At 66.8% G+C, this 225174-nt stretch carries 217 protein-coding genes, 5 tRNA genes and 1 riboswitch (1 of these 223 only partly in view); of the genes, 130 read left to right on the top strand and 92 right to left on the bottom strand.

What is annotated here, in order from left to right; translation table 11 throughout:
* A partial coding sequence (locus DFO45_RS25095; RefSeq protein ID WP_208299776.1) for a hypothetical protein occupies positions 1–236 on the top strand: 236 nt, incomplete at its 5' end.
* Positions 237–717: 481 nt separating this feature from the next.
* On the opposite strand, the gene DFO45_RS10675 is transcribed toward DFO45_RS25095, so the two are convergent.
* From DFO45_RS10675 to DFO45_RS10685, 3 genes are all read right to left on the bottom strand, one after another.
* Complete coding sequence (locus tag DFO45_RS10675) at positions 718–2091, bottom strand: integrase arm-type DNA-binding domain-containing protein (protein WP_245518086.1); 1374 nt, start codon at positions 2089–2091, stop codon at positions 718–720.
* Positions 2092–2105: 14 nt separating this feature from the next.
* Positions 2106–2181 (bottom strand) — tRNA-Ile (locus DFO45_RS10680).
* A gap of 267 nt (positions 2182–2448) precedes the next feature.
* A complete protein-coding gene (locus DFO45_RS10685; RefSeq protein WP_133864854.1) occupies positions 2449–3042 on the bottom strand; it encodes a TMEM175 family protein in 594 nt (197 codons plus the stop codon).
* A 272-nt stretch (positions 3043–3314) separates the two neighbouring features.
* Here DFO45_RS10685 and DFO45_RS10690 point away from each other — a divergent pair, with 272 nt between their 5' ends.
* The gene (locus DFO45_RS10690; protein ID WP_133864855.1) at positions 3315–4043 is read left to right on the top strand and encodes an SIMPL domain-containing protein; all 729 of its coding nucleotides are present in this window, start codon (positions 3315–3317) and stop codon (positions 4041–4043) included.
* Between the two features lie 53 nt (positions 4044–4096).
* On the opposite strand, the gene DFO45_RS10695 is transcribed toward DFO45_RS10690, so the two are convergent.
* Positions 4097–5038 (bottom strand): diacylglycerol kinase family protein, encoded by a 942-nt coding sequence (locus DFO45_RS10695; RefSeq protein WP_133864856.1) that lies wholly within the window; start codon positions 5036–5038, stop codon positions 4097–4099.
* 141 nt (positions 5039–5179) lie between these two features.
* Here DFO45_RS10695 and DFO45_RS10700 point away from each other — a divergent pair, with 141 nt between their 5' ends.
* The 3 genes from DFO45_RS10700 to DFO45_RS10710 all read left to right on the top strand — a co-directional run bounded on the left by DFO45_RS10700 (position 5180) and on the right by DFO45_RS10710 (position 7157).
* Positions 5180–5581, top strand: coding sequence for a hypothetical protein (locus DFO45_RS10700; RefSeq protein WP_245518029.1), 402 nt, complete (start codon positions 5180–5182; stop codon positions 5579–5581).
* 90 nt (positions 5582–5671) lie between these two features.
* On the top strand, positions 5672–5977 hold the full coding sequence (locus DFO45_RS10705; RefSeq protein ID WP_043879047.1) for a DUF1328 domain-containing protein: 306 nt from the start codon (positions 5672–5674) through the stop codon (positions 5975–5977).
* A 73-nt stretch (positions 5978–6050) separates the two neighbouring features.
* Positions 6051–7157 carry a polyamine ABC transporter substrate-binding protein gene (locus DFO45_RS10710; RefSeq protein ID WP_012169993.1) on the top strand — a complete coding sequence of 369 codons (1107 nt, stop codon included), beginning with the start codon at positions 6051–6053 and terminating at the stop codon, positions 7155–7157.
* 72 nt (positions 7158–7229) lie between these two features.
* Here DFO45_RS10710 and rnhA read toward each other — a convergent pair whose 3' ends face one another.
* The 4 genes from rnhA to DFO45_RS10730 all read right to left on the bottom strand — a co-directional run bounded on the left by rnhA (position 7230) and on the right by DFO45_RS10730 (position 10370).
* The gene (gene rnhA, locus DFO45_RS10715) at positions 7230–7682 is read right to left on the bottom strand and encodes a ribonuclease HI (protein ID WP_133864857.1); all 453 of its coding nucleotides are present in this window, start codon (positions 7680–7682) and stop codon (positions 7230–7232) included.
* Positions 7679–8644 (bottom strand): homoserine kinase, encoded by a 966-nt coding sequence (locus DFO45_RS10720; protein ID WP_133864858.1) that lies wholly within the window; start codon positions 8642–8644, stop codon positions 7679–7681. The genes rnhA and DFO45_RS10720 overlap by 4 nt, the downstream gene beginning before the upstream one ends.
* Before the next feature lie 3 nt (positions 8645–8647).
* Positions 8648–9613, bottom strand: a complete 966-nt coding sequence (gene ispH, locus DFO45_RS10725; protein ID WP_133864859.1) for a 4-hydroxy-3-methylbut-2-enyl diphosphate reductase — start codon at positions 9611–9613, stop codon at positions 8648–8650.
* A 91-nt stretch (positions 9614–9704) separates the two neighbouring features.
* On the bottom strand, positions 9705–10370 hold the full coding sequence (locus DFO45_RS10730; protein WP_043879048.1) for a hypothetical protein: 666 nt from the start codon (positions 10368–10370) through the stop codon (positions 9705–9707).
* A 798-nt stretch (positions 10371–11168) separates the two neighbouring features.
* Between DFO45_RS10730 and DFO45_RS10735 the strand changes: the two genes are divergently transcribed.
* Positions 11169–11867 carry a cell cycle transcriptional regulator TrcR gene (locus tag DFO45_RS10735; protein ID WP_012169998.1) on the top strand — a complete coding sequence of 233 codons (699 nt, stop codon included), beginning with the start codon at positions 11169–11171 and terminating at the stop codon, positions 11865–11867.
* Positions 11868–11940: 73 nt separating this feature from the next.
* On the opposite strand, the gene DFO45_RS10740 is transcribed toward DFO45_RS10735, so the two are convergent.
* On the bottom strand, positions 11941–12774 hold the full coding sequence (locus DFO45_RS10740) for a universal stress protein (RefSeq protein ID WP_012169999.1): 834 nt from the start codon (positions 12772–12774) through the stop codon (positions 11941–11943).
* A gap of 299 nt (positions 12775–13073) precedes the next feature.
* Here DFO45_RS10740 and DFO45_RS10745 point away from each other — a divergent pair, with 299 nt between their 5' ends.
* Positions 13074–14075: a glycosyltransferase family 2 protein gene (locus tag DFO45_RS10745; RefSeq protein ID WP_133864860.1), complete on the top strand. Its 1002-nt coding sequence runs from the start codon at positions 13074–13076 to the stop codon at positions 14073–14075.
* Positions 14072–14878: a ChbG/HpnK family deacetylase gene (locus tag DFO45_RS10750; RefSeq protein WP_133864861.1), complete on the top strand. Its 807-nt coding sequence runs from the start codon at positions 14072–14074 to the stop codon at positions 14876–14878. Before DFO45_RS10745 ends, DFO45_RS10750 begins: the two co-directional genes overlap by 4 nt.
* 37 nt (positions 14879–14915) lie before the next feature.
* Here the strand turns inward: DFO45_RS10750 and DFO45_RS10755 are convergent, their stop codons facing one another.
* The 3 genes from DFO45_RS10755 to DFO45_RS10765 all read right to left on the bottom strand — a co-directional run bounded on the left by DFO45_RS10755 (position 14916) and on the right by DFO45_RS10765 (position 19870).
* The gene (locus tag DFO45_RS10755) at positions 14916–16250 is read right to left on the bottom strand and encodes a chloride channel protein (protein WP_133864862.1); all 1335 of its coding nucleotides are present in this window, start codon (positions 16248–16250) and stop codon (positions 14916–14918) included.
* Between the two features lie 109 nt (positions 16251–16359).
* Positions 16360–18111 carry an ABC transporter ATP-binding protein/permease gene (locus tag DFO45_RS10760; protein WP_133864863.1) on the bottom strand — a complete coding sequence of 584 codons (1752 nt, stop codon included), beginning with the start codon at positions 18109–18111 and terminating at the stop codon, positions 16360–16362.
* Between the two features lie 133 nt (positions 18112–18244).
* Positions 18245–19870, bottom strand: a complete 1626-nt coding sequence (locus DFO45_RS10765) for an acyl-CoA synthetase (RefSeq protein WP_133864864.1) — start codon at positions 19868–19870, stop codon at positions 18245–18247.
* Between the two features lie 173 nt (positions 19871–20043).
* Here DFO45_RS10765 and DFO45_RS10770 point away from each other — a divergent pair, with 173 nt between their 5' ends.
* Complete coding sequence (locus DFO45_RS10770) at positions 20044–21960, top strand: propionyl-CoA synthetase (RefSeq protein WP_133864865.1); 1917 nt, start codon at positions 20044–20046, stop codon at positions 21958–21960.
* Between the two features lie 64 nt (positions 21961–22024).
* Here the strand turns inward: DFO45_RS10770 and DFO45_RS10775 are convergent, their stop codons facing one another.
* From DFO45_RS10775 to DFO45_RS10790, 4 genes are all read right to left on the bottom strand, one after another.
* Positions 22025–23335 (bottom strand): T3SS effector HopA1 family protein, encoded by a 1311-nt coding sequence (locus DFO45_RS10775; RefSeq protein ID WP_133864866.1) that lies wholly within the window; start codon positions 23333–23335, stop codon positions 22025–22027.
* 252 nt (positions 23336–23587) lie between these two features.
* A complete protein-coding gene (locus tag DFO45_RS10780; RefSeq protein WP_208299777.1) occupies positions 23588–24136 on the bottom strand; it encodes a GNAT family N-acetyltransferase in 549 nt (182 codons plus the stop codon).
* Entirely contained in the window at positions 24133–24708 is a 576-nt protein-coding gene (locus DFO45_RS10785; protein WP_133864867.1) for a hypothetical protein, read from the bottom strand. The genes DFO45_RS10780 and DFO45_RS10785 overlap by 4 nt, the downstream gene beginning before the upstream one ends.
* 129 nt (positions 24709–24837) lie before the next feature.
* Positions 24838–25167, bottom strand: coding sequence for a hypothetical protein (locus DFO45_RS10790; protein WP_133864868.1), 330 nt, complete (start codon positions 25165–25167; stop codon positions 24838–24840).
* A 237-nt stretch (positions 25168–25404) separates the two neighbouring features.
* On the opposite strand from DFO45_RS10790, the gene DFO45_RS10795 reads away from it, so the two are divergent.
* Both DFO45_RS10795 and DFO45_RS10800 read left to right on the top strand, forming a co-directional pair.
* The gene (locus tag DFO45_RS10795; RefSeq protein WP_133864869.1) at positions 25405–26316 is read left to right on the top strand and encodes an MBL fold metallo-hydrolase; all 912 of its coding nucleotides are present in this window, start codon (positions 25405–25407) and stop codon (positions 26314–26316) included.
* Positions 26317–26329: 13 nt separating this feature from the next.
* The gene (locus DFO45_RS10800; protein WP_133864870.1) at positions 26330–27049 is read left to right on the top strand and encodes an SOS response-associated peptidase; all 720 of its coding nucleotides are present in this window, start codon (positions 26330–26332) and stop codon (positions 27047–27049) included.
* 10 nt (positions 27050–27059) lie between these two features.
* Here DFO45_RS10800 and DFO45_RS10805 read toward each other — a convergent pair whose 3' ends face one another.
* From DFO45_RS10805 to DFO45_RS10815, 3 genes are all read right to left on the bottom strand, one after another.
* Complete coding sequence (locus DFO45_RS10805) at positions 27060–27671, bottom strand: hypothetical protein (protein ID WP_133864871.1); 612 nt, start codon at positions 27669–27671, stop codon at positions 27060–27062.
* A 97-nt stretch (positions 27672–27768) separates the two neighbouring features.
* Positions 27769–28548: a DUF1499 domain-containing protein gene (locus DFO45_RS10810; RefSeq protein WP_133864872.1), complete on the bottom strand. Its 780-nt coding sequence runs from the start codon at positions 28546–28548 to the stop codon at positions 27769–27771.
* Positions 28549–28629: 81 nt separating this feature from the next.
* A complete protein-coding gene (locus DFO45_RS10815) occupies positions 28630–29337 on the bottom strand; it encodes an HAD family hydrolase (protein WP_133864873.1) in 708 nt (235 codons plus the stop codon).
* Positions 29338–29413: 76 nt separating this feature from the next.
* On the opposite strand from DFO45_RS10815, the gene DFO45_RS10820 reads away from it, so the two are divergent.
* A complete protein-coding gene (locus DFO45_RS10820) occupies positions 29414–30619 on the top strand; it encodes an extensin family protein (protein WP_166657100.1) in 1206 nt (401 codons plus the stop codon).
* 39 nt (positions 30620–30658) lie between these two features.
* Here DFO45_RS10820 and DFO45_RS10825 read toward each other — a convergent pair whose 3' ends face one another.
* The gene (locus tag DFO45_RS10825; RefSeq protein WP_133864875.1) at positions 30659–31468 is read right to left on the bottom strand and encodes an IclR family transcriptional regulator; all 810 of its coding nucleotides are present in this window, start codon (positions 31466–31468) and stop codon (positions 30659–30661) included.
* A gap of 105 nt (positions 31469–31573) precedes the next feature.
* Here DFO45_RS10825 and DFO45_RS10830 point away from each other — a divergent pair, with 105 nt between their 5' ends.
* Genes DFO45_RS10830 through DFO45_RS10840 form a run of 3 tightly spaced genes read left to right on the top strand, consistent with a single transcriptional unit; the run spans position 31574 to position 34616 of the window.
* Positions 31574–32872, top strand: a complete 1299-nt coding sequence (locus tag DFO45_RS10830; RefSeq protein ID WP_012170017.1) for an MFS transporter — start codon at positions 31574–31576, stop codon at positions 32870–32872.
* A gap of 53 nt (positions 32873–32925) precedes the next feature.
* Complete coding sequence (locus DFO45_RS10835) at positions 32926–33669, top strand: SDR family NAD(P)-dependent oxidoreductase (RefSeq protein ID WP_133864876.1); 744 nt, start codon at positions 32926–32928, stop codon at positions 33667–33669.
* A gap of 38 nt (positions 33670–33707) precedes the next feature.
* On the top strand, positions 33708–34616 hold the full coding sequence (locus tag DFO45_RS10840; protein WP_133864877.1) for a polysaccharide deacetylase: 909 nt from the start codon (positions 33708–33710) through the stop codon (positions 34614–34616).
* An 83-nt stretch (positions 34617–34699) separates the two neighbouring features.
* Here the strand turns inward: DFO45_RS10840 and purU are convergent, their stop codons facing one another.
* From purU to DFO45_RS10865, 5 genes are all read right to left on the bottom strand, one after another.
* Complete coding sequence (gene purU, locus DFO45_RS10845; RefSeq protein WP_133864878.1) at positions 34700–35569, bottom strand: formyltetrahydrofolate deformylase; 870 nt, start codon at positions 35567–35569, stop codon at positions 34700–34702.
* 123 nt (positions 35570–35692) lie between these two features.
* A complete protein-coding gene (locus DFO45_RS10850; protein WP_012170021.1) occupies positions 35693–36292 on the bottom strand; it encodes a sarcosine oxidase subunit gamma family protein in 600 nt (199 codons plus the stop codon).
* A gap of 1 nt (position 36293) precedes the next feature.
* Positions 36294–39257 carry a sarcosine oxidase subunit alpha family protein gene (locus DFO45_RS10855; protein WP_133864880.1) on the bottom strand — a complete coding sequence of 988 codons (2964 nt, stop codon included), beginning with the start codon at positions 39255–39257 and terminating at the stop codon, positions 36294–36296.
* Positions 39254–39520 (bottom strand): sarcosine oxidase subunit delta, encoded by a 267-nt coding sequence (locus DFO45_RS10860; RefSeq protein WP_133864881.1) that lies wholly within the window; start codon positions 39518–39520, stop codon positions 39254–39256. Before DFO45_RS10860 ends, DFO45_RS10855 begins: the two co-directional genes overlap by 4 nt.
* A 12-nt stretch (positions 39521–39532) precedes the next feature.
* Entirely contained in the window at positions 39533–40783 is a 1251-nt protein-coding gene (locus tag DFO45_RS10865) for a sarcosine oxidase subunit beta family protein (RefSeq protein ID WP_133864882.1), read from the bottom strand.
* Positions 40784–40911: 128 nt separating this feature from the next.
* Between DFO45_RS10865 and DFO45_RS10870 the strand changes: the two genes are divergently transcribed.
* Together DFO45_RS10870 and DFO45_RS25220 are read left to right on the top strand one after the other, a co-directional pair.
* On the top strand, positions 40912–41862 hold the full coding sequence (locus DFO45_RS10870) for a GlxA family transcriptional regulator (RefSeq protein ID WP_245518031.1): 951 nt from the start codon (positions 40912–40914) through the stop codon (positions 41860–41862).
* Positions 41863–42573: 711 nt separating this feature from the next.
* The gene (locus DFO45_RS25220; protein ID WP_245518032.1) at positions 42574–42828 is read left to right on the top strand and encodes a cupin domain-containing protein; all 255 of its coding nucleotides are present in this window, start codon (positions 42574–42576) and stop codon (positions 42826–42828) included.
* A gap of 263 nt (positions 42829–43091) precedes the next feature.
* Here DFO45_RS25220 and glnT read toward each other — a convergent pair whose 3' ends face one another.
* The 6 genes from glnT to DFO45_RS10905 all read right to left on the bottom strand — a co-directional run bounded on the left by glnT (position 43092) and on the right by DFO45_RS10905 (position 51973).
* Positions 43092–44444: a type III glutamate--ammonia ligase gene (glnT, locus tag DFO45_RS10880; RefSeq protein WP_133864884.1), complete on the bottom strand. Its 1353-nt coding sequence runs from the start codon at positions 44442–44444 to the stop codon at positions 43092–43094.
* 88 nt (positions 44445–44532) lie between these two features.
* On the bottom strand, positions 44533–45867 hold the full coding sequence (locus DFO45_RS10885) for an FMN-binding glutamate synthase family protein (protein ID WP_012170028.1): 1335 nt from the start codon (positions 45865–45867) through the stop codon (positions 44533–44535).
* Between the two features lie 13 nt (positions 45868–45880).
* Complete coding sequence (locus DFO45_RS10890) at positions 45881–46588, bottom strand: protein glxC (RefSeq protein WP_133864885.1); 708 nt, start codon at positions 46586–46588, stop codon at positions 45881–45883.
* A complete protein-coding gene (locus tag DFO45_RS10895; protein WP_133864886.1) occupies positions 46585–47484 on the bottom strand; it encodes a glutamine amidotransferase family protein in 900 nt (299 codons plus the stop codon). The genes DFO45_RS10890 and DFO45_RS10895 overlap by 4 nt, the downstream gene beginning before the upstream one ends.
* Before the next feature lie 95 nt (positions 47485–47579).
* Positions 47580–48245 carry an XRE family transcriptional regulator gene (locus tag DFO45_RS10900; RefSeq protein ID WP_081433936.1) on the bottom strand — a complete coding sequence of 222 codons (666 nt, stop codon included), beginning with the start codon at positions 48243–48245 and terminating at the stop codon, positions 47580–47582.
* Positions 48246–48496: 251 nt separating this feature from the next.
* Positions 48497–51973, bottom strand: a complete 3477-nt coding sequence (locus tag DFO45_RS10905) for an autotransporter serine protease (RefSeq protein ID WP_133864887.1) — start codon at positions 51971–51973, stop codon at positions 48497–48499.
* A gap of 710 nt (positions 51974–52683) precedes the next feature.
* Here DFO45_RS10905 and DFO45_RS10910 point away from each other — a divergent pair.
* Positions 52684–52759 (top strand) — tRNA-Phe (locus tag DFO45_RS10910).
* A gap of 117 nt (positions 52760–52876) precedes the next feature.
* Here the strand turns inward: DFO45_RS10910 and DFO45_RS10915 are convergent.
* Positions 52877–53488 (bottom strand): TIGR00730 family Rossman fold protein, encoded by a 612-nt coding sequence (locus DFO45_RS10915; RefSeq protein ID WP_133865279.1) that lies wholly within the window; start codon positions 53486–53488, stop codon positions 52877–52879.
* Between the two features lie 207 nt (positions 53489–53695).
* Between DFO45_RS10915 and DFO45_RS10920 the strand changes: the two genes are divergently transcribed.
* The 14 genes from DFO45_RS10920 to DFO45_RS10985 all read left to right on the top strand — a co-directional run bounded on the left by DFO45_RS10920 (position 53696) and on the right by DFO45_RS10985 (position 69081).
* Positions 53696–54052, top strand: coding sequence for a metalloregulator ArsR/SmtB family transcription factor (locus DFO45_RS10920; RefSeq protein ID WP_245518087.1), 357 nt, complete (start codon positions 53696–53698; stop codon positions 54050–54052).
* Positions 54053–54095: 43 nt separating this feature from the next.
* Positions 54096–56018 (top strand): ABC transporter ATP-binding protein/permease, encoded by a 1923-nt coding sequence (locus DFO45_RS10925; protein WP_012170035.1) that lies wholly within the window; start codon positions 54096–54098, stop codon positions 56016–56018.
* Between the two features lie 129 nt (positions 56019–56147).
* A complete protein-coding gene (locus DFO45_RS10930; RefSeq protein ID WP_133864888.1) occupies positions 56148–57896 on the top strand; it encodes a hypothetical protein in 1749 nt (582 codons plus the stop codon).
* A gap of 124 nt (positions 57897–58020) precedes the next feature.
* The gene (locus DFO45_RS10935; protein ID WP_133864889.1) at positions 58021–58722 is read left to right on the top strand and encodes a phosphatidylserine decarboxylase; all 702 of its coding nucleotides are present in this window, start codon (positions 58021–58023) and stop codon (positions 58720–58722) included.
* A gap of 7 nt (positions 58723–58729) precedes the next feature.
* The gene (gene pssA, locus DFO45_RS10940; RefSeq protein ID WP_012170038.1) at positions 58730–59545 is read left to right on the top strand and encodes a CDP-diacylglycerol--serine O-phosphatidyltransferase; all 816 of its coding nucleotides are present in this window, start codon (positions 58730–58732) and stop codon (positions 59543–59545) included.
* Positions 59546–59766: 221 nt separating this feature from the next.
* Positions 59767–60393 (top strand): DUF1796 family putative cysteine peptidase, encoded by a 627-nt coding sequence (locus tag DFO45_RS10945; RefSeq protein ID WP_166657101.1) that lies wholly within the window; start codon positions 59767–59769, stop codon positions 60391–60393.
* Between the two features lie 252 nt (positions 60394–60645).
* On the top strand, positions 60646–62268 hold the full coding sequence (locus DFO45_RS10950) for an ABC transporter substrate-binding protein (RefSeq protein WP_133864891.1): 1623 nt from the start codon (positions 60646–60648) through the stop codon (positions 62266–62268).
* A gap of 339 nt (positions 62269–62607) precedes the next feature.
* Complete coding sequence (locus tag DFO45_RS10955) at positions 62608–63621, top strand: ABC transporter permease (RefSeq protein ID WP_133864892.1); 1014 nt, start codon at positions 62608–62610, stop codon at positions 63619–63621.
* Entirely contained in the window at positions 63618–64511 is an 894-nt protein-coding gene (locus DFO45_RS10960; protein WP_133864893.1) for an ABC transporter permease, read from the top strand. The genes DFO45_RS10955 and DFO45_RS10960 overlap by 4 nt, the downstream gene beginning before the upstream one ends.
* Positions 64512–64522: 11 nt before the next feature.
* A complete protein-coding gene (locus tag DFO45_RS10965) occupies positions 64523–66292 on the top strand; it encodes an ABC transporter ATP-binding protein (protein ID WP_133864894.1) in 1770 nt (589 codons plus the stop codon).
* An 8-nt stretch (positions 66293–66300) separates the two neighbouring features.
* The gene (locus tag DFO45_RS10970; RefSeq protein WP_133864895.1) at positions 66301–66510 is read left to right on the top strand and encodes an AtzG-like protein; all 210 of its coding nucleotides are present in this window, start codon (positions 66301–66303) and stop codon (positions 66508–66510) included.
* The gene (locus DFO45_RS10975) at positions 66507–67922 is read left to right on the top strand and encodes an AtzE family amidohydrolase (RefSeq protein ID WP_133864896.1); all 1416 of its coding nucleotides are present in this window, start codon (positions 66507–66509) and stop codon (positions 67920–67922) included. Before DFO45_RS10970 ends, DFO45_RS10975 begins: the two co-directional genes overlap by 4 nt.
* 14 nt (positions 67923–67936) lie before the next feature.
* Positions 67937–68326 carry an oxalurate catabolism protein HpxZ gene (gene hpxZ, locus DFO45_RS10980; protein WP_133864897.1) on the top strand — a complete coding sequence of 130 codons (390 nt, stop codon included), beginning with the start codon at positions 67937–67939 and terminating at the stop codon, positions 68324–68326.
* Between the two features lie 41 nt (positions 68327–68367).
* Entirely contained in the window at positions 68368–69081 is a 714-nt protein-coding gene (locus tag DFO45_RS10985; RefSeq protein ID WP_133864898.1) for a GntR family transcriptional regulator, read from the top strand.
* Positions 69082–69107: 26 nt separating this feature from the next.
* On the opposite strand, the gene DFO45_RS10990 is transcribed toward DFO45_RS10985, so the two are convergent.
* Complete coding sequence (locus DFO45_RS10990; RefSeq protein WP_166657102.1) at positions 69108–69986, bottom strand: class I SAM-dependent methyltransferase; 879 nt, start codon at positions 69984–69986, stop codon at positions 69108–69110.
* A 49-nt stretch (positions 69987–70035) separates the two neighbouring features.
* Positions 70036–71523, bottom strand: a complete 1488-nt coding sequence (locus DFO45_RS10995; RefSeq protein WP_166657103.1) for a TylF/MycF/NovP-related O-methyltransferase — start codon at positions 71521–71523, stop codon at positions 70036–70038.
* 179 nt (positions 71524–71702) lie between these two features.
* Between DFO45_RS10995 and DFO45_RS11000 the strand changes: the two genes are divergently transcribed.
* Genes DFO45_RS11000 through DFO45_RS11010 form a run of 3 tightly spaced genes read left to right on the top strand, consistent with a single transcriptional unit; the run spans position 71703 to position 75094 of the window.
* Entirely contained in the window at positions 71703–73340 is a 1638-nt protein-coding gene (locus DFO45_RS11000; RefSeq protein WP_133864901.1) for a glycosyltransferase family 4 protein, read from the top strand.
* Position 73341: 1 nt separating this feature from the next.
* Positions 73342–74082 carry a glycosyltransferase family 2 protein gene (locus tag DFO45_RS11005; RefSeq protein ID WP_012170049.1) on the top strand — a complete coding sequence of 247 codons (741 nt, stop codon included), beginning with the start codon at positions 73342–73344 and terminating at the stop codon, positions 74080–74082.
* Between the two features lie 49 nt (positions 74083–74131).
* On the top strand, positions 74132–75094 hold the full coding sequence (locus tag DFO45_RS11010) for an NAD-dependent epimerase/dehydratase family protein (protein WP_133864902.1): 963 nt from the start codon (positions 74132–74134) through the stop codon (positions 75092–75094).
* Between the two features lie 26 nt (positions 75095–75120).
* Here the strand turns inward: DFO45_RS11010 and atzF are convergent, their stop codons facing one another.
* The gene (gene atzF, locus DFO45_RS11015) at positions 75121–76896 is read right to left on the bottom strand and encodes an allophanate hydrolase (RefSeq protein WP_133864903.1); all 1776 of its coding nucleotides are present in this window, start codon (positions 76894–76896) and stop codon (positions 75121–75123) included.
* Positions 76897–77208: 312 nt separating this feature from the next.
* Here atzF and DFO45_RS11020 point away from each other — a divergent pair, with 312 nt between their 5' ends.
* Positions 77209–78213: an LLM class flavin-dependent oxidoreductase gene (locus tag DFO45_RS11020; protein ID WP_133864904.1), complete on the top strand. Its 1005-nt coding sequence runs from the start codon at positions 77209–77211 to the stop codon at positions 78211–78213.
* A gap of 121 nt (positions 78214–78334) precedes the next feature.
* Positions 78335–79018, top strand: a complete 684-nt coding sequence (locus DFO45_RS11025) for a sulfite oxidase-like oxidoreductase (protein WP_133864905.1) — start codon at positions 78335–78337, stop codon at positions 79016–79018.
* 218 nt (positions 79019–79236) lie between these two features.
* On the opposite strand, the gene DFO45_RS11030 is transcribed toward DFO45_RS11025, so the two are convergent.
* From DFO45_RS11030 to DFO45_RS11070, 9 genes are all read right to left on the bottom strand, one after another.
* Positions 79237–79833, bottom strand: a complete 597-nt coding sequence (locus DFO45_RS11030; RefSeq protein ID WP_208299778.1) for a D-sedoheptulose 7-phosphate isomerase — start codon at positions 79831–79833, stop codon at positions 79237–79239.
* Positions 79834–80024: 191 nt separating this feature from the next.
* Positions 80025–80099: transfer RNA gene (locus tag DFO45_RS11035), tRNA-Gln, on the bottom strand.
* 100 nt (positions 80100–80199) lie between these two features.
* Positions 80200–81003 carry an enoyl-CoA hydratase-related protein gene (locus DFO45_RS11040; RefSeq protein ID WP_133864906.1) on the bottom strand — a complete coding sequence of 268 codons (804 nt, stop codon included), beginning with the start codon at positions 81001–81003 and terminating at the stop codon, positions 80200–80202.
* Positions 81004–81456: 453 nt separating this feature from the next.
* Positions 81457–82218, bottom strand: coding sequence for a TIGR02186 family protein (locus DFO45_RS11045; protein ID WP_133864907.1), 762 nt, complete (start codon positions 82216–82218; stop codon positions 81457–81459).
* On the bottom strand, positions 82215–83168 hold the full coding sequence (locus tag DFO45_RS11050) for a sulfite exporter TauE/SafE family protein (protein ID WP_133864908.1): 954 nt from the start codon (positions 83166–83168) through the stop codon (positions 82215–82217). Before DFO45_RS11050 ends, DFO45_RS11045 begins: the two co-directional genes overlap by 4 nt.
* On the bottom strand, positions 83165–83788 hold the full coding sequence (locus DFO45_RS11055) for a peptidase C15 (protein WP_133864909.1): 624 nt from the start codon (positions 83786–83788) through the stop codon (positions 83165–83167). Before DFO45_RS11055 ends, DFO45_RS11050 begins: the two co-directional genes overlap by 4 nt.
* A gap of 4 nt (positions 83789–83792) precedes the next feature.
* Positions 83793–84752, bottom strand: coding sequence for a methylmalonyl Co-A mutase-associated GTPase MeaB (meaB, locus tag DFO45_RS11060; RefSeq protein ID WP_133864910.1), 960 nt, complete (start codon positions 84750–84752; stop codon positions 83793–83795).
* 228 nt (positions 84753–84980) lie between these two features.
* Positions 84981–85790: a CbtA family protein gene (locus DFO45_RS11065; RefSeq protein WP_133864911.1), complete on the bottom strand. Its 810-nt coding sequence runs from the start codon at positions 85788–85790 to the stop codon at positions 84981–84983.
* Positions 85791–85868: 78 nt separating this feature from the next.
* A complete protein-coding gene (locus DFO45_RS11070; RefSeq protein WP_133864912.1) occupies positions 85869–86087 on the bottom strand; it encodes a CbtB-domain containing protein in 219 nt (72 codons plus the stop codon).
* A gap of 57 nt (positions 86088–86144) precedes the next feature.
* Positions 86145–86220, bottom strand: a riboswitch (cobalamin riboswitch).
* A 90-nt stretch (positions 86221–86310) separates the two neighbouring features.
* On the opposite strand from DFO45_RS11070, the gene DFO45_RS11075 reads away from it, so the two are divergent.
* Entirely contained in the window at positions 86311–86913 is a 603-nt protein-coding gene (locus DFO45_RS11075) for a histidine phosphatase family protein (RefSeq protein ID WP_133864913.1), read from the top strand.
* 12 nt (positions 86914–86925) lie between these two features.
* Here the strand turns inward: DFO45_RS11075 and DFO45_RS11080 are convergent, their stop codons facing one another.
* From DFO45_RS11080 to hemB, 5 genes are all read right to left on the bottom strand, one after another.
* Complete coding sequence (locus tag DFO45_RS11080; RefSeq protein ID WP_133864914.1) at positions 86926–87609, bottom strand: MarC family protein; 684 nt, start codon at positions 87607–87609, stop codon at positions 86926–86928.
* A 44-nt stretch (positions 87610–87653) separates the two neighbouring features.
* On the bottom strand, positions 87654–88403 hold the full coding sequence (locus DFO45_RS11085; protein WP_012170068.1) for an arginyltransferase: 750 nt from the start codon (positions 88401–88403) through the stop codon (positions 87654–87656).
* A gap of 80 nt (positions 88404–88483) precedes the next feature.
* Complete coding sequence (locus tag DFO45_RS11090; RefSeq protein WP_133864915.1) at positions 88484–89020, bottom strand: RDD family protein; 537 nt, start codon at positions 89018–89020, stop codon at positions 88484–88486.
* Positions 89021–89105: 85 nt separating this feature from the next.
* Positions 89106–90359 carry a branched-chain amino acid ABC transporter permease gene (locus DFO45_RS11095; RefSeq protein ID WP_166657104.1) on the bottom strand — a complete coding sequence of 418 codons (1254 nt, stop codon included), beginning with the start codon at positions 90357–90359 and terminating at the stop codon, positions 89106–89108.
* A gap of 77 nt (positions 90360–90436) precedes the next feature.
* The gene (gene hemB, locus DFO45_RS11100) at positions 90437–91486 is read right to left on the bottom strand and encodes a porphobilinogen synthase (RefSeq protein WP_133864917.1); all 1050 of its coding nucleotides are present in this window, start codon (positions 91484–91486) and stop codon (positions 90437–90439) included.
* A gap of 271 nt (positions 91487–91757) precedes the next feature.
* Between hemB and DFO45_RS11105 the strand changes: the two genes are divergently transcribed.
* The 4 genes from DFO45_RS11105 (at position 91758) to DFO45_RS11120 (ending at position 95515) form a co-directional block, all read left to right on the top strand.
* On the top strand, positions 91758–92828 hold the full coding sequence (locus tag DFO45_RS11105) for an enoyl-CoA hydratase/isomerase family protein (RefSeq protein ID WP_245518033.1): 1071 nt from the start codon (positions 91758–91760) through the stop codon (positions 92826–92828).
* Positions 92825–93256, top strand: coding sequence for a DUF6163 family protein (locus DFO45_RS11110; protein WP_012170073.1), 432 nt, complete (start codon positions 92825–92827; stop codon positions 93254–93256). Before DFO45_RS11105 ends, DFO45_RS11110 begins: the two co-directional genes overlap by 4 nt.
* A 174-nt stretch (positions 93257–93430) precedes the next feature.
* A complete protein-coding gene (locus tag DFO45_RS11115) occupies positions 93431–94906 on the top strand; it encodes a methyl-accepting chemotaxis protein (protein ID WP_133864919.1) in 1476 nt (491 codons plus the stop codon).
* 69 nt (positions 94907–94975) lie between these two features.
* Positions 94976–95515: a DUF4142 domain-containing protein gene (locus DFO45_RS11120; RefSeq protein WP_133864920.1), complete on the top strand. Its 540-nt coding sequence runs from the start codon at positions 94976–94978 to the stop codon at positions 95513–95515.
* A 33-nt stretch (positions 95516–95548) separates the two neighbouring features.
* On the opposite strand, the gene DFO45_RS11125 is transcribed toward DFO45_RS11120, so the two are convergent.
* The 8 genes from DFO45_RS11125 to DFO45_RS11160 form a co-directional block, all read right to left on the bottom strand.
* Positions 95549–96808, bottom strand: coding sequence for a Zn-dependent hydrolase (locus tag DFO45_RS11125; protein WP_133864921.1), 1260 nt, complete (start codon positions 96806–96808; stop codon positions 95549–95551).
* A complete protein-coding gene (locus tag DFO45_RS11130; RefSeq protein ID WP_133864922.1) occupies positions 96808–97803 on the bottom strand; it encodes an ABC transporter ATP-binding protein in 996 nt (331 codons plus the stop codon). The genes DFO45_RS11125 and DFO45_RS11130 overlap by 1 nt, the downstream gene beginning before the upstream one ends.
* Positions 97800–99212: an amidase gene (locus tag DFO45_RS11135; RefSeq protein ID WP_133864923.1), complete on the bottom strand. Its 1413-nt coding sequence runs from the start codon at positions 99210–99212 to the stop codon at positions 97800–97802. Before DFO45_RS11135 ends, DFO45_RS11130 begins: the two co-directional genes overlap by 4 nt.
* Positions 99209–99412, bottom strand: coding sequence for a hypothetical protein (locus tag DFO45_RS11140; protein ID WP_133864924.1), 204 nt, complete (start codon positions 99410–99412; stop codon positions 99209–99211). Before DFO45_RS11140 ends, DFO45_RS11135 begins: the two co-directional genes overlap by 4 nt.
* Positions 99409–100446 (bottom strand): oligopeptide/dipeptide ABC transporter ATP-binding protein, encoded by a 1038-nt coding sequence (locus DFO45_RS11145; RefSeq protein WP_133864925.1) that lies wholly within the window; start codon positions 100444–100446, stop codon positions 99409–99411. Before DFO45_RS11145 ends, DFO45_RS11140 begins: the two co-directional genes overlap by 4 nt.
* A 1-nt stretch (position 100447) precedes the next feature.
* The gene (locus DFO45_RS11150; RefSeq protein ID WP_133864926.1) at positions 100448–101332 is read right to left on the bottom strand and encodes an ABC transporter permease; all 885 of its coding nucleotides are present in this window, start codon (positions 101330–101332) and stop codon (positions 100448–100450) included.
* 1 nt (position 101333) lies between these two features.
* Entirely contained in the window at positions 101334–102287 is a 954-nt protein-coding gene (locus tag DFO45_RS11155; protein WP_012170081.1) for an ABC transporter permease, read from the bottom strand.
* A 451-nt stretch (positions 102288–102738) separates the two neighbouring features.
* Positions 102739–104409 carry an ABC transporter substrate-binding protein gene (locus DFO45_RS11160; RefSeq protein ID WP_081433946.1) on the bottom strand — a complete coding sequence of 557 codons (1671 nt, stop codon included), beginning with the start codon at positions 104407–104409 and terminating at the stop codon, positions 102739–102741.
* 429 nt (positions 104410–104838) lie between these two features.
* Between DFO45_RS11160 and DFO45_RS11165 the strand changes: the two genes are divergently transcribed.
* The 3 genes from DFO45_RS11165 to DFO45_RS11175 all read left to right on the top strand — a co-directional run bounded on the left by DFO45_RS11165 (position 104839) and on the right by DFO45_RS11175 (position 107826).
* The gene (locus DFO45_RS11165; RefSeq protein WP_244421810.1) at positions 104839–105066 is read left to right on the top strand and encodes a hypothetical protein; all 228 of its coding nucleotides are present in this window, start codon (positions 104839–104841) and stop codon (positions 105064–105066) included.
* A gap of 108 nt (positions 105067–105174) precedes the next feature.
* Positions 105175–106764 carry a hypothetical protein gene (locus DFO45_RS11170; RefSeq protein ID WP_133864927.1) on the top strand — a complete coding sequence of 530 codons (1590 nt, stop codon included), beginning with the start codon at positions 105175–105177 and terminating at the stop codon, positions 106762–106764.
* A gap of 3 nt (positions 106765–106767) precedes the next feature.
* Positions 106768–107826, top strand: a complete 1059-nt coding sequence (locus DFO45_RS11175) for a GNAT family N-acetyltransferase (RefSeq protein WP_133864928.1) — start codon at positions 106768–106770, stop codon at positions 107824–107826.
* A gap of 40 nt (positions 107827–107866) precedes the next feature.
* Here the strand turns inward: DFO45_RS11175 and DFO45_RS11180 are convergent, their stop codons facing one another.
* The 3 genes from DFO45_RS11180 to DFO45_RS11190 all read right to left on the bottom strand — a co-directional run bounded on the left by DFO45_RS11180 (position 107867) and on the right by DFO45_RS11190 (position 111178).
* Positions 107867–108976, bottom strand: a complete 1110-nt coding sequence (locus tag DFO45_RS11180) for an SMP-30/gluconolactonase/LRE family protein (RefSeq protein WP_133864929.1) — start codon at positions 108974–108976, stop codon at positions 107867–107869.
* Positions 108977–109206: 230 nt separating this feature from the next.
* Positions 109207–110151, bottom strand: a complete 945-nt coding sequence (locus DFO45_RS11185; RefSeq protein ID WP_133864930.1) for a glycosyltransferase — start codon at positions 110149–110151, stop codon at positions 109207–109209.
* Positions 110152–110230: 79 nt separating this feature from the next.
* Positions 110231–111178 (bottom strand): hypothetical protein, encoded by a 948-nt coding sequence (locus DFO45_RS11190; RefSeq protein ID WP_012170087.1) that lies wholly within the window; start codon positions 111176–111178, stop codon positions 110231–110233.
* Positions 111179–111961: 783 nt separating this feature from the next.
* On the opposite strand from DFO45_RS11190, the gene DFO45_RS11200 reads away from it, so the two are divergent.
* The 4 genes from DFO45_RS11200 to DFO45_RS11215 all read left to right on the top strand — a co-directional run bounded on the left by DFO45_RS11200 (position 111962) and on the right by DFO45_RS11215 (position 114520).
* Entirely contained in the window at positions 111962–112246 is a 285-nt protein-coding gene (locus DFO45_RS11200) for a hypothetical protein (protein WP_133864931.1), read from the top strand.
* A 117-nt stretch (positions 112247–112363) separates the two neighbouring features.
* Positions 112364–112669, top strand: a complete 306-nt coding sequence (locus tag DFO45_RS11205) for an ETC complex I subunit (protein ID WP_043879071.1) — start codon at positions 112364–112366, stop codon at positions 112667–112669.
* Positions 112670–112803: 134 nt separating this feature from the next.
* A tRNA-Arg gene (locus DFO45_RS11210) sits at positions 112804–112880 on the top strand.
* Between the two features lie 188 nt (positions 112881–113068).
* Complete coding sequence (locus DFO45_RS11215) at positions 113069–114520, top strand: serine/threonine-protein kinase (RefSeq protein WP_166657105.1); 1452 nt, start codon at positions 113069–113071, stop codon at positions 114518–114520.
* Positions 114521–114529: 9 nt separating this feature from the next.
* Here the strand turns inward: DFO45_RS11215 and DFO45_RS11220 are convergent, their stop codons facing one another.
* The 10 genes from DFO45_RS11220 to DFO45_RS11265 form a co-directional block, all read right to left on the bottom strand.
* Positions 114530–115825 carry an integrase gene (locus DFO45_RS11220; protein WP_133864933.1) on the bottom strand — a complete coding sequence of 432 codons (1296 nt, stop codon included), beginning with the start codon at positions 115823–115825 and terminating at the stop codon, positions 114530–114532.
* Positions 115818–116054 carry a hypothetical protein gene (locus tag DFO45_RS11225; RefSeq protein ID WP_245518034.1) on the bottom strand — a complete coding sequence of 79 codons (237 nt, stop codon included), beginning with the start codon at positions 116052–116054 and terminating at the stop codon, positions 115818–115820. Before DFO45_RS11225 ends, DFO45_RS11220 begins: the two co-directional genes overlap by 8 nt.
* Before the next feature lie 109 nt (positions 116055–116163).
* Positions 116164–117297: a DNA polymerase III subunit beta gene (dnaN, locus tag DFO45_RS11230; RefSeq protein WP_133864935.1), complete on the bottom strand. Its 1134-nt coding sequence runs from the start codon at positions 117295–117297 to the stop codon at positions 116164–116166.
* Between the two features lie 213 nt (positions 117298–117510).
* Positions 117511–118443 carry a DUF2303 family protein gene (locus DFO45_RS11235; RefSeq protein ID WP_133864936.1) on the bottom strand — a complete coding sequence of 311 codons (933 nt, stop codon included), beginning with the start codon at positions 118441–118443 and terminating at the stop codon, positions 117511–117513.
* 30 nt (positions 118444–118473) lie between these two features.
* Positions 118474–118815 carry a hypothetical protein gene (locus DFO45_RS11240; protein WP_133864937.1) on the bottom strand — a complete coding sequence of 114 codons (342 nt, stop codon included), beginning with the start codon at positions 118813–118815 and terminating at the stop codon, positions 118474–118476.
* Positions 118812–119504 (bottom strand): hypothetical protein, encoded by a 693-nt coding sequence (locus DFO45_RS11245; protein ID WP_133864938.1) that lies wholly within the window; start codon positions 119502–119504, stop codon positions 118812–118814. The genes DFO45_RS11240 and DFO45_RS11245 overlap by 4 nt, the downstream gene beginning before the upstream one ends.
* Positions 119501–119782 carry a hypothetical protein gene (locus DFO45_RS11250; protein ID WP_133864939.1) on the bottom strand — a complete coding sequence of 94 codons (282 nt, stop codon included), beginning with the start codon at positions 119780–119782 and terminating at the stop codon, positions 119501–119503. Before DFO45_RS11250 ends, DFO45_RS11245 begins: the two co-directional genes overlap by 4 nt.
* A 3-nt stretch (positions 119783–119785) precedes the next feature.
* Complete coding sequence (locus DFO45_RS11255; RefSeq protein WP_133864940.1) at positions 119786–120211, bottom strand: hypothetical protein; 426 nt, start codon at positions 120209–120211, stop codon at positions 119786–119788.
* Between the two features lie 104 nt (positions 120212–120315).
* Positions 120316–120927 carry a hypothetical protein gene (locus tag DFO45_RS11260; protein ID WP_133864941.1) on the bottom strand — a complete coding sequence of 204 codons (612 nt, stop codon included), beginning with the start codon at positions 120925–120927 and terminating at the stop codon, positions 120316–120318.
* A 148-nt stretch (positions 120928–121075) separates the two neighbouring features.
* Positions 121076–121915, bottom strand: coding sequence for a S24 family peptidase (locus DFO45_RS11265; protein WP_245518035.1), 840 nt, complete (start codon positions 121913–121915; stop codon positions 121076–121078).
* A gap of 3 nt (positions 121916–121918) precedes the next feature.
* Between DFO45_RS11265 and DFO45_RS11270 the strand changes: the two genes are divergently transcribed.
* Positions 121919–122146 carry a helix-turn-helix transcriptional regulator gene (locus DFO45_RS11270; protein WP_133864942.1) on the top strand — a complete coding sequence of 76 codons (228 nt, stop codon included), beginning with the start codon at positions 121919–121921 and terminating at the stop codon, positions 122144–122146.
* 28 nt (positions 122147–122174) lie between these two features.
* On the opposite strand, the gene DFO45_RS11275 is transcribed toward DFO45_RS11270, so the two are convergent.
* Positions 122175–122744, bottom strand: coding sequence for a hypothetical protein (locus DFO45_RS11275; RefSeq protein ID WP_133864943.1), 570 nt, complete (start codon positions 122742–122744; stop codon positions 122175–122177).
* Between the two features lie 211 nt (positions 122745–122955).
* Between DFO45_RS11275 and DFO45_RS11280 the strand changes: the two genes are divergently transcribed.
* The 6 genes from DFO45_RS11280 to DFO45_RS11305 are packed head-to-tail and all read left to right on the top strand — an operon-like array spanning position 122956 to position 126955.
* Positions 122956–123465 carry a hypothetical protein gene (locus DFO45_RS11280; RefSeq protein WP_133864944.1) on the top strand — a complete coding sequence of 170 codons (510 nt, stop codon included), beginning with the start codon at positions 122956–122958 and terminating at the stop codon, positions 123463–123465.
* 2 nt (positions 123466–123467) lie between these two features.
* Complete coding sequence (locus DFO45_RS11285) at positions 123468–123998, top strand: hypothetical protein (protein ID WP_133864945.1); 531 nt, start codon at positions 123468–123470, stop codon at positions 123996–123998.
* Between the two features lie 2 nt (positions 123999–124000).
* Positions 124001–124228, top strand: coding sequence for a hypothetical protein (locus tag DFO45_RS11290; protein WP_133864946.1), 228 nt, complete (start codon positions 124001–124003; stop codon positions 124226–124228).
* Entirely contained in the window at positions 124225–125445 is a 1221-nt protein-coding gene (locus tag DFO45_RS11295) for a CHC2 zinc finger domain-containing protein (RefSeq protein ID WP_133864947.1), read from the top strand. The genes DFO45_RS11290 and DFO45_RS11295 overlap by 4 nt, the downstream gene beginning before the upstream one ends.
* Complete coding sequence (locus tag DFO45_RS11300; protein ID WP_133864948.1) at positions 125442–126044, top strand: hypothetical protein; 603 nt, start codon at positions 125442–125444, stop codon at positions 126042–126044. The genes DFO45_RS11295 and DFO45_RS11300 overlap by 4 nt, the downstream gene beginning before the upstream one ends.
* An 8-nt stretch (positions 126045–126052) precedes the next feature.
* Positions 126053–126955: a hypothetical protein gene (locus tag DFO45_RS11305; RefSeq protein ID WP_133864949.1), complete on the top strand. Its 903-nt coding sequence runs from the start codon at positions 126053–126055 to the stop codon at positions 126953–126955.
* A 35-nt stretch (positions 126956–126990) separates the two neighbouring features.
* Here the strand turns inward: DFO45_RS11305 and DFO45_RS11310 are convergent, their stop codons facing one another.
* Together DFO45_RS11310 and DFO45_RS11315 are read right to left on the bottom strand one after the other, a co-directional pair.
* Positions 126991–127401 carry a type II toxin-antitoxin system HicB family antitoxin gene (locus tag DFO45_RS11310; RefSeq protein ID WP_133864950.1) on the bottom strand — a complete coding sequence of 137 codons (411 nt, stop codon included), beginning with the start codon at positions 127399–127401 and terminating at the stop codon, positions 126991–126993.
* 50 nt (positions 127402–127451) lie between these two features.
* Entirely contained in the window at positions 127452–127655 is a 204-nt protein-coding gene (locus tag DFO45_RS11315) for a type II toxin-antitoxin system HicA family toxin (protein ID WP_208299779.1), read from the bottom strand.
* A 105-nt stretch (positions 127656–127760) separates the two neighbouring features.
* On the opposite strand from DFO45_RS11315, the gene DFO45_RS11320 reads away from it, so the two are divergent.
* From DFO45_RS11320 to DFO45_RS11330, 3 genes are all read left to right on the top strand, one after another.
* On the top strand, positions 127761–129446 hold the full coding sequence (locus DFO45_RS11320) for a phage/plasmid primase, P4 family (protein WP_133864951.1): 1686 nt from the start codon (positions 127761–127763) through the stop codon (positions 129444–129446).
* 296 nt (positions 129447–129742) lie between these two features.
* Positions 129743–130549 (top strand): hypothetical protein, encoded by an 807-nt coding sequence (locus DFO45_RS11325; RefSeq protein WP_133864952.1) that lies wholly within the window; start codon positions 129743–129745, stop codon positions 130547–130549.
* A 135-nt stretch (positions 130550–130684) separates the two neighbouring features.
* Positions 130685–131008 carry an HNH endonuclease gene (locus DFO45_RS11330; protein ID WP_245518036.1) on the top strand — a complete coding sequence of 108 codons (324 nt, stop codon included), beginning with the start codon at positions 130685–130687 and terminating at the stop codon, positions 131006–131008.
* Positions 131009–131020: 12 nt separating this feature from the next.
* Here the strand turns inward: DFO45_RS11330 and DFO45_RS11335 are convergent, their stop codons facing one another.
* Positions 131021–131257: a hypothetical protein gene (locus DFO45_RS11335; protein WP_133864953.1), complete on the bottom strand. Its 237-nt coding sequence runs from the start codon at positions 131255–131257 to the stop codon at positions 131021–131023.
* Positions 131258–131423: 166 nt separating this feature from the next.
* Here DFO45_RS11335 and DFO45_RS11340 point away from each other — a divergent pair, with 166 nt between their 5' ends.
* The 24 genes from DFO45_RS11340 (at position 131424) to DFO45_RS11455 (ending at position 154483) form a co-directional block, all read left to right on the top strand.
* Positions 131424–131897 (top strand): P27 family phage terminase small subunit, encoded by a 474-nt coding sequence (locus tag DFO45_RS11340; protein WP_133864954.1) that lies wholly within the window; start codon positions 131424–131426, stop codon positions 131895–131897.
* A gap of 3 nt (positions 131898–131900) precedes the next feature.
* Entirely contained in the window at positions 131901–133676 is a 1776-nt protein-coding gene (locus DFO45_RS11345; RefSeq protein WP_133864955.1) for a terminase large subunit, read from the top strand.
* Positions 133676–134905 (top strand): phage portal protein, encoded by a 1230-nt coding sequence (locus tag DFO45_RS11350; protein ID WP_133864956.1) that lies wholly within the window; start codon positions 133676–133678, stop codon positions 134903–134905. The genes DFO45_RS11345 and DFO45_RS11350 overlap by 1 nt, the downstream gene beginning before the upstream one ends.
* On the top strand, positions 134905–135573 hold the full coding sequence (locus tag DFO45_RS11355; protein ID WP_133864957.1) for an HK97 family phage prohead protease: 669 nt from the start codon (positions 134905–134907) through the stop codon (positions 135571–135573). Before DFO45_RS11350 ends, DFO45_RS11355 begins: the two co-directional genes overlap by 1 nt.
* A 13-nt stretch (positions 135574–135586) precedes the next feature.
* A complete protein-coding gene (locus tag DFO45_RS11360; protein WP_245518037.1) occupies positions 135587–136951 on the top strand; it encodes a phage major capsid protein in 1365 nt (454 codons plus the stop codon).
* Between the two features lie 68 nt (positions 136952–137019).
* The gene (locus tag DFO45_RS11365; RefSeq protein ID WP_133864958.1) at positions 137020–137469 is read left to right on the top strand and encodes a hypothetical protein; all 450 of its coding nucleotides are present in this window, start codon (positions 137020–137022) and stop codon (positions 137467–137469) included.
* Positions 137470–137514: 45 nt separating this feature from the next.
* Positions 137515–138171, top strand: coding sequence for a hypothetical protein (locus tag DFO45_RS11370; protein WP_133864959.1), 657 nt, complete (start codon positions 137515–137517; stop codon positions 138169–138171).
* Positions 138168–138524: a hypothetical protein gene (locus DFO45_RS11375; protein ID WP_133864960.1), complete on the top strand. Its 357-nt coding sequence runs from the start codon at positions 138168–138170 to the stop codon at positions 138522–138524. Before DFO45_RS11370 ends, DFO45_RS11375 begins: the two co-directional genes overlap by 4 nt.
* Positions 138524–139189, top strand: coding sequence for a hypothetical protein (locus DFO45_RS11380; protein ID WP_133864961.1), 666 nt, complete (start codon positions 138524–138526; stop codon positions 139187–139189). The genes DFO45_RS11375 and DFO45_RS11380 overlap by 1 nt, the downstream gene beginning before the upstream one ends.
* A gap of 3 nt (positions 139190–139192) precedes the next feature.
* Positions 139193–139603: a phage tail terminator-like protein gene (locus tag DFO45_RS11385; protein WP_245518038.1), complete on the top strand. Its 411-nt coding sequence runs from the start codon at positions 139193–139195 to the stop codon at positions 139601–139603.
* Between the two features lie 23 nt (positions 139604–139626).
* Complete coding sequence (locus tag DFO45_RS11390) at positions 139627–140559, top strand: phage tail tube protein (protein WP_133864962.1); 933 nt, start codon at positions 139627–139629, stop codon at positions 140557–140559.
* A 40-nt stretch (positions 140560–140599) separates the two neighbouring features.
* A complete protein-coding gene (locus DFO45_RS11395; protein WP_133864963.1) occupies positions 140600–141043 on the top strand; it encodes a hypothetical protein in 444 nt (147 codons plus the stop codon).
* Positions 141044–141078: 35 nt separating this feature from the next.
* Complete coding sequence (locus tag DFO45_RS11400; protein WP_133864964.1) at positions 141079–141369, top strand: hypothetical protein; 291 nt, start codon at positions 141079–141081, stop codon at positions 141367–141369.
* Positions 141370–141380: 11 nt separating this feature from the next.
* On the top strand, positions 141381–144164 hold the full coding sequence (locus DFO45_RS11405) for a phage tail length tape measure family protein (protein WP_133864965.1): 2784 nt from the start codon (positions 141381–141383) through the stop codon (positions 144162–144164).
* 3 nt (positions 144165–144167) lie between these two features.
* Positions 144168–144821 (top strand): hypothetical protein, encoded by a 654-nt coding sequence (locus DFO45_RS11410; RefSeq protein WP_133864966.1) that lies wholly within the window; start codon positions 144168–144170, stop codon positions 144819–144821.
* Positions 144821–145390, top strand: a complete 570-nt coding sequence (locus DFO45_RS11415) for a hypothetical protein (protein ID WP_133864967.1) — start codon at positions 144821–144823, stop codon at positions 145388–145390. The genes DFO45_RS11410 and DFO45_RS11415 overlap by 1 nt, the downstream gene beginning before the upstream one ends.
* A complete protein-coding gene (locus DFO45_RS11420; RefSeq protein WP_133864968.1) occupies positions 145387–145785 on the top strand; it encodes a hypothetical protein in 399 nt (132 codons plus the stop codon). The genes DFO45_RS11415 and DFO45_RS11420 overlap by 4 nt, the downstream gene beginning before the upstream one ends.
* Position 145786: 1 nt before the next feature.
* Positions 145787–149332, top strand: a complete 3546-nt coding sequence (locus DFO45_RS11425) for a hypothetical protein (protein ID WP_133864969.1) — start codon at positions 145787–145789, stop codon at positions 149330–149332.
* Positions 149333–149340: 8 nt separating this feature from the next.
* A complete protein-coding gene (locus DFO45_RS11430) occupies positions 149341–151095 on the top strand; it encodes a tail fiber domain-containing protein (RefSeq protein ID WP_133864970.1) in 1755 nt (584 codons plus the stop codon).
* A 174-nt stretch (positions 151096–151269) separates the two neighbouring features.
* A complete protein-coding gene (locus tag DFO45_RS11435; protein ID WP_133864971.1) occupies positions 151270–152148 on the top strand; it encodes a peptidoglycan-binding protein in 879 nt (292 codons plus the stop codon).
* Positions 152149–152196: 48 nt separating this feature from the next.
* Complete coding sequence (locus DFO45_RS11440) at positions 152197–152511, top strand: hypothetical protein (RefSeq protein ID WP_133864972.1); 315 nt, start codon at positions 152197–152199, stop codon at positions 152509–152511.
* A gap of 57 nt (positions 152512–152568) precedes the next feature.
* Positions 152569–152946: a hypothetical protein gene (locus tag DFO45_RS11445; protein WP_133864973.1), complete on the top strand. Its 378-nt coding sequence runs from the start codon at positions 152569–152571 to the stop codon at positions 152944–152946.
* Positions 152943–154037, top strand: a complete 1095-nt coding sequence (locus DFO45_RS11450) for a hypothetical protein (RefSeq protein WP_133864974.1) — start codon at positions 152943–152945, stop codon at positions 154035–154037. Before DFO45_RS11445 ends, DFO45_RS11450 begins: the two co-directional genes overlap by 4 nt.
* A complete protein-coding gene (locus tag DFO45_RS11455) occupies positions 154034–154483 on the top strand; it encodes a dATP/dGTP diphosphohydrolase domain-containing protein (protein ID WP_133864975.1) in 450 nt (149 codons plus the stop codon). The genes DFO45_RS11450 and DFO45_RS11455 overlap by 4 nt, the downstream gene beginning before the upstream one ends.
* 27 nt (positions 154484–154510) lie before the next feature.
* Here the strand turns inward: DFO45_RS11455 and DFO45_RS11460 are convergent, their stop codons facing one another.
* The gene (locus tag DFO45_RS11460; RefSeq protein WP_133864976.1) at positions 154511–155797 is read right to left on the bottom strand and encodes a hypothetical protein; all 1287 of its coding nucleotides are present in this window, start codon (positions 155795–155797) and stop codon (positions 154511–154513) included.
* A gap of 577 nt (positions 155798–156374) precedes the next feature.
* On the bottom strand, positions 156375–157118 hold the full coding sequence (locus tag DFO45_RS11465) for an SOS response-associated peptidase family protein (protein ID WP_133864977.1): 744 nt from the start codon (positions 157116–157118) through the stop codon (positions 156375–156377).
* Positions 157119–157437: 319 nt separating this feature from the next.
* Between DFO45_RS11465 and DFO45_RS11470 the strand changes: the two genes are divergently transcribed.
* Positions 157438–157686 carry a hypothetical protein gene (locus DFO45_RS11470; RefSeq protein ID WP_133864978.1) on the top strand — a complete coding sequence of 83 codons (249 nt, stop codon included), beginning with the start codon at positions 157438–157440 and terminating at the stop codon, positions 157684–157686.
* A gap of 233 nt (positions 157687–157919) precedes the next feature.
* Here DFO45_RS11470 and DFO45_RS11480 read toward each other — a convergent pair whose 3' ends face one another.
* Positions 157920–158168: a hypothetical protein gene (locus DFO45_RS11480; protein ID WP_133864980.1), complete on the bottom strand. Its 249-nt coding sequence runs from the start codon at positions 158166–158168 to the stop codon at positions 157920–157922.
* A 174-nt stretch (positions 158169–158342) separates the two neighbouring features.
* Between DFO45_RS11480 and DFO45_RS11485 the strand changes: the two genes are divergently transcribed.
* The 3 genes from DFO45_RS11485 to DFO45_RS11495 all read left to right on the top strand — a co-directional run bounded on the left by DFO45_RS11485 (position 158343) and on the right by DFO45_RS11495 (position 159548).
* A complete protein-coding gene (locus DFO45_RS11485) occupies positions 158343–158549 on the top strand; it encodes a hypothetical protein (RefSeq protein WP_133864981.1) in 207 nt (68 codons plus the stop codon).
* A 3-nt stretch (positions 158550–158552) separates the two neighbouring features.
* Positions 158553–158864 (top strand): hypothetical protein, encoded by a 312-nt coding sequence (locus DFO45_RS11490; RefSeq protein ID WP_133864982.1) that lies wholly within the window; start codon positions 158553–158555, stop codon positions 158862–158864.
* Between the two features lie 378 nt (positions 158865–159242).
* Positions 159243–159548, top strand: a complete 306-nt coding sequence (locus DFO45_RS11495; protein WP_166657106.1) for a hypothetical protein — start codon at positions 159243–159245, stop codon at positions 159546–159548.
* A 79-nt stretch (positions 159549–159627) separates the two neighbouring features.
* On the opposite strand, the gene DFO45_RS11500 is transcribed toward DFO45_RS11495, so the two are convergent.
* Positions 159628–160083: a hypothetical protein gene (locus DFO45_RS11500; RefSeq protein ID WP_133864984.1), complete on the bottom strand. Its 456-nt coding sequence runs from the start codon at positions 160081–160083 to the stop codon at positions 159628–159630.
* A gap of 338 nt (positions 160084–160421) precedes the next feature.
* Entirely contained in the window at positions 160422–160856 is a 435-nt protein-coding gene (locus DFO45_RS11505) for a hypothetical protein (protein ID WP_133864985.1), read from the bottom strand.
* A gap of 262 nt (positions 160857–161118) precedes the next feature.
* Between DFO45_RS11505 and DFO45_RS11510 the strand changes: the two genes are divergently transcribed.
* The 11 genes from DFO45_RS11510 (at position 161119) to DFO45_RS11560 (ending at position 174414) form a co-directional block, all read left to right on the top strand.
* Positions 161119–161331, top strand: coding sequence for a hypothetical protein (locus DFO45_RS11510; RefSeq protein WP_133864986.1), 213 nt, complete (start codon positions 161119–161121; stop codon positions 161329–161331).
* 241 nt (positions 161332–161572) lie between these two features.
* Positions 161573–163246, top strand: coding sequence for a HAMP domain-containing methyl-accepting chemotaxis protein (locus tag DFO45_RS11515; RefSeq protein WP_133864987.1), 1674 nt, complete (start codon positions 161573–161575; stop codon positions 163244–163246).
* Positions 163247–163616: 370 nt separating this feature from the next.
* Positions 163617–163703, top strand: a complete 87-nt coding sequence (kdpF, locus tag DFO45_RS11520) for a K(+)-transporting ATPase subunit F (RefSeq protein ID WP_070097002.1) — start codon at positions 163617–163619, stop codon at positions 163701–163703.
* A gap of 40 nt (positions 163704–163743) precedes the next feature.
* Entirely contained in the window at positions 163744–165453 is a 1710-nt protein-coding gene (gene kdpA, locus DFO45_RS11525; protein ID WP_133864989.1) for a potassium-transporting ATPase subunit KdpA, read from the top strand.
* A gap of 20 nt (positions 165454–165473) precedes the next feature.
* Positions 165474–167525: a potassium-transporting ATPase subunit KdpB gene (gene kdpB / locus DFO45_RS11530; RefSeq protein WP_133864990.1), complete on the top strand. Its 2052-nt coding sequence runs from the start codon at positions 165474–165476 to the stop codon at positions 167523–167525.
* Between the two features lie 15 nt (positions 167526–167540).
* Positions 167541–168107 (top strand): K(+)-transporting ATPase subunit C, encoded by a 567-nt coding sequence (gene kdpC / locus DFO45_RS11535; RefSeq protein WP_133864991.1) that lies wholly within the window; start codon positions 167541–167543, stop codon positions 168105–168107.
* A gap of 326 nt (positions 168108–168433) precedes the next feature.
* Positions 168434–171106: a sensor histidine kinase KdpD gene (locus tag DFO45_RS11540; protein WP_133864992.1), complete on the top strand. Its 2673-nt coding sequence runs from the start codon at positions 168434–168436 to the stop codon at positions 171104–171106.
* Complete coding sequence (locus DFO45_RS11545) at positions 171103–171789, top strand: response regulator transcription factor (RefSeq protein ID WP_012170097.1); 687 nt, start codon at positions 171103–171105, stop codon at positions 171787–171789. The genes DFO45_RS11540 and DFO45_RS11545 overlap by 4 nt, the downstream gene beginning before the upstream one ends.
* 43 nt (positions 171790–171832) lie before the next feature.
* The gene (locus DFO45_RS11550; protein WP_043879076.1) at positions 171833–172030 is read left to right on the top strand and encodes a hypothetical protein; all 198 of its coding nucleotides are present in this window, start codon (positions 171833–171835) and stop codon (positions 172028–172030) included.
* Between the two features lie 80 nt (positions 172031–172110).
* Positions 172111–173193: an ROK family protein gene (locus DFO45_RS11555; RefSeq protein WP_133864993.1), complete on the top strand. Its 1083-nt coding sequence runs from the start codon at positions 172111–172113 to the stop codon at positions 173191–173193.
* A 198-nt stretch (positions 173194–173391) separates the two neighbouring features.
* Positions 173392–174414, top strand: a complete 1023-nt coding sequence (locus DFO45_RS11560) for a UDP-glucuronic acid decarboxylase family protein (protein WP_133864994.1) — start codon at positions 173392–173394, stop codon at positions 174412–174414.
* A 92-nt stretch (positions 174415–174506) separates the two neighbouring features.
* On the opposite strand, the gene DFO45_RS11565 is transcribed toward DFO45_RS11560, so the two are convergent.
* Positions 174507–174785, bottom strand: a complete 279-nt coding sequence (locus DFO45_RS11565; RefSeq protein ID WP_043879079.1) for a hypothetical protein — start codon at positions 174783–174785, stop codon at positions 174507–174509.
* A gap of 142 nt (positions 174786–174927) precedes the next feature.
* On the opposite strand from DFO45_RS11565, the gene DFO45_RS11570 reads away from it, so the two are divergent.
* On the top strand, positions 174928–176724 hold the full coding sequence (locus tag DFO45_RS11570) for a potassium/proton antiporter (RefSeq protein WP_012170100.1): 1797 nt from the start codon (positions 174928–174930) through the stop codon (positions 176722–176724).
* 84 nt (positions 176725–176808) lie between these two features.
* Positions 176809–177108, top strand: a complete 300-nt coding sequence (locus DFO45_RS11575) for a hypothetical protein (protein ID WP_166657107.1) — start codon at positions 176809–176811, stop codon at positions 177106–177108.
* A 3-nt stretch (positions 177109–177111) separates the two neighbouring features.
* Here the strand turns inward: DFO45_RS11575 and DFO45_RS11580 are convergent, their stop codons facing one another.
* Positions 177112–177513 (bottom strand): VOC family protein, encoded by a 402-nt coding sequence (locus DFO45_RS11580; protein ID WP_133864995.1) that lies wholly within the window; start codon positions 177511–177513, stop codon positions 177112–177114.
* A gap of 213 nt (positions 177514–177726) precedes the next feature.
* Between DFO45_RS11580 and DFO45_RS11585 the strand changes: the two genes are divergently transcribed.
* The 9 genes from DFO45_RS11585 to DFO45_RS11625 all read left to right on the top strand — a co-directional run bounded on the left by DFO45_RS11585 (position 177727) and on the right by DFO45_RS11625 (position 188932).
* Entirely contained in the window at positions 177727–178932 is a 1206-nt protein-coding gene (locus tag DFO45_RS11585; RefSeq protein WP_133864996.1) for an aminotransferase, read from the top strand.
* Between the two features lie 196 nt (positions 178933–179128).
* Positions 179129–180292 carry an efflux RND transporter periplasmic adaptor subunit gene (locus tag DFO45_RS11590; RefSeq protein WP_133864997.1) on the top strand — a complete coding sequence of 388 codons (1164 nt, stop codon included), beginning with the start codon at positions 179129–179131 and terminating at the stop codon, positions 180290–180292.
* Positions 180293–180295: 3 nt separating this feature from the next.
* Positions 180296–183418 (top strand): efflux RND transporter permease subunit, encoded by a 3123-nt coding sequence (locus DFO45_RS11595; RefSeq protein WP_133864998.1) that lies wholly within the window; start codon positions 180296–180298, stop codon positions 183416–183418.
* 228 nt (positions 183419–183646) lie between these two features.
* The gene (locus tag DFO45_RS11600; protein ID WP_012170106.1) at positions 183647–183835 is read left to right on the top strand and encodes a hemin uptake protein HemP; all 189 of its coding nucleotides are present in this window, start codon (positions 183647–183649) and stop codon (positions 183833–183835) included.
* A gap of 140 nt (positions 183836–183975) precedes the next feature.
* Positions 183976–184905 (top strand): hypothetical protein, encoded by a 930-nt coding sequence (locus DFO45_RS11605; RefSeq protein WP_133864999.1) that lies wholly within the window; start codon positions 183976–183978, stop codon positions 184903–184905.
* Between the two features lie 379 nt (positions 184906–185284).
* Positions 185285–186964 carry a glycosyltransferase family 39 protein gene (locus DFO45_RS11610; protein ID WP_245518039.1) on the top strand — a complete coding sequence of 560 codons (1680 nt, stop codon included), beginning with the start codon at positions 185285–185287 and terminating at the stop codon, positions 186962–186964.
* The gene (locus DFO45_RS11615) at positions 186961–187848 is read left to right on the top strand and encodes a phosphatase PAP2 family protein (protein ID WP_133865001.1); all 888 of its coding nucleotides are present in this window, start codon (positions 186961–186963) and stop codon (positions 187846–187848) included. The genes DFO45_RS11610 and DFO45_RS11615 overlap by 4 nt, the downstream gene beginning before the upstream one ends.
* 3 nt (positions 187849–187851) lie before the next feature.
* Positions 187852–188589 carry a glycosyltransferase gene (locus DFO45_RS11620; RefSeq protein ID WP_133865002.1) on the top strand — a complete coding sequence of 246 codons (738 nt, stop codon included), beginning with the start codon at positions 187852–187854 and terminating at the stop codon, positions 188587–188589.
* Between the two features lie 7 nt (positions 188590–188596).
* A complete protein-coding gene (locus DFO45_RS11625; protein ID WP_012170111.1) occupies positions 188597–188932 on the top strand; it encodes a lipid-A-disaccharide synthase N-terminal domain-containing protein in 336 nt (111 codons plus the stop codon).
* Between the two features lie 48 nt (positions 188933–188980).
* Here DFO45_RS11625 and metC read toward each other — a convergent pair whose 3' ends face one another.
* Entirely contained in the window at positions 188981–190162 is a 1182-nt protein-coding gene (gene metC, locus DFO45_RS11630) for a cystathionine beta-lyase (RefSeq protein WP_133865003.1), read from the bottom strand.
* 192 nt (positions 190163–190354) lie between these two features.
* On the opposite strand from metC, the gene DFO45_RS11635 reads away from it, so the two are divergent.
* From DFO45_RS11635 to DFO45_RS11655, 5 genes are all read left to right on the top strand, one after another.
* On the top strand, positions 190355–191365 hold the full coding sequence (locus tag DFO45_RS11635) for an amino acid ABC transporter substrate-binding protein (RefSeq protein WP_012170113.1): 1011 nt from the start codon (positions 190355–190357) through the stop codon (positions 191363–191365).
* A gap of 326 nt (positions 191366–191691) precedes the next feature.
* Positions 191692–192981 (top strand): amino acid ABC transporter permease, encoded by a 1290-nt coding sequence (locus DFO45_RS11640; RefSeq protein WP_133865004.1) that lies wholly within the window; start codon positions 191692–191694, stop codon positions 192979–192981.
* A 12-nt stretch (positions 192982–192993) separates the two neighbouring features.
* The gene (locus DFO45_RS11645) at positions 192994–194394 is read left to right on the top strand and encodes an amino acid ABC transporter permease (RefSeq protein WP_245518040.1); all 1401 of its coding nucleotides are present in this window, start codon (positions 192994–192996) and stop codon (positions 194392–194394) included.
* Between the two features lie 11 nt (positions 194395–194405).
* Positions 194406–195182, top strand: a complete 777-nt coding sequence (locus DFO45_RS11650) for an amino acid ABC transporter ATP-binding protein (protein WP_043879083.1) — start codon at positions 194406–194408, stop codon at positions 195180–195182.
* An 80-nt stretch (positions 195183–195262) separates the two neighbouring features.
* Positions 195263–195457 (top strand): hypothetical protein, encoded by a 195-nt coding sequence (locus tag DFO45_RS11655; protein WP_043879084.1) that lies wholly within the window; start codon positions 195263–195265, stop codon positions 195455–195457.
* A gap of 13 nt (positions 195458–195470) precedes the next feature.
* Here the strand turns inward: DFO45_RS11655 and panC are convergent, their stop codons facing one another.
* On the bottom strand, positions 195471–196325 hold the full coding sequence (panC, locus tag DFO45_RS11660) for a pantoate--beta-alanine ligase (RefSeq protein ID WP_133865005.1): 855 nt from the start codon (positions 196323–196325) through the stop codon (positions 195471–195473).
* Positions 196326–196494: 169 nt separating this feature from the next.
* Between panC and DFO45_RS11665 the strand changes: the two genes are divergently transcribed.
* Together DFO45_RS11665 and DFO45_RS11670 are read left to right on the top strand one after the other, a co-directional pair.
* Positions 196495–197208, top strand: coding sequence for a VWA domain-containing protein (locus tag DFO45_RS11665; protein WP_133865006.1), 714 nt, complete (start codon positions 196495–196497; stop codon positions 197206–197208).
* 29 nt (positions 197209–197237) lie between these two features.
* The gene (locus tag DFO45_RS11670) at positions 197238–197957 is read left to right on the top strand and encodes a DnaJ domain-containing protein (protein ID WP_012170119.1); all 720 of its coding nucleotides are present in this window, start codon (positions 197238–197240) and stop codon (positions 197955–197957) included.
* 13 nt (positions 197958–197970) lie between these two features.
* On the opposite strand, the gene DFO45_RS11675 is transcribed toward DFO45_RS11670, so the two are convergent.
* On the bottom strand, positions 197971–199674 hold the full coding sequence (locus tag DFO45_RS11675) for a serine hydrolase (protein ID WP_133865007.1): 1704 nt from the start codon (positions 199672–199674) through the stop codon (positions 197971–197973).
* Between the two features lie 293 nt (positions 199675–199967).
* On the opposite strand from DFO45_RS11675, the gene DFO45_RS11680 reads away from it, so the two are divergent.
* From DFO45_RS11680 to clpA, 3 genes are all read left to right on the top strand, one after another.
* Entirely contained in the window at positions 199968–200297 is a 330-nt protein-coding gene (locus DFO45_RS11680) for a phasin family protein (protein ID WP_012170121.1), read from the top strand.
* 355 nt (positions 200298–200652) lie between these two features.
* Positions 200653–201018 (top strand): ATP-dependent Clp protease adapter ClpS, encoded by a 366-nt coding sequence (gene clpS, locus DFO45_RS11685; RefSeq protein WP_208299780.1) that lies wholly within the window; start codon positions 200653–200655, stop codon positions 201016–201018.
* Positions 201019–201183: 165 nt separating this feature from the next.
* Positions 201184–203637 (top strand): ATP-dependent Clp protease ATP-binding subunit ClpA, encoded by a 2454-nt coding sequence (gene clpA / locus DFO45_RS11690; protein ID WP_012170123.1) that lies wholly within the window; start codon positions 201184–201186, stop codon positions 203635–203637.
* Between the two features lie 45 nt (positions 203638–203682).
* Here clpA and DFO45_RS11695 read toward each other — a convergent pair whose 3' ends face one another.
* The 3 genes from DFO45_RS11695 to pabB are packed head-to-tail and all read right to left on the bottom strand — an operon-like array spanning position 203683 to position 206476.
* Positions 203683–204306: a GNAT family N-acetyltransferase gene (locus tag DFO45_RS11695; protein WP_245518041.1), complete on the bottom strand. Its 624-nt coding sequence runs from the start codon at positions 204304–204306 to the stop codon at positions 203683–203685.
* Positions 204303–205088, bottom strand: a complete 786-nt coding sequence (locus DFO45_RS11700) for an aminotransferase class IV (RefSeq protein ID WP_133865009.1) — start codon at positions 205086–205088, stop codon at positions 204303–204305. The genes DFO45_RS11695 and DFO45_RS11700 overlap by 4 nt, the downstream gene beginning before the upstream one ends.
* On the bottom strand, positions 205085–206476 hold the full coding sequence (pabB, locus tag DFO45_RS11705) for an aminodeoxychorismate synthase component I (protein WP_245518042.1): 1392 nt from the start codon (positions 206474–206476) through the stop codon (positions 205085–205087). The genes DFO45_RS11700 and pabB overlap by 4 nt, the downstream gene beginning before the upstream one ends.
* 195 nt (positions 206477–206671) lie before the next feature.
* On the opposite strand from pabB, the gene DFO45_RS11710 reads away from it, so the two are divergent.
* Positions 206672–207418 (top strand): AzlC family ABC transporter permease, encoded by a 747-nt coding sequence (locus DFO45_RS11710; RefSeq protein ID WP_245518043.1) that lies wholly within the window; start codon positions 206672–206674, stop codon positions 207416–207418.
* On the top strand, positions 207415–207762 hold the full coding sequence (locus DFO45_RS11715; protein WP_133865011.1) for an AzlD domain-containing protein: 348 nt from the start codon (positions 207415–207417) through the stop codon (positions 207760–207762). Before DFO45_RS11710 ends, DFO45_RS11715 begins: the two co-directional genes overlap by 4 nt.
* A 123-nt stretch (positions 207763–207885) precedes the next feature.
* On the opposite strand, the gene glnA is transcribed toward DFO45_RS11715, so the two are convergent.
* Positions 207886–209295, bottom strand: a complete 1410-nt coding sequence (gene glnA, locus DFO45_RS11720) for a type I glutamate--ammonia ligase (RefSeq protein WP_012170129.1) — start codon at positions 209293–209295, stop codon at positions 207886–207888.
* Positions 209296–209348: 53 nt separating this feature from the next.
* Positions 209349–209687 carry a P-II family nitrogen regulator gene (locus tag DFO45_RS11725; RefSeq protein ID WP_012170130.1) on the bottom strand — a complete coding sequence of 113 codons (339 nt, stop codon included), beginning with the start codon at positions 209685–209687 and terminating at the stop codon, positions 209349–209351.
* Between the two features lie 217 nt (positions 209688–209904).
* Here DFO45_RS11725 and DFO45_RS11730 point away from each other — a divergent pair, with 217 nt between their 5' ends.
* Positions 209905–211404, top strand: coding sequence for an NAD(P)H-hydrate dehydratase (locus DFO45_RS11730; protein ID WP_133865012.1), 1500 nt, complete (start codon positions 209905–209907; stop codon positions 211402–211404).
* A gap of 51 nt (positions 211405–211455) precedes the next feature.
* Here DFO45_RS11730 and DFO45_RS11735 read toward each other — a convergent pair whose 3' ends face one another.
* Together DFO45_RS11735 and DFO45_RS11740 are read right to left on the bottom strand one after the other, a co-directional pair.
* Positions 211456–212715: a multicopper oxidase family protein gene (locus DFO45_RS11735; RefSeq protein WP_166657108.1), complete on the bottom strand. Its 1260-nt coding sequence runs from the start codon at positions 212713–212715 to the stop codon at positions 211456–211458.
* A gap of 229 nt (positions 212716–212944) precedes the next feature.
* On the bottom strand, positions 212945–213835 hold the full coding sequence (locus DFO45_RS11740) for an aldo/keto reductase family oxidoreductase (RefSeq protein WP_133865014.1): 891 nt from the start codon (positions 213833–213835) through the stop codon (positions 212945–212947).
* Positions 213836–213939: 104 nt separating this feature from the next.
* Between DFO45_RS11740 and DFO45_RS11745 the strand changes: the two genes are divergently transcribed.
* The 7 genes from DFO45_RS11745 to DFO45_RS11775 all read left to right on the top strand — a co-directional run bounded on the left by DFO45_RS11745 (position 213940) and on the right by DFO45_RS11775 (position 222420).
* Positions 213940–214839 (top strand): LysR family transcriptional regulator, encoded by a 900-nt coding sequence (locus DFO45_RS11745; protein WP_133865015.1) that lies wholly within the window; start codon positions 213940–213942, stop codon positions 214837–214839.
* 178 nt (positions 214840–215017) lie between these two features.
* Positions 215018–215102: transfer RNA gene (locus tag DFO45_RS11750), tRNA-Leu, on the top strand.
* 102 nt (positions 215103–215204) lie between these two features.
* Positions 215205–216554, top strand: coding sequence for a trigger factor (gene tig / locus DFO45_RS11755; RefSeq protein WP_133865016.1), 1350 nt, complete (start codon positions 215205–215207; stop codon positions 216552–216554).
* A gap of 64 nt (positions 216555–216618) precedes the next feature.
* On the top strand, positions 216619–217251 hold the full coding sequence (gene clpP, locus DFO45_RS11760) for an ATP-dependent Clp endopeptidase proteolytic subunit ClpP (protein ID WP_012170136.1): 633 nt from the start codon (positions 216619–216621) through the stop codon (positions 217249–217251).
* Positions 217252–217812: 561 nt separating this feature from the next.
* The gene (gene clpX, locus DFO45_RS11765; protein WP_012170137.1) at positions 217813–219081 is read left to right on the top strand and encodes an ATP-dependent Clp protease ATP-binding subunit ClpX; all 1269 of its coding nucleotides are present in this window, start codon (positions 217813–217815) and stop codon (positions 219079–219081) included.
* 288 nt (positions 219082–219369) lie between these two features.
* Complete coding sequence (gene lon, locus DFO45_RS11770; RefSeq protein WP_043879089.1) at positions 219370–221790, top strand: endopeptidase La; 2421 nt, start codon at positions 219370–219372, stop codon at positions 221788–221790.
* A 351-nt stretch (positions 221791–222141) separates the two neighbouring features.
* Positions 222142–222420 (top strand): HU family DNA-binding protein, encoded by a 279-nt coding sequence (locus DFO45_RS11775; RefSeq protein ID WP_012170139.1) that lies wholly within the window; start codon positions 222142–222144, stop codon positions 222418–222420.
* Between the two features lie 91 nt (positions 222421–222511).
* Here DFO45_RS11775 and DFO45_RS11780 read toward each other — a convergent pair whose 3' ends face one another.
* On the bottom strand, positions 222512–223900 hold the full coding sequence (locus tag DFO45_RS11780) for a lysophospholipase (RefSeq protein WP_245518044.1): 1389 nt from the start codon (positions 223898–223900) through the stop codon (positions 222512–222514).
* Positions 223901–224212: 312 nt separating this feature from the next.
* Between DFO45_RS11780 and DFO45_RS11785 the strand changes: the two genes are divergently transcribed.
* On the top strand, positions 224213–225174 hold the 5' portion of the coding sequence (locus DFO45_RS11785; RefSeq protein ID WP_012170141.1) for an MFS transporter. Its footprint extends 268 nt past the window's final position; the window shows 962 of its 1230 coding nt (coding positions 1–962); its start codon is at positions 224213–224215; the stop codon falls past the right edge of the window.

Below are 225174 nucleotides of genomic sequence, written 5' to 3' on the forward strand. Positions count from 1 at the left end.
TCCGCGCTCGGCTACAAGCCTCCGGCACCGGCCGTTATCGTGCCGCAGGTGCCGCCAACATCAAATGCGCCCAACAGGCCCACAATGCATTAGACTCAAGCCGGACCACTCAAGAGGGGCAGGTCAATGCAACCCGTCACATCAAAGTAGGCACCGATGGCCGGCGCCTCCGCCTCGAAGACTTTTTTGACCTCGCGGGTGTCTACATGGACGCCCCTGTAGACCCTCTGGGTTGATGGATAAGGAGGTCGGTCACTTCTGGTCCGAAGCTGTACCTCTCCTGTCGCCTTGCAAAAATGCCAGTCTAATTCCTCCATGACCGCTGCCGACAGTTCCGTCCGAGCGTCACCGGCAGCATTGCCAATGGCCCGGATGCGCGGTGTAGACATTCCCGCCAAAGCGCTCCACAGAGCACGCCATGCCCGGTCTACGGGCTCAGGATAGTAATTCTCGGTGTTGGCGGGGAGCCTGGGCACAAGCGAAGCCGGCGTGGCTCGGGCGGTGAAATTGTCATCGCGCGTTAGGACCCATGCCAGAGCGGTGTGAAGCTGCCAGGATTCATTATGGAGATGCGAAGCCATCTGGGCCTCTCGTAAGCTTTGCTTTGAGATGGACTTTAGCACGTCCAAGTTCGTCCGTGCTCATCTGTGACGCCATCCCCGCCATTCACATATTGGCTTCACGCGCACGTGCACCCGCGCGCGAGGCGCGCCGTAATTACTTTCCTGTCGGACCAGCAAGGCGCTGATTGCTACCTACGGCGTCTAGATGATTTGCCCACGCCGCCATCATTTCCCTGCGCCCAGGTAGATATTGTGCGCTGTTGTAGGCGCCACGCACTTCATTGCGCTCGTCATGGGCCAACTGGCGCTCGATCCAGTCAGAGGGGTAGCCGCTCTCGTTGAGCCACGTGGATGCGAGGCTTCGAAACCCGTGAACGGTAGCCCGGCCGTGGAAGCCCATGCGGTACATCGCAAAGAGCATGGTGTTGTTCGACATGAAGCCCTCCTTGCTGGGGGAGGGGAACAGGCAGGGGCTTGCCCCGCAAAGCGGTCGCAACGCCTTCAGGATAGCCACAGCCTGGGGGGCGAGAGGAACCAGGTGCTCGAAGCGCATCTTCATCCGCGCTGCGGGTATCCGCCACAGAGGTTCCTTGCCATCGAGGTTTTCGAATTCCGACCATACGGCTGCACGCAGTTCGGTTGTGCGCACGAACGTCAGCGCCATTAGGTTCAGGGCGAGCCGTGTACGCGGGTCGCCGTCATAGGTAGCCAGGGCCGACAGGAATTCCGGGAGGTCGTCTTGGGAGAGCGAGCGATGGTGCCTCTGCCGTCCCGGCGACTTCAGGGCGCCAACGAGGTCCCGAGTCGGATCGCGCGCTGCACGGCCGGTTGCGATGGCATAGCGGAAGATCTGCCCTATGACCTGCATCTCGCGCTTCGCCAACTCGACGGCGCCGCGACCCTCCACCTTTCTGACCACCTCTAACACGTCCTGTGGCTCGATTTCCGCGAGCGGGCGGCGCCCCAGTGGGGGAAAGATATCGGCCTCAAGCCTGCTCATGAGGCGGTCGGAGTAGGACGAAACCCAGGCGGGACGCTTCAGCTCGAACCATTCGCGGCCTATGGCCTCGAAGGTGCGGCTGGAGTTCAGGACGGTCACCCGTTTTTCAACGCGCTTCTGCTGGCTCGGGTCATTTCCCGCAGCCAAGGCTTGTTTGGCTGCCTCTCGTCGCTTGCGGGCATCAGCCAGCGATACGGCCGGGTATACGCCGCAGGCGAGCGTCTTCTGTTTTCCGGCGAAGCGGTAGGCGAGCCTCCAGTAGCGCGCTCCATCGGGTCGCACCAGCAAATGGAGGCCGCCTCCATCAGACAGCTTGTAGGGCTTGTCGCGACCTTTGGCGTTTCGAATGGCTGTGTCGGTCAGTGGCATGTTGGTATTTTGCCACTGCGGCGGCGAAGATGCCAACGCTGGTACCAACAAAATTTCCGGCCTCAGGCGGGCCGCTTCGGTCGCCAGTGAACCGCAACGGCCGATGGGGCGTTGTTTTAGAAGGAAATCCTCGGTCGGCTGCGGACTGTCACGAACCACCAAGGATGAAAACTTGGTGGGCCCGGAGGGACTCGAACCCCCAACCAGACCGTTATGAGCGGTCAGCTCTAACCATTGAGCTACAGGCCCCGACCGCTTTGCTCCTAGCAACCTTGATGCCGATGGACAACTGCCTCGCCGGCGAGACTGGGGACGGCGGGTCGTCCATCGGCAGGACGGCAGCGCGGCGGCGTCGCGGATGTCGTCCTGTCCCCGTGCCGGTCTAAAGCCGGATCGAGCACATTGAAACACAGGCGTTTCAATGTGCTCGGTGAATCCGTCTCCACTCAAGAAGTTAGAGGGCTATTCACCGACCAGATGGAAACGCGTGGCGGTTCCATCTGGTCGGATCGCGCTCTAGCCGGGGCGCCGGCCTTCGGAGCGGGGGGCGGGCCGGAGGCGGTCGAGGATGTTGAGGCCGAAGGCCCACAGGGCATGGCGCGGCGAAAAGCAGGCGATGACCGCCGCCAGCACCGCCGAAGCGATGAAGAGCAGCATCCGGCGGCGCGTGGCGGCGATAATCGCATTCTGTCCGCGGGCCACCTCGAAGTGGGTCAGTGGCAGCGTCAGGAGGCCGAGGATGGCCATGTGCCCCGCATAGAGCCAGACCGCCGGCGCCATGTGCCCGTAATGGGCGACGAGGGCGGACGAGAAGGGCAGGGCGGTGATGAAGAAGAGGTAGACCAGCCAGATCCGCAGCAAGCCCCCGGCGATGGTCTCCTCCGCCCGCCGCAGTTCGATGCCGGCGCGCCAGAGGGCGCCGAGCACGAAGAAGCTGATGAGATAGGTCAGCGCCTGCGGCCAGAGGCCGAAGATCTGAGCGGAAAGCTCCTGCGGGCTCGTGATCGGCAGGTCGGCGGGCAGGCGGATGTCGAGCACGAGCAGGGTCATGGCGAAGGCAAAGATGCCGTCGCTCAGCGCTTCCACCCGCGCCTTGGGAAACCACCGCATGCCGCCCCTCGCCCTGCCGAATCAGGCGATTGTCGCTCAGGCGGCGGCAAAGTGCGCGCCGCCTTTCGGCAGGCCGCCCGTCTCGGCGGCGGGGATGGGGACAAGGGCCATGCTGCCCCATAAGCGCCGCCTTCCGGGGCTTTCGTGAGCTGCCCGTGGGGCGGGGTGCGGCGGCTTGGCGAAGTCTTCACCAATGCCCGCCATAAGCGCCCATCACTGGACATGCAGATGCGCGAGCGGCCGGAAGGTCGCCGGTCGCCGGGGGAAATTGGATGCGGATTGCGCCCAGGTGGAATGCGGCTGTGGCCGCTGCGGTGCTGACGGCAGGTCTCGTCATGGGCGCCACGGCACAGGCGGAGGAGTTTGCCCGCTCGACGCTCACCGTCGTGGGGCAGGGACGGGCCTCGGCGCGCCCGGACATTGCGATGGTGACCACCGGCGTCGTCGCGGCCGGCAAGACGGCCGAGGAGGCGCTCGCCGCCAATTCCAAGGCAATGGAGCAGGTGATCGCCGCCATCAAGGATGCGGGGGTCGAACCGAAGGACATCAGCACCTCGGGCCTGTCCGTCCAGCCGCAATATTCCCAGCCGGGCAAGGACAGCCGCGAGGCGCCGAAGGTGGTGGGCTATGAGGTGCGCAACGCCGTCACCGTGACGGTTCGGGACCTCGCGCTCGTCGGGAGCCTGCTGGACAAGGTGGTTCAGGCGGGCGCCAACCAGGCCAGCGGCCTCAGTTTCCAGTTGGCCGATGCGTCGCCGCTGCAGCTTCAGGCCCGCGTGGCTGCGGTGAAGGATGCGCAGGCGCAGGCGCAGCAGATCGCCGATGCCGCGGGCGTCCGGCTGGTCCGCATCCGCCGCATCGATCCGCGCGGTGGCGACAATTATCTCGCCTTGCCCGCGCCGATGCCGATGAAGGCCGAGGCGCGCGCCGTGCCAGTGGAGTCCGGTGAGATGGATGTGCGGGCGCAGGTGTCCATCGTCTATGAGATCGAGCCCCGCTGAGGGCCTGCCGGCCCCGGAAGGGCCGGATCACCCAGGGAAGAGGCGCGGCGGCGTCAGGCCACCGCCGCCGGGCTGGCAGCCCCGTCGGGGCGTTCCGCCCACTGGATCGCGGCCTCCGGAATGAGCAGCGTCAGTGCCTTCGGCCGCACCTCATAGCGCAAGGGCAGCGTTTCCCGCGACACTTCGCCGTCGGTCGCCACCCAGGCGCGCCGCCGCTTCAGCCCGTGAATGGTCACGGTGTGCGCCTGGAAGGAGCGGATGCCGGGATTGTTGCGCCAGTTCTCCACGATGAGGTCGGCACCCGCCTTCAACCGCGCCAGCGCGCCGCGCTCCTCGGCCACGTGGATTTCCAGCAGCCCGGTGTCGAGGCGTGACCGGTGCCAGCCGGGCGCATCGAAGGCATTGTTGGTGACGAGAGCGGCATAGGCATCAATGGGCTCGCGCCGGCCGTCGATCTCGATCTCCAGCGACAGGCGGCCGGAACGAAATACCGCGCGCCACAGCGCCCACAGCCAGCCGAAGATGCGGCCGCGCTGCTCGCGCACCTGCTCGCGGGCGAGCGCCATCTGGGAGAAGAAGCCCACCCCAGAGACGCCATGGAAGGCGCGACCGTTGAGCGTCGTCAGGTCCACGCGCATGGGCCTGGCGGTGGCGAGTGCCGCGACCGCGCCGGGCAGGTCACGCGGCAGGCCGATGTCGTAGGCGAGCAGGTTCATGGTGCCGAGCGGCAGCACGCCGAGCGCGACGTCGCTGCCGGCCAGCACCGATGCGGCATAGCTCACCGTGCCATCACCGGCCCCGACGATCAGCGTGTCGTATCCGCCCTCGATCGCCGAGCGGACGGCGCCCGGGATCTGCTTGCCCTCCGCCAGCACCACGGTGACGTCCCGGCCGGGCCGGGTGAGGGCCTTGTCCACGGCCTCGGCGGTGGTCTTCGGTCCGAGATCCATCAGGGTCCCGGCCTTCGCATTCAACACAACCAGCGTGCGGCCCATGTCTCGTCTCCCAGCGCGGAGAACCTCCGCCTGCCCGCTCCGGTTCCGGCGGGCGGCGCCCTTACGTCATGTTCCCAGTGATCAGCCTTGAGCGGCGAAACGATGTCGGCATTATGATCGAGAACATTCGGGAGGGCGATCATGAGCATGCCGCAGGCGCACGACAAAGACGGAACCATCCTGCGGCTGCGGGCGGGCCTCCTGCTGCTCGCTGCGCTCCTCCTGCTTTGCCTCTCGGGCGGCACCTTCCTGGCCCGCCAGTTCCAACTCGGCTACGGCTGGGCGCTGCTGATCGCGCTCGTCATCGCGGCCGGCGTCGGCTACGGGGTCTTCCGGCTGACCAACAAGGCCTATCTCGCCATCGCGGCGCTGGTCACGCTGGTCACCGCCTACTTCGCCTATGATTTCCTGCGCAACGCCATGGGCTGGAGCGCGGGCCTCTCGTTAACGTTCGCTTTGGTACCGCTGGTGGTTGTGGGCGCGGCCTTCTGGGATTTCCGCCGTCTGAAGGTCGAGATCCGGACCTGGCTCAACAGCCGCTGAGGACAAAATCGTTAACGGGCGGCGGTAGGGTGGAACGCAAGGCGCGTTCCGGTGTTGGAGCGGCAGAACACTCCAAGCGGAGCCGCCGCCATGCTGAAATACGCCGCGCTCTTTCTCATCCTGTCGATCATCGCCGGCTCGCTCGGCTTCCTCACCGTCTCGCGGGTCGCGCGCAACATCTCGCTGGCGCTGTTCGGCATCTTCCTCGTCATCGCGCTCGCCGTGGCCGGCTTCTTCATCCTTCTGGAGCGGGCGACCGCCGGGGAGATGGGCCCCGCGAAGCCCTCTTCGCCGCCGCTCATCACCATGATCGCCGCGCTCACCCCGCCCGATGCGCCGCCGCCCTCGGGCTCCGGCGCGCGGGCGCGTGACCTTCTGCCCATGCGCAGGAGTTGAGCCTTTCGCGCTGCCGCAATAGCCTTCTGAATCGGGGGGCGGGTCCGCCCTGCCTGACCAGAGGGAGAACAAGATGCGCCGGTTCGTTCTTGCGGCGGTGCTGGGGGCTGCGGCGATCGTCGCCGGTCCCGCACTCGCGCAGCAGAAGGTGGTGAACGTCTATAATTGGTCGGACTATATCGACGAGAGCGTGCTGGAGGAGTTCACGAAGGAAACGGGCATCAAGGTCCGCTACGACGTGTTCGACAGCAACGAGGTGCTGGAGACCAAGCTGCTCGCCGGCAAGACCGGCTATGACGTGGTGGTGCCGTCCGGCTCCTTCATGCAGCGCCAGATCAAGGCCGGCGTCTTCATCAAGCTCGACAAGTCGAAGCTGCCGAACCTGCAATATGCCTGGCCCGAGATCACCAAGCGGCTCGCCGTCTATGATCCCGGCAATGAATATGCCGTCAATTACATGTGGGGCACCACCGGCATCGGCTACAATGTGGACATGGTGAAGCAGCGCCTTGGCGATGTGCCCATGAACACCTGGGACATCGTCTTCAAGCCGGAGAACCTCTCCAAGCTGAAGGACTGCGGCGTCTACATGCTGGACGGCCCGGAGGAGATCATTCCTACCGCCATGCGGTATCTGGGGCTTGATCCGGACAGCAAGAAGCCGGAGGACATCACCAAGGCCGGCGAACTGCTGATGAAGATCCGGCCGTTCATCCGCAAGTTCGATTCCTCCGGCTATATCAACGCGCTGGCACGCGGCGACATCTGTCTGGCGGTGGGCTGGTCGGGTGACGTCTTCCAGGCCAAGGCCCGCGCCGAGGAAGCCGCCAAGAAGACCAAGAAGAAGGTTGTGCCCGTGGCCTATGCGCTGCCGAAGGAAGGCGCGCTGATGTGGTTCGACAATTTCGCCATTCCGAAGGATGCCAAGAATATCGATGAGGCGCTGACCTTCATCAATTTCATGATGCGTCCGGAGATCGCCGCCAAGAACTCGAACTTCATCTCCTACGCTAACGGCAATCTCGCCTCGCAGAAGTTCATCGACAAGGCGGTTCTGGACAATCCGGCCATCTATCCGACGCCGGAAGTCTTCGCTTTGCTGTTCACCGTGACGACGAATCCGCAGGATGTGCAGCGGGTCATCACAAAGACCTGGAACACCTTCAAGCGCGGCAAGTGAAACGTCCACTCCGGTGAAACGAGAAGGGCCGCCGGCATCGCCGGCGGCCCTTCTTCGAGGTGTGCCCTCAACTCAGGCGACGCGGCCACCCATCTTGAAGGGGGCCATGCCGTCGCGGGCGAGCTGGTCGGCACGCTCGTTCAGTTCATTGCCCGCGTGGCCTTTCACCCAGTGCCAGGCGATGTCGTGGGACTGAAGCGCCGCGTCGAGGCGCTCCCACAGGTCCTGATTCTTCACCGGCTTCTTGTCGGCGGTGCGCCAACCGTTTCGCTTCCAGCCGAACATCCACTTGGTGATGCCGTTGCGCAGATATTCGCTGTCGGTGTGAAGATCGACCCCGCAGGGCTTCTTCAGCGCCTCCAGCGCCGAGATGGCGGCCATCAGCTCCATGCGGTTGTTGGTGGTGAGCGCCTCGCCGCCCTTCAGTTCCTTCTCGTGCGGACCGGAGCGCAGGATGGCTCCCCAGCCACCGGGGCCGGGATTGCCCGAGCAGGCGCCGTCGGTCCAGATCTCCACCCGGCTCATGCGGCAAGTCCATAGTCGCGGGCGCTGGCCACGGCCCGGTGGAAGCGCAGCTTCCTCAGATATTCCAAGGGGTCCTTGGGGCGCACGAGGGCGCCTTCGGGCACGTTCAGCCAGTCCACCAGCCGCGTGAGCAGGAAACGGAGGGCGGCGCCGCGGGCGAGCTGGGGCAGGGCCTCCACCTCAGCGGCTTCCATCGGACGCACCGCCTGGTAGCCGGCGAGCAGCGCCCGGCCCTTGGTGGCGTTGAAGGCGCCGTCCGCCTCGAAGCACCAGGCGTTCAGGCACACGGCCACGTCATAAGCAAAGAGATCGTTGCAGGCGAAGTAGAAGTCGATGATGCCGGAGAGGGTGTCATCGAGGAAGAAGGCGTTGTCCGGGAAGAGATCCGCATGGATCACGCCGGCCGGAAGCGCGGCGGGCCAGTGGGCCTCGTGCGCGGTCAGTTCCTCGGCGATGATCGCCGCAAGGCCGGGATGGACCGTATCGGTGCGCTGGCCCGCCGCCTCGAACAAAGGCCGCCAGCCGGACACGGAAAGGGCATTGCGGCGGGTGATCTCGAAGCCCGCACCCGCAAGATGCAGTTGCGCCAGCGCGCGGCCGAGCTGTCCGCAGTTGGCGGCGGTGGGCTTGCGCACGGACACGCCGGGCAGGAAGGTCACGATGGCGCAGGGGCGGCCGGCAAGGGTGCCGAGCATGGTGCCGTCGCGCATGGCCACCGGCTGCGGGCACGAAATGCCGTTCGCCGCCAGATGCTGCATCAGGCCGATGAAGAAGGGCAGGTCGGCCGGATCGACGCGCTTCTCATAGAGCGTGAGGATGAAGCTCGCGGTCGTGGTCTGGACGAGGAAGTTGGAATTTTCCACGCCTTCCGCGATGCCGTGATACGAAACCAACGTGCCGATATCGTAAGCGGCGAGATAATCCGAAAGGCTCGCCGCTGAAACGTCCGTATAGACCGCCACGCTCTACTCCGCCGCATCTTCGCGCAGCGCGCGGGGAAGCGGAAAGAACACATCCTCCTGCGCGGCCGTCACCGTTTCCACATCCACGTTGTAACGCTCGGCAAAAGCGTCGATGATTTCTTCCACCAACACCTCGGGCGCTGAGGCCCCGGCGGTGATGCCGAGGCTCTTCAGCTCCGACAGCCGCGACCAGTCGAGGTCGCTCGCGCGCTGGACCAGAACCGAGACGGCGCAGCCCTCGCGCTCGGCGGTTTCGCGCAGGCGCTGGGAATTGGAGGAGTTGGGCGCGCCCACCACCACCATGGCGTCCACCTGCGGCGCTACCTTCTTCACCGCTTCCTGGCGGTTGGTGGTGGCGTAGCAGATGTCTTCCTTGTGCGGCACGGCGATGGTGGGGAAGCGCGCGCGCAGGATGGCGACAATCTCCGCCGTGTCGTCCAGCGACAGCGTCGTCTGCGTCGCATAGGCGAGATTCTCGGGGTCGGCCGGCGCAATGGTACGGGCATCCTGCGCTGTTTCGATCAGCGTCACCGCGCCCTCGGGCAACTGGCCCATGGTGCCGACCACTTCCGGATGACGGGCATGGCCGATGAGCAGCACGTGCCGGCCCTTCTTGTGGTGCAGCTGCGCCTCGCGATGGACCTTGGTCACCAGCGGGCAGGTGGCGTCGATGGCGAAGAGGTTGCGGGCGGCCGCTGCCTCGGGCACGGACCTGGGCACGCCGTGCGCGGAGAAGATGACGGGGGCATCGCCGGGCGGCACCTCGTCCAGTTCCTCCACGAAGACGGCGCCCTTCTTGCGCAGGCCATCCACCACATATTTGTTGTGAACGATCTCATGCCGCACATAGACCGGTGCACCGTGCAGCGCGAGTGCGCGCTCCACCGCGTCAATGGCCCGCACCACGCCGGCGCAGAAGCCGCGCGGCGCGCAGAGCAGGATGCGGAGAGGGGGCTTTTGAGCGGACATGGGTGTTCCCGGTGTTCACCGGGGACATGGGATGGCAGGGCACATCCTGTCAAGCGGGCGCCCGGGCAGGGATGGCCCCGGCAGCCTCCACTCAGGCGCGGGCCGCAGCCTCGGGCGCAGCGGTGACGGGGGCTGCAGCGCTGCCGAGCGCGGGTTCCTCGGTGATGCCGGAGCCGACCGCGAGGAAGCGCGAGGCGCTGTAGCGCAGGTTGCTGGGCGGCGTGATGTCCGCGATGCGACGCTCTTCCGGCGCAAAGGTGAAGCCGCTGCGGATGCGGGTGTTGGACACCTTGCGGCGCACCACGCGCACTTCATTGATGGAGGCCCGGGCGGCGATGCACTGGCTCTTGAAGCGGGCGTACTCCACCTCGCTCATCGCTTCCACATGCTGGCTGCCGGGATACATGACGATCCAGGCCGTGCCGCGTTTCGCGGCGACCGTGACGTCACGGGAATGCTCCTGCATGCGGCGCAGGTAGGCCTGCACGCGGGGCTGGTCGAAGCTGCGGGCATTGGCGCGCGCCTCGAGGAAATTGGACATGCCGCGCGCGGCGCTGACGATCTGACCGACGGCGAGGGACGCCGCCAGGATCATCGGGGAGAAAACACCCTGGAAATGGACCAAAGCGGCACCGAGTCCAACGGTGACGACGGCGGAACGGGGGGCTTCCGAAATGAAACCGTCGAGGAAATGGCCGACAACGCCGATTTCCTTTTCCCGCAATTCGTCGGCGAGGCTCGTCTTCGGCGCCAACATCGTTCCCGCTCCCCAGTTTGCGGCGACCGCGCTCAACCCATCAAGCGAACGTCGCCACACTCAACCCAAAAGGTTAAAACGTCATGCGTGCTTCAAACATTTCTTGTCGTTGCAAGTTCCCGCGCCGAAAAGACGGCTCGGAAATTTGATGGTACGCTTAAGCAATACTCTCTAGGTTGCACGAGGCTGGCCATGTGACATGAAGCCCTCGGCTCTTCACACGCGCTTTAGCCTGTCCGGCTTCCTCTCAACGCAACATGTCGGGTTGTAGGGTTCGTCGGCTACAGCCGGCGTTTTCCAGAAGGGGCTGCAAACGGCGTCTCCGCCTTGCTCGTCCCCGATGGTCCCCACCACCTCCCGGCCCGCGTTAACCCTGCGCGCCGGACGCATTGGGAATGTACCATATTGGAGGCTTTGACAAGTGGTTTCCCGGCTCGAAAGCCCGAAGAATTTTGCCGCAGCACGGTGCGGCATCTGAACGCAGAATGAATTTTGCCATTCCAGAGCGGAATGTGATGGATCGGACCCCTTCCCCAGGCGCATGTCTGTCCGCCTTACCTCCAGAATGGAAGGGATGGGCTCTTCCCCCGCCCGCCGGCCCCCGAATCGACCGCGCCTGTTCGCGCGGGCGCCGGGCGCGCGGCAGCATTTGCATCGCGCCGCTCGAAGGCTTATGTTGTGGCATCCCGGACATTCTGAAGCTCCGTGGCTCGCTTTCCGGGGAACCGGGGCGGACCAAAGGGAAGCCGTATTGTCCGCCGCCCGCGTTTTCCAAGAAAAAGCCAAGAGGCTGCCGCCATGTCCAACACCCCGCTGATGCCGAAGGCGACCGCCGTGTGGCTGGTCGAGAACACGGCGCTCACGTTCGAGCAGATCGGCGACTTCTGCAAACTTCACCCCCTCGAGGTGAAGGGCATCGCCGACGGCGAAGTGGCGCAGGGCATCAAGGGGCTCGATCCCATCGCCAACGGCCAGCTCACCCGCGAAGAGATCGACAAGGGCGAGAAGAACCAGAATTACCACCTGAAGCTTCAGGAATCGAAGGTCCGCCTGCCGGAGCCCAAGCGCCGCAAGGGCCCGCGCTACACGCCGGTGTCCCGCCGCCACGACAGGCCGAACGCCATCCTCTGGCTGCTGCGCAACCATCCCGAGCTGAAGGACGCGCAGATTATCCGCCTCGTGGGCACCACCAAGGCGACCATCCAGTCCATCAAGGACCGCACCCACTGGAATTCGGCCCAGCTCGCGCCGATGGATCCGGTCACGCTCGGCCTGTGCAGCCAGATCGACCTCGATCTTGAGGTGCAGCGCGCGGCGAAGGATCGTCCCGCGGCGCTCGCCTCCGAGGACCGTGGCGCGACCCTGCTGCCGGCGGACGTCACCACCCAGCGCCACGAGGACGATGCGCCGTCCTCCGGCCGCAAGGATTCGCTGGATCTGGAGACGGTGTTCGCCAAGCTCGGCGGCGCCCGCAAGAGCGAGGACGAGGAGGACTGATCCTCTTCGCGCCTTTGGCCTGAAAAAAAGAGCGGCGCCTCCCTTGGGACGGCGCCGCTTTTCGTTTGCTGCCTCAGTGGGCGAGCAGCACCGGCGCCGTCATGGAGCCGAGGATGTCGCGGGTCACGCCGCCGAAGACCAGTTCGCGTACGCGCGAATGGCCATAGCCCCCCATCACCACGAGGTCGGCGCCCTGGTCGGACACTTCATTGAGGATGGCCGAGGAAATGCTTTCGCCGGAGCCGATGGTGAGGTGGCGCAGTTCGGCCGAAAGGCCGTGGTGCGCCAGATGGCGCTCCAGATCGGCGGCGTTGGGCGTCGCCTCTTCGTTCTCCGAGCGGCGCACGGAGAAGATCACGCGGCTGTCGGCCATATGGAGCAGCGGCAGGCTTTCGGCGAGCGCGCGGGCGCTGGCGCGGCTTCCGTCCCAGGCCACCACGACCCGCGAGAGCGAGAAGGGCGGCTTCTGCACATAGGGGACCACCAGCACGCCGCGGCCCGAATCCATGAGCGCGGATTCTGCCAGCACCTCTTCCGGGCCGGGGCGGTCCGGATCGGGCTGGGCGACCACGGTGAGGTCATAGAGGCGGGACAGGTCGCCCACCGCCGCCGCCGCATCGCCGAGCGAGCCCGAGAGGGTGCGCACGTCGTAGGAGAGGCCGTGCTCGCGGGCGAGCGCCGTGAAGGCGCCCGCAGCCGTGGTCGCCGCCGCTTCATTCTCGCGGATCTGCTGGTCGATGAAGTCGGTGGGGAGGGCGCCCATGTAGAAGGGCGGCACGTCAATCTCGTAGCTCACCGCAAGGCCGGTGATGTGCGCCTTGCAGGCGGCGGCAAGGCTTGCGGCATAAACGGCCGCGGGATCGCGCTCGCTGCCGAGGGAAAGGTTGACCAGAATGTCCCGGATCATGGGGAAGGCTCTCTCAAAACCGCGTCTAGCGACACGACTTTACCGTAAAGAGCGATCAAAACACCGCCTTGACGCGGCGCAAATATCGGTTTCTCAAAAGGAAAACGCGGCCGCCCCGGGGGAAAGGCGGCCGCGTCGGGTGAGACGTCGGTGGGGGGATCCGATCGTCCCAACCTCCAGAACGCCCCGGCACGGGTCCGGTTCCCCAGCGCGGTGAAAAATTTTCGCGGGGATCACGCCTGCGGATAAACACATTTAAGCCTTCCCATGGCAGCTTGAGGCCTCCCCCGGTAATACGCATGACCCCTGACCTCAGCATCGTCGTTCCCTGCTACAACGAGGCCACCGGCCTGCCGTTCTTCCACGAGCGCCTCAGCGCCCATGCGCGGAAGGTGGCGGAAGCGCGCGGCATGCGCATCGAGATCGTCTATGTGGACGACGGCAGCCGCGACCAGACCGCCGCCGTGGCGCTCGCCCTGAAGCCTCAGGGCACGGACGTGCAGGTGGTGGCGCTGTCGCGCAACTTCGGCAAGGAAGCCGCGCTGATGGCGGGGCTCGACCACGCCCGCGGCGATGCGCTGCTGTTCATGGACGGCGACGGCCAGCATCCGCCGGAGATGATCGAGACTTTCGTCGGCCTCTGGAAGGACGAGGGCTATGACGTCGCCTATGCGATCAAGGCCGATCGCATGGACGAGCCGGCCGCCCGCCGCACCTTCGTGAAGATCTTCTACTGGCTGCTCAACTTCGGCGCGCAAAGCCGCATTCCCGAGGACGCCGCCGATTTCCGCCTGCTCTCGCCCCGCGCCGCTGCCGCTTTGCGGCGCCTGCCGGAGCGCAACCGCTTCTTCAAGGGCCTGTCGAGCTGGATCGGCTTCCGCCAGAAGGCGGTGCCCTACCGGCCGGCGGCGCGCGAGCACGGCACCTCGTCCTGGAGCTTCCTGCGCCTGCTCGGCCTCTCCATGGAGGGCCTCACCTCCTTCTCGCCCGCGCCGCTGCGCCTCGCGGGCATGGTCGGCGCGGCGCTCGCCGCCGCCGCCTTCCTCTATGGCTCCTGGATTGTCATAGAGCGCCTGGTCTGGGGCATTCCCCTGCCGGGCTATCCCTCGCTCGTCGTCGGATTGATGGTCATCGGCGGCGTGCAGCTGCTGGTGATCGGCATCATGGGCGAATACATCGCTCGCATTCTGTCCGAAATCAAAGCACGTCCGGTCTATTTCGTCGCTGATCACGCGGTCCGCCATGCGGATGCCGCGGGCGATCGTCCGGTCGGCTTGGAGTTGCCCAAGGCTTTGCCGTGAAGCGTATTGTCATCTGCGCGGACGATTACGGGATCGCTCCCGGCGTCTCCGCCGCCATCCGTGCCCTGTTGGCGGAGCGGCGCATCAACGCCACCTCGGTCATGACCGTGCTGCCCGACCTGTTCGAGGAAGCCGATGCCCTGATGCCCCTCACCAGCGGGCAGGCGAGCATCGGCCTGCATGTGACGCTGACCGGCAATTTCGAGCCGCTGACCCACGGCTTCAAGGGCGCGACCTTCCCTTCGCTCGGCCGGCTGATGGCCATGTCCTTCGCCCGCCGGCTGGACCCTGTGAATGTGAAGGCGGAGATCGAGACGCAGTTCCTGGCCTTCGAGGAAGCCTTCGGCCGCCCGCCGGACCATGTGGACGGCCACCAGCATGTGCATCTGCTGCCCACCATCCGGGAGGCGGTGCTCGAAGTCACCCGCAGCCGGGCGCCCGAGGCCTGGGTGCGCGACTGCACGCCGGCACCCGGTGCGCTGGTGGGGCTCGACCTCAAGGGCCGCTACATCGGCTTCCTGGCGCGGGGCTTCGCCGCCGAGGCCAAGGCGCTGGGGCTCGCCACCAACCGGGGCTTTGCCGGAGCCTATAATTTCAAGATGGGCACCAATTTCGGCCGCCTGCTCACCCAGTTCATTTCCGGGCTGGAGGACGGTGGGCTGGTGATGGTGCATCCCGGCATGGTGGATGAGGCGCTGGGCAAACGCGATCCGCTCACCTCCCCGCGCGAGGCCGAATATGAGGTTCTCGCCGGCGCCCAGCTGCCGCAGATCCTGCTTGCCACCGGAGCGCAGTTGCGCTGAGTCTCAAGTCTCTGCGCGGCCCCCGCCCGCGGGCACTTCAGGGGGCCTTGGTGTCGGCCTTGGCTTCGCCTGCCCCCGGCATTTCCTCGGGCCTCGGGTCATAGGCGAAAGAGAGGGCGTGATAGAGCGGCTCGGGCGCCAGCACGCGGGAGATGCCGGCACCGAGCAATGCCGTCGCCAGCATCGGCACCACGAGGTGCACCTCGTTGGTCATTTCCATCACGATGACGAAGGCGGTCAAAGGCGCCTGCACCACGCCGGCGAAATAGCCGACCATGCCCAGCATGGCGAGGGCGCGGATGTCCATCTCCGGCATGAAGGGCGCGAGCGCGGCGCCGATGTTGGCGCCGACCGACAGCGACGGCGAGAACAGGCCACCGGGAATGCCGCTGGCGGAGGACAGGAGCGTCGTGAACAGCTTGATCGGCGCGTACCACCAGGGCGAGGCGACGCCTTCCTCCAGGAGCAGCCGCGTCGGCCCGTAGCCCGAGCCGCCGGCAAAGCCGTGGGTGAGGATGGCCAGCGCGCCGACGATAAGGCCGCAGAGCGCGCCATAAACAAAGGGGCGCTGGCGCAGCGGGCCAAGGATGCGGCCCTTCGCATTGGAAAGCGCCACGAGGCCGCGCGAGAAGATGGCGCCGCCGACGCCCCCCACCACGGCGCAGAACACCACGGCATTCCAGCCGATGGTCGCGAAGGCTTCCGTCGGGATGGAGCCGAAATAGAGATACTGGCCCACCAGTAGCAGGCTCACCATGCCGGAGATGACCACGGCGGCGGCGATGAGGCCGGACAGGCGCTTGTCATAGGACTTCGCCATCTCCTCGATGGCGAACATGACGCCGGCGAGCGGCGTGTTGAAGGCGCCCGCAATGCCCGCCGCCGCACCCACCAGAATGAGACCGTTGGCGCGGCCGATGCCGGCGAAGGCGGCGAGCGCCACCATGATGGCGCAGCCGAGCTGCACGGTCGGCCCCTCGCGGCCGATGGAACCGCCGACCGCAAGACCGAGGCAGGTCAGCAGCACCTTGCCGATGGTGACCCGCGCGGAGAGCAGGCGGGCGCGGTGCGCCGGGCTGCCGGACCTGCGGGCGGCGATGGCCTGCGGAATGCCGCTGCCCTGCGCGCCGGGAAAGAAGCGGGCGCTGGCCCAGGCGAACAGGCCGAAGCCGAGCGGCGTCAGGATGAGGAACGCATAGGGCATGCGTTCCATGGTGTGGACGTAGAACTCCTGTGCCCCGTCCGCCATCTTGGCGAAGGCGACCGAGGCAACGCCGACCGCGACCGCACCCAGCAGGAACACCGCCCGGCGCTTCCAGAGCATCCGGGAGGTGAGCGCAAAGCGAATCCGCCGCAGGTCGCGTCTGAACATGCCCCTGATCCTTCCGGCCGGCCGCCTCGTTCCGCGCCCCGCCCCTGGCCCCCGCCGCAGCGCGGAGGTTCAACAGGCGTTACGGGCGAAGATGGCGAGCGTCAACCGATCAGGCGGCTTCCGGCTGAAAAGCCGGCCCGTCCACCAGCCGGCGGGGCAGGCCGGTCCCGGAGAGGGCAAGCGTGCGGTCGTGCAGCGCGTTGAGGGTGGCGCGGTGGCCGATGGAGAGCACGGTCGCCTGCGGCAGCCGCGCCCGCAGGAGGGCGTAAACGGCGGCCTCGGACGGCTCGTCGAGCGCGGCGGTCGCCTCGTCCAGCAGCAGCACGTCCGGCTGCTCCAGAAGCGCCCGCGCGATGGACAGGCGCTGCTGCTCGCCCAGCGAGAGGATGTGCGGCCAGAGCGCCTGCTCCTCGAGGCGATGCACGAGCACCTCGAGGCCGACCGCCGTCAGTGCTTCCGCAAGCCGGGCATGGTCGAAGTCCGCGGCCGGCAGCGGATAGGTGAGGGCATCGTCCAGCCGCCCGACCGGCACATAGGGCCGCTGGGGCAGGATCATCACCCGCGCATCCTGCGGCAGGGTGATCGTACCCGTGCCGAAGGGCCAGATGCCGGCGATGGCGCGGAAAAGCGTGGTCTTGCCCCCGCCTGAGGGGCCGGTGACGAGCACCCGCTCGCCCTTGCCGATGCTGAGGCGGTCCACGGCCACGATGGCCTCGCCCGTAGGCAGGCGCACGTCCATGTCGGCGAGCGCGAGCGCGGCTTCCTGCGCCGCCTCGCGCCGGTGTGGGAAGGCGCGGGCGCCGTCGTCGCGCTTGGCCACCTCCATGGCCGCCTCGAAGCCGGTGAGACGGTTCACCACCGAGGTCCACTCGGCCAGGGTCGAATAAGAGGAGATGAAGAAGGAAAATGCGCCCTGCACCGAGCCGAAGGCGGAGCCCGTCTGCATCAGCGTGCCGAGCTGGATGGCGCCGGCGAAATAGCCGGGCGAGACCACCACATAGGGGAAGATGTTCGAGACCTGATTGTAGCCGGCGGTGAACCAGGTGAGGCGCTTCTGCGCCTTCATCAGCCCGAAGTAATTGTCGAGGATGCGCCCGAAGCGGCCTTCGAGCTTCCGGCTTTCCGCCGGTTCGCCGCCGAGGAGGGCGATCTGCTCGCTGTTCTCGCGCACGCGCACCATGTCGACGCGGAAGTCCGCTTCATAGCGCTGCTGGTCGAAATTGAGGCGCACCAGGGGCTTGCCGATGAAATGGGTGATCAGCGTGCCGAGCGCGGCATAAAGGAGTGCCGCCCAGAAGAGATAGCCGGGGACATGCATGTCGATCCCGAACAGCTTCAGGTCGATGGCCCCGGACAGGCCCCACAGGATGACGGAGAAGGAGGTGAGCGAGACGATGGTCCCAAGCAGCCCGACGCCGACCGAGATGGTCTGGCTGACGAACATGGACACATCCTGCGCGATGCGCTGGTCCGGATTGTCCGCCGCGTCCCCGGAGAGGCGCAGGCGATAGTGGGTGTCGTCGCCGAGCCAGTGCTCAAGATAGCGTTTCGTCAGCCAGCGCCGCCACCGGATCTCCAGCCACTGCTTGAGATAGATCTGGTAGACCGCAACGCAGATGGCCCCCGCCGCGATGGCGCAGAAGATCAGGAGCTGGTGCTTGAAGGCGCCGAAGTCCTTCTCCTGGATGGCGTCATAGAACGCGTTGTTCCAGCGGTTCAGCAGCACCGTGCAATAGACCCAGGCGAGTTCCAGGCCGATGACGGCACCCAGAAGGCCGATGGCGGTCCAGCGCTCCTCGCTGCGGAAATAGGGAAGCGCCAGGCGGCGGATGTCGCGAAGCAGGGTCAGGAGTGCGCGCATCGAACTCGTCACAATGGAGGATCGTGCGACGAGCTTACGCGCGCGCCGCATGGCAGGACCATGGCGGCAAGATTACGAATTCGCAAGAAAAGTGGCCGCGACTGTCCTTCCGAAGCGGAAGGATGGCGTAAGGTCAGAGACCCTTCGCCAGTTCGCGGAGCTTGAATTTCTGGATCTTGCCGGTGGAGGTCTTGGGGATCTCCTCGAACAGGATGGTTCGCGGGCATTTGTAGGCGGCCAGATGCGCTCGGCAGTGGGCGATGAGGTCCTCGGCGGAGGCGGCGGCCCCGTCCTTCAGCTCCACGAAGGCGAGCGGCGTCTCTCCCCATTTCTCGTCTGGCCGGGCCACCACGGCGGCGGCGCTCACCGCCGGATGCTTGTAGAGGGCGTCTTCCACCTCGATGGAGGAGATGTTCTCCCCGCCCGAGATGATGATGTCCTTGGAGCGGTCCTTGAGCTGGATATAGCCGTCGGGATGCTTCACCCCGAGGTCGCCGGAGTGGAACCAGCCGCCGGCGAAGGCGGCATCCGTGGCGGCGGGGTTCTTCACATAGCCCTTCATCACCACATTGCCCCGGAACATCACCTCGCCGATGGTCTCGCCGTCCGCCGGCACGGGCTCCATGGTCAGGGGATCGAGCACGTCGAGGGCCTCCAGCGCGCCATAGCGCACGCCTTGCCGGGCCTTCTTCGCCGCGCGCTCGGCGGGGGGCAGGGCGTCCCATTCGCCGTGCCAGTCATTCACCACCGCCGGGCCATAGACTTCGGTCAGGCCATAGACATGCACCACGTTGAAGCCGGCCTCCTGCATGGCCGCGAGCACGGCAGCGGGCGGCGGAGCGGCAGCGGTGATGAAGGAGACGGTGTGGGGCAGGGGACGGCGATCCGTCTCCGGCGCATTCAGCAGCGTCGACATGACGATGGGGGCGCCGCACATATGGGTGACCTTGTGGTCCTCGATGGCCTCATAGATGGCCTTGGCGCGGACCTGCCGCAGGCACACATGGGTGCCGGCCACCACCGAGACCGACCAGGGGAAGCACCAGCCGTTGCAGTGGAACATGGGCAGGGTCCACAGATAGACCGGGTGCGGACCCATATGGCAGGTCACCACATTGCCCACCGAGAGCAGGTGCGCGCCGCGATGGTGATAGACGACGCCCTTGGGATCGCCCGTGGTGCCCGAGGTGTAGTTGAGCGAGATGGCGTCCCATTCGTCGGCGGGCGGCGCCCACACGAAATCCGGATCGCCGGCGGCGATGAAGTCCTCATATTCCAGGGCGCCGAGCCGCTCGCCGGGGCCGGCATATTCCGGGTCGTCGTAATCGATGACCAGCGGCTTGCGGGTGGCGAGCGCCAGCGCCGCCTTGATGACGGGCGAGAATTCCCGGTCGGTGATCAGCACCTTCGCTTCGCCATGGTCGATGGTGAAGGCGAGGATGGCGGCGTCGAGCCGGGTGTTGAAGGTGTTGAGCACCGCCCCGCACATGGGCACGCCATAGTGGGCTTCCAGCATGGGCGGGGTGTTGGAGAGCATCACCGCCACCGTGTCACCCACCCCGATGCCCCGCTGCGCCAGCGCCGAGGCAAGGCGGCGGGTGCGGGCGTAAAGCTCGCGATAGGTGCGGCGCAGCGGCCCGTGGATGACCGCCACCTGATCGGGGAAGACGCTCGCCGCCCGCTCCAGAAAGCCGAGCGGCGTCAGCGGCTGGTAATTGGCGGGATTGCGGTCGAGATGCTGATCGAAGATCGATGTCATGCGGCGTTTCCCGATATGTCTTATGTTTGACGTGACCGTAGCCGAGCCGCCCGCGCCGGCGCAACGCGGGCCGTTCTGAGACCAAGGTCTTACGCAGAAGATCGGACTTGCCTCCCCCACAACCTTGAGCGTCAATCGGCACAACGAGAAGATGAAGACGGGAGGAGTGTGCCATGCTCGACCAGAGCCGCAGCCGCTATGGCGAAACCTATGCGCGCTGGAAGGCCGATCCTGAGGCCTTCTGGGGCGATGCCGCGCGCGACATCGACTGGACCAGCCCGCCCGGCACCGTCTTCGACGGGAGCCTCGGCGTCTATGGCCGCTGGTTTCCGGATGCGGTGGGCAACACCTGTTTCAATGCCGTGGACCGGCATGTGGCGTCCGGTCGCGGCAGTCAGACGGCGCTGATCTACGACAGCCCGGTCACCAACTCCCAGCGTCGCCTCACTTATGCCGAGCTGCTGGAGGAGGTGCGCATCCTCGGCGCCATCCTCACCGACATGGGCGTGGAGAAGGGTGACCGCGTGGTCATCTATATGCCCATGGTGCCGGAGGCGGTGGTGGCCATGCTGGCCTGCGCGCGCATCGGCGCCGTGCATTCCGTGGTGTTCGGCGGCTTCGCGGCCAATGAGCTGGCGGTGCGGATCGACGATGCCCGGCCGAAGGTGGTGCTCGCCGCCTCCTGCGGCATCGAGCCGAACCGCGTCGTGCCCTACAAGCCGCTGCTCGATCTCGCCATCACCATCGCCGCCCACAAGCCCACCGGCTGCCTCGTGCTCCAGCGCGCGCAACTGGCCGGCACGCTGGTGGAGGGGCGCGATCACGACTGGGCCGAGCGCCGCGCCGCTTTTGCGGATGCGGGGCGCGGGACGGACTGCGTGCCGGTGAAGGCCACCGATCCGCTCTATGTGCTCTACACCTCCGGTACCACGGGCAAGCCCAAGGGCGTGATGCGCGACACCGGCGGCCACATGGTGGCCCTGCGCTGGAGCATGGAAAACCTCTATGGCCTCAAGCCCGGCGAGGTCTTCTGGTGCGCCTCCGACATCGGCTGGGTGGTGGGCCATTCCTATATCGTCTATGGCCCGCTCATCCTCGGCTGCACGTCGGTCATCTATGAGGGCAAGCCGGTGGGCACGCCGGACCCCGGCGCCTTCTGGCGGATGATCGAGGAGCACAAGGTGGTGGCCCTCTTCACCGCCCCGACGGCGCTTCGCGCCATCAAGAAGGAAGATCCGGAGGCGACCCATCTCAAGGGCCGCGACCTGTCGCAGTTCCGCACCCTGTTCCTCGCGGGCGAGCGGGCCGATCCCGACACCATTCTCTGGGCGGAGCAGCATCTGAAGGTGCCGGTGGTGGACCACTGGTGGCAGACGGAAACCGGCTGGGCCATTGCCGCCAATCCGGTAGGCCTCGGCCTCCTGCCCGTGAAGCCCGGCTCGCCCACCGTCGCCATGCCCGGCTATGACGTGCAGGTGGTGGACGAATCCGCCAAACCCGTGCCGGCGGGGACCATGGGCTCCATCGTCGTGAAGCTGCCCTTGCCTCCCGGCTGCCTGCCGACGCTGTGGCAGCAGGACGAGCGTTTCTGTGAGGCCTATCTCGATGAGTTCCCCGGCTTCTACAAGACGTCGGACGCCGGTTTCCTCGATGAGGACGGCTACATCTTCGTCATGGGCCGCACCGACGACATCATCAATGTCGCCGGCCACCGCCTCTCCACCGGCGGCATGGAGGAGGTGCTGGCCTCGCACCCCGACGTGGCCGAATGCGCCGTCATCGGCGTGAAGGACGCGCTGAAGGGCGAGGTGCCCTGCGGCTTCGTGGTGCTCAAAGCGGGCGAGCGGCGGGCGCCCAACATCATCGAGAAGGAACTGGTCAATCTGGTGCGCGACCGCATCGGCCCGGTGGCGGCCTTCAAGCTGGCCTTCACTGTGAACCGCCTGCCGAAGACTCGCTCGGGCAAGATCCTGCGCGGCACCATGAAGAAGATCGCGGATGCCGAAAGCTGGTCGGCCCCCGCCACCATCGACGATCCCGTCGCGCTGGACGAGATCGCGGAGGTGCTGAAGGAGCGCGGCTTCGGCTGAGGCGCTACGCCCGAACGCCGGGCAAAAGGGCCGTCCGCGGGCGGCCCCTTTCGCTCGGGCTCGGCTAGCGGGTGCGGCCTTCCAGTTCGTCGCGATAGCTCTCGAAGGCGATCGCGACCCATTTGAGGAAGTTCTGCTTGTCGCCGAGATAGGCGCCCCGGGCGAGGGCGCTGTCATGCTCGACGGCATACATCTGCGTCAGCGCGGCGGCGATGAGCTGGCTGCGGATGGTCCCGTAGCTCTGGCGGCGCAGTTGCTCTGGGCTGAGATCAAGATTTCCATCGCGATCATACATGACGCTGAAGCCGAGATTCACGGACCCAGGCTCGACGCCCTTGGAGATGCCTGGGGCAAGCCGGATCGTCATGGCTGGAACAGGATCGCGAAAGCCGAAGGTCGCGGCGTCCCGGATGAGCCTTGTCGTCAGTCCGTTAAGGCCGCTGTGACTGACATAAACGACAACCTTGTCGGTGCGGGTATGGAAGGCGAGGGGGCCTGCGATCTTGTAGGAATCGATATGATAGGTTGCAGCTTGCGCCCCAAGAAAGCGAAGAAGCGGGCCGGCGTAAGCAGGGGCGAAATTCAGATAGACGCGCCAAAGCTCGTCGTGAGCTTTTCCCCGATTAGGGCTGTAGTAAATGAAATCCGAACCTCGCGATTGGCTCGTGATCAGCTTCATATATTGTGTTGCCGGCAGAGGCCCCTTGTTCTGGAGGGGGTAATAACGGACTCCCTCGTGAGCAACCGTAGGGATTGATTTGATCCAAGTTTCAAGGTCCGTAATCGCGGGCTCCAAATGCCCACCATATTTTCTGTATATTTCGTTCGCGAGATTTGCGTAAGGGCGATTTTTGGGATTGTTGGTGGCATCGGGGCGTTCAGCCGCTTCCAACAACGCGAAAAGCGTGTCGCGAAAATCCCATATCTTGTCCATGAAGGACAGATCGAGTGGAGAAAGAACAGCTTCAGGAACGATGGTGTGGAAGCGCTCAATCAGCTCTTCAGCGTAAGTCGGTAAATAGGTTTTTATATCGTTCAGCGTCCTGTTTAGGAAAGATATTTTACTCGCGTCCGTATAATGTTTCTTGAGTGACGCTATGCCATTAGCGGCGGATATAAGCTTGAGTCCGCTCAGACGATTCGTCGCGGCAGCCCGGAACACTGCGACGATCGGGTCGTGGAACGTGCTATTATTGGTAATGGACTGCTTGGCATCCCCCTTTCCCCAGTTGCCGATGCTGCGGAAGAACGCGGCGGATGCAACCGAGAAGCGTCCCGTGGTTGCGTTGTATTCGAGCTTCACCGTTCCCGTCTGCCGGGACAGCGTGGCGAAGAAATCGATATTGTAGACATATTCATCGGCGGCACTCGGCATGGCGTTTCCCCTGTCACTGTGTTCCGATGCCGAGCCTGCAATAGCATCCGAGTGGAGCGCGCGGCCTGCTTGAGGCAAATCTAGGGTTGCGGCGCTGCGCCTGTAAAGATAGCGCTGACAACAGCTCTTCCTCGTGACGGTATCCCTGTCTTCGTGGGCAGGCCATGGGTGCTGTGACGGTGTGTCCCGCAGTCGCCCAGCGTCGGTGATGACCATGCGGTTGCCGGTATCGGCCCTGGGATCGTCCTGCGCTTAACCTTCGAGCCCCGTGTCGGAAGACGATCGCCACAGCACCTCACGGCTGGCCGGATCGAGCATCCGGTTCTGCCGTGCGATCACATCCGCCAGTCCGGCGCCGATTGCATCCCGTGGCATCGGAGCAAAGCCCTGTCGGCGGAACCACGGGCCGTTCCAGGGCGGGGCGCGAAAGGTGGTGAGGCCGAGGCGCGGCAGCCCGAGGGCCAGCCGCCGCGCCTCGGCCGCCGCCAGCAGAAGGGTCCCGATGCCGCGACCGCCGGCATTGGAGGCAACCGAGATGTTGTCGAGATAGAGCAGGCCATCGAGCGGCCGCAGCAGCACGAAGCCGAGCGGTGTGGGATCATCTTCGAGGCGGGCGACGAGGGTCTCGCCGGCGGCGAAGCGGTCCGGACCAAGCGGAGGCGCGGTCGCGACGAAAGCAAGGTCCGGCCAGCCGGCATAGCGGGCGCGTGCGGCGGCGGAGAGGGCGGAAAGCGCGGGGATGTCCTCCTGCGCGGCGGCGCGCAGATAAAGGCCGTCCGTCCGCGCGATCCCCGGCGTCACTTGGTCTCCGCCGGCGGCTTGGGCTCGCAGACCGCAATCTCCTTGAGCACCTCCTGCGGCAGCACGCGCATGAGGCGGATCTTGTCCTCCGCCTCGCCTTCGAGGATCACCGCGCCATTGCCCGTGCGGCCGTTGATGAGCACGCGGTTCTCCGTGAGCAGCGTCTGGAGGCGGTTGCGGCTGCCGTCCACGTCCGGCACCAGGATGGTGGCGCTGCGCCCCTGCGGCCGCAGCAGGAAGAGATTGATGAGCTTGTTGCGCTCATCCCCCTCCTGGCCGAGATAGGTGGAATCGTCGATCCTGATGAAGCGGTAGGTCTTGCGGTTGGCCTCGTAGGAATAGGTCGGGAAGAACGACCCGACCTTGCGCTCCTTGAACTCGAAGCCGTAGGCCTTGCCGGTCTGCACATCCCGGCAGGTGAAGCGGCCGACGATGTCGATCTTCTCGCCGTTCTCGATCACCGGCTCCTGGCTGGCATAGCAGCCGCTCAACAGGAGCATGGCGCCGGAGAGCGCAAGGAAGCGCGCGGTGCTCCGCGAGCGCCGGCGGGGCGCGGCAAGTCTTGCTCCCATGGAACCTGCCTCCCCTGTTGCGGATGCGGCGGCCGGGCTCCGGCTTGGCACCCCTCAGTTCAATGGATGGTACGCCAAGGCATGCCACCGTGGTAGGCGGGCCGCCGTTCATGCGGCCCTGCCGAAGGTTCAGCGGCCGCTGCCGCTGTCGTTATTGTCGCCGCAGGTGTAGCCGACGAAGCATTGCGGATTGTCCGAGAGCGCGATCCAGGCGGGATTGGCCACCTGCTGATAGGCGCAGAAGGCCTGGTCCTTCACATAGCGCTGGATCGTCTGGGGGGTGTTGCCAACGACGACCGCGCCCTGGCTCTTTACCAATGCTGCAAAGGCGGCGCAGGTCTGCGGCACGGCCGGTGGATCGATGGGGGGCAGGGTGAGATTGCTCTGGGCGCCCGCGCCGCAGGTCAGGACGAGCAGCAGGCCGGTGGTCAGTACAATCGGCGTCAGGGGCACCCGCATGGGACATCCTCGAATCTGTCTCTACGGCTGTACCGCAACCGGTGCCGCTGCGAAACCGCTGATTTCAGGCCGGAATGGCCCCCTCGCGGTGTGCAGGCGCGGCGCTGTGCACAAGCTGCGCCGTTCGCGTCATCCGATTGTTCAGCCGGCCCGCATCTGTCTCGTTTTCAAGAATGGGAGGGCGATTCACCGCTCAGATTGGTTCAATCTGAGCGGATCGCGCTCTAGTGTGCGGGCATGAGCGACGACATTCCCTTCGACCGCAAGTTTCCCGTGCCCTCCGGCCGTCTCGACGAGGTGACGCCGCTGGTCCGGCGGATCGTGGCGCCCAATCCTTCGCCCTTCACCTTCACCGGCACCTGCTCCTACATCGTCGGACGCGGGCAGGTGGCGATCCTCGATCCGGGGCCGGACGATCCCGCGCATGTGGCGGCGCTGCTCGATGCGGTGCGCGGGGAGACCGTGACCCATATCGTCGTCACCCACACCCATCGCGATCATTCCCCCGCCGCCGCCGCGCTGAAGGCTGCCACCGGTGCGGTCACCGTCGGGGAGGGGCCGCACCGGCCCGCCCGTCCGCTGCATATCGGCGAGATCAACGCCCTCGATGCCTCCGGCGACATGGATTTCCTACCCGATATCGCGCTGGCCGAGGGGGAGGCGCTCACCGGTCCTGGCTGGACGCTGGAGGCGATTGCCACCCCCGGCCACACCGCCAATCACCTGGCCTTTGCCCTGCCGGAGAACGACCTCCTGTTCTCGGGCGATCATGTGATGGCCTGGGCCACCACCATCGTCGCCCCGCCGGACGGCGCCATGGGCGATTATGTGCGCTCGCTGAAGAAGCTCGCCGCCCGCAGCGAACCGCTCTATCTGCCCGGCCACGGCGGGCCGGTGCGCGATGCGCCCGCCTTCGTGCGCGATTATCTCGACCACCGCCGTGCGCGGGAGGCGGCCATCCTGCGCGGCCTGGAACGCAACACCACCATTCCGGACCTCGTGCGGGGCATCTATATCGGGCTCGATCCGCGTCTTGTCGGAGCCGCCTCCCTCACCGTGCTCGCCCATCTGGAGGACATGGTGGGCAAGGGGCTGGTGACGACGGAGGGGCCGCCCGCCATCGACGGCGCCTTCGTTCTGGTCCGCTAGGGAGGAGGGACGGATGTGCGGCCGCTTTGCGCAGACAACTCCGCCTCGCGCCTTTGCCGAGCGCTATGGCGTCGATCCGGTGCTGGCGCTGCCCAATGTCCCGGCGCGCTACAACATCGCGCCGACACAGGAGGCGCTCGTCATCCGCCACAATCCGCAGGAAGAGCGGCGGGAACTGTCACTGCTGCGCTGGGGGCTGGTGCCGTCTTTCGCCGCCGATACCGCGCGCGCCGGCTCGCTCATCAATGCGCGCTCGGAAAGCGTGGCGGAGAAGGCCTCCTTCAAGGCCGCCTGGTTCAAGCCGCGCCGCTGCGTCGTGCCGGCGGATGCCTTCTATGAGTGGCAGCAGGGCGCGGGTGGCAAGACGCCTCACGCCATCGCCCGCGCTGATGGCACGCCCATGGCGTTCGCCGGCCTCTGGGAGGGCTGGAAGGACCCGGCGAGCGGCCAATGGCTGCGCACCTTCACGCTCCTCACCACCACGGCCAACGATCTGCTGCGCCCGCTGCACGAGCGCATGCCGGTGATCATCGATGAGGACGACATTGACCCCTATCTCACCGCGCCCGATCCGCGGGATCTGCTGCGGCCCTATCCGGCGGATGCGATGCGGCTGTGGCCGGTGTCGGCGCGCGTGAATGCGGTGCGCAATGACGATGCCGATCTTCTCGTCGAGGTGACGGGCCTGCCGGCCGGGTCGCCGTCTCCGGTGGCCCAGCCCAGCCTGTTCTGACGGCCCGCGTTCAGCGCCGGTTTCTGGCCTTGGCCAGTTCCGGCTGGAGCTTGGCGACGCAGTCCTGCGTAATCTCCAGCCCGCAGGTCTTGGCCAGCAGCTTCTCGCAGGCCGGGGTAGGATCGTTGCCGCAGCTGTTCTCGCGGGCCGAATTGAAGCGGTTCTTGAGGAATTTCTGGCGCCCCTTCTCGGCCACGCATGCATCCCCCACCGTGTCGCCGTCCACATGCATTGAGATGACAGGCACGGGCTTGGCGTTCTTGCCGCCGCCTTCGGGCTTCTCGAAGGTGCGGATGAAGGCGATCTGCTCGCCCTTGGCCTGGCCCTTCTGGGGCGGAATGAGAAGCGTGAATTCGTCCTGGCTGCTGCTGGCGAGCACGGGCGAGGTGAGCGGCAGCGTGACGTCGATCCAGCTGCCGCCGGCATCCGGGAACACGAAGGTGGTCACCGTCTCGCCCTTAGCGTCGATATAGAGGGCCGGGTTGATGGCGCAGGAGAGCGTGCGGTCGGTCATGTCGGAGAGCAGGGGGCCGGCCATGGCGCCCGTCGCGGCGCCGAGCGTGGCGGCGAGGAGCGTGGTGGCGGGAAGGGCACTCGACAGCAGACGCGGGAACAGGCGCACGGTGGTCTCTCCTTGAAGTCCTCGGGCGCGATCAGACCAGACCGCCCACGGCGCGCGGCCGATCGACCTCAAATTTGATGGGGGCGTTCGGCGCCGGTCAGCGCTTGCGGCGCTCGGCGGTGAGGTCGGCCATGAGGCTGGAGATGCGCATGGCATTCTCGCCCAGATCATGGAAGCCGTAGCGGGAGGCCGAGCGCACGTCGATGCGCGTGCCCTTGGCGGTCGGCCGCACGCGGATCACCACATCGTTGCGGAAACCGATGAGCGGCGTCGGTGCCACAGCCTCGATCTGGCCGTCGCGCAGGGTGCCGCGCGGCGGCACCGCATCGAGGATGTGCCACTTGCGCTTCTGCACAAGTGCGAGGAGCGCGTTGAAGGCCTCGTCCGGCGTCGCGTCGAGATCCATGGGCTTGATGCCCGGATAGGCGTCGCGCTGGAGCTGGGCGGCGGTGTCGCCGGTATAGACGAGGGAGTTCGCGGTGCGCGGACGGACCAGTCCCATGGCGCGGAAGCGGGGCGGGTCGGACGGATCGGTCGTAATGTCGGTCAGCGGCGGCAGCATGGCGCCGCGCGCGAGAACCGCCGCCGGCACCGCCACCACGCCGAGCGCGATGGCGAGCGCGCCGACGGAGCGCCCCATGCCGCGCCATCCGCTCTCCCAGATGCTCACGCAGGCGACGACGGCGAGGATCGCGCCCACAAGCGCTACGGCAAGGCCCGCGCCCAGGGTCGCCAGCGCCAGCTGGAAATCAAGCACGCCGGTGCGGTAGAGCGCGGCCGCCAGCACGATCACCGGAATGGCGAACAGGGCGAGGCGGAAGCTCCAGCGCGCGAGCCTCGATTCCCGCTCCTCCACATAGAGCCGTCGCTTGATCATGCCGGACCCTGCCTGCGGGCTTCAGGTGCCCGCCTCCCATTCTGTCTAGGCCAGCGCGCGCGGAAGCGGAAGCCCGCCCCCTCAGGCGGCCGCCGCAAGCCGCGCCGGCAGGTCGTCGATGCTGTCCACCACGAGATCGGCGGCATCATAGAGATGCTCCACCGGCGCGGGGCCCGTGCGCACGAGGATGAAACGGGCGCCGGCGCTGTGGGCGGCGGCCATGTCGTGGGCGCTGTCGCCGATCACCGCCGTTTGGTGCGGGGCAAGGCCCAGCCGTTCGGCGGCGGCGCTTACCATGCCGGGACCGGGCTTGGAGCCGAAGCCGGAATCATAACCGTGGATGAGATCGAGGAAGGGCGTAAGCCCCAGCGCCTCGGCCTGAAGGCGGGAATTGGCTTCCGCATCGTTGGTCACGATGCCGAGCCGCATCCCCTGCCGGTGAAAATGCCCGAGCACGTCGGCCGGCCGGCCGAGCGGCGTCAGCGCTTTCAGGCCCTCGTCGGAGAAGAGCCTGTCGATTTCGGTCAGGAAGGCGGTGTCCGCCAGCCGGCCAAGGCACTGCGCCCATTGCGGCCCGTAATGGGCGGAGGAGCCCGCCACCAGCGGCGAGGAGGGCAGGAAGCGGCTCTCCTCGGGCAGATAGTGGCTCACCTCCTCAAGGCGCTTCAGTGCGTGGGGATCGTCCCCCGCGAGCGCCCGCATCACCGCGCCGGCGGCCGGTCCCCAGGTGTGGTCGAAATGCACGAGGGTGCCGTCCTTGTCGAACAGGAGCGCCTTCAGGCCGGTCATGGGGAGCTTCGTTCCGTGGAGCGGTAAGGGAGGGGCGGTGACGCCGGAGAGGGCGTCATTTACTATGTTGTTCGCAATGATTGAACGGAAAAACACCCTCTCCGCCCTCGCGCCCCGCGCCACAGCGGCCCTGATGCTGGCCGCATGCGGCCTCGCGCCCGCGTTCGCGGCGTCCGATCCGGTGCAGCGTCCCTCCCTCTATTCGGCCACCGCACGGATGCGGGCGGTGCCGCTGCCCCTGCCGCGCCCGCCGGAACTGGAGGAGGAGGACGCCCAGCAGGCCGGCGCCGAGGACGGCGCCCAGAACCACGGGCAGGCCGTGGCCTCGCTGCCGTCCAATCCGCCCTCGCTCTATACGACGGCGGCGCCGCCCAATCCGCAGCAGGCCTATGCGGTCGAGCCGCCGCCGGTGGCCGCCCGAAGCTTCGTCCTGCCGCCGCCCCTGCCGGAAAGCCCTCACACGCTGGAGGCCAATCGCGCGCCGCCCGGCAAGCTGCCCGCCGCCTGCGCGAGCCTCGTGCAGCAGAACATCATGGTCGCCGCCGCCGCTCCGCCCATCGGTGGCGGCAAGGGAGCCTGCGCGGTGCCGAGCCCGGTCCAGCTCAGCGCCGTGCGGCTGGAGGACGGCACCACGGTCACGCTCCAGCCGGCGGCGACGCTGCGCTGCGACGCGGCGGTGGCCGTCACTCAATGGGTGCGCGAGGATCTCTCGCGGGCGGCGATGGAACTGGGCGGGCGGCTCGACACGGTGAAGGTCGCCGCCTCCTATGACTGCCGCTCCCGCAACCGCATCGCCGGCGCCAAGATCAGCGACCACGGCATGGGCATCGCCATGGACGTGGGCGGCGTCGTGCTGGACGACAAGCGCGTCTATGAGGTGAAAGGCAACGGCCTGCCCATGGCGTTGCAGGCCTCCATGAAGGCCTCCGCCTGCTCGCGCTTCACCACCGTGCTCGGGCCGGGATCGGACGGCTATCACGAGGACCATGTCCATGTGGACCTCGCCCAGCGCTATCTGAACATCCGCCTGTGCCGCTGGGAAATCCGTCCCACCTCCATCGCGCTGCCCCGCTCCCTGCCGGGCGCAGGGGCCTCCGTTGCGGTGGCGTCCGCGCCGGCGAGCCCGCAGGCCACCGCCGAGGCGGTGGTGAGCGCGCAGGCCGGCACAGCCACCTTCCAGGCCGGGGAGGAGGCGATGGTGGAAGAGGACGTGCCTCTGCCCCTGCCGCGCCCGCCCATCGCCGCCAACGGCCGCCAGCCGGCACGGCGCACCGGCGGCTGACCGGGGTCCGGCGCGGACAGGACCGCGCCGTCGCCACCCTCAGCGGGCGCGGGGCCGCAGATGGTCCCGCGTGCTGCTCAGGGCCTGTGCCGTCTCGATCACCATATGAGCGAAGCGCTCCGCGAAGGCCTCCGGCGCCCATTCCTTGACCGAAGCGGCGATGTGAACGGCCGCGACCGGCCGTCCCAGCGCATCGGTGACGGCAGCACCGAGGGTGATCTCGCCGATCTCCGTCTCCTCCACCGCCAGGCCGTAGCCGGCGGCGCGCGTCTCCTCCACCTTGGCGAGAATGGCCGCGCGGTCGGTGAGCGTGTGCGGGGTGCGGGCGACGATGTTCGAGCGCTCGATGACGTCCGCCGCGTCCGCCGGCGAGAGGCGCGCGAGGATGGCCCGACCGCCTGCTGAGCAATAGACCGGCACGCGGCGGCCGATGAGCGAGCTGTCGTAATATTCGCGCTTGGACTGGTGACGGATGACGTAGATCATCGTGGTCTGGTCATAGAGCGAGAGATTGGCCCGCTCGCCGCTGCGCTGGCGCAGGTCCAGCAGCGCGGGCGTGGCGCGCTCCACCAGAGGGTTGGAGCGCAGGTAGAAATAGGTGAGGTCGAGCACCGGCTTGCCGAGGCGGAAGCGGCGCGTGCGGCCGTCCTTCTCCAGATAGCCGAGCTGCCAGAGCGTATGGGCGAAGCGCTGGGTGGCGCTCTTGTCGAGTTCCGCGTGCTGGGCGAGTTCGGCAAGGCTCAGATCGCCGGTCGTTTGCCCGAAGGCTTCCAGGACCCGAAACGCCTTTGCAACCGATGAGACGTGGAGCGGATCGCGCTGCACGTCGTTTCCCCTGTCAGTTGACATATGCGTCTCTCCCGGTACGATTTTAAGTATTACTATGCAATACGCTAGATCGTAATGCAATTAGTGGTGCGCACGCACCGGCAATAACAAGCAGAGGGGTCCATCATGGCAAAGACGCTTGCGCGCTCGGGGCAGGGTGCCGCCGCGCCCGAAGGTGAAGGACGCCGCGCCGTTGCGGCGGCGGTCATCGGCAACATCCTCGAATGGTACGACTTCGCCATCTACGGCTATGTCGCCACCATCATCGCGCACAAGTTCTTCCCGCCGGGCGACGAGGTCAGCGGCCTGCTCGCCACCTTCGCCACCTTCGGCATCGGTTTTGCCGCCCGCCCCCTCGGCGGCATCCTCATCGGCCGGATGGGCGACACCCGCGGCCGCAAGGCTGCGCTCCTGCTCACCATCTTCACCATGGCCATCGGCACCGTGGGCATCGGCCTCATTCCCTCCTATGAGGTCATCGGCGTGCTGGCGCCGGTGCTGCTGGTGCTCTGCCGCCTGTTGCAGGGCTTCGCCGCCGGCGGCGAATGGGGCGGCGCCACCGCCTTCATCGTGGAATGGGCGCCCAGGAACCGACGCGGCTATTTCGGCAGCTGGCAGCAGGCGAGTGTCGCCGGCGGCCTGCTCCTCGGCTCGGGCACCGCCGCCCTGTTCAGCACGCTGCTGACGCCGGACCAGATGGACGCCTGGGGCTGGCGCATCCCCTTCATCCTCGGCATCATCCTGCTGCCGGTCGGCCTCTACATGCGGGCGAACATCGACGAGACGCCCGCCTATCGCGAGGCCCGGGCCGAGCCCGTGGCGCAGGCCCGCGTGCGGACACCGGGCTGGGTGCTCGCCGCCAAGGCGTTCGGCTTCACCATCCTCTGGACGGTGTCCTATTACGTGATCCTCTATTACATGCCCACTTTTACCCAGAAGTATGCCGGCCTCAGCCGCACCGAATCCCTGTGGTCGAACACGCTCGGGCTCGTGGTGCTGGCGGTGGTGATTCCGCTCATGGGCCTGTTGTCCGACCGCATCGGCCGCAAGCCCATGCTGCTCGCCTGCTGCGTGGCGTTCGTGGTGCTCACCTATCCGCTGTTCGCGGCGATGTCGGGCGGCGCGCCGCTGCTCACCGTGATGGCGATCCAGATCGTGTTCGGCATCATGATCGCCATGTTCTCCGGCCCCGGCCCCGCCGCCATCGCCGAGATCTTCCCGACCCACTCGCGCTCCACATGGATGTCCACGGGCTACAGCCTGGCAGTGACGGTGTTCGGCGGCTTTGCGCCCTTCATCGCCACCTGGCTGATCAGCACCACGGGCTCGCCGCTGGCGCCGACCTTCTATCTGATCGCCGCCGGCGTGGTGTCGGCCGTGGTCATCGCCCTGCTGCCGGAGACGGCGCACGACGATCTGGCCTGACGGACCCGGCCTCCGCCCGGCGGCGGGGGGCCATCCAACTTCGGGAGGCTGAGATGACGCTCGACTTCAACGGCAGGACGGTGGCCGTCTCCGGTGCCGGCATCGGCTTCGGCCGGGCCATTACGCGGCTGTTCGCGGACGCCGGAGCACAGGTGTTCGGCTGCGATATCCTCGCGGCGGAGGAGCCGGTGCCCGGCGTCGAGATGGCACGGGTGGACCTCCTCGACCGGGCCGCGGGCGCGGCCTGGATCGCCGGCATCGAGCAGAAGACCGGCAGGGCGCTCGACGTGCTGGTCTGCAATGCCGGCGGCGTCGCGGGTCAGGCGGGCAAGCCCGTGGAGGACGTGTCCGACGCCGAATGGGACCGGGTGGTGGACGTCAATCTCAACGCCGCCTTCACCCTGTGCCGCGCTGTCGCGCCGGCCATGAAGAAGGCGGGGCAGGGGGCCATCGTCACCATCACGTCCGGTGCCGCCCTGCAGGCCTCGCTGACCGGCGTTCAGGCCTATTGCGCCTCAAAGCATGCCATGCTGGGACTGACGCGGCAGCTTGCGCACGAGCTGGGACCGTTCGGCATCCGGGTCAACAGCGTGGCGCCCGGCTTCGTGCGCACCAATCCCGCCACCGAGCGGCAGTGGGCGGCCTATGGCGCGGAGGGACAGCGCCGGCTGGTGGAGGGCATCGCGTTGAAGCGGCTCGGCACGGCGGAGGAGATCGCCAAGGTGGTGCTCTTTCTCGCCTCCGATCTCGCGAGTTTCGTGAACGGGCAGGTGCTGCCGGTGGACGGCGGCAAATAGAGACAGGCGGAACGCCAGATGTCGAAAAGGACAAGCGCATGACCAATACCGTGGCGAACCCGGCCGGGGAGCCCTGGCAGTGGGAGGAGGCCCACTGGCGCGGCCTCATCAATCAGGTGCGGGCGGGCGAGCGGCTGGCGCCCAAGAGCTGGCCCGGCGGCGCGCGGTGCGCCGTGGCGCTCTCCTTCGACGCCGACCATGAGACCAACGAACTGCGCGAGGGCGGCAAGTCCATCGGCCGCATGGCGTGGGGGCAGTATGGCAACCGGGTGGGCGTGCCGCGCGTGCTGGAACTGCTGAAGCGCCACGACATTCCGGCGAGCTTTTACGTGCCGGCCGTGGTGGCGCTGACCTATCCGGACGAGCAGCGCCGGGTGATCGCGGAAGGCCACGAGATCGGCATCCATGGCTGGATCCATGAGCTCAATTCCGTGCTGCCCTATGAGGTGGAGCGCGACCTCATGTTCCGCGCCGCCGACACGCTGGAGCATGTGACCGGCGTGCGGCCCGTGGGCCTGCGCACGCCCTCCTGGGACTTCAGCCCCAACACGCTGCGCATCGAGACCGAGCTCGGCCTCCTCTATGATTCCTCGCTCATGGCCGACGAGGACTGCTACGACCTGCTCATGGACGGCGTCTCCACGGGCATCGTCGAGGTGCCGGTGGAGTGGATCCGCGACGACGCGGTCTATTTCATGATGCACCGCTTCCAGTCGCTGCGGCCCTATACGCCGCCGAAGGACGTGCTGGACATCTTCCTGCGCGAGTTCGATGCCGCTTACGAAGCGGGCGGGCTGTTCCAGCTCACCATGCACCCGCACATCATCACGCCGCGCTCGCGCATCTGGATCCTCGAAGAGGTGATCCGCCACGCCAAGGCCAAAGGCGATGTGTGGTTCGCGACCCACGCGCAGGTCGCCGAATATGCCAAGGCGAACAAAGCCTGAGCCTTTCGTGCTGATGACAAAGGAAAAGCCCGGTCCGCAGGCGCGGGCCGGGCTTTTCCGTGCGGGCTCGTGTATCGGCCGCGTCAGTCGCGGAAGACCACCGTCTTGTGGCCGTTGGGGATCACCCGGTCCTGCAGGTGCCAGGCGAGCGCGCGGGCGAGCACGCGGCGCTCGATATCGCGGCCCTTGCGCACCAGATCGTCCGGGCTGTCCTGATGGGTGATGCGCTCCACGTCCTGCTCGATGATCGGGCCTTCATCAAGGTCGGACGTCACATAATGGGCGGTGGCGCCGATCAGCTTCACGCCGCGCTGGTGGGCCTGATGATAGGGCTTGGCGCCCTTGAAGCCGGGCAGGAAGGAATGGTGGATGTTGATGCAGCGCCCCGAAAGCTTGGCGGACAGCCCATCGGAGAGCACCTGCATGTAGCGGGCGAGCACCGCCATTTCCGAGCCGCTCTCCTGGAAGATACGCCAGACCTGCGCTTCCTGCTCCATCTTGGTGGCCTTGCTCACCGGCAGATGATGGAAGGGGATGCCGTCGAAATCGAGATGCGCATAGGTCTCGATGGGGTGGTTGGAGATGATGCCCGTGATCTCCATGGGGATCTCGCCGATGCGCCAGCGATAGAGCAGATCGGCCAGGCAGTGATCGAACTTCGAGACCAGCAGCAGCACGCGGCGCTTTTCGGCCGGGTCACGCATGGACCAGTCGAGCTTGAAGCCGTCCGCCACCGGACCGAAGGCGGTGCGGATCCGCGGAAGGTCGGCCGTGCCTTCGATCACGTTGAAGGCGACGCGCATGAAGAAGCGGTTGCTCTCCGTGTCGTCGAACTGCTGGGCTTCCAGGATGTTGCAGCCCTGCTCATAGAGGAAGGTCGAGACGGCGGCGACGATGCCGGCGCGGTCGGGGCAGGAGAACTTCAGGACAAAGGTCTGGCTGGGCGTGGGCATGGGATGTTCCGCACATATCGACCGGCGCGGGCGCCCGACGGCCGGGCGCCGCACCCTTGGGGGGAGGTCATTACGGGGGTGAAGCCCCGGCGGGAAGGGGGAGGGCCGCGCGCCGCGCGGCCCTCAACCTCGGCCGGTCCCTTCCACGAACAGGCCGTACTGCGCCGCGCCCGCCGTGAAGGCGCGCAGGAAGGAGGGCGCGAACGAGCGCCCGACGGCGAGGCGATAGGTGGGCGCCGCGTCGGTCTGCCACAGGGTGACGCCGACGAACGCCATGGAGGTTGTCGCGGCATCGCCGGGGCCGAACGCGACCGGATCGAGATCGAGCGTGCACATTTTGGCGAGGGCGTCGCGGGCATGGAGGCCCGACAGCTCGAACACCAGATAGGCATCGCTCTGGTCGGTGAGGGCCGCATGGCCGCCGACCGCTCCTTCCAGCCGCGCGGCGAGTTCATCGCCGGTGGCGGGGGCGCAGAACACCAGCCAGCGGCGCGGGCCGATGCCGATGGCGGTGAGGCCGTCGCGGGAGGCTGCCTTGGGGCCGTTCGGCAGGGTGATGCCGAAGCTGTGCTCGAAGGCCGGTTCCGGCTGGCCGGTGCGGCGGGCATTGACGATGGCGGCGCCGAGGCCGCGCACCAGCCCGAGCGTGACGCCGGCGGGGCCGTCCATGCGGCCATGGCGGCCGGGAGGGACGAGGTCCGTGAGCGGGAGATGTTTCATCATGTCAGCCACGCAGCCGTTCCCCCTTGGGATCCACGAACGCGGGATCGCAGATTTCCACTTCGATGTCCTCGCCCCGCACCGGGTCATAGGCCCGCACCCGCTCGCCCCAGCGGTCCGGTCCTCGGGCGATGAGGCCGAGGCCGATCCAGTGATCGAGCGTGGGCGAGAAGGCGGCGGAGGTCATGTAACCCTGATCGTTTTCCATCTTCGCCTCGGCGCCGACCGGAAGAAAATGGGCGCCGGCCCGCAGCCTTTTGATGCGGTCCACCGGCTTGAAGCCGGCGAGCGTCGGCCGGTTGGGGTCCACCATGCCGGGACGGCCGGCCATGACGCGGCCGACATAGTCCTTCTTGGCGGAGGCCATGCGCCCGAGGCCGAGGTCGCGGGCGGTGGTCTGGCCGTTCAGCTCGCTGCCGGAGACATGCCCCTTCTCGATGCGCATCACCGCCAGCGCCTCGGTGCCATAGGGCGTGATGCCGAAGGGCTCACCCGCCGACATGAGGGCGCGGGTGAGTTCCTCGCCATGGCTCGCGGAGACGGCGATCTCATAGCCGAGCTCGCCGGCGAACGAGAGGCGGAAGATGCGTGCCTTGACGCCCCCCATCACGCTCGCCTGAAGCACGCCCATATAGGGCAGCGCCTCGCCGGAGACGTCCACATTGGCGTCGACCACCTTGGCCAGCACCTTGCGGGATTTCGGCCCGGAGATGGAGATCTGCGCCCACTGCTCGCTCACCGAGGCGAGCTGCACGTCCAGCTCCGGCCACAGCACCTGCAGGCAGAATTCCAGATGCTGGAACACCTTGGCCGCATTGGCCGTGGTGGTGGTCATGATGAAGTGATCGGGTTCGAGGCGCGCGGTGGTGCCGTCGTCCATCACGATGCCGTCCTCGCGCAGCATGACGCCATAGCGCGCCTTGCCCACAGGGAGTGACGAGAAGGTGTTGATGTAGACGCGGTCGAGGAAGACCGCTGCGTCCGGCCCCTGCACGTCGATCTTGCCGAAGGTCGAGACATCGATGAGGCCGACGGAGGAGCGGGTGGCCTTCACTTCGCGCACCACGCTCTCCAGCCAGTCCTTTTCCCCGGACTTGGGGAAATACTGGGCGCGCAGCCACTGGCCGGCCTCGACGAAGACGGCGCCGTGCCGGGCGGCCCACTGGTGGGTGGGCGTCGGGCGGGTGGGGCGGAAGTCCTTGCCGCGATGGTGGCCGGCGATGGCCCCCAGCGCCACTGGGCTGTAAGGCGGGCGGAACAGCGTGGTGCCGGTCTCGCCGACGCCCTGTCCGGTCAGCTCGGCCATGATGGCAAGGCCGGTGACATTGGAGTTCTTGCCCTGATCGGTGGCCATGCCGAGCGTCGTATAACGCTTCAGCAGTTCCACCGAGCGGTAGCCTTCCCGGTGGGCGATCCCCACGTCCTTGGCGCTCACGTCGTTCTGGAAATCGACGAAGGAGAGGCCGCGTGCGCCCTTCACCTGCCAGAAGGCGGAGATGCCGGATGGCTGGTCGTCGGTCTTCGGCACGGCAATGGCCTTGGCGGCAAAGCCCGCCTCGCTCGCCGCGGCGGCGCCCTGTTCGGCGCCGTCACGCAGCACGGCGTTGAGCGTGAAGCGCCCGCCGGCCGCGCCGGCGACGGACAGGCCGGGAGGCGGGGTGGCCGGCACGAAGGCGGCGAGATCCGCATCATAGGTGGGCCGGCTGCCGAAATGGCTGGTGAGGTGCAGGTTCGGCGTGGTGCCGCCGGAAATGGCCAGCACCTGCGTCGCGATCGTCTCCTCCCGTCCGCCGGAGCGGACGATGACGGAGGAGAGCACCTTGCCGGTGGTGGCCACCACCTCGCCGCCGAGGATGACCTGCGCGCCGAACGCCTTGGCGCGGCTGACGAGGGCCTGATCCACGGCGCCGCGCACATCCACCACGGCGGTGAGTGGCACGCCCGCTTCCGCCGCATCGAGCGCGGCGAGCCAGGCATAGTCGTTGTTGGCGAACAGCACGGCATTCAAGCCCGGCGCCACGCCATAGCGCACCGCATAGGTGCGCAGGGCCTGCGCCGACATCACGCCCGGCCGGTCGTTGCCGCCGAAGACGATGGGCCGGTCGAAGGCGCCGGCGGCGAGCACCGCGCGCTTGGCGGTGATCTTCCAGTAGCGCTGGCGCGGCAGGAAGGGCTCGGGCGCCGGGCGATGGTCCGACACGCGCTCCAGCGCACCATAGGTGCCGCTGTCATAGACGCCGAAGACCGTGGTGCGGGTGAGGATGCGCACGTTCGGCAGGCTGGCGAGTTCCGCCTCCGCCTTGGCGGCGAAGCTCGCGGACGGCGCGTCATCGATGAGCGTCTTCTCGCTGAGCAGCCGCCCACCGAGGGCGAAGTCCTCGTCCGCAATGATGACGCGGGCCCCGGAGCGGGCGGCGCTGAGCGCCGCGGCGAGGCCCGCCGCACCGCCGCCGATCACCAGAACGTCGCAGAAGGCGTGGGTCTTCTCGTAGGTGTCCGGGTCTTCGCCTTCCGCCGCCCGGCCAAGGCCCGCGGCGCGGCGGATCACCGGCTCGTAGAGCTTCTCCCAGAAGGCCGCCGGCCACATGAAGGTCTTGTAGTAGAAGCCGGCGCCGAGGATGGGAGAGAGCAGGCCGTTGACCGACAGGAGGTCGAAATCAAGCGAGGGCCAGCGGTTCTGGCTCTGCGCCACAAGGCCATCGAACAGCTCCACCGTGGTGGCGCGGGTGTTCGGCTCGCGCCGCGCGCCGGTGCGCAGTTCCACAAGGGCGTTCGGCTCTTCCGAGCCCGCCGAGAAGATGCCGCGCGGACGGTGATATTTGAACGAGCGGCCGACCAGCCGCACGTCGTTGGCGAGCAGGGCCGAGGCCAGCGTATCGCCGACGAAGCCGAGATAGGTCTTGCCGTCGAAGGAGAAGGAGAGGGGGCGCGAACGGTCGATCCGCCCGCCGGTGGCAAGACGGCTCATGGCGTCACCTCACGGGCGGGCGTTGCGCCGGCGATGGCGTGGGTGCGCGTGTCGCGCTCCACCACCACCCAGGAGCGGCAGCCGGAGCCGTGGTACCACAGCTCCTTGTGGGCGCCGGCGGGGTTGTCGCGCAGATAGACATATTCATAGAACGCCTGCTCGGCGTCCGGCGCGGCGGGATCGGGGCGCTTCACGGTGGCGTCGCCCAGATAGGCGAACTCGTGGGCATCGCGGAGCCCGCAGTAAGGGCAGGGAATGCGCATGACGGGAGACCTTCAGTGCAGGTTCGGCTGCGCGCCGACGCCCTTTTCGTCGATGATGTGTCCGGTACGGAAGCGGTCGAGCCGCATGGCGGCGTTGAGCGCGTGGGGCGCGTCCTTGGCCAGCGTCCAGGCGAAGCACCAGCCGGAGGCGGGCGTCGCCTTGAAACCGCCGTAGCACCAGCCGGTGTTGAGATAGAGGCCGGGGATGGGCGTCAGATCGATGATCGGCGTGCCGTCCATGGACATGTCCATGACGCCGCCCCAGGAGCGCAGCATCCGCACGCGGCCGAGGCGCGGGATGAGCGCCATGGCGCTCTCCGCCACATCCTCCACCACCGGCAGGTTGCCGCGCTGGGCATAGGAATTGTAGCCGTCGATGTCGCCGCCGAAGACGAGGCCGCCCTTGTCGGACTGGCTCACGTAGAAATGCCCGGCGCCGAAGGTGATCACGCCATCAATGAGCGGCTTCAGGCCTTCCGAGACGAAGGCCTGGAGCACGTGGCTCTCGATGGGCAGGCGCATGTCGAGCTTCGAGGTGAGCCGCGAGGTGGAGCCGGCGACCGCAAGGCCTACCTTCTTCGCCCGGATCGGCCCGCGCGTGGTCTCCACGCCTACCACCGCGCCATTCTCGCGGATGAAGCCGGTGACCTCGCAATTCTGCACGATGTCGACGCCGAGCCGGTCCGCCCCGCGGGCATAGCCCCACACCACCGCGTCATGGCGGGCCGTGCCGCCGCGCCGCTGGAGCAGGCCGCCCTTGATGGGGAAGCGCGCATTCTCGAAATCGAGGAAGGGATACATGGCGCGCACGCCATCCTGATCCAGCAGCTCGGCATCCGCGCCATTGAGACGCATGGCGTTGCCGCGCCGGGCATAGGCATCGCGCTGGGCGTCCGTGTGGCACAGGTTCAGCACGCCGCGCTGGCTGACCATGGCATTGTAGTTGAGGTCCTGTTCCAGGCCCTCCCACAGCTTCATGGACCATTCATAGAAGGGCTCGTTGCCCGGCAGCAGATAGTTCGAGCGGATGATGGTGGTGTTGCGCCCGGCATTGCCGGAGCCGATCCAGCCCTTTTCGATCACTGCCACGTTGCGGATGCCATGCTCTTTCGCAAGGTAATAAGCGGTGGCGAGGCCGTGGCCGCCGCCGCCTACCACGATCACGTCATAGGCGGGCTGGGGCGCGGCATCGCGCCAGGCGGGCTTCCAGCCCTTCTGCCCGGTGAGGGCATTGGCCAAGAGGCTGAAGACGGAATAGCGCATCGTCGTTCCTGAGAAGGGTCCCGCATCGGGGCGCGGCTGGACTATGGATCGCCCATCCCGCCTCTGGCATCATGCCCAAAAGCGACGCTTTGTTGACGAAAAACGACGTCGCGCACGAAAGGACGATCGTGACACCCAGCAGCTCGCGCACCTTCGGCTTCCTGCTGCTGCCGGATTTCGCGCTCCTCACCTATGCCAGCGCCATCGAGCCCTTGCGGGCGGCCAACGCCCTTTCGGGGCAGGATCTCTATCGCTGGCGGCACATTTCGGTGGATGGGCAGCCGGTGAAGGCCTCCAACGGCGTCGCCATCGCGGTCGATGAGCGGGTGGGGGAGAATCTCGCGCTCGACGCTCTGGTGGCGGTGGCGGGCGGCAATCCGGCGCGCTTCCGCCACAAGGCCACCTTCACCTTCCTGCGCCGGCTCGCCCACCGGGGCGTCATGCTGGCGGGCATCTCGGGTGGGCCTTATGCGCTCGCCCGCGCCGGCGTGCTGGCGGGCCACCGCTGCACGCTCCACTGGGAGCACATCCCGGCTTTCACGGAGGAGTTTCCGGACTTGGACGTGAAGCGCACGCTCTATGAGATCGACCGCGACCGCGTGACCTGCGCGGGCGGCATCGCCACGCTCGACATGATGGCGGACCTCATCGCCCGCGATCACGGGCCGGGGCTCGCCAACGCGGTGTCCGAATGGTTCCTGCGCACACAGGCCCGCCCCGCCTCCGGCGCGCAGCGCATGGCGCCCCGCGAACGTTTCGGCATCGGTAATGCCAAGGTGCTGAGCGTTCTGGCGGAAATGGAGGCGCGGCTGGAGGAGCCGGCCACGCGGCAGGAGCTGGCGGCCCTGGCGGGCATCTCCGTGCGCCAGCTGGAGCGGCTGTTCGCCGACCATCTGGGCGAGACACTGGGCGCCCATTATCTGCGGGTGCGGCTCGATCGCGCCCGCTCCCTGCTCAAGCAGACGGCGTTGCCGGTGGCGCAGGTGGCCATGGCGACGGGCTTCGTCTCCACCAGCCATTTCTCCCGCGCCTACAAGGCCCGCTTCGGCGCCTCGCCAATCAAAGAGAAGAAAATATAGACCCAATATTTATATGGGGTCTATTTCAAATGGAATGTTAATTTCTGGAAAACTTTTTGAAACGTTTTTAATGGTCTCATTTATATAATTTAAGGTTCGTTCATTTACGTCTGAGTGATCTAGATCAAACTCGCATCTAATTCTCATTAGAGTTTTGTCTTCGTTTAAGCTGACGCTTTTTATGAGCTGGCATCTCTTGAGCCCCTCTTGCAGAGCCTCGAATCCATCGTTCATCGTCGCCCACTCCCAGATTCTTAAATTCAATGATTGAGGATATCATGCCCTAAAATCAAGGCGCGGACTCAATCTGAAGAGGCAATGTTGAATGCTGCCTCTTTAAATTTCAGGGTGTCCAGCTTGGTGTCGCGCTTCCGATTGCGCGGGTACCTTCTGCTTGGCAGTCCCTTGGTACCGGGTTAGCGTTCCGTTGCGGATGCTTGCGTCTTGATGCTGGCGGACCGCGCAACGAAGCAACTGACGAACGCGGGACCAGTCTCGGCTGGGTGAGTGCCGAGGCTGTCTCATCCGTAAAAAGCGGCAGGACACCAGGGAGAGGGACATGCTCAGCAGACGAGGGTTTGTATCCTGCGCAGTCTGCGCAGCGGTGGGGATGGTGGCCTCTGGCGCCGATGCGGTGGCGCAGACGCCGGGCGTGGTGCGCACCGTCCTGCAGAGACGGAATTTCCCGGCGACAAATATGTCTGCATCCTGATGACGGCGGAGTTCGACGCCGGCCTGAAGGTGGCGCGCCACACCCATCCCGGCGTGGAATCGACCGTTCTGGTCGCCGGCGGCGGCACGCTCTCGGTGAAGGGGCAGCCCGACCGGGTCATGGCCGCGGGCGACGGCTTCCAGATCCCGCCCGAGGTGCCCCATGCCTTCCAGGTGGGCAGCGAGAAGGTGCGCCTCGCCATCACCTATATTGTCGAGAAGGACAAGCCGCTGTCCTCGCCGGCGCCGGAATAGCCAAAACAAAAGCCCCCGGCATGGGCATGCCGGGGGCCGGTTTGGTCGGCGATATCGGGCTTCAGAGCCCGCTTGGAAATTTCGGGCCCGGGCTCTTTTTCATCGGGGTCTGCCCCCTCCCAACCCTCCCCCGCAAGCGGGAGAGGGCTTTCCCCGCCAGAATTTCGCACCTGTCGCTGCGGCTGGCGCAACAGGCCCCCTCTCCCGCTTGCGGGGGAGGGATGGGGAGGGGGAAGGGGCGTTCGGGATCTCCAAGAGCGCCCTCAGATGTCCAGGGTGTGCTCGCGTTCCCACTGGGTGAGGTGGCGGGAATAGGCGTTCCATTCCTCGGTCTTCAGCTTCAGATAGCCGTCCACCAGCGCGGAGCCGAGGGAGTCCTTCAGCACCTTGGACTTTTCGAGTGCGCGCAGGGCGTCCAGCAAGTTCAGCGGCAGGCGCTTGGCGCCGCGCACCTTGTGGCCTTCCGTGTACATGTTGATGTCGAGCCGCTTGCCCGGATCGCGCTCGTTCTCGATTCCGTCGAGGCCCGAGGCCAGCACGCCCGCCTGCAACAGGTAGGGGTTCGCCGCGCCATCCGCGAGGCGGAATTCGAAGCGGCCCGCGTCCGGAATGCGGATCATGTGGGTGCGGTTGTTGCCCGTGTAGGTCACCGTGTTCGGCGCCCAGGTGGCGCCGGAAATAGTGCGCGGGGCATTGATGCGCTTGTAGGAATTCACCGTCGGATTGGTGAGGGCGCAGAGCGCATCCGCATTGTGGATGAGGCCGCCAATGAAGTGGTAGCCGAGCTGCGAGACGCCCAGTTCCCCCTTCGGATCGGAGAAGGCGTTGCCGCCCTTCTTCCACAGCGACACATGCACGTGGCAGCCCGAGCCGGTGAGGTTGATGAAGGGCTTCGGCATGAAGGTGGCGCGCAGGCCATGCTTCTCGGCGATGCTCTTCACCATATATTTGAAGAAGACGTGCCGATCCGCCGTGATGAGGGCGTTGTCATAATTCCAGTTCATCTCGAACTGGCCGTTGGCGTCCTCATGGTCGTTCTGATAGGCGCCCCAGCCGAGCTGGAGCATGCTGTCGCAGATCTCCTTGATGACGCCATACTGGCGCATCAGGGCAGACTGGTCGTAGCAGGGCTTGGCGGCGGTGTCCGATCCGTCATGGATGGCCGAGCCATCGGCGGAGATGAGGAAATATTCGCACTCGACGCCGCTCTTCATCTCATAGCCGAGGGCCTCGGCGCGGGCGAGCTGGGCTTTCAGAACCGACCGCGGCGCCTGCTCCACGATCTTGCCGTCCATGACGAGGTCGGAGGCGAGCCAGCCCACTTCCGGGTTCCAGGGCAGCTGGATGAGGGAGGACGGATCCGGCACGGCGAAGAGGTCCGGATCGGCCGGGCTCATGTCGAGCCAGGTGGCGAAGCCGGCGAAACCCGCGCCCGCCTTCTGCATCTCGTCGATGGCGCTGGCTGGCACGAGCTTGGCGCGCAGGCCACCGAACAGGTCCACGTAGGAGATGAGGAAATACTTGATGCCGCGCTCCTGCGCGATCGTCGCAAGGCTGGCGCTGGCGGCCGAGGCGCGGCCTTCCGCGTCCTTCACCTGCTTCGGCAAACGGGCCATGTGTGTTCCCCTGAATTTGGTTCGTCTGGGAGGCTTTATGTGAAAAGCCCGCGCCGCCCTTCGGGACGACGCGGGGTGGGGTGAGCGATCAGAAGCCGCCCTTGCCCGGAATCCAGTCGGTGCCTGCAAGCGGCACGCCAGCCATGGCGGCCGCTTCCATGGTGAGGGCCACGAGGTCCTCCGGCTCCAGATTGTGCAGATGGCTCTTGCCGCAGGCACGGGCGATGGTCTGCGCCTCCAGCGTCATCACGGCGAGATAGTTGGCAAGGCGTCGCCCGGCCTTCACCGGATCGAGACGGGCCGCGAGCGCTGGATCCTGCGTGGTGATGCCCGCCGGGTCCTTGCCCTCGTGCCAGTCGTCATAGGCCCCGGCGGTGGAGCCGAGCGCCTGATATTCGGCCTCGTGGATCGGATCATTGTCGCCCAGCGCCACCAGAGCCGCCGTGCCGATGGCGACCGCATCGGCGCCCAGCGCGAGCGCCTTCGCCACGTCCGCGCCATTGCGGATGCCGCCGGAGACGATGAGCTGCACCTTGCGGTGCATGCCGAGGTCCTTCAGCGCCTGCACCGCCGGGCGGATGGCGGCAAGGATCGGGATGCCCACATGCTCGATGAACACGTCCTGCGTTGCGGCGGTGCCGCCCTGCATGCCGTCCAGCACCACCACATCGGCGCCCGACTTCACGGCAAGCGAGATGTCGTAATAGGGGCGGGAGGCGCCGACCTTCACATAGATGGGCTTTTCCCAGTCGGTCAGCTCGCGCAGCTCCTCGATCTTGATCTCCAGATCATCGGGGCCGGTCCAGTCGGGATGGCGGCAGGCCGAGCGCTGGTCGATGCCGGCGGGCAGGGTGCGCATACCGGCGACGCGCTCGGTGATCTTCTGGCCGAGCAGCATGCCGCCGCCGCCGGGCTTGGCGCCCTGGCCGATCACGATCTCGATGGCGTCCGCCTTGCGCAGATCGTTGGGATTCATGCCGTAGCGCGAGGGCAGATACTGATAGACCAGCGTCTGCGAGCTCTGGCGCTCCTCCGGCGTCATGCCGCCGTCGCCCGTGGTGGTGGAGGTGCCCATGGCCGAGGCGCCGCGCCCCAGCGCTTCCTTGGCATTGGCCGACAGCGCGCCGAAGCTCATGCCGGCGATGGTCACGGGCGTCCTGAGGCGGACCGGCTTCTTGGCGAAGCGCGTGCCGAGCACCACGTCGGTGCCGCACTTCTCGCGATAGCCTTCCAGCGGATAGCGCGACACGGAGGCGCCGAGGAACAGCAGGTCGTCGAAATGCGGCAGCTTGCGCTTAGTGCCGCCGCCGCGGATGTCATAGATGCCGGTCGCTGCCGCGCGCCGGATCTCGGACAGGGTGTGCGGATCGAAGGTGGAGGAGAAGCGGGGCAGGGTGCGGGGCACGTTGTTGTGCGCGGTCATGGTTGTCTCCCGCTCAATAGGCATCGACATTGTCGATGTGGAAGTTGTAGAGCCGCCGGGCCGAGCCGTAGCGCTTGAATTCCGAGACATCGATGGTCCCGGCAAGGCCGGCTGCGCTCAGCTTTTCCGCCAGCAGCGCCTTGTGCTCCTCGCGCATCTCCTTCTCGATGCAGTCGGCGCCGAGGCTCTGCACCGTGCCGCGCACGAAGAGTTTCGCTTCATAGAGGCTGTCCCCCAGCGCATCGCCCGCATCGCCGAATACGATGAGGTGGCCGGCCTGCCCCATGAAGGCGCTCATGTGGCCGATGGAGCCCTTCACGATGATGTCCACGCCCTTCATGGAGATGCCGCAGCGGGCCGAGGCATTGCCCTCGATCAGCAGCGTGCCGCCATGGGCGGTGGCGCCCGCCGCCTGGCTGGCATCGCCCTTCACATGGACGAAGCCGCTCATCATGTTCTCGGCGACGCCGACGCCCGCATTGCCGTTGATGGTCACGCGGGCCTGCTGGTTCATGCCGGCGCAGTAATACCCAACGTGGCCGTCGATCTCGACCTCCAGCGGGGCGTTGATGCCAACCGCCAGCGCATGGCGGCCGTTGGGGTTCGCCACATGCCAGCGGCGGGCGTTGGTCTCAACGCCCGCCTTGTGGAGGGCGGCGTTCAACTCGCGCAGCGGCTGGGCGGCGAGATCGAAGGTGAGGTCGGTTGCTGGCGCGGTCATGCTGCGCGGTCCCAGAAATAGACGGTGGCGGGTTCGGGTTCGAAGACCTTGGCCTTGGCGATGCCGGGCAGGTCCACGAGCGCCCGGTATTCGGAGCCGAAGGCCACATACTGGTCGGTCTCGGCCATCACGGCGGGCTTGCAGGCGATGGGATCGCGCAGCACGCCGAAGCCGCTCTCGGTGCCCACCACGAAGGTGTAGAAGCCATCGAGATCGTCGAGGCCCGCCTTCAGTGCCTCGCCGAGTGTCGCGCCCTCGCGCATGCGCCAGGTGAGATAGCCGGCGGCCACCTCGCTGTCGTTCTCGGTGGCGAAGGTGAGGCCTTCGCGGGTGAGCACGCGGCGCAGGTCGTTGTGGTTCGACAGCGAGCCATTGTGCACGAGGCACTGGTCGCGGCCGGTGGAGAAGGGATGGGCGCCGGCGGTGGTCACGGCGCTTTCGGTGGCCATGCGGGTGTGGCCGATGCCGTGGGTGCCGCGCATCTTCGATAGATCAAAGCGCAGCGCCACGTCGCTCGGCAGGCCCACTTCCTTGAAGATTTCCATGCGGGCGCCGGAGCCCACCAGGGCGACCTCCGGATGGTCGGTGGCCAGGGCCGCGCGCACCGCTGCCTCGGCAGCGGCCGGCACCTCGATGACGGCGTGGGTGGCGCGGACGGAGAGGCCCGGCGCGCCGCCGGCGCTCACCGAGAGGCTGCGGGCCAGCGCCTCGAAATCATAGCCCGCCGCTGCCCGCAGCGAGAGCTTCACATGGTCCGCCGTGCCGGCGCCATAGACCGCGAAGCCGGCACTGTCCGGCCCCCGATCGGTCATCACGCAGAGCATGGAAGAGAGCATTTGGCCGAGCTCGGGTTCGAGCTTCGGGTCTTTCAGAAAGATGCCGACAATGCCGCACATGGCGTTGCTCCATCGCCCTTCGGGGCCATGGAGATTTGGTACGTCGCGCCGCCGGAATCGTCAATGGGGGGAATATTATTTTCCTGCGAAGAAAATCACTCCGCCTGCCGACTGTAGACGATGATGGAGAGATAGGTCATCGGGCGGGTGATCAATTCCTCCGGTCCATGGGCCGCCGCGGAATCGAACATGAGGGAATCGCCGGGCCGCAGGTGGTAGGTGCGGTCGCCGTGGCGATAGACCACCTCGCCGGACAGCATGTGGATGAACTCCACCCCGCCATGGCGGAAGCTGGTGTAGGGCACGGCTTCCTGCGTGAGCGTGATGAGATAGGGCTCCACCACGATATCGCCGCCGAGCCCGTGGCCCAGCAGTTCGTACTGGTGGCCCACCTTCGTGCCGCGGCGCTCGATGACGACGCCCTGGCCCGCCTTCACATAGGAGCAGTCGTGCCGCTCCTCGAAGGTGGAGAACAGCGCCGTGATAGGCACGTTGAGCGCCCGCGCGACGGACTGGAGCGTGGAGAGGGAGGGGGAGATCTGCCCGTTCTCGATCTTCGAGAGCATGCCCACGGAGATTCCCGCCGCATTGGCGAGATCGGAGACGGTGAGGTCGAGCTGGCGCCGGATGGAGCGGACCTGGATTCCGAGGGCCTGCTCGAGGCTGGTCGCGCCGGCGGCGGGCGCACCGGAACCCGTGATGTAGGAGGCTGTCTCGGTTTCGTCCTTGGCGGCTTTGCTTCTGCGGTCCGGCACTCTCATGTCCTTCTCGGGCCTCCCTCCCTTTCGGGCGGGAATGACCAAACTACCAGATGCAGAACATACCGCTGCGCGCGTCGGTGCCAATCATCAACCTGAAAATTGCCTTGGGTCCCGGCGGAGCGTTCCGTCTCCCGCCCCGCACGGTGTGTGTCCGGTACGGGGCGGGAGACCGGGCCGCGGCCCCGCCCCGGGTCGCGGCCGCACCCTGAAGCGCGCTCCGGCCGGAGCGCGCCCGTTTCAGGGAAGGCCGGTCAGAAGGCGACCTTCAGATTGGCCTTGAGGGTGGAGTCCTGCGCATCCGCCGCCAGCACGCCGTCATAGGCGACCGAGGCGCTGACGTTGTTCGTGAAGCCGTAGGCCAGTCCCAGGTTCAGGGCGAGCGCATCGCGGGCGATGGGCGTGCCGGTGACGAGGAAGGGGTTGGAGCCCGCGAACCACATGGTCGCTCCGGTGGCGGTGTCGCCGAAGGCGTGCTGCCAGCCGAGCTTGGCGCTGGGCGTCAGCGTGCCGTTGCCGAGGGCGATGTCGGTGCTGACGCGGGCACCCACCGTGGTGAGGGTCGTCGTCGTGCCGAGCGTCGAGCCATAGAGCGCCACCGCGCCGCCGGTCTCCTCGAAGGCATCGAAGTCCTGCTTCACGTAGGCGACCGAGGCGAAGGGCGAGACCTGTGCCTGGTTGACCTTGAAGTCGTAGGACAGTTCACCGAACACCTGCGTGGTGTTGCCGTCCGCGCTGCTGCCGAGCTGGTTCCACAGGCCGGAGAAGGCCACCGTGCGGCTGGTGTCGATGTTGTTCCAGCTATAGGCGACGCCATACTTGGCGAGCAGGGCGCCGAAGCGGGTGGCACCATAGGCGGCGAGATCCGTATGGCTGTTGTCCACGCTGGAATTCAGGCTGCCAACATTGCCGGCCGACGAGCCGGTGCCGAGCGCAAGGCCGAGCCGCGTGTTGCCGAACACCTCCACGTCCGCGCCGCCGATGAAGCCGCTCTGCGTCCAGTCGAGCTTGTAGGCTCCGCTGCCGGAGGCATTGCCCCAGCCGCCATAGCCCGTGGCCCAGATGGCGATATCGAGGCTCTTGGAAAGCCGGGCGCTGTCGGTGCCGGCCTTGGCGGCGGCGGAGCCGTCGAGGCGGTCATAGATGGCCGAGCGCACCTGCCGGGCATCCTCGAACACCTGCGCGGCCGCGGAGGCATGGGCCTCGCCCGAGAGCTGGGCGAGGGCATAGGGCAAAGCGGCCGGGGTGAGGGTGTAGAGATTGCCGAACAGGAGGCCGGTGGTGCCGGCCATGGCAACGCCGGCCGTCGGACGGAAGCTGTCGAGCGCCGCGCCCGTGGCATTGGTGTTGGCGGTGCTGGCAAGGCCGTTCGCCGCCAGCGTGCCATAGGAGAGCGGCGTCACCACGAGGCTGAGGCTGGTGGGCGTGTAGAGCGCATCGAAGCGCGTGGAGGTGGGCAGGCCGCTCGCCGGCTGGGCGAGGCCCGAGAAGGAGCCGGCAAGACCGGCGCTCGTCTGGATCACCGTGTAGCTGCTGCCGAGGCTCGGCGTGTAGCTGTTCGTGGCGCTGCCGGTGATGCCGCGCAGCGTCGGCCTAATCGTGCCGCCGGTGACCGTCACCGTGCCGCTGGAGCCCGTTGTGACGAGGCGCGAGTAATTGCCCACGCCGGTCCCCGTTCCCGTGCCGTCGATGTCGGTCTGGAAGGTGGAGCCGGAGGCGAAGGTGACCGGGCCGGCCACCGTGAGGGTGCCGGGCGAGTTGCCGGGGGCGAGGCGGCCGGCGACCACCAGCGGGCCGTTCAGCGTGCCGGTGCCGCGCAAGGTGCCCGAGCTGCCGATGGCGAGCTGGGACGCAAAGGCGCCGTTGACCGAAAGCTGGCCGCCGATCACCGCCGTGAGGCCGGTATAGGAATTGTTGCCGGTGAGCGAGAGGGTGCCGGCGCCGTCCTTCACCAGATTGCCGGTGCCGGAGATGGCGCCGCTGAAGATGAAGCTGTCCGAGCGGTTGAAGGCCAGCGTGCCATTGTCCACCACATTGCCGATGATGGAGCCGGAGGTGCCGCCATTGCCGATCTGGAGCGTCCCGGAGCTGATGGTCGTGCCGCCGGTGTAGGTGTTGGTGCCGGTGAGGATGGTGGTGCCGGTGCCGGCCTGGACGAGACTTCCGGTGCCGGAGACTGCGCCGCCAAAGGTCAGCATGTCGGAACGCTTGAAGGCGAGCGTGCCGCTGTTGGCCACATTGCCGACGATGGCGCCGGTGGTGCCGCCATTGCCGATCTGGAGCGTCCCAGAGCTGATCGTCGTGCCGCCGGTATAGGTGTTGGCGCCGGTGAGGGTGAGCGTGCCGGCGCCCGCCTTCACGAGATTGCCGGCGCCGGACACCACGCCGCCATAAGTGAGCGCGTCCGAGCGGTTGAAGGCGAGTGTGCCGTTGTCCAGAACGTTGCCGGTGATGGAGCCCGTCGTGCCGCCATTGCCGATCTGGAGCGTGCCGCCTGTGATGGTGGTGCCGCCGGAGTAGGTGTTCGTGCCGATGAGCGTCAGCGTGCCGGTGCCCGCCTTGACGAGCCCGCCGGTGCCGGAGATGTCGTTGCTGAAGGTGGAGCTATAGCCCTTCGTGTCGAGCGTCGTCGTGGTGACGAACTGGCCATAGCCGAGCACGGCCTTGGCGGCGTTCACAAGGCCCCAGCCATAGACGTCGTCCACCCCGGGCGCGCCGAGGTCGGTCGCGGTGGTGAGCAGCGTCTGCTGCAGGTCATAGGCGGTGAACCAGGGGAAGGCTTCCTTGACCAGCGCCGCGACGCCGGAGACGACCGGCGTCGCCATGGAGGTGCCGGACTTGTCTCCATAACCGCCATCGGTGCCGGTTCCTTCGCCCAGCGTCACCGTGGAATAGATGGCGACGCCCGGCGCCACGAGGCACCAGTCCTTGGCGACGCCGCAGCGGTTGCTGAAATTGGCGATGGTGTTGTTCGCATCCACCGCTCCGACCGCGAGCCAGTTGTTCTTCAGCTCCGGCACCAGATAGGGCATGCCGCCGAGCACGTCCGGACTGGACTGGGCCTCATTGCCGGTGGCGAACACCATCAGCGTCCCGGCCGCCGCGGTCGCCCGCATGGAGGCGAGCATCGTCGGATACAGGGAATCGACCTCGGCACGCGTATATTCGGTGACGTTGCACTTGTCGGTCGGGCGCCGGACGCAGTCGTTCAGGCCGAGGCTGTTGTTGACGATGGGCACATTCTGCGCAGCGATGTAGGTCCAGGCTGCGGAAAAGTACGTGTCCGGATTGTTTGTGCTTTCATTATAGATGACCGGAAGGATCTTGGCGTTATAGGCGACGCCCTGCATCTCCGTGCCGTTCCGTGCGGCGGCGATGATACCGGCCACATGCGTTCCGTGCGCTGGCGAGCTCGCGTCCGTATCGTGATCCTCATTGAGCTGGATCGGCACATTGTTGGCGAAGTCATAGCCGGGCACGATCCTGCCGGTGAATTCCGGATGCCGCGTATCGAGGCCGCTGTCCACCACGCCAACCGTCACGCCGGCGCCGGTGAAGCCGAGCGCATAGGCTGCGGCCGCGTTCACCTGCGCCAGGGCGCCTGAGCGATAATATTCGGGGGTCAGGAACGAATTGGCGCTCTGCGCGAGGGCCGGCTGGGCCAGCAGGCTCAATGCGGTCGCGGCAAGGAGATATTGCAGGCGCTTGGCCAGAACGGAACGATTGGGCATTTCTGCATCCACTGCGGGGTGGGGATGGTATTGAAAGCTATTCAACTGTCCGCCTGCGCAAAGTGCGGCTGCATATCAAGACTTGGGTCGGCTCGGCCCAAGTCGTGATCTCGACAGTCTGAAGCTGCTACTCAATGTCTAGCTACCTCGGCCATGGCGGTGTATCGCGTCAAGGGGGCGTTGCCGGTCATTGTTGTCGCTGTTTTTCGGAAAGCCGCACGGAAACAGGATTTCCCGGTGTTATCCATGTGTACTCGACCCGAAAAGTGCCGCCTGCCGCGGGTCTCGGAGGCGCGCTTCGGAGCGGTTGCGGATGGGAGCGCGGTTGGGGTGAACGGCACGACTGGCCTCCGCCGGCGCCGCGGGAGAATGACGGCGCTCTGCCCCAGAGCCTCATGACGATACCGAGACGGGGGATCCCTGCTTAAGGCCGGAGGAACTGCCATGCGGGACGGGCGGGGCGCACGGGATCGCCGCCGCAGGGCCCATCGTCGCTGCGAGAAAATCGGAAGCCTTTGCGGACGGTTTCAGGTGGGTCGCGGGGCGGCACTTGCGTGGGAATTGCGGCTGAATATGTTGCGATTGCTGGGGTTTTCGGGCACTTGCCCGACGAAATATCCACAGGCTGCACGTTGCCGGCGCCCTCCTATGGACAGGCCCGGCCGTACCTTCTATACACGCGGCTCTGAGGCGGTCACGCACCGCCCGGCGCCCAGGTAGCTCAGTTGGTAGAGCATGCGACTGAAAATCGCAGTGTCGGTGGTTCGATTCCGCCCCTGGGCACCATCTCTCTTCTGAAAATCACATATCCCTAAGCGCGAGCGTTTACGTTATCGTAGCTGATCGGTTCAGCCCGGCCGTCGTGCGCGTCCGCCGGCGCGGGGCCGGCGGGAGATCACGCGCTTACATGCGGGCGACGGCTTCCGCGTCGCCCGGCGTGTGGAGGGTCGTCTCCGAAAGGGGCGCCACGGCCCGGCGCAGCATGGGCAGGATTTCGGACGCCTCGTTCGCCACCAGCAGGTTCACCGGCGCCGCGTCGCGGATGAAGGCGCTGTCGCGCATGTGGTCCAGCAGCTTGAGGAAGGGATCCCAGAAGCCGGCCGTGTTCAGCACCAGGATGGGCTTGGCATGCTGGCCGAGCTGGGCCCAGGTCAACTGCTCCACCAGTTCTTCCAGCGTGCCGACGCCGCCGGGCAGGGCGACGAAGGCATCGGCCCGCTCGAACATCAGGCGTTTGCGCTCATGCATGTCCTGCGTGACGATCAGTTCCGCCTTGTGGGCGAAGGCCCGTTCGCGGGAGATGAGAAATTCCGGGATGATCCCGGTCACCTCGCCTCCGTTCAGCGCCACAGCGGACGCGACCTCACCCATGAGACCGATGCCGCCGCCGCCATAGATAAGACGGATGCCGTTGTGTGCGAGGTCGAGCCCGAAGGCGCGGGCCTCGGCGACGAAGCGCGGGTCGGCGCCCTTGGACGCGCCGCAGTAAACACACACGCTGTCGATGGTGGCCATGGTGCCGTCTGGGTCTTTGGGGGCTTGCACGTTCATTCTCCGGCCATCTTAGCGGACCGGCTCCTTTCCGAAAGAGTGGCGGCGGCAAGGGCCAAATGACATCGCCGCCTTGTGAATGTCATCTTTATCGTCTATCGACGATCAACGATGATGATGCCCCCTGCCGATGACGTGACCATGAGTGCCGCGGACGACACCCTCGCGACAATGCTCCGCGCTCTTGGCCATCCCGCGCGGGTCGCTGTGTTGCGAACACTCGCGCGGCAGGAGGGTTGCATGTGCGGCGAGATCGTCCGGGGCCTGCCTCTGGCGCAATCGACTGTCTCGCAACACATAAAGATCCTCGTCGAAGCGGGCCTCGTGCGTGCCGCGCCGAACGGCACGCGCATCTGCTACTGCCTCGACAAGGCTAAGATTGCCGCCTTGCGTGACGATGTCCTTGCGCTGTTCGCGGCTCTCGAACGACCCAGCCCCGCTGAGACCGGAGAGGGAGCGCCGCCTGCGGCCGCTCCCGAGACCGCCCCTGCGGGCGATATGACTGTCAAAGTGGGTACCCATGACTGATCTTTCAACACCGGGGCCTGCGGCCGCGGCCTCCCGCCGCCGCATGTTCAAGGGCGTCTCGGCGGCCCGCGGCGCGCTCGGCAAGACCATTGCGGCGCTCTGGCCCTATCTCTGGCCGGTGGGCCGGCCGGACCTGAAGCGCCGGGTGATGGCGACGACCGTCCTGCTGTTCCTCGCCAAGTTCGCCACCATGGCGGTGCCCTTCATCTTCAAATGGGCCACCGACGCGCTGGCCCATGTGCCGGACGGGCAGGGCGACCCCGACATCTCGTGGCTGCTGGCGGCTCCCGTCCTTCTCACGCTCGCCTATGGCTTCAGCCGCATCGTGATGGCGGGCATCACGCAGCTGCGCGACGGCATGTTCGCCGCCGTGGCGCTCCACGCGGTGCGCCGGCTCGCCACCGAGACCTTCGAGCACATGCACGCCCTGTCCCTGCGCTTCCATCTGGAGCGCAAGACCGGCGGCCTTACCCGTGTGCTGGAGCGGGCCCGCGAGGGTATCGAGACCATCGTGCGGATGCTGGTGCTCCAACTCGCGCCGACCATCGTCGAGATGGTGCTGGTGCTTGCGGTTCTGCTGTTCGCCTTCGACTGGCGCTATGTGGTGGCGGTGTCGCTGACGGTCGCGCTCTACACCTGGTTCACCTATGCGGCCAGCGAGTGGCGCATCGCCATCCGCCGGGACATGAACGAGAGCGATACCGAGGCCAACACCAAGGCGGTTGATAGCCTGCTCAACTACGAGACAGTGAAGTATTTCGGAGCGGAGACGCGCGAGCGCAACCGCTACGACCGTTCCATGGCGCGCTACGAGCAGGCGACGGTGCGGACCTTCACCTCGCTCGCGTGGCTGAACGCCGGGCAGGCCTTCATCTTCACCCTCGGCCTCACGGCGGTGATGGTCATGGCGGCCTATGACGTGCGCGCCGGCCGCCAGAGCCTGGGCGCCTTCGTCATGGTCAATGCCATGATGATCCAGCTTTACCAGCCCCTGAACTTCCTCGGCATGATCTATCGCGAGATCAAGCAGGCCATCGTGGACATCGAGGCGATGTTCGCGGTGCTGGCCCGCGATCCCGAGATAGAGGATCGGCCGGACGCGCCGGCGCTGAAGATCGCAGGAGGCACCGTCCGCTTCGAGGACGTGCGCTTTGCCTACGACCCCGACCGGGACATCCTCAAGGGCGTTACCTTCGAGGTGCCGGCCGGGCGCACGCTCGCCATCGTCGGTTCGTCCGGCGCGGGCAAGTCCACCATCTCGCGCCTGCTGTTCCGCTTCTATGACGTGAAGGGCGGGCGCATCACCATCGACGGGCAAGACATCCGTGATGTTTCGCAGGACAGCTTGCGGGCCGCCATCGGCATGGTTCCGCAGGACACCGTGCTGTTCAACGACACCATCGCATACAACATCCGCTATGGCCGGGCAGACGCCACCGAGGCAGAGGTGGAGGAGGCGGCGCGTCTGGCGCAGATCGACGCCTTCATCCGCGCGACGCCGAAGGGCTACAAGACCGAGGTGGGCGAGCGCGGGCTGAAGCTCTCGGGCGGCGAGAAGCAGCGAGTGGCCATCGCTCGCACCATCCTGAAGGCGCCGCCCATTCTGGTGCTCGACGAGGCGACCTCCGCGCTCGACAGCCATACGGAACGGGAGATCCAGGACGCGCTCGACCGCGTGTCGCGCGGCCGCACGACGCTGGTGATTGCCCATCGCCTCTCCACCGTCATCAATGCCGACGAAATCCTCGTGCTCTCGCAGGGGCGTGTGGCCGAGCGGGGCACGCATCCGGAGTTGCTCGCCAAGGGCGGTCTTTATGCTGCCCTCTGGCAGCGCCAGCGCGAGGCGGACGACGCCCGCAAGAAGCTGCTGGAGGCGGCCGCCTCACCGGAGCCGGAGGCCGAGCCGCAGCGGGAGGAGCCGCATCTCGTGGCGCATCGCGAAGAGGAGCCGAGTTCGGCCGTCTGACACCGCGCTGATTGCCCCGCCCGCCATAGCCGGTGTGGACGCCCGCAGGCGTGCAAGATTGGAACAATCCCACTTGCACACAAGACGGGCTCCCATGCTATGCGGTAAATTCGTGCGGTGGGTGTCCCCGTGATTGATCGCTTCTATTTCCAGTCGGACCAAGCGGGCCCCAGATTGCGGATCGGCCTGCTGGTCGATGGCGATCACGTTCCGGCCTTTGCGGCGGCGGTGATCGAGCACATTCGCGCGTGCGATTTCGCCGACATCGTTCTGGTGGTGGAGCGCAAGGACGGACAAAGCCAGCTTGCGGAAAAGCTCAGCTGGCTTAAGCGCGCGTGGCGCGTCCTGCGCACCAAGGCGCGCCGGCGCACCTTCTGCTACGCCCTCTATACCAGGCTTGAGGAGAAGCTCGCCCGCAACCCGCAGGCCGATCCTCTGCGCATGGTGGATGTGAGCCATGAACTCTCGGACATTCCGCGCCTCGTGGTCGAGCCCCAGGCGAGCGGCTTTGTCCATCGCTTTCCCGCCGAAGCGGTGGAGACCGTGCGGGAATACAAGCTGGACGTGCTGCTGCGGTTCGGCTTCAACATCCTCAAAGGCGATATTCTCACAGCCGCGCGCTGTGGGATCTGGTCCTACCATCACGGCGATCCGGAATTCTATCGCGGCGCGCCGCCGCAATTCTGGGAGATGGCCGAGGGCAATCCGCGCTCCGGCGCCGTGCTCCAGATCCTCGATCAGCATCTGGACGGCGGGACGGTGCTGGAGAAGGGCATCTTTTCCAACGACCTCTCCATTTCCGTCCGGCGCAACCGGATTACGGTCTTCTGGGGCTCCGTCCACTTCGTCATCGCCCGCCTGAAGGTGCTGCACGAGCAAGGGATCGAGCATCTGCTGGCGCAGGCCTATCCCGCCGTGCCCTATCGCGGGCGGCGGGTCATCTACCGGACCCCATCCAACGGCGAGTTCCTGCGCTGGTTTCTGGGCACGCTCGCCTGCAAGCTGCGCCACAAATTCGGTCCGCGGCAGGTGGAGCACTGGCAGATCGCGGTGCGCCGTTCGGGCACAACCTTCGCCGTGCAGCCCGAGCGCGGCAGCGTGGACCTGTCTGGATTCGCATTCGTGCCGTCGCCCAAGGGCCTGTGCTACGCGGATCCGTTCGTGTTCTGGCACCACGGCCAGCCTTACGTCTTCTTCGAGTGCGACAGTTATCGGGGCCAGCCGGCCATCATCAGCGTGGCGCAGATCGGTGCAGACGGCATCGGCCCTGTCTCCCCCTGCCTCGCCTTGCCCTTTCACCTGTCGTTTCCCCAGGTCTTCGAGGCCGAGGGCGAGATCTTCATGATGCCGGAGAGCCTAGAGGCCGGGGAATTGGCGCTCTACCGGGCCGTGGCGTTTCCGCATCACTGGGAAAAGGACCGGGTGCTGTTGCAGGGCAATGTCGTGGATGCGGCACTTTGGCAGCAGGACGGGCACTGGTACCTGTTCGCCACCGTCGTGGATCTGCGCAGCCGCACCTCCAGCCTGCATCTGTTCTTCTCCGAGACGCTTCACGGCCCGTGGGAGCCGCATCCGGAGAACCCCCTGTCCTATGACGTGCGCCGGGCGCGCGGCGCGGGTGCGCTGTTCCAGCGGTCGGGAAAGCTGTTCCGGCCAAGCCAGGACGGGTCCGGCAGCTACGGGCGGGCGCTGGAGTTCAACATGGTCGATGAACTGTCGGCGGGCCACTATGCGGAACACGTCGCCCTTGTCGTGACGCCGGACCATGTGCCCCGGCAGGGCAAGGCGGTGGCGACCGGGGTCCACACCTATCACGAGGCGGGAGGCATCGAGGTGATCGACGCCAAGTTCCGTGTGCCGGCCCGCCGGGTGCTTTGACGCCGGATCGGCGCGGGGTAGGGCTGCCACATGGCTGCCCTCCGCGCAGGATATTTGACGCCGGAGCGCCCCGCCACTACCTCTTGGCGCCAGAAAAGCCCTCGGGGCGCATCCGGAGACACGCGTGTCCGTTCTCACCTCCATCCGCAAGTCGCTCGTTCCGATCCATCGCGAGGGCTATCCCTTCATCGCCATTGCGGTCGTGATCGCCATCGGCCTCCTGTCGGTGTCCACCTTCTTCGGCATGCTGGCGGTGGGCCTTGCCATCTGGACCGCGCTTTTCTTCCGCGATCCGCAGCGCGTCACGCCGCTGCGCGAGGGGCTCGTGGTGGCGCCGGCGGACGGGCGTATTTCCCAGATCGGCCCTGCACTTCCGCCGCGCGAGCTTGGCCTCTCCGAGGTGCCGCTGCTGCGCATCTCCATCTTCATGAACGTCTTCAACGTCCATGTGAACCGTGCGCCGGTCACCGGCCGCATCGAGAAGATCGCCTACAAGCCGGGCCTTTTCCTCAATGCCGAGCTCGACAAGGCGAGCGAGGACAATGAGCGCAACGGCCTCATCATCCACGGCCCCAACGGTGTGGTGGGCGTGGTGCAGATCGCGGGCCTCATCGCCCGGCGAATCGTCAGCTTCGTGCATGAAGGCGAGACGATCGGCGCCGGCGAGCGCTTCGGCCTCATCCGCTTCGGCTCGCGGGTCGATGTCTATCTCCCCGTGGGCACGCGGGTTCTCGTCTCCGAGGGGCAACTCACCGTCGCCGGCGAGACCATCCTCGCCGATTACGACGCCGCACCCACCCGTGACATCGCCTTCCGGGTCTCGTGAGGCTGAGATGACCCTGCCTTTCCCGCCCTTCGACCCCAACGGCCAGAGCACGGAGCGGCCGCGCCGTTTCGCCCGCATTCCGCTGCGGCTGCTGCTGCCCAACATGGTCACCCTGCTGGCCCTGTGCTCGGGCCTGACCGCAGTGCGCATGGCCATCGAGCACCGCATGGAACTGGCGCTGGCGGCCATCGTCTTTGCGGCTCTGCTGGACGGCGTGGACGGTCGGCTGGCGCGGGCGCTGAAGGGCACCTCGCGCTTCGGGGCAGAGCTGGACAGCCTCGCGGACTTCGTGAATTTCGGCTGCGCGCCAGCGCTCATCCTCTATCTCTGGGGGCTGGACGAGGCGGGCTCGCTGGGCTGGATCGGCGCCCTCATCTTCGCCATCTGCGCAGCACTGCGGCTCGCCCGCTTCAACGTGATGCTGGATGATCCCAACCGTCCGGCCTTCACCGCCGACTTCTTCACCGGCATTCCGGCTCCGGCAGGCGCCATCACCGTGCTGCTGCCGGTTTATCTGGAACTCCTCGGCATTCCGCACGTGACCCTGAGTGCGCCCATGGCGCTGATCTATTGCCTCGCCATCGGCGTGCTGATGATCTCCAAGGTGCCTGCCTGGTCGGGCAAGACGCTCGGCAAGCGGGTCCGGCGGGATATGGTGCTGCCGCTGTTCGTGCTCTTCGCGGTGTTTGCCGGGCTGCTGGCCAGTTACCCCTGGTTGGTTCTGTCTGTGTGCAGCGTTCTCTATCTCGCCATGTTGCCGCTCTCGGCGCTGCGCTACCGACGACTGATGGCAGAGCACGTGGCGGGCTTGCCGCCGCAATAGAAACGTTGTCGTGACGGCATGCTGTCGCAAATTCGCCGTCCGTTTTGGGCTGCGCCGCAATTTCGTGCAGTGGCGCAATGGTCCTGCAAGCATGGCAAAAGGTTAGGGTTGCGAATGTCGCATGCACTTTGCTCGCGTAAACGCGCGCAGCTCGCGACTTTGTCCTGGGTGCCTTGCTCCTGGAAATGATGTTCACAGATCGGGGTGTAGAGGAAGGCCGAATGCGTTACGATCATTATATTTCTCTTGGCCGCAACTGTGAACCTGCATTCCAGTTCCGTCGGGTCTTGCAGGAAGACCGATCTGGATTCTTTTCGTGGAATGTTACTGAATTCAATTCACTCATATCTATACTCGATTCCGATTTTTCGAACGTTGTCCAGCCCGGAAATCTGATCTACGAAGGGAATGGTAATTTGGTAAGGGATAAGTCCCATGATTACCATTTTCATTGGGTGGATGCTGATCTTTCGGAGATTCACGGTGAGACGGAGGCCTTGAAAGCTCATCAATCCAAGGCGCTGTATTTGATTAAAAAGTTTAAAACGGTTCTTTCTTCCACGGAATCCAAGGTGTTGTTTTATACGACCGAGGAGTCTGATGTGCGAGAGCGGGCTGAGAAGGTGGTCTCCCTGTTGCGCGAGAAATTCCTGGCGCGGAATTTTAAGCTGGTCGTGCTTCAGCCCATGACACACCGTGAAGATGATTGGGGCGTGCCTTCCATTGCCAATCGGTATCTGGATCGCTTTGCCCCATGGGCGGATGCGACCGATGGCCATGTTAGAAGCTGGGATGCGGTTTTTCGGGAGTTCCCCCATCGGGATCCCATGCATTTGGCGGGCTTTTAGCGGCTCCGTCCCTCCTTGGCTCCCTCTCCGGAGGGGGCCAAAGGCGGCGACAAGGTGCGTATCTGCCTATATCTGCATGCAACGAAAAAAATATGCTCAATTTTTGATCTGTTTATGTCGTTTCTCTCCGGGCATGAGCCGCTACGAAAATATCTAACATAATGTATAATAAGCGTTTTCAGGTTTTAGTATGCAATTGGCATAGTGCTTGAATGGTTGGGCGAGGCCGCTTTCAGACGGGGATCCTTGCCTATGAACCGCCGTGAGTTTCTCACTACCGCTTCCGCCACCGCCGCTGCTGCCGGCGCCGCCGTTTCCGCGCCCGCCGTCTTCTCTCCCGCCAAGGCGCAGGCGCGGTCCGAGACGCTGCTGATCGTCTCCGAGAGCGGGCCGAACAATCTGGACATCCACGGCGTCGGCACCAACGTGCCCGGCTATGAGGCGAGCTGGAACTGCTACGACCGCCTCATCACCCACCCCATGAAGGACGTGAACGGCACGCCCTATTACGACCGCGACAAGTTCGAGGGCGAACTGGCCGAGGACATGAGCATCGGCGACATGTCGGTGACGTTCAAGCTGAAGAAGGACGCCATCTTCCAGGACGGCACGCCTGTCACCGCCAAGGATGTGAAGTGGTCGCTGGACCGCGCCGTCTCCGTCGGCGGCTTCCCCACCTTCCAGATGAAGGCGGGCTCGCTGGAGAAGCCCGAGCAGTTCGTGGTGGTGGACGACCGCACCATCCGCGTCGACTTCATCCGCAAGGACCGCCTCACCATTCCTGATCTCGCGGTGATCGTGCCCTGCGTCATCAATTCCGAGCTGGTGAAGAAGAACGCCACCGCGCAGGACCCCTGGGGCCTCGAATACACCAAGCAGAACACCGTGGGCTCCGGCGCCTATAAGGTGACCAAGTGGACGCCGGGCACGGAAGTGATCTTCGAGCGCTTCGAGAACTGGAAGGGCGGCCCGCTGCCCAAGGTGAAGCGCGTGATCTGGCGCATGGTGCCGTCTTCCGGCAACCGCCGCGCGCTCCTAGAGCGGGGCGATGCGGACATCTCCTACGACCTGCCGAACAAGGACTTCGCCGAGCTGAAGTCCAACCCCAAGCTCAACATCATCTCCACGCCCTATTCCAACGGCGTGCAGTACATCGGCATGAACGTCACCAAGCCGCCCTTCAACAATCCGAAGGTGCGGCAGGCGGTGGCCTATGCGCTGCCCTATGAGAAGATCATGGAAGCGGTGCTGTTCGGCCTCGCCAATCCCATGTTCGGTGCACCGGCGGATTATCAGACCAAGGTCGCCTGGCCGCAGCCCACCAAATACAGGCCCGACATCGCCAAGGCGAAGGCGCTGCTGGCCGAGGCGGGCTATGCGGATGGCTTCGAGACCACGCTCTCCTTCGACCTCGGCTTTGCCGGTGTGAATGAGCCTCTGTGCGTGCTGGTGCAGGAGAGCCTCGCCCAGATCGGCATCAAGACCACCATCAACAAGATCCCTGGCGCCAACTGGCGCACCGAGCTGAACAAGAAGGAGCTGCCGCTCTTCACCAACGTCTTCTCGGGCTGGCTGGACTATCCGGAATACTTCTTCTTCTGGTGCTACCACGGCTCCAACTCGGTCTTTAACACCATGAGCTACCAGTCTGCGGCCATGGATGCCTTCATCGACGGCGCCCGCGCCGCCGCCGCCAACGGCGACAAGGCGGCCTATGATGCGGACGTGAAGGGCATGGTGGACCTCGCCTTCGCCGACGTGCCGCGCGTGCCGCTGTTCCAGCCGTATGTGAACGTCGCCATGCAGAAGAACGTGACCGGCTACGAATACTGGTTCCACCGCCGGCTCGACTACCGCGCGCTCCAGAAGGGCTGAGGCTGCCTGCTGGGGTAGGGGTCGCGCGCCACGCGCGTCCCGAATGCCCCCTCCCGACCCTCCCCCGCAAGCGGGAGAGGGCTTTCTCGCTCAGTCTTCCTTGGCTCGCCCTCGCCGTGCGCGCGACAGGCCCCCTCTCCCGCTTGCGGGGGAGGGCTGGGGAGGGGGAACGGGCCGGGAAGAAGATTCCAGGGGCTGGACCAGAGCCCCATCGCGCGCTCGCCGGATCGGCGGGCACGCATCTTGCTCCTGCGGGGGAGCGGGCCGGGAGGCGGGCGCGGCGGCCTGTCTTCCGGTTCCCCCGCCGACCGCCCCATGGACAACCATCAGGAGGGTGCCGTGCTGAAGCTTATTGGCAGCCGTCTCGCCACTGCGATCCCGAGCCTCATCGGCGTCGTCATCGTCACCTTCCTTCTCACCCGCGTGCTGCCGGGCGACACGGCCGCTTATTTCGCAGGCCCCGCGGCGACGCCGCAGGCAATTGCCGAAATCCGCACCAAGCTCGGGCTCGACAAGCCGCTGCCGGTGCAGTTCGTGGACTATGTGTCCGCGCTGGCGAAGGGCGACCTCGGGTCTTCTCTCTCCACCGGCCAGCCGGTGTCGAAGGAGATCGCCACCCGCCTACCGGCCTCCGCCGAACTCACCCTTTCCGGCCTCATCCTCGCCCTCGTCATCGCCGTGCCGTTCGGCATCGCGGCCGCCGTGAAGCAGGGGTCTTGGATCGACCACGCCTGCCGGCTCATCACCACGGCGGGCGTCTCGCTGCCGGTCTTCTTCACCGGCCTGCTGCTGGTCTATCTCTTCTATTTCCGCCTCGGCTGGGCACCGGCGCCGCTGGGGCGGCTCGATGTCTTCTATTCCGCGCCAGACACGGTGACGGGCTTCTATCTCATCGACAGCCTGATCGCCCGCGACGGCGAGACCTTCCGCGCCGCGCTGGCCCAGCTCGTGGTGCCGGCGCTGACGCTCGCCATCTTCGCGCTGGCGCCCATCGCCCGCATTACCCGCGCCTCCATGCTTCAGGTGCTCTCCTCGGAATTCATCCGCACGGCGCGGGCGGCGGGGCTGACCTCCAAGACGGTGATCGTCACCTATGCCTTCCGGAACGCCATGCTGCCCGTGGTGACGACGCTGGGCATGGTCTTCTCCTTCCTGCTCGGGGCCAATGTACTGGTGGAGAAGGTGTTCGCCTGGCCCGGCATCGGCTCCTATGCGGTGGAGGCGCTCATCTCCTCCGATTTCGCCCCGGTCCAGGGCTTCGTGCTCGCCATGGCGATCCTCTACGTCGTCCTCAACCTCGTGATCGACCTTGCCTACGGCATCATCGATCCGCGCGCCCGGAGCGAAGCATGACCGCCATCTCCTCCGAACCCGCCCGCCGCCGCGCCTCCGGCGGCCTTTCGGCGACGCTGAAGCACGCCCAATATGTGATCTCTGACAATCCGGTCACGGGCCTCGCCTTCTTCATGCTGCTGGTGCTCGTGGTGGCGGCGCTGATCGGCCCCTTCATCGTGCCCTATGACCCGCTGGCCTCGGACACGGTGAATGCGCTGAAGCCGCCGACTGCCGCCCACTGGTTCGGCACCGACCAACTCGGCCGGGACATCTTCTCCCGTGTCATCGTGGCGACGCGGCTTGATCTCGCCATCGCGGTCTTCTCGGTGGCTCTCGTTTTCGCGGCGGGCGGCATCGCCGGCATTGCGGCGGGTTTCTTCGGCGGCTGGACGGACCGGATCGTCGGGCGCATCTGCGACACCATCATGGCCTTCCCGCTGTTCGTGCTGGCCATGGGCATCGTGGCGGCGCTGGGCAATACGGTGACGAACATCGTCATTGCCACGGCCATCATCAATTTCCCGCTCTATGCCCGCGTGGCGCGCTCCGAGGCGGCGATCCGGCGGCAGGCGGGCTTCATTCAGGCCGCCCGCCTCACCGGCAATTCCGAATGGCGCATCCTGCTCACGCAGATCCTACCCAACATCCTGCCCATCATGATGGTGCAGATGTCGCTCACCATGGGCTACGCCATCCTCAACGCGGCGGGGCTCTCCTTCATCGGCCTCGGCGTGCGCCCGCCCACCGCCGAGTGGGGCATCATGGTGGCCGAGGGCGCGACCTTCATCGTTTCCGGCGAATGGTGGATCGCGCTGTTTCCGGGCCTCGCGCTCATGTTCGCCGTCTTCTGCTTCAACCTGCTGGGCGATGGTCTGCGTGACATCGTCGATCCCCAGCGTCGCACGTGAGGACCGGACCCATGCACGGCGTCATCGATCCCGCCCTGAAGCAGGCCCCCGCCGAAGAGGCGCGCGGCCCCCTGCTGGAGGTCCGCGACCTCACCGTTGAATTCGCCACGCGCCGGGGTCTCGTGCGCGCGGTGGAAAAGGTGAACCTCACCCTCGCCAAGGGCGAGACCCTCGGCATCGTGGGCGAGAGCGGCTCGGGCAAGTCCGTCACCTCTTATACGGTGATGCGCATCCTCGACCGCGCCGGGCGCATCGCCGAGGGCTCGATCACCTTCTCCGGCATCGATGTGGCCCATGCGGACGAGCGCGCCATGCGTGATCTGCGCGGGCGCGAAATGTCCATGATCTTCCAGAATCCGCGCGCGGCGCTGAACCCCATCCGCACGGTGGGCCAGCAGATCGGCGACGTGCTGCTCCAGCACGTGCAGGCCGAGCCGCGCAACGTGAAGGAAAAGGTCATCGACATCCTCAACCAGGTGCGCATCGCCCGGCCGAAGGAGCGCTATCACGCCTATCCGTTCGAGCTGTCCGGCGGCATGTGCCAGCGCATCGTCATCGCGCTGGCGCTCGCTTGCCGGCCGCAATTGATGATCGCCGACGAGCCGACCACGGGCCTCGACGTCACCACCCAGAAAGCGGTGATGGATCTCGTGACCGAGCTGACGCGGGCGCGCGGCATGTCCACCATCCTTATCACCCATGATCTGGGCCTTGCCGCCGCTTATTGCGACACGGTGATGGTGATGGAGAAGGGCAAGGTGGTGGAGACCGCCCCCGCCGAGCAGATCTTCCGCAACCCGCAGCACGCCTACACCCGCAAGCTGATGCGCGCGACGCCCCGGCCGGGGATCTCGCTGCGCGATCTGCTGCCGGCGGAGGAGGGGGCGCAGTCCACCGCTACGCCGGCCACGCCAGCGGCGGAAGCAGCCTCGTCGCCCGGTGAACCCCTGCTCAAGGTGGAGAACCTGCTGAAGGAATATCCCCGCCAGGGCGCCCCTTCCACCTTCCTCGCCAAGCTCACCGGCAAGGCGCCCGACCCGAAGGACCTCATCTTCCGCGCCGTGGACGGCATCTCCTTCGAGGTGAAGAAGGGCGAGAGCGTCGGCCTCGTGGGCGAGAGCGGCTGCGGCAAGTCCACCACCTCCACCATCGTGATGCGGCTCATTGACCCGACCTCGGGCCGCATCACCTTCGATGGGCAGGACATCGGCGCCATTCCGGCCCGCAGCTTTGCGCACCATCCGCTGCGCCGGCGCATCCAGATGGTGTTCCAGGACCCCACCGAGAGCCTGAACCCGCGCTACACAGCCTCCCGCGCCATCGCCGACCCGCTGCTGCGCATGGGTGGAATGGGTGGCATCGGCGGCGGCTCGGCGCTGGACGACAAGGTGGAGGAACTCGCCCGCATGGTGGGCCTGCCCCTCGACCTGCTGGACCGCTTCCCCCACCAGCTCTCCGGCGGCCAGAAGGCCCGCGTCGGCATCGCCCGCGCCATTGCCCTCAAGCCCGATCTCGTCATTCTCGATGAGCCGACGGCGGCGCTGGACGTGTCCGTGCAGGCGGTGGTGCTGAATCTTCTGGAGGAGCTGAAGCAGACGCTCGGCATGAGCTATCTCTTCGTCTCCCACGATCTGCACGTGGTGCGCCTCTTGTGCGACCGCGTCATCGTCATGCGGCAGGGCCGCGTGGTGGAGGAGGGCACCTCGCAGGAGGTGCTGGAGGCGCCCAAGGACGCCTACACCCGCGAACTCATCGCCGCCATTCCCCATCCGCCCGTGTGAGGTGCCAGATGTCATCCAAGCCGGACCTGCCGCCCGTTCCCGATGCGGCGCTCGCGCCTCTGCTCGATGGCGCGATTGCCGCCTTCAGCCTCACCGTGGAGCCGGACTGGCACAAGGAGGCGCTGGCCAATCTGCGCTTCATTGCCGACGCCGCCCATCTCGTCCTGTCTTATGAGCTTGGCGACGAGGCCGAGCCGGCTGCGGTCTATCGCCCATGAACGCCCCGTCCTCCGTCGCCGCCGGCTACGCCACGGCGCCCTCCGCCGAGATTGCCGCCGCTGTGCGCTCAGGCGCTGTGAGCGCGCGGGCGGTGGTCGATGCCGTGCTCGCCCGCATCGCCGCCGTTGATCCCAAGGTCAACGCATTCACCGACGTCACCGCCGCCCGTGCCCGCGCGGCCGCCGATGCACTGGACGCCCGCCGCGCGGCGGGCGAGACGCTGGGACCGCTCGCCGGCGTGCCCTTCGCGGTGAAGAACCTGTTCGACATCAAGGGCCTGCCGACCCGCGCCGGCTCGCTGATCAACCGCGAGCTTTCACCTGCCGGCCACGACGCGACGCTGATCGAGAAGCTGGAGGCGGCGGGCGCCATCCTCGTGGGCGGGTTGAACATGGGCGAATATGCCTATGACTTCACCGGCGAGAACGTCCACGATGGCCCCTCGCGCAATCCGCACGACCTCGGCCACATGACCGGCGGTTCGTCCGGCGGCTCGGGCGCGGCGGTGGCGGCGGGGCTGGTGCCGCTGACGCTGGGCTCGGACACCAACGGCTCCATCCGTGTGCCGTCGTCCCTGTGTGGCATCTTCGGCCTGAAACCCACCTATGGCCGCCTGTCGCGCGCCCATTCCTTCCCCTTCGTCTCGGCCTTCGACCATCTCGGCCCCTTCGCCCGCTCGGTGGAAGACCTCGCGCTCGCTTATGACGCCATGCAGGGGGGCGATGCCGCCGACCCGGTGCAGGTCGAGCGCCCGCTGGAGCCGACGACGTCCGCACTGGGGCAGGGCATCGCGGACCTGAGGATCGCGGTGGCCGGCCGGTATTTCCGCCAGAAGGGCATGCCGGAAGCCTTCGCGGCGGTGGACCATGTGGCGGCGGCGCTCGGCGTCTCGCGCACGGTCGAGTTGCCGGAGGCGGCCCGCGCCCGCGCGGCAGCCTATGTCATCACCGCCGCCGAGGGGGCGAGCCTCCATGCGGAGAGGCTACGGACGCGGCCGCAGGATTTCGACCCGGCCGTGCGGGACCGTCTCATAGCTGGCCTTGCCATTCCGGCCGCGTGGGTCGCCGGCGCGCAGCGCTTCCGCCGCCATTTCCGGGCGCGCATGCTGAAGCTGTTCGAGGAGGTGGACGTCATCCTTGCGCCCGCCACGCCCTGCCGCGCGCCGAAGCTGGGGCAGGCCACCATGGTGCTGGACGGCGTGGAACTGGCGGTGCGGCCGAACCTTGGCATTTACACGCAGCCCATCTCCTTCATCGGCCTGCCGGTGGCGGCGGTACCCGTGTGGCTCGATGGCGGCCTGCCCATTGGCGTGCAGGTCATCGCCCCGCCGTGGCGCGAGGATCTGGCGCTGCGCGTGGCGTATCATCTGGAACAGGTCGGCGCCGTGCGCGCGCCGGTGGCGCAGGTTTGAGCGGGAGAGGCGTTGTGGAGATCAACAATCCGGCCGTCGTGGCCGAGGTGGAAGCCGCGTTCGCCCGCTATGAACAGGCGCTGGTCACCAATGATGTGGCGGTGCTGGATGAGCTGTTCTGGGATGACGCCCATACGATCCGTTATGGCGGCGGCGAGAACCTCTACGGCATCGAGGAGATCCGAGCCTTCCGGAGCGCCCGTTCCCCTCAGGGCCTGATGCGGACGCTGGCCGGCACGGTCATCACCACCTTCGGCCGCGACTTTGCCACCGCTTCCACTCTGTTCAGCCGGGAGGGCATGGTCGGCAAGGTCGGCCGCCAGCAGCAGACCTGGGTGCGCTTTCCCGTCGGCTGGCGGGTGGTGGCGGCCCATGTGAGCGTCATTGCCGAGCCGATTGCGTAACGCGTTTTCACCCGCCTGCGAGTGCTTTAGCCTTGTCCTCCATGTCCGGTTCCCTGCCAGAGGCCGTCACGGCCCCTCCCGCTCAACGCCCCCGCCGGCGCCGCACCGCCAGCCGGGCGGTAACGCGCACGGAGGAACTGCGTCTCCAGATCGCGGATGACATCGTGCGCGGCCGGATTCTGCCGGGCACCGCGCTGGAGGAGATGGAGGTCGCCAAGCGCTATGGCGTCTCGCGCACGCCGGTGCGCGAGGTGATCCGGGATCTCGCCGCCTCAGGCCTCGTGGAGACACGCCCGCACCGTAGCGCGCTGGTGGCCAAGCCCTCGCTCGATCGCCTGCGCGGCATGTTCGACGTGATGGCGGAACTGGAGGCCCTGTGCGCCGGCCTCTGTGCCGTGCACATGACCAAGGCCGAGCGGGGGCAACTGGAAGCGATCCACGCGGAACTGGCAGACCTGACCCGGCGGGGCGATGAGGCCAACTACACCTTCCTCAACGACCGTTTCCACACCTTCCTCTATGGCGGCGCGCACAACGCCTATCTGGCGGAGATCACCCTCGCCACCCGCGCGCGCCTTCAGCCCTTCCGCCGCGCCCAGTTCCGCAACCTCGGCCGCCTTGCGCTCTCTTATGCGGAGCATGACACCGTCGTGCAGGCCATCCTGCGCGGCGACAAGGCAGAAGCGGCCAGTGCCATGCGCAGCCACATCCTGACCGTGGAAGTCGCCTACGAGCGCTATGCGGAAGGGGTGTGAGGGGCGCTCGGATGGCCCCCTTGTCCTTACGCCGGCTTGCGGAGGATCAGCACATCCTGGAAGGTCGGGAAGCGACGGCGTACGTCCGCGATTTCGAAGAAGCGGGACCAGGTCTTCTTGAGATAGTCGAGCTTGTAGAAGACATTGGACGCGTAAGACCTATCCGAGTGCCAGCGCAGGACCATCCGGTCGCCCACAAAATTGCGCTGGGCATCGAGTTTGGTCGCGGCTTCCGGGTGGGACATGGTCGGGTTCCAGAGCGGCCAGTCCGTTGTCATGTCCTGCAGCGTGAGCTCGCTGTGCACCGTGATCCAGGCCACGCCACCGGGCCGCAGAATGCGGCGCAGTTCCATCAGCCATGCGGTTTCCAGCGCTTCGATGTGGGTGAAGACACTATAGGCCGAGACGATGTCGACCGAATTGTCCGGCAGCGGCAACGACGGGATCGAGTGGTTCTGAAACACCGTGCAGTTTGCGGGAAGGTAGCGGTTGCACCATTCCACGTGCAGGCGGTTGATGTCGCATCCCAAGGCGCGCATGCCCTGCCGCTCGTGGGCCATATGGCGTAGGACGCGGCCCGACGCGCAGCCCATGTCGAGGTAGCACTGAGGATCGACACCAAGCTGGGCTGCGGCCTCAAGGAGGTAGCGGGCATCGGCCAGGCCGCTCGCCCAGTAGCTGAAATGGTCGGGTCCGTAATAGCCTTCCCGGTCGCTCGTCAGCGGCAGTGGTGCGGTATCTCGCTCTAGCGGGGCCTTATAGTCCAGCGCCGTCCAGTCCCCCAGCCGGGAATCGGTGGCGTGGTAATCGCGCGCCGGACCCAGGACCTCGAAGCTGGGCTCCACGTCCGAGTTCAGGCAGACGAGGTTTTCCCAGATCATCGGCTTGGACGTCTCTGCACTCATGATGGTCTCGTTCCTTGGCTCGTACTGGCCTAGGGACGGAACTCGCCGCCTAGGTGGCGAGATCCGTGTCGGATGGCAGGTACTTGGCGAGGTGCGGCAACCAGACGGGGAAGATGTTCTCGTCCTGAATATGGTTGAAGATCGTGACATTGCCGCGCCAGGCAACGCCGAGAATCTGCATGGTGTTTATCACGCGGGTGGAAAAGCCCGCGTCGCGGTACACGGCGAGGCCCGCCTCCACATGGGGCGAGGTCATGTCGTGGAACATCACCACGGCATCCGGCGCCAGGAAAGGCAGCACGCCGCGTGCGTCATCGGCGGGGGCGGTGCCATCGTGCAGGCCGTCGATGAAGGCAAACGACCAGGGCTCCGGCCGGCTGGAGTAAACCTCCTCGAGCATCTGCGGCGAGTAGCCGCCCCAGAGCCGGTAGGTGCCTTCGGTCTGGACCTGAGCCAGTGACGCATCGACCTGACGCAGCCGTTCGTCCCGCATGAGCTCCGGGTCGATGCAGTCGAGATGGAGACCGGCGGCCAGAATGTGGGCAGCCGTCCAGCCGTAATGGGTGCCGACTTCCAGTCCGCGCTTACCGGCGAACTGGCGGGCGATCTCATAAAGGCAGGCCGCCTCTTCCACCGAGGCGTTCCCGGTGACATAGGGGGTGTCGTTTCGGCTGTCCGAACGCCAGATATGGGGAACTTGCGGCCTCAGATACGGCCACTGCACCGCATAGGGGTTCTGGGGGACTGCATCCGGGAAAATGGGCTTCAGGTCGGGCGGGGTGAGGCCGGGCGGGATATAGTCGTATCGGGCGATCTCGACGTTTTCCTTCTGCTCGGCTTTGACCGCGCCCCGGCCCGTATAGTCGATGCTCCAGAGCATCGGCCGCGCATAGCCCGTCTCCGGATTGGCGAAATATTCCTCCACCGCCTGCTTCGCCCCGGCCCAGTGGCCGTAGTCGTCGATAATGAGAATGCCGCGATGCGCCAGACGCGGATACAGATGTGTCAGCTCGGCCAGCGTGCTGTCATAAAAGTCCGTGTCGAGCCGCAGCAAGGCGATCCGCAGCGTCTGAACGCGGGGAAGCGTCTCCGACACGTCGCCCTGGACCAGTCGCACCAGCCGCATGTCATAGCCGGTGCTCTTCATCGCTTCATAAACGGCGTCGCGCGGCGCCGCGGCGCGCACCAACTCGGCGATGTCCGGACCTTGCGAGCCGGCCATCAGATCGTTCGCATGTAGGCCATGCAGATCCACGTCCTGGGATCCGGGTGCGGTCATACCTTCAAAGGTGTCGAACAGGAACAGTTCCCGGTGCCGCTCGCCCCGGGCCAGAAGCGTGAGCGCAATCAGCATGGAGGAACCGCCACGCCACACGCCGCATTCGACGAAGCTTCCGGGAATGTCGCTGTCGATGACGGTATTGACTGCGGTCCAGAGCGCAAAGCCGCGTTCGGGCGATGTCATCGTAAAGGGCTGAACGCGGGTCCAGATTTCCGCAAATTCCGGGTGGGCGTCGAAATCGAACGTCGAAGGCATGCCATATTCCAGTTGCGATAGGCGAAACACAGGACCCCAATTGAGGCGGCGGTGCAACGGGGCAGAAGAAAGATTAATCATTTTGGGGTGTGGATCATACCCACTGGATCGACTTCGGCAGTTCGGTTATGTCCGGTGGGATTAATGCAGCTAGGTATCGGGTTCGGGGGAGTTAGGTGATGTCCGCTTTCGATCAGCAGGAGGAAATCGCGAGGCTGCGCGCGATCGTCGCTGATTACGAGCGGAAAAGTCATCGTTCAAAGTGGCTCATCCGGCAACTGATCAAGAAGATAAGAAATGCCCCCCGCGACTTCGTGATGCGGATGAAGAACTCCCGCCGGAAGCGACGGGAGCGGGCAGCACTGGCCCGGGCCGTGCGGGTCCATATTGCGCCGGCCGTGCAGGAGATCGATCCCTCGGTTTCGACTGCGGTCACGCTCGCGCCTCCGTCCCCGGCATCCGTGTGCGCCGAGCCCCGTCCGATGTTCTTCCATGTGGCTCCGGGCGAGGTGGCGGACCTGATCTCCATCCTTGAGCGGGATCAGGCGAGCAGCCTTGCGCTTGCGCATATGGATCGCTTCTGCGGATCCCGCGAAATGGCCGCGCTGGTCGCCGAGGCTGCGGCCATCGATCCGGAAGTGGGATCCCTGACCGGGCACGAGATGGGCTATCTGACGCCTTTCCAGGACACGGAATACCGTGCGGTGCGCCAGGCCATGGACAAGATACCCGGTGGCGAGTTCGACGCCGTGGTTCTGGTGCCTTTCGGCAAGCTTGGTGGTGCCGATCTCGTGGGCGGTGTACTCGCAACGGCCCTGGCGGGCCTCGGCCGCACATTGATCCTGCGCACCGACCTGCCCGATTGGGACCGACCCGACTGGTATCCGCCGGAGGCGCCTGCGATCGACATCTCCGGTGATCTGGCGATGATCCATCGTCGAACACGGGCGCTTTATGTCATCCTCCAGCAGATCGCCCCGCGGCGCATCTTCAACGTCAACAGCCGTCTGGCGTTCGACATGATGGTGGAGTATGGCGCGCGCCTTGCCGTGACGTCCAAGCTTTATTCCTATTACTTCTGCGCCGACCGCGATCCGCACGGCAACGAGGTTGGATATCCGATCTGGTATTTTGCGAATATTCTCCCCCATCTCCAAACAGCGATCTTTGACACCGAATATCTGGTGAAGGTTCTGACGGATCGTTACGAGCTGCCTGCGGAAATGCGGGCCCGCATGCGCACGGTCTATACGCCAGCACGGATGCCTGTGCGCGAATCCGTGGTTGAGAAGCAGATCGCGAGCAGCGTCACGCGGGAGCGGCCGCGTATCCTGTGGGGCGGGAGGCTGGATCGTCAGAAGCGGTTCGATCTCGTGATCGAGCTCGCGCAGGTCATGCCCGATGTCCAGTTCGACTGCTGGGGCAAGGCCGTGCTCGATGCACCGCCCGACCTGTCGTCCCTGCCCAAGAACATGAACATGCATCCGCCCTTTGCCGATTACGACGAACTGCCTCTCGCCGACGCGGACGGCTGGCTCTACACGGCCGAATGGGATGGACTGCCCACGATCCTGATCGAGCTCGGCACCATCGGCATGCCCATCGTGGCCAGTGCGGTGGGGGGCGTGCCCGAACTGATCGACGACACAACGGGCTGGTTGGTGTCGCCATCTGAGGGCGTCGCGGGATACGAGCGGGCGATCAGGCAGATGCTGGCAGATGCCGACGGGCGCCGGGCGCGCACCGCCGCACTGCAGGCGCGCGTGGCGGAGCGGCATGCGCCCGCCACCTATCTGCGCGCCATCGAGGAGATTTGAGATGCCACAGACGACCGATGCGCCGGTGGATATCACGGTTGTCATCACTGCGCATGGCGAGGGGATCATCGCCGGGCAGTCCGCGAAGAGTGCCGAGGCGGCCATTGCCGAGGCCGAGCGGGGGGGCCTGAGATGCGAGATAGTGGTGGTGCTGGACCGGGCCGACGAGCTCACCAGTTCCGTGTTGCGCGAGGCTCTTGGGGACCGCGCGCGCTACGCGATCTCCGATGCCGGCGATCCCGGCGGTGCGCGCAACCGGGGCGTGGCCGAGGCCAGGGGTACGACGGTGGCCTTCCTCGATGCCGACGACCTCTGGTCCTCCAACTGGCTGAAGGCAGGCTTTGCCCAGATCACGGCGCGTCCGGACACCATCGCCCATTCCGCCTGCAATCTGGTGTTCGGCGGCAAGCGCATGCTCTGGTGGCACACGGATTCCGAGATCGCGCTCTGCGATGGCGCCTATCTGGCGTGGGGGAATTTCTGGGATGCGCTGACCATCGCGCGGACCGAGATTTACCGCCGCTTTCCCTTTCGGGCGAATGACCTGCGCCTCGGCTTTGGGCACGAGGACTGGCACTGGAACGTCATGACGCTGCGCAATGGCGTCGCGCATAAGCCCGTGCCTGGTACCATGCATTTCAAGAGGGCGCGCCGCGGTTCGCAGATGGAGGCCGTCGAGCGCGTATCGGGCCTGCCGTGGCCCGACGCCATCATCGGGTTGGGCCGCTCTCCTGCTTCCTGACGTCTTCCGCCGGCGCCCACCCTGAACAATTACGACGGATTACCAAGACATGGTCGAGCACCATCTCATTCTGGGGGGCTGTGGCTTTATCGGACGCCATGTGGCGATCCTGCTGGCACGGGCGGGACACAAGGTCATCCTGGCGGATCGGGTGCCGCTGTCCTTCGGATTTGATGACGATGTGGCCGGCTCCATCGCCTGGCGTCCGTTCGATCTTGCCACCGCAGACTGGGATGATCTGATCGCCGACATCGACGTCATCCATCATTATGCCTGGGCGTCGATCCCGTCTTCCGCCAATGCCGATCCCGGCGCCGACATGAAGGGCAACGTGCTGCCGACCATCGCCCTGCTGGATGCGATGCGGGCCCGTCAGGAAGAGCGGAAGCGGCGCCTCGTTTTCTCGTCGTCGGGTGGCACGGTCTACGGGCGTCTGCACCGCGTGCCGGTGCGAGAGGATCATGCGCTCAATCCGCTGAACGCCTATGGTGCCGGCAAGGCTGCCGCCGAGCTGTATATCTCCACCTACAGCAATCTCCATGGGCTCGACACGCGCATTGCCCGCCTCTCCAATCCATTCGGTGCGGGTCAGAACCTGGCGCGCGGGCAGGGGGCGGCGACCACCTTTCTTGCTCGGGCCATCAATAATGAGCAGATCGTCATCTGGGGTGATGGCGAGGTGGTGCGCGACTATGTCCATATCGCCGACGCTGCGGCGGGGCTGGTGGCGCTGGCCTGCGCCAACAGTGTTGGCGCGTCGCACACCTTCAACATCGGCTCGGGGCAGGGCGTGACCCTCAACGCGATCATCGCGGAACTGGAGACGGAACTCGGCCGGCCGCTGGATGTGCGCTACGAGCCGGCACGCCCCTACGACGTGCCGGTCAGCGTTCTGGATATCTCCGCCGCCCACGCCGCCCTCGGTTGGCGGCCGCGGCTCAGCTTTGCGGAAGGGATCAGGCTCACCCTCGCCGATCTGGCGGCGGGTCACGCCTTCTCGTCATTGCGGTGAAAAGGGGCATGCTGCCCCTCTCCGTCTCACCCCACTGAGGCCACATAGGCCCGGAAGCTGCCGAAGGCGGTGATGTCCGGGCAGCCGTGCGTGGCGGCGGCTTCGCAGAGGAAGCCGGTCACGGTGCGTCCGTCCGCGAGTTCCACGGTGCCGAGGCCGAGGGGGGAGACGATGGCGCCCACGAGCCGGCCGACCCCCTCATAGGGCAGGGACCAGATCTCGCCCTTGAGGCTCGCGCCGCCCTCGTTCACCCGCACCACGCCGGGGCGGGGGCCTTCCACGAGCGACATGCGATAGACAGGCGCTGTTTCCACTTCGGTGACGAAGCGGGCTCCGAAGGATTTCAGCTCCGCATTGAGCGGCATGCCGGACATGTGCGCGCCGAACACGCAGATCTCGTAGCGATCGGGATCGGCGGGCGGGGCAAGCGGGGGATAGGCGGGCCTCTCCGCGCTGGCGGCCACGGGCAGGCCGGTATCGGCCGCAAAGGCCCGGGCGAGAGAGGCGACCTCCGCATCCTGCCCGGCCGGGGCGAGGAAGGTGATGCCATAGGGCACGCCCGAGGCCGCGACGGCGGCGGGCACCGCCGTGCCGCACAGGTCCAGCAGGTTGACGAAATTGGTGTAGGTGCCGAGCCGCGAGTTGAGGCGGATGGGATCGGCCAGCACCTCCTCCACGCTGTAGGCGGTGGGAGCGGTCGGTACCACGAGGGCGTCGAGACCGGCCAGCACGGGGCGCACGACGGCGCGCAGTTCCTGCAGGCGATAAAGGGCGCGGAAGGCATCCGCCGCCGTGGGCTTCGCCCCGCCCTCGGTGATTGCGCGGGTCACGGGATGCAAAGCGTCCGGATCGGTGGTCATGAGTGTCTCGGCAGCGAGCCAGCGCTCGGCCACCCACGGGCCCTCATAGAGCAGGCGTGCGGTTTCCGCGAAGGGCGAGAAATCGATCTCCTTCAGCGTGGCGCCCAGCGCCTTCAGGCGGTCGAGGGCGCCTGCATAAGCCGCGGCGGCATCCGCGTCGCCAAAGAATTCCCGTTGCGCCTCGGGCAGAACGCCCAGTGTGGGGGCGGCCGGCATGGGGCCGAGGGCGCCGACCGTATGCGGGCGGGAGAAAGCGTCCGTGGGCTCAAAGCCGCCGATGACCTCCAGCGCGGCCATGGCATCGTCCACCGTCAGCGCGAAGATGGAGATGCAGTCCAGCGTGCGGCAGGCGGGCACGAGGCCGAGGCTGGGCACGAGTCCAAGGCTGGGCTTGAGGCCGACAATGTTCTGGAGCATGGCCGGCACGCGGCCAGATCCGGCGGTGTCGGTGCCGAGCGCGATGGGCACGATGCCCGCGGCCACCGCGCTGGCCGAGCCGGAGGAGGAGCCGCCGGGCACCAGCTCCGGCTTGAAGACGTTGCGCGGGATGCCGTAGGGCGAGCGCACGCCCACGAGGCCTGTGGCGAACTGATCGAGATTGGTCTTGCCGATGATGAGCGCGCCCGCCGCCTTGAGCCGCGCCACGGCGGCGGCATCGGCCTGTGCTTCATAGGCGAATGCCGGGCAGGCGGCGGTGGTGGGCAGGCCGGCGACGTCGATATTGTCCTTCACCGCCACCGGAATGCCGTAGAGCGGCAGGGCGGCATCGTGGTGCGCCTCCAGCGCGGCGGCTTCCGCCAGCACGTCCGCTTCCGGCCGCAGGGTGATGAAGAGGGCAGGGTCGGCGTGCTCGGCAATCCGTCGATAGGTCGCGCGCACCGTGTCGCTCGGGGTGCGCTGGCCGCCCCGATAGGCGGCGAGAAGGGAAGCGACGGTGTCCATGAGGGCTCCTGCAATGACCTAGCCCCGCCCAAGCACGAACCGCGCCAGCGTGACGGACTGCACGACGACGCCTATTTTAATATGCATCTTCAATGACTTGCATGAGGCAGTCAGACATCCTTGAGCAGGGGAGTAGCTTTAATTTTGCGCATGGCCATGTGGCTATTCAGTGGGCAATTGTCTATAAAAAAGGCTGTTGGATGCGTATTGCATGCAGATTTGCGTGATCCTCGCAATTGCTTCGCCGCCCTTGCAAAACAGCGCCCGTGATCTGATCTGAAGGGAAAGCGGGGGCTGGCGCGGGACCTTTCAATGACCAAGCTTTCCATTCTTGATCTTGCCCCCATTCCTCAGGGCGCGACCGCTCGCGCTGCGCTCCAGCGCAGCCTCGATCTTGCCCAGCATGCGGAAGGGTGGGGCTACAATCGCTTCTGGGTGGCCGAGCACCACAATATGGTGGGCATCGCCAGCGCCGCTACCTCGGTCGTCATCGGCTATCTGGCCGGCGGCACGCGGAAGATTCGCGTGGGTGCTGGTGGCATCATGCTGCCCAATCATTCCCCACTGGTGATCGCCGAGCAGTTCGGCACGCTGGAGGCCCTCTATCCCGGTCGCATCGACCTCGGCCTTGGTCGCGCGCCGGGCACCGACCAATGGACGATGCGCGCGTTGCGCCGCGATCCGCGCGCCGCCGACACCTTCCCGCAGGATGTGCTGGAGCTTCAGGCCCTGCTCGGTCCGGCGCAGCCGGACCAGCGGCTGCGGGCGGTGCCGGGCACTGGCGCCGAGGTGCCGCTCTGGATTCTCGGCTCCAGCCTCTTCGGTGCGCAGCTCGCCGGCATGCTGGGCCTGCCCTATGCCTTCGCCTCGCATTTCGCGCCGGAGCTTCTGATCCAGGCGCTGGACACCTATCGCGCCCGGTTCGAGCCTTCGCGCCAGTTGCAGAAGCCCCATGCGATGGTGGGCGTGCCGGTGGTGGTGGCGGAGACGGATGCCGAGGCGCGGCGCCTCTTCACCTCCACCCAGCAGAGCTTCACCCACATGTTCCGCGGCACGCGCGGCCAACTGCCTCCGCCCATCGACGATATCGAGACCTACTGGACGCCGATGGAGAAGGTGCAGGTGCAGGGCATGCTCGGGCGGGCCATCGTCGGCGGGCCAGCGACCGTGGAGGCCGGACTGAAGGCCCTCATCACCGAGACGCAGGCGGACGAACTGATGGTGGCTTCCGCCATCTTCGACCATTCCGCCCGTCTGCGGTCCTACGAAATCCTTAGCACCCTCGATATCGCGGCGCCGGTGCCGGCCTTGTCCTGAGCGCTGCGTCCAGCCGCGAATCGTGCGTGCGTACAAGGCGGCGTGTGCGACGCATGCTAGGATCGACCATGACTGGGAAACGCGCCGCTGCGCCGCGGTGCGCCCCGTGCGGGAGAGAGCCATGACCGACGTCCGCCCCGACGCGCCCGAAACGGCACCGGACCTGCCCGAGAGCAAGCTGACCGCGACCAAGCAGAAATGGGCGCGGGAAGGCCGCTTCCTCACCGGGCGGGTCGCCCGGACAGGCGAGGACCGACTGCCGCCCGGCCAGCATCTGGTGAAGGACTGGCCGGTCCTCGACCTTGGGCTGCAGCCCGAAGTCCCGCTGAACGCCTGGACTCTGGACGTGGACGGCCTGGTGGCCCATCCCGCGCATTGGGACTGGTCTGCCTTCAAGGCGCAGCCGCAGTCAGATCTCGTGACGGACATCCACTGCGTCACCACCTGGTCGCGCTATGACAATCGCTGGGATGGCCTGCTCACCCGCGACCTCATGGCCATGGTGGAGCCGCTGCCGAGCGCGCGCTTCGTGGTGATGCATTCCTATGACGGCTACACCACCAACGTTCCCATCGAGGATTTCGCCGCCGAGGACGCCCTTCTGGCCCATTCCTGGGAGGGTCAACCGCTCACGCGCGCCCATGGCGGGCCGGTGCGGGTGGTGATCCCGCATCTTTATTTCTGGAAGAGCGCCAAGTGGGTGAAGCGCATCGAATTCATCCCTGCCGATCGGCTTGGCTTCTGGGAAGTGCGCGGCTATCACGAGCGCGGCGATCCGTGGACCGAGCAGCGCTATTCGGAGTGAGCGGGCGGCGCGGGTCGCGGAAGGTCAGGCGTTCACGGACCGGGCCCTTTTGAGGCCGGAGCGCGGCGTTTCGGGAGGCGCGCGCCTGCGAAGGTCCGGCGCCGGACGGTCCCTACCGGCTTATGTCAGGCCTGTCTCGTGAGCCCGATGGGCTGGCGGATAGGGCTCGACGTAGCTCGGCGGCAGCACCGCCGGGCGGCCTCTTTCTCCAGCGGGGATCAAGGCTTCGGGGCGCAGAGGGTCGTCTCGACGATCCCGCAGATGAGATGTCCGATGACGATGTGGGCTTCCTGAATGTGGCTCGTCACCTTGTGCGGCACGGGGATCAGGATGTCCGAGAGCGGACCCATCAGGCCCGGCTGCTCGCCTGTCATGCCGATGGTGACGATGCCAATTTCCCGAGCCGCCTCGAAGGCCTTCACCACATTGCGGCTGTTGCCGCTGGTGGACAGCCCCACCAGAACGTCGCCGGGCCGTCCGAGGCCGAGCACCTGCCGCGAGAAGACGGTGTCATAGCCGTAGTCATTGGCGATGGCCGTCAGGGCGGAGGTGTCCACGGTCAGGGAGAGCGCCGCCATGGGGGCGCGGTCGATCCGATAGCGGCCGATGATTTCCGCCGCGAGATGCTGCGCATCGGCCGCCGATCCACCATTGCCGCAGAACATGACCTTGCGATCCGTGGAGAGGGCCGAGATCCAGGCGTCGGCTGCCCGTTCCACATTCGAGCTCAGGGCGTCGAGGCTGGCGATCACACGAGCGGATTCGGAAAAATAAGAGGCGATGGTCTGGCTTCGCTCCGCGGACTTGGCTTGCACGCAATCCCCCTCGGCCGAGCCGATCCTCAGGCCCGATCCTGTTCTTCAACGTCCCGCCTGACGCGCACCACGGCTCCGTCGGAGCGTCGTTATAAATGGGGATTGTGAATGCGCAATCCAGCCCCGGACCGCACCCGCGTCACGGGCTCATCTGCCGCAAGAAGGGTCGGATTGCGAAAGTGCAAAAGCTCTGGCTGGGGCGCCAGGATTCGAACCTGGGAATGGGGGAATCAAAATCCCCTGCCTTACCACTTGGCTACGCCCCAAAGCGCAGGGCCGGGACCATATCCGCACCCGCCGTCGGCGCGCAACCCGTTCCCGTGGCACAACCCACAGGCCGCATGCGCAGCGATGCGGGCGGGCCGGTCAGGCGCCCTTGAAGCGGGGTGCGCGTTTCTCGGCAAAGGCGAGCCGGCCCTCACGATAATCCGCGCTGGCATTGGCGGCCGCGGCGAGACGCCGGGCCTCCGCGAAGGCGCCGCCGCCCGCACCCTCTGCTGCACGGATGGCGAGCTTGGCCGCCTTCAGCGTCAGCGGGGCATTTTCGGCCATGCGCGACAGCAGGCGCTCTGCGGCCGCGTCCACCGCGTCCGCGGCGGCGATCTCGTCCACGGCACCAAGGGCGAAGGCGCGCTCCGCCGGCAGGCGCTCGGCGGTGAACAGCATCAGCCGAGCGGCTTGCGGGCCGAAGGCGCGCACGAGGCGGGAGACACCGCGCGGATCATAGCCGAGGCCGAGGCGCGCAGCGGGAATGGCGAAGAAGGCGTCCGTCGCCGCAAGGCGCAGGTCGCAGCAGGCGGAAAGCGCCGCACCGGCGCCGACGCAGGCCCCGTGCACGAGGGCGAGGGTGGGAAAGGGCAGCGCCTGGAAGGCGGCGCAGGCCGCTTCCACCACTTCGTCATAGGTCTGCGCGCCGGAGGCGTCCGCCCGCGCGGCGTCGAAATCGGAAATATCGGCCCCGCCCGAGAAGGCCAGCGTGCCCTCACCCCGGATCACCGCCGCGCGGATGTCGCTGCGGCCTCCCGCCTCGGCGGCGAAGTCCGCCAGCGCCTTCCACATGCCGCTCGAGATGGCATTGCGGCGCTGGGGATTGGACAGGACGAGACGGGCGATGCCGCCCTCCACGGTGACGAAAACGGCGCTTGAGGCCGGCGCGGGTGCGGACGTCATGGGGCCCCCTCAGTCCTGGCCGCGCTCCAAGACAGGGCGCGGGCTTCGTGCGGTGGCGCCGGGACGATCGCCTGCCCGGTGCCGACGCCTCCATATGCCCGGAATGTGCGCAGCCTGCCACCCCCTGCGCCTTGGGGACAGGCCGAGGGCGGACGATCGGGCGGGGAAATATCGGGATGTGAAGCTCAGGGAAGATGGGACGGCGCCCTCTAGAAAGGCACCGTCCCACCCCTACGGGCACCGGTCAGGGCTTGGTACCCGAAGCTCGCGGCGCGTCAGCGATGCACCGGATGTTCTTCGCTATACAACCTGCCGCGATCATTCCTGCAAGGAAAATCTCGCCGCTTTGCACCATTCGTTCAAAGCTCAAGCGTCGCGAAAGAAAAGTCATGCATTTCAGCATTCCTCCGCGACCGAGCGACGGTAGCGGGGGCTGGGATAGGTGCGTGTTTTTTAATCGCGACGAAACACCACATTGGCCCCGAACCCGACGGAAAGTGCCGCAAATACAACCGCGAGGCCGTATAAAAAGCCTTCATTCTCGGCAAATCCGGCCATCCTGGCCTCAAATCCCGCCTTGCGGATTTCGAATGCCGTACGGGCTTCGGCCACGAGAACCCCGCCCCGCAGCAGCTTTGCCACCACCTCATAACGACCGGTGCGGGCGCGTCCGGGCAAGGCGAATGTCGCGCGGAAGGCACTGGGCGACAGGAAGCTCACCCCCTGCGGCTGCTCCTCGTAGAGCCCTTCCGATTCCTTGATCCGCAGGAAGGCGGCGCGGAACGGATCGTCCGCGACCACGTCGGCGAAGTCCGGCCCCACCCGCTGGATGAAGATGTTCCGAGACAGGCCGATCTGCTCCCGGCGCAGCAGTTCCGCCGGTGCCATCTCCGCCGCCGGCCGGCTGGTGGCGACGGCGAGATAGGACGGGGTGTCGATGAAGGTGCGGCTGTCGGTATTGATCCAGAGCCCCAGCAGGCGGGACTTGCGCCAGGTCACGGCCGTCTCGTGCGGGCCTCGCACCGTCACCGCCACATCATAAGAGCCGGGCGTCGCACCCTCGATGGCGCCGAACAGCACGAGCTCGACGCCCGCGAAATTGGAGGAGATGCGCACGTCCGCCTGCGATGGCGAGAGCACCAGCCGTTCGGCATGGGCGCGGCCCGCGCCGCACGCCAGGGCGAGACCCAGCAGCATCGCCGCGAGTGCTCTCATGGCTGGACACTCCGTGCCGGCGAGAGGCCACGGGCTTCCTGAACGCTGACGGCATAGGGATCGGCCGGCGTGCGCACCAGGTCATAGCCGACGCGCAGGCCGACGCAGAGCACCAGCAGGCCCAGCAGCAGGCGCAGGTGCTCGGCCCGCATGCCCTGTCCGGCGCGGGCGCCGAACTGCGCGCCCACGGTGCCCCCGAGCATCAGGATCAGCGCCAGCACGGCATCCACCGTGCCGTTCACGGTCGCCTGGAGGATGGTGGCGATGCACATGGTGACGAGGGTGATGACGAGCGAGGTGCCGACCGCCGTCTGGGTCGGCACCCGCAGCATATAGATGAGCGCGGGCACCAGAATGAAGCCGCCGCCGATGCCGAGCAGGGCGCCGAGAAAGCCGATCACGAGGCCAAGGCCCACCACTGGCAGCAGCGACACATAGATGCGCGAGCGGCGGAAGCGCATCTTGAACGGCATGCGCAGGAACCAGGCGCGTGTCCCGGGCCGGCGGACCAGTGCCGCCTGTCCGGCGCGTGTCCGGGCGATGGCGCGCACGCTTTCGGTCAGCATCAGCAGGCCGAGCGTGGTGAGCAGCGTCACGTAGGAGATGCCGATGACGAGATCCACCTGCCCATAGGCCCGCAGCACCGTGAAGGTGCCGACGCCGACCACCGTCCCGGTGAGGCCGCCCACCAGCAGCATGCCGGACAGTTGCAGATCCACCATGCCTTTGCGGAAATAGGACAGGGCGCCGGAGAAGGAGGAGGCGGCCATGTGGGTGGAGACGCTCGCCACCGCCACAGCCGGCGGCACGCCGATGAACAGCAGCAGCGGCGTCATGAGGAAGCCGCCGCCCACACCGAACATGCCGGAGACGAAGCCCACCGCTGCCCCGAGCGCGAACAGGGTGAACATGGCGACGGGCAGTTCGGCGATGGGCAGGTAGATGGTCATGGGAGGGCGGTTTTCCGCGCCGCGCTCACCAGCGCCGCCAGCAGGTCGCCCAGCGCGGCGAGTTGGGCTGTGTCATAAGCGGCCCGCCGCCCCTTCGGCACGCCCGGCAGATGGATGAACACGGCCGGAGTGTCGCGCTGATGCGCCCTGAGGGCGGCGAATGTCTCGAAGGAAAGCGCGTTGCACAGATAGCGGCCGGCGTCGCGGGAGAGCGCGCTCGGGACCCGGCGGCCCAGCGCCGCCTTGAGATGCCTTGGCCGGACTGGGGCCGGCAACACGTCGGGCGCGTCGGACCTGAGGCGCCGGGCGACCGGATGGCGGCGGCGGGCATCGGGTGCGTCCTTCGCGGCATTCACGGCCCGCGTTTCCACGCACAGGCGTTTGCGGCGCGCGGCGACACCCAGCATGAGGACGACGTCCGGCGCTTCGTCCGAGATCCAGTCCGCCACCTGCGGCAGCATCTCCCATGTGGTGGGGAGCAGCTTCAGGCGGATGTCGAGACCCGCCAGCGCAGGGCGTCGCAGCCGGGCGAGCTTGCCGGCGAGGCGTCCGGAGGGGTTCGACGGGACGCCGGGAAAGGGGCCGAAGCCGCAGATGAGCACGCGGAGCGGCAGCGCCATTGGCTCAAAGCCCCAGCAAGGCGGCGATCTCGTTCGCCGCGAGGGTCGGGGCGAGCGTGCCGTCGGCGACGCTGCGTTCCAGGCCGGGGAGACGCGCCTTGATGGCGGGATCAGTCCGTACTTTTTCCGCAAGGCGCTCCTGGAGCAGGGTCCACATCCAGCGCACCTGCTGGGCCTGACGGGTCGCCGCGAGCGCCCCCGCGGCCTCGGCCGCCTTGCGATGGTCGAGAACAGCCTCCCACACCTGCGCGACGCCATCGTCCGTCAGGGCCGAATAGGTGAGAACGCGCGGCGACCAGAAGGGCTGGCGGGCGCCGAGCAGATGCAGCGCCGCGCGATATTCGCCCGCCGCCGCGCGGGCGCGGGGCAGGTTGTCGCCATCGGCCTTGTTCACGGCCACGATGTCGGCGAGTTCCAGCACGCCCTTCTTGATGCCCTGCAATTCATCCCCCGCGCCGGGCAGCATGAGCACCAGGAAGGTGTCGGTGAGATCGGCCACCGCCGTCTCCGACTGGCCCACGCCCACCGTCTCCACCAGCACCACGTCGAAGCCGGCAGCCTCGCACAGCAACATGGTTTCGCGGGTCTTGGCGGCGGTGCCGCCCAGCGTGCCACCGGAGGGCGAGGGCCGGATGAAGGCATTGGGATTGGTGCCGAGCCGCGCCATGCGCGTCTTGTCGCCGAGGATGGAGCCGCCGGTGCGGGTGGAGGAGGGGTCCACCGCCAGCACCGCCACCTTGTGCCCGGCGGCGGTCAGATGGCTGCCGAGGGCATCAATGGTGGTGGATTTGCCGACACCCGGCACGCCGGTAATGCCGACGCGCACCGCATTCCCGGTGCGCGGCAGCAGCGTCTGGAGCAGGGCTTCCGCTCGGCGGCGATGGTCCGGCCGCCGGCTCTCGATCAGGGTAATGGCGCGGGCCAGCGCCGCCCGCTCGCCGCGCGCCACCTGTTCGGCCAGCATGGCGTCTGCTGCATCGGGCGCCGGGGCCGGCGGTGAAGCGAGGGGCGGAGAGGCGTCCATCGGCGGCATCAGACCTTGGGCGCAGGGGGCCGGGAGGAGAGGCCTCCCGTGGTTCCTGCGCGCTTCTATCAACGGGCCCGGTTCAGGCGGGCCCGCAGGGTGCCCTCCCGCAGGCGCGAAGGGAACCCCCGATGAGGCTCCTGATCGATGCTTTTCGGGGAGTGCCGTTCAGCGCGCCGGGGCGAGGCGGGGCCGCGAGGAGAGGGGCGCATATTCCACCCAGGCCCCGAAGGCGATGCCCATCACCCCCCACAGCACCGCCTGAAGACCGAGCGCCGACAGGCGGAACTGCCACAGGAGGCTGGCCGAAAAGCCGTCGGGAACCTCGTCGATGGCGGGCAGCAGGGCCATGACGCCGGCGATCACCGCCACATAGACCAGCGCCGCGATGAGGCTGCCGTTCCAGGCCCCGTTGCGGGCGGCCAGGCGGCGGGCGAGCACGACGGCGCCCACCAGAGCGATCAGCGACGCCGAAAGCATGAGGAAGAACAGCCGAGTCCGCAGGCCGATGGTGGCGGCATCGCCCACCGCCGGCGGGTTGGGCGGATATTTCAGCCCCGGCACCAGCACCAGCGCGACGAAGGCGGCGAGCGCCAGCAGGGAGGCTACGGCGCGCGGCGACAGGGCGCCGAGCCGACCGTTGGCGAAGGCGAAGACCAGCGCGAGCAGCCCGCCCATGGCGGCGCCATAGACGGTGAGGGCCACCAGAAGGCCGGGACCGGCCTGCGTGGCGCGGCTGAAGACCTCTTCGTCGGCGGCCGCCGGGCCGTGGTCGTGGGCCTCGCCCGCGTGGGCATGGCCATCATGGCTGTGCGCGGCGGCCGGCGCGGGCTCCGCGTGGCTGTGGCCGCCACTCGCTTCCTCAAAGGCGATGGCGAGCGCCACCTGAGGTTCGCCATAGAGGCGCGCGAAACCGAATGCGACAAGACCCGCGAGGACGCCGACCAGCATCCCGCGCAAAAGAAGAGAACCGACCATGGGAAATCCCCGGCTCAAAGAGGAGCGTGGCCGCGTCCGCAGGGACGCAGCAGCGTATCGTCAGGCGGGAGGCCTGGATCAGTGGCAGGGGAAACCGAGGAGATGGCGGCCGTCGTGGACGAATTCGTGCACGGAGGTGCCGGAGAAGATGGCCGTCGCGCCCTGTTCGGCACCGACGAAATAGACCGCGAGCAGCAGCATCAGGCCGCCGAAAACGGCCCAAGGCAGGATTTCGCCCACCGGGATGGGCGTGGCTGCGGGGCGGGCGAGGATGTCGGAGGAAGCGATCGAGGCCATGGGTCTCTCCGGGGATGACGCGTCCCGAAATGGGAGAAGTGAAAACGTGCGGACCAGGTCTGGCTCTCGGCCCCGCTCAAGGTTGCGGAACCGATCACAGTGGCGCGACCGCGCCGGGTTTGCACCGGCTTCCGATCCGCAGATGAGATGCGACTATGTTACCCGGCGCCGACTCGTGTCAATCGCGGTTTTCCCCTGCCGCAGCGTCCGGAGACACAGGAAAATGACCCGCCGCCTGTTCCTCCTCTCCCACGGAATGACGCCCGCCCTGCGCGCTGCGGCCTTTCCGGCGGACGAGGCTCTGGAAGCCGGCGCGCTCATGGCCGCCCGCGCGCTGCCGTCTGTTTTGCCGCGCGCCCACCTGCTCCTGTGTGCGCCGGAGCGACGGACGCGGGAGACGGCCGAAGCCGCGGGGCTTGCGGCTTTACGGGAGGAGCGGCTGGCGGACTGGGACTGTGGCCGCTGGCGCGGGCTTGGTTTTGATGCTTTGGCGGCGGCGGAACCCGCCGCCGTGTCTCGCTGGCGGAATGATCCGGAAGCGGCGCCCCATGGCGGTGAGAGCCTGCTGACGCTTCTGGCGCGTCTGCGCGGCTGGATCGACGACCTTCATCGGGAGCGGGGCAGCGAGCGCGTGCTGGCCGTTACCCATCCCGCCGTGGTCCGGGCGATGGTCGTCGCAGCGCTCGATCTGCCGCCGGCGGCCTTTTGGCGGCTCGATGTGCGGCCGCTGACGCTGACGGAACTGCGTGGCGGCAGGGGGGGCTGGAACCTCCTCACCTTCGCGGCGCCGCTCGGCCGCGCGGCGGCAGAAGCCGGCGAGGCCTGAACCGGGCGTCGGTCAGCCGTGGACGGGCAGACTTGAGACGAGATCGCGGATGCCCAGCCACATGATCTGCATGCCGATGCAGAGCAGGATGAAGGCGAACAGACGCACCAGCACGTTGGTGCCGTTGGGTCCGAGGAAGCGCTCGATATCGCTGGCATAGCGATAGGCGAAATAGACCGAGGCCGAGACCGCCGCGATGCCCGAGAGCGCCCCCATGGCCTCGATGATCATATGGCCGTAGCCGTCCGCCGGATTGAACGTGCCCTGCGAGCCGAGCGCGATGGCGGTGGCGATGGAGCCGGGGCCCATCGTAAGGGGCATGGTGAGCGGATAGAAGGCCTGCTGCTCCACCCGCAGGACGTCCACGTCCCGCGTTGCGGTGGCGTCCGGCGCCTTCTCCGCGCTCGCGTCTCCCTGATGCAGGATGTTCCAGCCGACGAAGGTGACGACGAGCCCGCCCGCCACCCGCAGCACCGGCAGGCTGATGCCGAAGAAGGTGAGGATGCGCGAGCCCGCCACCAGAGAAACCACCAGCAGGATGAAGCCATAGATGGCCACCTTCATGGCCAGCGAGGCGCGCACCTGCGGCGCGCAGGCGCGGGTCATCTCATAGAAGATGGGCGCGCCGCCGAGCGGGTTCACGATGGGAAAGAGGGCGGCGAAAACCGCCACGAAGATGTTGATGAACTGGCTCAAGCCGCCCCCCGGCCTTGGTCTTTAAGGTTTTGAAGGACCTTCGACTATTCGTCCACGCGCTCCCAGCCGTGGGGCGAAAGGCGCTCCTGCGGCAGGAAGCGGCGCTTGTAATCCATCTTGCGCGAACCGTTCACCCAATAGCCGAGATAGACATAGGGCATGCCCATCTCCTTGGCCTTGGCGATGTGGTCGAGGATCAGGAACGTGCCGAGCGAACGCTCGGGAATGTTCGGATTGTAGAAGGAATAGACCATGGACAGCCCGTCGCCGAGAATGTCGGTGAGGGCGACGGCGAACAGGTCGCCGGTGCCGCGCCCGTTGATGCGGCTGTCAGGCCCCCGGCGGCGATATTCCACCAGCCGGGTCTGCACATGGGTGTCCTCCACCATCATGGCGTAGTCGAGCACGCTCATGTCCGCCATGCCGCCGGAGCCGTGGCGGGACGTCACGTAGGAGCGGAAGAGGCCATACTGCTCGGAGGTGGGGCTCGGCGGGCGCAAGGCGCCGATGAGATCCTCATTCTCCTTCAGCGTGCGGCGGAAGGAGCGCGAGGGCACGAAGTCATCGACGCAGATGCGAACAGAGATGCACGCCCGGCAGCCCTCGCAGGCGGGGCGGTAGGCAATGGACTGGCTGCGCCGGAATCCGCCCTGGGTGAGCACGTCATTGAGCGCACCTGCGCGTTCACCCACCAGATGGGTGAACACCTTCCGCTCCTCCTTCCCCGGCAGATAGGGGCAAGGGGAGGGGGCGGTCAGATAGAATTGCGGCGTGTCGCGCGAATGTTCGGTCACGGCACCCAAGCCTCGGATGCCACAGCATCGCATCCGCGAATCGAGTCGGTCAAAGACTTATCGAACCGGACAGGATGCATTTATCGCCAGCGCCGCAGCGATGCGGCCCGGGCCTCCGTGTTCACGACCAACGTTCCGAGGGCGAAATCGTGCAGGAGCCGGCGCCGGCCGTTGAACAGCGCCACCAGCAGCACGAAGGGCGTGAAGAAGCTGACCGACACCCAGAACAGCACCGCATGCGCCGCGCCGAGCACGGAATAGGCCGGCGCGCCGTACCAGGTGCGCATCTGGATATCCATGAGGCGCATGCCGAGCGTCGCGGAGGCCGGGGCGCCGAGCGTCAGGGCGTTGTAGCAGATCGCCCATACCACAAAGGCCGGACTGAGCAGCGGGAACAGCATCCAGCCGAGGCTCAGCGTCACGAGGCCGAACACGAAGATGAAAATGGCCAGGAGGCCGATGGGCGCGGTGATCATCACCGCGTCCACAAGGAAGGCGAGCGCCCGGCGCGCGAGCACGCCCTCGAAATATTCCGGCTGGGCCACGGGATCATAGGCATGGGGCCGCACGCCCTCATAAGGCGCCGACCGGCCGTTGTCCTGCGAAGTGTAGCTCATGGCTTCCGCCTCCTCGGGCACAAAGGTGGTGGTGCCGTGCGGCAGGCGCAAGGCGCGGCGCCCGAAGCGCAGGCGCGCGGGGGACCTAAAGATTGCGCGTGCCGGAGCCGAACAGGCCCTCCGGCCGCGCCACGAGCCCAAGAATGAGGAGGCCATAGAGCGCCACGTCGCGCCAGGCGATGTCCCAGAGCGACGACCAGCCGCCCTCCAGCGCCCCGACAAGCAGGCCGCCAGCCGCCGCCCCGCCGACTGAACCGACGCCGCCAAGGATGGCGCCGGCCAGCGTTTTCAGGGTCAGCGGCAGGCCGAGGGCCGCGTCCACATTGCCGAAGACGAGCACGAGGCTGGCGCCAGCTAGCCCCGACAGGGCACCGGCGAGGAGGAAGGTGGCCCCGAGCAGCCGGCTTGGTGCCACGGCACACAGCGAGGCCATCAGCGGATCGTCGCGGAAGGCCCGCCAGTCCCGTCCGAAGCGGCTGAAGCGCAGCAGTGCGAGAACGCCGGCCACGCCGCATCCGGAGGCCAGCGCGCCGCTGATCAGGGCGGGCGTCACCGTGGCCGTGAAGGCGGCACTGCCGGCGAGCGGGACCGGGGTGTGAACGAGGCGCGGGAGCCAGAGGCCGGATCCGCTCTGGGCCAGCGTCATGGCCTCACGCAGCACCAGGGCCAGACCGATGCTGGCGATGATGACCGCCTGCGAGGCGTCTCGCCGCTCCGCCATCCGCCGCAGGACAAGGCGGCCGAAGGTGAGCATCCAGAGACCGCCCGTGGCGGTGCCCGCCACCAGCCCGAGCAGGAGATGGGCCAGCGTGAAGGCGCCGGTCGCCGGAGCGAGAGCGGCCACCGCCAGCATGGCGCCGCCGCCGGCCACAGCGATCTCGCCCATGGCGAGAATGATCCGTCCGGTCAGCCCATGGATGAGGGTGAAAGCGGCGGCGAGCGCCGCATAGGCTGCCATGTTCGGCAAGGCGTTCAGCGCCTGCTGGAGCCCGTAGGCCCATGGCGTCGGAAGGCGAAAGAGAGCGGAATGGGCAGGGAAGCCCGCGCCCCCGCCCGCCTCCAGCCACCAGCGCTTGAGGATAAACAGGCGAGCCTCGCCGAGATCGCCCTCGATGGTGGTGACGCCCACCAGATCAAGCCGCCCCGGCCCGGTGGGGGCGGTGAAGCGGCAGGTGATGCGGTCCGGCCGGGCGGCCGTATCCTCCGGGGTGCGGGCGAAATAGGCGAGAGTGACGCCGCTCGATCCGGCCTCGGCCGGCCGGCTCTCCACCCGCTCGATGCGGGTGCCGTCCGGCAGGAGCGCTGGCAGCACCCGCTCGCACAGGCGCGCCTGATCCACGTCCACCACCGAACCGCAGCCCGCGCACAGCAGCGCGAGCAACGGCCAGAGGCAAAGCGGAAGGCGCGCCGCCGGTGTCACGCGCCGGCGGCGAGCCGCTCGGCCACGCGCGGGGCGAAATAGGTGAGGATGCCGTCGGCACCCGCCCGCTTGAAGGCGATGAGGCTCTCCTCCACCACGCGGCTGCCGTCGAGCCAGCCGTTGCGGATGGCGCCTTCGATCATCGCGTACTCGCCGGACACCTGATAGGCGTAGGTGGGCAGCGCGAAGGCCTCCTTCAGGCGATAGACCACGTCCAGATAGGGCAGGCCGGGCTTCACCATCAGCATGTCGGCGCCTTCCTCAATGTCGAGGGCAGCTTCCCGGATCGCCTCAGCGCCATTGGCGGGGTCCATCTGATAGGTGCGCTTGTCGCCGATGAGGGTCTTGGAGGTGCCGATGGCATCGCGGAACGGACCATAGAAGGCCGACGCGTACTTGGCCGCATAGGACATGATCTGCACGTCCTCGAAGCCCGCCTTGTCGAGGCCGAGGCGGATGGCGCCGACGCGGCCATCCATCATATCGGAGGGGGCGATCACATCGGCTCCGCACTGGGCCTGGACGATGGACTGGCGCACCAGCACTTCCACCGTCGCGTCATTGACGATGCGCTCGCCGTCCATGAGGCCGTCATGGCCATGGCTGGTGTAGGGATCGAGCGCCACATCGGTGATGAGGCCGATCTCCGGCACGCGGGCCTTGATGGCGCGCAGCGCGCGGCAGACGAGATTGTTGTCGTTCAGCGCCTCGGAGCCATGCGGATCGCGCAGGCCCGGCTCTGTGTAGGGGAAGAGCGCGAGGGCGGGAATGCGCAGCTTTGCCGCCATTTCCGCTGCGCGCACCGCCTCGTCGATGGACAGGCGCTCGACGCCCGGCATGGAGGCCACATTCTCGCGCACCTTCTCGCCTTCGACGACGAAGATCGGCCAGATCAGGTCATCGACGGTGAGCGTGTGTTCGCGCACCAGCCGCCGGCTCCAGTCGCTCTTGCGGTTGCGGCGGGGGCGGGTGACGAGATCGAGGGACTGGCCGCCCGCTGCCTTCGCGGGATCGATGGAGTGGAGGCGGGCGGGGGAAACAGTCATGGTCAATCTCGCTTCTGGCACCGGCCGACCGGGCGGGGCGGCGGGCGTTATCCGGCGCGCGGGCGGGGAGGGCTTCGGCCTCTTGCAGAAGCTCCGGGCGGGCGCACAAAAATGCCGCAACGGCAGGCATCGCGACTGGCTCTTTATATCGTCTCGAAACAGCGTGCGCGAGGGCTGCGATGCCGCGCCCTTGCGCTTCCGCCCGCTCGCGTTGACGCTGGCCTGCGCGGGGTCTAACCCTGCACCGTCCTTTCAGCGGCGAGGAGCCCCCGTGACCCCTGAGCCCGAGGTTCTGTTCGAGCGCCGCGGCGCAGCCGGCCTCATCACCCTCAATCGCCCCAAGGCCCTCAACGCTTTGACGCATGCCATGGTGCAGGCCATCGATCCGCAGTTGCGGGCGTGGGCACGTGACCCTGGCGTGACGCGGGTGATCCTGAAGGCGGCGGGCGAGCGCGCCTTCTGCGCCGGCGGCGACGTGCGGCAGATCTATGATCTCGGCCGCGCGGGGCGGCAGGCGGAGGCTCTCGCCTTCTGGCGCGAGGAATATGTTCTCAATCATTTGATCGGGACCTATCCCAAGCCCTTCGTCTCGCTCATCGACGGCATCTGCATGGGCGGCGGCTTCGGCCTCTCCGCCCACGGCACCTATCGGGTGGGCGGGGATCGCTATCTCTTCGCCATGCCGGAAGTGAACATCGGCCTCTTTCCGGATGTGGGCGGCACCTATGTGCTGCCGCGCCTGCCGAAGGCGGCGGGCGTCTATCTGGCTTTCACCGGCAACCGCATCAAGACCGCCGACGGCCTGCACGTGGGTCTGCTGACCCATGCAGTGCCCTCCGCCGGCATGTCCGCTCTGGAAGAGGCGCTGTGCGCGGGCGGCGCGGTGGCTGAGGTGCTCGCCGCCCATGCGGTGGACCCGGGTCCCGCGCCCATTCTCGCCCATGAAGCCTTCATCGCGGAGGCCTTCGCTTCGGCCGATCCGTTCGCAGTGCTCGCCGCCCTCGATCAGGCGGCGGAAAGAGGCGGGCCGGAGGCGGATTTCGCGCGCGAGACCGCGGCGGCCCTGCACACCAAATCGCCTACCAGCCTGGCGATCGCCGCCGAGCAGATGCGGCGCGGCCCTGATCTCAGCCTGGGCGAGGCCCTGAAAGCCGAATTCCGCGTCGTGACCCGCGTCGCCCATGGCCATGATTTCTACGAAGGGGTGCGGGCGCTGCTGGTGGACAAGGACAATACGCCCCGCTGGCAGCCGGCGCGTCTCGCCGATGTGGATCCTGCCGCCATTGCGGCGCATTTCGATCCCATTGCCGAAGAACTGGAATTTCCGGCCGGAACCGCATGAGCCATTACGACCCCATCGATGCCAGCGCCCGCGCGCGCATGGAACGCCTGACGCCCTGGCGCCGGCGCCTCGTCTTCTTCCTGCGCGCGGTCGCCTTCTTCCTGCTGCTGGAGGGCATCTACCACTGGGCGATGATCTGCGGCGTCGGCGACGGGCGCGAGACGCGCTTCGAAAGTCTGCCCATGGCGGCGCAGGGCGTCGTCATCTGGTCGGCCATCATCGATCCCATCGCGGGCGTCGGCCTGTGGCTCGGGGCCGGATGGGCCGTGGTGCTCTGGCTGCTTGCCACCGCCAGTCAGGTTGTGGTCGGCGCTTGGGCGCCCGACGGCATGTCGCGCCTGCTGGTCTTCACCCTGTTCGAGGTAGCCCTCGTCATCGCCTATGCGGTGCTCTCCATCCGCGCCGCGCGGGAGAGCGATCAGGATTGACGCCAACCCGCCGCTACGTTGCCCGGCGGCGGTTGGATGTATGATCATAACGCTTGCGAAGCAGTTTCACGCAAGGTCCGGTGCCTACACAACCTTTAGTCGTATGGTGGCGCTGGAACACGATCGCGGTCTTGTCTGGACGGCGGCACCCCACACGAGAAAAAGGGGGGCTCCATGGCCGTTGCCGCATTTCCGTTTCGCCGTGACACCGCTTCGATCGGTGCAGCGGCGCAGTTCCTCGACAATCTGCCTTCCGCGGTCATGCTCTGCGAACCGCAGAATCTGGTGATCTGCTATCTCAACAAGGCTTCGGTCCAGCTCCTCAAATCCATCGAGCATGTCCTGCCCGTGAAGGCGGACCGGGTGCTGGGCTCCTCCATCGACATCTTTCACAAGAACCCTTCGCACCAGCGCCGCCTCCTCGCCGATCCGAAGAACCTGCCCCACACCGCGCGGATCAAGGCGGGCGACGAGATCCTTGAGCTCAACATCAATGCGGTGCGCGACGCCGGCGGCGCCTATGCCTATGTGCAGCTCACCTGGAGCGTTATCACCAAGGCTGTCGAGCATGAGGAGAAGACCGAGCGTCTGCTCCAGATGATCGAGGAAATGCCGATCAACGTGATGACCTGCACCCTCGACGATTTCCGCATCGATTTTGCGAATCGCGCCAGCCGCGAGACGCTCAAGCGCATCGAGCAGTATCTGCCGGTGAAGGCCGCCGATCTCATCGGCACCTCCATCGACGTGTTTCACAAGGCCCCGGCCCACCAGCGCCGGATGCTCGCGGACCCCTCGAACCTGCCGCATCAGGCCAACATCAAGGTCGGACCCGAGACGCTGCGCCTGCGCGTTTCGGCCATCAAGGACCAGAAGGGCAACTATGTGGGCCCCATGGTCACCTGGGCGGTGGTCACCGAGAGCGTTGCGCTCGCCAACAGCGTCAACGAGGTGGTCGGGTCCATGACCGACACTTCGGCCGAGATGCAGCAGTCCAGCTCGCGCCTGCTCGAACTGACCCAGAGCTCCGACCAGACGGCAGCGGCCGTCTCCGCCGCGGCGGTGGAGATGTCCGCCTCCTTCGACGAGATTTCCAGCCAGATCCGGCAGGCCACGGGCATGTCGCAGGATGTGGCCGAGCGCGCCCGCTCGACCGACCAACTGGTGAGCGGCCTCACCGAGAGCGTGGAGCGCATCGGCGCCTTCACGGCCCTCATCGACAAGATCGCCGCGCAGACCAACCTTCTCGCGCTGAACGCCACCATCGAGGCGGCGCGCGTGGGCGAGGCCGGCAAGGGATTCGCGGTGGTGGCGCAGGAGGTGAAGGCGCTCGCCATGCAGACGGCGAATGCCACGCAGGACATTCGCCAGCAGGTCTCTGCCGTCCAGACCGCCAGCGAGGCAGCGGCGACGGCCGTCTCCGACATCTCCGGCAACGTGCGCCAGTTGAGCGAGGTCTTCACCGCTCTGTCGGCGGGCGTCGAGGAACAGGTGGTCACCAACCGTTCGGTGAGCCAGATGATCACGGGCGTCTCCGACACCACCGGCGAAATCCGGGACGCCGCGCTGCGGGTCCGCTCGGTTGCCGATCAGGTGGGTGGGTGCGCGGGACGGCTCACCAACGAGGTGGGAACGCTTCTCAAGACCTGATCCGGGCCGCCGCGCGGAACAGGCGGGCGGAGCATTGGTTGATCTCCCGGGGCACCGAGGAGGTCACCCATGACCATCGCCCGCACGCGCCATCCGGCTGCAGCCTTTGCCTGTGCCCTGCTTGTCGTCCTTACAGCGCTGTTGCCGCAGAAGGCCGCGGCCCAGCTTACAGGCACGCTCTCCGGGCCGCGCTTTGTCGAAACCGCCGCCATCGCCGGTCTGTTCGAGATCGAGGCCGCGAAGCTTGCGCTGACCCGCAGCCGCAATGAGGCGGTACGCCGCTTCGCCCAGCAGATGGTGGACGACCACACCCGCATCGCCGCCGACCTGAAGCGCGCCGCCGTCGCCGCCAATGGCGACATATCCGTGCCGTCGGCACTTGATGCCGAGCACGATGCCCTGTTGCAACGGCTGAAGGCGGTGCCGGAGCGCGAGTTCGACGCGCAATATGTGGCGACGCAGAAGACCGCCCACGAACAGGCCGTGGGCCTGTTCGGCGCCTTCGCCCGCCAGGGCGACCAGACGGCGCTGAAGGAGTTCGCGCAGCAGACGTTGCCCATGCTCCAGCATCATCTGGAGCAGGTGGAGAAGATCGCCATCAACACCTGAGCGGGAAAGGGCGGCGCTCCGCCCCTCTCCTCGTCAGGCAGCGTTCGCGACGCCGGCCAGCGACAGCACCGTGTGCAGCAGCACGTTGGCGCCGGCCGTGCAATCGGCCTGCGTCGCGTCTTCCAGCTCGTTGTGGCTGAGGCCGTCCTTGCAGGGCACGAAGATCATCGCGACCGGCATCCTGGTGGCGAGGTTGAAGGCATCATGCCCCGCACCGGAGACCATGGGCCGGTTGCTGTAGCCGAGCCCTTCCGCCGCCTCGCGGATGGCGCCGATGACCTTCGGGTCGAAATGGGTGGGGTCCTTGCGCCACACCTGCTCGATCTCCACCGTGACGCCCTTGCGGCCGGCCGCGATCTCCGTCACGGCAGCGGCAAAATCCGCCTCCAGCGCCTTCAGAATCCCGGCATGGGGCGAGCGGAACTCGCACGTGAAGTTCACCTCGCCTGGAATCACATTGCGCGAGGGATTGGCGATGGTGACTTCGCCCACCGTGCCCACCGCATCCGGCCCATGCTTGCGGGCGATGGCCTCCACCGCCAGCACGATCTGGGAGAAGGTGGCGAGCGCGTCGCGCCGCAGCGGCATGGGGGTGGAGCCCGCATGGCTCTCGAAGCCGGTGATGTGGCCGTCGTACCAGACGATGCCCTGACCATGCTCAACGACGCCGATGGTCTTGCTCTCCGCCTCCAGGATCGGCCCCTGCTCGATATGCAGTTCCACGAAGGCCTCGAACGGCTGGCTGCCGACCGGGGCCGCGCCCACATAGCCGATGGCCTCCAGCGCCTCCTTCACGGTGACGCCCTCCGCATCCTTGCGGCCGAGAATATTCTCCACCGTGAAGTCGCCCACGAAGGCCGCCGAGCCCATCATGGCCGGGGCGAAGCGGGAACCTTCCTCATTGGTCCAGTTGGCGACGCAGAGCGGCGCTTCTGTCTCGATGCCGGCATCATTGAGCGTGCGGACAACTTCCAGCGCCGCCAGCGTGCCGAGGATGCCGTCGAACTTACCGCCTGTGGGCTGCGTGTCGAGATGCGAGCCGAGGCCGATGGGCGCGCGGGAAGGATCGCGGCCCGGCCGCAGGGCGAACATATTGCCGAGCGCGTCCACGGTGACGGTGCAGCCAGCGGCCTCGCAGGCGGCCTTGAACCAGTCGCGGACCTTCCGGTCTTCCTGAGACAGGGTGAGGCGGCGCACGCCGCCCTTGGGTGTTGCGCCGAAGGCGGCGGTCTCAAGGATGGTGCCCCAGAGGCGGTCGCTGTTGACGGGCAGATTGGACGGCTTTTCGGACATCAGGTCACCGGGACGTTTTCTTCAGCCAGCACGCACCTTACGACCCGACCGGGGGCGAGTTCCACAGCCGGAGGCAGGCGTTCACGGCAAATCTGCCGCGCGAAATTGCAGCGGGGGGCGAAGGAGCAGGAGGCGGGCGCCTCCGACAGCGAGGGCGGGGTGCCGGGAATGGTTTCAAGCCGCGCGCCGCGCTTCGCCCCGTGGACGGTCGAGGCGAGCAGCCCGCGGGGATAGGGATGCTGGGGGCTGCGCACGATGTCGCGCATGGAACCCGTCTCGACGATCTGGCCGGCATACATGACGGCCACGCGGTCGCAGATCTCGATGGCGACGCCGATGTCGTGGGTGACGAAGATTACCGACATGCCCATCTCCCGCTGAAGCTCGCGCAGCAGCAGGAGGATCTGGATCTGCACGGTGGCATCAAGCGCCGTGGTGGGCTCGTCCGCCAGCAGCACCTGCGGACGGCAGGCGAGCGCCAGAGCGATCATGGCGCGCTGGCGCATGCCGCCGGACATTTCATGCGGATAGGCGTCCAGCCGGCGCTTCGCGGAGGGGATGCGCACCAGTTCCAGCATCTCCAGCGCGCGGGCGCGGCCGGCGGCGTGGCTCGCGCCCTCATGGCGCATCACCGATTCGGCGATCTGGTCGCCGATCGTATAGACGGGATCGAGCGCGAGAGCCGGTTCCTGGAAGATCATGGAGACGGTGCGGCCGCGAAAGGCCGAGAGCGCATCGTCATCGAGCGCCAGCACGTCCTGCCCGGCGACGCGGATGCGGCCGGAAATCTGCGTGCGCTTCTTCGGCAAGAGGCGCATGAGGGCGCGCATGGTCACGCTCTTGCCAGAGCCGGATTCCCCCAGCAGCCCCAGCACCTGGCCCTTGGGCAAAGAGAGCGAGACGCCGTTCACCGCATGCACCGTGCGCTCGCCGGTGAAGCGGATGGTGAGGTCGTCGATCTCGACGAGCGGGGCTTCGGCCGTGGTCTGGCTCATGCGGGCAGCTCCGGCGTGGCGAGATGGAAATCGGTGGCGCGCTGGAAGCCGGCGCCGATGCGCAGCAGCACGTCCTCCGCGAACGGGCGGCCGATGAATTGCAAACCGATGGGCAGGCCGCTCGCGGTACGGGCGACGGGCACCACCAGCGCCGGCAGGCCGAGATAATTCACCGGACGGGTGAAGCGCGTGATGCCCTGAATGACGGCCTCCGCGTTGAAGCTGCCGCCCACGTCAGTCTCCGCCAGAGTCGGAGAGGGCGCGGGGCAGACGGGCGCCAGCACCGCATCCACCTCCGTCACCGCCGCGAGATGAGCGGCAAGGGCCGGGCCGCGCCAGCGCAGGGCCTCCAGATAGGCGACGCCGGAGAAGGCATGGCCATTCTCCACCCGCGCGCGGACCTGCGCGCCATAGTCCTGCGGCCGCTTCCGCAGCCAGGGCAGATGGATAGCGCTCGCCTCGACCCCCAGCAGAACCTGCGCGGCGGCGGAGAGCTGGCGCTGGTCGGGCAGCGACACGCGCACGATGTTCGCGCCCTCGCGCACCAGCGTGGCGATGGTCGCATCCATCGCCGCCGCCGTGTCGGGCGAGATGTCGTCCACATAGAAGCTGTCGGGAATGCCGATGGTGAGGCCTGCAAGGCCGCCCTTGGTGGCGGCGACATAATCGGGCAGGTCGCCGCCGATCGTCGTCGGGTCCGCCGGATCGGCCCCGGCCATGAGGCCGAGCAGCAAGGCGGCATCTTCGGCGGTGCGGGTCAGTGTGCCCACCGTGTCCAGCGAGTGGGAGAGCGGCATGGCGCCGAAGCGGCTGACGCGCCCCACCGTGGTCTTGAGCCCGGTGACGCCGCAGAAATGGGCCGGCATGCGCACGGAGCCGCCGGTGTCCGAGCCGAGCGCAGCAAAGGTGAGCCGCGCCGCCACCGCCGCGCCGGAGCCGGAGGAGGAGCCGCCGGGCGCATGGGCGATGTTCCACGGATTGTGGCAGTCGCCATAATGGACATTGTGGCCGGTGGGCCCGAAGGCGAATTCCACCATGTGCAGCGTGCCGAGCCGCACGGTGCCCGCCGCCTTGATGCGGGCCAGCGCCGTGGAACTGGTGTCCGGCACGAAGCTGCGGCGAATTTCGGTGCCGCAGGTGCACACCTTGCCTGCCTCGTAGAACATGTCCTTGTGGGCCAGCGGCACGCCATGCAGCGGGCCGGCGCTCTCGCCCTTTGACAGGGCGGTATCGGCGGCGTCTGCGGCTTTGAGAGCTTCCTCCGCCTCAAGGGCGATGAAGGCGTTGAGGTGCGGCTGCCAGTCGGCGATGCGGTCGAGGCAGGCCTGCGTCGCCTCGCGGGAGGAGACCTGCCGGTTGGCGATGGCGGCGGCGATCTCGGTCAGCGACAGCGTGGCGATGTCAGTCACTTCTGTGTCTCCGCCGGGCGCTGGGTCACGAGGAAGGTGGCGGGCTCAAGGTCGAACGGCAGGCTTGCCGCGACGGGTGCGAAGAGTTCGACGGCGGGGCCGACCGCATGGGCAATGCGCGCGGCCGTCTCCGGAGCAAGTTCCAGCTGCACCTGTCGGGCGTTGGCGGTGACGGTGTCAGCGGTGGGACGTTCAATCATGCGGCAGTCTCGGCGGCGGGGGCGCGGCTGTGGCCGGACCCTGGAATGACCATGTGGCAGGCGGCTTGATGGCCTTCGGTGAAGGCATCGGAGAGCTTCGGCACGCTGCTCTCGCACACCGCCTCGCAGAAGGTGCAGCGGGTGTGGAAGCGGCAGCCGGAGGGCGGGTCGATGGGGTTCGGCGGATCGCCCGTGATGGGCGCGACTTCGGTGCGCCGGTCCGGATCGCTCGCCGGCATGGCGGCAAGGAGGGCCTGCGTATAGGGGTGGGCCGGGCTGTCCCACACCGCATCCACCGGCCCCAGCTCCACCACCTGCCCCAGATACATCACCAGCACGCGGTCGGAGATGTAGCGCACCACGTTGAGATCGTGGCTGATGAACAGATAGGTGAGGCCGAACTCGCGCTTCAGGTCCATGAGCAGGTTGAGCACCTGCGCTTCAACGGACTTGTCGAGGGCCGAGACGGATTCATCGAGGATGACGAGGCGCGGGTTGAGGGCGAGCGCGCGTGCGATGTTCACGCGCTGGCGCTGGCCGCCCGAGACCTCGTGCGGATAGCGGTTGGCGAAGGTTTCGGGCCTAAGGCCCACCTTGGTGAGGAGATCGCGGGCGAGTGTGCGGGCTTCCGTGTCGCCCATGCCGTGCACCTTCGGGCCGAAGGCGATGCTCTCCTCGATGGTGAGGCGCGGGTTGAGCGAGGCGTAGCTGTCCTGGAACACCATCTGCATGGCGCGGCGCAATTCGCGCAGGCTCATGGCCTCGCCCACCAATTGGCCGTCGAAGACGATGTCGCCGGCATTGCGGGGCATGAGCTGCATGAGCAGGCGGGCGGTGGTGGACTTGCCGCATCCGCTCTCGCCGACGATGCCCACCGTCTCGCCCTTGGCGACGGTGAAGGACACATCGTCCACCGCCTGCACCACCTTCTTCCTGGCGAAGAGGCCGCCGCCCACGGGGAAGTGCTTTACGAGGCCCTTCACCTCCAGCAGGGGCTGGGCGGCGCCGCCAATGTCTTCAAGCTGCTCCAGCATGTCAGTTCCTGATGTCCATGGCGCTGCGCAGGCCGTCGCTCAAGAGGTTGAAGCAGATGGAGACGGCGAAGATCATCACGCCCGGCATGGCGGCCACCCACGGGTTCACATAGATGGCGGTGCGCAGGGTGTTGAGCATCAGGCCCCATTCCGGCTCCGGCGGCTTGGTGCCGAGGCCGAGGAAGGAGAGGCCGGCGGCCAGGATCATCGACACCGAGATGAGGCCGGTCGAATAGACGAAGATCGGGCCGAGCACGTTGCCCAGCATGTGCACGCGCATGATGGTGAGCGCGCCGGCCCCCGAGGCGCGGGCGGCATCCACGAAATCGAGATTGCGCACGCCGGTCGTCACGCTCTCCGCCACGCGGGTGATCTGCGGCACGAACACCACCGTGAGCGAGACGATGGAATTGACGATGCCCGCCCCCAGCACGCCCGAGATGGCGATGGCCAGCAGCACGGAGGGGAAGGCATAGAACACGTCCACGGTGCGCATGATGGCGGTGTTGAGCCAGCCGCCCGCATAGCCGGCCACGAGGCCGAGGCTGGTGCCGATGATGAAGGCCAGCACCACCGGCAGGATGCCGATGAGCAGCGACAGGCGCCCGCCATAGATGAGGCGCGAGAGCATGTCGCGGCCGAGTTCGTCGGTGCCGAGCGGATAGCCCGGCGTGCCGATGTGGCGCAGCCGGCGCACCATGGAGCCCTGATAGGGATCGGCGAGGTGCAGATAGGGCGCGAAGAGCGCGGCCAGCAGGATGGCGAGCAGGACGAAGGCGCAGACCATGCTCACCTTGTCCCGCGTGAGGCGGCGGCCGACGGTCGCCCAATAGCCGCGCGCCTTCTGCGCCGGCGCGGCCTGAAGCGCGGTGTCCGTTGCGGTCATGTCAGGCCCGCTTGATGCGCGGGTCGATAGACGCCTGGGCGATATCGACCACGAGGTTGAGGAAGACGAAGAACAGCGCCAGCACGAGAATGGTGCCCTGAAGCAGGGGCAGGTCGCGCTGGAAGATGGCCGAGTTGAGCAGGAAGCCCGTGCCCGGCCAGGAGAACACCGTCTCGATGAGGATGGAGCCCCCGAGCAGATAGCCGAGCTGGAGGCCCATCACCGCGATGGCGGTGGGCGCGGCATTCTTCACCACATGGCGGAAGACGCGGGTTTCCCGGAGGCCCTTGGAGCGCAGCGCTTCAACAAAATCCTGGGAGAGGATGTCGCCGGTGAGGGCGCGGATGGTGCGCGTGACGATCCCCATGGGGATCACCGACATGGTGACCGCGGGCAGGATGAGGAACTGGATGTGCGCCCAGTCCCAGTGCCATTCGCTGGAGCCGCCGGGCCCGGCGCCCACCGCCGGCAACCAGCCGAGCGTGACCGAGAAGATGATGACCATCACCATGCCCAGCCAGTAATGGGGGACGGAGACGCCGGCGACGGCGATGGAGGTGGCGAGCTTGTCGAGCCAGGTATCGCGGAAATAGCCGGCCACGAGGCCGAAGAAGACGCCGAGCGTGAAGCCGATGAGCGACGCGGCGCAGGCGAGGATGAAGGTGTTCTGCACCGCCCGCATCACCTCGGAGAAGACCGGGCGGCCGGTGGCGATGGAGGTGCCGAGATCGCCATGCAGCGCCTTCCAGACCCAGAGGCCGAACTGCACCGGCAGCGGCCGGTCGAAGCCATAGGCGGCCCGCAGCTGGGCGGCGAGTTCCTGCGAGGCGTCGGCGGGCAGGATGGCCACCAGCGGATCGCCGGGCGTGATGTGCACCAGGAGGAAGCACACCAGCGCGACGCTGAGCACGATGGGGATCACATAGATGATCCGGCGGGCAATATAAGCGAGCAAGAGACCACCCTGGGCGGTTGGACTGTGACGGCCGGTTCCCCGGCTGGACCTCACCCGCGTGCGGGGGAGGGGAGGGCGCACCCTCTGGTGTTGCGGGCGGGGGGCGGAAGCCTTGCGGCTTTCCCCCTCCCCAACCCTCCCCGCAGGCGGGAGAGGGGGCCTGTCGCGTGGAGCGGGTGGCGTGCGCCCGAAGCGGGTGGGCAGCTCCCTCCCCCCTTGAGGGGGGAGGGCGGGGGAGGGGGGTAAGACCCTCTCCGCTGTGGGCTGTTGCCCTATCGAGCCATGCCTGATCGTCATGCATTCGAGAGGAGAGGGAGCGTTCGGCCACAGCCGTTCTACCCCCCCCACCCAATCCTCCCCCGCAAGGGGGGGAGGGCTTTTCGAGGTGTCCGCCATTTCCGAGCGATGATGAGCGAGCGCTCCTCAAATGCCGGTCAGCGCCAACAAACCCTCAGGGCGCCACCACCACGGGCGAGAAGTCCACGAACCAGCTCTTGGGCTGCACGAGGCCGGAGACCTTCGGGCTCAGCGCCCGCGGGCCGACGTCGTGGGCCACATAGAGGAAGGCCGCGTCGTCCACGGAGGCCGCGTGCAGTTCGGCCAGCGCCGCGTCGCGCGCCGCCGGGTCGAAGGTGGAGCGGGCCTTCTTCACCAGTTCGTCGAACTTGGGGTTGTTGATGAAGCCCCAGTTGTTGGAGGTGGGCGGCGCCATGCCGGACTGGAGGAAGCGCACGAGGGCGAAGAAGGGGTCCATCGCCGCATAGGTGACGTTGATGGCGTTCGAGCCGTTGGCGCTCGGGTCCTTCGCGCCACGGCGCCAGTTGGTGAACAGCGTGTTCCACTCGATGACGTCGAGCTGGACGTCGAAATAGCACTCGGCCAATGCCTGCTGGAGATATTCGTTCATGGGCAGCGGCAGCATCTGGCCGGAGCCGGAGGCCGACGTCTGGATCTTGACGGTGAGCTTCTTGCTGGGGCCGAAGCCGGCCTCCTGCATCAGCTTCTTGCCGGCTTCCGGATCATACTTGATCTGGAAGGTCGGATTGCCGCGCCACGGGTGGCCGGGCTCGACCGTGCCGGTGGCCGGCGCCATCAGGCCGCCGAGCAGGCCGTCGCGCATGCCCTCGCGGTCCACGCACAGATTGGCCGCCTTGCGCACGCGGATGTCGTTCCAGGGCGAGCCCTCCACGCGGGAGAACTGCCAGGGCCACACGTGCGGCTGCTCGTTGGAGCGGATCATGAAGCCGCGCTGGCGCAACTGCGGCAGAGCGTCCGGCGCCGGAGCCTCGATCCAGTCCACCTGTCCGGCGAGGAGGGCCGCCGTGCGGGCATTGGCCTCCGGCATCGGCAGGAGCACCATCTTGTCGGTCTTGGGCACGCGGCCCTTGTCCCAATAGTCGGTGTTCTTCACCAGCTCGAGGCGCTCGCGCGGCACGAACTTGGACATCTTCCACGGGCCGGTGCCGGAGGCATCCTTGGCGAAGGCGGCCCAGGCGGCCTGCGATTTCGCCTTGGCGTCGGCGCCCTCGGCCGCGTCAAAGAACTTCTTCCACTGGGTGGGGCTCGCCATGAAGAGGTTGGTGATGTTGTAGGGCAGGAAGCTGTCCGGCTCCTTGGTCACCAGCTCAACGGTCAGGTCGTCGATCTTCTTCGCCGAGACGAGGGTCGGCATGCGCGAGGCGGTCACGCCCACCTGGCTGGCGTCGAACTGGGGGGCGCTCTGGTTCAGCACCTTGTCCACGTTCCACACCACGGCATCGGCATTGAAGGGCGAGCCGTCGTGGAACTTCACGTCGGGACGCAGCTTGAAGGTCCACTTGGTCTTGTCGGCATCGTCCACCTTCCATTCGGTGGCGAGGCCCGGCACCAGAACCGAAGGCTTGGTGGCGGAGGACAGGTCCCAGTTCACCAGCGCGTCATACATGGTGAGGCCGGTGAAGCGGTTGCCCTCGAAGCCCTGGTCCGGCTGTCCGAGGGTGCGCGGGATGTCCGCCGCTGTCATGCCGATGCGCAGCGTGCTCTCGGCCAGCGCCGCGCCCGAGACGAGCGTGCAGCCGGTCAGAAGGGCGGCCGCGAGCGTGAGCGGCAGACGGTGGGCAGGCCTCTTTCGGATAGACAGCATGGGCAAGCTTCCCCTGTGGTTCGACAGGTTCTAAGCAACGGCTGTGCCAAGGTTGCGGACGTTGCGTAAGGTTGGGCGCAAACGGAGAAAAAGCAGACGATCTGTCGATAAATTGAGGAAATGCCCATGTTTTGGGCATTCGGATTGAGGCAGTCGCCCGTAGCGGCGGCAAAGGGAGGTCAGGACGCCTGGGGCTGGTGCTCCCGGAGGGGCCGCAACGGTCGTTGGTGCGTACTTCTGCCGCGCCGGCCATCCGGGTGGCAGACGAGTTGCGACCACTCCTTAGGCACACGGGTGACCGGTCAAGACGCCGCCTTGCCGGACCGTGGCCTTCCGCTATCCTGCACATGGGCCGCAGCGGCCCGAGAGAAGAGGCCGGCAGGTGCTTCGACCGGTCCGCGGCGGCAGCCGCAGTCAGTGAGGATACCCATGGGCGGAACCGCAAAGACGATGCGCCAGCCGGAAGGCCAGTTCATCGAGGCACTCGGCGTCATCGAGACGGTCGAGAGTGACAATATCGTGCGGTGGGATGGGAAGATGCTCTATGTGGAGCAGGACATCTACCACAACGGACAGCTCGTCCATTCCAAGTACCGCCGCCGCGTGACCCGTGATGTGGCCGTGGCCCTGCTCGACATCCTGCGCGAGAACCACTGAGGTCCGGGCACGACGTGACGCGCGCCCGGCGGCGCGCGTATCATCCGCGACGGGATCGAAGGAACGCCGGGCCGCCTCGCGCGGCGGTCCGGTCCATGGGCGGATGGAATGGCGGGCAAGCTGAAGGTGGGCGTCGTCCTCGAGCCGGGGGATGTACCCGAGTGGATCCACCGTCTCCTGGATGACATTTCCGGTGGCGACGTCGCGGAGATCGCGACGATCGCCCGGGACACGGTGCCCGCTCCGGCGGTTCTGCCGGCCCTGGCGGCAGCGGTGCGGGCGGATGCGGCCCGCACGGCCGGCGCACCCGATCCCCTCATGCGCCGCCCCCTCTCCTTGCCGGAGCACACCCCGCGCGGGCCCGAACCGCAACTCGACCTCGTGCTCGACTTCGGCGGAGGCGCCGGCGCAGCGCAACCCTCCCGGCTCGGCACCTTCCATCTCGCCTTCGACGGCGAGCGTCTGCTGGCCGAATGTGCCGCCCTGTTCCGCGCGGTGGCCGACGGCGCGCTGAGCTGCGATCTTGCATTGATCCTGACGCCGGCCGGGGGAGGCGCACCGCTCGTGGTCGCGCGCTCCACGTCCCATGTGAATGACCGCTCGTTCTGGCGCACCCGCGCGCCCGTGGCCTGGAAGGCGCGGGCGCTGGTGCGGCGGGCGCTGGATCGGCTTGCCCGCATCGGCGGCGAAGCCTTCTGCGCCGAGGCGCGCGCCACCATTGACCAGACGCTGCCGCCGCTACCGGGGCCGGTTTCAGCGGCCGAGTTCACCCGCTTCCGTCTGCGCCACTTCTTCCGCCGCTGCCTCGTGCCCTATGTGCTGGTGCGGGACCAGTGGCGCATTGGCCTTCGCCGCCGCACGGACAAGGATCCGCCCTGGGGCAGCCGCGCCTGGGCGCAGGGCTTCCGCTTCATCGAGGCGCCGCCCGGCCGCTTCTATGCCGATCCGTTCCTGTTCGAGCGGGACGGTCGCACCTTCCTCTTCTACGAGGATTGGGAGTGGGCGGAGGGCAAGGCCATCATCTCCGTGTCCGAGGTTTCGTCGGCCGGCGAGATCGGCCCGGCGCGGCCGGCGCTCGTCACCAGCTATCACCTCTCCAATCCCTTGGTGTTCGCCGCCGAGGGCGAGATCTACATGATCCCTGAGACGCTCGCCCGCCGGCGGGTGGAGGTCTATCGCGCGGTGGATTTCCCCACCCGCTGGGAACTGCATTGCCTGCCGCTGACGGACATCGACATCGTCGACCCCTGCGTGGTGCGCGAGCCGGACGGCTGGCTGATGTTCGCGGCCGTGCTGGATTATGGCGGCTCCGGCTGGGACGAGCTCCATGTCTTCCGTGCCACGGCGCTGTGCGGGCCATGGACGCGCGTGGGCGACAATCCGGTCCTCTCCGACGTACGCCGGGCCCGGCCCGGCGGTCGCATGTGGTGGCAGGGCGGGAAGCTGCGGCGGCTGGCGCAGAATTGCGCGGGCGGTTATGGCGCGGGTCTCGGGTTGTATGAGGTCGAGCGGCTGGATGCGGGCGGCTATCACCAGCGCACGGTGGCCGAGGTGAATGCGTTCGATTTCCGCATGAATGGTGTTCATGCCTATGACGCCACCGACCGCTTCGAGGTGGTGGACGGCCGGCATTATCAGGCGGTGCTGGGCGGCCGTGCCTTTTACTGGCCGTTCCCGCGCTGGTTCGGAAAGCACTGACCCATGCCTGCCCCCAAGAGCCCCACACCTCAGCCCGCCGCTCCCCACCCGTCCGCGTCCCTGTGGCAGCCGGTCCTCGCCGAACACCGGCACATTCCCGGCATCCTTGCGCTCTACCAAACCGTCTGGGGCCGGCCGATCGCCGAGGACGAACTGCGCTGGAAGCTGTTCGATGGGCCCTATGGCCCGCTGGCGTCCGTTGCCATGATCGAGGAGCGCTGCGTCGGCCTTTATGCGGTCATCCCGACCCCGCTCCTGCTGGACGGCGCTCCCGTGATGGGCGCCCAGTCCGTGGACACCATGACCCATCCGGAGTTCCGGCGGCAGAACATGTCCGTGACACTCGCCCGCCATTGCTATGCGGAGGCGACGCGGCGCGGCTACGCCCTCGTCTATGGCGTGCCGAACGAGAATTCCTATCCCATGTTCATGTCGAAGCTGGGCTGGCGGCATCTCGACACGATGACGAGGCTCGCCCGCCCGCTGGCGGCGCCGCGTGCCGTGCCGCGGCTGCTGGCGCCGCTCGCCGATGCGGTCATTGCCGCGCAGGTGCGCCTCTCCGGTGCGGCCGCTCCGGTCCATCTCGACCGTGTGGGGCGGGGAACGCACTTTGTGCCGCCGCCTCCCGTCGGCGGCGCCGCCCGCTGCCGCGTGCACCACACGCCGGAATGGCTCGCCTGGCGTTACGGTGCCGCGCCGGGCGCGTCCCATGAGCGGCTTGTGCTCGGCCCACAGACGGCCCCGGAAGCGCTCGCCGTCTTCGACATGGCGCTGGACGATAACGATCCCGCCGGCCGGCCGCTGCTGCGCATCAGCCTGCTGCTCGGCGCGCCCGAAGCGCGGGCGCGGGCTGCCCGCGCGCTTCTGCGCCTTGGGCTCGAGCGCGGGGCGCGGTCCGCCATCTTCGTCTCGTCCGATCCCGAGACCCACGCGCTGCTCCGCCCGCTGGGCTTCCGGCCGCGCGAGGGGATGCCGCTGGCGTTCGGCGCGCTGGCGCGTCCGATGGAGCGTCTGCCGGACCGGGCAGGCGAGATGGCATTCGAGGGCGGCGACCGGGACTGAGGGATGAGGCGCGCAGCCACGAAGGATGCGCGCCCGGTGCTCAGCAGAAATGCGCGCCGCGGGTCTCCACATAGACCGCATAGAGCGACTGGCTCGCCGCCATGAAGAGGCGGTTGCGCTTGGCGCCGCCGAAGCAGACGTTGGCGCAGATTTCCGGCAGGCGGATCAGGCCGATGCGTGCGCCGTCGGGGGCGAAGACATGCACCCCGTCATACCCCTCCCCAACCCACCCGACACCGGCCCACACATTGCCGTCCACATCCACCCGCAGGCCGTCGGCGAAGCCAGACTTTCCGTCCATGGTGGTGTCCGCGAAGGTGCGGGGATTGCTCAGCTTTCCGCCATCGAGGTCATACTGCCAGATGATATTCTTGGCGTTGGGATAGTGGGTGATGCCGGTGTCGCAGACATAGAGCTTCTTGTAGTCGGCGCTGAAGGCGAGGCCGTTGGGCTTCAGCGGTTCGTCCGCCACCTTCGTCACCTGCCCCGTCTGCGCGTCGATGCGATAGACGGCTTCCTTCTGAAACGGCTGGACGGAGCCGGTGTTCGCCCGCTGTCCCTCATACAAGCTGTTGGCACCATAGCCGGGGTCCGTGAACCAGATGGACTTGTCCACGGGATGGACCACGGCGTCGTTCGGTCCGTTGAGTTGCTTGTCATTCGCCCGCTCCGCCAGGACGGTGGCGGTGCCGTCATGCTCGTAGCGCACCACCCGCGTGCGCTCGCAGGTGATCTGCCGGCCTTCCGTGTCGAAGGTATTGCCGTTGCTTTCGTTGGAGGGCTGGCGAAAGCGGTCCGAGACCCGGTTCACATCGTCGAGGTAGCGCAGTTGCCGGTTGTTCGGAATGTCGCTCCAGACGAGATAGCGGCCCTGTGCATTCCAGGCCGGCCCCTCCGCCCAGAGACAGCCGGTGAACACCCTCTGGATGGCGGTGTTTCCGACCTTCGCCTTGAAGCGCTTCTCGTCGATGATGACGATGTCCGGATCGGGATAGCGCTGGGGCGGGGCATTGGGTCCGAAGTCGCGGCCGAGCGCGCTTCCGCCGAGCGCGACCGTCGCGGCAAGCCCACCTGCGGTGCGCAGGAGATGGCGACGGTCCATGGACGCCGGAGACGGGCGGTCTACCGGCGAAAGATCGGGATGAGGCATGGCGTTTCCCTTGCTGGCACATATGGCCGGCACGCCGCCCCATGACGGACAGCGGCGCGCAACCCTCTGCGGGGTCAGGGAAAAGCTGTGGCTCGTCTATGGCATCAAGATGTCGCGCTGTTGAATGTGTCGTTCATATTCGGAAATATTCTATTTCTCTGACAAGGTGGAGGTATTTTAATAGATTTATTCGTCAGATTTTCTCGCGGTTGCAATATTGCGTCGCGGCATTATTTCAATCTCAGCACGCGGGCCAGATCATAAGCGGCATCGCGGGCGGCATTGGCGTTCGGTGCCATCAGGAAGGCCGCCGTCTGCTGGCAGAAGGCCCGGACGCGTTGGTCCCGTTCGCGCGACAGCATGGCGTCCGAGGTCAGCAGGCGCGCCTGCGCGATGCGTCGGTAGGGCTGGGGAATGCGGCTCGGGTCCGGTACGCGCTCGCGGAAGATCTGGCGCACCGAGCGCACCAGTTCCGCCGTGTCCTTGGAGGCGGAGCCGGGGCGCTTGAGATAGCGCGTTGAACACACCGTATCGCACCAGACATTGCCCGTGGCGGCGAGCTTCAGCCACAGGTCCCAGTCCTCGCCGATCCGGTAGCGCGTGTCGAAGCCCCCCACCGCCTCCAGCGCGCTCTTGCGGGCGATCACGGTGGAGGTGCCGCAGACGGTTTCGGCGAGGATCATGGCGAAGGCATCGGGCCCGAGGTCCAGAAGCCCCGTCCGTCCGCCGATCCATTCCCGGAAGAAGGGCCAATAGGTGAACTGCCTGCCCAGCTCCTCGCCCTCGGGCGTCACCGAGACCACGTCCGCAAAGGCAAGGACGACGGAGGGATCGCGCTCCATCAGGTCCATGCGCGCGGCCACCACGCCGGGCATGTATTGGTCGTCCGCATCGAGAAACCCGATGATCGGCGCCCGCGCCACCGCAATGCCGGCATTGCGCGCGGCCGACACACCGGCGGGTTCATGCACCAGAACCGTGAGCCAGGGATCCTTTTCCGCTTCCGCGCGCAGGAAGGCGTCGCTGCCGTCCGTCGAGCCGTCATCCACCACCACGATCTCGATTGGGCCGAAAGGCGCGGGGGCTCCGGCCTGGGCGCGGATGCTGGCGAGAGCGGCCGGCAGGTAGGGGAGGCAGTTCCGGGTGGGAATAACCACGCTGAGGCGGGGCGTCATGCGGGCAGGGGACCGGGTGGCGGTAGGATCGCAGGAGCAAGCTTAGAGCGCGGGGGCGGGCAGGGAAAGGCCACCCCTATCAGCTCTTTGGCGTCATCCGGGCCAGCGCTTCGCGCCCCGCATCGCCGAACAGCAGGAAGATCGCGCAGAAGAAGTCGGTCAGGGCCGAGCGGACCGGGGCCTGCAACTCCACCGTGGCACCGTCGCCGTCGGAAACCCGCCGCAGCAGGCCCTCGGCTTCGGCATCGCGCAGCATCTTCAGCACGTGGGCGCGCGAGACATGGAAGCGCCGGCCGAGCGCAGCCACCGGGATCTTCAGCGGTCCGGACGGCGGGAAGGGTGAGCCTTCGGGTGCCGAAAGCGTCAGCGCCAGCAGCATGACGAAGCCGCAGTCGCGCGCCGCGAAGAGTTCGAGCGGCGGGGTGAAGTCCAGCACCCGCCATCCCGCGCGGAACCGCCGCATCAGCGCTTCCGAAAGGCCGGCGCGAAACTCGGGCTCTTCGATGCGGGCCAAAGCCTGCACGCCGATCTCGTCCACCAGCGCGATCGATCCGAACACGTCGCTCCAGCGGGCCGTGTAGTCGTCGAGCAGTGCCTGCGTGGGGGACAGGGGGCGCTGGCGCCGGTCCGCATCGGAGGGAAGGTCCGGCGTCGGTTCGATATAGCCGGCCCAGCGCATGAGCAGCAGCATGGCCTTCGCCCGGCCGCGGCTGCACATGCCGGTCTCCTGGCAAAGGCCGATGATGCGCCCGGCGGTGAGCCGCGTTCCCGATGCGTCCGGATTGGTGTGCAGATACAGGACCATGATGGCGAAGATCGCACGGGCCCGGTCATTCAGCACCCGGTTCGCGATCCGGTTGCCCTCGTAGCGGCGCACCAGGCTCGATGCCATCTGACGGGAGACCTGGCCGATCTCCGGGTGGAGACGAAGTGCGGCAATCCTCTTCCGGACCACGTCACGCTCCGGATCGTCCGACCGCAGGCTGGTCACCGAGGCGGCGTTCTTGTGTCGATGCACGGTGGACATGCCTCGTTATCCCTGCATCCCGACCTTTGCCACCAGAACGCTCCGACCGCCCCGCGCAGGGCTTCCGGACATGGCCAGAAATCGCCATTGCCGCTCCTGCGACCCCATTCTACCCCTCTCCGCACGGCATTAGCCAGCGAGAGAGATCATGGGGCGCAGCCACTTTAAGTCATTCCTGAGCCTTGCGGCTGCTGGGGTGTGTTTCAGCCTCGCCTCAACCATCCCGACGGCAAGCTGGGCTGTGGTTTATTGCAAGACTGCAGGGGTTCCGCAAGGCTGCGTGCAGCGTCCCACACGGGTCGTCTACTGCACGCGCCCGGGTTATCCCGCAGGATGTGTCGCCAAGGGAAATGGCACCGGTGTGGGCGTGATGCCCGGCGCGGGCGCGGGGGCAGCGGGTGTCGGTCTGGCACCGGGGCCTGGCCTCGCCGGCGACGGCGTCAACACCGGCGGCCCAGTGAACCGCGCGGGGGTGCGTTAGGAAGCGTCCCGGCCGGATCGGCTGCCGATCTTGCCGGAGCGCTTTCTGTCAGAGGGGAGAGGCTGATCGTCAGGGGCTGCCGCGTGTCGGCATGTCCCGAATCAGACGCTCGAAAGCCGCGTGTATCTGCGGGGGTGCCGCGGCCTTTAACGCCCATGGATGTCAGCACCGGTCCATCCATGGGCGTATCCCTCCGCCGCGGGAGCTTCCCGCGCGATCTGCGAAATGGGAATTGCGCCCAGATGCCGGATCTCCGCGCAAACCCGCTGTCTTCTCCAAAGCCAAACCCCAAGAGGATGATCATGTCCAAGCTGTCGCTTGCGCTTGCTTTCGGCTTCGGCGCCGTGTGCCTTGCCTCCTCGGCCTATGCGGACCGCGCGGCCGCCGACAAGTGCGCCGCCAAGCTCGATGCCAATGGCAAGAAGATCTATCAGGCCAGCGCGCCGTCCATCGCGCCCGGCGCCGACATCCGCTCCGTGGTCACCGACCAGACCAAGGCGCTGGTGATGGGCGGCACCATCAGCCGCAGCGCCGCCAAGCCGGCGGCCGAAGCGGCCGGCTCCTGCCTTGCGATGATCAATTCCTGACCGTTCGCCGCCGTTTCGGTAACACCGCCGCGTTGTCAGCGGCGGTGCTGCTGATTATAGAACAGGTCCGTGCGGGAGTGCTCCCGCACGCTCCGCGAGGGTAACGGGCGAACGACGATGGTGGCACGCATCTACAAGCCGGCGCGCAACGCGATGCAGTCGGGAGTGGCCAAGACCAAGCACTGGGTGCTCGAATATGAGCCGGAGCGCCCGCGTCAGGTGGAGCCGCTGATGGGCTACACCAGCTCGAGCGACATGAAGAGCCAGGTGCGCCTGCGCTTCGAGACCCGCGAGGAAGCGGTGGCCTATGCGGAGCGCCACGGCATTCCCTATCAGGTGGCCGAGCCGCACGAGCCGGCACGCCGCCGCATCGCCTATTCCGACAATTTCGCCCACGCCCGCGTGGGGCAGTGGACGCACTGAACGCCTGAAAGTGCCGGGAGCGGTGGCCTGACGGCGCGCGCTCCCGCCTTTCACGTGGATGAGAGCGCGTGCGCGCGTCTGACGTGCGGCATTGCGGCGGGCCATGTGGTAAAGGCTGGTCCGTTCCGGCGCATGGCCCCGTAGCTCAGCTGGATAGAGCAAGTGCCTTCTAAGCACTAGGTCGCAGGTTCGAGCCCTGCCGGGGTCGCCACTAATTTGTTGCGATCTAACGTCAATATTGCTTGACGACATCACCCACTTTGCCGCCGGTTCCCAATACTCTCTGCTCGGTTGCCAAACTCCGTTCGTCGATCGTTCCCGGCGACCTCATGTCGGTTGTAGGTGATGCTCGGTTCGGGTTGTACTTGGGGCCTCTGATTCGTGGCCGATGGGTGCCCAGTGACCGAAATTCGCCTTTCCAAAGAGATTTGGGAAATCGACGAGGATGACCGCCTCGGCAAGCCGGGAGGTTTTGGGGAGGTTTTTCGCGGACGTGGCCTCTTGGGCGAGGTGGCAATAAAGCGCCTAAAGATGACAGCGGATACCGCCGCCCATCGTGAAATGGTGATTGGGGAAGAGTTAGCAAATCGGTCGCTGATCCATGTGGTTCCGGTGCTTGATTTTGGGCAGGATGCGAACAGCGATAGATATTATCTCGTGATGCCTGTTTGCGAGTTTAGCCTTGCCCAAAAACTGGAGCACGGTGTCCTATCGTGGCCAGAAGCCTCCAAAATATGCTTGGATGTAATTTCTGGGTTAATGGAAGTTGAAAATATCGTTCATCGCGACCTTAAGCCTGGGAATGTTCTGTTCCATGATGGGTTGTGGAAGATAGCGGATTTTGGCATTGCTAAATTTATCGAAGACAGTACGTCGGTGGAGACTCTCCGCAGGTGTCTGACACCTGCATTTGCCGCACCAGAACAGTGGCGCGGCGAACGCCCAACACATGCGACGGACGTTTATGCGTTAGCGTGCATGGTCTACGCAATGCTAAGCGGCGGGCCACCATTTAGTGGCGGCTGGGACGAGGTTCGTGAGGCTCACCTGAACCGAGAGCCTCCCAACCTGGGGGGCGTCGACGAGCGTATTCAATCACTCGTGCGTCTAATGCTCCGAAAATCTCAAGAGATTCGGCCATCGCTTTCGCGGTGCCGCGATGTCATCGCGTCCGTGAACGAGGGGCCCCTAGAAAAAGCAAACCAAGGCCTAGCTGCAGCAGCGGCAGAGTTTGCCCGCCGGGAAGCAGCGGCTGAAAGCGCGCGACGTGCGGCGGAGGACGAGCGCCTCGCGCGAAAGCGTGTGGCCGAAGAATCTCGTGCGGAGCTTGAAAGAATTTGTGACCGCTTATTCGCTGAGGTTGAAGTGGCTTGCGTTGCTGCATCTCGCATAAAAAATAACCAGATCGCGCTCGGTGCGGCCGAGCTGGAGTACCGGCCAGTAGAAGTTATCGACGGTTCGAAGATTGGAGCTGGATGGGAGGTTTTATCCTATTCGGTGATGTCCATCAGTTTGGGTAATCATTTTAGTAAATCTATTGTTTATAATTCTACTTTAGCATTCTGCAAAACAAATAAGGATAGTTCATTTAGATGGAGGGAGATGTCGTTTTTTAATTTTGCTAGGCTAGGTCGGCTCAGGGTATCTGCGCTAACGCCGAGGGATGCGGATTTCTACAATTCTATCGCTCCGGTCGTGAATGGATGGCAGTTTGCCTTCGGGCCTAAGCCTATCGACGGGGAGGATGAGGCGGCTTTTAAAGAACGATGGTTGAATTTGTTCGCTCGAGGGATATCGGGAAAATGGCGGGAGCCCAACGAGTTGCCTCTCCAAGACTCGTTTTTCACGTAGCCCTAATGGTCAATCCGCTCGCTTCACGGCGACCGAGAGAAGGGGGCTGGTGGCGCCACCAAATAATCTTTGGCGGGTTTCAGTCCAACCCTCTTCCAGCTTGCGCATGCCGCTCATTGCCAGCCGGCGCTTGTTCACGTCCTTAGAGTAGTGGCGGACCATCGCTTCGGTCATCTCGACGATGGATGACACCTCGGCCTCGGTGCAGCCCACCTCCAGCAGCATGTTCACGGCGTTCTTCCGGAAGCCGTGAAAGACGAGGCCCGTGTGCCGCAGGCGCTCCATGGCGGCGGCCTTGGCGGGGTTCTCGGCCCGCTCGGCGGCGGCCTCGTCAACGGTCTTGGCAATGGGCTGCCCGAAGCTCATCTCGCGCTGCCACGCGGTGCGATAGGCCGGCAGCGCCCATGCGGCACCGTCCTCACGCAGGTGAAGGCGCACGTGATCCACGTGGGTCACGTCCAGCACCTGGCGATAGTCGGAATGGATCGGCACGAACACGTTGGCGCCGGTCTTGCGCGCCACCAACTCGATGGCGCCGGCATCGCGCTTGGGCCGAACCATGGGTACCACGTCCACCGAGCGCTGGCCGGTGTAGATCGCCGAATAGACGGGCAGGTGCAGCCCCACGCGCGCGTGCTCGAAGAAAAGCTCGAATGCCCAATCCGGCCATGGCTTGTAGGGCTCGGACTTGTAGCGGATCTTCTCCGTTTTCTCGGCAACGTTCGTTTCGCTGAAGCCGCGCGGAATGCCGAAGTCGATCAGCCGGCACAGCACCATGCGGAAGAATTCCGCGGCGCGCGGCGTCTCCTGCTGGGCGTCGATGGCGGCCTGTGCCTCGATGGTGGTGAGGGCCTGCACGGGCAGACTGCGCCAGCGTGCGGCGATCTGATCCAGATAGCGGTCATAGGCGCTGCGGCTCGATGGCTTGAGATCGAGATAGGCCGCGTGCGCCCGGTAGAGATCAATCAGCGCCACGAACGTGCGTGCGTGCCCGTTGGTGGCGGCCTCGTCCGTTGTGATGGCAGCCTCGATGGCAGCCCAGAAGACATCCGGCTCGCGCGGCGAGGGCAGGGGATAAGACTTGCCCGAGGGCGCCCGCCAGCGCCATGCCCAGCCGTCGCCGGCGGCTTCCGCGTCCAGCATGGTGCAGAGGTCGCACCGCAGCCAGAACAGCGGATCCTGCGGCTGGGCGAGCAGGGGCACGCGGGGCAGGGCGCGCGGCGTGCCCCGGTGGCGTTCGTAATAGTAGAAGACGCGGCCGTTCGGCTTGCGCTGCGGCTTCACATAGCGCGGCAGCTCAACCATGCCGCCGGTGCTCCTTGGCCTCACGCAGGCGATCTCCCAGGCTCCGGGTTTCGGGAGCCTGCTCCGGTTTCAGCTCGCGCGTCAAATCGTAGAGCGCGGCGTGCCGGCGGCGGCGCCAGGCGTCAATGGCCTCAAGGTCATACATGCCGGTGTCGATGTCCGGCCGTGGGAAGCCACGCAGGAACAGGCGATCCTTCACGGCCTCGAACTGCGCGAGGGTGAGGTGCATCCGCCGCGCGGCCTTCTCCGGCGGCACGTCAGCGGGTTCGACGGAAAAGCGAACCTGTGGCGCTTTGGGGGGCAGGCGGCCGGAGGGGCCTAGGCTCATGTTCGCCCCCCTATACGCGCATGGGCATGAGTACGAAGACGGCGGTGACGTCGCCTTCAGCGATGATGCGTGCGGGAGCGCCGGGGTCGGCCATCTCCAGTGTGATGGTGTCGGTGGAGAGGGCGCCGGCTACGTCGCCCACATAGGCGCCATTGAAGCCAATCTGGAGCGGCGGGCCGGCGTGCGTGGTCTCGATCTCGTCCGTCGCCGCGCCGGCGTCGGGATTGGTGACGGACAGCACCGCCCTGCTGGCCTCCTCCTCGAACGAGAACTTCACGGCCCGGCCGCGGTCGCTGGAAACTGTCGTCACGCGGGCCGTGGCCGCGATGAGATCCTTGCGGTCCATGGTCACGCGCGTGGCCGCGCCGGGCGCGGGAATGACGCGCGAATAGTCCGGATAGGTGCCGTCCACCAGCTTGGTGACGAGGCGGGTATCGCCCATCTGCACCTGAAGCTTGGTGGGGCTCACCACGAGGCGGGCCGGGCCGTCGCCAACGGTAGGCAGCAGCTTGGCGAGTTCCGCCACCGCCTTGCGGGGCACGATGATGCCGGGCTCGGGCCAGCGCTCATGGCCTTCGGGTGCGGCAAGGCGGCGCTGGGCCAGCCGGTGGCCGTCGGTGGCCACGCCCGTCAGCCAGGGCGTGCCGTCCACCTGGGTGATGTGGAGATAGATGCCGTTCAGGTAATAGCGCGTCTCCTCGGTGGAGATGGCGAAGCTCACCTGGTCGATCAGGCCCGCGAGTGCCTTGGCCGGCACGCTGATGACATCCGCCTCCGGCGCGGCGAGCGACGGGAAGTCCGCATCCGGCAGGGTCGGCAACTTGAAGCGGCTGCGCCCGCTGCGGATGACGAGGGGCTGGGTGCTCTCGTCCGTCACTTCCAGCGCCACTTCGCTGCCCGCGAGCTTCTTCGCGATGTCGTGCAGCGCCGTGGCCTGCACGGTGGCGGCGCCGGGCCGCACCACATCGCAGGCAATGGAGGTGGCGACCTCCACGTCCAGATCCGTGCCCGTGAGAGAGAGGCGGGAATCGGCCGCGCGCAGAAGCACGTTGCCAAGGATGGGGATGGTGTTGCGCCGCTCGACGATGCGGGTGATCTGCGCCAGCGCGCCGGCGAGCGCATCACGGGCAAGGGTGAGTTTCATGGCCGGCAGGCCTCCGCGTGGGTGAAAAGGTCGGGCGTGGTGGCGGCGGAGCGCTTGCGGCGCGCGGCGAAGGTCGGCCCGGAGGATGTCGCAGGTGATGGAGCGCAAGCGGTGGGAGAGCCGCCTGCGCGCGTCGTGCCGCCGTGTGGCGGCGGCGAGGGCCGCGATCATCTCGCGGCGCTGGGCCTCAAGATGCGCGGCCGATGCCATGGGTCAGGCCCCGGTTTCCGGCGCACCCTCATAGGCGGGCAGGCCGGTTTCCTTGGCGGCGATGGCGAGATCGCCCTGCACACGCTCGCGCAGCCAGAATTCCCAGCGATAGAGCTGATAGAACCACGCAATCTCGCCGCCCTTGATCCGGTAGCGGATGCGGGCCGGGATACGCACGGTCTGCGCCTCCGCGTCGCCGCTCACGAAGGGGGCGACGGACACCATGAAGATGCCGGGGATATCCACCGGCTCGCCGGCCGCATTGGTGTGCTCGGTGGTGAAGATCACCTGCCGCTCGCCCGTCTGGAGGCGCACGCCCTGCTTCACCTTCGCGCTCTGGAACACTTCGAGCGAGCGCGAGAGGTCGATGAGTTCGTTGGGATTGGCGAAGCGCTCCTTGAACAGGCGCTCGAACTCGGCGATCTCGCCGGGCAGCGGCGTGGCCAGTTCCGCGGCGTGGTTCTCGAGGAAGGCGGCAAAGCCCACCTGATCGAACTCCTTGCCGTTGCTCCCAACCCACGCCTTGAACTCGTCCGTCAGCGGGAAGGCATATTCCACCCGGTGGTTGCTCCACCGGGCCTCGCCGGCCGCCGTGTGATAGTTCAGCACCGCCGTGAGCCTGGGGCTGGGCCAGGAGGTGGCGGCGAAGATGACGCAGTTGTCATCCTTGTGCCGGTTCACCAGCGCGATGAACGACGCGAGCGTCTCCACCTTCGCGGTGCCCTTGCGCTCCATGGGCGGGCGAGCGGCCTCGATGTGTTCGAGCACGGGAATGACCTCGTGCTTCACGCGGTCGAACAGGACGGGCACATGCTCCGGCAGGCCGGGCTTCAGCCCCTTGGTAGGCAGCATGATCAGTTCCGGCTTGCTGGCGTCACGTCCAAGGCCGGCGACGAGGTTCAAGGCCTCGGCGTCATAGGAATCGGAATGCGACATGGTCGGCTCTCTCGGGGGTGGGAGGGGAGATCAGGCGCTGTGGCGCTCGGCGGCGTCGCGCGGGCCGGCGAACATGTCCGCCTGGCTTGGGTGCTGGACGGACAGCCCGCCTTCCATCGGCCAGAAGGCGGTGGAGGGATGGCCCTTCTCCTCCGGCAGTTTCACCTTGCTGGTGGGCTTCACGTCGATGCGGTCAGCGAGCTTGGTGAGTTCCAGCGTCACGGTGACGGTGGCCTTTGCCTTCTCTTCGGGGTGCTCCTCCAGCGCCTGGATGGCGCGGGAGAGATCGTCGTTGCACCGCTGCTCAAACCGGCCACGGGCGAGAAGCCCGAGCGCCTGTGTGAAGCTGCGGATGATGCGCGGCGTGGTCATGCGGGCTCCTTCTGGAGGTGGGGGAAAAGCCGGAGGAGAAGCTTGCGGAAGTCGTCAGCCGCCTCCGGCCACGGCTGGACCTTGATGCGGCCCTTGATGGGGGCGGGTTCGGCGCGCTCCACTGCCGGGTGCCAGGGCTTGGGCGCCGGGCCGAGTAGCTGGCGGCGTTCGCTGGCCAGCATCCGCAGATCCCACACCTTCACGCGGTCGGCGATCTCCTGATCGAGCGGCCAGCTCATGCCGGCGGCCTCGTGCACCGCGCGGTCAATGTTGGATTTCAGCGCATGCAGCCCGGTCTTGAGGATGGTGCGGCCGAGCTCCGCCGGCTCAACGCCGCTTTCGGGCGGCAGCGCCACCGTCGTGGCGCACCCACACCAGAAGGCCAACGCCTCCACCACCGGCGTGGCGATATCGCCGACGGCGAATTCATGCACATCGTGCAGGATGAAGGCGCGGGCGAGCGTCACCGCGCCGCGCCGCACCTCCACCGGATCGTCCAAGATCGCCTTCGCCCCGAGGACGCTATGCTGCGCCACGCTGTAGGGCCCGGCCCGCACATGCCCGTTGAAACGCGGCGTGCGCGCCAGCACCTCGGGCACCTCACCCAGGAGGTCGATATCTGACGCGCGCGGGCTCAGCAGATCGAACACCTCGCTGCGGCTGGTCTGGATCCAGGCGTGGGCGCTCATGCCACCTCCCCGTCGTCGGGCTGTACGGGGGCGAAGGTGGGCGCGGTGCCGCCGAAGGCGCGCAGCGCGATCTCCATGGTGCTGGTGATGAGGCGGGCGCGGGCTGGCGTGCAGCGCCGATCCTCGCGGGTGTTGATGAGCAGCGTGCCCAGCTCTTCAGCCTGCCGCCGGTCTCCCGCGCGCACGGCGGCGAGGAGCGCGGTCGAGGCGCTCCACACAAGGGTGGCGCTGGTGTCGAGCGCGGGCGAGCGCGGAGGCAGGGCGAGCAGCATCGCCATGGATCAGGCCGCCGCCAGTTCGGAGGGGGCTCCGGCAAGGCCGCGGGCCTCGTCCGCGTATTCGAGGATCTGCGCCGAGGTGAAGCCGGCGCGGGCGAGATCATCCGCCGTGCAGGCGCCGGTCTCGGCCTCGTGGCGGCGCATCACCCGTGCCATGCGGATGGCGACGGGGTCGGCCCCGGACGGCTGGATGCCGTGCGCCTGGAGCTTGAAGCGGAAGGGGGCGAAGGCGCCGGGAATGCCCTCGAGGTGAACGATGGGCGAGACCGCGAGCTTCGCGGGCTCGATGGTGTCGAGGCCTTCGACGGCCTTCACCGTGTAGATGTGGCCGCGCGTCAGGGGCGCATCGGGCAGGCCGGCGGTCTCGATGCAGCGCACGATATCGCGCGGCCCGAAGCCGAGCCGGGGAACGGACGGATGGATGTGCATGGGGTGCCCCATCTGGAGTGATGGAGCACAGTCAATACCGATTTGGTTTTAACGGTCAACACCAAAATGGCATACGGGAGGCCGATGCCGCTAGCGCCTCGCCATTAGGACGGAGCCACGACGACTGCTAGCCCGCTAAAAACATAGCTGTTTGTTCTGTTGTTCTGTCCGTCGAGCCGCTTCCAGCCGCCCGCCGCAACCGGAATCCATGCCGGGCTATTTTCGTTGGAGTTGTAATAATATTCAGCGCCTTTATGTTTAGTAACCAAAATGTTGTGAAACAAAGCGAACGTATTTTTAGACGGGATTCGTGAATGAAAATGATAGTATGTGCAGCTATAATATTTTCCCTCATCGATGTTCAATGTGGCTGTCTTGTACTCTCCGGCCAAGACATTTAGACATGCATCTACTTTCTGTTGATCGGTTTGATTGAGGAAATTATTTGCAGCTGCCTGCGAAACGGTATCAAGAATGAGCTCTGCCTTGATGGGAAGAGATTTATTGTTGATATAAGTAACGACCCTTCTCGGGTCGGTGTATTTGTTATTGGCCATTAATATTGTCATCGGGTCATGGCTTGCTCTGAAGATAATGGAGTTCCAGAGAATGCCTTCAACAATCGCCTCATCCGTAAAAATTGCATTTCCGGTCAACTCGGAGATTGCTAGCGCGGCACAATGGGCACCGCAGGAGTTGCCATTTTGTGATTTCATTGTTGATTTTGGCATCTTGCGCCTCGGGCAGAGATTTCATGTGACCAATAATCATGAAATGCGGCGCTGAATCACTGGCGAAATTCGGGTCTACTCTGAATGCATCGTCTCAGGTCAAATGATACCGTGGCGCCTAGCCGCGCGCCGATCAGCCTACTACCCCGAATTTCCGCACGACGCGGCCAATGATCTGAATGTCGGAGAGGGCCCGCTCTTTAGGGGCATGGCGGGAATTGTCTGAGATAATCCGCACGGTGATTTCCTCGTCGCGGGGATGAGAGGAAATCTCCAGCCGCTTCACGACTAAGCCGCCGAAATCGTCGGTCAAACAATAGAGACCGTCAGGCGACGGAAGACGATGACGCGTGTCAACGAACACGAAGTCGCCTTCGGAAAGGGTGGCCTCCATGCTGTCCCCTTGGACGGGAATGACGATGACGTCGGCGGCCTTTAGACCGAGGGCAGCCGTTACATCGTGAGGCAGCCGCCAATAGTCACGGACGTGCTCAGCGGAGAACGTCATCCCGCTGCGGCCCGGCACGCCATCCGACACGATGGTCAACCCGCCGCCGCCCATTCCTGCCGTGACGTCGATCTGGGCCGAGGCGTCATCAGGTATCCCGCGCCTTCCTGTTTCACTTCCAATCGTCATCTCATCGATAGGCGGAGGGGCGGTCTCGATGATCGCAGCTGCCTCCTCGGATTCGAGGTGCCTGGCATCCTCCGCGAACATCAAATCGGATGGGTCAACGCCAAAGATTGGTGCCAGACGTAGGGCCCATTGCTTCGTGAGCGAGCGCTGCCCCTTTTCCAGCCTGTCGATTTGAGGCTGCGACGTGTTGGCAAGCTTCGCCAATGCCGCTTGGCTCAGCTTCAGGCGTTCGCGGTGAAAGCGCAGCGGGTTCATACCGAATTGGTAATGCCCGTCCCTTGCACATTCCAACACCAATGCGGTATTGCGTGGTGAAACCAATATGGTATTAGTCATGGCATGACTCTCTCTGACTTCCTTACCGAAGCGCAGCTCACCCACGCGGAGTTCGGTCGAAAGATCCAAACGACGCAGGCAACGGTCAGCCGTTATGCAAACGGCTCACGTGTTCCACGCCCTGCGGTGATGGCCCGCATTCAGGCTGTGACAGGAGGCAGGGTTACTCCCAACGATTTCATTCCGTTCAAGCCGGAGCTGCCCGACGCGGCACGCGAGGAGGCGGCATGAAGTATGCGTTGGAAGTCCTCGTGATCGTTCAATCCGCCACTCTCGGCATTCTGATTGCTGCTCTGACCAAGAAGTATCTTCTGCTGTTGGACATCGAGCGGCACTTGATGCTGATCCGCGGCTCCATTGATGGGTTCTTCGAGAGGGCCTCGCCGGAGATCCACAGCACGAGCCTTGGCGACTTGCCACGCACGGCTGATCCGATCTCGACCGAAGACGCACTGGCCTCTGGATCGGGCACGGGGACCGAGACTGTGCGCACGTCAACATATCCCTCGGTCTCCCAGAAGCTCGATCCTCTGCGCAGTCTCTCGCGCTGTTCCTTGCGATAGGTGGAGGGAGCAATGCGCAGACCGTTCCCGATCTTCACATGCGTAACCTCGAATGGCTCGTCGTCGCGTGGAGTAATGGTGATCAGCACCATTCGCCAACCATTCTCCTCCCTGCCCATCTGGGCCTCGACCCTCGGTGCTTCCTTTTCTTTCCGCCGGCGGGCTTCGGCCATGATGTCCCATCGGCTCCAGAGGCCGAGCCCTATCCCGGTGGCGATCCCGGCTGCGGTGAGCAGGTCTTTGGCGAGCATGAAGTCGAATTCCATATCCGTCTCCGTGTGCGTCTCCCGCACGGGGGCTGGCGGGTGCGGGGTGTTAGCTGCGCCCCGCCCCCATCTCTTCAAGGCCATCCCGGCGACTCATCCGCCGTGATCTGAACACCGCCAATAAAGCACATGAAAAGTATTCCCGGTTCGGGAAAACGCGGCGCGTTTTCCCAACTTGGGAAAGCTGTTGCCTTTTGACAGGAGAGTATAGATGGACAGTCGCGCGGTTTCGGAACAATGGTTTCATCAGATCAAGTCGGCCACGCGCGATCTGGTGAAGCTCTGCGGCGGCGTCATGCGCGCCGGCGAGCTGGCGAGCACCAGCAAGACCGAAGTGTCCCGCTGGCAAACGGTGACGGCGCCGGACCTGATCGACCTCGCCTCGGCCATCGCGCTGGAGGCGGATTGCGGGGTTCCGCTCGTCACCACGGTGATGGCGGAGTTTCACGGTCGGCGGCTCACGGATGAGGCCTCCGCGCAGACCGCCTCCAGCCTGCTGGACCGCCACGCCGAGGTGCTGCGCAAGAGCGCCGAGATGGCCACGCTCATGGCCCGCGCCCTGGAAGACATGACCATCACGCCTGCCGAGGCGGAGCAGCTGGATCGTGCGGCAGCGGAGCAGGAAACCTCACTGCGCACCTTTCGCGCCGGCCTCGCCGCCGTGAAGGCCACGGGCCCGGCCGGGGCGGCTGACAACGTGCGCAGCTTCCGGGCGGGCTGACGATGATCGCCCGCGATCTTGAACGGCTGCTTCCGGAGATCTCCGGCCGCACCACAGCGGACCTCGACATCCGCTTTCGCAGGCTGCGCGGAAGCGGCGCGCTGCCGCTGGCAGGCCGTGGCCGTCATGCGCCTCGACTTCAGGCCCACCATCTGGCTGCTGCCCTCATTGGCGTGGGCGGAAGCGTGAGGGCAACTGACGCGGCTCGGGCCGTGGTTGATTTTGGCGCTATGCGGGAGATGGGTTGGGCTGACGGGGATCGGCTCTCGGACGTTCTGGCCGCAGTCCTTGGCGATGTGGGTCAGGCTCGCAGGGTGCATGCCATCCGCTTCTGCCATTCACATCCCTATGCCGTCATCGAGAGGGCATCTGGGCGGGAGCGTCTCTTTTCGCGGTTGGGTGAAAGGCCGGCGCCGATGCGCATCGACGGTGCTGGAATCCGTGACCTGTGCGTCGTCAGCGGCGATCTGGTCTACTGCCTCGCCCAGGAGCTGGCACGTCAGTGCGGCGCTCCGCAGATCGTGGCGGCCTGAGCATGCGCCGCCCGCCCGTCATCATCCGTCTGTCGAGTCGCTACCGCCGTCGCGCCGTCGCGGCGCGGCGCATGGCGGCGCGCGGCTATCAGCCGAGCGAGATCGCGCGGCTGCTGTGCCTCTCGCCGGAGCGCCTCGCGGATGCGCTGGCCGGCAAGGCCGCCAACGGGCGGGTGTGGAGCGAGCGCGAGAGCGAGGTGCTCCGGCGCGAAATGCGGAGGGCGGCATGAGCGGCCCGCGCGATCCAGATTTTGATGCCTGGGTGAAGGCGGCGCGGGATGTCTCCTGCCTTGCCGTGCTGGATCGCCGTGGCATCAAGCTGCGGCGGGCGGGCACCGAGCATGTGGGCCCGTGCCCGGTGTGCGGCGGCACGGACCGCTTCGGCGTCCATGCGCGCAAGGACATCTGGATCTGCCGGGGCTCCGGCCGGGGCGGCGATGCCATTGCGCTGGTGCAGTATCTCGACGGGGCCGACTTCCTCGGCGCGTGCGAGACGCTCACCGGCCGCAAGGCGCCGCGCGGCGAGGGCACGCGCCTCTCGCCGGAGGAGTTGGCCCGGCGGGCGGAGGAGCGTCGCGCGGCCGAGGCGAAGCGCGAGGCGCAGGCGGCAGATTATCGCGAGCGCGAGCGGCGGCACCTCTTCCACGAACAGTGGCTGAAGGCGCAGCCCGCGCACGCCGCGCCCATGCTGGCGGGCTATTTCGCGCGGCGCGGCCTCGCCCTGCCGGAGCCCTGCAAGGCGCTGCGCTTCCTGCCCGACGCGCCCTATTTCAACGGCGAGGTCGAGGATGACCGGGCGCGCAAGGTGCCGCGCCTCGTCCATCGCGGCCCGGCCATGCTCGCGGCCATCACGGATGCGGAGGGCGTCTTCCGGGGCCTGCATTGCACCTGGCTCGATCTCGCCCAGCCCAAGGGCAAGGCGGTGATCGCCGATCCCGAGACCGGCGAACTGCTGCCGGCGAAGAAGGTGCGCGGCTCCATGAAGGGCGGGCGCATCCTGCTGGCGCCGGCGGCAAGCGGCACGCCGCGCCGGTCCGTCGCGGGGGAGGGGATCGAGACGGTGGCGGCGGCGCGCACGGCGCTGCTGACCACCTCCGGCATCCATGCCGATTGCGAGTTCGCCGTTGGCATCTCGCTCGGCAATCTCACCGGCAAGGCGACCGAGACCGTGCCGCACCCGACCCTGAAGCGAACCGACAGCCTCGGCCGCACGCGGGCCCAGCGCGTGCCCGGCCCCCAGCCGGACATGGAGAGCCCGGCCATGTTCGTGCCGGACACCGTCACCCATCTGACGCTTCTGGCGGACGGGGACAGCGATCCTTTCGCCACCCGCTGCGCCATGGAGCGCGCGCAGGCGCGCCACGCGGCACCGGGCCGGTTCGTCACCGTCGCCTGGCCCCCCGAAGGGCTCGATTTCAACGACATGCTGATGGAGGCGGCGGAATGAGCGGCAAGGCGGGTAAGGAGACCTGTTCGGCTCTGTCGGTGCGTGGCGATGATTTCTATGCCTCGCCACCCGAGGCCGTGGCTGCGTTCCTTCGAGCTGAAGCGGGCCGGATACCGGGCGTCATCTGGGAACCGGCTTGCGGCGACGGGGCGATTGTCCTGCCGCTCCGTGCCGCCGGCCATCGGGTGATTGCGACTGATCTCGTGGACAGAGGATGTCCCGACAGCAGGGCCGGGGAAGATTTCCTCATGCCGTTCCCTGTCCCTGCAGGCGTCGAGGGCATCGTGACGAATCCGCCCTTCAAGCTGGCACAGGCCTTCGTTGATCGTGCGCTCGATGTCGCGCCCTACGTCGCGATGTTGCTTCGGCTGGCCTTCTTGGAGGGGGCCGAGCGCAAGCCGTGGTTCGAGGCGGGAGCGCTGGCGCGTGTTCATGTGAGCTCGCGGCGGCTCCCGATGATGCACCGCAACGGCTGGGATGGGCCGAAGACAGGGTCGGCCATCGCCTTCGCCTGGTTCGTCTGGGAGCGCGCTCACTGCGGCGCGGCTGAAATCCGCTGGTTCGATTGGAGGGAGGGGCTGCCATGCGCGGCGGAATAGGGCGGCGGATGGACATCGCCAGCTTTGGCTTCGTGAGCGACGTGGCGGCGCCGATCGCACGCCGCCACGAGGACCCAGTGGGGGGCGGAGTTGCTTCGTTATTCAGCCTTGCGCTCGAGAGCGCGTATCATTCGGACCCGTTCCGCTTCCATGTGATGCAGGTCACGCGTGAACTTGTCGAACAGTTCCGCCAGGCTTTGTTCCGGCCTCGTGCTTTCAAGCTCGCCCAGCTTCATTTCGACCGACAAGGCCATAGCTTCCAGGGTCCCGTTTACGCCCATTACGGCCAAAGCTGCGGCACCGAGGCTGGCGGCGTGGGTGTAGTTCGCTGGGTCTTGCCCACCTGCGACCAGAAACCCAAATGTGAAGACCAGCAGAAGAGCGTACAGAATGAATCCCAAAATGCGGGCTCGCCTAAGCTGCCGGAGTCGCTTGTTCAGTCTATCGGACATTCGGAAAACCACCATCTAACGCAATTTCACGATCGGCCAGAGGATCTGGCTGATCGTGACGGGTGCGCTGGCGGCATTGCGCGAAGCTTGCACGACGGCTCATCGATAAACATCTGCCTGCCGTGGACGATTGCGGTGAAGGGCGTCGGCACGTGCTGCAAAAGCCGGATGACCGGCATGACCTCGATCAGCGCCTCCTATGTCCCGCGCGCACCGGGCGCTTCCACGGTGAACTCCGGCTCCTCCTCGGCGGACGGGCGCATGCGGGCGAAGCCCTCATCGGTGAGCGGAGGGCTATCTGGATCGGCCGCCGCCATGGCAGTGATGGCGGCGTCTTCCGCGTCGGTCATCTCCGCCAACTGCTTTAGCGCTTTGGCGCGCGCTTCGGCCCATGTCCTTGATCGTCTCGGCATCGCGTGGAGCTCCCCTGCCGCCGTGCGTGCGGGGGCGGCAGAGTGACCGGCGCCCAGCACTCGGCCGGGCGCCATCGGGTGTCAGGGGCGCATGATCGCGTCCAGCGCGCTGCGGGCGAGGAAACCCGAGCGGGTTTCGCCCGAGCGTGCCGCCGCCGCATCGATGGCGGCAAGCGTGCCCTCGTCCATGGTCACCTGCACGCGCACGGTGCGGCCGCGCCGAGCCACGACAGGAACCGCCACCAGAATGGCGCCGGCGGAGAGATCCGCCTTCACCTCAGGATCGGCGGTGATGGCGTCGAGGGAGCGGGGCGCGGCGAGCGGAGTGCCCTTGCCCTCCAGAACCTCGATCCAGTCGCGCAGGGCCTCGACGGCATTGGCTGCCGCCTCCTCAAGGGTCGCGCCGGTGGAGGTGCATCCGGGGGCATCGGGGAAGGTCACGCCGAAACTGCCGTCAGCGGCCTTGTCGATCAAAGCGGCGTAGTGGGTCATCTGATTTACGTCTCCATTCAGGAATCGGAGGCGGATGGAAACCGCCCCGATTATCGGGGCGGCCACTTCCAGCCTGCCACTTTCGCGATCTGGCGCATGACGCCCGGCGAGAGTGGGTTGCGGCCTTTGGGGACCACGATCGCGACCCCCGGCTTTTCCGGGTGGCTGAAGGTGTGGTGCTTGTTCGCCCGCTCCTCGATCCAGCCTTCCCGCTCAAGCCTGCGCCGCACCTCGTGGGCCTTCAGTGGTTCCATCCGTTCTCCTTTCGTGTCCGTCTTTGTATGTATAGTTATACACCACGCGACGGGTGCGTCAAGAGCGAATGTGTATTACAATACACCATTTTGCGAGATTGAGGAATGACGACGCACCCGAACGAGAGCGCGCTTCCAATCCCGCGCGGGGCTGCGGCGGTCGCGGCCATCATGCAGCAGGCCATTGGCGCCCCGCAGCCCCCTGCGGGCGATTATGGCGACCCGCGCCGTGCGGATGATGATCCGGACGTGGACCCCGGCGAGGATGACGTTTTCTCCGCCGGACCGGACCCTGATTTTGAGATCGTGCGGGAATGCGCGCTCCAGCCGCTGAACGACATCGGCAACGCGAACCGTCTCCTTGCGCATTTCGGCAAGGATCTGGTGTTCGGTAGGGAGCTGGGCTGGCACGTCTGGACCGGCACGCATTGGGATGTGGAGGCCGGGCGGACTGCTGTGGAGCAGCGGGCCCACTGGACCGCTGGCCGCATCGTTCTGGAAGCGCGCGAGCTGCGCCGCGCCGGGCATGAGGAGCCGGAGGAGTTTGCCAAGCGGCAGGCGGCGCGCCGCAAGTTCGGTATCAGCTCGGGCAACCGGGCGCGCACCGTCGCGATGATCCAGCAGGCCGAGCCTTACCGCACCGTCTCGCCGGAGGCCTTCGATGCCGATCCGCTGCTGGTGGCTGTGCGCAATGGCGCGCTGCGCTTCGTGCGCGAGCCCGATCCTGAATGCCCCGACCCTGACGCGGCCCGTTGGAACGTAAGCGTGCGGTTCGAGCCGCACGCGCGCGAGCAAATGGTCACTAAGCTGATGCCGGTGGACTACGATCCCGCTGCCACCTGTCCCAAGTTTGATGCCTTCATGCGCCGCATGCAGCCCAAGGAGGCCATCCGTCTGTGGCTACAGGTGTTCCACGGCCTCGCGCTCACGGGCCGCACCGTGCAGGCGCTCGCCTTTCACTATGGCAGCGGGGCCAACGGCAAGAGCACGTTCATCAACGTGATGTGCGATCTGATGGGCGGCTATGCGCAGACGCTGTCTGCGGAAAGCCTCACGGGGCAGGGGCAGCGGCGCGGCGATCAGGCTACGCCGGATCTGGCGCGCTTGCCCGGCGCGCGCCTGGTGCGCATCTCCGAGCTGCCGAGGGGCGAACCGCTGAAGGAGGCCCTCGTGAAAGGGCTCACCGGCGGCGAGCCGATGAGTGTTCGTCATCTCAATAAAGGCTTCTTTGACTTCACTCCGACATTCAAGGCCGTGATGAGCGGCAACGACCGTCCGAGAATCGGCGGAATTGACCACGGCATCTGGCGCCGCATGCGCCTCGTGCCCTGGGAGGTCACCATCCCCGACGGAGAACAACGGGAGATGACAGAGGTGCTGGGTGAGTTCGCAGCGGAGCGGTCCGGCATCCTCAACTGGCTGCTTCAGGGCGCCTGCACCTTCCTCGCGGAGGGCCTGCACACGCCGGCGGAGATCGCCGACGCAACAGCCGAGTATCGCGAGGAGATGGACCCCATAGGGGCCTTCATCGCCGATTGTGTGGAGCGGACGGCGGAGGTGGCGAATAGCTCCGTCACGGCGCGCGAGATGTATGAGGCCTTCGTGTCGTGGTGCCTCGCCAACGCGAAGAAGCCATGGCAGGAGACGGCCTTCGGGCTCGCCATGCCCAACAAGGGGTTCACCAAGACCAAGGAGCGCGTGCGGCGCTATCTCCACTGCCGCCTGCACGATGTGCCCATGCGGCCTGACGCGCCCCGCAGCCCCCCGCCGCCGTATGCCGATGCGGACTGAAACCCTCGCTCGCGCCGCCCTGCGAGGGTTGCGAGGGTTCTGCGAGGGTCTTTGCGTGGGTTGAGCCCTTGCAAATGAAGGGTTTGCGAGGGTTGCGAGGGTTTGCGCGCACGTGTGTATATGCAGCGGGGTTACGGGGTGATTTTTTCCTTACGTACTCAAGAAAAACCCTCGCAACCCTCGCAACCCTCGCAACAGACAAAGCAACACGTTGAATATTCACGAACAAAACTCGTGCGAGGGTTTGCGGTTTCCGGACCCATACCCTCGCAACCCTCGCAAACGGAGGCGAGCGTATGAAGACCATCGGGATCGAGGCGCTACTGCGCTGGGCGTATGTGGATGAACTGCCGAACGGCGAGGTGGACCGCGTCGGCCCGGCCGCGCCGCGCGCAGGCTGGGCCAGCATGAGCATGTTCCGCGAACTGCTCACCCGCGTCTCTGGCACGGACGTGCGCAACATCTACGGCCTCTCGCCCACGGGCGCGGCCCGCGTCCCGCATCAGGATGCCGTGACCGTCTTTCACGCCGTATCCACGCTGGAAGGGGCCTTCTTCCGCGTGCCGGCTGGCTGGAACCCGATCCGCGACATGGGCGATCTGGGCGAGGATGGCACGGCGGCCATCCAGCGCGGGCTGGACTGCCTCACCACGGCAGTTGACGGCCAGACGCGCCTGCGCCGGCCGGTGGTCAACCTGGTGCAGCGGCACGCCATCTGCGGCGGCGCGCCCATGTGGGAGTTCGACCCGCCCGAGGCGAAGCTCGTGACGGCCAATGGCAAGCCGTGCTGGTTCCGCAGGATCGTGGAGGAGGTGCCCGGGGCCTTCGGTCCCGTTCGGCTGGAAGTCGAGGTCGATGGGTATGACACGCGCCGTCAGCGCCCGTTCCCCGGCGCCTACCGCAAGACGTTGCTCGTGCCCGATCCGGCCGAGGCCGTCGCCGCGCGTGCCGAATATCAGCTCTGGCACGCAGCGCTTTCGCACCTCGCCACCATGCTGATCGTCTCCCTTGAGGCGCACGAGGTGCTGCCGCCGGCGCTGTCTGCGCGGCCGTGGGCGCCCGATGGTGAGCCGAATCTCACCCTCCAGTTTCGTGGCTGGTGATCGGAGGCTCGGAAAAAGAATCCAGGCGCCGCTTGACTTGCGGCAGAAACTTGGTGCATCACTTGTCACGGATAAAAACGAACCCGGTGGCCACTCGGTCAGCCGGGTTTTTTCATGCCCGGTGGAGGTGGATCGGTGTCGCGCCGGCTTGCCAACCGGGGCTATGACGCGGACCGCCGCGCCAACCGCAAGACACGCGGCCTCTACAGCACCGCCCGCTGGCAGGGCATCCGCACCAGACAGCTGGCCGACCATCCGCTCTGCCTCATGTGCGAGCGGGAAGGCGTGGTCACACCCGCCACCGTCTGCGACCACGTCACCCCGCATCGGGATGACGTGGAAGCCTTCTGGCGTGGCCCCTTCCAGTCGCTCTGCGACCCCTGCCACTCCTCCCGCAAACAGCGCGAGGAGCACGGTCGCGAGAGCCTGACCTGGGGTGCCGACGGCTGGCCGGTGTGACGGCCCGTCGGGCTACGACTTGAACTGGTCATCCATCGTGCTGTGGACTTTGTACCGACCTGAGGTGTCCGGAACGTAGATCGTCCAATGCGCTCCGGTCCCTTGCGCTTTGATTGCGGCGATCTCGGTGAACCATAGAGCGCCTTCAAATGTGTTCGCGTCGGACGCCCGAAAACCGCGCCCGTCTTCAGCATCGCCGTACCCCCAGCGACCTTGTTGCTGCATCACATAGAAGCTGGCTTCGACCATGTTCCGCCCTCCCTGATTGCGGAAGCATACCACGCGCAGCCTGTCTCATCGGAGGGCGGGGGGGGGGCAAAAGTGCCCGCCCCATGGGACCGCAGACCGGTTGGGGGCCTTCGGACGGAACAAGTCGAAATTGAAAGGAAAAAGCCCACTGGAGGGGCGGTGAAACATGAAGGGCCGTAGAGGTGATCCCGGCAATGTCGTGCCGCTGCATGGCGCGCCGACTGCCGAAAGCGAGGCGCGGCGCAAGGAGGTTGCCCAGCGGCTCGCGGCGGATCTGCGCCCTTCCGGTATGAGCGATGCCGTCGCCGCAGAGTGGGACCGCATCGCGCCCGTGCTCGCCGATCCGACGCTCAACCGCCTGAAGCCGCAGTTCACGGATGTGGTGCTGGAATATTGCCGCGTGGTGGTGCGCCTGCGCGAGCTGCGGGCGCTGTTCCCCGGCGTCGGCGACGAGACTTATGAGATCGAGGGCCGCAACGGCGCCCAGATCAAGACGCGGCCCGAGGTGGCGCAGATCAACGAGAGCTGGCGGCAGTGGCGTTCGCTCGTCGCCATGCTCGGCCTCTCGCCGGCGGATGCCCGCGGCCTTGTCGAAGGGCAGGGCGATCTCTTCGACGATCCGGCCAACGCCTACTTCTGACCCATGACCGTGCCCGCCGACCAGACCACCGCATACGCCCAGGCGGTTGCGGCGGGAGAGAGCGTGGCCGGGCCTTATGTGCGCGCCGCCTGCGCCCGCCACCTCCGCGACCTGGCGGAGGGCGAGGCGCGCGGCCTGTCGTGGGATCTGGCGGGCGCCGAGCGGGCCATCGCCTTCTTCCGCGACGTGCTCACCGTCACGGTGGAGGAGAAGGACGAGTTCGGCGACGTGAGCAGCCGGGCGGTGCCCTTCGTGCTCTCGCCCTGGCAGGCCTTCATCGTCGGCTCGCTGTTCGGCTGGCGGAAGGGCGGCTTCCGGCGCTTCCGCCGCGCCTATGTCGAGATCGGCAAGGGCAACGGCAAGTCGCCGCTCGCCGCCGGCATCGGCCATTACATGCTGACGGCCTTCCGCAAGCTCGAGGCGGAGGTCTATTCGGCGGCGACGGATCTGGATCAGGCCACCATCCTGTTCCGCGACGCCTGCGCCATGTTCGAGCGCAGCCGGCCCTTGCGGGCGCGCCTCACCGCGCGCGGCGAGAACCCGATCTATCAGCTCGACTACAAGGCCACGCGCTCCTTCTTCAAGCCTATCAGCGCGGAGAAGCGGGGCAAGTCCGGCATCCGCCCGCACTGTGCCCTGATCGACGAGGTGCATGAGCATCGCGACAACAGCGTCATCGAGATGCTGCGGGCGGGCACGAAGGGCAATCAGGAAGCCCTGATCTTCGAGATCACCAACAGCGGCTTCGACAAGAAGTCCACCTGCTGGTTCGAGCACGAGATGACGGTGAAGATCGTCACCGGCGAGATCGAGAACGACGGCTGGTTCGGCTTCATCGCCTCGCTCGACGAGGATGACGATCCGTTCGAGGACGAGGCCTGCTGGATCAAGGCGAACCCGAACCTGGGCATCTCGATCCATCTGCCTTTCATCCGCGAACAGGTCGCGGAAGCCAAGGGTATGCCCTCCAAGGAAGGCCTCGTCCGACGCCTGCATTTCTGCCAGTGGACGGATTCGGAAACCTCGGCCATCCCGTCCAAGCTCTGGCTGGCCTGCGTCAAGGAGTTCGACCCGGAAGAACTGACCGCGCGCGGTGTGCCATGCTTCGGCGGGCTCGATCTCAGCCGGGCCAATGACCTCACGGCCTTCACGCTGACCTGGTTGCTGGATGCCTCGCCGGATCAATGGCGGTTCGCCAGCAAGACGTGGTTCTGGACCCCGAAGGACACGCTGCTGGAGCGGTCGAAACGCGACCGCGCGCCCTACGACCTGTGGGTCAGGGAAGGTCTCATGGAGGCCGTTCCGGGGAAGCGCATTTCTTATTCTCGGGTGGCCACGGCCCTGGGAAGGATCTGCTCGATCCACAATCCGGTGCAGATCGGATGTGACGATTACGGCCTTGAGAACCTCGCCGAACACCTGACGCTGCAAGAGCTTCAGTTGCCCTGCGTGGTTCACCCGCAGGGCTTCAAGCGACGCATCGTTGACGAGGACGAGGCCCGGCCGGACGGCGCCGAGCAGATCTCGCTCTGGATGCCCGACAGCATCCTCAAACTCGAAGCCGCCCTGCTGGAGGAGCGCATCATGGTGTTCCCCAACAGCGTCATGAACATGTGCTCGCGCGCGGTCGTGTACAAATCAAACCTTACGGGTCACCGCATGTTCGACAAGGACAAGGCATCCGGGCGCATCGACGGCATGGTGTCTCTCGCCATGAGCATCGGCGTCGCCACGGTTGTCCGCACCACAACTGCGAAGTCGTTCTGGGAGACCGCGTGATGGGCCTGCTGTCGCGTCTGTTCTCCCGCGAGGTGAAATCGGCTTCCATCATTGAGGCCGTGCGCAACTTCATCTCGCTGGGCGAGACCAGCCTCGGCGGCCATTCGGTCACGCACGACACCGCCTTGCAGGTCACCACCGTGCTGGCCTGCGTCCGCGTGCTGGCCAATGGCGTGGCGCAGGTTCCCTGGAAGGTCTATCGGCCGACGGCGGATCATCGCGGCAGCAATCCCGATCCTGATCATCCGCTATATTGGGTGCTCTATCGCCAGCCCAACGAGTGGCAGACCTCGTTTCAGTTCCGCCGCACGCTGGTGATGCATCGCACGCTGGCCGGAAACGCCTATGCCTTCATTAACCGCGTGGGCGGCCAGATCAAGGAGTTGATCCCGCTTGAGCCCGGCCGCGTGGAGGTGGAGCAGCGCGCCGATCTCTCGCTCGTCTATTGGTACACGGGCCTCGATGGTCTGCGGCAGGCGATCCCGGCCGATGCCATCTGGCACCTGCCCGATCTGTCGTGGAACAGCTGGAAGGGCCTCCCTGCCGTGAAGCTCGCCCGCGAGGCCATCGGCCTTGCGATGGCTGCGGAACGCTCGCAGGTGCGGGTGCAGCAGACCGGCGGCCGGGTGAATGGCCTGTTCTCGGTAGACAGTACCCTGACCGACGCCCAGTACGAGATGCTGCGCGGCTGGCTGGATAAGCAGATTTCAGCCCAGATGGCGGCCGAAGCTGCGGGCGGGTTTCTGCTGGATCGCAAGGCCAGCTTCTCGCCCATGCAGATGACATCTGCCGACGCGCAGACCATGGAAACGCGCCGCTGGCAGGTGGAGGAAGTCTGCCGTGCCCTCGGCGTAATGCCCATCATGGTGGGCTACGCCGAGGGCAACACGAGCTATGCGTCGTCCGAGCAGATGTTCCTCGCTCATGTGGTGCACGATTTGGCGCCTTGGTACGAGGACATCGAGCAGTCGGTAGACGTGAAACTGATCGCCGAGCGAGGGGCCGCCTTCTGCAAGTTCTCGCAGAACGCCCTGCTGCGCGGCGCCATCGCGGATCGGTTCGAAGCCTATGCCAAGGCGCTCGGCTCGGGCGGCACCAAGGCCTGGATGACGCCCAACGATGTGCGGAAGCTCGAGGATATGAACCCGCACGATTCGCCCGAGGCTGACCAACTGCCCGGCCCGACCAACACCGCCGCCGCCCAGCCCGCCCCGAAGGAGCCCGCCTGATGGATCGCCTTGCCTTTGACTGCGAGTTCAAGCTCGCCGACGGCTTGGACACCGCCGCCGGCACCGTGGAGGGCTATGCCTCCGTATTCGGCCTGCTGGATCGCGGCGGCGATATCGTGATGCCCGGCGCCTTCAAGGCGTCTCTCGCCGACCTTCGCCGCCGCAAGGCCGCCGTGCCCATGCTCTGGCAGCACGATCCCAGCCAGCCCATCGGCGTGTGGACCGATCTTGTGGAGGATGAGAAGGGCCTGAAGGTGAAGGGTGAGCTGGTGCTCGGCGTGAAGGCCGCCGAGGAGAAGCGCGCGCTCATGCAGGCCGGCGCCGTGAAGGGCCTCTCCATCGGCTATATGACCAAGGATCATGAGATCGACCGCGCCACCGGCGCCCGACGCCTGAAGAAGGTGGACCTGTGGGAGATCTCCCTTGTCACGTTCCCCATGCTGCCGGAGGCGCAGGCGAGCGTGAAAGGCATTGAGGAATTCGACCCCAGCCAGTGGGAGCGGGCCTTTCGCGACGAAGGCCTGTCGAACCGTGAGGCGAAGCTCGCGACGAGCGTTGCCCGCAAGCTCATCCGCCGTGACGGTGGACCGTCCGAGCCCGCGCCCCGTGACGGGGCGGCAGACGTGCTCATGGCCTTGCGCCGCGCCACAGAATCCATGCGCGGCTGAGAGGATAAGCACCATGTCCATGATGTATCGAAAGGCCGCCGTGCTCGCCGGCGCCGCTGCCATCGCCCTGCCGCGTCCCGCGCCCGAGCGGAAGGAGGCGGATCACGCCGCCGTCTCCCAGGAGGTGAAGACCGCCCTCGGCGACTTCATGCGCACGTTCGAGGAGTTCAAGACCAAGAACGACGCGCGCCTCAAGGAGGTGGAGCAGAAGGGCTCCGCCGACGTGACCACCCGCGAGCAGGTGGACAAGCTCAATGCCGCCCTCGACAAGTCGCAGGCCGAACTGAAGAAGCGCCTCGACGAGATGGAGGCCAAGGCCAACCGCCTCGCCCTGGGCGGTGGCGGCGGCGCTGACCGCGAGGTGAAGGCGGCGGAGGAGTTCTCCCGCATCACCGGCCAGACCGTCACGGCCGAGCAGCTGCGCGAGTACAAGTCGGGCCTCAACGAGCACCTGCGCAACCCGAACGTGAAGGCGGCGACCCTGAGCGTCGGCTCCGACCCGTCCGGCGGCTATCTGGTGACGCCGGACACCACCGGCCGCATGATCAAGAAGATCTATGAGAGCTCGCCCATGCGGCAGCTCGCCAGCGTCGTCACCATCGGCACCGATGCGCTGGAAGGCCCCATCGACAATGGCGAGGCCGATGCCTCCTGGGTGGGCGAGCAGCAGCCGCGCCAGCAGACCGGCATGCCTCAGCTCGGAAAGTGGCAGATCGAGGTCCACGAGCTCTACGCCTATCCGAAGGTGACGCAGCGCCTGCTCGACGATGCCCGCGTGGATCAGGAAGCCTGGCTCGCGGACAAGGCGACCGCGAAGTTCGAGCGCAAGGAGAACACGGCCTTCGTGCTGGGCGACGGCAACCTCAAGCCCAAGGGTCTGCTGGCCTATCCGGTGGTGTCGGAGGCCGACGGTGCGCGGGCCTGGGGCAAGTTCCAGTTCATCGCCAGCGGCAAGGCGGGGGGCTTCGCGGACAGCGAGCCCGGCGATGCGCTGCTGGACCTGATCTACGAGCTGAAGGCGGCCTACCGCAACAACGCCCGCTTCTTCATGTCCCGCGCCACGGTGGGCGAGGTCCGCAAGCTGAAGGACGGCCAGGGCAACTACCTCTGGCAGCCTTCGGCGCAGATCGGCCAGCCCGCCACGCTGCTCGGCTACGGCATCGCCGAGGGCGAGGACATGCCGGCCATCGCGGCCAACTCCCTCTCCATCGCCTTCGGCGACTTTGCCGAGGCCTACACCATCGTGGATCGCCTCGGCGTGACGGTGATCCGCGACAACATCACCGAGCCCGGCTTCGTGAAGTTCAACTTCCGCAAGCGCGTGGGCGGCGGCGCCAACAACTTCGAGGCCGTGAAGTTCCTCAAGTTTGCGGCCTGACGGTCGCCCAACCGCGGGCGGCGGTGCCGCCCGCATCCCTCATCGATCCCTCATCCCTGGAGCTTCCCATGACCCCGGAGCGCGACGGCGCCACGGGCATCGCCCCCGTGCAGGCGATTGCCCCCGCCACCTATGCCGCCGACACCACCCCCGACATCGCCGATCTCACCGAGGCGCGCGAGGCCACCCTCGTCCTGCACATCGGCGCCGGCGGCATCGTCTTCTCGGGCACGAACAAGATCGATTTCGTGCTCACCCACTCGGATGACGGCACCACCTTCACCCCCGTCGCGGACACCGACGTGCTGAAGGATGCGCTGGCGCCCGCCACCATCACCAACGGCGTCATCCGGTCGCTTGCCGCCGCGCATGCCGCCGCGACCATCCAGAAGCTCGGCTACGTGGGCGGCAAGCCCTACGCCAAGCTGCTCGCGGACTTCTCCGGCACCCACGGCACCGGCACGCCCATCGCCGCCGTGTGGGTCAAGTCCAGCCTCGCCCTCCAGGGCGCGGCCTGATCCCGCGCCGGCGCCTCCGGGCGCCGGCGTCTCTCCGGAGGCGACATGACCACCACCGTCATCACCCCGTCCGCGCCGCTGCTCACCGCCGCGCAGGCCCGCTCGCTCGTGCCGCAACTGGCCGGCGAGACGGACGCCCGGCTTGATCTGCTGCTCGCCACGGCGCAGGCGGAGATTGATCCGCCCCATTCGCTCATCGGGCGCGCTTTCGGGGAACAGACGCTGGAACATGCCTTCCACGGCTGCGCGTGGCGGCTGGAAGGGCGGAACAGGCCCGAATATCGCGACGGCCCGCTGCCGCTGCCGTTTCCGCCCCTGCGCTCCATCGTCAGCGTCACCTATGACGATCCGGACGGCGCGAGCCAGACGCTTGCCCCGGAGGCTTACCGCGTCGAGACCGTCAACGGCATCGCTCTGCTGGTGCCCGCTGCCGCCCGGCCGGAGGTGGCGTCGGGCCCGTCCGCCATCCGCGTGCGCTATGTGGCCGGCTATTCCGAGGGGGCGCCGGAGCTGGCCCGCGCGCGGTATGCCCTCGTGCTCATGGCGCAGGATCTGCGCCTCGTCGCCGATGAGGATCTGTTCCTCAAGCGCGAGACGGTGGAAGGCGTCGGCACGGTGGAGCGCGCGCCCTCGCCGCAGGCCCGCCAGATTCTCTCGGACACGGCGCAGCGCCTGCTCGCGCCGTTGCGGGTGTGGCTGTGACCCCCGCCACCGCCATTGCCATGCTGGACCGCGCGCTCGCCCGCAACGGCACGGTCATCACCCTGCGCCGCTATGCCGGCGAGGGCACCGCCCGCACCGCCGAGGATGTCACGGTCCGGGCCCGGGTGCGCGATTACGAGCCGGCCGAGCTGGTGGGCGGCATCGCGCAGGGCGACAGCGAGGCCGTGCTCTCGCCGACACAGATCCGCGCCACCGGCTGGGGCGCGCCGGACCATCTGCCGGTGCGCGGCGACCGCATCGTCATCGGCGGGCGCGAGCGCGCCATCGAGGCGGTCGATCCCGAGCGCATCGCCAACGAGGTGGTGCGCATCAACGTGCAGGTGCGCGGCTGATGGCCTCCATCCGCACCCGCTTCAAGCCCTTCGACCGCGCTGCCGTGCTGCGGGCCATGCAGGGCGAGACGCCGAAGGAGCAGTCGGCGCGGCACGCGGCCTTCGCCCGGCAGCAGCTGGCGGCGGCGCAGGAGGTCAACCGTTCGGCCCTCGGCATCACGCCCGACCATGAGACCTTCGTGGACGGGCGCAAGGGCGCGGCGCCGGAGGAGGTGAAGCCAGGCGGCGTCATCGTCTTCGAGTTCGCGCTTCTGTTCTCGGCCTGCGAGTGGATCGCCGCCACGCTCTTGGAGCACGCCCCGGTGCGCAGCGGCGCCTATGTCCGCTCCTTCGTCTTCACCGCCGATGGCGACGTGGTTGATCCCATGGCCGGCATTCCGGAGGCGCGGGAATACGTGTTTACGAGCACGGCAGTGTACGCCCGCAAAATCGAACGCGGGCTGTCGCCGCAGGCCCCCGATGGCGTGTTCGAGGCCGTGGCGGCGCTCGCCGCCCGCCGCTTCGGGAACATCGCGAGCATCAAGTTCAGCTACCGCAACCCCTTGTTCGGCGGCATCGACGCATGGGCCAAGGGCACGTCGCTGTCCAGCAAGGGCCACGCCCGCAACGGCGCGCAACGCGATGAATGGCTGCGCCATCAGCCGGCCATCGTCATCACGAGGTGAGCCATGGCGAGCTTGTCTGTCATGCAGGCCGTCCGCGCCCGCCTCGATGCGGAGTGGTCCCGCTGTCCGGTCATCCATCCGAACACCGACGCCCAGCCGCCGGGCGGCACTGATCCGTGGCTCGTGGTGCAATACCCGATGGCGCGCGAGGCACAGGCCTCCATCGGTTCGCCCGGCAGCAACATCTTCCGCGAGGAAGGCGCCATCCGCCTGGTGCTGATGGTGCCGGCCGGCTCGGGCGCAGAGGAATGGACCGGCTGGCTCGATGAGCTCCGCGCGCTGTTCCGTGCCAAACGCTTCGACGGCGTCCGCACCTATGCGCCGTCCCCCGCCGTCTTCGATGACCGCAACCGGGACGGCGGCTGGTGCGCCCTCAGCACCGCCATTCCTTACGACGCCGACATCCGCGCCTGACCCTCACATCGCAGGAGTTTTCCATGTCCAGCCCCGCAAGTGGAAGCGAGGTTCGCTACGCCTTTGTCCCGGAGACCGCATATGGCGAAACGCCGGCCACGCCAGCGTTTCAGGTGATGCGCGTCACGGGTGGTGGGCTCAAGTCGAACAAGTCCACCACCACGTCCAAGGAGATCAATTCGACCGGCGAGGTGAAGGCGGAGACCCTCGTCGGCATCGACGTGGCTGGCTCCTATCCGTTCGAGCTGTCCTACGGATCATTCGATGCTTTCTTCGCCGCAGCGCTGCACGGTACCTGGACCAATAACGTGCTCAAGAACGGCACGGTGCAGCACTCGTTCACCGTGGAGGAAACCGTCAATCTGGCCGACGGGAGCAGCTATTCACGCTTCCTCGGTGTGGAGGTGAATAGCGTCTCGCTGTCACTGAACTCCCGCGAGGACATCACGGGCTCGCTCGACTTGATGGGCAAACTGGAAACCCTCGACGATGCCGAGATTGCCGGGGCCACCTATGTGGCTGCCAACGATGAGCCCGTGCTCGCCGCCTCCATGGATATGGGCACGCTCACCGTCACCGGAATCACGGATCCCATCGACATCAAGAGCATCACGCTCAGTGTCGGCCGTAACCTGCGCACCCGTCCTGTGATCGGCTCGCTCTACAGCCTGCGCAAGGGGCGCGGTCAGCTCGACGTGACCGGCACAATCGAGTGCTATTTCGAGAGCCGCGAACTCTACCAGAAGGTGCTGGATCACGGCATCGCCGAGGTCAGCTTCACCGTCGGAGCCGCCTCCGGAAAGAAATACACCTTCAGGATTCCCAAGGCGCAGTTCCTCGACGGGAGCCGCACCACCGGTGGCAACACCGAGGACGTGATGGTGTCCATCCCCATCCGTGGCCTCAAGGACAGCACCTCTGGCTGCTCGATCCAGATCACGCGCGCTGTCGCCTGACGGCGGGCCGATCCCTCACACCACCAACAGGCAGCACATCATGAAACTCTCCGAGATCGAGACCATCACCGGCCGCGTCGAAGATGGCGCGTGGGTCCGCTCCATTCCGGATCTTCCGGGGCTTGCCCTGAAGGTGCGCGGGGCCGACTGCACGGCCGCGCACCTGCTGCGGCGCAAGCTGCTGATGGAAATGCCTGAGGAGGCCCGCCGCAATCTGAGCGATGCCGAGAGCGAGCGCATTGCCCTCGAAGTGATGATCCATGTCCTGCTGGTGGACTGGAACATCACCGAAGACGGCGAGCCCGACGCGGACGGCAAGCCCGCGCAGGTGCCGGTGCCCTGCACGCCGGTCTATGCCCGCGCGGCGCTCACCGACCCCAAGACGCTGCTCCTGCGCGAGGCGGTCAGCTGGGCCAGCCGTTATGTGGCCCTGCTGGGGGAGGCCAGCCTGGAGATCGACGGAAAAAAATCTGTAACGTCCTGATCTGGCATCTGGATTGGGGCGACAAGATCACGTGGATGCACGAGCGGGCGCGGCGCACCGGCCGCGCTCTGCCTGCGCTGGCCACCATGCCCAGCCTGCCGGATCACCTCTCCCTCGAATGGGAGGCCTTCTGGTCCCTCGACGGTGACCGGAGCACGGGCTTCTCCAGCGTCGGCCGCATCCCATTCACCGCCATCGAGCGCTACGCCGCCCGGCTCGGCCTCACCGATCCGGACGCCTTCCGCCGCTTCCGCGTGCTGATCCAGCGCATGGATGCCGCCTATCTCGCTCATCTCGCCAAGCGCCGGCCGCAGCCCGGCAAGTAAGGAGTGGCCCGATGCCCACCCTTGAGACCATTGCCCGGCTCCAGACCGAGATGGTGTCCACCGGCGCCGACAAGGTAGCGGCGGACATCCGGAAGGTGGAGGCGGCGCAGGATGCCGCCGCCTCCTCGGGCGAGGCCCTCGCCACCGTCACCGATACGGTTGCCAGGCGGCAGCTGTCCGGCGCCACGGCGCTGGAGCGTGTGCGCAAGGCGGTGGATGACGAATATCGGGCGCAGCAGCGCCTGGTGCAGACGCAGCAGGTGCTCGACCGCAACCTGCAACAGGGCAATCTCACGCAGGAAGAGCACGCGCGCCTCCTGTCGCTTGCCGCCACCCGTTACACGGTGGCGAAGCAGGCGAACGACAATTTCTCCAGCAGCGCCGCTTCCGGCTCCAAGCTGGCGGCCCATGAGGTGCAGAACCTCACCTTCCAGCTTAACGATGCCGCCACCATGCTCGCTTCGGGCTCCAGCCCGTTCCAGGTGATGGCTACCCAGGGCGGGCAGGTCTATCAGGTGCTCTCGGGCGCACAGGGTGGCCTCGTCGGCGGTCTGAAGGGGCTGGGCGGCACCATTGCGGGGCTCATCACCCCGGCCCGCCTGCTGGGCGCCGGGCTCGTCGCCGGCGCCGCCCTCGGCGTCTCGGCGTGGTCGAGCTATACGGCGGCCACCAAGGAATTCTCCCGCGCCCTTGAAGGCACAGGCAAGTCCACGCAGGCGTCCGCCGCCGATCTGGAGCGCTTCGCCGAGCAGGGCTCGCGGGCTGCCAGCGTCAGCCTGTCCGATGCGCGCAGCATGACGGTGGCGTTCGCTCAGACCGGCAAGATCGGCACCTCGAATTTCGCAGGCCTCGTCTCCGTCACCAAGAGCTTCGCGCGGGTGATGGGTACCGAGCTGGAGCCCGCCGCCGCGGATCTGGCCAAGGCCTTCGCCGATCCCGCCCAGGGCGCGCAGGATCTCGACCGCAAGCTCAATTTCCTCGACCAGACCACGCTGGATTACATCCGCACGCTGGCGGACACGAACCGGAAGAGCGAGGCGCAGGCGCTCCTCCTGCGCAAGCTGTCGGAGGGCCTGCCGACGCCGACCGAGCGGCTGACGCTCCTCGGCCGCGCGTGGCAGTCGGTGGCGACGTTCGCAGATCAGGCTTATGTGGCCATGGGCCGGGCCCTCGCCAGTGCCACGCAGGGCCCCTCGCTGGATGAACAGATCGCGGCTGCCGAGAAGCGGCTTCGCGATGCCCAGCGAACCTTGGCCGGTCCGCGCGGACGCGCCTCGGGTGTGGCGGCCACGAATGCAGCGGCGGCACAGGCGGAGCTCGATCGGTATCGTACGCAGAAAGCCGCAGACGAGGCAAAGGCGAAGGCCGCAGGCGACGGCGAGGCCGTCAAAGAGGCGACGGCCACAGCCCGTGCCCGTAACCCGCAGTTCGCGCAGCTTCAGGATCTGATCAAGCAGCAGGGCACGCTCCGCGCCGCCATGGACAAGCCGGGCGCCGATGCGGACCTGCTGATGCAGGCGCTGGAAGGTGTCCGCAACCAGATCGATGCCATTACCGATGCCGACGGCAAGCTTGCGCCCGTCGCCGAGCAACTCCGCCGCCGTCGCGAGCTGGAACTGAAGGTCATCAACGCCACGACGGACGCGTCGCGCATCGCCGCTCGGCAGGCGCTGGCGGAATTCGATGCCAAGGCGCAGGGTGCCGGAGACGCAACTGCGAAAGCGCAGGCGGAGAATACGGCGCTCACCGAGCAGGCGCAGCTCTACGCCCAATTGTCGGCGGCGGCCCGCCAGCGCCTCGCGACGGCAGACGAGGGCATTCTCGCCGCCCGGAACGAGGTGGAGCTGATCGGGCGGACGGCTTCGGAGCAGGCGCTGCTCAACGCCAACTATCAGGCCGAAGCGGATCTCCGCCGGCAGGCGGCACAGACCGGCATCGCGGTCGATCAGCGCGAGCTGGCCCTCCTGAAGCAGAAGAGTGTGGAGCTGGCCCAGACCATCGAGTTGCGCCAGCGCACCCAGCTGCGCAGCGAGATGGATTTCAGCCTCCGGCAGCTTGGACGCACCGATCAGGAACAGCAGGTGGCCTCCACGTTGCGGGGCTACGGACTTGCCGAAAACCTCGACAGCGCCGATGCAGCCATGGTGCGCATGACCCTGCGCATGCAGGAGTTCAAGGCGACGGCCAAGGACGCCATGGGCGGCTTCATTGATGACCTCGTCAACGGAACGTCCGCGACCGAGGCCATGTCGAACGCGCTCAAGCGGCTGGCCTCCCAGCTCGCCAGCAAGGCGCTGGATTCCGCGCTCTCCAGCATCTTTCCGTCCGGCAACGGCGGCGGTCTAGGCGGGCTGCTGGGCATGTTCAGCGGCTCTTCCGCATGGTCCGGCGCAAATCTCACCGGCCTGCCGCTGGGCTTCGCCACCGGCGGCTTCACCGGCGCCGGCGGCAAGTATGAGCCCGCCGGCGTGGTGCACCGGGGCGAATATGTCTTCTCGGCAGACGCCACCTCCCGCCTCGGCGTCGGCCGGCTGGAAAGCCTGCACCGCCTGGGCCGGGGCTATGCCGACGGTGGCTATGTGGGCGCTGCCGCCTACATGGCGCCCTGGGCGGCGCAGCAGGCCAATGTGCCCATGCCGGCCGTCACCATCGGCGGCCCGACCATCACCATCCAGGGCAATGCCGACAGCGCGGCCCTCGAGCAGATGCGGGCCGAGCTTGAGGCCTACAAGAAACAGATGCCCGCTCTCGTCGGGCAGGTCTGGGACACCCTCCAGCGCAAAAAGCGGAGTTGACCCGTGAGCCTGACCTTCCCACGGTCCTATCCCTTCGCGGTGCTCGGCCTCTCCAGCCTCGTCTTCACCCCGTCGCGCGTGCAGGTCACCTCCCGCGCGCGGGGCGGTCTGGTGCAGGGGGCGGAGACCGGCCGCACGCTCTGGAGCGTGCAGGGGCAGACGCCCGAGCTCAATGAGGACGAGTTCGAGGAGATGCAGGCCTTCTTCGACAGCCTGCGCGGCGTGCTGAACACCTTCATGCTCTACGATCCCGCCCGCATCCGGCCGCGCGCCTATCCCGGCAGCGGCTGGGCCGGCGTCACCCGCGCCATGGGCGGCGCCTTCGATGGCACCGCCTTCCTCTCGCTCGCCTCCGCCTACAGCCTGTCGCTCACCGGCCTGCCGCTGGGCTACCGCATCATGGCCGGCGACATGCTCTCCTGGGCCTGGGGTTCCTCCCGCACCCTGCACCGGGCGGTGGAGACCGTCACCGCCTCCGGCGGCGGCGTCACCGTGCAGGTGGAGCCGGACATCCCGCCCGGGAGCGCCGTCGGCGCCACCGTCAAGCTGGAGGCGGCCGATGCCGTCTTCAAGCTCACGGGCGAGTTGCCCCAGCCCCGCCGCCGCACCGTCGGCGGCGAACCCATTTCCTTCTCGGCGATTCAGGTGCTGCGCTGATGGTCAAGGCATTCGACGCGGCGACGCTGGCCCTCCTCGATGGCGACAGCCTGGTGGTGCGCGACCTGCTGGTGGTCGCCTTGCCGGAAGGCACATGGGGCTTCTGGTCGGATGTCTATTCCGCCCAGTTCCCCGGCTATTGGCCGGGCGTCACCTTCACGGGAGCGGGCTCGCTCATCGAGATTACCGAGCCGCCGCAGGCCCTCTCGAACGATGTGCAGACGCTGACTGGCACCCTGTCTGGCCTCTCCAGCGACGTGCTCACCACCATCGGTGCCTACAATCTCCACCGGGCCAAGGTGGAGATCGCCCGGGCCTATTACGATCCGCAGACGCGGGCCCTCGTCACCATCGACGTGCGCTTCCGCGGCTATATCGACCGCGACGAGATCCGCGAGACCGGCGAGGAGGCGGTGCTCGTGATCGAGTGCGTCAGCCGCGCCAGCGAGCTGCAGCGCGCCACCTATCGCAAGCGCACCACCGCCGACCAGCAGCGCACCTTTCCCGGCGACAAGGGGTTCGAGTTCACCAACAAGGTGGTGAGCACGCGCATCACGGTGGGCCGATGAACAGGCTGCCAGACTGGCACGATGGCCTCGCCGCCGTCATCGCCCGCCATGACGCGCTGCCGTTTGAATGGGGCACGTCCGACTGCCTGAGCTTCCCTGCCGACGTGGTGGAGGCCATCACCGGCGCGAGCGTGGATCGCCCCGCCTATCGCAGCCAGCGCGGCGCCCTGCGCGCGCTGCGCCGCCTCGGCGCCGCCGATCCGCATGAGGCGCTGGCGCAGCGCTTCACGGAGATCCCGCCCGCCTTCGCCGCCACCGGCGACCTTGCCGCCATCATTGGCGACGACGGCGCGAAGAGCGGCGGCGTGGTGGTGGGCGCGCTCATCTACGTCAAGGCCCCGCAGGGCCTTGGCCGCCTTCCGCGCATCCGCATGGTCCGAGCCTTCAAGGTCTGAAATGCCCCTGACAATCTGGCTTCTGGCCCTCGCGGTGGCCGTCATCGCGGGGACGCCGGCGCATGCCGATCCCGTCGTCACGCCCATCGTCGCGGCCGTCACCGCCGTGGGCGGCGCCGTGTCCGCCATGGGCGCCGCCGGCACCTTTCTGGTGAATGCGGGGCTGGCGCTCGGCGCCTCCTATCTCTCCCGCGCCCTGGGGAAGAAACAGAAGGGCGCGAGCGCCGCATCCTCCGCGGTCACGCTCGATCTCTCCATCGATTCCGACCGGCCGCGCACGCTGGTGCTGGGCGAGCGGCTGGTGGCCGGCAGCCTGCATTACTTCTGCAAGGACGGGCCGCAGAACGAGAACATCACCCTCGTCATCGCGCTGGCTGACCACGAGATCGACAGCCTCCAGATGGTGTGGGTCAACGACCGCGCCATCTCCATGCACCTCGATGCGGCGGGCTGGCAGGACGTTCCCGAGTTCTCGGACAAGTACGGCGTCTCCATGCTGTCCTTCCGGCTCTACAAGGGCCGGGCGGATCAGGAGGCGGATCCCGAGGTCATTGCCAATTCCGGTGGCCAGTGGACCGCCGCGCACCGCCTGCGCGGCTGCGCCTATGTCAAGGTCCGCATCGTCTATAATCCGGATGTGTGGGGCGGCTCGCTCCCCACCTTCAAATGGCTGATCCGCGGCGCGAAGCTCTACGATCCGCGGCAGGACGACACCAATCCGGGCGGCAGCGGCCCCATGCGCTGGGGCCAGCCCGAGACCTATGTCTTCGCTGACAATCTCGAGGTCGCCCGCTACAACTTCCTGCGCGGCATCTATGTGGGCGGCGACAAGTGGTTCGGCGTCGGCCTTGAGGCCTCCGAGATCAACCTCTCGGATTTTTATGCCGCCGCTGCCGCTTGTGATGAGCAGGTACAGACGCGGGCGGGCACATGGGAGCCGCGCTATCGCGTGGCGGCCATCATCGACGCCGATGAGCCCTGGGGGGATGTGCTCAATAAATTCTCGACAGCCTGCGCCGGCAGCCTGCCGGACCTCTCCGGGCAGTATTCGTGTTTCCCGGGCGTGGCGCAGGTGCCGGTGCTGCACATCACCGACGATGATTTCGAGGTGGGCACCGAGCTCACAGGCTCACGGCATCGGCCCTTCGACGAGGTGGTGAGCGAGGTCACCGGCTCCTGGGCCTCGCCCGAGGCCCTCTACGAGATCACGGCCCTGCCCACCCGCTACAGCAGCGCGGATGAGGAGGCGGACGGCGGTTTCCGCCGCAGCGCCAGCTATGACCTCTCCTATGTGCGCTCCCAGTCGCAGGGCCAGCGCTGCATGGAGATCTTCCGCCGCCTCGCGCGCCGGCAGATCAGCCACAAGGGTACCCTGCGGCGCCGCTGCGGCGAGGTGCTGGAGGCCGGCGACTGGATCACCTGGAGCAGCGCCAAGTTCGGCTATGACACCCGCGTGTTCCGCGTCGAGGCCCGCACCCCCACGGCGTCCGGTTCGGTCACCGTGGGGGTGCGCGAGATCGACGGCGCCGTTTATGGCTGGGGCCCGGAGGATGAGCAGGATCCGGAGAACCCCACCGACCTGCCGTCCGGCGGCGCCGGCACCACGGTGGTGGTGGGCATCCATGTGGAGATCGCCCAGGTCAACGGCATCGACGGCACGCAGGTGCCCGGCATCCGCGTCACCTGGCAGCCCATCACCGATCCCACCGTCTATGGCCTCCAGATCGAATATCGCCGTGTCGGCGATGCCCCCTGGCAGAGCTACATGGCCGGCGAGGCGGAGACGCGGGCGGGCTCCGCCACCATCACCGCCGGCATCCTCGGCGGCGAGTTCTATCAGGTGCGCATTACGCCGCTGACGAGCCCCCGCCGGGTGGTCGACATCTCACCCGTCGCCACCACCGCCAGCAACACGGTCGAGGTCATCGTCAACCGCGCGCTCGTCTCCACCGTCACCGAGGCGGTGCGGCCCGGCGTCGTCACCAATGACGCAATGGACGCCCTGCTGCGCCAGCAGTTCGACGAAGCCCTCTGGCGCAATCTCGACAGCGCGGTCATCGGCCTCGTGTCGCAGGTGTTCGACGCGGCGGCGCACGACGAGGTGCAGGCCCGCGCCACGGCGAAACTGCGGGCCGACGTGGCGGCCGGTCTCAACCCCATCGGCGCCGGCATCGAGCGCATCGATCAGGTGCAGTCCGAGCTGACGGCGGCGCTCGCGCAGACGCAGGTCAATCTCAACGCCGCCATCGCCGGCGTGGCTGCGGATCTCCAGACCGAGGAGACCACCCGCGCCAATGCGGATCAGGCGCTGACCAGCACCATCACCACCATGACGGCCCAGCTCGGCGCCAACATCGCCTATGTGCAGTCGCAGGTGGATGCGCTGGTGGAACCGGGCGCCACCACCGCCCGGCGGGCCGATGACCTGTTCGTGCAGGACATCCAGAACGCGGATGCCGCCACCGTGGCCCTGTTCATCGAGGCAGCGCAGCGCGGGGATGACCTGACCGCGCTGAAGAAGCAGCTCGCGGTGAGCTCCGCCAGCATCTCCGAGGTGCAGACGGCGACCGTCAGCAATGGCGAGGCCATCGCCAGCCTCTCCACAACGCTTACGGCCGAGACCAGCGCCCGGCAGGCGCAGGTGGCAAGCGAAGCCTCGGCCCGCGTGAGCGGGGATGCTGCGTCGGCATCCTATGCCCAGACCATCGTGGCCGGCGAAAGCAACGCCCGCGCCGCCGCCGTCTCGGAAGAGCAGACGGCCCGCATCAATGGCGATGGGGCTCTGGCCTCGCAGATCACCACCGTCGCGGCCGTCGCCAATGGCGCCACCGCGCAGGGGCAATGGGGCATCGCGCTGGCGGCCGGTGCCGACGGGGCGGCGGCCACCTATCGCATCATCCTCAATGCCGGGGCGATCAGCTCGGGCCTGCGGATCGATGCCATGTCCGGCGGCACCAGCCGCGTCATCATCGACGCGCAGGCCTTCTACCTGCGCTCGGCCACGGACGGTTATCTGACGCCCGTCTTCGCCTATGACAGCGGCTTCTTCTATCTGGGCGGCAACACGCGCATCAACGGCAACCTCCTCGTCGGCGGCACCGTCTATGCGCAGGCGATCAATGACGCCACGCCGCTCACCGGGATGGCCTCGACCGCAGGCAACCTCGCCATCGGCTCGGGCTCCTCCGGCTGGATGACGGTGGGCAGCGGCATGCCTCTCACGGTCGCCCCGCGCAACGGCATCGTCTTCGTGCGCGTGGACATCCGCGCGGGCGCCACCCTGGCGAACAGCACCAACGGCACCGCGGGCGGCACCACTTATGTCCGCGTGCTGGTGAATGGAGCCGAAGTCTACAACTCGCAGATCTTCCAGGCGCAGGCCATTCCGAAGCTCTCGCAGACCGGTGACATCATGAACGACTTCTTTTTCTACACCGTCGGCGGAAGTGGCCACGTCAACGTCGAGGCTCAGGTGCGCTTCGACACGGATCCCGGCGTTGGCGGAAGCATCTTCGCAAAGGTCGGCGTCGTCGCCACCGGCAAATAGGAGCCCTCATGCCTCAGATCGACAGATACATCTCCGGCACGGTGTCGGTCACCAGCGGCAGCGGGACCATCAACGGCACCTCGACGGCCTGGGCCGATGCCAGCATGACCAAGTTCTCGGTGCTGGCGGGCCACTTCATCCGCATCGGCAACTATGTGGGGCTCATCGTGGCGGTGAACAGCCCCACGCAGGTGGTCGCCGTGCCGCCCTATGGCGGCGCCACGGCGAACGGCCTGAGCTACGAGGTCTATCGCACGACGTGGATCGAGACCGCCGCCATTGTCGGCTATCTCCAGGCCGTGGCCAACCGCGGGCTCGCGGCGGCGCCGATGATCGGCCTCTATCTCGACAACAGCGTCATGCGCATGGCGCTGCGCGACGATGGCGCCGGCAACCCGTCCCTGTTCGTGGGTGGCACCGGCGCGGCCGATGCCGCCATGCCGCGCGTGTTCTCCGTGGACAAGACGACGGGGAATTTCTGGACCACCAATGGTTCCCTCGGCGTCGGAACGTCCGGAGGAATCATCAGCTATCGCGCGGACGTCCGGGGCACGATCGCCACCACGGCGATCTGGTTTCAGAAGGCAGATGGCACTCAATACACAAACGGGTGGATCGGCGGGTTCCCCGGTCTCGACGGAAACAGCGCCCACAATTTCCTGCACGTGGGCGGTGTCACGTCCGCCGATGGCGTGCGCCGCATTTCGTTGCAGGGCGATCTCGTCAGCGTCGCGGGCAAGCTCGGAGTGGGGGAAATCAATCCCCAAGCGGCCATCCATTCAACCCCGGTTGGTGGAGCGTGTCCGCTCCGCCTTGAGGTCAACGCTACAAACCCGCCGATCATGCAGCTTTACCGCAGCAACGGCGCTGCAGATCAGAAGTTCTGGGATTGGAATATCTCGGCGGACGGCGCCATTCTGACACTCCGGGCGCTGACTGATACTTACGCGAGCCCCGGCGTCGTCATGGACATTACGCGCGTTGGTGCATCGGTGACCGGGATATTTGCCGGCGCCACGCTGTATCCCAACGTTGACGGCGGCGCTCGCAACCTTGGAGGGGCCTCTCTTCGCTGGGGCACCGTCTATGCGATCACCGCCGCGATCAACACCTCTGACATCCGCTTCAAGTTGGTCCGTGGCGCCTTCACGGATCAGGAGCTCGACGCCTGGGGTGATGTTCGCGCCAGCGCCTACCAGTTTCTCGACGCAATAGCTGAGAAGGGGGCGGCCGCCGCCCGCATGCACTCCGGCTGGATTGCCCAGGAAGTTGAAGCCGCGTTCACCGCTCGCGGCCTCGACGCGCGCCGCTACGCGCTGTTCTGTGCCGACACCGTCACCGAGAAGGTGAAGGTCACGGAGAAGCGCGAGCGCCCGGCCGTGGACATCATCGAGCAGGTTGAGGAGGTGGTTCACATCATCGGCGGCGTTCCCACCTTGGTGGAGGAGGTCCGGCAAGTTTCCATCCCCCGCCAGACGATTGAGCCTGTCGTTCGAGCCGATGGAACACCGGTGATGGTGTTCCGTCCCGATCCGAAGGGCGAGGAGACCGTTGCCGGTGAGAAGGGGCGCATGGAGCCCATGACGCACGCCATCCCGGTGATGGAGGAGTACGACGCCGAGGTTGAGATCGACGGCGACACATCCGAACGCCTTGGCCTGCGCTACGAGGAAGCGCTCGTGCTTGAGACCGCCTGGCTGCGCCGCGAGCTGGCTCGACAGGCCGCGCGCATCACCGCCCTAGAAGCCCGCGCCGCCGCCTGAGGCTGGGCGGACATCGGGAAATGGATGCCCGCCCAGCCAAGCCCGGCCTGCCTTCGGGGATGGGGGAGAGAAGGTCGGCCGAGTCAATCAAATAATACCGCCTTCCGGCGAGTCCTGAAACGCCTCCTGCGCCGATAGGGCGCGAATAATCCCGACAATCTGGAGAACTGACCGATGCGAGCAATCGACATCGTGCGACGGGTCGCGCCCGGCGCGCGGATGGAATATCTCGCCGCCTTCGAGGCCGGCGAGGATCAGCTGAAGGCCGGCGGCATCAACACGCCGCTGCGTCTGGCCCATCTGCTGGCGCAGGTGCTGCACGAAACCGGCGGCCTCGCCATCGTTCGGGAGAGCGGCGCGTATAGCGCGGCGCGCATCGTGGAGATCTTCGGACAGGGCATTCACAGCGCCGCCGTCACCGCGGCCGAGGCGAAACGGCTCGCCGGGGACGGCCGGGCACTCTTCGACCGCGTCTATGGCCTGGGCAACCCCACCATGGCCAACCAGCTCGGCAACACCCGCGCGGGCGACGGCTGGATCTATAGGGGCAACGGTCTGCTTCAGACCACCGGCCGGGGGCAGCATCGGGAGATGTCCGAGCGCGCCGGCCTTGGCGATCTCTTCGAGGTCGATCCGGGGGCGGTGACCGAGCCGGAGCACGCTCTCAAGCCTGCGCTCGCCGAGTGGGCGCGGGGCAACTGCAACGCCCTCGCGGATCGCGGCGACATCCGCCAGATCACCCGCGTCATCAATGGCGGCTACAACGGCTATGCCGACCGGGTCGCCTGGCTCGACAAGGTCTGGGCCGTCATCGGCACCGGCGATGTGTGGCAGGCGGCCGGCACGGACGACGTGACGCGCGACACGCAGGCCCGCCTCAACCTCCTCGGCTATGGGCTGCTCGTGGACGGCAAGCAGGGGCCCAAGACGACGGCGGCCATCAAGGACTTCCAGCAGCGTAACGGCCTCAAGGCTGACGGCATCGCCGGGCCGGCGACGCTGGCCGTCCTCACCGCGCGGCTCACACCCGCCAAGCCGCCCCGCGCCGCGTGATCCCGCGCCCGGCCGGGCCTGCCGGGCAATCCTGACACCGAGGATCCAATGTCTGATCTGCTCACCACCGCCTTGCAGGGCGCGGCGGCGGCTGTCGCCGCGCGCGCCGATGTGCCCCTGTCGCCGGCCGATGCCGGCAAGGTTGCCGATGCCCTGTCGCAGCAGTTGCCCAAGCCTGCGGCCCTGGAGCCCCTGTGGCCCCAGCTCGTCCGCTATGGCGTGTCCATGCTGGGCACGGCCCTTGCGGCGCGCGGAATCGGCGACGATGCCACCTGGCAGGCCGTCGCCGGCGCGGTGATCGCGCTCGTGCCGCCCGCCTACCGCATCATCTCCACCCTGCTCGCGCGCCGCGCGGCGGCCTGATGCCCGCCGCCGGCGGGCCGAACTGCCGGCGGCATCACCACCATGGAGAGGCCGGACATGACCGGGGCAGGGGATGCGGAGATCCACCGGGCGGTGGGCGAGTTGTCCGCAGGGCTCGATGCGGTGCGGGACCGGCAGGATGCGCTGGACCGCGTTATGAACAATGTGGTGCGCGAGGCCGCCGAGGATCGGCGGCAGATGCTGCGCAAGCTCGATGCCCTGCACGAGCGCATCGGCGACAAGGTGGATGCCATCGAGGCGCGGCAGGACCGGCAGGCGAGCGATATCGCCGGCCTGAAGCTGTTCCGGGACAAGGTGGGGGCCGTTGCGGCGCTTGCCGGCCTCGCCGCCACCACCCTTGCCGGCGGCATCTGGTGGCTCGTCCTGAGCTTCAAGACCGAGCTCGGCGCGCTCGCGCGGAAGATCCTGCCATGATGCCGCGCCTGTCGGATGCCGCCCTGCGCAAGGCGGCCCAGCTCATGGCCAAGCACGGCTCCGAGCGCGCGGCGGCCAGGGCGGCCGGCATGAGCCGCTCCACCTTCCAGCACCATGTCAAGCGCGCCACGGAGCGGGGCTTCATGGGCACGAAGCCCGTGCTTCCGGGCTTCGCCATCAAGAAAACCTCGGTCCGTTACGGGCCGGACGGCACCGTGCGCGGCGAGACCGTCGAGCAGCGCCCCGCGGCGGGCGAGCCCTCGGAGATTTCCGCCGGGCAGGTGCTCAAGGGATTGAGCACCCTCAGCGATCCCGAGGGGCGGGTGATCCTGAAATGGACCAAGACGCGGGAGGGGATGAGCCCGGAGCGCATGGGCGAGGCGCTGCGGGAGGCCCTCGCCGAGCACCGGGCCGCGGCGCCCGTGACGCATGCGCCGCCGGCGGAATGCGAGGATGACCTCCTCACCGTCTATGCTTTGCCGGATCTCCACATCGGGATGCTGGCGTGGGGCCGGGAGACGGGCGAGCGCTATGATCTCGGCATCGCCTGCGATCTGGTGCGCTCGGCCGTCGCGGACCTGGTGGCACAGTCGCGGCCGAGCCGGCATGCCGTGGTGCTGGGGCTGGGTGACTATTTCCACTCGAACGACCGCACGGCCATGACGCCGAAGTCGGGTCACATCCTCGACGTGGACGGGCGCTGGCCCAAGGTGCTGCGCGCCGACGCCCGGGTGGCGCTGGACATGGTGGGGCAGGTCTCCGCCCGTCTCGGTCGCGTGCTGCTCGGCGCCACCCATGGCCACACCATGAAGCCCGACCGCATGGCCATGATGCTCGCCGCTGACCGGCCGGAGGATTGGGGCGCAACCCTCTTCCGCCACGTCTTCTTCGGTCACATCCACCACGAGACGGCGCGGGAGGTGGGAGCCGTGCGGGTGGAGAGCTTCCAGTCGCCGGCCGCCAAGGACGCCCACGCCCATGGCGGCGACTGGCGGGCCGGCCGCAGCCTCACCGCCATCACCTTCCATCGCACCCGCGGCGAGATCGGCCGCCACCGCGTCAACCTTCCGATTCCCAGCGAGGCAGCATGAACGAGAAGCCGACGAACCCCAAGGATGCCATTGCCGGCAGAAAGTTGCCGCTCCACTTGGTCCCCGACTCCGTGCTCGCCTTTGCCTCTCTCGCCTTCGCCGAAGGCATGCTGAAGTATGGAGCAAACAATTGGGCAGCCGCGGGCGTGCGCGCGTCGGTCTACCTTGGCGCGATGAAGCGGCATCAAGCCAAGTTTAGCGGTGGGGAATGGGCGGATGAAAAGACGGGCGTGCCACATTTAGCGAGCATCATCGCGTGCGCGGGCATCCTGCTCGACGCGCGATTCCGCGGCATTATGATCGATGACCGTCCGCCGCTGTCGCCCATGGCAGATCTGATCGACGAGCTGGAAGGCACCTTCACACATCTTAGGGATCTATTCGCAGACCACCACCCGAGGCACTGGACTATTGCCGACCAGATTCCATCGGAGACGTTGCCTTGAGTCGGTGCTTCCGCCTGATGTGCGAAGTTATATGATTCCGTTGTTCTCGGCCTGCTTCACAATAACCCCTTCACTAACCCCAAGAGTAGCGGCCGTCTCAGAGATGATCTCCTCTCTGTTCTTACTCCGATTGCGAAGCACATTTCGGAGATATGCACGTGGAGCTGTCATCTCCGCAGCAAATGCGCGGCTCGCCTGCTGATCTCTAGTTACGGCCCAAGTCATTAAACGAGCATCATGCATCCGCCTGCCGGTCCAAGCCAAGTATGTACCTCTTGTGGCAGAGAATCTCCTCTGGCGCTCGTGCGGCTGCAACAGCCCTATGCGAGCGTCATTCCCGTCTTTTAATACGACTCCTAGAACCGGTGCATCGTCGGTGTCAATTGGAGCGGCCGCGATAGGTGAGTGAACGTCAACTCGGAGAAGATCTAGGAATTTGCGCCCGCCCAACGGATCGGTATCGCTGATATTGAGTCTGTCCCTTACTCGTTTGGCGGCATTTACTCCAATTTGCCAAGCAGGAAGGGAAAGGTCTTCAGCGGGCGGCTCAATCGCGGACAACGAGGCAAGATCTGCCAGTGAGCTATAGTTATTGAGCTTCGCCGCAACCGCTTGTTCAGCGGCGCCGTCGAACTCCTCATAGGTAGATGCTAAACATAAATCAAAAAGCAAGCTTTCGCCTAATTGCTCCAGCATTTTCTCGAGTTTTTCAGCGAACTTGTCGCTCGCACTGTACGGCGACAGGCCTAGTGCACCTGTTAATTTGCAGAATAAATGCTCTTCGTCCGACGTTTCTACGATGTTGCTCCATAGTTCATGGAGGTCGGTTTCTTTTATGTTGAGAGAATTAAGTCGGTCGACCGTATCTGCCACAAATGCGCGCAGCACTCGTTCTATATCTGCTCGCGGAGCGAGGCAGGTTGCGGCTTGCGAAAACTTCACTTCGGCGAAGCTATTGTATGCAGATCTCGCCTTGAGTATAATGTTGTCCCCGTTTGGAATGATGGTGAGGTCGGGAAGCGCAAAGCCTTGTTGTGCCGCCAAAAGCGAATGCCGATACTTAAATTGACGGCTATCGCCGCGGTCTTCGTTCTTCTTTGGCTCCCAAAGCAGACTCCACCAATTCTCCGCGAGCCATTCGGCGATGCCATAAACTGGGAGCGCAATGGATTCCGACGGGGCGTCATAATCGCCGCTGAACTTTGTGATATTTACTCCACCGACCTCGATAATTAGGTCAGCAAAAGTCGCGTCCAACTCCGTGCGGATGTTGGGCTGTGTAATCCATTCGCGGCGAAGTCCGAACGTGGTCATTATCCTAAGCCGTCAGGGAGCGCGATCTCGTTAATGGGATACCCGTGATATGCGCCTGGGCTGCCATTCTCAGTTTTGCCTTCATACCATACGGCACCGGCCTTGTACCAAATATGCATCGGATACTCGCCACCGCGCGTGAAGCGGTCTGAGATGTATCCAAGCCTGATCGCTTGACGCACTGCAGAGATCGCCGATTTCCGGTCTCGAAAATCCGGGCAGTGGCTAGCAGGCTTTCGTCTTGGCTTGGGGGGTCTTCCGTTATCGTCAGGGCAGTGGTAATCGCTCAGCCTGTATGTGGCTTTGGCCGCTAAGGATTCAAGATCCAGCCCGTTAGTGTCCCTTCGAAGCCGCTTTTTTTTGAAGCTGGGCTGCTGCGCGATTTTGCGAATTGGACGTTTCACGGCTCCCTCCCCGCGGAGTGGTGCCGTAATGCCTATGAAGTTGTCAATAGCACGGATTGGTCGGAGTGTGGGGAGGAATGGCAGGTCTCGACCAACCTGCGGGGCGGCATGGCCTATGGGCCGAGTGGCGCTTGTCTACGAGACCTCTTTCGTTGCGCGGTGTAGTGCCTTCGCTACCTGGATAATCCTGCCGCATCTTCTCCATCCGACTTGCGGCCGCGAGCGACGATGGTGAGCAGGCCAGAAGGCAAGGGGCGCTGTAGTGCCCTTGCCTCATCCCATGGCCCCGACATCCACACCTCCCACTCCGCCGGCTCGGTCAGGATCACCGGCATGGCCTTGGGGTGAACGGACGCCACAGGCTCCGTCGGTTCGCACGTGAGGAAGCCGAAGAGGTCCGAGGTGACCTCGCCTTCCTTCATCTTCCGGACGCTGGTCCAGCTCTGCACCCAGATGCCGGCGAAGAAGGCGAGGGGGCGGTCTTCACCGAGGGCGAACCACACATCTCCGCCGTGATCCCTGTTGAACTCGGAGAAGCTGGTGAACGGCACCAGGCACCGGTTCGCCGGGCCGAGCCATCGCTTCCAGTGGGCGGAACTGGTGTTGCGGATATTCGTGGTGCCGCTGTCCGGCTCCATCCGCAGCAGCGTCTTGAAATCCGCCACCGGCTTGCCCTTGGCCTCAAGCTTCTGTGCGCGCTTCGTCGCCGCGTCCAGCAGCGCCTTCTGTGAAGAGGGCATGCCCCACCGCGCCATGGCGAGTTCGCGGACACCATCCGGTGCAGTGCGGACGATTGGGGCCATGTAGTCCGGGAAGATGCCGGGCAGGGGCGGCAGATTGCCTGTCATGTCGCGCATGGCGCGCGCCAGTTCGGCAATGGCCCGCTGGCCCTTCGTGAGCGAATAGAGGTTGCACATTGGCGCCTTTGCCCTCCCGGTGGTCGGGCAAGGCTAGATCGCGGCTGGCGCACCGTCACGGCCCATCGTCGCCTCGGGTCAATCATGTGCCCATCGTTCGCGTGTTGGCAGTTACACGCATCAGCTTCGGCGGTCGCTGGCGCACTTCGCGTGGTGCATTCACCACCACCGACCACGCCGGACAAAACCAGTGCATCCAGGCAATTTCCAATAATATTTCATATAATCGCTGAATATGCTTCATAATGAATCATGAAAACATTTCTTAATGAAATATAAATCAATGAAGATCGCAGCCTCCTCAAACTAGGAGGTGGATATGGATGAGAACCTATATCGCGTTTTCAGGATCGATATAATCGACTGCGCCCGCGCTGCCCGAGAGCTAGAGCTTGATACCTTGCAATACATTATGTGCATGGCACTGGTCGAGCTGGAGCGGCACATGCGCGAGGATGTGCGTCACAACAAGCCGCTCGATATCCCGCCGCTCCCGCCCAACACGCCACCTATGAGCGTCGACACCGCTCTGGAGGCGCTGAAGCTGGAGTTACGGCTCAAGTTATAGGGCGCTGCCATTAAACGTGCGGCCGCCGCCCAACAGCGGCGGCCGTATTGCATCTACCGTTTCGGCACTCGCCGACATGGCCGCCGCGTCTCAATTTCCGAACAGCGCCTGCCAGACGGCATAGAGTTGCAGCCCGATGATGCCCAGGCTGATGGCGAGATAGAATCCGTTCGCCGTGATGCGCTTCCACAAGGGCGCATCACGGGCCGTCCAGGGCGTCTGCTCCGGACCAGTCAGTTCGCTGAGGAGCCGACGGCGTCGTTCACGCATTTCTTGGTGAAGCTCGTCTTAGCCGCGCCGTAGATCTTCTTGTCGGCCGCCTGCGCATCGCACGCGGCTTGGGCATCCTTCTGACATTTGGTCAGGAAGCTGGTACGGGCCGCGCCGGTGAGCTTTTTGGCGTCAGCATTCGCGACGCATGTGTCGGCCATCACCGGCACGGAAAAGGTCATCAGGAGAGCAGCGGCAATCAGGGCCTTCATGTGTCTTCTCCTCGCACCAACTCGCGCGTGGCGACACGATAGCGCCGATGGCCGGCAGGGCAAGCGGCGTCGGCGGGCGGGACGCTGGCGGTCGGCCTGTGGAGGAAAAATTTCCTTCTTGTTCTATTTTTGTTCTCATGGAATCGATATGGCGAAACAGCCATGGAGGTGACCATGCCGAGCGAAGCGGTTCGCACGGACGAGAGCGCTTTTGTCGGGGATGACGACGATATCGATGAGCTGCTGGCCGCACATGGCGGAGACGCGCGTGCCGCCATCAGCGACTGCCTCCGGTGCATCGCGGTCTTGCAGTTGCAGGTTTCGCGCGGCTACGTGCGTTTGCCCTTTGCGACACAGACGGCAGTCGAAAAGAAGGCGTGAAGCGTGTGGGGCAAGGTGGTCTCACGCCTCGTCGACTATCCCTATGCCGTGGTGACGGTGCGCTGCAAATTCTGCTCGCGGCACGTCCGCCACTATCGGCTGGCCCGGCTGGCGCATCGGCTGGGCCCGGAGGCCGATATAGAGACCGTGCTGGACAAGGTGGCCTGTCCCTACGGTCGACCGGCGAACCTCAGGCGCAAGCAGCCCTTCTGCGGTGTCTATTTTCCCGACCTCGACATTAAGCCGCTTCCGAACAGGAGCATCGGTACGAACGACTACGTCTGGGTGGTCAGGGTCGGGCGTGGAAAGGAGTAGCTGTGGTGTCGCGTCAGCAGATCAGGAGCGCGGAAGTGGTTCCCAAACCCAGCGTCAGGGCGGCCAGCTGGCCGCCGATGCCCCGTCCGCATTGGGAACCGTGCCCATTGAAAAGGCAGTACAAAATGCGTCGAGGCCATTTCTTCTAAGCACTAGGTCGCAGGTTCGAGCCCTGCCGGGGTCGCCAGCCAAGCCTTGATCCGGCCTTCTCCCCTTTCAGTTCGCACCGCCGGCGCCGGATGGCGCCGCTTTCGAACGCACCTCCGTTCCAGTCGCGCGCCCGCGCGTGAAACAAAGCGGGTCGGGTGCCGCCCGGCTGCGCGCCGCATGGCATACAGCGGCATGGGTGCTTCCTGGACAAGCGGGAGCGCCCGTTTCGTGGAGATGACCCTGGCCATGACGGAACTCGAGCGCCTGATCGCAGATCTTGCGACAAACCCTGAACTGACGGCTCGGCTGGCCCGGTTGCCAGCCGCCGACGTCCATATGGCGGCGTCCGTGCTCAATGCAGAAGGCTATAGGATCACGGCCGCAGACCTGACTGTTGCCGGCATGGCCAGTTCTGAACATCTTCAGCCGCTTGCGGACAGCGAACTCGATGCCGTGGCGGGTGGCTCGTGGAGCGACGTCCTGAATTCGATCAAGAAGCCGGGCCTGGGCTACATCGGCGGCATCTTGAAATAGGAGGAAGGGCACCCGCGCCTTTGAAAGTGATCCCGCTTGAGGCTTTTGAGCCTGCGGCTGTTCCTGTGGGGTGCAAGGCTCATTCGGCCTCGTCGCCCTCGGCCAGGATGCGGCTGACGGAGGTGCTGGTCCAGACAAGGGCGCCATTCGCGCGCACCACATATTCCGCGCGGCCGAGATGGCGCAGCACGGCCGGAGCGCCGCTGCCCTCGGGATTTGCATATTGATCCCGCACCACGAAAGTGCGGGTCGTGGGATCATGCCAGACCATGGTGGTGCGGCCGGGGCAGTCGGTGAAGGCGGGGGTGTTGGCGTCACCGGTGACCCGAACCATGCGCGCATGCAGCACGTTGCAGGCGTCACGGGCGGAAACCTTGATCTCGAAGAGAGGCGCGGAGAAGGGGTGTGCGGTCCTGCCGGAGCGCTCCGCCACGAGAGCCGCCGCAGCAAGGGCAAGCGACACGATGGCCACATGAGCGGCGCGCACCCGGAACTTCGGTGCTGCAACGGTCTGCGAGCCAAGAGTTATCGCCATGCCCGTCCCCTCGGGTGAATGAGGGAGCAGCTTGGCGACCGTACCTGTGTATGGCAAGCGATGATTCGCGGCAGGCGCGCATATAATTCAGGCACGCGTGCTGCGTGTCCTGGCGGCCACGCCTGGGCAAGAAAGGTCGGCTGGGCGGCGGAGACGCGAAACGAGGGGATGGAGCGCCGCCCAGCCGAGGCAAGTGATGAAGAGACTGCCCGCACCTATATCCGCACACCCCGCGCTGCGGCGAAACCGGAAGCCCTTCCAGCCCGACAACGATCGTCCGGATTTGCATCCATATCCGGGGAAATTTGCGGAAGCGTGGGGCGGCTCCCGCCGTCAGGTCATCGTCCGGTCACGGAGATGGTGGTCCAATGGACCCGGCCGTCCTCTGCGACCGTGTAACGGGCGGTGGCCTGGAAGCGCACCGCGGAGGGTGTGCCGCTCTGATCCTGCACATCCATCTGGTCGACGATGATGAAGACGTGATTGGCCGGATCGTGCCAGACGGACGATTTTGCGCCGGGACAGCCGGAGCGGCTGACGGGATGCTTTCCGTCCAGTTGTTCGATCACCTTCCGACGCACCGCCTCGCAGGCATCGGCGGGGGAGACGTGCACTTCGAAAAGCGGCCGCTCAACTTGCGCCACTGTGCGAAACCCGCGGCACACGCCGATCCCCAGCAGCATCAGCAAAGCCAGGGTGACGCCCGTGATCTTGAACCAGAACACTGTCTTGGAGCGAGATTTCATAGCTGACGCGATAACTGCAACGATCAATCAAAGCAGTCTTTGGTCAACCGCTCCACAGCGGGCAACGGCTTTTTCAGGCGCATCCCGAAGGAAATCTGACCGTACGTTGAAAATACGCGCCGCGATTGCAGAAAAATGCTATAACACCTGACGGGTCATTCATGGTGGATGTTTCTGGTATTTTAATACATCTGATCTTGTGTCCCCCGACGGCACAAGCTCCTATCTTCGAGGGTGCACGCCCTTGAGTCGGGTTTTGCCCCAATGACCCTCTGCACATGGATGCGAGATGGAACGAGATGATGTGAAGGCGCGCGCCGAGGCGGTGTTCGCGCGGGGGGCGAGCGAGAGCTCTTCCCGCGTCGAACAGGAGGCCGAGGCCGTCCGCGCCAAGATGGCGCGGCTGAAGGCGCTGCGCGAGGCCCGCGAACAGGCCGAGACGGATCGCGCGGAGACCGCCCGCGCCCGCCTCCGGCTTGCCCGGAGCCGCAAGGACAGCTGAACGGTCGCAGCTAAAGTTGTCGCGCGCCGCGTCACAGTGATGTGGCAGGCCGTGCATGTACGCGCCCGGGGCTATCCGGGCGTTTTTTGCTTTAAGCTCAGGGCGTTCACGTATTTATAAGCGCGTCTGTTTGTAAATCGACCTTGGAAATAAGAGACCTGTACGGCTTCATCGTGCAGTGCGGTAAGCCTGAAGCAAGCCTGGTGCCCGATAGCCGAGTCAACGTTTGTTGGAGGCTGTCATGCTGAGCGGGCTGAAGATCAGGACGAAGTTGTTACTGGGCTTCGGGGTGGTGGTTGCCCTGATGCTCCTGAACGCGATCTGGCTCACGGTGTCCAGCCGGCAGATCGAGGCGGCGATGAGGGCGTCCGACGCGGCTGCGGACACCGTCATCACCATGAAAGACGCATTCCTAGAGGTCCGGCAGGGCCGCGTGATGGCCTGGTCCTATATGGCGACCGGCGAGCCAAGCTATCTCAGCGGGCGCGACACCGCCTTCCGGAACTTCGACGACATCTACAAGAAGGCGCTGGCGCTCAAGCCCTCCGCCGAGGCCGTGCGGCTCATGGACGACTTCCGCGCGGCGGTGGTCGGCTTCCGCGACGCGGCGGTGAAGATGAACGACCTGAAGAAGCAGGGCGTCGCCGCCACCGCTCCCGAGATGGTCGCGGTGATGAAGGACGTCGATGCCGGCGCCCGTCTCTATGCGGAGACGAACGGCAAGGCGGCTGGCTTCCTGGCCAAGCAGAACGACCTGACCGCCAAGCAGGCCTATGACCAGCTCAGCAGCTCCAACACCATCACCCTGGTGCTCGTCGTCGTCCTGGTCGCTGCCAGCGCGATCATCGCCTTCCTGCTCTCCCGCGCCATCGCCACCCCGGTGCGCGACATTTCCGGCGTGATCGGCCAGCTCGCTCAGGGTTCGACCGATGTCAACGTGCCGCACCGCGGGCGCGGCGACGAGGTGGGCGACATGGCCCAGTCGGTGGAAGTGCTCCGCGAGGCGCTGCATGAAGCCCACCTGACCCGCGAAGCCCAGGCGGCCCGCGAGGAAGACGAGCGCCGCGTGCTCGCCCGCCGTCAGGCGCTGGCGGAGGACTTCGTCTCCCGCATGCAGCAGCTTGCCTCCGGCTTTGCCAGCTCCTCGCAGGAGGTGGCGGATTCGGCCCGCAATCTCTCCTCCACCGCGGAGGAGACCTCCCGCCAGGCCCAGCATGTGGCCCATGCGGCGGAAGAGGCGGCGACCAATGTGCAGACGGTTGCGGCCTCCTCCGAGGAACTGGCGGCATCGGTCAGCGAAATCACGCAGCAGGTCAGCCATTCGGCCGACGTGGCGGACGTGGCCTTCCGCGAGGCCGAATCCTCCAACGCCCGCATCGTCGATCTGACCAATGCGGCGGCGGCCATCGGCGATGTGCTCAACCTCATCAAGGGTATCGCCGATCAGACCAACCTTCTGGCGCTCAATGCCACCATCGAGGCGGCCCGCGCCGGCGAAGCCGGCAAGGGCTTCGCGGTGGTGGCCTCCGAGGTGAAGGAACTGGCCGGGCAGACCGCCAAGGCCACGACCGAGATCTCCACCAAGATCAACGAGATCCAGCAGGCGACCAACGGCACCGTCTCCTCCATGAGCGAGATCGTGCGGGTGGTCACCGACATCAAGTCCATCTCCTCCTCCATTGCCAGCGCGGTGGAGCAGCAGGGCGCGGCCACCGGCGAGATCGCCGAGAACTGCCAGCGGGCGGCGTCCGGCACCCAGCAGGTGACGGAGAATATCGAGGGCGTGGGCCGCTCGGCGCAGGTCACCGGCGCGGCGTCGCAGCAGCTCCTGTCGCTGTCGCAGAACCTGTCCGGTCAGGCGGCCGACCTGCGCACCGTGGTGGAGCGCTTCGTGCAGGATCTGAACGCGGCCTGATATGGCCATGTGGCGGACGGGGCCTGCCTCGCCCGGCCACATCCGGTCCCTGATCGGCATTGAACGACGATACCCAATGGCCGGGAGCAATCCCGGCCATTGCCGTTTTCAGCGCCTGCCGCCTCATTCCGCCGCAATGTCCTTATGGGCGTGAGCCTTGCTCCGCATGGGCCGGCGGCATCGCTCTTATGGGCTTTTTATACCGCAGCGCCGCATTCCCCATCTCGCGCTTACCACCACCGGACGTAGCTTGGCCCCCGCAAGAGAGGTGCCCTATGGCAGACGTCCTGTACCTTCTGATCATCCTCGTCTTCTTCGGCCTCATGGCGGTCTATGCCCGTTGGGCAGCGCAGGCCTGAAGGAGCGTGTGATGATCGATCTCATCCTCGGCGCCGCCGTCACGGTCGGCCTCGCCGCTTATCTCCTCACGGCGCTCGTGCGCCCCGAGAAATTCTGACGCGCGCCCGGCCGCGCTCCCAATCGAAAGACCCATCGCCATGACCGCCAACGGCTGGCTCCAGATCATCGTTCTGTTTGCGGTGGTGATCGCGACTGCGATCCCCCTCGGCCGCTTCATGGCCCGCGTCTATGCGGGCGAGCGGACCTTCCTGTCGCCCGTGCTCGGCCCAGTTGAGCGCGGGCTCTATCGCGTGGCCGGCGTCGATCCGAAGTCGGACCAGAGCTGGATCGGCTACACGCTCGGGATGCTCGCCTTCAATGGCGCGGGCGCCGTGCTGCTCTATGCCATTCTGCGCTTCCAGGACTTCCTGCCCTGGAATCCCCAGGGCTTCGCTGGTCTCTCGCCGGATCTCGCCTTCAACACGGCCGTCAGCTTCGTGACCAACACGAACTGGCAGGCCTATGCGGGCGAGACCACCATGAGCAACTTCAGCCAGATGGTCGGCCTCACCGTGCAGAACTTCCTGTCGGCGGCCACGGGCCTTGCGCTGGCCATCGCGCTGGTGCGGGGCTTTGCCCGCTCAGGTGCGAAGGGGGTTGGCAATTTCTTCGTCGATACCACGCGTTCGACCCTCTACATCCTGCTGCCGCTGTCGCTGGTGACGGCCATCGTCCTCGTCGCCATGGGCGTGCCCCAGACGCTGGACGGCTCGGTGGTCGCCACCACGCTCGATGGTGCCCAGCAGAACATCTCCATCGGCCCGGTGGCCTCGCAGATCGCCATCAAGCAACTCGGCACCAATGGCGGCGGCTTCTTCAACGCCAACGCGGCCCATCCGTTCGAGAATCCCTCCGCCCTCGCCAACATGCTGCAGGTCTGGCAGATGCTGGTGATCTCGGTGGGCATCGTCTTCGCCTTCGGCCAGCTCATCGGCGACAAGCGGCAGGGCCATGCCATCCTCGCGGCCATGCTGATCCTGCTCGTCACCGGCGTTGCGGTGGCCTATTGGGCGGAGGCGGCGGGCACGCCCATCCTGCACGGCGCGGGTCTTGATCCGGCCGGCGGCAACATGGAGGGCAAGGAGGTCCGCTTCGGCCTCGCGCTCTCGGCGCTGTGGGCTGCGGTCACTACCGGCCTGTCGTGCGGCGCGGTCAACGCCATGCACGGCTCCTTCACCCCCATCGGCGGGCTTGTTCCCCTCGTGCTCATCAAGCTCGGCGAGATCCTGCCGGGCGGCGTCGGCTCGGGCCTCTACGGCATGCTGGTCATGGCCATCATCGCCGTCTTCGTCGCCGGCCTCATGGTGGGCCGCACGCCGGAATATCTGGGCAAGAAGATCGAGGCCAAGGAAGTGAAGATGGCCGTTCTGGCAAGCCTCGTGCTGCCCGTCTTCGTGCTCGGCTTCTCGGCGGTCGCCGCGGTACTGCCCGGCCCGCTGGCGGCGGTCGGGAACGGCGGCCCGCATGGCCTGTCCGAGATCCTCTATGCCTATGCCTCCGGCACCGGCAACAACGGCTCGGCCTTTGCCTCGCTCAGCGCCAACACCCCCTGGTGGAACAGCACGCTTGGCCTTTCCATGCTCGCCGGCCGCTTCGCCTACATCGTCCCGATGATGGCCATCGCCGGCTCGCTCGCAGCCAAGACGCGGCTCGCCGCCTCCAGCGGCACCTTCCCCACCCATGGCCCGCTGTTCGTGGGCCTGCTCATCGGCACCATCGTCATCCTCGGCGGTCTCCAGTTCTTCCCGGCCTTCGCCCTCGGCCCCATCGCCGAGCAGGTGCAGATGCTGGCGGGCAAGACCTTCTGATCCCGGCGCAGGAGAATTCCATGTCCACCAAAGCCGTCGCCTCCGTCGCGACTCCCGACATCCTGGCCCGGGCCGCGCTCGACGCGGTCCGCAAGCTGGATCCGCGCCTGCTGGCCAAGAACCCGGTGATCTTCGTCACCGAGGCCGTGGCCGCCCTCGTCACCGTGCTGTTCATCCGTGATCTCGCGACGGGCCAGCCGGTGCTGTTCACCGGCCAGATCATGGCCTGGCTCTGGTTCACCGTCCTCTTCGCCAACTTTGCCGAGGCGGTGGCCGAGGGGCGGGGCCGGGCGCAGGCCGAAAGCCTGAAGCGCGCCCGCACCGACACGCTGGCCCGCCGGCTCGACGACATCCGCAACCGTGAGCGCTTCACCAAGATCTCGGCCCTCGACCTCAAGGTGGGCGACTTGGTGGTGGTGACCGCCGGAGAGCTTATCCCCGGCGATGGCGAGATCGTGGAAGGCATCGCCTCCGTGAACGAGGCGGCGATCACCGGCGAAAGCGCTCCCGTGATCCGCGAGAGCGGCGGCGATCGCTCGGCGGTGACCGGCGGCACGACGGTGGTGTCCGACGAGATCGTGGTGCGCATCACCGCTGCGCCGGGCAGCTCCTTCATCGACCGCATGATCGCGCTGGTGGAAGGCGCCGAGCGGCAGAAGACGCCCAACGAGATCGCCCTCACCATCCTGCTGGTGGGCATGACGCTGATCTTCCTCATCACCGTCGTCACCCTCTACGGCCTCGGCCTCTATGGCGGCACGGAGCTTTCGGTGCCCGTGCTGGTGGCGCTGCTCGTCACCCTCATCCCCACCACCATCGGCGGCCTGCTCTCGGCCATCGGCATCGCCGGCATGGACCGTCTCGTGCGCCACAACGTGCTGGCCATGTCCGGCCGCGCGGTGGAGGCGGCGGGCGACGTGGACACGCTGCTGCTCGACAAGACCGGCACCATCACCTTCGGCAACCGCATGGCCACCGAGATCATCCCGGTGCCGGGCGTGAGCGAGAAGGAGGCCTACGAGGCCGCGCTCCTCGCCTCGCTGGCGGACGATACGGCGGAAGGCCGCTCCATCGTGGCGCTGGCGCGGGACCGCTTCGGCATGAACATCACCGAAGCGCCGGCGGACGCCAATTTCGTCGCCTTCTCGGCCGCCACCCGCATCTCGGGCGTGGACCTCGGCGGGCGCCGACTGCGCAAGGGCGCGGTGGACAGCGTGCGCCGCTTCGCCTCCGAACTGTCGGGCGGGCGCCTGCTGGAGCCGGCGGACTTCAATGCGGCGGTGGAGCGCATCGCCCGCTCCGGCGGCACGCCGCTCGGCCTTGCGGATGGCGGGCGCCTCATCGGCGTCATCCACCTCAAGGACGTGGTGAAGCCGGACATCAAGGAGCGCTTTGCGGAACTGCGCCGCATGGGCATCCGCACGGTGATGGTGACCGGCGACAATCCGATCACCGCCGCCGCCATCGCTTCCGAGGCGGGCGTCGACGACTTCATCGCCGAGGCGACCCCGCAGGACAAGCTGAACTACATCCGCACCGAGCAGCGCAACGGCCGGCTGGTCGCCATGTGCGGCGACGGCACCAACGATGCGCCGGCGCTCGCCCAGGCGGATGTGGGCGTCGCCATGCAGACCGGCACGCAGGCGGCCCGCGAGGCCGGCAACATGGTGGATCTCGACAGCGATCCCACCAAGCTCATCGAGATCGTGGGCATCGGCAAGCAACTGCTCATGACGCGCGGCTCGCTGACCACCTTCTCGATCGCCAATGATGTCGCGAAGTATTTTGCCATCATCCCGGCGCTGTTCATCGCCGCGATTCCGGAGCTCGGCGTGCTCAATGTCATGGGGCTCTCCACGCCCCAGAGCGCCATCCTCTCGGCGGTGATCTTCAACGCCCTCATCATCATCGCGCTGATCCCGCTGGCCCTGAAGGGCGTGAAGTACACGCCCGCCAGCGCCGCCAGCGTGCTCACCCGCAACCTCCTCATCTACGGGCTCGGCGGCATTCTCGTCCCGTTCATCGGCATCAAGCTGGTGGACCTGGCGGTCACCGCTTTGCACCTCGCCTGAACGGAAGGACCAGCCATGCTGTCCCAGATCCGCCCGGCCATCACCCTTCTGGTGGCCTTCACCCTGCTGACCGGCGTCGCCTATCCGCTCGCCATCACCGGCATCGGCCAGACGCTCTTTCCCTCCGCCGCCAACGGCAGCCTCGTGACGCGCGGCGGCACGGTGGTGGGCTCGCTGCTCATCGGCCAGAAGACGACGGGGGATGGCTATTTCCATCCCCGTCCCTCGGCGGCCGGAGATGCCGGCTATGATGCCGCCAATTCCTCCGGCTCCAACCTCGCCCCCACCTCGCAGAAGCTGAAGGACCGCATCACGGCCGATGTGGCGGCCCTGCGCGAGGCCGGCGCCACCGGCCTGATCGCGGCCGATGCGGTGACCACCTCCGGCAGCGGCCTTGACCCGCACATCTCGCCCGCCTTCGCCTATGAGCAGGTGGAGCGCGTTGCCAAGGCGCGGAACCTTCCGGAAACGCAGGTGCAGACGCTGGTGGCGGGGCTGGTGGAGGGCCGCGACCTCGGCCTCTTCGGCGAGCCGCGCGTGAACGTGCTGAAGCTCAACCTTGCCCTCGACACGTTGAAATAAGTCCGGTTCCCCCGCCGGACGATCTCCCTCCCGCTTGGGAGGGATGGGGAGGGGGATAGGCGGCCTCCGCCTTCGGGACTGCGATCCTTGCCGCGTGCGCTTGCGCCCCCGAACGCGTCGGGGATCGCAGGATGGAGAGCGTTCTATCCTCCTCCCTCCCCCTCATGGGGAGGGCTTTGCGTTGAGCGGAACGAGGCCGCAGGCGCGACCTGCTCCCGTCCCCGCCTGCGGGAGAGGGCTTTGGCGGGCGCCCGGCAGCCCGCTTTGCCGTATAAGATCCAAATCCCTCGCTGCGGCGAGGGAATCGCGTCGAGCGTGAGGAGCCCATGGGGCAGGAGGACAAGCCGCGCGCATCACCCGATGCCCTGCTCGCCATGGCCGAGCGGGAGGGCAAGGGCAAGCTGCGCGTGTTTCTTGGGGCCGCGCCCGGCGTCGGCAAGACCTACGCCATGCTCCAGGCCGCCCGCGCCGCCAAGGCCGATGGCCTCGACGTGGTGGTGGGCATCGTGGAGACCCATGGCCGGCGCGAGACCGAGGCCATGCTCGAGGGCCTTCCCGTCCTGCCGCGCCGGCCGATCCATTATCGCGGCCGCCTCGTCCCTGAATTCGACCTCGAAGGCGCGCTGGCCCGCCGGCCGAAGCTGCTGCTTGTGGACGAATATGCCCATTCCAACGTGCCCGGCAGCCGCCACCCCAAGCGCTGGCAGGATGTGGAAGACCTGCTGGACGCCGGCATCGACGTCTGGACCACGCTGAACATCCAGCATCTGGAAAGTCTCAACGAGGTGGTCCAGCGCATCACCGGCGTGCGCGTGCGCGAAACCGTCCCGGACACCGCTATCCAGGAGGCGGACGAGGTGGTGATGGTGGACCTGCCGCCGGACGAACTGCTGAAGCGGCTCGCCGAAGGCAGGGTCTATGTGCAGGACACCGCCGCCCGCGCCATCGAGCGCTTCTTCAAGCCCACCAATCTCACCGCTCTGCGCGAACTTGCGCTGCGGCGGGTGGCGGCGCGGGTGGACAGTGACCTCATCGAGCACATGCAGGGCGGAGCCATCGAGGGGCCGTGGGCGGCAGGCGAGCGCATCCTCGTCTGCGTCGGCCCCGATGCTAGCGCCCAGAAGGTGGTACGCGAGGCCAAGCGCCTCGCCGATCTCGCGGATGCCCCCTGGCTGGCGGTGACGGTGGAGCGGCCGGGCCATCCGCTCGATGCCACGGCCCGCGCCAGGGCCGATGCGGCCCTCCGGCTGGCGGAAAGCCTGGGTGCCGAGACGCGGGCGCTGGTGGGCAGCGATCTTGTTGAAGAATTGCTCAAGGTCGCGCGTTTCGAGAATGTCACGCAGATCGTGGTCGCCCGCGCGCGGCCTTCGCGCCTGTCGCGCCCGTTCGTGCGCACGCTGGCGGACGCGCTGGTGCGCGAGGCGGACGGCATCGCGGTGCATGTGCTGACCTTCGAGGAAGGGGAGCGCACCGCGCCCCGCCGCCGCCTGCCGCCTGTGGGCGGGCTGGACGGCTATGTGGCGGCGGCCATGGCCGTCTCCATCGCGACCCTTCTGGGCGAGGAACTGACGAAGCACGTCGCCTTGCCCAACGTCTCGATGATCTTCCTGCTGGCGGTGCTCATCCCGGCGCTGTTCTTCGGCGTGTGGCCGGCTGTGTTCGCCTCGCTCCTGTCGGCGCTCGCCTACAATTTCTTCTTCATCGATCCCGTCTATACCTTCACCATCGCGCGGCCACACGAGGTGCTGGCGCTCGTAATCTTCCTCGTCATCGCCGTCATCATCTCCGCCGTCGCCGGGCGCGCGCGCGAGCAGGCGAAGGCCAGCGCCCAACGCGTGAAGGCAGGCCGGCGGCTCTATGACTTCACGCGCAAGCTCTCCTCCCTCGCGGACGCGCCGGAGGTGGCGGCTGGCGCGGCCTCGGAGATTCACGCCATCCTCTCGCGGGCGGCCGTCATCCTGTCCTCCACGCGGGGTGAACTCCACATTGCCGCGGCCTGGCCGCCGGAAGACCGGCTCGACACCGCCTCGTTGAGCGCCGCCCGCTGGGCCTATGAGCATGGCGAGCCGGCGGGGGCGCGCACCGCCACGCTGCCGAGCGTGCCGTGGCTGTTCATCCCGCTGAAGGCGCGGCAGGGCATCATCGGCGTCATCGGCATCGAGGCGCTCTCGGGCGAGCCGCTCGATGCGGAAGGGCGCGTGCTGCTCGATGCGCTGGCGGACCAGACCGCCTCGGCGCTGGAACGCGCCGCGCTGGCCGGCGAGATGGCGGACGTGCGCAGCGCTGCGGAGGCGGAGCGGGTGCGCAACATCCTGCTCGCCTCCATCAGCCACGATTTCCGCACGCCCTTGTCCTCCATCCTCGGCGCGTCATCGAGCCTTATCGAATACGGCGCCCGCATCGATCCCGAGCAGCGGCGCGACCTGCTCTCGCAGATCCGCGAGGAGGCGGACCATCTCGACAGCATGGTCCGCAACCTCCTCTCCATGACGCGGCTTGAGGCGGGCGCTCTCGATCTGCGCCGCGACTGGGTGGATGTGGGCGAGGTGGTGAACCAGTCGGTCGCTGCGGCCCGCCGGCGCGGGGCCATCCAGCACCTGACGGTGCGTCTCGGCGAGAACCTGCCGCTGGTGCGGGCGGATCAGATCCTGCTCAATCAGGTGCTGGCCAACATCGTAGGCAATGCCGTGCGCTATGCCGGCGCTTCCGCGAGCATCGAGGTTTCGGCCGAACGCGTGGGGGATGAGGTGGAGATCGCCGTCACGGACAGCGGCCCCGGCATTCCCACCGGCCTCCTTGGCCATGTCTTCGAGAAATTCGTGCGTGCCGCCTCCGACCGGGCCGATGGCGGGGAAGGGGCTGGGCTCGGACTTGCCATCGCCAAGGGCATCGTGGAGGCCCATGGCGGAACCATCATGGCGGAAAGCCCGCCGCCGGGGCGCGCCTCCGGCCTCCGGCTCGCCTTCCGCCTGCCCGTCGAACCGGACACCGGCCCATGACCGATATTCGCATTCTGGTGGTGGATGACGAACCCGCCATCCATCGCTTTCTCAGCCCCGCCCTCACCGCTGCCGGCTATGGCGTGGCCCGGGCGGACGATGCGGCGGGCGCGCTGCGCGCCATCGCCACACATCCGCCGGATGCGGTGCTGCTCGATCTTGGCCTGCCGGACATGGACGGCAAGGAGGTGATCGGCCGCGTGCGCCAGTTCTCGCAGGTGCCCATCATCGTCCTCTCGGCCCGCGACCGGGAGGCGGAGAAGATCGAGGCTTTGGACCTCGGGGCGGACGATTTCGTCAACAAGCCCTTCGGCGTCGGCGAACTCATGGCCCGCATCCGCGCCGCCTTGCGCCAGCGCGGCGGCGACACCCACGCGGCGGATGTGGTGCTGAAGGTGGGGCCACTGGAGATCGACCGTCCGCGCCATCGCGTCACTCGCGACGGGCAGGAAATCAAGCTGACCCCCAAGGAGTTCGAGCTTCTGGTCTATCTCGCCCGCCATCCCGGCCGGGTGCTGACCCACCGGCAGATTCTCGGGGCCGTGTGGGGGCCGGCCCATCTCGACGACACGCAATATCTGCGCGTCTATGTGGGCCAGTTGCGCCAGCGCCTGGAGGTGGAGCCGGCAACGCCGACCCTCATCCTCACGGAGCCGGGCATCGGCTATCGCATGGCGGAGTAGGGGACTGCCTTATTCTCCGCGGCATTTCGTGTAGCATCGCCCGATGCTCTGCGCTGAATGTCCCCGCTGCCGCCGCCGTTCCATCATCGGCAAGCCGCCTGCTGCCATCACCGATTCTCCCGCGCCCGAGCCGCCGGAGGGCGCGCGCCTGCGCTGCGACGTCTGCGGTTCCAAGAATGTGCGGGTGGTGCGCTTCGCCTCGCCCATCGAGGCGCTGCGCTTCGCCAACAACCGGATCTGAGGCGCCGAGCGGCAGCTTGGCAACCGGAAGGGCATCTGCCGCGTTGAAGGGGGGATCAACCCCGAGCGACGAGAGCGCCCATGCCGGCCCCTGCCAAAGAGACTGCTGAGACCCCCGCTGCCATCGGTGTGCACGGGGCCGCCGACCTGCCGGGCATTACTGTCACCAGCTATAATCTGGAAGTGAAGGACAAGGACGGCTTTCTGGGCGACCGTGCCTCGGGCACCGCCTTCCGGTCCTTCGTCCGCGACTGGCGGCGCACCCTGCGCGAAATGGGCAAGGATCCGTTCGACGAGGACCTCGACGCCCACATCAGCAAGAAGAAGCTCGACAAGTTCCTCGCCGAGGGCGACGCTGACGCTGCGGTCGTGGTGCAGGGCGCCATCGAGGATTTCGCCCGCAACCTCGCCCATGTGGCGGGGCGTTTCCTCTCCCAGAAAAGCTGGCGGGAGGTCTCGCACATCGTCGTCGGTGGCGGGCTGATCGAGGCGCGGGTGGGGGAACTCGCCGTCGCGCGCACGGCCGCCCTGCTGCGGGCTGACGATATCAAGGTGACGCTGGAGACGCTGCGCCATCATCCCGACGAGGGTGGCCTCATCGGCTGCCTGCATCTGGCCCCGTCCTGGATTTTCTCCGGCTATGACGGTATCGTCGCCGTGGACATCGGCGGGTCGAACATCCGCGCCGGCATCGTCCGGCACAATGTGAAGAAGGACCCGCTGCTGAAGAAGGCGGACGTCTGCCGCTTGGATCTCTGGCGCCATGCGGACGAAACCCGGCTGGGGCGAGAGGCTGCCGTGGACCGGCTGGTGGAGATGATCCAGGGGCTGGTGAAGAAGGCGGAGTCGGAGAAGCTGTCCGTGGCGCCCTTCATCGGCATTGCCTGCCCCGGCATCATCGAGGCGGACGGCAGCATCCGCCGCGGCGCCCAGAACCTGCCGGGCAAATGGGACAGCGAGCATTTCCTGCTGCCCGAACGCATCCGCTCGGCCATTCCGACCATCGACGGGCACGATACGCTTGTGGTGATGCACAACGATGCCGTCGTGCAGGGGCTGAGCCAGCGGCCCTGGATGACGGAGGTGCCCAACTGGGCCGTCCTCACCATCGGCACCGGTCTCGGCAATGCCAGCTACGCCAACCGGCCCGAGACGAAGGACTGACCGCACAACCGGACCCCGGTGCCGTGGGGCTTCGTCGCATGGGGCCTGACAGCCGGCTGTGATTCTTGCTAGAGCACGTTCCGATCCGCCTGCGCCGCACGCGGATCGGTCAAACCTTCTCTGCGTAGGCTCTGAAGCCACGCCGGGGTGTCATGTCTGCCGGCGGGGCCGGCGGGACCGAGCGCGAAGAAAGAGACCATGGTCAACATCAATCCGAACGGCCTGCTGCCGAAGCGCATCGCGGTGACGGGGGGCGCGGGCTTTGTCGGATCGCATCTGTGCGAGGCCCTGCTGGGGCGCGGGCACGAGGTGCTGTGCATCGACAATTTCTACACCGGCGCCCGGGTGAACGTGCAGCATCTGCTCGGCAATCCGCGCTTCGAGCTCATGCGCCACGACATCACCTTCCCGCTCTATATCGAGGTGGACGAGATCTACAATCTCGCCTGTCCCGCCTCGCCGGTGCATTACCAGTTCGATCCGGTGCAGACGGTGAAGACCAGCGTCATCGGTGCCATCAATGCGCTGGGCCTTGCCAAGCGCCTGCGGGTGCCGGTGCTTCAGGCCTCCACCTCCGAGGTCTATGGCGATCCGGAAGTGCATCCCCAGCCGGAGGGCTACTGGGGTAACGTGAACCCGATCGGCCCGCGCTCCTGCTATGACGAGGGCAAGCGCTGCGCGGAGACGCTGTTCTTCGACTATTACCGGCAGCACCAGATCGCCATCAAAGTGGTACGTATTTTCAATACGTATGGGCCGCGGATGCACCCGAACGACGGGCGTGTGGTCTCGAACTTCATCGTCCAGGCGTTGCGCGGGGAGGATATTACCGTCTTCGGCGACGGCTCCCAGACTCGCTCCTTCTGCTACGTCGACGATCTGGTGCGCGGCCTCATCGCCATGATGGAGAGCCCGAAGGACGTGATCGGTCCCATCAACATCGGCAATCCGGCGGAATTCACCATCCGTCAGCTCGCCGAGCAGGTGATCGCGCTCACCAGCTCGCGTTCGCGTATCATCGAGAAGCCCCTGCCGCAGGACGATCCCAAGCAGCGCCAGCCCGACATTTCGCGGGCGCGGGACACGCTCGGCTGGGGGCCGACGGTGCAGCTGGAGCAGGGGCTGAAGGCGACCATCGCCTATTTCGACCGCCTGCTGTCGCATCGACCCGCCGACGCCACGGGGCCGCTGCTTGATCCCGCGCCGGCCGGGCAGGCCTGACGGAGGCGTCCGCAACCCATTGAAGGTCAAAATAAAAACGGCTGGCACCCCCCGGGAGCCAGCCGTTTTTTACGCCGTTTACTGAGTGGTCTTCAGGCCGCAACTGCGTTCGAGAAGGCCACCGGGGCCGACAGGATGGGTGCGGGTATAGCCATCCCGTGGCTCACCAAGGGAAAATCCGCGAGCAGGTCGCCATCTTCATCGAGTGCGTAGATGGCAAGGCCGGCCGCATAATGCTGGTCGTTGTCCGCGATCTCGAGCGCGAGGTCGAGATCGAAGCAGATGGTGTCCGGCTCGGCCATGAGGGTGCCGGATGACGTCCTCAGGTAAGCTTTGACAAGATAGGCATACGCCTCTTGGCCGAGTTGCATGGTAGCGTTCCCCGACTGGCTCTTCCCGTTCCCCCGAACGGTCTAGATGAACCAGTTGTCAGGAATCATAGCTGGCAAGGTCCGATCCGGCTACTGGGAAACAGTGTCAAAACGGATCAGTGCAGACGTTGGAAGGGAAAGGATGGGTACTGTTTTCCTCTCCGATCTGGTGCTGCTGGTAGGGTCGGCTCTGGTACTGCTCGGTACCGTTTCAAGCCTCCTGGCAGCCCGCTTCGGCGCGCCCATCCTTCTCGTCTTCCTGTTGCTCGGAATTCTGGCCGGCGAGGCCGGGCCGGGACAGATACACTTCTCTGACTACTGGGCCACCTACATGGTGGGCTCGGCGGCCCTGGCCGTGATCCTGTTCGACGGTGGCCTCCGGATGCGCGCGTCCACCATGCGGGGCGCCGTGGTGCCGGCGGTCATCCTCTCCACGGTCGGCGTGATGCTGACCGCCGGGCTCGTGGCGCTCGCCGCCTTGCCTCTGCTCGGTCTGCCGCCGCTGGAAAGCCTGCTGGTGGGCGCCATCGTCGCCTCCACGGATGCCGCAGCCGTACTGTTTCTCGTGCGGGCGCAAGGCCTGCGCCTCGGTCGCCGGGTGGGGGCGGTGATCGAGATCGAATCGGCCACCAATGATCCGGCGGCGGTCTTCCTCACCGTCACGCTGGTGGAGCTTCTGGCATCCGGCGCCGGCAATCCCGGCTGGGCCCTGACCGTCGGTCTCGTCCAGCAGATGGTGCTCGGCGCGGCGCTGGGCGTTGCAGGCGGCTTCGGTCTCGCCTTCGTGCTGAACCGGCTGGACCTGCCGGGCGGCCTGCATCCCGCGCTCGTGGTGGCGGCTGCGGTGCTGATCTATGCGGCGACCGCCATGCTGCACGGGTCCGGCTTCCTCGCCGTCTATCTGGCGGGTCTCGTGCTGGGCAACCGACCCGTGCGGGCCATCGCCTCCATCACCAGTTTCCATGACACGGTGACCTGGCTCTGCCAGATCGTGATGTTCGTGATGCTGGGGCTGCTGCTCTCACCCTCACGGATGGTGCAATATCTGCCCCCGGCGCTGCTGATTGCGGCCTTCCTCGTGCTGGTGGGCCGGCCGGTGGCGGTCTTCCTCTGTCTGTGGCCCTTCCGCTTCAACTGGCGGGAGAAGGCCTTCATCTCCTGGGCTGGTCTGCGCGGGGCGGTGTCCATCTTCCTCGCCACCATTCCCATGCTGGCGCAGCTTCCCAATGCGGAGGCCTATTTCAACGTGGCCTTCGTGGTGGTCCTGGTCTCGCTGATCCTGCACGGCTGGAGCCTTGTCTTCGCCGCCCGCCGGCTCGACGTGGCGCTGGCGGAGCCGGCGCGCGAGGCCAAGCGGTTCGAGATCGACCTGCCGGGCCAGAGCGAGCACGAACTGGTCGCCTATCCGGTGACTGGCGATACGCTGGCCATCTCCTCCGGCCTGCTGCCGCTCTGGGCCCGGCTCGTCTTCGTGGTCCGGCGCGGCCAGGTGCTCTCGCCGCAGGAGGCGGGTGTGCTGAAGAGCGGCGACTATGCCTATATTCTCGCCCCGCCGCGCAGGGTGCACAGGCTCGACCCCTTGTTCATGCCGGAGGAGCGGGTGCCGAGCGAGACCGTGGCTGGCTTTCCCTTCTCCGGCGAGGTGATGGTGGGGGACGTGGCCGATCTCTACGGCCTCTCCGTTCCGCAGGACGAGCGCGCCGTGAGCATCGCCGACACTTTTGCCGACCGCTCCGACGAGCGTCCCTTGCCGGGCATGCGTTTTCCGCTGGGCAATGCGGCCATGGAGGCGCTGGAGGTGGAGGAAGGCCGCGTCACCCAGGCCGCCCTGCGCTTCGAGACGCTCGGCGAGGAGGGCGACAGCCTGCTGACGCGCGTGCGCCGCCAGATCCGCCGCCGCGCCGCGACGGCCGAAGAAGGCGCAAGCCCGGGACCGTGAGCGGGGCTGCCGCCATGTTGACGTTTTCAGTGGGCCCTATGGCGCGTGTGCGCCGGTGCCACGCCGGCTTGAAAGGGAAGTGAGATGGTGCGCCTGTTCATGCGCCCGGGTCAGACCGCGTCCTCCGAGCGCCGCGACGCCACGCGCGCCCTCGCGGACATGACGCGCCGCCTGCTGGATCTGGAGGAGGAGGCCACCGTCTCCGTCAGCGAGATCGCGTGCGGCGACCCGGCCTGCGGCGGCGCCGAGACGGTGGTGCTGGTGATGCGCCCGGGCCAGCCGACTCAGGCCGCCAAGGTGCTCATGCCCGTCGCCCGCGTGACCGAGGAAGACCTCCTCGCCGCCCTCAAGCCGCTCTCCGAGCTCGCCCGCACCGGCACCTAGGGCTCAGGGCGTCACATCACCCCGGTGCACCACATGCACCTTGTTGCCGTCCGGATCGCGCAGATAGGCGCCGTAATAGCCGGCGCCATAATGGGGCCGGGGACCGGGCGGGCCTTCGTCCGTGCCACCCGCCGCCATGCCTGCCACATAGGCCGCATCGACGGCCCCCGGGTCCGGGGCAAGGAAGGCGACCATGTTGCCGTTGCCGGCCTGTGCCGGCGCGCCGTTGAACGGACGATGGGCGAAGAATTCGGGCAGGCGGCTCGCCCCGATCCAGCACAGAGCCTCCGGTCCACCATCGGGCTCGGTTTTGCGCTGGCTGAAGCCGAGGGGCGCCAGCAGCGCATCATAGAAGCGTCCCGCACGGGCGAGGTCCGTGACCCCGACGGTGATATGGCTGAACATGGCCGGGCCTCCCGCCGCTCTGCTGCCAGATTGTCCGAGCCGAGGGGCGATCGCAAGGCGGCCCGGCGGACAATCCGGCGCTTCCCGTCGCGGCCGAGTTGATCTAGAGCACGGACAACGGCCGGCGTTTGCCGGCTCACTCCATTGCGACGCTCAGGCCGGACAGCGGATGCCGCTCGGCAGGGGGCGCCGGAAGAACTGCCGAAGAGCGCCATGTCCGTCTCCCTCGCCCCGCGTCCGCTCGTGCCCGCCGTCAGCCGCCTCAATGCCATCTATTCCGCCTTGCCCACCACCATCTTCGAGGTGATGTCGGGTCTGGCCCGCAGCCATCAGGCCGTGAACCTCGGACAGGGCTTTCCCGATGATCCGGGCCCGCTGGATGTGCGCCAGAAGGCGGCGGACGCCGTGGTCGATGGCTGGAACCAGTATCCGCCCATGATGGGCCTGGCCGATCTCCGGCAGGCGGCGGCGGTGCACTACAGGCATTGGCAGGGCCTCGACCTCGATCCCGAGAGCGAGGTGATGGTCACCTCGGGCGCCACCGAGGCGCTGGCGGGTGCGCTGTTCTCGCTGATCGAGCCGGGCGACGAGGTGGTGCTGTTCCAGCCGCTCTATGACGCCTATCTGCCTCTCGTGCAGCGGGCGGGCGGCATTCCCCGGCTGGTGCGGCTGGAGCCGCCCTCCTGGCGCATCACCGCCGAGAAGCTGGAGGCGGCCTTCTCGCCCCGCACCAAGGTGGTGCTGTTCAACAATCCGCAGAACCCCACCGGCGTCGTGCATTCCCGTGAGGAAATGCAGCTCATCGCCGATTTCTGCACCCGCTTCGACGTCATCGCGGTGTGCGACGAGGTGTGGGAGCACGTGATCTTCGACGGCCGCCGGCATCTGCCCATGATGGCGATCCCCGGCATGCGCGAGCGTACGGTCAAGATTTCGTCCGCCGGCAAGATCTTCGGCATGACCGGCTGGAAGGTGGGCCTCGTCTTCGCCCAGCCCGAGCTGATGCGGGTGCTCGGCAAGGCGCACCAGTTCCTCACCTTCACCACCCCGCCGAACCTTCAGGCGGCGGTTGCCTATGGCCTCGGCAAGGAAGACGCCTATTTCGAGGACATGCGCGCCGACCTCCAGCGCTCCCGCGACCGGCTGGCCAAGGGCCTGTCCGACCTCGGCTTCCCGGTGCTGCCGAGCGCTGGCACCTATTTCCTTTCCGTGGACCTCGCGGCCATCGACCCGACGCTGGACGACGAGGCCTTCTGCCTCGATCTTGTGAAGACCCACGGCGTGGCGGCCATTCCCGTCTCCGCCTTCTATGCGCAGGACGCGGTGCGCTCGGTGGTGCGCTTCTGCTTCGCCAAGCGCGATGCCACGCTCGACGCCGCGCTGGAGCGCCTCGCCGGGGCGCTGCGCAACGGAAGGTAGGTAGTTTGTTCCGCTTTTGCTCCAGGTTGCTTGCCGCCTCGCGATAACGTTAGGTGAGGCTGGCATTTTTCGTTCCAGAATGAAGTGCACGCGATACAAACCAGTCGCGGTACTATTTGGCAGAGTGTAGCCTCTCTAAATTCTGGAGCGTACGAGTGGCGGTCCAAGAGGGACCGTCCTCCCTGTGAGGTGGTGCATGGGCGGGGCGAAGCGGACGGGACGCTGGCGTTTCTATTTTCTGTTTCTCTGCCTCGTTGCGGCAGGCGGGGCCGGCTGGGCGTGGTCGCAGGGGCTCATCGGCAAGGGCGGTGGTACGGCCAAGGCGCAGAGCCAGCCGGAGCGGCGGGTCGCTGTTGTCGTCGCCACCGCGCAGGACAGGCCCATGCCGGTGCGCATCGAGGCCCTCGGTACGGTGGAGCCTCAGGTTACGGTGACCATCCGCTCCCGCGTCGCCAGCCAGGTCACCAGTGTCGCCTTCGAGGACGGCGCCGTCGTCAACAAGGGCGATCTCCTCTTCCAGCTCGATCCGCGCGAGGTGGATGCGCAGATCCTTCAGGCCCGCGCCACCCTCGCCAAGGACAAGACCCAGCTTGAGAAGGCCCTGCGCGACATGGAGCGCTATTCGGGCCTTGCCGCGCGCAACACGGTCTCGCAGGTGACGCTGGACGACGCCCGCACCACGGCCGACGCCCAGAAGGCGACCGTCGATCAGGACGAGGCGAACCTGAAGGCGCTGGAGGTGCAACGCAGCCATTACGATATCCGCTCGCCCGTCTCCGGCCGCCTCGGCGTCTCCGCCGTGCGGCCCGGCGCGGTGATCCGGGTGGACGACACGCTCGCCACCGTGCGCCAGATCAAGCCCATCTATGTCGCCTTCGGCGTGCCGGAGCACTATCTGCGCGACATCCGCGCGGCCCAGAACGACGCAAAGGTCGAGATCGCGCTTCAGGGCAGCAAGGATGTGGTGGGCGATGGCCGCATCTCGGTGATCGACAATACGGTCGATCCGCAGACCGGCACGCTGATGGTGCGGGCCGTGTTCGAGAATGCGGACGAGCGCCTGTGGCCCGGCACCCTCGGTGCCGTGTCGGTCACGCTGCGCATGGAGAGCGGCGTCGTCTCCGTTCCGGCGGAGGCGGTGCAGAGCGGCCAGAGCGGCACCTTCGTCTTCGTGGTGGAAAATGACACTGCCCACGTGCGCCCGGTGACCATGGCCCGCACGGTGGATGGCTATGCGGTCATCACCGCCGGCCTCAAGGGCGGCGAGGTCGTGGTGACGGACGGCCAGCTCTCGCTGCGTGAGGGCAGCCGCGTCAGCGTGAAAGGCGCCGCCGCCTCGACGCCCGCGCCGGGAGCCTGAGCCATGTTCTCGGAGCTGTGCATCCGACGCCCGGTGATGACGACGCTGATGATGCTGTCCCTCATCATCGGCGGCCTTTTCGCCTATCGCCTGCTGCCCGTGGCGGCCCTGCCGCGCGTGGACTTCCCGACCATCAGCATCACCGCGACGTTGCCGGGCGCCAGCCCCGACACCATGGCCACCGCCGTGGCGACACCCATCGAGCGCCAGCTCTCCACCATCTCGGGCATCACCTCGCTCACCTCCACGAGCACGCAGGGTTCGACCTCGATCACCATCCAGTTCGACCTGTCGCGCAACATAGACGATGCGGCCCTTGACGTGCAGTCGGCCCTCTCCGTCGCCCAGCGCCAACTGCCGGACGAGATGACGACCCCGCCGAGCTTCCGAAAGGTCAACCCGGCCGATGCGCCGGTGATCCTGCTGGCGGTCTCCTCGGCCACGCTGCCGCTTTCGGCGGTGAACGAATATGCGGACACGGTGATCGGCCAGCAGATCTCGCAACTGCCCGGCGTGGCGCAGGTGCAGATCTACGGCACGCAGAAATATGCCGTGCGCATCCGCGTCGATCCCGCCGCAGCTGCCGCGCGCGGCATTTCCGCCTCCGACATCCAGAACGCCATCGAGGCGCGCGCCTCCAACACGCCCATCGGCCTGCTCTCCGGGCCGAAGCAGGCGCTGACCATCGACATGGGCGCCGCCAAGGCGGATGCGGGCGAATACCGCAAGCTGGTCATCGCTTTCCGCAATGGCGCGCCGGTCCGCCTCGACGAGATCGCCACCATTTCCGACGGCGTGGAGAACGAGCGCGTCGCCTCCTGGTTCAATGACCAGCGCGCCATCGTGCTCGCCGTGGTGCGCCAGCCCGACGCCAATACGGTGGCGGTGGTGGACGAGGTGCGCAGCCATCTCGGCCAGTATCGCTCGCAGGTGCCGGCCTCGGTGGAGATCGACGTCCTCAACGACCGCTCCGTCTCCATCCGCGAGGCGGTGCACGATGTGCAGAAGACACTGTTCGAGGCCATCGTCCTCGTGGTGCTGGTGATCTTCCTCTTCCTGCGCAACGTGCGGGCCACCATCATCCCCTCGCTGGCCCTGCCCATCTCCATCATCGCCACCTTCGGCGTCATGTGGGCGCTGAACTTCTCCATCAACAACATGACGCTGCTGGCGCTCACCCTGTGCGTCGGCTTCGTGGTGGACGATGCCATCGTGGTGCTGGAGAACATCTACCGGCACATCGAGGAGGGTGAGAAGCCCTTCGCCGCCGCCATCCGAGGCTCGCGGGAGATCGGCTTCACCATCATCTCCATGACGCTGTCGCTGGTGGCGGTGTTCATCCCCGTGCTGTTCATGGGCGGCGTTGTGGGGCGCGTGTTCCGCGAGTTCGCGGTCACCATCTCGATCGCCATCCTGATTTCCGGCTTCGTCTCGCTGACGCTGACGCCCATGCTCTGCGCCCGCGTGCTGAAGGCGCCGGACCACCACAAGACGCCGAACCTCTTCTATCGCCTCACCGAGCGCATGTTCGACGCCTGGCTTGCCGGCTATCGCCACAGCCTCGACTTCGTGCTGCGGCACCGCTTCTTCATGCTGCTGGTGACGTTCGCCACCATCGGTATCTCGGCGGCGCTTTATGTGGTCATTCCCAAGGGCTTCTTCCCCGTGGAGGACAACGGCTTCATCACCGCCACGGTGGAGGCCGCCACCGACACCTCGTTCGAGGCTATGGTGGAGCGGCAGAAGAAGGTCGCCGCCGTGGTGCGGGAAGACCCCAACGTCGCCTATCTGGTCTCCACCGCCGGCGCGACCGGCGTGAGCCGCACCACCAATACGGGGCGCATGTTCATCGCGCTGAAGCCCAAGGGCGAGCGCAAGCTCTCCGCCTTCCAGGTGATCCAGGACCTGCGCCGCCGCACCGCGCAGGTGCCGGGGGTGAACGTGTTCTATCAGCCGGTGCAGAACATCAACATCGGCGGCATCAACTCCAAGAGCCAGTATCAGTACACGCTGCAAAGCTCCGACACGGCCGCGCTCTATGCCGCCGCCCCGGCGCTGGAGCGGCGCCTCGCCGAACTGCCCGGCCTGCGCGACGTGACCTCGGACCTCCAGATCACCAACCCGCAGCTCACCATCGACGTGAACAAGGACCGGGCGGCGGCGCTGGGCATCACGGAAGAGCAGATCCGCAACGCCCTCTACACCCAGTTCGGCACCCGGCAGGTGGCGACGCTCTATACCAGCACCAACCAGTACGCGATCATCGCCGAGGCGCAGTCCCGCTACCAGCGCGAGGCCTCCGACCTCAGCCGGGTCTATCTGCGCACCACCAGCGGAACCGTCGTGCCGCTGGAGACCGTGGCCACCATCCGCCGCACCGTGGGGCCGCTCCAGATCGCCCATCAGCAGCAGCAGCCGGCGGTGACCATCTCCTTCAACCTCGCGCCCGGCACCTCGCTGGGGCAGGCGGTGGAGCAGATCGGGCAGGCGGAGCGGGACGCCGGCCTGCCGGCCTCCGTCTCCACCGGCTTCCAGGGCACGGCGCAGGTGTTCCAGGATGCGCTGGGCAACCAGGCCCTGCTCATCCTCGCCGCCGTGGTGGTGATCTATATCGTGCTGGGCGTGCTCTATGAGAGCTTCGTCCACCCGCTCACCATCCTCTCGGGCCTGCCGTCGGCCGGCATCGGTGCGCTGGTGACGCTGATGATCTTCGACATCGAACTGTCGGTGATCGCCATCATCGGCATCGTGATGCTGGTGGGCATCGTGAAGAAGAACGCGATCATGATGATCGACGTGGCGCTGGAGCGGCGGCGGCAGGGTGTCGGCGCCCTCGACGCCATCCGCGAGGCGGCCCTGCTGCGCTTCCGCCCCATCATGATGACGACGCTGGCCGCCATCTTCGGCGTGCTGCCCATCGCGCTTGGTGCCGGCGCCGGCTCGGAACTGCGCCAGCCGCTGGGCGTCGCCGTGGTGGGCGGCCTGCTGCTGTCGCAACTCCTCACCCTCTACATCACGCCGGTCATCTATCTCTATCTCGACCGGTTCGACGGCTGGGTGACGCGCAAGATCTCCGGCGACGAGACGCCCGCCGTGCCGCACGAGCAGCCTATGCCCGCGGAATAGGCGCGGTTCCAGTTTCCAATCGCGGATGTGCTTGAGGCCCGTCCCGACGGTATGTCGGGGCGGGCTTCCTGCTTCTATAGAACAGTTCTACCTGCTGGCGCATTGATTTGGCCATTGGCGTGTATTAACTGGAATTCACGCAGCTGAGCGAAATATTGAATCGCTCTAAAGTAGCGCAAGACTTGCTCTTGCGTCCAATTCGAATGGCATTAGTTTGGAGTCATTCAAATGACCAAGCATGACCATGGCCGCACGGCTTGGCAGCCTGAAGACCGCATCCGAGCCATTCCCGTGATGGATGAAAAGATGGACAGCCGTGACCTCTTCGCGGCGTCCCGGGTGCTGACGATCACGCACGGTTCGCAGACCTATCAGCTGCGCCTGACCTCGCAGAACAAGCTGATCCTGACGAAGTGAGTGCCGGCATGGCGGAAAACTCCGCCCCTATGCCTCCAAAGCGGTAGCACAAGTCCGGCGCGCGACCTTCCATATTACCGCCCCGAGTCGTTACCTTACCCTCGTAACCGAGTCGCAGGTCTCGCGGCCGGGGAGGGTAAATGCGTTCCAGAGATCTTGGCCGCGTCGATGCGCCGGAGACCGGCGTGCGGGAGAGCGGGGAGACGGTGTCCGATTACGTGGACGCCGGGCTCGTGCTGCCGCGACGCCTTGCGACTGGGCGGACGGCAGGTCCCGCGCCGGGCACCCGGTCCGCGTCCGACGGGTCGACGGCGCCCGATCTGGCGGACTGGCGCCCGCCGGCCGCCGGTATGGTGGACCCCCGCATGGTCGCCGCGGCCGGGACCCTGCTCGCGGGCCTCGATCAGGATGGCCTCGCCGGCGCCGTGCTCCAGTGTGAGCGGCCCGCCGACGGCCATCTGCTCATGGACATCGCCGCCCATGCGCCGCAGCGCCTGCGTGCCGTGCTGCCGCTGCCCGTGCGGCGCGTCGTCGCCGATGTTCCCCGGCTGATGGCCCACGGGCTGGTGGGGTTCTCCTTCGCCGGGGCTCCGTCGCTCGATGTCGCCTGGTGGGGCGCCATGCTGCGGCCGCTGGCGGCCCACGGCCTGCACCTCCATCTCGACGTGCCGCCCGAAAGTTGGGACGCGCTGCTGCCGGTGGTGCTGGGGCAGGGGGTGCCGGTGCGGCTCGCTCTTCCCCGCACCGCCGATCATCTGTGCCGGGCGTGGGGCGCCTTCCGCGTGCTGGAGCGTCATGCCGCGGACGAGCACCTCTGGATCGGCTTCGTGCCGGTGCTGCTCCGGGCGCAGGGGCTCGGCCGGCTGGTGGACCGGTTGCTGGAAGTGGCGGGGCCGGAGCGTCTCGTCTGGGCCAGCGGGCGGGATTCGGAACGGCGGGGCCACGGCCTTGCCGAGCAGGTGGCGGCCCTCGACGATCTCCTCCCCGATCCGCAGATCCGCGCGGCGATCGCCGGCAGCAATGCCCGGTGCCTCGCCTTCGGGCGGCCTCGCCCCAAGCGCGAGCACTAGAGCGCGATCCGAGCGGATTGAATCAATCCGCTCGGTGTATCGCCCTCTCACCTCAAGAAAGAGAACGCGTGATCCGATCAGATGGCGATGCAATCTGATCGGCGCGTGCTCTAGGGGCGGCAAGGTCCGCGCGGTCTGCTGCTCCCGGCGCCGGCGTTCGGCACGGCCTGCTCGCGCCCTTCCTCCCATACCGGTGGGGCAGGCTCCTGCATCACCTGCGGCCATCCGGCCTTGCGGGGGCCATCTTTGCGCCACCTTTGCACGGCCTTTGCCGGCCCGGCGTTTCTGCTATTGTCCGCGCCGAATTCGACCTGGGTCCGCATCACGCATGGCTATCACCGCACCGGCGTCCACGACGCGCCGGCCTTTGGCATTGGAATTGGCGCATCGGCTGTCCCGCGGCTTTGATGCCGCCGCCGGCAGCCATGTGCGCGCCTGCGCGCTGCTTCTCATCGTGGCCCTCGTGGCCTTCCTGCCCGGCCTTGCCTCCATCTCGCCCATTGACCGGGACGAGGCGCGCTTTGCGCAGGCCAGCAAGCAGATGCTGGAGAGCGGCAATTACGTGGACATCCGCTTCAAGGAGGATGTCCGCTACAAGAAGCCGGTCGGCATCCACTGGCTGCAGGTGGCCAGCGTCTCCGTCGGCGAGGCTCTCGTCGGCCCCTCGGCCCGCACTACCATCGTCTTCTACCGCATCCCCTCGCTGCTCGGCGCCATCGGCGCGGTGCTGCTCACCTACTGGACGGCGCTCGCCTTTGTGGGCCGGCGCGGAGCGCTGCTCGCCGGGCTGATGATGGCTGGCTGCGTGCTGCTGGGCATCGAGGCGCGTCTCGCCAAGACCGATGCGGTGCTGCTCTTCACCGTGCTCGCCTCCATGGGCGTGCTGGCCCGCTCGTGGATGGCGGCCCCCGACGTGAAGCGTGTGTCGTTTGGCCTGTCCGCGATCTTCTGGACCGGCCTTGCCGGCGGCATCCTCATCAAGGGGCCGATGGCGCCGCTCTTCGTGGGCCTGCCCATCGTCGTGCTCGCCATCATGGAGCGCTCGGGCCGGATCTTCACCCGTTTGCGGCCGCTGCCCGGCATCCTGTGGTGCCTGCTGCTGGTGCTGCCGTGGTTCGTGGCCATCTATTACGTCACCAACGGCCAATTCTATAAGCTCGCCGTGGGCGTCGACATGCTCGGCAAGGTGACTGAAGGGCAGGAAGGCCACTGGGCCCCGCCCGGCACCTATCTTCTGGCCATCTGGGGCACCTTCTGGCCGTCCATCGTTCTGGCGGTGATGGCGCTGCCCTTCGCGTGGCGGATGCGCCGCGAGCGGGCAGTGCGCTTCCTGCTGGCCTGGATCGTGCCGACCTGGATCGTGTTCGAGATCACCGCCACCAAGTTGCCGCACTATGTGCTGCCGCTCTATCCGGCCCTCGCCATCCTGACGGCCCTTGCCTTCGAGCGCGGCAGCCTCTCGGCCGGGCGGCGCCTCGCGCCGCTCGTGTGGCTGTGGCCGGTCATGGGCACCCTGCTGGTGGGCGCGCTGGTGTTCGGCTTCGTCATGCTTGGGCAGGGGCTGGCGCTGCTGGCATGGCCCTTCATGGCGCTGGCCCTCGTTCTGCTGGTCTTCGCCGCCCGCGTTCTGCCGGAGGCGGGTCCGCAGCCGGCCTTCCTCATCGCGGTCGCCGGCGCGCTGGCACTCTACATCGGCGTCTTCCAGGGGCTGATGCCGCAACTGCGCGGCGTGTGGATCTCCGAGCGCCTCGCCGCCATCGCCCGCGACAGCGGCTGCCCGGCGGACCGTATCGCTACCGTGCCCTATCAGGAGCCGAGCCTCGCCTTCCTCGCCGGCACCAATATCCGCTTCACCGGACCGGATGGCGCGGCCGACCTGATGAAGGAAGGCGGCTGCGCGCTCGCCTTCATCGGCAAGCCCATGCTGCCCTTCTTCGAGGCACGGTCGAAGGCCATTGGCGTCGAACCGAAGCTGCTCGAGCGGGTCGACGGCTTTGCCTATAACGGCGGGCGGATGCAGGAGATTTCCGTCTTCCGGGCACCGGAGCGCACCCCGTGAGCGAGACGGCCGCGACGCCCCCGCAGCCTTCGCACTGGCAGGAGGAGGTGCGCGCGACGCTCCACGGCGTCGGCGCGGCATGGCAGATGCTGCGCACCCGCAAGGTGCGCACGCCGCTGCCCCGCGTGCCCATGGACCAGACGGTGGAACTGCTCTGCCTGTTCCTGCTGGCCTGCGGCGTCGTCGCGGGGACAATGGTTCTCGTCGACCCACTGGTGCTCGGCCTGCGCGCCCGCCTGCCTCTGGAACTCGTGCGCGTGTTCGAGCGCGTCACGGACCTCGGCCTCGGCTCGGTGGTGCTCATTCCGCTCGGTGTCGCCTTCCTGGTGCTGCTCGCCACCCTGCGCCGGTTCGATCCGCTCTACCGGCGGGTGGCCGCCGCGGTGGTGGCCCGGCTGGGCTTCCTCATCCTGAGCGTCACCGGCGTCTCGCTGTTCGTGCTGGTGGTGAAATATGCCCTTGGCCGGGCGCGGCCTAGCCTCGCCATGACGCTGCCGGGCCCGCACCCCCACCTCACCTTCGAGTTCTTCCGCCTGAAGGCCAGCTACGCCAGCTTTCCCTCCGGCCATTCGGCGGTGGTCTTCTCCTTCGCGGTGGCGCTGGCCCTGCTGTTCCCGAAGGCCCGCTGGTGGCTGATCGGGCTCGCGGTTCTGGTTGCAACTTCCCGCGTGGTGCTGGGCTCGCACTATCCCAGCGACGTGCTCGCCAGCGCGGCGCTCTCCACCGCCTTCGTCTTCTTCATGGCCAAGGTGTTCGCGGCCCGCCGCCTCGTCTTCGCCGTGGCGGCCGACGGCACCATCCGCCCGAAGCCCGGCCCGTCCATGCGGCGCCTGCTCGCCCTGTTTTCTCCCGCCCACCGTACCAACGGTTCGAAAGAGGCCTGATCCGTGACCTCCACCCTCGCCGGCGATGCCGGCACGCCGCGCCTGTCCGTCGTCATCGCCGTCAAGAACGAGGCGGGCAATGTCACGCCGCTGATCGAGGAGATCGACGCGGCGTTCAAGGAGCCGTTCGAGTTGATCTTCGTAAACGACGGCTCCACCGACAGCACGCCGCAGGAGCTGGCAGCGGCCGCGCGCACGCGCCCCTACATGCGGGTCATCACCCACGCCAATTCCTGTGGAAAGTCGGCGGGCATGGATACCGGCGCGCGCCGCGCGCGGGGCGACATCCTCATCATGCTGGACGGCGACGGCCAGAACAATCCGACCTATCTGCCCCAGATGGTGCGGGTGCTGGACGAGGGCGGACCGCGCGTCGGCATGGTCCAGGGCGAGCGGCAGGGACGCAAGGATACGGCCTTCAAGCGCTTCCAGTCCCGCACCGCCAACCGCGTGCGCCGCGCCTTGCTGAACGACGACACCCGCGATACGGGATGCGGCCTGAAGGTGGTGCGCCGTCACATCTATGTCGCGCTGCCCATGTTCGACGGGCTCCACCGTTTCACGCCCGCGTTGGTGAAGCGCGAGGGATATGAGATCCGCACGCTGCCGGTGGTGGATCGGGCCCGGTGGCACGGTGTGTCCAACTACGGCTTCTGGAACCGTCTCTGGGTCGGCATCGCCGATCTTCTGGGTGTCTGGTGGCTGATCCGACGGCGGCGGGTGCCGCAGGTCGTGGAGTGAGAGCGAGATGCTGCTGGTCCAGCTGGTGCAGTCGGTCGGCGACTATCTGCACGACGTGTTCGTGACCCAATTCGACGGTTGGGTGGTCCTCGGTTTCGTGGCGCAGGTGATGTTCACCGGCCGCTTCGTGGTGCAGTGGATCGCCAGCGAACGGGCCGGCCGCTCGGTGCTGCCCTTCGCCTTCTGGACCTTCTCCCTCGGTGGCGGGACGCTGCTGCTGATCTACGCCATCTACCGGCGCGACCCGGTCTTCATCGCCGGCCAGGCGCTCTCCACCTTCATCTACATCCGCAACCTGCAGTTCGCGATCCGCGAGCGGCGCGCCAACCGCGCGACCACCTGATACGGAGCGCGGCCGCCGCCCGGCCGGACCGGACGGCGGCGCAAGGCATCACGCGGCGGCGGCCATCTTCTCCAGCGCCTGCTTGAGATCAGCGATGATGTCCGCCGGCTCTTCGAGGCCGATGTGGAGCCGCACGGCCGGGCCTTCCGCCTGCCACGTGGTGGCGGTGCGGTAGCTCGAGCAGTCGAAGGGGATGGCGAGGCATTCGAAGCCGCCCCAGGAATAGCCCATGCCGAACAGCTTCAGGCTGTCGAAAAAGGTGGCCACCGCCGCCTCGGGCACCGGCTTCAGGATCAGGCTGAACAGGCCGCACGCGCCGGTGAAATCCCGCTTCCAGATCGCGTGGCCGGGATGGCTCTCCAGCGCCGGATGCAGGACCCGCGAGACATAAGGCGAAGCTTCCAGCCAGCGCGCCACCTCAAGGCCCGAGGCCTGATGCCGGGCGAGGCGGACGGCGAGCGTGCGCAGGCCGCGCAGGCCGAGCGCCGCATCGTCCGGGCTGATGCAGATGCCCATGTCGCCATGGGTGGCGATGAGGCCCTTCCACGCATCGCCCTTGGCCGAGACGGTGCCGAGGTTGAGGTCCGCATGGCCGCCCAGATATTTCGTGCCGGCCTGGATCGAGAGGTCGATGCCGAAGGCGTGCGGCTTGAAGAAGAGCGGCGTCGCCCAGGTGTTGTCGATGAGGGTGGTGATGCCGCGGGCCTTCGCCACCGCCACGATGGCCGGGATGTCCTGCATCTCGAAGCTCTGGGAGCCGGGGGATTCCAGGAAGATGGCGCGGGTGTTCGGGCGGATGAGGTCGGCGATGCCGGCGCCTACGAGCGGGTCGTAATAGGTGGTCTCCACCCCCATGCGCTTCAGTACGCGGGTACAGAACTGGCGGGTGGGATTGTAGGCCGTGTCCACCATCAGCAGATGGTCGCCGGCCCCAACCACCGAGAGTAGGGCGACAGAGATGGCAGACAGGCCCGACGGCGTGAGCACGGTGCCGTCGCCGCCTTCCAGGGCCGTCACGGCATTCTGAAGCGCCTCGGAGGTCGGATTGCCGCGCCGGCCGTAGCTGTAGCGGCCGGTATGGCCGACGAGATCCTTGTAGGTCGGCGAGAGCACGGTGGAGCCACGCACCACGGGCGGATTGACGAAGCCGTCAAAGCGGAAGGGGTCGAGCCCCAGATGGACCACACGGGTCCCGGGCGCGAGGGCGTCGTCGTCGCCGGCATGACTCATGAAAAATTCTCCCATTTGCCTATAACGGCACCGTGCGCAATGTCGCGCCACCTATTGACCAAGACGGTGCGAGTGTTTGAGATGGGGTGAATAGACGCCGGGGAAACGGGCGTCTATTCCGTCCTGGCGGGGCGGGGACCGAGTTGGCCAACATAATCCCCATCAGGGGGGCCATCAGAGAAGGGACCATCCGTGAAACGCATCCTCATCGCCGTGGCAGGTGTTCTTGCCCTGACCGCGGGCGCAGCTAAAGCCGGCACCCTCGATGACGTGAAGGCCCGCGGCGCGCTCAACTGCGGCGTCAGCCAGGGCCTTCCGGGCTTCTCCAGCCCCGACGACAAGGGCAATTGGAAGGGCCTGGACGTTGATTTCTGCCGCGCCGTCGCGGCCGCCATCTTCAATGATCCCAACAAGGTCCGCTTCACGCCCCTCTCGGCGAAGGACCGCTTCACCGCGCTCCAGTCCGGCGCCATCGACCTGCTGTCGCGCAACACCACCTGGACCATGTCCCGCGATACCACGCTCGGCTTCAACTTCGCCGGCGTGATGTATTATGACGGCCAGGGCTTCATCGTCCGCAAGTCGCTGAACATCAAGTCGGCGAAGGAACTCAACGGCGCGTCCATCTGCGTGCAGGCCGGCACCACCACCGAGCTCAACCTCGGCGACTTCTTCCGTGCCAACAACATGAAGTATGAAGTCATCACCTTCTCGACCGAAGACGAGACCGTGAAGGCTTATGAATCCGGCCGCTGCGACAGCTTCACCTCCGACCAGTCGCAGATCTATGCCATCAAGCTCAAGCTCACGAATGCGGCGGACCATGTGGTTCTGCCGGAGCTGATCTCCAAGGAGCCGCTCGGCCCGCTCGTGCGCCACGGCGACGACCAGTGGTTCGACCTGGTGAAGTGGACCTATTACGCGCTGCTGAATTCCGAGGAACTCGGCGTCTCGCAGAAGACCCTCGACCAGTCGATGACCTCCACCAATCCGGAGATCAAGCGCCTCCTCGGCACCGACGGCAAGTTCGGCGAGGGCATCGGCCTCACCAACGACTGGGTGGTCCGCATCATCAAGGCCGTGGGCAATTACGGCGAGATCTTCGACCGCAACGTCGGCACCGGCTCGCCGCTCGGCATCGACCGCGGCGAGAACAAGCTCTGGAACAAGGGCGGCCTCCAGTACGGCATGCCCATCCGCTGACGCGCACGCGGTGCCCGGCGACAGGCCGGGCACCGCCCTTATGCCAGAGCCGGCGTGACGGGGAGGGAGGGCCTCGTCCATCGCGGCGGCACTTCCAGCCGGACAGCCCGCCGGCACCGGCCATTCCGGCCGGCCGGGCGCGATCCGCGCAGCTTCTTCTTTGACATCACCGGATCCGTGCACCCGCACGGGAGGTCCAAAGGGCCATCAGAGCCCAGGACCCACGAGCCCGTCCCCGGGAGGCCTGCCTCCGCGGGAGAGGGTTTGCAATCCAAAGACGGTCACGTGCCGAAGGCGCGGTCCGATCCACTTATTCGAGGGGTAACATGACAGACGCTAGCCTGCGTGGGGGGGAGCCCACCCGTCGCTGGTCGTGGACCGATCCCAAGGTCCGATCCCTGGTTCTGCAGGTGCTGCTCGGCCTCTTCCTGATCTGGATGGCCTGGTCGATCATCGCCAATGCGCAAGCCAACCTTGCCCGCCAGGGCATCGCTTCCGGATTCGGCTTCCTCGACAATTCCGCCGGCTTCGGCATCACGCAGACGCTGATCCCCTATGGGGAAAGCGACAGCTACGGCCGCGCCTTCCTGGTGGGCCTGCTCAACACGCTGCTGGTGGCTGTCCTCGGAATTATCCTCTCCACGATCATCGGCTTCCTGATGGGCGTGGCGCGTCTGTCCAACAACGTCGTCATCAAGGGGCTCTCCACCGCTTATGTGGAGATCACCCGCAACCTGCCCCCGCTGTTCCAGATCATGTTCTGGTACATCGCCGTGCTTGCCGCCTTGCCGGGGCCGCGCCAGAGCATCGGCTTCGGCCTCCAGCCGCTGCTGAACGTGCTCGGTGACGGCCTGAACGCGGTGGGCCTTGCCTCCGTGGGCGCCAGCCTCAAGGCGCTCGCCGGCGGGGTTAGTTCGCCCGGCGTGTTCCTCAACAACCGCGGCCTCGTCATCCCGCGCGCCATCTTCGGCGAGGGCGCGCAGTTCGTGTTCTGGGCCTTCGTGGTCGCGCTCGTGCTGGTGTTCGTGCTCGGTCGCTGGGCCAAGCGCCGCCGCGAGGCGACGGGGCAGCAGTTCCCGGTCTTCTGGACGTCGCTTGCGCTTCTCATCGGCCTGCCGTTCCTCACCGGCGCGGCGCTGGGCTTTCCGGTGACATTCGAGAAGCCCGAGCTGCGCGGCTTCAACTTCGCCGGCGGCCTCCGCGTCATTCCCGAACTCGTCTCGCTGCTCCTGGCCCTGTCCATCTACACCGCCGGCTTCATCGCCGAGACGGTGCGCAGCGGCATCCTCGCGGTGTCGAAGGGACAGACGGAAGCGGCCCACTCGCTGGGCCTCAAGGGCGGGCTGACCATGCGCCTCGTGGTCATTCCGCAGGCCATGCGCGTCATCATCCCCCAGCTGACCAGCCAGTATCTGAACCTGACCAAGAACTCGACGCTGGGCGTCGCGGTGGGCTACCCGGACCTCTTCTCCGTGTTCGCCGGCACCACGCTGAACCAGACCGGCCAGGCCATCGAAATCATTGCCATCACCATGGCCGTCTATCTGACGATCTCGGTCGTCACGACGCTGATCATGGACTGGTACAACCGGCGCGTTGCGCTGATTGAACGCTGAGGAGCCACGGTCATGGATGCCAATGCTCCCGCTTCCGCGCCGGTTTCCGGCTTCGTCGCCCCGGCCATGAAGGCCCCCGAGCCGCCGCCGGTTTCCGCCCGCGGCCCGGTCGCCTGGGTGCGCGCGCACCTGCTCGGCTCGCCGCTCCAGATCCTGCTCACACTCTTCGGCCTGTGGGTGGTGTGGCTGGCGGTGCCCCCGCTCATCCGCTTCTTCCTCATCGACGCGGTCTATACGGGCGACAACCGCAACGCCTGCCTGCCCGATGTGGTGGGCCGGCCGGTGGGGGCCTGCTGGCCCTTCATCGCCGCCAAGTGGAACCAGATCGTCTATGGCTTCTATCCGGAAGCCGAGCGCTGGCGGGTGAACCTCGTCTATGCGCTGGCGGTCATCCTGCTGGTGCCGCTGCTGCTCCAGAAGGTGCCCTACAAGCGGCTCAACGCGCTGCTGTTCTTCGGCGTCTTCCCGGTAGTGGCCTTCGTGCTGCTCACCGGCGGCCACCTGTCGCTGAACACCTTCATCCTGAGCTGGGTCGGCCTCGGCGGCGTGTTCACCGCCATCGGCAAGGCCGTCGGCCTGCCCAGCGGTTTCTGGCCCGACTATGTGGTCTCGGCGCTGCTGGTTTCGGCCATCGTCGGTGCGGTCGCGCCGCTGCTTGCGGGCTCGCGCCGCTCCGCCTTCCGGGCCACGCTCGTGGTCTTCGCGGTGCTCGGCTTGGTGCTGGCGGCGGTCAACATCAACTTCGGCCTCGAATGGGTGGAGACCCGCCAGTGGGGCGGCATGATGGTGACCCTGGTGATCGCGGTCACCGGCATCATTGCCTCCCTGCCGCTCGGCATCCTGCTGGCGCTGGGCCGGCGCTCCAAGATGCCGCTGATGCACATCGCGTCCACGCTCTTCATCGAGTTCTGGCGCGGCGTGCCGCTGGTGACGGTGCTGTTCTTCGCCACCTACATGCTGCCGCTGTTCCTGCCCGGCCGCTTCACCATCGACGGGCTGCTGCGCGCGCTGGTGGGCGTCGCGCTCTTTGCGTCCGCCTATATGGCGGAGGTGGTGCGCGGCGGCCTGCAGGCGATCCCCAAGGGCCAGTATGAGGGCGCCATGGCGCTCGGCCTGCCGGGCACGCTGATGATGCGCCTCGTGGTGCTGCCGCAGGCGTTGAAGCTGGTCATCCCCGGCATCGTCAACACCTTCATCGCGCTGTTCAAGGACACGACGCTGGTGCTGATCGTCTCGATCTTCGACCTGCTCGGCGTGCTGCGCGCGGCCTTCACCGATCCGTCCTGGGCGACGCCCACGACCCTCTACACGGGCTTCGGCTTTGCCGGCCTGTTCTACTTCATCTTCTGCTTCGGCATGTCCCGTTACTCGCTGGCGCTGGAGAAGCGCCTCGACCGCAACCATCGTCATTGAGGCCAGACCCCATGAGCGCTGATCCCATCATCGCCGCCACCGAGGCCAAGGCACCCGCCATCGCCATCGAACTCGTCAATGTCAGCAAATGGTATGGCCAGTTCCACGTGCTGCGGGACATCAACCTCACCGTGAAGCGCGGCGAGCGCATCGTGATCTGCGGGCCCTCGGGCTCCGGCAAGTCGACGATGATCCGCTGCATCAACCGCCTGGAGGAGCACCAGCGCGGCCAGATCATCGTCGACGGCATCGAGCTGACCAACGACCTCAAGCGCATCGACGAGGTGCGCCGCGAGGTGGGCATGGTGTTCCAGCACTTCAACCTGTTCCCGCACCTCACCATCCTTGAGAACTGCATCCTCGCCCCGACCTGGGTGCGCAAGATGCCGCGCAAGGAGGCGGAGGACCTCGCCATGCACTTCCTGGCGAAGGTCAAGATCCCGGAGCAGGCGAACAAGTATCCGGGGCAGCTCTCGGGCGGCCAGCAGCAGCGCGTGGCGATCGCCCGCGCGCTGTGCATGAAGCCGCGCATCATGCTGTTCGACGAGCCCACCTCCGCTCTCGACCCCGAGATGGTGAAGGAAGTGCTGGAGACCATGGTGAGCCTCGCCGAGGACGGCATGACCATGCTGTGCGTGACCCACGAAATGGGCTTCGCGCGTCAGGTGGCCGACCGGGTGATCTTCATGGACGCCGGCCAGATCATCGAGATGAACGAGCCGGACGCCTTCTTCTCGAACCCGCAGCACGAGCGCACCAGGCTTTTCCTCTCGCAAATCCTGCACTGAGACGGCATCCCGCGCCGGGCGCCGGGATCAAACCGCGCGCCCGCGCGTTGGCATGGCAGAACCCCAAGGAGGAGGCTGTCATGCAGGAGCCGACGGAACGGCGCGAGGAGCGCGAATTCTACGCGGGCGAAGGCACGGGCATTGCCGGCGAGCCGGTGAAGCCGCAGGCACAGGCCAAGCAGGGCATCGGCTCGGGCCGCGTGCTCACGGTTCTGGCCTGCGGCATCGCTCTCGTGGTGATCGGCTTCGCCGTCTCTTATCTAGGTGCGGTCTGAGCGTGTCCGCTGCTCAGACGCCGATATTGTCGATGAGGCGGGTGGTGCCGAGCCACGCCGCCACCAGCAGTCGCACCGGCTCGCCCGGCACCGCGAGCGGCGCCAGCGTCTCGGCATTGCGCGCGGCCACGTAATCCACCTTGAGGCCGGTTCGGGCGATGGTCGCCTCGGCCTCGGCTGCGGCCGTATCCGGCACCGCGCCTGCTTTGATGGCGATGGCAGCCGTGGTGAGCGCGCGGTGGATGATCGGCGCAATCGCCCGTTCCTCGGGCGTCAGATAGCGGTTGCGGGAGGAGAGGGCGAGGCCGTCGCTTTCGCGCACCGTCGGACCCGGCACGATGCGCACCGGCAGGTCGAGATCCCGCGCCATCTGCGTCACGACGCGCAACTGCTGATAATCCTTCTCACCGAACACGGCGACGTCGGCGGCTGTCTGGAGCAGCAGCTTCGCCACCACGATGGCGACGCCCGAGAAGAAGTGCGGGCGGAAGTCGCTCTCCAGCCCCTGCGCCGGCCCTGCGATGCTGATGCCGGTGGAGAAGCCCGCCGGATACATGGCCTCGCGCCCCGGCGCATAGACGAGGTCGCAGCCGGCTTGGGCGAGTTTGTCCACATCCGCATCAAAGGTGCGCGGATAGCGGGAGAAATCCTCATTGGGGGCGAACTGGGTCGGATTGACAAAGATGGACACCACCACCCGGTCAGCCAGGGTCTGCGCCTGTTTCACCAGCGCAATATGGCCCTCGTGCAGGGCGCCCATGGTGGGCACGAAGCCGAGCGTCTCGCCCGCGCGGCGATAGTCCGCCACCGCGCTGCGCAGCTCCGCCACCGTACCGACGATCTTCGGCGCCTTGCCCGCCTCGGCCATCCTCTGTCTCCCCACAATCTCGTCTTGCCCCGCGCCGAGGCGGGGCGCGCGACCCTAACGGCCCCGGGCTCTGGAGGAAAGCGCACAGGGCCGCATCCTCTGGGCCTTGGTGATCGCGGGGGCACCGCCTATTTTGCGGCCATGACCATCGTGCCGCCGCGTCCCCACAATGCCTGACGATCCTGCCCTTCCGGCCGGCGCACCGTCGGCGCCTGGAGAGATCGAGGCGTTCCTGCGCAAGGCCGGGGAGACCGCGCCGCCGCGTCCGCAGGCCGGGCAGGGAAGGCTCGCCTTCGCGCTCGACGCCACCGCCTCTCGCCAGCCCACTTGGGATCTCGCCTGCGGCCTCCAGGCGGAGATGTTCTCGGTCGCGGCCGGGCTCGGCGGGCTGGAGGTGCAGCTTGTCTATTATCGGGGCGCCAGCGAGTGTCGGGCCTCCGGATACGTGAGCGACGCGGCGCGGCTGGCCACGCTCATGGGTCGCATCTCCTGTGCCGGCGGACGCACGCAGATCGGCCGCGTGCTGCGGCATCTGGAAACTGAAGCCGGACGCTCGGGCCTGCGCGCCGCCGTTTTCGTGGGCGACGCGCTCGAGGAGCCGGCGGCCGGATTGCTGGAAGCGGCCGGGCGGCTCGGGCTGATGGGGCTGCGCCTGTTCGTGTTCCAGGAGGGGCGGGATGCTTCCGTGGAGCGGGTCTTCCGCGAAATGGCAGGCCTCACGGGCGGGGCGTGGTGCCGCTTCGATGCATCCGCGCCCGGCGAGCTCGCGACCCTGCTCAAGGCCGTCGCCGCTTATGCGGCCGGCGGTCAGGCGGCCCTGCTGGCCTCGCCCGAGGCCGGTGCCCGTCGTGTTCTCGCCGCCATGCCGCGTCAGCGCGGATGAGCGGCATCGCCTTTTCTCAGGAGCCCTGAATGGCAAGCGTTCTGGCGGGTCTCGCGCTGCTCGGCGTCGGACTTTACGTGCTGAAACTCTGGACGGGCATGGACGCCAAGACGCTCTCGCGCTTCGTCATGCGCACGGGGGCCTGGCTCGCACTCACGGGCGCTGTGGGAGCGCTGGTGACGGGCCGGATCGGCGCGGCCATTCCGCTGGCGGTGGTGGGGCTGGCCCTGCTTGGCCGCGTCAGCCCCAACGGGGACTGGAAATCGGCGCTCGGCGGACTGTTCGGCGGCGGGGCGGCCCGTGTGTCACGGGTGCGTTCGGCCATGCTGGAAATGGCGCTCGATCACCGCAGCGGTACCCTCACAGGGCGCATCATCGCGGGACCCTTGGCCGGCACCGAACTCGATTCGCTCGACCTGCCGGCCCTGCTGTCGCTCCGGACGACGCTCGATCCGCAGTCGCTGGGCCTAATCGAAGCTTATCTCGACCGCCGGGCGCCCGCCTGGCGTGAACACGTTCAGGGTGATGCGGGTCGGGGGAATATGGGCGGTGGCCGACCTGTCGACACCGCGATGTCGGAAGAGGAGGCCTATCAGGTTCTTGGTCTTGAGCCCGGAGCCGACGAGGCGGCGGTTCGGGCGGCCCACCGGACCCTGATGAAGAAACTCCATCCCGACCAGGGGGGCTCGGACTATCTGGCTTCGCGGGTCAACCAGGCCAAGGACGTGATCCTGCGCCGACATCGCTGAGGACTCCCTCACATCAGTTCCGAAGAGTCATGCAGTCGAATTTGTTGCGCTCGAGTAAACGGCAGGCCTCTTTCGCATCCTTTTCCGTGAGACCGGCAAAGCGGGCGCGGTAAATGTCGCTCCGGCCCTTCTCCACCTTCTCCGTGTAGGGATCGGCGCTCTTGAGCAGCTTGCCGGCCTTGCCGCGGGCGGCGTCGAGCTGGGAGCGGGCTTCCTTCTCACCGCCGAAGGCGCCGATCTGGATGATCCAGCCCGAGCGGGGCGGCGCGCTGCGCGGCGTCGCGACAGGTCCCGTGGAGGCGACGCGGACAGGCTTGGGAGCGGGCGTGGTGGCGCTCGCCACCGTGGCGGCCGGAAGGGCGACGGGAGCGGCCGAGGCGGTGCGCACGCCATGGGCGACCGGCGAGGTCTCACGCTCCGGGGGCGGGCCCATCAGCAGGTCGCCGGGAGGAGATTCCATGTCGGACTGGGCGGCGGCGGCGGACTGGGCGGGCAGATAGCCCAGCGTTCCGGAGGGCTGGCCGCTGAAGGTGGGCGCCGGCATCTGGTTGCTGCCGGGACGGGCGATGGTCGTGGTCCGCACGGCCACCGGCTTGATGGGCTCGGCGGAGCCCGGCGTCGGGGTGCGCACCGGCGCGACACTGGCGGTGGTCACCGGATCGGCGGCGGCATAGGCGACGCGCTGCGGCGGCGGCAGCGGGGCCACGGCCTGCGCGGGCTCGCTCTGGCGGGCCGCGACCGGAATGGGCATGGGGCGCGGCGCCGGCTCGTCGTCGCGCTGGGCGGTCTCGATGACCTTCGGCGCCACGCGGCCTCCCGCATAGGCGCGCGGCAGGTTGGAGGTGAGGATGCTGGCCATGCGCTGGTCGCGCGAGCTGGCGCTGGAGCCGCCGAGCACCACGCCCACGAGGAAGCGGTCGTCGCGGTGCAGCGAGGTCACCAGATTGAAGCCGGAAGCGTTGGTGTAGCCGGTCTTGATGCCGTCCACGCCTTCCATGCGGAGCATCAGGCGGTTGTGGTTGCCGATGGTCTCGCCGCGATACACGAAGGCGCGGGTGGAGAAGTAGCGATACTCCCGCGGGAAGCGGTCCTGGATCGCCCGGCCGAGGATGGAGAGGTCGCGCGCGGTGGTGACCTGGCCGGGGTTGGGCAGGCCCGAGGCATTGCGGAAGGTGGTGTTGTTCATGCCGAGCGCGCGCGCCTTGCGCGTCATCATCTCGGCGAAGTTGGATTCCGTGCCGCCGATGGCTTCGCCGATGACCACGGCCGCGTCATTGGCCGAGCGGGTGACGACCGCCTTGATGGCGTCCTCCACCTCGATGGTGGAGCCCGGACGCAGGTTGAGCTTGGTGGGCGACTGGGACGCCGCATGGGCGGAGACGGGCAGGTCGCTGTCGAGCTTGAGCCGGCCGGCCTGAAGCTGCTCGAACAGCATGTAGAGGGTCATGATCTTGGTGAGGGAGGCAGGATGCCGCAGGGAGTCGGCATTCTCCTCGTAAAGCACCTTGCCCGTGTTGCCATCCACCACGATGGCCGCCGTGCCGCGCTTCCAGCCGGCATATTCATCGCCGCCCGAGGAGCGGGAGGACGAGGACTGCGCGGCGCTCCGCGACTTCTTCGGCTTCGCCTCGGCTGCTGTTGCCGTCACCGCAAGGGCCGCCACGAGGGCAGCCGCAAGCCACTTTCGGGTGAGAGAGGGGCCGAGCGCAAGGGTCATGAAACTGTTCCATCTGCCCGGCCGGGGCGGAGGACCCGGCTGGTGGTGCATTGCGGTAAAGCTCAAGCTGGATGTGTCGCGGGAGCCAGCGAGCCCGTACCGCAGGAATGAACTCTGGATGCAGCCTAAGAACGTGCGGTTACCAAGGCGTAAACCCGACATTGCATGCCATATTGTGCAATGCACAAAAATGCTTGACGGTTATGGTGCGTTGCACGATATTTGGGCTGCGGGAGGTAGCGCCGACGACACCCGCTCATGCGTCAGTCGGCAAAAATGGATGGAGACACCCGATGGTTCAGGGACCCGTGGATTTCCAGAAGTTCGGCAAGGAAAACCTGGATCTGGCGATGACCAGCTTCGGTGCCGTGTCGAAGAGCGCGCAGGCGATCGCCGTCGAGCTCGCGGACTACACCAAGACCTCGTTCGAGACGAGCACTGCCACTCTCGAGAAGCTGCTGGGCGCCAAGACGCTCGAGCAGGCGGTCGAGATCCAGCAGGGCTTTCTGAAGTCCTCCTACGAGGCGCTGGTCGCCGAGACCTCCAAGCTCGGTGAGCTCTATGCGGACCTCGCCAAGGAAGCCTACAAGCCCTACGAAGCGGCCTTCTCCAAGGCTGTCTGATCCGAACGACATGAGGTTCCGCGACGCGGCGTCCGCTCACCTGTGAGAGCGGCGCGGATGCGGAACCCCTATTGCCCCGGGCGCGCCGTCGCACGGTCCTGCCGAAGTCGCGGGGCTGCGACCGGCTTGGCCCGGTTGCCCGCCCTCGTCGCGCGCCTTTCGGCGTCAAGCTGTGCGCGGGCTTGCATGACTGCCGCCTGAGGGCGTGCCGGCGCACAATTCCATCCTTGCCTGCTCTGGCGCTTCGGGGCTCTGCTTCCTATTATTCTGTCTGCGCTGAAGGTGGCCGCACGGGCCGTGCCTGCCGGACAGGGCGCAGAAGCCGATGATGACAGGGCAAGAGATGGTTTCAGACATGTCGGTCGTCCGGGCGCCGCAGCCGCGGGCTGCCGGGGATGACGACAAGCAGCGCCGGGGTCCGGGCGGACCCGGGACAGCCGTGATCACGCGCACCAAGCCGCAGGTGAAACGGCCCAATCTCTATCGCGTTCTGCTGCTGAACGACGACTACACCCCCATGGATTTCGTGGTGCACGTGCTCGAGCGCTTCTTTTCCAAGAGCCGCGAGGAAGCCAACACCATCATGCTGCACGTCCACCACCATGGTGTGGGCGAGTGCGGCGTCTACACCTACGAAGTGGCCGAGACCAAGGTCACGCAGGTCATGGATTTTGCCCGCAAACATCAGCATCCGCTGCAGTGCGTGATGGAAAAAAAGTGAGCGCGCATCCCTGATTATCTCCATTGCGGTGCATCACGAGGCCGCGCGTGGATGTATTGGGGGGTTGCGCAGCGGGGAGGTCGGTACGAAGTTTTACGGAGCGCGTGCATGTTCGAGTTGGCGGACTGTCCGTCTTCTCGATCAGGGCACGAGATAGAGGTGTCGATGCCTACATTTTCCCGCAGCCTCGAACAGTCGCTCCATCGCGCTCTGGCTCTCGCGAACGAACGCCACCACGAATATGCGACTCTCGAGCACCTGCTGCTCTCGCTGGTGGATGATCAGGACGCGGCTGCGGTCATGCGGGCCTGCAACGTCGATCTCGACAAGCTCCGCCGCAACCTCGTCGAGTATGTGGACACGGAACTCGAAAACCTGGTGCAGGCCGGAGGCGACGATTCCAAGCCGACCGCCGGCTTCCAGCGCGTGATCCAGCGCGCGGTGATCCACGTCCAGTCCTCCGGCCGCGAGGAAGTGACCGGCGCCAACGTGCTGGTCGCCATCTTCGCCGAGCGCGAGAGCCATGCCGCCTATTTCCTGCAGGAGCAGGACATGACGCGGTACGACGCGGTGAACTACATCTCCCACGGCATCGCCAAGCGGGCCGGCATGTCCGAGAGCCGCCCCGTGCGGGGCGCCGAGGACGAGACCGAGACCAAGTCCGGCGAGGAGCCGAAGAAGAAGGCAGATGCGCTCGACGCCTATTGCGTGAACCTCAACAAGAAGGCGCACGAGGGCAAGATCGATCCGCTCATCGGCCGCGACAAGGAAATCCAGCGCACCATCCAGGTGCTCTGCCGCCGGCAGAAGAACAACCCGCTGTTCGTGGGCGATCCGGGTGTCGGCAAGACCGCCATCGCCGAGGGATTGGCGCGCCGCATCATCAATGGCGACGTGCCGGAAGTGCTCGCTACCGCCACCATCTTCGCCCTCGACATGGGCGCGCTGCTCGCCGGAACCCGCTATCGCGGCGACTTCGAGGAGCGCCTCAAGCAGGTGGTGAAGGAGATCGAGGCTTACCCGAACGCCATCATGTTCATCGACGAGATCCACACGGTGATCGGCGCCGGTGCCACCTCGGGCGGCGCCATGGATGCCTCGAACCTGCTGAAGCCGGCGCTGGCCTCGGGCACGCTGCGCTGCATGGGCTCGACCACCTACAAGGAATACCGTCAGTATTTCGAGAAGGACCGGGCGCTGGTGCGTCGCTTCCAGAAGATCGACGTGGCCGAGCCGACCGTGCCGGACACCATCGAGATCCTGAAGGGCCTGAAGCCTTACTTTGAGGACTATCACAAGCTGCGCTACACCAACGAGGCCATCAAGGCCGCGGTGGAGTTGTCGGCCCGCTACATCCATGACCGCAAGCTGCCGGACAAGGCGATCGACGTGATCGATGAGAGCGGCGCGGCGCAGATGCTGGTGCCCGAGGCGCGGCGCAAGAAGACCATCGGCCTCAAGGAGATCGAGGCGACCGTCGCGACCATGGCCCGCATCCCGCCCAAGTCCGTCTCGAAGGACGACACGGAGATGCTGTCCAACCTCGAAACCACGCTGAAGCGCGTGGTGTACGGGCAGGACAAGGCCATCGAGGCGCTCGCCTCCTCCATCAAGCTCGCCCGCGCGGGCCTGCGGGAACCGGAGAAGCCCATCGGCTCCTACCTGTTCTCCGGCCCCACCGGCGTCGGCAAGACGGAGGTGGCCAAGCAGCTGGCCTCGACCCTCGGCGTGAACCTCCTGCGCTTCGACATGTCGGAGTATATGGAGCGCCACACCGTGAGCCGCCTCATCGGCGCGCCTCCCGGCTATGTGGGCTTCGATCAGGGCGGCCTGCTCACCGATGGCGTGGACCAGACCCCGCACTGCGTGCTGCTGCTGGACGAGATCGAGAAGGCCCATCCGGACCTTTTCAACATCCTCCTGCAGGTGATGGACCACGGGAAGCTCACCGACCATAACGGCAAGCAAGTGGACTTCCGCAACGTGATCCTGATCATGACCACGAATGCGGGTGCGGCGGACCTCTCCCGTGCAGCCTACGGCTTCACCCGCAACAAGCGGGAAGGCGATGACGTGGAGGCGATCAACCGCACCTTCGCGCCGGAATTCCGCAATCGTCTCGATGCGGTGATCCCCTTCGCCCACCTCTCGCCCGAGATCATCGGGCTGGTGGTGGAGAAGTTCGTCCTTCAGCTGGAGGCGCAGCTCGCCGACCGGAACGTCACCATCGGCCTGTCCGACGAGGCGACCCGCTGGCTGGTGGATCGCGGCTACGACGAGCAGATGGGCGCCCGTCCCATGGGCCGCGTCATCCAGGAGTTCATCAAGACGCCGCTGGCGGACGAGGTGCTCTTCGGCCGGCTCAAGAATGGTGGCCACGTCCGCGTCGTCGTGGTGGGCGAGGGCACGGCGGCGAAGCTCGGCTTCGAGTTCCCCGACGGCCCGATCACCCCGAAGCCGGACAAGATCCAGCCGGCCGCTCCCAAGCGGGCGCCCCGCAAGCGCGCAGCGCCCCGCACCTCCAAGGACGGCGGCAAGGGCGGGCCGAAGGGCGGCGGCTCCGGCGGCAGCCCGCGCCGGGGCAGCCCGGTGCCGAAGGTGCCGCTGGTCAAGGCCTGAGCGGTCCGGCACAGACAGTCAAAGGGCGGCTTCGGCCGCCCTTTTTCATGGGTGCTGGCTTGAAGCGGGTTGCGCCTCGAAAGCGGCGCGTGTCAGCCGATAGAGCACATGCCGCTTCAGGCGGTGGCCGCTCGGCACCAGCGGGCTGTCGAAATCCTCCGCCGGATCGCGGGTCATGCCGAGGCGGTGCATCACCGCCTGCGAGCGGGTGTTGGCGGGAACGGTGAGCGCCACCACCTCCTTGAGGTCGAACCGGGTAAAGGCATCCGCCAGCGCGAGGCGGGCGGCTTCGCTCACATAGCCATGGCCCCAATGGGCCTTTTGGATGCGCCAGCCGATCTCCACCGCCGGGGTAAAGGCCGCCGCATAAGGCACATGCACGAGGCCGGTGTAGCCGATGAAGGGCGAGACGCCCGGCACCTCCATGGCCCAGAGGCCGAAGCCATAAGCGGCGAAGTGGCGCTCGATGCGCTGGGCGACCGCATCGCTCTCCGCCCGGCCGTTCACCGGCATCAGATGTTCCATCACGTCCGGGTCCGCCAGCATCTGGGCGAGGCTGTCCCAATCCGCCTTGCGCCACAGCCGCAGGCGCACGCGTGGGCCAATGAGCGCTTCCGGCGGGGTGGAATAGGGCAGGTCCAGCATGGGAAAGCCGGCGGGCGTGCTCATGGGATCTCCGTCCGCAGGCGCTCCGCCACGGCGAAGCTCGAAAACACCCGGTCCCCGAAGGACCGGACAGAGCGCAGCCCGAGGCTGGAGGTGAGAAACACTTCTTCGGCGGTCATCACATCGTCCGGCGTCAGCGGCCGTTCCACGGCGCCACTCGCCAGCACCTCTGCCCGCATCACGCCGGGCAGGGCGCCTTCCGACAGGGGCGGGGTGAGAAGCTGGCCGTCGCGTTTCACGAAGAGATTGGCGATGGTGCTCTCGGCGAGGCGCCCTAGCGTGTTCAGGAGGAGCGCATCATCGTAGCCGGCGCGCTGCGCTTCCTGCCGGGCGAGGATGTTGTCGAGATAGTTCAGCGACTTGATGCCGCTCAGCGGCGAGAACTCGTTTCGCCGCGTGCCCTGTGCCAGCATCAGGCGCGCGGGCGGCGCGGGGGTCGCCAGGGGCGCGGTGGTGACGAGCAGGGTCGGTTGCGGCGCCTCCGGCGGCAGCACGCCGCGCGGTCCTTCGCCGCGCGTGAGGGTGAGGCGCAGCACCGCATCGGTGAGACCGTTGGCGGCAAGCAGTGCGGTTGCGATGGCGGACAGATCAAAGGTCGGCAGCGGCAGGCCGATCACCTCCGCGCCCCGCGCGAGCCGGGCGAGGTGGGCGGACAACCGCAGGGGCACGCCTTCCCGCACGGCGATGGTTTCGAACAGGCCGTCGCCCAGCATGAAGCCGCGATCGCCGGGGGCGACGCGGGCGGCGGCGGCGTCGACGAGCGCGCCGTTCAGCCACAGCGTCATGGCGTGTCTCCCGCCACCGCCTTCAGCAGGGGTGCGATCTTCACGAGGCTCTCCTCATATTCCGCCGCAGGGTCGCTGTCGGCGACGATGCCGCCGCCTGCCTGCGCCACCAGGGTCTCGCCCGCGCGCACCAGCGTGCGGATGACGATGGAGGAATCCATGGCGCCGTCAAAGCCGATCCAGGCGACGCTGCCGCAATAGGGCCCGCGCGGCGCGGGCTCCAGTTCGTGGATGATCTCCATGGCCCGCACCTTGGGCGCCCCAGTGATGGAGCCGCCGGGGAAACAGGCACGCAGCAGGTCCACCGGCCCGCGGCCGGGGGCAAGGGCGCTCCGCACCTCGGAGACGAGGTGATGCACGCTGGCGAAGGTCTCCAGCGCGCAGAGCGCCGGCACGGCGACGCTGCCGAGCCGTGACACACGGCCGAGATCGTTGCGCATGAGGTCCACGATCATCAGATTCTCGGCCCGGTCCTTCTCGCTGGCGAGAAGCGCGGCGGCGAGCGCCGCATCCTCGGCCGTGGTGCCGCCGCGCGGCCGGGTGCCCTTGATGGGCCGCGTCTCCACGCCGCCATCGGGCGCCACCTTCAGGAAGCGCTCGGGCGAGGCGCTGATGAGCGAAAGGTCCGGCCCGCAGGCGAGCAGGGCCGAGAAGGGGGCGGGGGAGAGGGCGGTCAGCCGCCGGTAGAGGTCGTAATCGGACAGGCCCTCCGGGCGGCGGCTCAGGAAGCGCTGGGTGATGTTGGCCTGGAAGATGTCGCCGGCATGGATGTAGTCCACCGTGCGGCCGATGCGGGCCTCCATCTCTGCGCGCGAGAGTTCTGCCGTCCAGTCCGCGCGGGCCGTGATGTCCGGCGGCTTGTCCTCGGCCGGTGCCTTCGAGAGGCGGGCGAGCAGATGCGCGGCCCGCGCCTGCGCCCGCGCCGTCCGGGCCTCAAGGGCCGTCTCCGGCAAGCCGGTGGAGATCAGGACGGCCGCCCGCGCCGCATGATCGAAGGCGATGACCACGTCGTAGAGGCCCATCACCATGTCGGGGATGGGCAGCCCCGACTTCGGCGGCGGCAGGCGCTCCACATGCCGACCCAGCTCATAGCCGAGGAAACCGACCGCGCCGCCGGCGAACGGCACGGGCGCAAGCCCCTCGGGTGCCGAACAGGCGGCGAGCTGCGCACCCAGAACGGTGAACGGATCGCCCGCCACCGACGCGCCATCCACCCGCACACCGTCGGCGTCCGCGACGATGACCCGGAAAGGTTCGGCGGCGATGTAGGAATAGCGCCCGCGCGCGCCATCCTGCGCCGCGCTGTGCAGCAGGGCGGCCATGGGGTCGTCCGCAAAGGCTCGGAACAGGCGGACGGGATCGCCATAGGCGATGGGGACCACGTGCACGGGCGGGGCATCTCCGGGCTGCGGCGATTCCACCGCGTGCCGTAACATTCACCTTGCGGTAGCGGGCGCAAGCCCTCTCCGCACGTCAGCCCGCCAAGCCATGCATCCCGTTGCCTGCCGCGCCGGGCGGACCGATGCTAAAGCACGCAGCGGCCTTGCCGAAGGCCGGTCCCGTCACCGCCCGAAGCCCCCGCCATGCTCGACACTGTTCCCGAAGCCCCTCCGCCCATGTCCCACGGCGCCCTGCATTATGCGCTGGCCGGCGTGCGCGGAGCGATGTCGGTGCCGCTGCTGGTGCTGATCGCCTCCTATATCGGCTTCGGCGGCCTGCTCCATGGCGTCGGTTTCCCGCTGCTGCCGGGCATGCTCTCCACCATCTTCATCTGGGCGCTGCCGGCGCAGGTCATCCTCATCGGCGGGCTCGCGGCGGGCACGGCGCTGCCGGCGATTGCCCTGGCAGTGGGCCTCTCCTCGATCCGCCTCCTGCCCATGGTGGTGGCGCTGGCCCCCTTCACGCGCGGGCGTCACCGCTCGACGGTGGGTGAATTCTGCGCCTCCCATTTCGTCGCCATGACCATGTGGGTGGAGGGCATGCGGCTCCTGCCCAAGGTGCCCGTGGAGGGGCGTCCAGCCTATACGCTGGCCATGGGCGCCACCTATGTGGGGGTGAGCACGCTGGCCACCTGGGCGGGCTTCGAACTGGCGGGCAGCCTGCCGCCGGCCTTCGGCGCGGGCCTGCTGTTTCTCACGCCGGCGTCCTTCACCATCCTCATGGTGCGCAATTCCCGCACGGCGCTGGACTGGATGGCGCTGGCGTTCGGCCTCGCCTCGGCACCGCTGGTGGCCGGGCTCGATGGCGGCATGGACCTGATGATCGGCGGCGTCGGCGGCGGCACGCTCGCTTATGGCATCGCCAGGCTCCTGAAGCGGAGGGCGGCATGATCTACGACAACGCCCTCGTGGCGGCCCTCATCGTGATCGTGGTGGGTTTCCTGCCGACCGAGATCTGGCGCTGGCTGGCGGTGGTCGCCGGCCGCCGGGTGGAGGCGGGGAGCGAACTCTTCCACTGGATCAAGGCGGTGGCGACGGCGCTGCTCGCCGCCGTGGTGGGCCGCCTCGTCTTCATGCCCACGGGCGCGCTGGCGGAGGTGCCGCTGTCGCTGCGCCTCGCCTCGGTGGGGGCAGGCGTCCTCGCCTTCCTCCTCATCCGCCGCTCGGTGCTGGCGGGCGTGTTAGCCGCGCAGGTGGTGCTGCTCGGCGGCATCTGGTGGCTCGGCATCCACTGAAGCCGGCCTGATCCCGAACGCTGCAAACAAAAGGGGCGCCCGAAGGCGCCCCAGTCTGGGAGAGACCCGTAAAGGTCTCCGGTCGATGCGGACGCGCTGGCCGTGAAGCCAGCGCGAACGGCATCAGACCGAGTAGTACATCTCGAACTCGACCGGGTGCGGGGTCATCTCGAAGCGAGCGACTTCCTGCATCTTGAGGTCGATGTAGGACTCGATGAAGTCCTTCTGGAACACGTCGCCCTTGAGCAGGTAGTCGTGGTCCTTGGCGAGCGACTCGAGCGCCTCGCGGAGCGAGCCGCAGACGGTCGGGATCTGCTTCAGCTCGGCCGGGGGCAGATCGTACAGATCCTTGTCCATGGCCGAACCGGGATCGATCTTGTTTAGGATGCCGTCCATGCCGGCCATGAACAGGGCCGAGAAGGCGAGGTAGGGGTTCGCGCCCGGATCGGGGAAGCGGACCTCGACGCGCTTGGCCTTCGGGTTGTTCGTGTAGGGGATGCGGCAGGACGCCGAGCGGTTGCGGGCCGAATAGGCCAGCAGCACCGGGGCCTCATAGCCCGGGACCAGACGCTTGTAGGAGTTGGTCAGCGGGTTGGTGAAGGCGTTCAGCGACTTGGCGTGCTTGATGACGCCGCCGATGTACCACAGGCACTCCTGCGACAGGTCGGCATACTTGTCGCCAGCGAAGAGCGGCTTGCCGTCCTTCCAGATGGACTGGTGGACGTGCATGCCCGAGCCGTTGTCGCCATAGACGGGCTTGGGCATGAAGGTCGCGGTCTTGCCATAGATGTTGGCGACCTGATGGATGCAGTACTTATAGACCTGCAGGTGGTCGGCCATGGTGACGAGCTGGCCGAACTTCAGGCCGAGCTCGTGCTGGGCGGAAGCCACCTCGTGGTGGTGCTTCTCGACCTTGGCGCCCATCTTGGCCATGGAGGCGAGCATCTCGGAGCGCATGTCCTGGGCGCTGTCGAGCGGGGGCACCGGGAAGTAGCCGCCCTTGGTCTTGATGCGGTGGCCGAGGTTGCCGCCTTCATAGTCGGTGTCGCCGTTGGTCGGCAGCTCGATGGAGTCCAGCTTGAAGCCCGTGTTGTACGGGTCGGCCTTGAACTTCACGTCGTCGAAGATGAAGAACTCGGCCTCGGGGCCGAAGAACACGGTGTCGCCGATGCCGGTGGACTGCAGGTAGGCCATCGCCTTCTTGGCGATGCCGCGCGGGTCGCGGCCGTAGGGCTCGCCGGTGGTCGGCTCGAGCACGTCGCACACCACCGAGAGGGTGGTCTCGGAGAAGAAGGGATCGACGCAGGCGGTGGTGACGTCCGGCATCAGGAGCATGTCGGACTCGTTGATGGCCTTCCAGCCGGCGATGGACGAGCCGTCGAAGGCCTGGCCTTCGGCGAAGAAGTCCTCGTCGACCATGGTGATGTCGAAGGTCACGTGCTGCCACTTGCCGCGCGGATCGGTGAAGCGCAGGTCGACGTATTTCACGTCGTTCGACTTGATGAAGTCGAGGACTTCCTTGGCCGTCTTCATTTGAGTAAACGCCTTTCCTGAAGGTAAAGGTAGGTAAGGGCTGGGAGAGGAGATCAGATGGCGTCGAGCCCGGTCTCGCCGGTGCGGATGCGGATGGCTTCCTCGATGCTGGACACGAAGATCTTGCCGTCGCCGATGCGTCCGGTCTGAGCGGCGCGGAGCAGGGCTTCCACCGCCTTCTCGACCATGTCGTCGGCGAGCACCACCTCGATTTTCACCTTGGGCAGGAAGTCCACCACATATTCGGCGCCGCGATAAAGCTCGGTATGGCCCTTCTGGCGACCGAACCCCTTTGCCTCGGTGACCGTGATACCTTGCAGGCCGACTTCCTGAAGGGCCTCCTTCACTTCATCGAGCTTGAAGGGCTTGATGATCGCCTCGATCTTCTTCATGCGCTCCGTCTCCCGTGGCCCGTCCTCTCCGCCGATTGGGCGAGCCGCACAACTGTAAGCACGATGTATGCCATTCGTGCCATTGCAGAGATCGTCACAGCTGTGGATGGTGTTGTCTGCCTAAATAGTATGCGATGTGCCCGCAAAATAGGCGACATTTCGCGGGCGGAAATTCTGTGTATGGATGCCTTTTAGGCAGGGTGATGCGGAGGGCGGTATGAGCGAGCTTCTCGATCCAGGTGAAATGGCGATCGCCGACCGGACGACCATCGCGCAGGGCACGCCCGGGATCACCCTCATGGACCGAGCCGGTGCGGCGGTGGCCGACGTGGTGGCGCGGCGTCCGCTCACCTCCCGCGTGCTCGTCCTCTGCGGTCCCGGCAACAATGGCGGCGACGGCTTCGTGGCCGCCCGCATCCTCGCCCAGCGCGGTTTCCGCGTGCGCCTCGCGCTGCTCGGAAGCATCGAGGCGCTCAAGGGCGATGCGGCGCTGGCTGCCGGCCGCTGGACGGGACCGGTGGAGGATGCCGTGCAGGCGGATCTCTCGCAGGCCGACCTCATCGTGGATGCGCTGTTCGGCGCCGGCCTCGCGCGCGATCTGGAAGGCGATGCGCGGGCGCTCGTGGAGCGGATGGGCGAGAGCGGCAAGCCGGTCATCGCCGTGGACCTGCCCTCGGGCGTCGATGGCGCGACGGGCGCCGTGCACGGCGCGGCGGCGCCGGCAGTGGAGACGGTCACCTTCTTCCGACGCAAGCCGGGGCATCTGCTGCTGCCGGGGCGGGGGCTCTGCGGCAAGGTCCGCGTCGCGGACATCGGCATCCCGGACAGTGTGCTCGCGGAGATCGCGCCCCGCACCAGCGCCAATGACCCGGACCTTTGGGGCGCGCATTTCCCGGTTCCTACCGTCGAGGGACACAAATACGGGCGCGGCCATGCGGTGGTGATGAGCGGCGGGCGCTGGACGGCTGGGGCGGCGCGGCTCGCCGCGCGCGGCTGTCTGCGGGCGGGAGCGGGGCTCGTCACGGTCGCCTGTCCTGAAGGCGCGGCCCTCGTTCACGCCGCCTCCTATGCGGCGCTGATGGTCCGGCACGTGGAGAACAGCGGCGATCTCAGCGATCTCCTGGTGGATCACCGCTATTCCTCTGTCGTCCTGGGACCCGGCCTCGGCGTGGGCGATGAGACGCGCGACATGGTGGAGGCGGCGGTGGCCGAGCATCGCAGCCTCGTGCTCGATGCCGATGCGCTGACGAGCTATGCCGGGGCGCCGCAGGCGCTGGCCGAGCGGATCGCGGGCGCCAAGGCCGCCGTCATCACGCCCCATGAGGGCGAGTTTGCCCGCCTCTTCGCCGACACCGACCTCATTCCCGCCGACGCCGACAAGCTGACGCGGACCCGCGCGGCGGCGCAGGCGCTGAAGGCCGTGGTGGTGCTCAAGGGGGCGGATACGGTGGTGGCGGCACCGGACGGGCGCGCCAGCATCGCGGAGAATGCGCCGCCTTTCCTTGCCACGGCCGGGGCGGGGGATGTGCTCGCCGGCATCCTCGGCGGCCTTCTCGCGCAGGGGATGCCGGCCTTCGAGGCGGCGGCGGCGGCGGTCTGGCTGCATGGGGAGGCCGCCCGCCAGGCCGGCCCCGGCCTCATCGCCGACGATCTGCCGGAAGCCCTGCCCAAAGTTTATGCGGCGCTGTTCGAGGCTTTGGGGGCGCGCGCCGGATGAGAGATGCCCCGGTCGGTTCCGGGGCATCGGAACGGCGGTCAGAAGGGCGCCTCACTTCACCTCATAGGCAGCGGCCGCGACGATCTCCGTCGAGCCGCCCTTCTGGCCGAGGATGGCCCATTTGCCGGCAGCATCGGGCCGCAAGGCCACGCGCACGGTGGCCTTGCCCGGCACAGGCACGGTGTCGTGCCACCAGGGCTTCCAGCCGTCGTCCGCGCCGTCCAGCACGCGCACCGGCATGCCGTGGAAATGCACGGCCACCGGCTCCTCCAGCTTGTTCGCCAGCGTCACCACGGCGGACTTGCCCGCCGCGACCGAGAACAGGGTCGGCAGGCTGGCGAGGTTCGCCGCGCCGGGGCCGAGGGCCAGTTCCGCCCGTGTCGCGCCCTGAAGCGGGATCTCGGTCGGCAGGGCATTGGCGGGCAGGGCGGCGGGCGTCGCGGTCGGGGCCGGCGCGGTGCTGGCTCCCACGGGGGCGATCAGCGCCAGTTGCACCGGCGCCTTCGGCGTCTCGATCTCAAGGATGATGGGGTCGCCCGCGCCGCCACTCAGGTTGACGTCCAGCGCGAGGTCGATGCGCCCGCCCGGCACCAGTTGCGCCCGCCCGTCCTTCAGTACGAAAGGGGAGGTCGGCTGGCCGTCGATGGCCATGACCCAGCTCTGGGCATCCACCACATGGAGCTTGAGGAAGTCCACCGAGGCATTGATGAGACGCAGCCGCGCGCGGGCGGCGGAGGGGGCCTGAAGGGTGGGCGAGACCGCGCCATTCACGGTGATGAGCGGCATGCCGAGCACCGGGTCCGGCGCCCAGGTCTGGATGAGCAGCGTGTGGTCGGCGCCGAAGGGGGAGGGGCCGGGCTCCTCCACGATCAGCGCGCCGGCGAGCGCCCGGCGGGTCTGTGCGGCGTCGAACGCGTGATACCAGAAGGTGCCGGCATCCGGCGGCGTGAAGCTGATGGAGCGGCTGGCGCCGGGCGCGATGGCCGGGCCGGTGAGGCCGGGCACGCCATCAAGCGCGTTGGGGACGCGCACGCCGTGCCAGGTTACGTCCATGGGCGCCTTGAGCGCGTTGGCGGCGGCAACCGAAAGCGTCTCTCCCTTCTTCACCCGCAGCAACGGACCGGGGAGCCCGCCCTCGAAGAGGTCGATGGGCCCGGCACCAGCGAGCTCGATGCGGTCGGCGGTGGCTGCCTTCAGCGAGACCGGCGCTGCGGCCGACTGTGCGAAGGCCAGGCGCGGCAGCAGGCCGCTCAGGGTCAAGGCGGCGGCGCCGGAAAGGGCCGCGCGGCGGGAGAAGGCTGGGACGCGCAAGACGATCGCTCCGCAACTTTTTGAAAGTGCGCCGCGACCTTCCCTCGCCGCATCCCAAAGGGCAAGTGGCGATTGGTGGCACCATTGTGTGGTCCCGCGGGATATGACGCCCCGGGCCGGCACACCATGCGGCTGCCTCCGCATGCGGCCCACGCCGATCAGGGGCCGCCCTGCGATCCGGGCCCGCCGGATCGCAGGGTTGAGAGCCTTTTCGCTGGGTGGCGCCCCGTCAGCCGGCGCGGCCGATGCCGTCGAGGGCGGCGAGGGCCTGAGGGGGCAGGTCCAGTTCCGCTGCCGCCAGATTTTCTTTGAGATGCGCGGTAGATGAGGTGCCGGGGATGAGCAGGATGTTGGGCGAACGCTTCAGCAGCCACGCCAGCGCCACCTGCATCGGGGTGGCCTTCAATCCTTCGGCCACCTCCGACAGCGTAGCGGACTGGAGCGGCGAGAAACCGCCGAGGGGGAAGAAGGGCACATAGGCGATGCCGTCGCGGGCGAGATCGTCGATGAGCGCATCGTCCGCCCGGTGGGCGAGATTGTATTGGTTCTGGACGCAGACGATGGGCACCATCTGCCGCGCCTCGGCGATCTGGCGCGCGGTGGCGTTGCTGAGGCCGATGTGGCGGACGAGGCCTTGATGGCGCAGGTCCGCCAGCACGGCCAGCTGCTCCGCGATGGGGCCTTCGGCCGGTCCGTGCGTATCGAACATCAGCCGCAGGTTCACGACCTCCAACTGTTCCAGCCCGAGGTTCCTGAGATTGTCGTCCACGGCCCGCTTCAGTTCGTCCGGCGAGAAGGCGGGGAGCCAGGACGCATCCGCCCCGCGGCGGGCGCCGATCTTCGTCACCAGCACGAGGTCTCCAGGATAAGGCGCGAGTGCCTCGCGGATGATCTCGTTGGTGACATGCGGCCCGTAGAAGTCGCTGGTGTCGATGTGGTTCACCCCTGCGGCCACAGCGGCGCGGAGCACCGCGAGCGCTTCCGGCCGGTTCTTCGGCGGGCCGAATACGCCGGGCCCGGCAAGCTGCATGGCTCCGTAGCCGAGGCGGTTCAAAGTGCGATCGCCCAGCCGGTAGCTGCCGGCGGCCGTGATGCTGGAGGTGGATGACATGCTGGACATGGGCGTCTCCGTTGGGTGGCCGATGGCTCGCCACAGCAATTAGGCCTTGCCGCGCGCGTCGATAATCCCGCACAGTCCGTACGGCTTGTGCGGATTTCAGAACAATGAGCATCGATCTGTCCGACCTCGGCGCCTTCATGGCTGTGGCGCGGGCGCGGGGCTTCCGGGATGCGGCGCGGGTGAGCGGGGCGAGTCCCTCGGCCCTCAGCGACGCCGTGCGGCGGCTGGAGGCGCAGCTCGGGGTGCGGCTGCTCCACCGCACCACCCGCAGCGTCGCCCCCACCGAGGCGGGCGCCCGGCTGATGGAGCGGCTCGGCCCGGCGCTCGGCGAGGTGGAGGCGGCGCTCGATGTGGTGAACGGGTTCCGGGATCGGCCGGCCGGCACCCTGCGGCTCAATGTGCCGGTGAGCGCGGCGCGCCTCGTGCTGCCGTCGCTCGTGCCGGATTTCCTGGCCGCCTATCCCGACATCCGGCTGGAGATCACGGCGGAGGACACGTTCGTCGATCTTCTGGCGGCGGGCTGTGACGCCGGCATCCGCTATGACGAGCGGCTGGAGCAGGACATGATCGCCGTGCCCATCGGCCCGCGCACGCAGCGCTTCGCGACGGCGGCGGCGCCGGCCTATCTCGACCGGCGGGGTCGGCCGGCGCATCCGCGCGACCTGCTCGCCCATGCCTGCCTGCTCGCCCGCTTCAGCAGCGGCGCCATGATGGCCTGGGAGTTCGAGCGGGACGGGGAGGTGGTGCGCGTCGAGCCCACGGGCCCGCTGCTGGTGAGCGTCGGGGCCGCGACGGAGCTTGCAGTGGAGGCGGCGGTGGCCGGAACGGGCATCATTGCTCTGTTCGAGGACTGGCTGCGCCCGCATCTGGACAGCGGCGCGCTGGAGCCCGTGCTGGAGGCGTGGTGGCCACGCTTCTCGGGGCCCTTCCTTTATTATCCGGGCCGCCGGCTGGTGCCGGCGCCGCTCAGGGCCTTCGTGGATTTCGTGCGGACGCGGCAGTAAGGCTGACGCTGGGTCCGTCTGCGGCGGGCGTTGTCCATAAGCCTGCCCTGGTGACGGGTGCTTTTTCTTGCTGCACGGGAAATCGGGCGTGATATAAGCCCCAACCCGGCCGGACCCGAGTCAATCGGTCGAACGGGCGAGAGGGGTGCGCCTTGCGCGTGCGCCCCGATGCCCGTATGCGGGCGTGGCGGAACTGGTAGACGCGCGGGATTTAGGTTCCCGTGACGAAAGTCGTGGGGGTTCGAAACCCTCCGCCCGCACCACGTCCACACCCGTTTCCGCAGGGATGAGGGCGCAGCGCTTCCGCCGCGCCGGACAGATTCGAACCGAACCGCCGTGCGCGGCTTATGGATGAAGGCAAGACGATGCAGGTGACCGAAACCCAGGCCGAGGGCCTCAAGCGCGCCTACACTGTGGTGCTCCCCGCGGCCGAGCTCGACGCCAAGGCTCAGGATCGCCTGGTCGAGCTCAAGGACAAGGTCCGGATCAACGGCTTCCGCCCCGGCAAGGTGCCGCTGTCCCACCTCAAGTCGCTGTACGGCAAGTCCGTCATGGCCGAGGTGATCGAGCAGGCCGTGACCGAGGCCAACGGCAAGATCGTCGAGGACAACGGCCTGCGCCTCGCGCTGCCGCCGAAGGTCGAGCTGCCCCAGGCCGAGGACGAAGTGAAGAGCGTCATCGAGGGCCAGGCGGACCTCAAGTACACGGTCGAGCTGGAAGTGCTGCCGAAGATCGAGCTCGGCAACTTCAAGGACATCGCCATCGAGAAGCCCGTCGCCATCGTCACCGATGAAGAGGTGGACGAGATGGTGAAGCGCATTGCCGACGGCAACCGCTCCTTCGCCGCCAAGGAAGGCGCCGCCGCTTCGGGCGACCGCATCACCGTTGACTTCGTGGGCTCCATCGACGGCGTCCCGTTCGAGGGCGGCGCCGGCGAGGACGTGCCGGTGGTGATCGGCTCCAACAGCTTCATCCCCGGCTTCGAGGAGCAGCTCATCGGGCTGTCCGCCGGCGAGGAGCGCACCATCAATGTCACCTTCCCGACGAACTATCTGTCGGCCCAGCTCGCCGGCAAGGATGCGTCCTTCGCGGTGAAGGCCAAGCAGGTGGAGGCTCCCGGCGAGCTGACCATCGACGACGAGTTCGCCAAGACGCTGGGTCTCGAGAGCCTCGACAAGCTCAAGGAGAATGTGCGCGAGCGCATCGCCAAGGAGCATGAAGGCGCCACCCGGCAGCGCGTGAAGCGTCAGCTGCTCGACGCGCTCGACGCCGGCCACAAGTTCGACGTGCCCCCGACCCTCGTCTCGCAGGAGTTCGAGGGCGTGTGGCAGCAGATCCAGACCGATCTGCAGCAGCAGGGCCGCACCTTCGCCGACGAGAGCACGACGGAAGAGGAAGCCCGCGCCGAATATCAGCGCATTGCCGAGCGCCGCGTGCGCCTTGGCCTGGTTCTTGCGGAGATCGGGGAGCGCAACAATATACAGGTCACCGACGACGAGGTGACGCGTGCGGTTGTCGAGCGGGCGCGTCAGTTCCCCGGCCAGGAACAGCAGGTGTGGGAATATTATCGCCGCAATGCGCAGGCGATGGCGTCCCTGCGTGCGCCCCTGTTCGAGGAGAAGGTCGTCGACTTCCTTCTGGAGCTCGCCAAGGTGACCGAGAAGCAGGTCAGCCGCGAGGAGCTCTACAAGGAGGAAGAGGAGAAGGCGGCCTGAGTTCAGGCCACCTTCACCGCTGCCTGCGACGATTTGCGCGCATTCTCCGCGCCGAGGACCAAAAATGCGTGATCCTGTCGATACTTATATGAACTACCTCGTCCCCATGGTGGTCGAGCAGACCAACCGCGGGGAGCGCGCGTACGACATTTATTCCCGTCTCCTGAAGGAGCGGATCATCTTCCTGACCGGTCCGGTGGAAGACGGGATGTCCACGCTGGCGGTGGCGCAGTTGCTCTTTCTTGAGGCGGAAAACCCCAAGAAGGAAATCTCCATGTACATCAACTCGCCGGGCGGCGTGGTGACGTCGGGTCTCGCGATCTACGACACCATGCAGTTCATCCGCCCGGCGGTGTCCACGCTGTGCATCGGCCAGGCCGCCTCCATGGGCTCCCTGCTGCTGACCGCCGGCGAGAAGGGCCTGCGGTTCGCGCTGCCGAATGCTCGAATCATGGTCCATCAGCCGTCCGGCGGCTTCCAGGGCCAGGTCACGGACATCATGCTGCACGCGCAGGAGATCCTCAGCCTCAAGAAGCGGCTGAATGAAATCTATGTGAAGCATACGGGCCAGCCGATCGAGAAGATCGAGGACGCCCTCGAGCGCGACAACTTCATGACGGCGAACGCCGCTCAGGAGTTCGGGCTCATCGATACCGTGATCGACAAGCGTCCCTCGGACGAGCCGGCCAAGGCCTGATCCTTCGACGTTTTCAGGGGGCGGTGTGCGCAATGCTCTTGCGTGCACCGCCATATCGCGCTTGCATGGCCCCAATAGCCGGCATTTGACCGGCTGCGTCGGGGCTTCGCAATTTTAGCGTCGCGCCGGGGCAGGAAATACCGCCTCGGCGTTCCCGATGTAGCCATCCGTCCGATGGCGGCGCACGATCCGGGGTGCGCGACTGGCTTCACCATTCGTTCATTTCCGGATCGCGGGTCTCTGGCAGGACGCGTGTCGGCACGCCATATGCATGTGCCAACACAGGCGTCTTGATTGGACCCAAGAGGGATGCTTGGCTGATACGGGGCGGAAAACGTCACGTATATGACAGGTAGCCGCAAGGCTGAGGCGGTACTCAGGGCTGCGGTGACAAGGCGAGGCATGGAACCCGGACCGCAAGGTGCGACGTTCCAGGAAACGGTCGAAAGGCCGGCACGGGGCTCAGGCGCAGCGTCGCCGGCCCCAACAAGGGTTCCGTCCAGACGGGGAGGGGTCCTGAACAGGACCTGAGCCGGAGGGGCGGACCGCACGGAGATGAAGATGAGCAAGACCGGCGGCAGCGACAGCAAGAACACGCTTTACTGCTCGTTCTGCGGCAAGAGCCAGCACGAGGTCCGCAAGCTCATCGCAGGGCCTACGGTCTTCATTTGCGACGAGTGTGTCGAACTCTGCATGGACATCATCCGCGAGGAGAGCAAGTCCTCCCTGGTGAAGTCCCGCGATGGCATCCCCACCCCGAAGGAGATCCGCAAGGTTCTCGATGACTACGTCATCGGCCAGGACCATGCGAAGAAGGTCCTCTCGGTGGCGGTGCACAACCACTACAAGCGCCTGAACCACGCCACGAAGCACGGCGATGTGGAACTGGCCAAGTCCAACATCATGCTCATCGGCCCGACGGGTTCCGGCAAGACGCTGCTGGCCCAGACGCTGGCGCGCATCCTGGACGTGCCCTTCACCATGGCCGACGCCACCACGCTGACCGAGGCCGGCTATGTGGGCGAGGATGTGGAGAACATCATCCTCAAGCTGCTCCAGGCCGCCGACTACAATGTGGAGCGGGCGCAGCGCGGCATCGTCTACATCGACGAGATCGACAAGATCAGTCGCAAGTCCGACAACCCGTCCATCACCCGCGACGTCTCGGGCGAGGGCGTGCAGCAGGCCCTGCTGAAGATCATGGAAGGCACCGTTGCCTCCGTGCCCCCGCAGGGCGGCCGCAAGCATCCCCAGCAGGAATTCCTGCAGGTGGACACCACCAACATCCTCTTCATCTGCGGCGGCGCCTTCGCGGGCCTCGACAAGATCATCTCGTCCCGCTCCAAGGGCGGCACCTCCATCGGCTTCGGCGCCAAGGTGGCCCCGGTCGAGGAGCGTCGTCCCGGCGAGCTGTTCCGCGAGGTGGAGCCCGAGGATCTGCTGAAGTACGGCCTCATCCCCGAGTTCATCGGCCGTCTGCCCGTGCTTGCCACGCTCAACGACCTCGACGAGGCGGCGCTCAAGCAGATCCTGGCCGAGCCGAAGAACGCGCTGGTGAAGCAGTATCAGCGCCTCTTCGAGATGGAGAACGTGGATCTCACCATCCATGAGGAAGCGCTGGGCGCCATCGCCCGCAAGGCCATCGAGCGCAAGACGGGCGCCCGCGGCTTGCGCTCGATCATGGAAGGAATCCTGCTGGACACCATGTTTGACCTTCCCGGCCTCGAAGGCGTCGAGGAAGTGGTGATCAGCAAGGAAGTGGTCGAGCAGAATGCGCGCCCGCTCTACATTTACGCGGACCGTGTCGGCGACGCCGGCGCCAGCGCCTGACGGGGTTTATCCCGCTTCCTTCCCTCGCGCCGCCGGCGCGGGGGAAACGCCAGAACCTGCCTGTTTCATGAATGTTTCACGTGCGGTGTCGGGAGCCTTCCCAACGGTCTTGAAAGCCAGCGGGGCGCTCTCCATGTCTTGGTCAACACTCCGGTTCCCGGGCTCGGTTCCTGTGCCTCTCGCGGCCTTATCGCCGCTCCAGCATCGATCATCCGCTCCCGTCCCGGCTGCGACCACGCAGGCGAATGCATTGTCGTCTGCGTTGGCGTCTTTAGAAAGGATTGGGTCATGACGAGCCCCAAGCAGCGCCCGCCTCTCGTTCCCGGCGTCGCACAGACCTTCCCGGTGCTCCCCCTGCGGGACATCGTGGTTTTCCCGCACATGATCGTTCCCCTCTTCGTCGGCCGCGAGAAGTCCATCCGCGCGCTGGAAGAAGTGATGCGGGGCGATACCTACATTCTTCTCGCCACCCAGGAAAACGCCTCGGACGATGATCCGGCCACCGATGCCATCTATCGCGTCGGCACGCTGGCGACCGTCCTCCAGCTCCTGAAACTGCCCGACGGCACCGTGAAGGTGCTGGTGGAAGGCGTCACCCGCGCCCAGGTGGTGCAGTACACGGACCGTGCCGACCTCTATGAGGCCGAGGCCATCTCCCTGCCCGACGAGGTGGGCGATGTGGTCGAGGCCGAGGCGCTCGCGCGCTCGGTGGTCAACGAGTTCGAAAACTATGTGAAGCTCAACAAGAAGGTGTCTCCCGAGGTGGTCGGCGTCGTCGGCCAGATCGAGGATCACGCCAAGCTTGCCGACACCATCGCATCCCATCTCGCGGTGAAGATCCCCGAGAAGCAGGCCGTGCTGGAGACCGTGAAGGTCGCCGACCGGCTGGAGAAGGTGCTCGGGCTGATGGAGAGCGAAATCTCCGTGCTCCAGGTGGAGAAGCGCATCCGCACGCGGGTGAAGCGCCAGATGGAGAAGACCCAGCGCGAGTACTATCTCAACGAGCAGATGAAGGCGATCCAGAAGGAGCTCGGCGACGAGGACGGTCGCGACGACCTTCAGGAGCTGGAAGACCGCATCAAGCGCACCAAGCTGACCAAGGAAGCACGCGAGAAGGCGACGCACGAGCTGAAGAAGCTCCGCCAGATGTCGCCCATGTCGGCGGAAGCCACCGTCGTGCGCAACTATCTGGACTGGTTGCTGTCGATCCCGTGGGGCATCAAGAGCAAGGTCAAGAAGGACCTGCCCTTCGCCCAGTCGGTGCTCGATTCCGACCACTACGGCCTCGACAAGGTCAAGGAACGCATCGTCGAGTATCTCGCCGTGCAGAGCCGCGCCAACAAGCTGGCTGGCCCGATCTTGTGCCTCGTCGGCCCTCCCGGCGTCGGCAAGACCTCGCTCGGCCGCTCCATCGCCAAGGCGACGGGCCGCGAGTTCGTGCGCGTCTCCCTCGGTGGCGTGCGCGACGAGGCGGAGATCCGTGGTCACCGGCGGACCTATATCGGGTCCATGCCGGGCAAGATCATCCAGTCCATGCGCAAGGCCAAGAAGTCGAACCCGCTCTTCCTGCTGGACGAGATCGACAAGATGGGCGCGGACTTCCGCGGCGATCCGTCGGCGGCCCTGCTGGAGGTTCTGGACCCCGAGCAGAACCCGACGTTCAACGATCACTATCTGGAGGTCGATTATGACCTCTCGAACGTGATGTTCGTGACCACGGCGAACACGCTGAACATTCCGCCGGCCCTTCTGGACCGCATGGAAGTGATCCGCATCGCCGGCTACACCGAGGACGAGAAGGCGGAGATCTCGCGCAAGCACCTGATCCCCAACGCGCTTCAGAAGCACGGTCTCTCGGCCAAGGAATGGTCCATCGATGACGCGGCTCTGCTGCAGGTCATCCGTCGCTACACCCGCGAGGCGGGCGTGCGTAACCTCGAACGCGAGATTTCCACCCTCGCCCGCAAGGCGGTGAAGGAACTCGTCATCTCCAAGAAGAAGTCGGTGAAGGTCACCGCCAAGAATCTGGAGACCTTCCTCGGGGTGCCGCGCTTCCGCTATGGCGAGATTGAGCGGGAAGACCAGGTTGGCGTCGTCACGGGCCTTGCCTGGACCGAGGTGGGCGGCGAGTTGCTGACCATCGAAGGCGTCATGATGCCCGGCAAGGGCCGCATGACGGTGACCGGCAACCTGAAGGAAGTGATGAAGGAGTCCATCTCCGCCGCCGCCTCCTACGTGCGGTCGCGTTCGGTGGACTTCGGCATCGAGCCGCCGCTGTTCGAGCGTCGGGACATCCACGTCCACGTGCCCGAAGGCGCGACCCCGAAGGACGGCCCGTCCGCCGGCGTCGCCATGGCCACCACCATCGTCTCCGTGCTCACGGGCATCCCCGTGCGCCGTGACGTGGCGATGACCGGCGAGATCACGCTGCGCGGCCGCGTGCTGCCCATCGGCGGCCTCAAGGAGAAGCTGCTGGCCGCCCTGCGCGGTGGCATCAAGAAGGTGCTGATCCCCGAGGAGAACGCCAAGGATCTGGCGGACATCCCGGACAATGTGAAGAACGCGCTGGAGATCATTCCGGTGTCGCGCATGGACGAGGTGCTCCACCACGCCCTCCTGCGGCATCCCGAGCCGATCTCCTGGACCGAGCAGCCGGTGAGCGGCGCGGTCGTTCCGGACGAGGATGCGGCGGGCGTCGTCGCCCACTGAGTCGTCGCCCATCGCGGTTGGAAGTGGCCCGGAATCACGATTCCGGGCCATTTTTCTTTGTGTGGATGCCGCCTGCGATGCCGCCGGCCGTGCCTTTGCTCCATCGCTGTCGCCCGGCTCAGGGCGTCGCGAAAATTCCACTGCAAACACAGTTACTTAAGTAACGCTGCTCCGCAGGCTCCGGGGCGCGAACGCTGGTGCGCGCGGCTGCCGGAACCGTTGGAAATCGTTTGTTTATGCGGGTTTGTGGCGCTTTGGCGCTTGCAAAAGCCACATTTTCCGTAAAGCTTCCCGCCCATCGTTGAGGCCAACGCCCTGCGATTCGAGAGATACAATGGAAGGAACGGTCACATGACCACCAAGAACGAACTGATCGCCGCGGTGGCCGAAGAGGCCAAGCTCACGAAGGCGGCTGCGGCGGCTGCCGTGGATGCCACGTTCGACATCATCGCCAAGGCGCTGAAGGACGGCGAAGAAGTGAAGCTCATCGGCTTCGGCTCCTTCTCGGTCGTGACCCGCGCCGCCCGCGAGGGCCGCAACCCGCGGACCGGCAAGCCGGTGAAGATCGCCGCCTCCAAGGCGCCGAAGTTCACCCCCGGCAAGGGCCTCAAGGAAGCGGTCAACGACTGATCCATTCCGTGTGGCGCTCCGTCCGCGTTGTGCGGGCGGGGCGCCCCGGCTCCCGTTCCCGAGGTCTGGCTTGCGCCATCCCGGGGCCGGTTTACCTGAGGCTGTTGAACCAGTTCAGGATGTTGTCGCTCCCCGCGAGCGTCGCGGCATCGCCATAGAGACCGGCGATGAAGGTTCCGCGGTGGCTTCCCCCCGCCACCGGCACGCCCGCCGCCTGCCTGCCCCCCGCCGAAAGCGCGCGGAACACCATGGCAGGGTGGATCGCCTCGTCGGCGAGCCCGTAATGGAAGCGGATCGGGCTGTCATATTTCCAGTAGGATGCGCGGTTGGCCGCCAGATGCCGCAGGAAGGCGCTGTTCTGGTCGGCGGTGAAGCGCTCGAAGAAGCCCGGCACCAGTAGCTCCGCGCCCGTGGGTAGCCGTTTCATCTGCGCGTCGTCGAGCTCGTAGCGCGTCCAGTAGGTCTGCGCGAGATCCTGATATTCGGGGCGCACGGCCGTCTTCAGCAAGCCCGGCAGATTGTACTGAAGCTCGTAGCTGCCGAGCGCGATGATCATGCACAAGCCGATCCAGACCGGCAGCGGGGGATAGGAGGTCGTGCCCCTGGGCAGCGGAAACATCGCGTCTCCGGTCCAGAAGCGCCACGTCTCGTTGAGGTCATTGAAGGGGCTGGCGACGGCCGTCGCGGCGATGGGCCGGCCGTCCTCCCGCAGCGCCTGATGCAGCCATTGCGTGTTGATGGCGCCCTGCGACCAGCCGTGGAGGAAGAGTTTGCCAGGGCTGCACCCCAGGGCCCGCAGCGCCGTCTTGCCGGCGGCCAGCATCTGGAGGCAGGTGCGCACGGAGGCGCCTTTCACCGCATAGGCCTCGCCCCGGTCGCCCCGGAACGGTCCCTTGCCCACATAATCTGCGGCGATCACCGCATACCCCTGTCCGGCGAAGCGCTGCACGTTGAAGAGCGTTTCGAGGGAATCCGCCGCATCGCTCGTCCGGTAAGTGGGATCGGCGATACGCGTCAGGTTCGAGGGCACCTGATCGAAGGACAGGATCGTGCCGTGCTGCCAGGACACGACGGGCAAGGGCCCCTTGGCGCCCGCCGGAAGGGCCAGAAGGCCGCTGATCTTGAGGCGTTCGCCGGTCTCGGGGACGGTGACGTCCGTGACGAGGCGGTGCAGGTCCACGTCGAACCGCGCGCCGTGCGCCTTGGCATCGAAGGCGGGAAGAATGACCGGTGCGTTGAAGAGCGGAAACGCATCCGCCACCAGCGCATCGAGCCGCGCGCGGCTGACCCGGCAGGAGAGATCGATGCCGCGTCCCGCCCCACTGGCAGCATGCGCGGAGTGCTTGGCGTCAGCCAGTCCCAGTGCTGCCACGCCCGTGCCCAGCACCAGCGCCCGCCGCAGCCCATCGACGGGGCCGGTCGCGCGCGCGTCTTCATCTGGCGGGGCAGGGACGGGGACGGATCGTGACATGGGCGCCATGGCGCAACTCCTCGGGATCACGGGGCCGGTGCACGTCTCAATGCCCATGCGCGAGCCGGACGATCAGAAGGCGTGACGATGCGCGGACGTTACTGCCTGCCGCGTCAAAGGCGAAGATCAAGCTTCGATCACGCGGCGTTTCGCCCCCTCCAGGCCTTGCGGGGCGCGCCGGCGCATATCCGGCCGGGGGCCTCTGCACGGCTTCGCATGGCTGGGGCTCCGTCCATGTGGATTGAGCCGGCAAATGAATGGCGCTAAGGACGCGCGCCGCGTGCGCGGACCGCCGGACGGCGGGCAGGGAAGGGGCGCCCCATGAGTGCAGACATCACCGCCGGCGCAGGGGCCGGATCGTCACCGGACTACGCGCGCAAGGCGCTGATCGGCTCCACGCTCGGCTTTGCCATGGATGGCTTCGACCTGCTCATCCTCGGCTTCATGCTGCCGGCCATCGCCACCGACCTCGGCCTGTCCCCGGTGCAATCCGGTGCCCTCGTCACCTGGACGCTCATCGGCGCGGTGCTGGGCGGCATCCTCTTCGGCGTCCTGTCGGACTATTACGGCCGCGTCCGCGTGCTGGCCTGGACCATCCTGCTGTTTGCCGTCTTCACCGGCCTCTGTGCCCTCGCCCAGGGCTTCTGGGACCTGCTTGCCTATCGCTTCGTCGCTGGCCTTGGCCTCGGCGGCGAGTTCGGCATCGGCATGGCGCTCGCGACCGAAGCCTGGTCGGCGGAGAAGCGCGCCCGCGCCTCGTCCTATGTGGCGCTCGGCTGGCAGGGCGGCGTCCTGCTGGCGGCTCTGGTCACACCGCTCCTGCTGCCCCTCATCGGCTGGCGGGGCATGTTCGCAGTGGGCATCGCGCCGGCCGTGGTCGCCTTCATCGTGCGCCGTACGCTCGGGGAGCCGGAGATCTTCGTCGCCCGCGCCAAGGGGCCGCGCCAGCCCCTGCCGCTGGGCCTGCTGGTGAAGGACTGGGAGACGACGAAGACGAGCTTTGCCATGTTCGTCCTCTGCGCGGTCCAGAACTTTGGCTATTACGGCATCATGATCTGGCTGCCGAACTATCTCTCCCAGAGGTTCGGCTATTCGCTCACCAAGTCCTCGCTCTGGACGGCCGTGACCATCCTTGGCATGGCGGCGGGCATCTGGGGCTTCGGCCAGCTGGCAGACCGCATCGGCCGCCGCCCAAGCCTCATCCTCTACCAGATCGGCGCTGCCGTCTCGCTGGTGGTCTATTCCCAGCTCACCGATGCCTCGGCGCTTCTCATCGGCGGCGC

The organism is Azorhizobium sp. AG788 (genome assembly GCF_004364705.1).
GTDB lineage: Bacteria > Pseudomonadota > Alphaproteobacteria > Rhizobiales > Xanthobacteraceae > Azorhizobium > Azorhizobium caulinodans.

Bases quoted from the DNA above. Each gene is read 5' to 3' on its own strand.
- DFO45_RS11500 (WP_133864984.1), bottom strand. From the start codon at position 160,083: ATGGCGATAACTCTTGGCTCGCAGACCGTTGCAGCACCGAAGTTCCGG.
- DFO45_RS10830 (WP_012170017.1), top strand. From the start codon at position 31,574: ATGGCAAAGACGCTTGCGCGCTCGGGGCAGGGTGCCGCCGCGCCCGAA.
- DFO45_RS10920 (WP_245518087.1), top strand. From the start codon at position 53,696: ATGCTCCGCGCTCTTGGCCATCCCGCGCGGGTCGCTGTGTTGCGAACA.
- DFO45_RS11240 (WP_133864937.1), bottom strand. From the start codon at position 118,815: ATGACCACGCCGCGCATCATCCGCAGCTTCACACAGGCGCTCGGGCTT.
- DFO45_RS10815 (WP_133864873.1), bottom strand. From the start codon at position 29,337: ATGACCGGCCTGAAGGCGCTCCTGTTCGACAAGGACGGCACCCTCGTG.
- DFO45_RS11175 (WP_133864928.1), top strand. From the start codon at position 106,768: ATGCCTGCCCCCAAGAGCCCCACACCTCAGCCCGCCGCTCCCCACCCG.
- DFO45_RS11065 (WP_133864911.1), bottom strand. From the start codon at position 85,790: ATGGTCGGTTCTCTTCTTTTGCGCGGGATGCTGGTCGGCGTCCTCGCG.
- DFO45_RS11395 (WP_133864963.1), top strand. From the start codon at position 140,600: ATGAAACTCTCCGAGATCGAGACCATCACCGGCCGCGTCGAAGATGGC.
- DFO45_RS11265 (WP_245518035.1), bottom strand. From the start codon at position 121,915: ATGACTAATACCATATTGGTTTCACCACGCAATACCGCATTGGTGTTG.
- DFO45_RS10915 (WP_133865279.1), bottom strand. From the start codon at position 53,488: ATGGCCACCATCGACAGCGTGTGTGTTTACTGCGGCGCGTCCAAGGGC.
- DFO45_RS11445 (WP_133864973.1), top strand. From the start codon at position 152,569: ATGACCGGGGCAGGGGATGCGGAGATCCACCGGGCGGTGGGCGAGTTG.
- DFO45_RS10970 (WP_133864895.1), top strand. From the start codon at position 66,301: ATGTCATCCAAGCCGGACCTGCCGCCCGTTCCCGATGCGGCGCTCGCG.
- DFO45_RS11160 (WP_081433946.1), bottom strand. From the start codon at position 104,409: ATGCTGTCTATCCGAAAGAGGCCTGCCCACCGTCTGCCGCTCACGCTC.
- DFO45_RS11575 (WP_166657107.1), top strand. From the start codon at position 176,809: ATGGTGCGCCTGTTCATGCGCCCGGGTCAGACCGCGTCCTCCGAGCGC.
- DFO45_RS11485 (WP_133864981.1), top strand. From the start codon at position 158,343: ATGCCGAGCGAAGCGGTTCGCACGGACGAGAGCGCTTTTGTCGGGGAT.
- kdpF (WP_070097002.1), top strand. From the start codon at position 163,617: ATGATCGATCTCATCCTCGGCGCCGCCGTCACGGTCGGCCTCGCCGCT.
- DFO45_RS10760 (WP_133864863.1), bottom strand. From the start codon at position 18,111: ATGCGCGCACTCCTGACCCTGCTTCGCGACATCCGCCGCCTGGCGCTT.
- DFO45_RS11650 (WP_043879083.1), top strand. From the start codon at position 194,406: ATGAGCGCTGATCCCATCATCGCCGCCACCGAGGCCAAGGCACCCGCC.
- DFO45_RS11555 (WP_133864993.1), top strand. From the start codon at position 172,111: ATGCCGGCCCCTGCCAAAGAGACTGCTGAGACCCCCGCTGCCATCGGT.
- metC (WP_133865003.1), bottom strand. From the start codon at position 190,162: ATGAGTCATGCCGGCGACGACGACGCCCTCGCGCCCGGGACCCGTGTG.
- DFO45_RS11625 (WP_012170111.1), top strand. From the start codon at position 188,597: ATGCTGCTGGTCCAGCTGGTGCAGTCGGTCGGCGACTATCTGCACGAC.
- DFO45_RS11780 (WP_245518044.1), bottom strand. From the start codon at position 223,900: ATGGCGCCCATGTCACGATCCGTCCCCGTCCCTGCCCCGCCAGATGAA.
- DFO45_RS11310 (WP_133864950.1), bottom strand. From the start codon at position 127,401: ATGACCCACTACGCCGCTTTGATCGACAAGGCCGCTGACGGCAGTTTC.
- DFO45_RS11205 (WP_043879071.1), top strand. From the start codon at position 112,364: ATGGTGGCACGCATCTACAAGCCGGCGCGCAACGCGATGCAGTCGGGA.
- DFO45_RS11565 (WP_043879079.1), bottom strand. From the start codon at position 174,785: ATGCAACTCGGCCAAGAGGCGTATGCCTATCTTGTCAAAGCTTACCTG.
- DFO45_RS10985 (WP_133864898.1), top strand. From the start codon at position 68,368: ATGTCCGGTTCCCTGCCAGAGGCCGTCACGGCCCCTCCCGCTCAACGC.
- DFO45_RS11415 (WP_133864967.1), top strand. From the start codon at position 144,821: ATGGTCAAGGCATTCGACGCGGCGACGCTGGCCCTCCTCGATGGCGAC.
- DFO45_RS11345 (WP_133864955.1), top strand. From the start codon at position 131,901: ATGACCGTGCCCGCCGACCAGACCACCGCATACGCCCAGGCGGTTGCG.
- DFO45_RS11020 (WP_133864904.1), top strand. From the start codon at position 77,209: ATGACCAAGCTTTCCATTCTTGATCTTGCCCCCATTCCTCAGGGCGCG.
- DFO45_RS10740 (WP_012169999.1), bottom strand. From the start codon at position 12,774: ATGATCCGGGACATTCTGGTCAACCTTTCCCTCGGCAGCGAGCGCGAT.
- DFO45_RS10855 (WP_133864880.1), bottom strand. From the start codon at position 39,257: ATGAGCCGTCTTGCCACCGGCGGGCGGATCGACCGTTCGCGCCCCCTC.
- glnA (WP_012170129.1), bottom strand. From the start codon at position 209,295: ATGAAGACGGCCAAGGAAGTCCTCGACTTCATCAAGTCGAACGACGTG.
- DFO45_RS10710 (WP_012169993.1), top strand. From the start codon at position 6,051: ATGCGCCGGTTCGTTCTTGCGGCGGTGCTGGGGGCTGCGGCGATCGTC.
- DFO45_RS11270 (WP_133864942.1), top strand. From the start codon at position 121,919: ATGACTCTCTCTGACTTCCTTACCGAAGCGCAGCTCACCCACGCGGAG.
- DFO45_RS10825 (WP_133864875.1), bottom strand. From the start codon at position 31,468: ATGTCAACTGACAGGGGAAACGACGTGCAGCGCGATCCGCTCCACGTC.
- DFO45_RS11455 (WP_133864975.1), top strand. From the start codon at position 154,034: ATGAACGAGAAGCCGACGAACCCCAAGGATGCCATTGCCGGCAGAAAG.
- DFO45_RS11370 (WP_133864959.1), top strand. From the start codon at position 137,515: ATGACCACCACCGTCATCACCCCGTCCGCGCCGCTGCTCACCGCCGCG.
- DFO45_RS10800 (WP_133864870.1), top strand. From the start codon at position 26,330: ATGTGCGGCCGCTTTGCGCAGACAACTCCGCCTCGCGCCTTTGCCGAG.
- DFO45_RS11420 (WP_133864968.1), top strand. From the start codon at position 145,387: ATGAACAGGCTGCCAGACTGGCACGATGGCCTCGCCGCCGTCATCGCC.
- DFO45_RS11285 (WP_133864945.1), top strand. From the start codon at position 123,468: ATGATCGCCCGCGATCTTGAACGGCTGCTTCCGGAGATCTCCGGCCGC.
- DFO45_RS10850 (WP_012170021.1), bottom strand. From the start codon at position 36,292: ATGATGAAACATCTCCCGCTCACGGACCTCGTCCCTCCCGGCCGCCAT.
- rnhA (WP_133864857.1), bottom strand. From the start codon at position 7,682: ATGAGCCGGGTGGAGATCTGGACCGACGGCGCCTGCTCGGGCAATCCC.
- DFO45_RS10730 (WP_043879048.1), bottom strand. From the start codon at position 10,370: ATGTTGGCGCCGAAGACGAGCCTCGCCGACGAATTGCGGGAAAAGGAA.
- kdpB (WP_133864990.1), top strand. From the start codon at position 165,474: ATGTCCACCAAAGCCGTCGCCTCCGTCGCGACTCCCGACATCCTGGCC.
- DFO45_RS11140 (WP_133864924.1), bottom strand. From the start codon at position 99,412: ATGATTGAACGTCCCACCGCTGACACCGTCACCGCCAACGCCCGACAG.
- DFO45_RS10945 (WP_166657101.1), top strand. From the start codon at position 59,767: ATGCGTTACGATCATTATATTTCTCTTGGCCGCAACTGTGAACCTGCA.
- DFO45_RS10965 (WP_133864894.1), top strand. From the start codon at position 64,523: ATGCACGGCGTCATCGATCCCGCCCTGAAGCAGGCCCCCGCCGAAGAG.
- DFO45_RS11005 (WP_012170049.1), top strand. From the start codon at position 73,342: ATGCCACAGACGACCGATGCGCCGGTGGATATCACGGTTGTCATCACT.
- DFO45_RS11730 (WP_133865012.1), top strand. From the start codon at position 209,905: ATGAGCGAGCTTCTCGATCCAGGTGAAATGGCGATCGCCGACCGGACG.
- DFO45_RS11725 (WP_012170130.1), bottom strand. From the start codon at position 209,687: ATGAAGAAGATCGAGGCGATCATCAAGCCCTTCAAGCTCGATGAAGTG.
- DFO45_RS11715 (WP_133865011.1), top strand. From the start codon at position 207,415: ATGATCTACGACAACGCCCTCGTGGCGGCCCTCATCGTGATCGTGGTG.
- DFO45_RS11170 (WP_133864927.1), top strand. From the start codon at position 105,175: ATGGCGGGCAAGCTGAAGGTGGGCGTCGTCCTCGAGCCGGGGGATGTA.
- DFO45_RS11125 (WP_133864921.1), bottom strand. From the start codon at position 96,808: ATGTCCGAAAAGCCGTCCAATCTGCCCGTCAACAGCGACCGCCTCTGG.
- DFO45_RS11745 (WP_133865015.1), top strand. From the start codon at position 213,940: ATGAGCATCGATCTGTCCGACCTCGGCGCCTTCATGGCTGTGGCGCGG.
- DFO45_RS11200 (WP_133864931.1), top strand. From the start codon at position 111,962: ATGTCCAAGCTGTCGCTTGCGCTTGCTTTCGGCTTCGGCGCCGTGTGC.
- DFO45_RS11165 (WP_244421810.1), top strand. From the start codon at position 104,839: ATGGGCGGAACCGCAAAGACGATGCGCCAGCCGGAAGGCCAGTTCATC.
- DFO45_RS11605 (WP_133864999.1), top strand. From the start codon at position 183,976: ATGCGTTCCAGAGATCTTGGCCGCGTCGATGCGCCGGAGACCGGCGTG.
- DFO45_RS10810 (WP_133864872.1), bottom strand. From the start codon at position 28,548: ATGATCAAGCGACGGCTCTATGTGGAGGAGCGGGAATCGAGGCTCGCG.
- DFO45_RS11090 (WP_133864915.1), bottom strand. From the start codon at position 89,020: ATGAGCTACACTTCGCAGGACAACGGCCGGTCGGCGCCTTATGAGGGC.
- DFO45_RS11110 (WP_012170073.1), top strand. From the start codon at position 92,825: ATGAGCCATTACGACCCCATCGATGCCAGCGCCCGCGCGCGCATGGAA.
- kdpA (WP_133864989.1), top strand. From the start codon at position 163,744: ATGACCGCCAACGGCTGGCTCCAGATCATCGTTCTGTTTGCGGTGGTG.
- clpP (WP_012170136.1), top strand. From the start codon at position 216,619: ATGCGTGATCCTGTCGATACTTATATGAACTACCTCGTCCCCATGGTG.
- DFO45_RS11350 (WP_133864956.1), top strand. From the start codon at position 133,676: ATGGGCCTGCTGTCGCGTCTGTTCTCCCGCGAGGTGAAATCGGCTTCC.
- lon (WP_043879089.1), top strand. From the start codon at position 219,370: ATGACGAGCCCCAAGCAGCGCCCGCCTCTCGTTCCCGGCGTCGCACAG.
- DFO45_RS11595 (WP_133864998.1), top strand. From the start codon at position 180,296: ATGTTCTCGGAGCTGTGCATCCGACGCCCGGTGATGACGACGCTGATG.
- DFO45_RS11040 (WP_133864906.1), bottom strand. From the start codon at position 81,003: ATGACGTCCGCACCCGCGCCGGCCTCAAGCGCCGTTTTCGTCACCGTG.
- DFO45_RS11225 (WP_245518034.1), bottom strand. From the start codon at position 116,054: ATGCACCTCACCCTCGCGCAGTTCGAGGCCGTGAAGGATCGCCTGTTC.
- DFO45_RS11560 (WP_133864994.1), top strand. From the start codon at position 173,392: ATGGTCAACATCAATCCGAACGGCCTGCTGCCGAAGCGCATCGCGGTG.
- DFO45_RS11645 (WP_245518040.1), top strand. From the start codon at position 192,994: ATGGATGCCAATGCTCCCGCTTCCGCGCCGGTTTCCGGCTTCGTCGCC.
- DFO45_RS11245 (WP_133864938.1), bottom strand. From the start codon at position 119,504: ATGAGCGCCCACGCCTGGATCCAGACCAGCCGCAGCGAGGTGTTCGAT.
- pssA (WP_012170038.1), top strand. From the start codon at position 58,730: ATGACCCTGCCTTTCCCGCCCTTCGACCCCAACGGCCAGAGCACGGAG.
- DFO45_RS11460 (WP_133864976.1), bottom strand. From the start codon at position 155,797: ATGACCACGTTCGGACTTCGCCGCGAATGGATTACACAGCCCAACATC.
- DFO45_RS11515 (WP_133864987.1), top strand. From the start codon at position 161,573: ATGCTGAGCGGGCTGAAGATCAGGACGAAGTTGTTACTGGGCTTCGGG.
- DFO45_RS11315 (WP_208299779.1), bottom strand. From the start codon at position 127,655: ATGGAACCACTGAAGGCCCACGAGGTGCGGCGCAGGCTTGAGCGGGAA.
- hemB (WP_133864917.1), bottom strand. From the start codon at position 91,486: ATGACTGTTTCCCCCGCCCGCCTCCACTCCATCGATCCCGCGAAGGCA.
- DFO45_RS10840 (WP_133864877.1), top strand. From the start codon at position 33,708: ATGACCAATACCGTGGCGAACCCGGCCGGGGAGCCCTGGCAGTGGGAG.
- DFO45_RS10745 (WP_133864860.1), top strand. From the start codon at position 13,074: ATGACCCCTGACCTCAGCATCGTCGTTCCCTGCTACAACGAGGCCACC.
- DFO45_RS11070 (WP_133864912.1), bottom strand. From the start codon at position 86,087: ATGGCCTCGATCGCTTCCTCCGACATCCTCGCCCGCCCCGCAGCCACG.
- DFO45_RS11665 (WP_133865006.1), top strand. From the start codon at position 196,495: ATGCCTGACGATCCTGCCCTTCCGGCCGGCGCACCGTCGGCGCCTGGA.
- DFO45_RS11340 (WP_133864954.1), top strand. From the start codon at position 131,424: ATGAAGGGCCGTAGAGGTGATCCCGGCAATGTCGTGCCGCTGCATGGC.
- DFO45_RS11680 (WP_012170121.1), top strand. From the start codon at position 199,968: ATGGTTCAGGGACCCGTGGATTTCCAGAAGTTCGGCAAGGAAAACCTG.
- DFO45_RS10785 (WP_133864867.1), bottom strand. From the start codon at position 24,708: ATGGGAGCAAGACTTGCCGCGCCCCGCCGGCGCTCGCGGAGCACCGCG.
- dnaN (WP_133864935.1), bottom strand. From the start codon at position 117,297: ATGAAACTCACCCTTGCCCGTGATGCGCTCGCCGGCGCGCTGGCGCAG.
- DFO45_RS10890 (WP_133864885.1), bottom strand. From the start codon at position 46,588: ATGACCGCGCCAGCAACCGACCTCACCTTCGATCTCGCCGCCCAGCCG.
- DFO45_RS11710 (WP_245518043.1), top strand. From the start codon at position 206,672: ATGCTCGACACTGTTCCCGAAGCCCCTCCGCCCATGTCCCACGGCGCC.
- DFO45_RS10950 (WP_133864891.1), top strand. From the start codon at position 60,646: ATGAACCGCCGTGAGTTTCTCACTACCGCTTCCGCCACCGCCGCTGCT.
- DFO45_RS11320 (WP_133864951.1), top strand. From the start codon at position 127,761: ATGACGACGCACCCGAACGAGAGCGCGCTTCCAATCCCGCGCGGGGCT.
- DFO45_RS10735 (WP_012169998.1), top strand. From the start codon at position 11,169: ATGTCCAACACCCCGCTGATGCCGAAGGCGACCGCCGTGTGGCTGGTC.
- clpS (WP_208299780.1), top strand. From the start codon at position 200,653: ATGTCGGTCGTCCGGGCGCCGCAGCCGCGGGCTGCCGGGGATGACGAC.
- DFO45_RS11400 (WP_133864964.1), top strand. From the start codon at position 141,079: ATGCACGAGCGGGCGCGGCGCACCGGCCGCGCTCTGCCTGCGCTGGCC.
- DFO45_RS11550 (WP_043879076.1), top strand. From the start codon at position 171,833: ATGCTCTGCGCTGAATGTCCCCGCTGCCGCCGCCGTTCCATCATCGGC.
- DFO45_RS10960 (WP_133864893.1), top strand. From the start codon at position 63,618: ATGACCGCCATCTCCTCCGAACCCGCCCGCCGCCGCGCCTCCGGCGGC.
- DFO45_RS10925 (WP_012170035.1), top strand. From the start codon at position 54,096: ATGTTCAAGGGCGTCTCGGCGGCCCGCGGCGCGCTCGGCAAGACCATT.
- DFO45_RS11640 (WP_133865004.1), top strand. From the start codon at position 191,692: ATGACAGACGCTAGCCTGCGTGGGGGGGAGCCCACCCGTCGCTGGTCG.
- DFO45_RS11275 (WP_133864943.1), bottom strand. From the start codon at position 122,744: ATGGAATTCGACTTCATGCTCGCCAAAGACCTGCTCACCGCAGCCGGG.
- atzF (WP_133864903.1), bottom strand. From the start codon at position 76,896: ATGGACACCGTCGCTTCCCTTCTCGCCGCCTATCGGGGCGGCCAGCGC.
- DFO45_RS11385 (WP_245518038.1), top strand. From the start codon at position 139,193: ATGGCGAGCTTGTCTGTCATGCAGGCCGTCCGCGCCCGCCTCGATGCG.
- DFO45_RS11450 (WP_133864974.1), top strand. From the start codon at position 152,943: ATGATGCCGCGCCTGTCGGATGCCGCCCTGCGCAAGGCGGCCCAGCTC.
- DFO45_RS11655 (WP_043879084.1), top strand. From the start codon at position 195,263: ATGCAGGAGCCGACGGAACGGCGCGAGGAGCGCGAATTCTACGCGGGC.
- DFO45_RS11150 (WP_133864926.1), bottom strand. From the start codon at position 101,332: ATGACCGCAACGGACACCGCGCTTCAGGCCGCGCCGGCGCAGAAGGCG.
- DFO45_RS10975 (WP_133864896.1), top strand. From the start codon at position 66,507: ATGAACGCCCCGTCCTCCGTCGCCGCCGGCTACGCCACGGCGCCCTCC.
- DFO45_RS11430 (WP_133864970.1), top strand. From the start codon at position 149,341: ATGCCTCAGATCGACAGATACATCTCCGGCACGGTGTCGGTCACCAGC.
- DFO45_RS10895 (WP_133864886.1), bottom strand. From the start codon at position 47,484: ATGTGCGGCATTGTCGGCATCTTTCTGAAAGACCCGAAGCTCGAACCC.
- DFO45_RS11360 (WP_245518037.1), top strand. From the start codon at position 135,587: ATGTCCATGATGTATCGAAAGGCCGCCGTGCTCGCCGGCGCCGCTGCC.
- DFO45_RS11585 (WP_133864996.1), top strand. From the start codon at position 177,727: ATGTCCGTCTCCCTCGCCCCGCGTCCGCTCGTGCCCGCCGTCAGCCGC.
- DFO45_RS11590 (WP_133864997.1), top strand. From the start codon at position 179,129: ATGGGCGGGGCGAAGCGGACGGGACGCTGGCGTTTCTATTTTCTGTTT.
- DFO45_RS10700 (WP_245518029.1), top strand. From the start codon at position 5,180: ATGAGCATGCCGCAGGCGCACGACAAAGACGGAACCATCCTGCGGCTG.
- DFO45_RS11010 (WP_133864902.1), top strand. From the start codon at position 74,132: ATGGTCGAGCACCATCTCATTCTGGGGGGCTGTGGCTTTATCGGACGC.
- DFO45_RS11440 (WP_133864972.1), top strand. From the start codon at position 152,197: ATGTCTGATCTGCTCACCACCGCCTTGCAGGGCGCGGCGGCGGCTGTC.
- DFO45_RS11405 (WP_133864965.1), top strand. From the start codon at position 141,381: ATGCCCACCCTTGAGACCATTGCCCGGCTCCAGACCGAGATGGTGTCC.
- DFO45_RS11435 (WP_133864971.1), top strand. From the start codon at position 151,270: ATGCGAGCAATCGACATCGTGCGACGGGTCGCGCCCGGCGCGCGGATG.
- DFO45_RS10905 (WP_133864887.1), bottom strand. From the start codon at position 51,973: ATGCCCAATCGTTCCGTTCTGGCCAAGCGCCTGCAATATCTCCTTGCC.
- tig (WP_133865016.1), top strand. From the start codon at position 215,205: ATGCAGGTGACCGAAACCCAGGCCGAGGGCCTCAAGCGCGCCTACACT.
- DFO45_RS11675 (WP_133865007.1), bottom strand. From the start codon at position 199,674: ATGACCCTTGCGCTCGGCCCCTCTCTCACCCGAAAGTGGCTTGCGGCT.
- DFO45_RS11055 (WP_133864909.1), bottom strand. From the start codon at position 83,788: ATGGCGCTGCCGCTCCGCGTGCTCATCTGCGGCTTCGGCCCCTTTCCC.
- DFO45_RS11365 (WP_133864958.1), top strand. From the start codon at position 137,020: ATGACCCCGGAGCGCGACGGCGCCACGGGCATCGCCCCCGTGCAGGCG.
- DFO45_RS25220 (WP_245518032.1), top strand. From the start codon at position 42,574: ATGACGGCGGAGTTCGACGCCGGCCTGAAGGTGGCGCGCCACACCCAT.
- DFO45_RS10860 (WP_133864881.1), bottom strand. From the start codon at position 39,520: ATGCGCATTCCCTGCCCTTACTGCGGGCTCCGCGATGCCCACGAGTTC.
- glnT (WP_133864884.1), bottom strand. From the start codon at position 44,444: ATGGCCCGTTTGCCGAAGCAGGTGAAGGACGCGGAAGGCCGCGCCTCG.
- DFO45_RS10990 (WP_166657102.1), bottom strand. From the start codon at position 69,986: ATGAGTGCAGAGACGTCCAAGCCGATGATCTGGGAAAACCTCGTCTGC.
- DFO45_RS11290 (WP_133864946.1), top strand. From the start codon at position 124,001: ATGCGCCGCCCGCCCGTCATCATCCGTCTGTCGAGTCGCTACCGCCGT.
- DFO45_RS10755 (WP_133864862.1), bottom strand. From the start codon at position 16,250: ATGTTCAGACGCGACCTGCGGCGGATTCGCTTTGCGCTCACCTCCCGG.
- purU (WP_133864878.1), bottom strand. From the start codon at position 35,569: ATGCCCACGCCCAGCCAGACCTTTGTCCTGAAGTTCTCCTGCCCCGAC.
- DFO45_RS10685 (WP_133864854.1), bottom strand. From the start codon at position 3,042: ATGCGGTGGTTTCCCAAGGCGCGGGTGGAAGCGCTGAGCGACGGCATC.
- ispH (WP_133864859.1), bottom strand. From the start codon at position 9,613: ATGTCCGCTCAAAAGCCCCCTCTCCGCATCCTGCTCTGCGCGCCGCGC.
- DFO45_RS10835 (WP_133864876.1), top strand. From the start codon at position 32,926: ATGACGCTCGACTTCAACGGCAGGACGGTGGCCGTCTCCGGTGCCGGC.
- DFO45_RS11540 (WP_133864992.1), top strand. From the start codon at position 168,434: ATGGGGCAGGAGGACAAGCCGCGCGCATCACCCGATGCCCTGCTCGCC.
- DFO45_RS11115 (WP_133864919.1), top strand. From the start codon at position 93,431: ATGGCCGTTGCCGCATTTCCGTTTCGCCGTGACACCGCTTCGATCGGT.
- DFO45_RS11075 (WP_133864913.1), top strand. From the start codon at position 86,311: ATGACCCGCCGCCTGTTCCTCCTCTCCCACGGAATGACGCCCGCCCTG.
- DFO45_RS11465 (WP_133864977.1), bottom strand. From the start codon at position 157,118: ATGTGCAACCTCTATTCGCTCACGAAGGGCCAGCGGGCCATTGCCGAA.
- DFO45_RS11775 (WP_012170139.1), top strand. From the start codon at position 222,142: ATGACCACCAAGAACGAACTGATCGCCGCGGTGGCCGAAGAGGCCAAG.
- DFO45_RS11545 (WP_012170097.1), top strand. From the start codon at position 171,103: ATGACCGATATTCGCATTCTGGTGGTGGATGACGAACCCGCCATCCAT.
- DFO45_RS11480 (WP_133864980.1), bottom strand. From the start codon at position 158,168: ATGAAGGCCCTGATTGCCGCTGCTCTCCTGATGACCTTTTCCGTGCCG.
- DFO45_RS11180 (WP_133864929.1), bottom strand. From the start codon at position 108,976: ATGCCTCATCCCGATCTTTCGCCGGTAGACCGCCCGTCTCCGGCGTCC.
- DFO45_RS11120 (WP_133864920.1), top strand. From the start codon at position 94,976: ATGACCATCGCCCGCACGCGCCATCCGGCTGCAGCCTTTGCCTGTGCC.
- DFO45_RS11190 (WP_012170087.1), bottom strand. From the start codon at position 111,178: ATGTCCACCGTGCATCGACACAAGAACGCCGCCTCGGTGACCAGCCTG.
- DFO45_RS10865 (WP_133864882.1), bottom strand. From the start codon at position 40,783: ATGCGCTATTCCGTCTTCAGCCTCTTGGCCAATGCCCTCACCGGGCAG.
- DFO45_RS11390 (WP_133864962.1), top strand. From the start codon at position 139,627: ATGTCCAGCCCCGCAAGTGGAAGCGAGGTTCGCTACGCCTTTGTCCCG.
- DFO45_RS11700 (WP_133865009.1), bottom strand. From the start codon at position 205,088: ATGACGCTGTGGCTGAACGGCGCGCTCGTCGACGCCGCCGCCGCCCGC.
- DFO45_RS10900 (WP_081433936.1), bottom strand. From the start codon at position 48,245: ATGAGAGTGCCGGACCGCAGAAGCAAAGCCGCCAAGGACGAAACCGAG.
- DFO45_RS11145 (WP_133864925.1), bottom strand. From the start codon at position 100,446: ATGCTGGAGCAGCTTGAAGACATTGGCGGCGCCGCCCAGCCCCTGCTG.
- DFO45_RS11300 (WP_133864948.1), top strand. From the start codon at position 125,442: ATGAGCGGCAAGGCGGGTAAGGAGACCTGTTCGGCTCTGTCGGTGCGT.
- DFO45_RS10690 (WP_133864855.1), top strand. From the start codon at position 3,315: ATGCGGATTGCGCCCAGGTGGAATGCGGCTGTGGCCGCTGCGGTGCTG.
- DFO45_RS11250 (WP_133864939.1), bottom strand. From the start codon at position 119,782: ATGGCGATGCTGCTCGCCCTGCCTCCGCGCTCGCCCGCGCTCGACACC.
- DFO45_RS11670 (WP_012170119.1), top strand. From the start codon at position 197,238: ATGGCAAGCGTTCTGGCGGGTCTCGCGCTGCTCGGCGTCGGACTTTAC.
- DFO45_RS11295 (WP_133864947.1), top strand. From the start codon at position 124,225: ATGAGCGGCCCGCGCGATCCAGATTTTGATGCCTGGGTGAAGGCGGCG.
- DFO45_RS11260 (WP_133864941.1), bottom strand. From the start codon at position 120,927: ATGAAATCACAAAATGGCAACTCCTGCGGTGCCCATTGTGCCGCGCTA.
- DFO45_RS11510 (WP_133864986.1), top strand. From the start codon at position 161,119: ATGGAACGAGATGATGTGAAGGCGCGCGCCGAGGCGGTGTTCGCGCGG.
- DFO45_RS11335 (WP_133864953.1), bottom strand. From the start codon at position 131,257: ATGGTCGAAGCCAGCTTCTATGTGATGCAGCAACAAGGTCGCTGGGGG.
- meaB (WP_133864910.1), bottom strand. From the start codon at position 84,752: ATGCTGGCCGAACAGGTGGCGCGCGGCGAGCGGGCGGCGCTGGCCCGC.
- DFO45_RS11025 (WP_133864905.1), top strand. From the start codon at position 78,335: ATGACCGACGTCCGCCCCGACGCGCCCGAAACGGCACCGGACCTGCCC.
- DFO45_RS10770 (WP_133864865.1), top strand. From the start codon at position 20,044: ATGCTCGACCAGAGCCGCAGCCGCTATGGCGAAACCTATGCGCGCTGG.
- DFO45_RS11740 (WP_133865014.1), bottom strand. From the start codon at position 213,835: ATGTCCAGCATGTCATCCACCTCCAGCATCACGGCCGCCGGCAGCTAC.
- DFO45_RS11185 (WP_133864930.1), bottom strand. From the start codon at position 110,151: ATGACGCCCCGCCTCAGCGTGGTTATTCCCACCCGGAACTGCCTCCCC.
- DFO45_RS10795 (WP_133864869.1), top strand. From the start codon at position 25,405: ATGAGCGACGACATTCCCTTCGACCGCAAGTTTCCCGTGCCCTCCGGC.
- DFO45_RS10765 (WP_133864864.1), bottom strand. From the start codon at position 19,870: ATGACATCGATCTTCGATCAGCATCTCGACCGCAATCCCGCCAATTAC.
- DFO45_RS11470 (WP_133864978.1), top strand. From the start codon at position 157,438: ATGGATGAGAACCTATATCGCGTTTTCAGGATCGATATAATCGACTGC.
- DFO45_RS11220 (WP_133864933.1), bottom strand. From the start codon at position 115,825: ATGGTTGAGCTGCCGCGCTATGTGAAGCCGCAGCGCAAGCCGAACGGC.
- DFO45_RS11255 (WP_133864940.1), bottom strand. From the start codon at position 120,211: ATGCACATCCATCCGTCCGTTCCCCGGCTCGGCTTCGGGCCGCGCGAT.
- DFO45_RS11280 (WP_133864944.1), top strand. From the start codon at position 122,956: ATGGACAGTCGCGCGGTTTCGGAACAATGGTTTCATCAGATCAAGTCG.
- DFO45_RS11570 (WP_012170100.1), top strand. From the start codon at position 174,928: ATGGGTACTGTTTTCCTCTCCGATCTGGTGCTGCTGGTAGGGTCGGCT.
- DFO45_RS11130 (WP_133864922.1), bottom strand. From the start codon at position 97,803: ATGAGCCAGACCACGGCCGAAGCCCCGCTCGTCGAGATCGACGACCTC.
- DFO45_RS11425 (WP_133864969.1), top strand. From the start codon at position 145,787: ATGCCCCTGACAATCTGGCTTCTGGCCCTCGCGGTGGCCGTCATCGCG.
- DFO45_RS10995 (WP_166657103.1), bottom strand. From the start codon at position 71,523: ATGCCTTCGACGTTCGATTTCGACGCCCACCCGGAATTTGCGGAAATC.
- clpA (WP_012170123.1), top strand. From the start codon at position 201,184: ATGCCTACATTTTCCCGCAGCCTCGAACAGTCGCTCCATCGCGCTCTG.
- DFO45_RS11695 (WP_245518041.1), bottom strand. From the start codon at position 204,306: ATGAGCACGCCCGCCGGCTTTCCCATGCTGGACCTGCCCTATTCCACC.
- DFO45_RS10820 (WP_166657100.1), top strand. From the start codon at position 29,414: ATGATTGAACGGAAAAACACCCTCTCCGCCCTCGCGCCCCGCGCCACA.
- DFO45_RS11325 (WP_133864952.1), top strand. From the start codon at position 129,743: ATGAAGACCATCGGGATCGAGGCGCTACTGCGCTGGGCGTATGTGGAT.
- clpX (WP_012170137.1), top strand. From the start codon at position 217,813: ATGAGCAAGACCGGCGGCAGCGACAGCAAGAACACGCTTTACTGCTCG.
- DFO45_RS10775 (WP_133864866.1), bottom strand. From the start codon at position 23,335: ATGCCGAGTGCCGCCGATGAATATGTCTACAATATCGATTTCTTCGCC.
- DFO45_RS11050 (WP_133864908.1), bottom strand. From the start codon at position 83,168: ATGACCATCTACCTGCCCATCGCCGAACTGCCCGTCGCCATGTTCACC.
- DFO45_RS10885 (WP_012170028.1), bottom strand. From the start codon at position 45,867: ATGACCGCGCACAACAACGTGCCCCGCACCCTGCCCCGCTTCTCCTCC.
- DFO45_RS10790 (WP_133864868.1), bottom strand. From the start codon at position 25,167: ATGCGGGTGCCCCTGACGCCGATTGTACTGACCACCGGCCTGCTGCTC.
- panC (WP_133865005.1), bottom strand. From the start codon at position 196,325: ATGGCCGAGGCGGGCAAGGCGCCGAAGATCGTCGGTACGGTGGCGGAG.
- DFO45_RS11580 (WP_133864995.1), bottom strand. From the start codon at position 177,513: ATGTTCAGCCATATCACCGTCGGGGTCACGGACCTCGCCCGTGCGGGA.
- DFO45_RS10705 (WP_043879047.1), top strand. From the start codon at position 5,672: ATGCTGAAATACGCCGCGCTCTTTCTCATCCTGTCGATCATCGCCGGC.
- DFO45_RS11355 (WP_133864957.1), top strand. From the start codon at position 134,905: ATGGATCGCCTTGCCTTTGACTGCGAGTTCAAGCTCGCCGACGGCTTG.
- DFO45_RS10695 (WP_133864856.1), bottom strand. From the start codon at position 5,038: ATGGGCCGCACGCTGGTTGTGTTGAATGCGAAGGCCGGGACCCTGATG.
- DFO45_RS11000 (WP_133864901.1), top strand. From the start codon at position 71,703: ATGTCCGCTTTCGATCAGCAGGAGGAAATCGCGAGGCTGCGCGCGATC.
- DFO45_RS11045 (WP_133864907.1), bottom strand. From the start codon at position 82,218: ATGAGAGCACTCGCGGCGATGCTGCTGGGTCTCGCCCTGGCGTGCGGC.
- kdpC (WP_133864991.1), top strand. From the start codon at position 167,541: ATGCTGTCCCAGATCCGCCCGGCCATCACCCTTCTGGTGGCCTTCACC.
- DFO45_RS11600 (WP_012170106.1), top strand. From the start codon at position 183,647: ATGACCAAGCATGACCATGGCCGCACGGCTTGGCAGCCTGAAGACCGC.
- DFO45_RS11305 (WP_133864949.1), top strand. From the start codon at position 126,053: ATGGACATCGCCAGCTTTGGCTTCGTGAGCGACGTGGCGGCGCCGATC.
- DFO45_RS11235 (WP_133864936.1), bottom strand. From the start codon at position 118,443: ATGTCGCATTCCGATTCCTATGACGCCGAGGCCTTGAACCTCGTCGCC.
- DFO45_RS11380 (WP_133864961.1), top strand. From the start codon at position 138,524: ATGGCCTCCATCCGCACCCGCTTCAAGCCCTTCGACCGCGCTGCCGTG.